The following is a 230,686-nucleotide window of genomic DNA, read 5'->3' on the forward strand; positions in this document are numbered from 1 at the left end:
CCCGCGCGGCGAGCCCCGCCGACTGGCGTCCGGCCGACGAGGACGACGACGCGGGCGGGGGCGACGGGGGCCGCCCCGCCCTGGAGACGGCCTACTGCGCCGAGGTCGTCGCGATCACCTACCAGGCGATGGGCCTGCTCGCCTCCGGCCGCCGGCCGAACTGGTACGACCCGGGCAGGTTCTGGAGCGGCGACGACCTCCCACTGGCCCTCGGCTTCACCCTCGGCGCGGAGATCGCCGTCTCCATCCCGGTCTGAGCTCGGACGGGGCCGTGGCCAGGTCCACCAGCGGCGTGGTTGGGTGGCGGCATGGATGAGAAGGGCATTTTCACTCAGATCAACGCACTCGTCGCCGAGGAGCACGAGCTGCGCGCCCAGCGGGCGGCGGGGCAGGTCGACCCCGAGGCCGAGCTCGAGCGGCTCCGCCACGTCGAGGAGTCGCTGGACCAGTGCTGGGATCTGCTGCGCCGCCGCGAGGCGCTGCGTAACGCCGGCAGCGATCCGGACGAGGCGAAGGCGGCGCCGGTCGGCCAGGTCGAGGGCTACATCCAGTAGCGAATGGCCGGGCGGCCAACCTGCGCGGGCGTCCGTAGAGGGCGCTCTTGTGGCGGCGCCGTCGCGGCGGGCACGTAGTGGCGAGGGTCGTCGCGGCGGTTCACGGGCGGCAGGTTGCGGGCCGGGGTCTCGACGGGCGGGGCGTCAGCCGCGCTCGTCCCGGCGGCGCGACGCCACCCGGCTCGCGCCCGCGGGTGGAAGCGGCGGGCGGGCGGGACCAGCCTCCAGCCGGCATGCACGGCGCGGCAGGCCAGCCGGAACAGCCGCTCGTCGGCCGCCGTCCACCGGTACCCGAAGCGGCTGCGCACCGTCGTCGGGAGCAGGCCGACCGTCAGCCAGGTGAACAGCAGGCGAAACGGCACCCTGGCCGCCCGCCACAGCGGCCGCGGCAGCCATCCCAGCGCCGGCGGCCGGTCGAGCTCGCGCAGGTCGAGCACGGCGCGGGCCGCCGGGGTGTCCTCCAGGACCTCGGCGCACATCCGGTCCCAGTAGGCCACGAAGCTCGGCCAGTCCGGTGGGACCGGGCGCATGCTCACCCCGTAGAGCCGGTACCAGGCGACGTGCTCCGCGTGCAGCTGGTGGCGTTGCGCGTCGGTCAGCCCGGGGCCGAAACGCTCGGCCGTCAGGATCGTGATCATGAAGAACGTGGCGTGCGCCCAGTAGAAGGTGTCCGGATCCAGAGCGTGGTAGCGGCGGCCCTGGTCGTCGACGCCGCCGATGGCGCGGTGGTAGTCGCGGACGGTGCGGGCGGTCTCGGCGGCTCGCGGGCCGTCGTAGACGACCCCGCCGATCGGGTAGAGCGAGCGCAGCAGCCGCTGCCAGCGTTCCTCGAAGAACCGCGAATGCTGTGCCACCCCGGCGCCGAGCGCCGGGTGCGCGTTCTGCATCGCACCGGCCCACGGGGCGAGCAGCAGCGTCCGCCAGTCCCCGAAGTAGCGCCAGGTCAGTGACTCCGGCCCGAGCGGCTCCGGCCCGAACGGCTCAGGCGCTGGCGGCTCCGGTTCCGGCGGCTCCGGCGCTGGCGGCTTCGATCGTGCATCAGCCATGTGCCGCGAGGGCCTTCGCCGGTGGGCCGGTCATGGCGGTCAGGGCCGCGATCCGTTCGGGCCAGGTCCGCCGTTCCCTGGCGCTGACCAGCGTGATGACGCCGCCAGCGGCGGCGAGCGCGACCAGCGCGGCCAGATCCCAGGGCAGCTCGGCGTCGGCGATCTCGCCGCGCAGCGCCCTGGACGCCTCCCGGTTGAGCACACGAACAGTCTGCCGATCCGGCGGCGACACGGACACGCTGGTGAGCCCCCGTCGCGGCAGACCGTCGGGTCGCGGGCCGAGCTCCACCCACCCGGCCGCCGCGAGCTCCTCGCGCACGATCCGGGTGGCGGTCGCCCGGTCGTGTCCGGCCCAGTGCGCCCACGTCCGGCCCGGCGCCTGCTCGGCCGTGACCTGACGGAGCACCAGCCTGGACAGCTCGTCGGCGGGCGAGGCGATCTGCGCCGACGCCTCGGCGAGGACGGCGAGGCCGCGGTCGTCGGCGAGCAGGCCGTCGTGGTGAAGCTGGGCCAGCGCGGCGGCGCGCAACGTCCGTCCCAGGCCCGGGACGCGGTACATCCGGCCCTTCTCCAGGTTGAACGCGAGCAGGTACAGCCGCGGGGGCAGGGACGTCGGAAGGTTCAGGCTCACCCCGAAAGCTTTCCAGGACGTACCGCAGGCGGCGTGGTCAGCTCGCCGACAGGCGGCCGCTCGCGCGGACGCGGGCCCGCGTCCGCGCCGGGCCGGTCGGCGAGCGGCAGGCGGATCGTGAACGCGGCTCCCCCCTCGGGCGCGGCGGTCGCGTACGCCCGCCCGCCGAGCCGGGACGCGAGTCGGGCGACGAGCGCGAGCCCCAGCCCCGTCGAGACCGGCCGCAGGCCGCGATAGCGCTCGTAGAGGGCCGACCGCTCGAACGCGACGGCCAGGTCGTCGTCGGTGAGCCCCGGTCCGCCGTCGCGCACCTCCAGCACCGCGACCAGCGGTCCGGCGCCCGCGAGCCCGGCGCCCGCGAGCCCGGCGCCCGCGAGCCCGGCACCTGCGCGTTCGCCACCCACGAGCCCGGCCCCCGCGCGTTCGCCGCCCCCGACCTCCGCCCGGGCCGCCAGCACGATCGGCGCGCCGGCCGGGACCAGCCGCAGCGCGTTCTCCGCGAGCCCGTCGAGGATCTGGCGCAGCCGGACCGCGTCCGTCACGGCCACGACCGGACCGGCCGGCACCTCGACCCGCAGCTCGACGCCCTCGGCGGCGCACCGGCGGTGCCAGACCTCGGCGGCGTCGGCGACGAACCTCGTCAGGTCGACGGGAGCGGCCTCGACGCGGAAGTCGTCGGCGTCGAGGCGGGCGAGGTCGAGCAGGTCCTGGACGAGTCGGTCCAGCCGCAGCGCCTCGTCGAGGATCACCCGGCCGGTGTCCGGGGTCCGCTCGACCGGGGTGACGCCGTCGGCGAGTGCCTCGGCGAACCCGCGGATCGCGGTCAGCGGCGTCCGCAGCTCGTGCGAGACCGAGAGCAGGAACTCCCGTTGGCGTGCCTCGCTGACCGTGAGCGCGGTGGCGAGCCCGCCGAGCGCCTCCGCCACCTCCGCGATCTCGGCGGGGCCGCCGGCGGGCAGCGCGAGCGCCGCGACGTCGCGCCGGCCGCTGGCGAGCTCGCCCGCGGCCGCGCTTAGTGCCCGCAGCGGCCGGGCCAGCAGACGAGCGAGCAGCAGGCCCGCGGCCGTCGCCACGGCGAGCGCGATCACCAGCGCCACCAGCAGCCGGCGCGACAGCGCCGACGTGAGCTCCCGGGCCTGCGAGGCCGGCTGGACGAGGACGACCGTCGAGCCGTCGGGCAGCGGCCGGGTCGCGACGACGACCCGGCGGCCGGCGGTGGTGCGCACGACGTCGGTCCGGTGGGTGCCGGCGAGCCGGCGCAGCGTCGCCGCCGGCAGCGCCGGCACCCACCGCCCCCCGATGGGGCCCATGGTCGTGCGCACGGCGCCGCGCGGGCCGAGGACCAGCAGGCTGACCTGCTGCGACCCGATCGCGCGGGTGACACCGGCGCGCAGCTCGGCGGTCGCCTCCGGCTGCCCGTAGAGCGCGACGACGAGGTCGGCCTGCCGGCCGAGCACCCGGCGGGCCTGCCCCTCGCCGACGTCGCCCAGCTGCCCGAGGAACACCGCCCCGGTGATGATCACCGCCAGCAGCGCGACCAGCGTCGTGGCCAGCGCCGAGCGCCGCCCGAGCCCGCCCCGGCGGCCGAGCCGACGGCGGGCGCGGGCCGGCCAGCCGGACGGCGGCGCGCTAGCCATCGGCGGTGTAGCCGACGCCGCGGACGGTGCGGATCGGCGAGGCGGCGCCGAGCTTGGCACGGACCTGGGCGACGTGCACGTCGACGGTGCGGGTCCCGGCCGCCGCCTGGTAGCCCCAGACCTGGGAGAGCAGCCGCTCCCGGGTGAAGACGAGCCCCGGGCGGGTGAGCAGCGCGGCCAGCAGGTCGAACTCGGTCGCGGTCAGCGCGACGGCCGCGCCGCCGGCGCGTACCAGGCGGCGGTCCAGGTCCAGCTCGACGGCGCCGGCGCGCAGCACCCGGCTCGCCGGCCGGTCCGCCTGGGGTCCCGCCCGGCGCAGCACCGCCCGCAGCCGCGCCACCAGCTCGCGGGGGGAGAACGGCTTGACCAGGTAGTCGTCCGCGCCGAGCTCCAGGCCGAGGATGCGGTCGACCTCGTCGTCTCGCGCCGTGACGAACAGGACCGGTGTCCAGTCGTCGTCGGCGCGCAGCGCCCGCACCACGTCGCGGCCGTCCAGCCCCGGCAGCCGGATGTCCAGGACGATCGCGACCGGGGCGAGCACCCGGGCCGCCGCGAGCCCCGCCGCGCCGTCGTGGCGGACCTCGACGCCGAACCCCTCCCTGGTCAGGTACAGCCGGATCAGGTCGCAGATGTGCGGCTCGTCCTCGACCACCAGCACGAGCCCCGACGATCGCCGCGCCGCCGCGCCCGCCACCTCCGCGGCGTGCCCGGGCGCCGAGGACATCGCGGGCGTCGAGGCCATCGAAGGCATCGGGGGCACTGGTGCGGGCGCGGCGGGCGGTGCCGGCCGGACGGCGGGCGACGGCGGCGTCGGGAGGTTTCCCACCCGTCCAGTCTGCGGCGCCGCGCGCCCCGCGCCGACCCCGCCCAGGTACCGGCCGGATTGTCTTACCGTTCTCGAACATGGCGGCCACGGCGCGCTGACGGTCCACTGGGACGGTCTGTCCATGGCCACCGCGCGTTCCGATCTCGCGTTCCTCTACCGGCGGGCCGGGTTCGGCGCGAGCCCCGCGCAGCTCGACGCCGCCGTGGCCGGCGGGTACGACGCCGCAGTCGAAGCCCTGCTCGGCGCGGGCGCCCGCCCCGGCGCCGGGGCGGATCCGGAGCCGCCGCCGACGTTCGCCCCGCTGCCCCGGCTCGCCGGCGCGGACGGCCAGACGCGGTCGACCTACGCGCAGATGGTGCGTGAGCAGGGCACCGAGCTGACCGGTTGGTGGGTGCGCCGGATGGTCGCCACCGCCGACCCGTTCACCGAGAAGCTCACGTTCTTCTGGCACGGGCACTTCGCGACGTCGATCACCAAGGTGCGGGTGGCGGCGGCGATGCTCGCGCAGAACGAGATCTTCCGGCACTCCGGGACCGGACCGTTCGACGCGCTCACCCTCGCGGTCGCCCGGGACCCGGCGATGCTGGCCTGGCTCGACGCCGGGCAGAACCGCAAGGAGCACCCGAACGAGAACTTCGCCCGGGAACTGATGGAGCTGTTCACCCTCGGCATCGGCAACTACACCGAGACCGACGTCCGGGAGGCGGCGCGAGCCTTCACCGGCTGGCGGGTGGACGCGAGCCGTACCGGGTTCCAGCTGGCCGCGAAGCAGCACGACGACGGGACGAAGACGGTGCTCGGCAGAACGGGCAACCTCGGCGGTGAGGACGTCGTCGCCCTGGTCACCCATCAGCCGGCGTCGCCCCGCTGGGTCTGCTCCCGGCTGTTCAGCCGGTTCGCCGCGCCCGTCGCGCCGGACGCGAACCCGGCGGCGGACGCGATGCTGGCGGCGTACGGCTCGACGCTCGACATCGGAGCCGCCGCGGCGGCGATGCTGCGCTCGCCCGCCTTCCTCGCGACCCGCGGCAAGCTCGTCGCCCAGCCGGTCGAGTACGTCGTCACGACGCTGCGGGCGCTCGGCCTGCGGGTGACGCCGACCGCCAGCGGCTCGGCCGGCGCCGCCACCGGTGCCGCGGCCGGCGGTGGAGCCGGCAGTGCGGCTGGCGGTGGGGCCGGCAGTGCGGCTGGCGGTGGGGCCGGCGTCGCGGCTGGCAGCGGCGCGCTGCCGCAGCGCGTCGTGCTGGCGGCGCTTGCCGGCCTTGGCCAGGTGCCGTTCCAGCCACCGAGTGTCGGCGGTTGGCCCGAGAACGCGGCCTGGCTGACGACGGCTTCCACCCAGGTGCGGACCAGGTTCGCCACGGCGGCGGCCGCGGCGGCGAACCTGGCGGTGATCGCGGACGAGCCGGCCGCCGGCCGGCCGGACGCCGTCGCCCACCTGCTGTCCCTCGACGGCTGGACCGCCCGCACCCGCGAGGCGATGGCCGGCGCCGGGGGCAACCCGGGCCGCCTCGTCGCGCTCGCCCTGTGCTCGCCCGAGTACCTGACCGTCTGAGACCCGCCCTGGAAGCCCAGCGATCCCGGAAGTCCACGAGGCCCGGGACCAGGCAGTAGCAACAAGGAGGAGGGCCGATGCCGTTCGACCGGCGCCGGTTTCTGATCGCGTCCGGGGTGACCGGCGGGCTCGCCGCGGCCAGCGCCGCCGGGGTCGTGTCCTACCGGGAGCTCCACCACGGCGCCGCCGAGGAGCCACTGGCCGGCGGCGGTGTCCTCGTCGTCGTCACCCTCTACGGCGGCAACGACGGGCTGAACATGGTCATCCCTGTCGAGGACCCGGCCTACCGGGCGGCCCGCGGCGAGCTGGCCTACTCCGCCGAGCAGGCGCTGCCGCTCACCGACGGCTTCGCGCTGCACCCCGCCATGACCGGGCTGCGCAAGCTGTGGGACGACCATCGCCTGGCGATCGTCCGCGGCGTCGGCTATCCCAAGCCGGACCACAGCCATTTCCGGTCGATGGCGATCTGGCAGACGGCCTCCCCGGGCACCACGTCGACGACCGGATGGCTCGGCCGCTGGCTCGACGCCCAGACCGGCACCTCGGCGGGCGGTTCCCCGGCTTCGGGCTCGTCGGGAGGTTCGTCGGCGCCCGGCAGCCCCGCCGCCCTGCGGGCGGTCTCCGTCGGCCCGACGCTCGCGCCACTGGTCATCGGCGCGACGACGGCCGCCGCGGCCGTCCCCACCGGCCCGTTCACCGCGCCCGGCGGCGCGATCGGCCAGGAGCTGCGCCAGCTTTACCGCCCCGATCCGGCGGATGGCCCGCTCGCCGCCCGGGTCGCGTCGTCCGGCGCGGACCTGTTCACCGTCGCGGGCGCGCTCAGCCCGGTGCTCGCGAATCAGGCGGACCAGGACCAGGGCCCGACCGGCCAGCTCGACGCCGGTGGGGGCGACGCCGCCACCGCGGCCCCGGCCACCGGCATGGCGACGTCGCCGGCGGCGTCCGCCGCGCCGAGCGCGGCCAAGGCCGGCGAGCTGGGGGCGCAACTCGACGTCGTCGCCGCCTGCATCCGCGCCGGCGTGCCGACCAGGGCCTACTCGGTCAACCTCGGCGGCTTCGACACCCACATCCTGGAGAAGGCGACCCAGGCGAAGCTGCTCGGCGAGCTGGACGCCGCCCTGACCCGCTTCCAGACCGCCGTCGCCGGCAACCCGCACGGGACGGCGGTGACGACGGTCGTCTACTCGGAGTTCGGCCGGCGGGTCGCGGCCAACGCCAACGACGGCACCGACCACGGCACCGCCGCCCCCGTCCTCGTCCTCGGCACGAACGTCCACGGCGGCTTCCACGGCGACGCCCCAAGCCTGACCGACCTGGACGACGGCGACCTGAGGTTCACCACCGACTTCCGCTCCGTCTACGCCACCCTCCTGGAGCGCGTCCTGGGAACCGACGCCGGCGTCGTCCTCGGTTCCCAGGAGCGCTTCCCCCGCCTCGCCTTCCTCTGATCCCCACGGGTATCGCCCTGGGCGCTGGTCGGCGAGACGACGGGCAAATCGGGTTAGCCGCTTCCGTCGCGCGCCATAGGGTGGCTGGTGGGCGAGGCCGGCGCCCACCTCCCTGGGTGCTGGCGCGGGCGGAGGGATGGGCGCGGTGACGGAGTCGACGCGGGTTCTGCCGGAGAAGGCCGAGCCGGAGTCGTCGGGGGATGGCGGCGGTCCGCTGGACAACGTGATCTGGGCGGCGCTGACCGGGCCGCAGGCGAGGTTCGCCGAGCGGGCCGGGCAGGCGGCGCGGTTCCAGACCGACGTCACGCCGTTCGCGGCGATGGCCGGCGGGCCGGGCCGGTGGGCGTGGGACGACCTGGCCGCGCTCGTCGGCCCCGGCGGCCCGGCGGTGCTGTTCTTCGTCGAGGAGGAGCCGCCGGCCGGCTGGCGGTCGGTCGAGGTGCTCGGCCTCGTCCAGATGGTCGCGACCGACGCGTTCGCCGGCGCCCCCGAGCCCGAGGCCCGGCCGCTCGGCCCGGGCGACGTGCCCGCGATGCTCGACCTGGTCGCCCGCACCCGCCCCGGCCCGTACCTGCGGCGGACGATCGAGCTCGGCAGCTACCTCGGCGTCTTCGACGGCGACGCGCTGGTCGCGATGGCGGGGGAGCGGCTGCGGATCCCCGGCATGACCGAGATCAGCGCCGTCTGCACCGACCCCGCCTATCAGGGCCGCGGTCTCGCGACCCGGCTGATGGGTGCCGTCGCCGCCGGGATCCGCGCCCGCGGCGAGACCCCGATCCTGCACGCGGCGGCCACGAACTCGACGGCCATCCGCCTGTACGAGCACCTCGGCTTCGAGCTGCGCGCCACCACCGTCTTCCGCTTCGTCGAGGCGCCCCGCCTCCCCGAGCCCGCCGTGCCGGAACCCCGCGCCGACGAGCCCGGTGGCTGGGTGGACGACGACGAGCCCTTCGTCCGCCCCGGCGAGTGTGGCTGACGGGCACGACAGCGCGAGGCCCTGCCCAGAGCCGGCCGGCCTGGACGTGAGATCCGCCGGTTCGGGACGACCGAGGTGGGCGCGGACCGGCAGTATGGCGGTGATGACAGGCAGCGGTCCGGCCGCGGAACTCGGCCCGGCCCCGCCGAGAGACGGGAGAACGCAAGCATGACGGAGTCCGCCCAGAAGGTGGCGATCGTGACCGGCGCGGCCCGTGGCCTGGGTGCCGCGACTGCCCTGCGGCTGGCCGAGGACGGCTACGCCGTCGCCGTGCTGGACCTCGAGGAGCAGGCCACGAAGCCGGTCGTCGACCAGATCGTCGCGGCGGGCGGCAAGGCGATCGGCGTCGGCGCGGACGTGAGCAACTCCGCGCAGGTCGAGGCCGGTGTCGCCAAGGTCGTCGCCGAGCTCGGGCCGCCGACGATCCTCGTCAACAACGCGGGCATCACCCGAGACAACCTCATCTTCAAGATGCCCGAGGCCGAGTGGGACCTCGTCATGGCCGTGCACCTGCGCGGCGCGTTCCTGATGACGAAGGCCTGCCAGAAGCACATGGTCGACGCCAAGTGGGGCCGGATCGTCAACCTCTCCAGCACGTCGGCGCTCGGTAACCGCGGCCAGGTCAACTACTCGGCCGCCAAGGCCGGCATGCAGGGCTTCACCAAGACGCTGGCGGTCGAGCTCGGCAAGTTCGGCGTCACCGCCAACGTCGTCGCCCCTGGCCTCATCGAGAGTGAGATGACCCACGCGACCGCCGAGCGCCTCGGCGAGACCTGGGAGACCTACGAGGCCCGCCGCGCCAGGGAGATCCCGGTCGCCCGCGTCGGCCAGCCGGCCGACATCGCCCACGCCGTCTCGTTCTTCGTCAGCGAGGGCGCCGGCTTCGTCTCCGGCCAGGTCCTCTACGTCGCCGGCGGCCCGAAGGCCTGAGGCCCGACGGCCCGACGGCCTGAGGGCCGGAGGGCCTGAGGGCGCATTTCATGATCTGGTGGAATCCTGGGAGCAGGAGCTCCGAAGATCCCACCAGATCATGAACGGCTCGCACGTTCGGGCAGAGGGGTGCGGCGAGAGGGCGGTGGCGAGGCCTAAGGCGGCCTACCGTTGGGACATGACGACGATCGCCGGCCCCGCCGCCCCCATCGGCTCAGCTTCGGACGCGAACGGAGTCGGCGGACCGGGGGACCTGGCCGGGGCGCCCGTGGTCGGCGGGCCGGGGCTGCCGCAGCGGCGGCACCTGGTCACCGAGCTGCCGGGGCCGCGGTCGCGGGAGCTGCTGGCGCGCCGGGACGCCGCCGTCGCGCGGGGCGTGTCGATCGCCCTTCCGGTGTTCGTCACCGCGGCGGGCGGCGGGATCCTGGTCGACGTCGACGGGAACTCGCTGATCGACCTCGGTTCCGGGATCGCCGTCACCACCGTCGGCAACAGCGCCCCGCGGGTCGTCGACAACGTGATCGCGCAGGTCCAGGCGTTCACCCACACCTGCTTCATGATCACGCCTTATGAGGGCTACGTCGCGGTCTGCGAGCAGCTGGCCCGCCTCACCCCGGGTGACCACGACAAGCGCTCGGCGCTGTTCAACTCGGGCGCCGAGGCCGTCGAGAACGCCGTCAAGATCGCCCGGATTCACACCCGCCGCCAGGCCGTGATCGTCTTCGACCACGCCTACCACGGCCGCACCAACCTGACGATGGCCCTGACCGCCAAGAACCACCCCTACAAGAACGGCTTCGGCCCGTTCGCGCCCGAGATCTACCGGGTGCCGCTGTCCTACCCGTTCCGCGACGGCCTGACCGGCCCCGAGGCCGCCGCCCGCGCGATCGGGATCATCGAGAGCCAGGTCGGCGCCGCCAACGTCGCCGCCGTCCTCATCGAGCCGGTCCAGGGCGAGGGCGGCTTCGTCGTCCCCGCCGAGGGCTTCCTGCCGGCGCTCGCGGACTGGTCGCGCGCGAATGGCGCCGTGTTCATCGCCGACGAGGTACAGACCGGCTTCGCGCGCACCGGCGCGATGTTCGCCTGCGAGCACGAGGCGGTCATCCCGGACCTCGTCGCCACCGCCAAGGGCATGGCCGGCGGCCTGCCGCTGTCCGCCGTCACCGGCCGTGCCGAGATCATGGAGTCCGCCCACCCTGGCGGCCTCGGCGGCACCTACGGCGGCAACCCGCTGGCCTGCGCCGCCGCCCTCGGCGCCATCGAGACCATCGAGCGCGACGGGCTCGTGGCGCGGGCCCGGACGATCGGCGAGCGGGTGCTGCCCCGCCTGCGCTCCGTCGCGGAGCGGGTGCCGGCCATCGGCGAGGTCCGCGGCCGGGGCGCGATGCTCGCCGTCGAGATCGTCGACCCGGGCACCGGCGAGCCGGACGCCGCCGCGACCGGCCGCGTCGCCCGGCGCTGCCACGAGCAGGGCGTCGTGGTCCTCACCTGCGGCACCGACGGCAACGTCCTGCGCCTGCTGCCGCCGCTCGCGATCGGCGACGACCTCCTCGACGACGGCATCGCCGTCCTCACCGACGCCCTCGAGACCCTCGCCCCCTGACCGGTCCTGCCCGTCCGGCTGTCCGGCCGTCTCGGCCGCTCCGGCGGCCCCGGCGGCCCCGGTGGGCCCGATGGGCCCGGCGCTCGTAGCGGTCTGGCGAGGCGGTCAGCCGAGGAGGACGATCCGGGTCGGCCGGAAGGTCACGGCGACCCGGGGCTCGAGGCCGGGGGCGCCGAAGTCCGCCAGCGTCCGGCCATAGCTGGCGAGCATCGTGGTCAGGAAGGACTTGTCCACGTCCTCCTCGATGATCGCCTGAGCGCGGATCTCCGCCGTGTGGTACGGGTTCGACGGGGAGATCGCGAAGACGGTCGCCGTCGGGCGCGCCACCATGTTCCGGTACTTGTGACGGTTCTTCGACAGCGAGGTCCGAACGACACCGTCCTCGCCCACCAGGCCCCAGATCGCGGTCGTCTGGATGGAACCGTCCGCGTTCAGCGTGCTCAGCAGGAACGTGGTGCCCGTGAACAGGTCCCGGTGCGTTTCCGGGACGACCAGAGTGTCAGCCATGCGCCCAGTCTTGCCGGGCCCCGCCGCGCGGCGGTGCCGAGGACCCGTCGCCACACGGCACCTTTCCGATGACGGCCAATCCACAGGGTCAGGGGATCTCCATCGTCTGGGCGGTGCGCAGCTCGTCGAAGGCGCGGGCCAGCTCGGCGGGCAGCCGGGAACCCAGGCGGGCGAGCAGGAGGTCGACGACGAGGGCGCAGGCGACCGGCAGGGCGTCCGGGGCGAGGCTCGGCCTCGGCGCGTCGTCGGGCGGGTGGACGGACAGCGTGCCGGCGAGCACGACGAGGACCGCGTACGGGTCGAGCCCGGGTCCCGCCAGCCACGGCGACGCCTGGCGGATGACCTCGTCGAACAGCCCGCGGACGTCGTCGCCGTCGAGGCCGTCGGGGTAGGCCCGCTCGACCAGGCCCAGCGTCAGCCGGTGCAGCAGGTCCCGGGCGACGGTCTCGTCCCGGGCGCGCAGCTGTTCGCACGCCGCCCGCAGCGCGGCCGCGTCCCCCCGCCGGGCCGCGTCGACCAGGGCCGTGACCGCCCGCGCCAGCTCCCGGCCTTCCGGCGGCAGGCCGGCCATGGTCATCGGTGACGCCCCGCTCGTCGCATGCGGCCATACTCGTCCATCCCGTCCGCCCCGGGCAGTGAGGCGGTGCCCGCGCCGTCGCCAGCTGGGCCGCCCTTGCCGGACGCCGGTTCCGCTACGCCAACGGTGATCAGTACCGGCCGTCGGAGCCGACGACGGGCTGGGTGGGGATCGTGGCCTGAGCCGGGACTGTGGCCTCGGTGGCGGCGGCGGTGGCGGTGGCGGTGGCGGAGGACTGGACAGGGACAGTAGCCGCGGCCGCGGCGTACCGGGCCACGATGTCGCCGGGCTCACCGCTGGTGATCCACTCCTGGAAGCGGCGGGCACGCTCGACGACGAGCGGATGGCCGCTGCCGACGCGCAGCTGGAAACGGTGAAGCCGGGAGATCCTGCTCTCGCCCGCGAGGACGTCCAGGTGCTGGGCCTGTTCGAGGAACGCGGCCGTGCTCATCTCGTCGGACCGGACGCCGCCGGCGAGCTTCATCATCATCCCGACGCAGGCGTCGAGGTCCTGGGTGGCCAGCATCGCGGCGCGGTCGGCGGTGAACTCCGACGCGCGGTCCCAGCTCGTCAGCGCCGCGCGGATGCCCAGCCCGACGGCGACCGTCATCGGGTTCACCCGCCGCATCCCCGCGCTCGCCGCGCCGCCGAACACCCGCGCCATCGTCTTGTAGAGGACATGGCCGCACTTGATGTGCCCGGCCTCGTGGCTGAGGACGCCGAGGAGCTCGTCCTCGGACATGAGGTCGATCAGCTCGGTGAACAGCACGATGTACGGGTGGTTGTGCCCCGACGTGTAGGCGTTCGGGGGCCCCTGGCGGACGTAGAGCTCGGGTTCGGGGAGGTCGAGCACCGCGCAGGCCTCACGCAGCAGGCCGTGGACGCGGGGCAGCTGCCGGGGGCCGACCCGTACGCCCGACGCGGTGTGCTCGACGTACTCGATCCGCTCGACGCCCCACTCGATGAACTTCGCGACCGCCTTGTCGAACCCGGGCACGCGCTTGAGGTTGTTGGTGGCCTGCCGGTCGAGCGGGTGGCGGAAGAGATCCGCGTCGAGCCCGGTGAGGTGCACCCGCGTTCCGCGGAACGTGCCGGAGCCGGTACCCGCGGGTTTGGTGAAGCTGGGCTGGTCCATTGCTGCCCCTGTTCCTGGCATGCGCCGGCCGCTCGCCGCGGCCGGGTGCTGGTCAGGGCCCGCGGGAAGGCATGCGCGCCATGTCGCCGTGGCACTGGGTGTGGCCCCGGTGGCAGGAGGCTACTTCAGACGGTGTAGATCCTGCGATGGTCGGGCAAGTCTCGATCTGTCGTCCACCTGTCAGCCCGGGTGAGCCCGCCCACTCCGCCGAGGCGACACGATCTCGGTGCTGAGTTCTAGCGTCAGACGGGATATGGACGACCTCCAAAGCGACCTTGGACCGTCGGGCCGTCAGGACCGGCTTCCGGACCTGACCGCTCGAGCCGGCCGGGTGGGCTGGGCAGGGCCGTCAGGACTACGACGAAGCCGGTGAAACCGTGAGTGCAGGTGGCGGTGTGGCCACGGGGGTCTCGAGGGCGGGCGGCCCTGAGGCAGGGACGGCGAGCGATGGCGGGGCGCGGATGGCGGAGCCGTCCGGGACGCCCGCGGTGGCCGCCCCCGGGGTGACCTTCAGCGACGGCGCCGACGGGACGACGCGGTGCGTGCTCACCTGGCCGGTGGCGACGGGGCGGCCACCGCTCGCGGTCGTCGTCGACGTGTTCACCCGGCTCGGCGTCGAGGTCGTCGACCACGACCGGCCGCCGACCGGCGCCGACGGGTCAAGGGCCCCCGACTGGGACGAGTACCTGCTGCGGCTGCCCGACCCGCCAGGCACCGCGTCGGCAGGCATCGCGTCGGCAGGCATCGCGTCGGCAGGCAACGACGCGGGCACGGCCCCGGCGGGCACGGCGCCATCAGGCACGGCCCCGGCGGGCATGGCGGCGGCGGGCATGGCGGCGGCACGGGAGGCGCTCGGGCAGCTGTTCGTCGCGGTGTGGACGGGGCAGGCCGAGCTGGACGGGTTCACCCGGCTGGCGCTGACCGCGGGCGTCCCCTGGCGCGAGGTCGACGTCCTGCGGGCGGCCTGGCGGTTCCTGCACCAGAGCGGGGTCGGCCTGTCGCACGACTACGCCGCGCGGACGGTGCTGGCGAACCCGGCGTTCGCCCACGGGCTGCTCGACTACTTCCAGGCCCGCTTCGACCCGGACCGCACCGACCCGGACGGCACCGGCTCGGACCACACCGGCTCGGAGCAGCCCGGCCCGGAGGCCCGGGCGGCGGCCGCGGCGGCGGCGTTGGCCAGGCTGGAAACGCTGCTCACCGCCGTCGCCAGCCTCGACGAGGACCGGATCCTGCGCGGGCTACGCGACGTGCTCACCGCGGTGATCCGCACCAACCACTACCAGCGCGACGCCGCCGGGCGGGCGAAGCCGGCGCTGGCGCTGAAGATCGCCTCGTCACGGCTCGGCCTCCTGCCGGCGCCGCGGCCCTGGGTCGAGGTGTTCGTGACGTCGCCGACCGTCGAGGGCGTGCACATGCGCGGCGGACGGGTCGCCCGCGGCGGCCTGCGCTTCTCCGACCGGCCCGAGGACTACCGCACCGAGGCGCACGGCCTCTACCGGGCACAGGTCACCAAGAACGTCGTCATCGTTCCCGACGGGGCCAAGGGCGCCTTCGTCCTGCATGATCCGTCCACGGCCGCCGGCACCCGGATCGGCGCCGGCACCCGGATCGGCGGTGCGGCCGGCGGCGGCGACCCGGGCGCGGGCGGCGCCGGTGGTGGGCGTCGAAGTCAGGAGCGGGTGCGGGCCGCGTACCGGACGTTCGTGTCGGCCCTGCTGGACGTGACCGACAACCTGGTCGGCGGCAGGCCGCTCGGCCCGGAGCGCACCATCTGCTACGACGACCCGGACACATACCTGGTCGTCGCCGCCGACAAGGGCACGGCGACCTTCTCCGACCTCGCCAACGAGATCGCCGCCGAGTACGGCTACTGGCTGGGCGACGCGTTCGCGTCCGGCGGGTCGGCCGGCTACGACCACAAGGAGATCGGGATCACCGCCCGGGGGGCCTGGGAGTCGGCCCGCCAGCACCTGCGCGAGCTCGGCGTCGACGCCGACCGCGACCCGTACACCGTCGTCGGGATCGGCGACATGTCCGGCGACGTCTTCGGCAACGGCATGCTGCGGTCACGCTCGATGCGACTGGTCGGCGCCTTCGACCACCGGCATGTCTTCATCGACCCGGATCCCGACCCGGCGGCCTCCTTCGCCGAGCGGCAGCGGCTCTACGAGCTGCCCGCCTCGTCGTGGGCGGACTACGACCCCAAGATCCTCTCGCCCGGTGGCGGCGTGTTCCGCCGCGACGCCCGCCGCGTCGAACTCTCGGCCAGGGCCCGCGAGGTGCTCGGCCTCCCGCCCGCCGCCCCCACCGCCGACAGCGACGGCGCCTCGGGCGACACCGGCGGCGGTGCCGGCGATGGCGGCACCGCCGCCGGCGGCGGCATGTCGCCGGTCGAGCTGATCCAGGCGTTGCTGCGCGCCCCCGTCGACCTGATCTACAACGGCGGTATCGGCACCTACATCAAGGCCAGCACCGAGGACGACGACGACGCCGCCGACCACGCGAACGACGCGGTCCGCGTCGACGCCGACGAACTGCGCGCCCGGGTCGTCGTCGAAGGCGGCAACCTCGGTGTCACCCAGGCCGGCCGGGTCGAGCTCGCCCACCTCGGCGGAAAGATCAACACGGACTTCCTCGACAACTCCGCCGGCGTCGACACCTCCGACCGCGAGGTCAACCTGAAGATCCTGCTGGCCGGCGCGGTGGACGACGGCGAGCTCACCCGCGCGGGCCGCGACGAGCTGCTGCGCTCGCTGACCGACGACGTCGCGGCGGCCGTCCTCGACGACAGCGCCCAACAGGCGGTGGCGGTGAGTCTGGCGGCGACCTACGCGCCGTTCTTCCTGGACCGCCACATTCGGCTGCTGCGCAACCTCGAGGCCCGCTCCGGCCTGGTCCGGGCGCTGGAGCACCTGCCGTCGGAGACGCGGCTGGAGGAGCTGCGCGCCGAGCGCACCGGACTCACCCGCCCGGAGCTCGCCGTGCTGCAGGCCAAGGCGAAGACGCTCGTGCGCCAGGAGCTGCTGGACTCGACGCTGCCGGACGCGCCCGCGCTCGACCTGATCGCCCAGTGCTACTTCCCGCCGGCGGTGCGGGAACGTTTCGCGGTCCGGATCAGCGCGCACCCGCTGGTCCGCGAGATCATCGCGACCCGGCTGGCGAACGAGCTGGTCAACCGGATGGGGCCCGGCTTCGTCTTCCGGCTGGAGGAGGAGGTCGGCGTGACCACCGCCGACGCCGCCCGGGCGTACGCGGCCGCGGCGGCGTTGTTCGGCCTCGACGACCTGTGGGCGGCGCTGGACCGCGGCGGCGACGCGATGGCGGCCGCCGAGGAGCTCGCCGGCCGGCGCGCGGCCCGCGAGTTCCACGAGCTGGCGGCCGGGTGGCTGCTGCGCCACGCCCGCGGCCCGGCCGGCACCACGACGGTCACCGAACGACTGCGCCGGCCGGCGGCCGACCTCGCCGCCGCGTTCGGCGTGGGTGGCCCGGCAGCCGAAGCGGACCTGACCGCGAGGATCGCGGGGCTCGGCGCGCTCGGCACCGCGCTCGACCTGCTGGTCGCCGCGCCGCGACCGGCGCCGGCGGCCATCGAGGACGCCGCCGCCGTGCATCAGGTGCTCGGCCGCTGGCTCGGCCTCGCCGGCCTGCACACCCGGCTGGTCGACGTCGCCGCCGACTCGCACTGGACGCTCGCCGCCAAGGCGGCCCTGCGTGCCCGGCTCACCGAGCTGTGGGCGACGCTCGACTGGCTCGTCCTCGTTGCCGCCCGCGCCGATGCCCCCGCCTCGTGGGGAGCCGCGGAGCCGGCCGGCACCGGCGGGGACGCCGACGCCTGTCTGGCCGACGGCCAGCGGGCGCTCACCTCTCGCTGGCTCACCCGGCGCGCCGACGCCGTCGGCCCTTTCACCGCCGTCCTCGCCGAGCTCGCCGGCGAACCGCCCTCGGGCGAGCCTCGCCCCCGCTCCGCGCGCCGGGCGGTCTTCCAACCCACCGACGTCCGGGTCGGCACCGGCCCCATCGACGTCGCCGCGGCCACGGTCGCGATCCGCGAGCTGCGCCTCCTCGTCGAACGCGTCCAGTTCACCGACAACGGCCTTGGCCCCCGCCTGCGCGACGACTGACCCACCGGCCTGGCGCGCCCCGTCCGGCCTTCCGGCCTGACCTGCCTGGACCGCGAGCCGGCCGCGCCACCGGTAACCATCGGTAATCAATCGTGCGCGGCTGAGCGGGACGCTGAAGGGCGACCGGGACAGACCTGGGGTCAAGCGCTGAACCGTGCCTGCTCCATCCCGCCGCCCCTCCCACGGGCGCAACCTCACCGGGCGTCCTCCTACCCCCTCCGGCGCCGAATCGTGGTCGATGGTGGTGCCCCGGGGCACCACCATCGACCACGCTCGATGATCGACAATTGAGCTGTGGTCGATGGTGGTGCCCGTGTGGTCGATGACCGGCCACGATTCGACGGCCAGGCGCCTGTGGACAGGTGGGAGCGCCGGAGGCGGCGGTCGGGCATCCTCGCGGCGTGACGATCCGGCGGCGCGCGGTGCTACTCCTGTCGAACCCGCGGTGGGAGGCGCTCATCAACGCCCAGGCCAAGGCGTTTACCGTCGCCCAGGCCGGCCAACACGGGATCACCCACCATCACATCCGAGCGCAGGTCGTCTCCGGTCGATGGCAACGTGTCCATCCGCGGGTCTACGTCGCCTACAACGGTCCGCTGACCGAAGAGAGCAGGCTGTGGGCGGCCGTGCTCTACGCCGGACCGGACACGGCCGTTCTGTGCCTGCGGACCGCCGGGCATGCGTGGGGCCTGGTCGCCGCGCCGCCGTCGACCATCGACGTGCTCGTCGAAGGCCTGTCCCGCCTGGTCGCGGCAGACGACGTGCGCGTTCACCGCACCCGTCGGTCGATTCCTCCCGGCGACATCCACCGGTCCGCGGCTCCGCCCCGCACGACCATTGAACGGACGGTCCTTGACCTGGCCGAACAGCTGGACGAGGCCGACGACGTGTGTGAGCTCGTCGCCAAGGCGATCCGCGGCCAGCTGACGACGGGGCCGCGGCTGGTGGCCGCGTTGGAACGGCGCAGCCACGCCCGCCACCGGCGGTTGCTCGGCGAGATCATCCGACTCGCCGAGGACGGCGCCCACTCGGTGCTCGAGATCCGGTTCGTGCAGCTCGTGCGCCGCCACGGCCTGCCGGAACCAAGACGACAGATCTGGCATCGCGACGGCGACCGGTCCTACCGGTTCGACGCCTTGTACGAGCAGTTCGAGCTCGCGGTCGAACTGGACGGCCGCCTCGTTCACACCGCTGTCGGGCAGTGGGAAGCCGGCCTCGAGCGGGACAACATCATCCAGAACTCGGGCCTCGACACGCAGCACTTCTCTGGCAGGCAGGTGCTCGGCGGCCCCTGCCGGGTCGCCCGTCAACTTGCCACCGCGCTCGAGGCGCGCGGCTGGGCAGGCGTGTACCGGCCGTGCCCCGACTGCCCGTGAACCGGCGGGCGCCCGAAGCATGGCTGGGTGCGACCCGGCGGCTGGCGGCGTGGCGACCCGGCGACCCGGCGACCCGACGGCCCGGCGACCCGACGGCCCTGCTCCGTGGCGACAGGGCGGCGCGGGTTGGAACCGAGGTCGCCGAGGGTGCGTCGGAGAGGGCGTGATGCGGCGACGGGAATTACTGCGGGCGGCCGTCCTGGGGGCGGCGGGCCTGGGCTTGGGCGCCCTGACCGGTGCGTGCGGCGACGCGGCCGGTGGCGAGGGCGGTGGGCCCGCCGGTGACGGTGGGTCCGCCGGTGGGGCGGTGGTCGCGGAGAACGTCGCCCGGGCCCCGGCGGATGCGGCGGCGCTCGGCGGCGCCGCGACCGCGGTCCGCGGGTTCACCGCCGACCTCTACCGGCGAGCCGCGGCGGCGAACGCCGGAAACCTGGTCTGCTCGCCGTACTCAGTGGCGGTCGCGCTCGGGATGACCCGGGCCGGTGCCGCCGGCCGCACGGCCGCCGAGATGGACGCGGTGCTGCACGCGTCCGCACTGGGGAGCGGGCCGGACGGGCTGCCCGTCGGGCTGAACGCACTGGCGCTGGCGATGGAGAGCCGGGCCAGCAAGCGGACGCTGCCCGACGGCTCGACGATCGAGCTCGTCCTGGACGTGGCGAACTCGCTGTGGGGCCAACGGCAGGTGCCCTGGGAGACGCCGTTCCTGGCGACCCTGGCGCGCTACTACGGGTCGGGCATGCGGACCGTCGACTTCGGGGCGGACGCCGCGGGCGCGGCCAGCGCGATCAACGCCTGGGTCTCGAAGCAGACCTACGACCGCATCCCGCGGCTGCTCTCGGCCGGCGACCTGGACGCCTCCACCCGGCTGGTGCTGGTCAACGCGCTGTACCTGCGTGCCCCGTGGCAGACGCCGTTCGGGGACGCCCGGCCGGCGCGGTTCACCCGCCCCGACGGCTCGGTCGTCCAGGCCCAGCTGATGGCCGGGACGGTGTCAGGTGCCGGGTACGCGACCGGGCCGGGCTGGCAGGCCGTCGACGTCCCCTATGCCGGCGGCGAGCTGGCGATGGCGGTCGTGCTGCCCGACCCGGGCCGGTTCGACGCGGTCGAGGCGGCGCTCGACGAGGCGGCGCTGCGCGGCCTGCTCACCGGTTTCCAGCCGGCGGCGGTGGAGCTGGAACTGCCGCGCTGGACGTTTCGTACCCACGCCGACCTGAACGACCTGCTGGTGGCGCTCGGCATGCCGACCGCCTTCGGTGGCGACGCCGACTTCAGCGGGATGACCGCGGCCGAGAAGCTGCACATCGACAGGGTGGTGCACGAGGCGTTCATCGCCGTCGACGAGCAGGGCACCGAGGCCGCGGCGGCGACCGCCGTGTCCATGGCCGTCTCGGCGATCATGACCGACCGTCGCCTGACCGTCGACCGCCCGTTCCTGTTCGTCATCCACGACCGGGCGACGGCGACCCCGCTGTTCGTCGGTCGCGTTGTCGACCCGACCGCCATCTGACCCGCCCGCGCCTGACTGGTCCGGCGGCGCCGCTGGCCCGACCACGGCCTCGGCGGGCAAACCCTGCCGTTCCGGGAAGTTAGCCACCTGGAAATTTGGCCCTGACGGTGTCGTCATGACGACTGGACAGAGTGGTCGGCGGGCCACCATGCGGGGAGCGGGGTCCGGCCGCCCGGAGTGATCCGTGTTTCGGGCCGTCGGTCGGTTCCCCGGGCAGCGCGCGACCGTCTGGAGGCAGCATGACCAGGATCTTCGCCGACCTGCGGGCTCCCGAGATCGCGGACCTGTCGCCGGGGGCGGTGGCCGTCCTGCCGATCGGGTCGGTGGAGCAGCACGGGCCGCACCTGCCGCTCTCGACCGACCTGGTCGTCGCCGACACGCTCGCGCGCGACGTGGTCGCGGCCCACGGGGACGAGATCGACCTGCTGCTGCTGCCGACGCTGGCCTACAGCAAGTCCAACGAGCATGCCTGGTCGGCGGGGACGATGTGGCTGTCGGCGACGACGGTGCTGGCGACGCTCGACGACCTGGGCCGCTGCCTCGCGACGACGCCCGTCGAGCGGCTGGTGTTCCTCAACGGCCATGGCGGCAACAGCGCGCTGCTGCAGGTCGCGAGCCGCGACATCCGGCTCGCGCACGGGCTGCGCACCTTCGTCATGCACCCGTCGCTGCCCCCCGACCACGGCGGGACGGCGCCCGCGTCCGAGCTGGGCATGGGCATCCACGCCGGGATCGAGGAGACGTCACTGATGCTGCACCTGCGCCCCGACCTGGTCCGGATGGACCTGGCCGAGCGCAGCGTGCCGGAGCACCTGGCCTCCTTCGAGCGGGTCGGCTGGGGCCGCCCGGTCTCGTTCGGCTGGCTGTCCGACGACTTCGGGACGAACGGCACCCTCGGCGACCCGGTCGGCGCCACGGCCGAGCACGGCAAGGAGCGCTACGAGGCGATGGTCGAGACCGCCGCCGCGTCGCTGCGTGAGATCGCCCGCTTCGACCCGAAGCACGCCCGGTGACGGCCGAGCTGTCGACGGCCGTGCGGCCGCTGGCCACACCTGGGTCGGCCGAGCTGCCGGCGCACGCGGACGTCGTCGTCATCGGCGGTGGGCACAACGGGCTGGCGTGCGCGGCGTACCTGGCGCGCGCCGGCCGGTCCGTCGTCGTCCTCGAGGCACGGGAGACGGCCGGCGGGTGTGCCTCGACGGTCGACGCGCTCGGTACCCGCGTCAACGTCTGTAACTGCGACCACACGATGATCCGCGCCAGCGGCATCGTCGAGGAGCTCGACCTGGCCTCCTATGGCCTGCGCTACCTGGACGTCGACCCGCTGGTCATCGGTGTCGGCTGGGGCGATGAGCCGGTGTTCGTCCAGTGGCGCTCGATCGAGCGCACCGTCGACGGCCTTGCCCGGATCGACCCGGCCGCGGCCACCGCCTACCGGCGCTACCTGGAGGTCGCGATCCCGGCGGCGAAGCTGGTGCTGGCCGTGCAGGGCGGCCGGCCGACGACGCCGTCGATCGTCGCCACCGTCGTCGCGCAGCAGCGGCTGCGCGGCTCCCGGGTGCTGCTGGACTGGCCGCGGCGCAGCCTGGTCGACGTGCTCACCTCGTTCGGCCTGCCGCCGTGGATGATCGCCTCGACGCACACCGTCGGTCCTGCGGTGTGGGGGCTGGGGCCGGACGCGCCGGGCACCGGACTCGGGGCGCTGGGGCTCGCGATCCGCCACCTCGTCGGCGTCGGCCGGCCGGTCGGTGGCAGTGGCGCGGTGCCCGCGGCGCTCGAGGCCTGCGCGCGCGCCCACGGCGGGCAGGTCGTCACCGGGGCGCGGGTGTCCGGGGTCGACATCGTGTCGGGGCGGGCCCGGGCGGTGCGGCTCGTCGACGGGCGGCGGATCACCGCCGGGGCCGTCGTGAACGCCACCGACCCCCACACCCTGCTCGTCGACTGGCTCGCCGGTGTCCCGGCCACACGCAGACTGCGGAAGCGCTGGGTCGAAAGGCCCGCGGCCGACGGTTACGAGTCGAAGGTGGACGCGGTCGTCACCGCCCTGCCGACGCCCCGCGCGGTCCTGGAGCTGCCCGAGGACGTGCTCCCGGCGGCGCTGCGCCACGTCCCGACGACGATCGTGAGCCCGACACCCGAGCAGCAGATCGCCGCCGCGGCGGCGCTGCCGACGGGCCTGGTCAGCGACCCGCCGATGTTCTTCCTCAACATCCCGTCCGTCCTGGACGAGACCATGCGGCCATCGCCGGCCGAAGGACGCGGGATGATGGCGGAGCCTCCCGCGTCCGGAGGCTCCTCAGGCGGCATGGCCGAAGGGCGCGGGATGATGGCGGAGCCTCCCGCGTCCGGAGGCTCCTCAGGCGGCATGGCCGAAGGGCGCGGGATGATGGCGGAGCCTCCCGCGTCCGGAGGCCCCTCGGCCGACCTGGCCGGAGGCCCCTGGGGAGGCACGGCGGCGCACGTGCTCAGCCTTGAGGTTCTGTGGACGCCGTGGGCGCGGCGGGGCGGCTGGGGCGACGCGGCGGTGCCATGGGGCTGGCTGGAGCGGTACGCCTCGATCTGCGGCGACGGGCCGGGCGTGCTGGCATCGGTGCGGGACTGGCGGGCGATGACGCCGCCCGACTACGAGCGCGAGTTCTTCCTGCGCCGTGGCTATGTCCCGTCGTTCCCGGACGGGGTCATGGCGGCCCTGCTGGGCCGGCACCGCGAGCTGTCCCGCTACCGCACGCCGATCGCCGGCCTCTACCTGACGGGCGGGGCCACCTTCCCGGGCGCCGGAGTCTGGGGTGCCTCCGGCCGCAACGCCGCGGCGACGGTCCTGGCCTCCGCCGGCCGCACCCGGCTGCCGCTGTAGCCGGCGAGGTCCGAACCCGGGCCGGCGCTCTCAGCTGAGCAGGGCGGCGGACGTGTGCTCGTCGACGGGGAGGTCTCCGGCCGCCGTCGCGGTGACCTCGATCGACTGAAGGGTGACGATGCCCCCCAGGATGTCGGCGAAGGCGGCGTCGGCGGCGTCCCGGCCGGTCGCGATGCGCACCAGGCTCGCCCGCGGGACCTTGCGGGTGGCGTCGTAGACCCGCCAGGCGCCGTCGATCCAGGCCTCGAAGACGGCGTGGAAGTCCATCGGGGTCAGCCCGGGCGCGTAGACGGCGGCGAAGCGGGCCGGTATCAGGAGCGCCCGGCAGAGCGTGATGCCCAGGTGGGCGAAGTCCCGGCAGACGCCCTGCCCGGTGAGCAGTGTGTCCTCGGCGGAGTCGTGGACGGCGCTGGAGCCGGGCACGTAGCCGATGCGGTGATGGATCCAGGCGGCGATCGCGTCGGCTCGGGGCCGCCCCGGCGGTAGGCCGCCGAACTCGGCGACCGCGAAACCGACGACGTGATCCGACGGGCAGTAGCGGCTCGGCCAGAGGTAGGTCAGCTGTTCCATGGTGAGTCCGCCGGCGTCGGGGGCATCGGTCGTTATGTCCCTGTGGGAGTCGGTCGGCGCCTGCTCGAGCTCCGCCCAGTAGGAGATGGTCAGCAGGCCTCGGGGGGGATGCAGCAGATGAATCCGGCCGCCGTGCGGGGCGGCGAGTTCGGTCGGCTCGGCGACGGGGGACTCGCCCGTCGTCGCCACGGTCAGCCGTTCGACGAGCACCCGCGGCCCTCGGGCGGCGGCGATCGACAACGCGATGTCCGCGGGCTCCTCGACGTCGAACGCGAGCTCGACGCTGACCACCCGGCCCCGGCCGGTGGCGGCCGGTCGGGGCGGAGTCCCGTCGGGGACTCCTGTTTCCGTCGTCACGCGGCCGCCTCACCCCGGCGGCGACCGCCGCCGGACGCCTACGGCCGGCAGGACGCCGACCACCGTGCCGGATCCATGATCCCGCACACTGCGATTGTGCCAGGTCAGTTGAATGTGCGAGGTCCGTCGGCCCGCGCGGTTGCCGGGACAGCCGCCGGGTAAGCTCCTCGACAGCGACTGAGTACTCGTCCCGGTCTGGACCGAACGCCTGTTCTGGGTTCCAACTCGCTGATTCCGTAAGGTCGGCTGAGAAGGATGACCATGACCGTTAATGCCATGGCCGCGTCTGAAATTCCGGATTTGACCCGGTCTGACGACTGCTCGCCGGTACCAGCCGGCCGTCTCGACTTCGTCGAGCTGTCTCAGCGCGTGAAGGGCGCTGGGCTGATGAACCGCCGTCCTGGTCGCTACGCCCTGGTGATCATGGCGAACTGGGCGCTGCTCGGCGGCGGCTGGCTGTTCTTCGCCTGGCTGGGAAACTCGTGGTGGCAGCTGTTCACCGCGGCGTTCCTGGCGGTGATGTTCACCCAGGTGGCGTTCGTCGGCCACGACGCGGGCCACCGGCAGATCTTCGCCGGTCGGCGGTCCAACAAGGCCGTGGGCCTCCTGCACGGGAACCTGTTGATAGGGCTGAGCTTCGGCTGGTGGATGGACAAACACGGCCGTCACCATTCGCAGCCGAACACCGTGGGTCGCGACCCCGACGTCGGCAGCGGCGCATTCGTGTTCGCGCCGGACGAGGCCAACGACCGCCGCGGCTTCCTGCGCTGGATGACCTGCTACCAGGCATACCTGTTCTTCCCGGTCGTGCTGCTCGAGGGCCTGAACCTGCACGTGGCCAGCATCCGCGAGGTGGCGGCGCGGCGGAACCGGGGCGCGGTCACCGAGGCGGCGCTGCTCGCGGCGCACACCATCGCCTACTTCGGCACGATCTTCCTCGTCCTGTCGCCGGTGAAGGCCCTGGTCTTCATCGCGGCACACCAGGCGCTGTTCGGCCTGTACATGGGCTGCGCGTTCGCCCCGAACCACACGGGCATGGAGATCTTCCCCAAGCCCGGCACCGACTTCCTGCGGCGGCAGGTCCTCTCCTCGCGCAACATCCGCGGCGGCCGGATCACCGACATCGTCTACGGCGGGCTGAACCGTCAGATCGAGCACCACCTCTTCCCGATAATGCCGAGGCCGAACCTGCGCCGGGCGCAGGTGTTCGTGAAGGAGTTCTGCGACACGCACGGCGTCAGCTACCAGGAGAGCAGCCCCCTGGGCTCGTACCGGGAGGTGCTCGCCCACCTGCACGCCGTCGGCGAGCCGCTGCGGCGTCGTCCCGTCCAGGTGTGAACAGCCAGGGCCGGGGCGCTCGAACCGCGCCACGGGCGGCCCGGCTAGTCCGGCAGGCGCTCGCCCGGCCGGTGGCCGGCCGGGGAGCGCCCGCGTGACCCGTGCCAGGTCCGCGGTCCGCCGCGGGCCTCGCCGGCGGGTCGGTTCCTGACAGGCCCGCGCGTGACCTCGGACGGCACAGAACCAGACCCGCGTCTGGACCGGCTGTGCACCAGCGTCGCGACCGCCCTGCGCGTCGATGGCGCGGCGATCTCGGTGACGGCCGGCGCCACCGGCCGGGGCGCGCACGGCGCGAGTGACGCGGCGGCCGGCCGGCTCGACGACCTCCAGCTCGCCCTGGGGGAGGGGCCCTGCCAGGACGCGGCCCTGGACGGCCACCCGGTGCTCGTGGGAGACCTGGCCGGGCCGGCGGGCCAGCAATGGGAGCGGTTCACGCCCGCGATGCTGGCCGCCGGCTACCGGGCCTTCTTCGCGTTTCCGCTACGGATCGGCGCGATCGGCCTGGGAACGCTCGGCCTCGGCCGGGCCCGCCCCGGCGAGCTGGACGACGACGCCCTCGCGGACGCGCTGGTCGTCGCGGACACCGTCGCCCTCATCCTGCTCGACCTGCCCGCCAGCGGACCGCCTGACGACGTGACGGGCGATCCGTCCGAAGGACGCGCGCCCATCGTGGAGCCTGGTGCGCCCGGGGGTGACCTGGACTACATTGCGGGCGACCTGACGGGTGACCTCGGGGGCGATCTGGCGGGCGAGGCCGCGGCCCGGCTGCGGGCGCGGGCCTCCTCGCTGTACCAGCCGGAGATTCACCAGGCGACCGGGATGGTCATGGCCCAGCTCGGCGTGAGCGCGCAGGAGGCCCTCGTACGGCTGCGTTCGCTGGCCCGTGCTCGCGGTCAGATAGCCGACGAGACCGCCCGCGACATTGTCGCCCGCCGGGTGCGGCTCCACGGAGACCTGCCCCGATGATGGGGGCAGGGAGGGACGGTCCCTCCGGTGGTGAGTCGTGCGGAGGAAGCGGTGTGCCGGGAACGGGAGCTGAGCGAGGCGTTCGTTGGCCTCGCAGACAGCTTGGTCGCCGACTATGACGTGGCGGACCTGCTACACCGGTTGGCCGACCATTGCGTGGCGCTCCTCGGTGTGGCCGCGGCCGGCCTGATGCTGTCCGACCAGCGCGGGAGGCTGCAGGTGGTAGCCGCGTCGTCGGAGGCGAGCCGCCTGCTGGGGCTCTTCCAGCTCGAGCACGACGAAGGGCCCGGCCTGGACTGCTACCGGACCGGCACGACGGTCACCGTCCCCGACATCGACCTGGCCGCCCTCCGGTGGCAGATCTTCGCGGCCGAGGCCCGCTCCGCCGGCTACCGCTGCGTGCACGTGCTGCCGATGCGGCTGCGCGATGACGTGGTCGGGACACTGAGCCTGTTCGGAGCCCTGCCCGGCACGCTCGCGGACACCGAGGCCCGTGTCGCCCAGGCCCTTGCCGACGTGGCCACGATCGCGATCCTGCAGGAGCGCGCGATCCGGCACCACGAGCTGCTGGCCGAGCAGCTGCAGCACGCCCTGACCAGCAGGATCATGATCGAGCAGGCCAAGGGCGTCCTCGCCGAACGCGGCGGCCTCGACATGGACCAGGCGTTCGCCCGGCTGCGCCGGCACGCCCGCGACACCAACACCCGCCTCACCGACCTTGCCCGCGGCATCGTCGAGGGGACGCTCGACAGCCGCCTGGTGCTCAGCGCCCAGCCAGCCCGGCAGCCGCCGCCCTGAGCGCTCCGGGCGCTCTGGGCGGCCCTGGCGGCCGTCGGCGCGGTCGCCCTTCGATGGGTGACGTCACAGCGCCAGGTGACCGTGCTGGGCGCGGAGGCGCGACTCGCGGAGGCCCGTCCCACGAGCGAAGCGACGTGGGTCGGGCCGCAGCGAGGTCGCCGGAGCGCCCGTTCGCGGAGGAGGACACGGCGCGGAGGTCCCTTGGGAGCGAAGCGAGTAAGGGGCCGGAGCGCCGTGCCCGGACGGAGCGAACCAGAGTTATGGAGCGGGGAGCTTCCCGGGGTTGAGGAGGCCGTCGGGGTCGAAGCGGGCGGCGGCCTCGCGGATCATGTCGACGCGGTTCTTCAGCACCCAGGTGTGCGGGTCGTTGACGTAGACCTCGACCTCGGCGAGGCGGGCCATCCGGTCGTAGAGGGTGTCGGCGTCGTCGAAGCGCAGGAACAGCATGCCGGCCCAGAACCGGCCGCCGCCCTCCAGGTCGGCGAAGCCCTCCAGGTGGATGAGCGTGTCCGGCGCGATGGCCGCCACCTCGGCGCGGCGCCGGGTGAGCCCCGGGCCGCCGCACTGCAGGTGGGTGAGCTCGGGGCGCAGCTTGCGGACTCGATAGGTCGTGTGGTTGTAGGACAGCGACGTGACCAGGGCTGGGCCCTTCGGCCGGACCGCGTCGACCCGGCCGCCGTGGCGCTCGACGATGGCGGTGGCGGCCGGGACGCTGTCCTCGGTGACGATCCCGCGCACGGACAGGCGGTCGGCCGGCATCGCCGGGTCCGCGGGGCGGTAGGTGGCGACGACACCCGCCTCGTCGAGGGAGAGCAGCCGGGGTGTCGGCTCCAGGCCGAACAGCTCCTCGCCGGCGGCGACGGCGCCGTCGAGCTCGGGGAACGAGGCGAACAGCGCGGTCCAGCGCCGCGCCGGGCGCAGCGCCACCGTCGCCGTGGCGATGACGCCGCTGACGCCGAAGGCGTGCGACTGGGCCATGTTGTCCGGGTAGGGCACGTCGACCGGGGTGGCGTCGTCGGTACACGGCACGACCCGCAGCGAGCGGATGTAGCCGTCCCAGACGGCGCCGTTCGCGATCGAACCGGTACCGCCGGCGCCGCCGGCGATGAACCCGCCGATCGTGGAGCCCACGGTCGACGGCATGATGGCCAGCTCCTGGCCGGTCGCCAGCGCCGCCTTCTCCATCAGGACGAAGGACGCCCCCGCCTCGGCGGTGATCCAGCCGTCCTCGACGGCGAGCACCTTCGTCGCACGGGAGGTGTCGATGACCAGCCCGCCGAACAGCGGGATGCCCTGGCCGTAGTTGCCGGTGCCCTGCCCGCGCACGGTGACCGGCACCCGGTGGCGGTGCGCGGCGCCGACGGCCGCGGCGATTCCGTCGGCGTCCGGCGGGCGGACGACGACGTCGGCGACGCCGCCGGGCAGCATCGGGCGCAGGACGGGGCTCATGTGCGCCCAGTCCTGCGACGCGGTCAGCCGGGCCGCCTCGTCGCGGGACACCGCGTCCTCGCCGAGCAGCCGGGTGAGCTCCAAGGTCAGGCCGTTCAACGCTTCCGGGTCGACCGGGGTCGTCTCGGGCAGCGTCGCCCGTTTGAACACCGGCATGGCGACAGATTCCGCCATGAACATCCTCCGTCGTTGGGAACGACGAATCCCGGTGGCCGCCCGCTGGGCGGAGGCCACCGGGACCCGCCTTTGTCAGCTACTCCCGAGCGCCGTGGGTCTCGCGGACGCCGCGGGCATCCGCGAGACCCACGGGTGTCACGAGGTCAGGCTGATCTTGGTGTCGAGGAACTCGTCGGTGTAGAGGTCCGACGGCTTGAGGCCGTCCTTGGTCGGCTTGCCCTGCTGGGCGTAGATCGGGGTGAGGATGCCGATCAGGGTCTGGGTGCGGGCATCGTCGAAGTCACCGAGGGTCGGGGTCTTGCCGTTGCCGATGATGCCGAGCTCGGCCATCGTCTTGACCGCGTAGTCCGCGACGCCCTGGGTGTAGACCCAGCCGTTGTTGTACTTCGTGACCGCGTCCAGGATGACCTTGTTCGCCGTGGCCGGGTCGGCGATGAAGTCGACGATCGCCTGCTGCATGATCGGGACCAGCTTGGTGAGGCAGGGCTTGAGGGCGGCAAGCTTGTCCGCGCGCACGCCGATCGCCTGCTGGTAGAAGTCGAAGCCCGCGTCGGCGACCAGCTGGTACTTCAGCGGCTTGCCCCAGGAGCGGACCTCGTTCTCCCAGGTGTAGGGCTCGGAGGTCGCGAAGCCCTGGACGGCGTACTCACCGCCGGAGGCGACGAAGTTCGTCGGCGTGCCGTCGTAGCTGCCGTCGATCTGGCTCTTCTTCAGGATGCCCTGGCCGGTGAAGTAGTCCATGTACGCGGCGCCCTCGAAGTAGAGCACCTTGGTGTCGGTCTTGCCGATGTCGGCGATCGTCTTCCAGTCCGGGTGCTTCTCCGGCGACCACCCGATCTCCTGCGGGCTCTTCTCGAGGCCGGCGAGCAGCGCGACGGTCGGGTGGTCCTTGGACTGGGCGATCTGCTCGTCGGTGCTGACGTAGCCGATTGTGATCTTGTCGTCGGCGTACAGCTGCGACGTCACCGTCTGGAAGCCGATCGCCGGTCCGCCGGCGCGGATCTCCAGCTTCACGCCGGTGTCGACGCCGCCGTGCGCGACGAGCTCACCGGTGACCGACTTCTTGCCGGTGTCGAATGTCGGGTTCGGGCCGAGCAGCTGGTACTGGCCGCCGTGCTCCGACTCCGGGTTCCAGTCGGACTGCAGGACGATGGTGCTCGGGCAGCCGGCCGCCTTCAGGTCGTACTGGGCCGGCACCGGCCCGCCCGCGGACGCCGACGGCGTGGTGCCCGTCGAGTCGTCGTCGCTGCCGCAGGCGGCGGCGACCAAAGCGAGCGCGACCGCCGCGGCGGTCGCCGCGACGATCCTGGTCGGGCGTGGTCTGATCAACGGAGTCTCCCCCTGGTTCCTCGGGCGGCGTGCACCCGACGGTGTCGATGGACAAAAACCGGGCCGCGGTGGCGCGGCTGGCGTGACGTGGTGATGCGGCGGTGCGGTGATGCCGGTGGAGTGGGTGGTGGCTGGTGGGTGGTGGGTGGTGCAGTCGTGCGGGGCGGACCGGCGTCAGCCTCGCTTGGGCTGGTACCAGCGGCCGACGACGCGGCGCGACAGCCAGCCGAAGAAGACGAAGACCGCGATGCCGAGCAGGCTCGCCACCAGCGTGGTCGCCCACAGCCGCTCGCCCTCGAGACGGGACTGGAAGACCGACAGGTTGGTGCCCAGACCGGCGTTGCCCTGCTTGAAGAAGAACTCGCCGACGATCGCGCCGATGACCGACAGGCCCGCCGCGTTGCGGAAGCCGGTGAACATCGCGGGCAACGCCGCTGGCAGCTCGAGCTTCCACAGCCGGGTGAGGCGGCTGGGGTGGTGCAGCGTGAACAGCTCGTGCATCCCGCGGTCGACCGACTGGAGGCCGAACAACGTGTTCGACACGATCGGGAAGAAGGCGATGATGACGCAGACGATCGTCCGGCTGGTGAGCGCGAACCCGAAGAAGAAGCTCAGCACGCCGGTGAGGGCCAGGATCGGCACCGTCTGCAGCACGACCGCCCACGGGTACAGCGAGTTCTCGATCCACTTGGCCTGGTGCATCAGCACCGCGGCGAGCACACCGAGCACCATCGAGATCGCCAGCCCCAGAAACGTGACGATGACGGTGTAGCGCAGAGCCTCGAGGGTGACCTTGAAGTTGGACCAGTCGAGAATGCCCACCCTGATCACGTCATGTGGCAGCGGCAGCATGAACCGTTGCTGCTTGGTCAGCGTCAGCCCGGAGACCAGGTACCAGACGCCGATGAACAGCGCGAAGACCGTGAGCGGCAGCAGGAACTTGTTGAGCAGCCGGCTGCGAACGCGGGCCCACCGCCGCCCGGCGGCGCGCGGTGGCGTCGCCGACGGCGCCGTGAGCGTCTCGTCCGGCGGGGCGGCGGCCACCGTCGCCGGCACGGAATCTGTCGCCGGCACGGAATCTACGGTCATCGTCCTCACACGTCCCTGAGGTGTCGGGAGACCTCGCCGCACAGCGCGGCGAACTCGGCGCTGTAGCGGAGCTCCGGTGCGCGCGGGTAGTCGAACGGGACGGCGACCTCGGCCTTCACCCGGCCCGGCCGGCCGCTCATCACCAGCACCCGGCCGGACAGGAAGACCGCCTCCTGCACCGAGTGGGTGATGAACAGCGCCGCGAAGCCGCGCTGGATGAACATGCGCAGCAGCTCGTCGTTGAGCCGCTCCCGGGTGATCTCGTCGAGCGCGCCGAACGGCTCGTCGAACAGGAACACGTCCGGCGCGAGCACCATCGACCGGGCCAGCGACGTGCGCATCCGCATGCCGCCGGACAGCTCGTGCGGCAGGTGCTTCTCGAAACCGGTGAGGCCGACCAGATCGATCGCGTCACGGACCCGCCGGTCTCGTTCCTTCTTCGCCATGTGCTCGAGCTCGGCGAGCAGCCCGACGTTGTCCCAGACATTGCGCCAGGGCAGCAGGGTGGCGTCCTGGAAGACGTAGCCGACGGACTTCGAGTGGACGTCGACCTCGCCGTCGCTCGCCTCGTCCAGGCCGCTGGCGATCCGCAGCAGCGTGCTCTTCCCGCAGCCCGACGGACCGACGACCGAGACGAGCTCGCCGGGAGCGACCGTCAGGTCCGCGCCGGTGAGCGCGACCGTGCCGTCCTTGAACTTCTTGCTGACGCCGGTGAAACGCAGTGCGGCGGTGCCCGCGCGCGAAGGTTCGGCTGTCGTCGTCATCGGTTAGGCCTTCGGTTGGAACGGGGTGGACGAAGCCATCGACCAGGCGGACGCGGCGGAGACGGGCGACGCCCCGGGCGGGGCGGCGAGCTCGGAACGCACCACGGTGCGGGCGACGACCCGGCCGTCGCGCCAGACGGTGCGCTCGGCGCCGGCGATGCCGAGGGCGTCGAGCACGTCGGTCGCGGGCATCGCGACCAGGTCGGCGGGCGCGCCCGGCGTCAGCGTCACCGCTGGCAGGCCCATCGCCGCCCGCGGGGCCGCGGTCACCGTGTTCAGCGCCCCGATCGGGTCGAGATGGCCGCAGGTGATCATGAGTGCGGCGACCTCCAGCGCGTCGCCGCGGCCGACGAGGTGGAACGGGTCGCGCAGGTTGTCGCCGCCGGCGGCGACCGTCGCCCCGGCGCGCAGCAGCGGCCCGACGGCGGTCAGGCCCCGCGGGGTGGCGACCGGGTGGTCGCGGCCCTGCAGGAACAGATTCGTCTGCGGGAGCGCGACGACGGCGATGCCGGCCTCGGCTACCCGCTCCGCGATCTCCCGCTGAGTCTCGATCGGCTGCATCGAGAGGCTCACGCAGTGGCTCGCCGTCACGCCATGCGGAAAACCGGTGCGCAGGACCAGGTCGGCCATCGTCCGCAGGCTCAGCGCGGCCGGGTTGAGCGTCTCGTCGGTGTGCAGGTCCATCGGCCTGCCGGCCTCGCCGGCGGCGTCCAGGCAGGCGGCGACGGCCCGGTCCGGGTCGTCCTCCATGTGCGGGCAGCCGCCGGCGACGTCCGCGCCGATCTTGAGGGCTTCGCGCAGCAGCGGGCCGCCGGTGTCGTTCACCAGCGCCACCAGCTGCAGGTCGATGACGCCGCGCCAGCGCTCCCGGACCTCGATCATCGCTTCCAGGCCCGACAGGCCCACGTCGGAGAGCACGTTGACGTGCGAGCGGATGTGGGTCGTGCCGTAGGCGAGGTGGATGCGCAGCGCCGCTTCCGCCCTGGTGATGATGTCCGCGGGCGTGGTCAGCTCGCGCAGCAGGTCCATCGCGGCGATGGCGCCTGCTAGGTCGCCGGTGAGGTTGTGCCCGAGCGAGGCGGTGAGCGCCTTGTCCAGATGCGCGTGCGGCTCGACGAACGACGGGAGCAGCACCTGCCCTGACAGGTCGGCGTCGTCCGGGCCGAGCCCGCCGGCCGTCCCGCTGCTGCTCGTCCCGCCGCCGGCCGTCCCGGTGGCGGGCAGCACCTGCCCGATCACCCCGTCGACGATCTCGACGTCGACGACGTCACCCGTCGCCGTCATCGCCGAGCGCAGCCAGCTCATGCCCACCGCCATCCGCCCACCACGCCTCCCGGCTCACCGACGCCGCCGGCCGCCCGCACCGCCGGTCCCGGCCACGTCGGTCCTGTCCGCGCGACCCGACCCGTGCACGCGGCGAGCCCCGCATGCGGGGCTCGCGCCGCGTACACGGCCCGCCCCGCGCGCGTGACTCGCCCGATGCGAGCGGTTCGCGCCCTGTGTCCCATGGTGAACCGTCTCATGACGACCCGGCTCCCGTGCCGGCGGCTGCCCGACGTGACCCGCGCCGGCCGGCCGGGGCGGCCTGGCCGAGCACCCGGCGGGCGATCTCGGCCATCGCCGCGGCGAGCGCCTCCTCCTGGCCGGGCGGGGCGCCCCCGGAGAGGTTCACCCCGTCGACGCCGGGAATCTCGAGCATTCGCTCGGCGAGCTCGGTGCCCTCGGCGATTCCGGCCGCCTCGATCTCGGCCGCCTCCACCGCCGCGGCGCCCGTGCCCGCGGTACCCCCGTCCGCGACCCCGATGGGGCCCGCGGCACCGTTCGCCGGTGGCGCCCACGGGCCGCCGGTGATCCGCTCCAGGTACCCGGCCGGCAGCCGGCCGCCCGCGAACGAGGCGATCACCGTGGCCGACGCGGTGCTCGTCACGACCGGGACACAGACGAGCACCAGGCCGGTGAACCCGGCCGCGCGCAGCTCGCCGACGGCGTCCGCGACCGGTCCCGGACCGCCGCAGTGGTCGACGAACACCGCGTCGGCACCTGCGTTGATCTTGGCGAACAGCCGGGGGAGCCGCCGCTCGGCCGGCGGCGCCGCGGGGGCGTGCGCGACCGAGCACAGCGCCCCGCCGGAGCGCGCCGCCGCGGCGGCGGCCAGCTCCACTACGCCGGCGGAGTCCAGGTCGAAGACCCCGGGGGCGTCGGCCCGGTGGCCGAGGGCCGGATGGTCGCCGGTGACGCAGTGCAGCGCCACGGCGCCCGCGTCGACGCAGGCCGCGATCTCGCCCTCGATCGCGACCCGGTTGCGGTCTCGACAGTTGATCCCGACCCAGGCGGGCATGCCCTCGTCGGCGAGCAGCCGGGCCCGGTAGGAGGGCGGGAACTGGACCCGCGCGCCGCCGTGGTCGCCGAGCAGGCAGGCGTCGGCGGCTCCGGCGAGCGCGGCCGCGCTGGCGCGCAGGCTGGCGGCGGACAACGGAGCGGCTGGCAGGTCGGCGACGATCACCGGCCGGGTACCGGCCGCGGCGAGGAACTCCGCGACCCGTGGATGCGGGTCGGCCGGCACCGGGGACGGGCCGGCCGCGTCCCGGCGTCCGCCGGCCGGGCTCCGCTCGGCGAGGACGGCGGTGTACGGCCAGCTGGCGGGATCGATCTCCAAGAAGGCGCAGGTCCCGAGACCGGGAACCTCGCAGGACCCGTCCGTGCCGACGCCGGCGCACGGGCCGTGTGTCATCGTCTTCGGACACCGGGCAGCCGCGGCGCGCCAGTCAGCGCCGGTGAAGCCCCCGATGTCGACCACGCCAACACTGTCCAGCACCACCGGCAGCGTTCGGTTGCCAGACGATCAAATCTAGGTTTCATACCTCCGAATCAACGAATGTCACTCTGTCGACGGTCACCCATCCGTCCATCGTCCTTGCCTGGGCGTTGGCCCGCCTCAGGACGGATAACGGTGGTCGGTGGGCGGCCGGAGGTTCTCCTTGATGGCGCGGGCGCTGGTCCAGCGCAGCAGGTTGCGCGCCGAGCCGGCCTTGTCGTCGGTGCCGGAGGCGCGGGCGCCGCCGAAGGGCTGCTGGCCGACGACCGCGCCGGTCGGCTTGTCGTTGACGTAGAAGTTGCCCGCCGCGAACCGCAGCGCGTCGAGGGCGCGCGCCACCGCGGTCCGGTCCTGGGCGATGACGGCGCCGGTGAGCGCGTAGCGCGACGCGTCGGGGTCGGCGATCCCGGCGAGGACCCGGTCGTAGTCGGTGTCGGCGAAGACGTGGACGGCGAGCAGCGGGCCGAAGTACTCGGTGGTGAACGCCTCGTCCGTCGGGTCGGTGCCGAGGACGACCGCCGGACGGACGAACCAGCCGCGGCTGTCGTCGGCCAGCCCGCCGGCGATGATCGTCAGTGAGTCGACCAGCCGGGCCCGGTCGATCGCCGCCGTCACCCGGGCGTACGCGCGGGCGTCGATGAGCGCGCCGCAGAACACCGCCGGGTCGGTGACGTCCCCGGTCACCAGCGCCTCGGTCTCGGCGACGAGCCCGTCGCGCACCCGGCGCCACACCGACTCCGGGATGTACGCCCGGGACGCGGCGCTGCACTTCTGGCCCTGGTACTCGAACGCGCCGCGCAGCAGCGCCGCGCGCAGCACGTCCGGGTCGGCCGACGGGTGGGCCAGGACGAAGTCCTTCCCGCCGGTCTCGCCGACCAGGCGCGGGTAGCCGCGGTAGCGGGCGATGTTCTCGCCGACCTGGCGCCACAGGTGCTGGAAGGTCCGCGTCGAGCCGGTGAAGTGGATGCCGGCGAGGTCAGGATCGGCCAGGGCCACGGCGGAGACGGCGGTGCCGTCACCGGGCAGCATCGAGATCACGCCGGGCGGCAGGCCCGACTCCTCCAGCAGTCCCATGAGGAAGTGCGCGGCGAGCTGCTGGGTGGGGGCGGGCTTCCACAGGACGACGTTGCCCAGCAGGGCGGGCGCGGTCGGCAGGTTGCCGGCGATCGAGGTGAAGTTGAACGGCGTGACCGCGTAGACGAACCCCTCCAGCGGCCGGTGGTCGGCCCGATTCCACACCCCGGGGCCGGACGCCGGCTGGTCGGCGAGGATCTCCCGGGCGAACGCGACGTTGAACCGCCAGAAGTCGACCAGCTCGCAGGCGGCGTCGATCTCGGCCTCGTGCGCGACCTTGCTCTGCCCGAGCATCGTCGCCGCGTTCAGCGTGTCCCGCCACGGCCCGGCCAGCAGCTGCGCCGCCCGCAGGAACACCGCCGCCCGGTCGTCGAATCCGAGCGCTCGCCACCCGGGCGCCGCCTGGCGGGCCGCCGTGAGCGCCGCCCGGGTGTCGTCCTCGGTCGCGGCCCGGAACGTGCCCAGCACGTGCTTGTGGTCGTGCGGCATGACGACGTCGACCGCCGCCCCGCCGCCGGGCCGCCGCTGTCCGCCGATCGCCGCCGTCAGCTCCACCGGCGTGGCGGCCAGCTCGTCGCACCGCGCGGCGAGCCGCGCGCGTGCCTCGGAGCCCGCCGGATACGTCCGCACCGGCTCGTTGACCGGCCGCGGCACCGCGGTGATCGCGTCCATCGCGCGCCTCCCCAGGGAGCCGTGCGCCGGCCTGCCCTGCCCGGCAGCCGGCCCTTGCTCCGGTGCCTCCGGTCTACCCCGCCGGGCCACGTCCCGCCACCGGGCGGGCGCGCGGCGGCGGTGCGCTCGTGCAGCGATCCATGGGAGAGCGGGTGATGGTGCTGGGATGCTGACCATGTGTCGGAACCGGACGTCGGGGGAGCCGATCTCCCGCATCCCAGGACGGCCGCCGAGCCGACGGTCGTTCGCGCTCCCAGGGCGCGGCCCAGGAGCGACGGCGAGCCGGAGCGGCTGGACTTCCTGGTCTCCTACGCGCCCCCCGAGGTCGACAGGCAGTGGGCCGAGTGGATCGCCTGGGAGCTCACGAGCGCCGGGTACCAGGTGTGGATCGAGGCCTGGGACGTACCAGCGGGGGCTCTGAGGGTCGGGGCGGTCGACCAGGCGGTACGGCGGGCGGAGCGAACCGTTGTCGTGCTCTCACCCGCCTACGACGGGTCGACCGCGAACCCGCAGTGGCAGGTCGCCTTCCAGGCGGATCGAGATGGTGCCGGCCGCCGGCTGCTGGTCGCCCGGGTCGTCGACTTCACGCCGGAGGGTCTGCTCGGCCTGATCGCTCCCGTCGACCTGTTCGGACGCTCGGCGTCGGAGGCCCAGGAGGTCCTGCGCCGGGCCGCCCGGCAGGCGATCTCGGGCGGACGCGCGATACCCACGGCCAGCCCTCCGTTCCCCGGGGCCGCGCCGCTTGCGGGCCCGCCCCTGTTTCCTGGGGGAAAGCCACTGGTGTGGCGGGTGCCGGATCCCAACCCGCACTTCGCCGGCCGCGAACGCGATCTGGCGGCGCTGCGCGCCGAGCTTCGCGCGGGGCCCGTGGCCGCGGGGCCAGTGGCGACGGGGGCGGTGGCCGCGGGGGCGGTGGCGATCTATGGGCTGGGCGGGGTGGGCAAATCCCAACTGGCGGCCGAGTACTGCCACCGGTACAAGGCCGACTACGACCTCGTCTGGTGGGTTCCCGCCGACTCGTCGGCAGTGGCGCTGGCCCGGCTCGCCGAACTGGCGACGCGGCTCGACCTGCCCGAGCACACCGGCCGCCCAGACGTCTTCACCGCCCTCGGCCGGCGTTTCGCGGAGGATGCCGAGCCCACGGCCCCTGCATCCTCCGCGGTGGACACCGGGGCCGACCTGGACAGCAGAGCAGCGGGAGCCGTGGAGGTGCTGCGTCGCGGGCGGCCATATCGGCGCTGGCTGATCGTCGCCGACAACGCCGAGGCCCCGTCGGAGCTGCACGGGCTGCTGAGCGCGGCCGGCAACGAGGGGCACGTCATCGTCACCTCCCGCGATTCCGCCTGGTCGGCGCACGCCTGGTCGATTGAGCTCGGTGTGCTGGACCGGGCGGAGTCGGTCGCCTTGCTGCGCCGCCGATGTTCCTGGCTGGCCGCCGCCGACGCGGACCGGCTCGCCGACCTGCTCGGCGACCTCCCGCTGGCGCTGGAGCAGGCGGCCGGGCATATGAGCGCGACCGGGATCAAGGCCGACCTCTACGCCAGGCTGCTGGCGGCACGTACCGGCGAGATCCTTTCGGCCAGGAAGCCCGCGCACTATCCCGTCCCGGTCGCGGCGGCCTGGACGGTCGCGCTGGACCGGCTGAACGACCCGGCCGCACACATGGTGCTGCGCCTGCTGGCCGTACTCGCGCCGCGGCCGGTGCCGGTGGACCTCCTCGTCGACGCGGATCTCGGCGCGCCATCCGACCCGCTCGTGGTGCTGGACGCCGTGGAGCGCGTCGGTCGGCAGAGCCTCGTCCGGGTGACCGGTGAGGGCCTCATGATGCATCGGCTCGTCCAGGCGGTGCTGCGTGACCGCGCGACGCCGGCGGAGCTCTCCGAGGCGCGTGAGCGCGCGCGGGCCCTGCTCGTGGCGGCGGCGCCGGGCAACCCGACGAAGCCGGCCAACTGGCCGACCTACGCGCTGATCTACCCGCACGCGCTCAGCGTCGACCTGGTGGACGCGCCGCCGGAGGACCGCGCGAACAGACGCCTGCTGCTGGACCTGGTCCGGTCGCAGGGCGCGGCGGGCAACGCTGGTGCCGTGGTGGACCTGGCGCGCGCCGCGCGGGAACGCTGGACGTCCGCGCTCGGCGCCGACCATCCCGACGTGTTCACCGCCACCGAGCTGGAGGCGGACAGCCTGTTCGAGCTGGGCCGTCTGGCCGAGGCACGCGCCCTCGAGCGGGAGGTGCTGCGGCGGCTGCGCGAACTGGCCGGCGAGGATGACCCCGCGACGATGATCGCGAAGTCCGCCCTGGCAGACACGCTCTGGTCGACCGGCGAGTTCGACGAGGCGTCCCGGTTGGACGCCGAGGTCCTCGCCACCCGTACTCGTGTGCTGGGCGCCGACGATCCAGGCCGGTTGCGCGCCGCCGTCCGTCGTTCCGACGGGCTGGCCCGCCTCGGTGACCACGCCGAGGCGGAGAAGCTGCGCGTCGACACGTATGCCCGCGCCCGCGCGGGCCTGGGGGACGACCATCCGGACACGCTGCGCGCGCGGGTCCGGGTGGCTCGAAGCCTCCGCCAGCGCGGCGAGTACGGACCGGCCGTCGCGATGTTCGGCGACGTGCTACGCCGCCGGCGTGCCCTGTTCGGCGACGACGACCACCGGACGCTGGAAGCGGCCTTGGAACTGGGGACCTGCCTGCGGACCGCCGGCAGGCTGACGGAGTCCGCGGCGTTGATGCGCCAGGTGGTCGACGGCCTGCGCCGCGTCCTGGGCGAGGATCATCCTGACACGATGTCGGCCACCCGCGAGCTCGCCCACGTGCTGGTGCGAACCGAGGAGACCGCCGCGGCGGTCGGCCTGTTCCGGCAGGTGTGGGAGGTCTCCCGGCGCCGCCTGGGCGCCGGTCATCCCTCGGCGCTGACGGCGGCCGTCGACGTGGCCCAGGCCCTGCGCGAGCTGGGCGACTACACCGGCGCGCTCGCGGTGCTGCGTGACCTGCCCGCGCGTGACCCCGCCTCGGCCGACCAGCCAGACATGATCAGTGTCGATGCCCAGCTCGCGGGCTGTCTCTGGCTGCTCGGGAAGCACACCGAGGCCGCCCGGCTGCGCGCCGACGTCCACGACCGGTACCGGCGTGCCTTCGGCGAGGACCACCCCGACACCCTGCGCGCGGCGCGCCTGCTCGCCGACAGCCTCGAGCGGATCGGCCAGGTCGAGGCCGCCCTGGACATGCGGGCGCACCTCCTGGACCGGGTGCGGGCCGCGCTGGGCCCGAACCATCCTCAGACGATTTCCGCGATCTCCAGTCTCGCGGAGAGCCGGGAACGCCTCGGCGACCATGAGGAGGCCATGCGGCTGCACGAGGACGCGCTCACGGCGACGCGGCGCATGCTCGGTGACGAGCATCCCGACACCGCCGCCGCGCGGATGCGCCTGGCCAGGGCTCTCGGTTCCCTCGGCGACTGGGCACGCGCCGCCGCGCTGCTGGCCGAGGCGCGGTCCTCATACGCCCGGATGTACGGCGCCGAGAACCAGCGGATCATCGAGGTGGACTACTCGCTGGCGGCGTGCGCGTCGGCCGTCGGCGATCACGAGGAAGCGAGGAGGATCGACACCGAGCTGCTCGACCGGTGCCGCGCGGCGCTGGGCGCGGACCATCCGTGGACGCTGCGGGTTGGCCGAGCGCTCGCCGCCGAGCTCGCCGCGCTGGCCGGCCCTGGCGCGGCGGTGACCCTCGCCGAGGACGTACTGGAACGGTCGCGCCGGACTCTGGGGGACGACCACGAGGAGACCCTGGCCGCCGCGGAGACGGTTGCCTGGCTTCGCTCCGCTGGCCCGGGCGCGGCCGGCGGCTGATCGCGGTCAGAAGCGGCAGCGCACCGGGTCGGCGAAGACCGGGGGTGGGCCGGCGAGGGCGGCGCGGATGGAGTGTTCCAGGACCGAGTAGCCCGCCTCGTCCCGGCGGTCGAGACACAACGGGGCGCGCAGGCCCGCCTCGGTGTTCGAGATGAAGCGCGGCGGGCCGTGCCGCTTGAAGCCGCGGGTGTGGAACATCAACGGGTGGGCGAGCACGACGTCGCCGGCGGCGCCGGTGAGCTCGGTGATGTTCCCGATCGGCTCGGCGAGCACCGCGTCGAACAGCTCCCGGTGGGTGAGCCCCGCCGGGTGCGCCGCCAGCACCCGGGCGGCGCGGCGGTGGCTGCCCTCGGCGATCAGGGTCGCGCCTCCGCCCGGCTCGACGTCGCTGAAAAGGCCGACGAGCAGCAGCCCCTGCTGCGGGGCGTGCAGGGTGTGCCGGAACCAGTTGCCGTCGACGTGCCAGCCGCGCGTCGGCACGGGATCCGGGTCGTGGGCGCCGTAGGCGAAGCTGACCGGCCAGAACCCCCAGGTGCGCAGGCCGTTCCAGCGGCCGGGGCCGACGAGCCGCTCGATCGCGGCGACGAGCCGGTCGGTGAAGCAGCCGAGGACGTCGGCCGCCGCCGGCCGCTCCTCGATGTCGTAGGCGTCCGGCCAGGTGGCGGGGTCGTCCTGGCGGATGCCGGCCTTCTCCTCCATGCGCCGCCACACGACCGCCCGCGCCGCCGCCGCCTGCGCCGCGGTGAACGCCTCGGGCAGGACGCAGAAGCCGCGCTCGACGAACGCGTCGACGTCGGCCGCGCTCAGTACGGTCATGCCGCCCTACCTTCCTGAGTGCGCCCGGTCTGCAGGGTCGCCTGTGAGGGGCGGCAGGATCGGGGGTGTGCGAGCGAGGCAGGGATGGCTTTCATGTCGGCTGCCCTTGATGGCCACGGTGGCTTGGCCCCCTGTCTCGCCGCTTCTTCCTGACCGCTGATTGGGAACTGCGATCGATCGCTATGTAGGGCAGGGCCGGCGGGAAGAGGCCGCACGCGGACCGGGACGGCGAAAGGAGACCGGACGTGGCGATAGCGGTGGGTGTCGACGTCGCCAAGCAACTGCACTGGGCCGAGATCAAGGTCGCTGAGACCGGCGCGGTGCTGACCAGCCGGGGGGTGGAGAACACCCCGGCCGACATCGCGGAGCTGATCGGGCAGATCCGAGTCGCCGAGGCCGAGCATGGCCCGGCCCGGGTCGGGATCGACCTGCTCGGCGGGATCGCGTCGTTGCTGGAGGCGATGCTGCTCGACGCCGGCCTGGCTGTGGTGCACGTGCCGGGTCTGGCGGTCAACCGGGCCCGCCGGGGCACGGTGGGTGGAGAGCACAAGAGCGACCCGAAGGACGCCCGGGTCATCGCCGACCAGGTGCGGATGCGCGACGACCTGCGTGTCGTCGAACGGATGCGGGACGACGACATCGAGCTGCGGCTGCTGACCAGCCGACGCGGTGAGATCGTCACCGACCAGACCCGCCGGGCCGCCCGGCTGCGGGATCTGCTCAGCTCGATCCACCCCGGACTCGAACAGATCGTCGACGTGACGACCAAGACCGGGATGTGGCTGCTGACCCGCTACGTCACCCCAGGCGAGATCCGCCGGGCCGGCCGGCGCGGCCTGCTGGCCCATCTGCGCAAACTGCACCACGTCCGCGACAGCGACCTGGCCGCGCTCGCCGAAGCCGCGCTCGCCGCCGCCCAGGCCCAGCACGTCACCGTGCCCGGCGAAGCCGTCGCGGCCGATCTCGCCCGCGGCCTGGCCCGCGAGATGCTCGCCGGCCGCGACCAGCTCACCCAGATCGACAAGAACATCGCCGCGGTCCTCGACCGCCACCCTGACGCGGCCCTCATCCGCAGCCTGCCCGGCATGGGGGCCACCCTGACCGCCGAGTTCCTCGCCGTCACCGGAGGCATCGGCCGGTTCCCCAGCGGCGACCAGCTCGCCGCCGCAGCAGGCCTCGCTCCCGTCCTGCGCCAGTCCGGCAGGGTCCGCTACCTGCGCCGACCCACCGCCGGCGACAAGGCACTCAAACGCGTCTTCTACCAGTCCGCGTTCGTCGCCGTCAGCTGTGACCCCACCAGCAAGGCCTACTACCGGCGGAAACGAGACGAGGGCAAGACCCACCACCAGGCCGTCCTCGCGCTCGCCCGCCGACGCGTCAACGTCCTGCACGCGATCATCCGCAACCGGACCCCCTACCAGGCACCCAACGCAGCCGTCGCCGCTTGACAGACGCATTAGGAAGCCACCACCGCCAGCACCCCCAACACCGCCGTCACCAGTAGAGCAGCCAGTGGTCGGCGTTCCAGATGCCGTGGCCCTGCAGGGTGAGCCGCTCGTCGCCCTCGCTCACCGACGGGCTGGGCGCCACCTGGTGCAGCAGATGGCCGGAGTGGACCACCAGCTCGCCGGCGGTGTAGGGGACGTAACGCAGCGGGTGGAAGCGGCGCAGGTCGCCGGCGCCGTCGATCCAGCCGCGCCGCTGCGCGTCGAGGAACGACTCGTAGCCGACGTCCCAGGTGTTCAGCCCGCCGCCCGCGACCGGCATCCGCAGCGGCAGGGTGAAGGACAGCACCCTGGCCCGGTCGACGGTGCCCGGCCAGTCGAAGAACTGGTACTGCAGGTCGAAGTGCACCGGCGCGCGAGGCCTCAGGAAGATCGCCTCGGTGCGCCAGAGGTGGAAGCCGGGCAGCGCGAACGTGTCGGTGTAGCGGACCGGGGCGGCGAGCAGCTCGGTGAGCGTCGCGCCGAGCCGGTCGTAGAGCCGGCCGAACCGGTTTCGCAGCAGCGGCCGATGCAGCGCCGCGAGCCGGTCGTACTCGCCGGGGCGGGCCTCCGGGGCGAGGTCCAGGTAGCTCGGCGTGCCAAGCGTGTGGAAGGCGTGGCCGCGGTCGAGCCAGGCGGGCCGTTCCCGGTACACGTCCGCGCGGACCTCGTCCGCCTCCTCGGTCGACAGCAGGCGGGCCGTCGCGAGCGAGGTCTCGCCCAGCTCGGCGGCGTCCGTTCCCGCGTCCGTTCCCGCGTCCGTCTCCGTGACTCTCGCGCCGGTCGCGGCCGTCTGGAGAAGTCTCGCGGCGGTCACGCGCGGACCGCCTCGCGTGACTCGGCCGGCACGAGGGCGCCGAGGAGGGCCGCGGTGATCTCGTCGCCGGCGCGGCGGTCGTACCAGTCGTAGCCCGGCATGGGGTTCGCCTCCAGCACCCAGTAGGCGCCGGTCTCCTCGTCGGCCCTGAGGTCCCAGCCGGCGAACAGCAGGCCCGACTCGGCCGTCGCGGCGACGAGGCGTCGACTCAGGCCGGCCGGCAGGTCGACGGTGGCGAAGTCGAGGCCGGTGGCGTCGAGCTCGCGGTAGTCGACCACCGGCGGCGTGTCCGCGCCGTGCGCCGCCTCCGCGTCCGGCCGCGCGGTGATCCGCTGGGCGTACGCCGCGTCGCCGCAGACGTGGACGCGCAGGTCGACGCCGGCGACCCGCCGTTGCAGGTGCACCGGGCCCTGGGCCGGCGTGAAGCCGGCCGCCGCGGTGAACTCCGCGGGGCTCGCGGCGCGCGCGGTCGCCCGCACCCCGGACAGCGCCTTGACCACGGTCGGGCCGGCGGCGGCGAACGCCCGCAACGCCTCCGGGTCCGAGCTGGTCAGGCTCGCCGGGACGGCGAACCCGGCGCGGGCGAGGCGGGCCTCGTGCAGCGGCTTCGTGCCGTTGTCGGCCCAGGCGGTGGGGCGGTTCGCGACCGCGCCGGGGACGTGGTCCAGCCACGCGGCGAGCGCGCTCGTGAGCGCGCGCCAGCGAGCGGCGAGACGCGGGTCCGGCTCGACGGCCGACAGGTCGACGAGCCGCGCGAAGTAGCCGGCAGCCGGGTCGAGGTCGACCGCCCCCCGGGCCGTGACCAGCCGGCTCGCGCCGTCGTCGGGAATCGCGAGCCGCCAGTCCCCCTCCTCGGCGACCTCGGCGAGGTCGACCGCGACGACGTCCGCGGCCAGCCGCGCCCCGGCGGCGCAGAAGTGCCGGAACGTCCCGTCCGTGCCGATGCCGAGCGCGACGACGCGCGCGGCGGCCAGGTCCGGCCCGTCGCGGCGGACGTCATGGGCCTCAGGACTCATGTCGGATCACCTCCGTCACCGAACACCTCGGTCACCGAACAGCTCCGTCGCCGAACAGCAGGGCGAGCAGCCGCGGGCCAAGGCCCAGCCAGACCATGCGCAGCAGCTGGACGCCGGGGAACGGGTCGACCTCGACGAGCCGTGCCCGGCCGCCGTCGGCGTCGACCCGCCAGACGACAACCGCGAGGGTGAGCCCGAGCCGGCCGGCGAGCGCGACGCTGCGCGCGGTCAGCTCCAGGTCGTCGATCTCGGCGGTGGTGCACCGCCACGCGTCGGCGCCGAGGACGACGACGACCTCGAACGCCGGGTCGGCGGCCGACCAGCGGGCGCGGTACGGGCCGCCACCCGACGGGCGGCCCGGCCAGACGGCGGTGTGCCCGGTGACGGCGTCGCGCACCCACCAGCTCTCGTCGACCTGCTCGGCCGGGTCGGGAAAGGTCGCGGCGAACACCTCGACCGAGCCGGCCGGTTCCCCGGCACGCCGCTCCGTGAGCGCGGCCGACTCGGACAGCGCGCCGCCGAACGCGCGGGACGTCGGCCGGTTCACGACCGGAGCGTCCGTCAGCGCCGCGGCGGCCCACAGCTGCGCGACGCATTCCTGGTACTGGAACCGCGCGTCGAAGCTCGCCGCCGCGTCGGCCAGCTCCGGCACCCGCAGGAACATCGGAACCGGCGGGACGACGCTGACCATGACCTGGGCGCCGACCTGGGCGTCCGCCTGGTCGGGTCGCTCGTCGGCCGTTCCGCCGTCGGCCGCTCGGCTGCGGACCTCGACGGTGAACAGCTGGGCCGCGTCGAACGGGTCGAGCGTGACCGCCCGCCGGCCGTGTTCGGCGAGGTAGGCGGCGACCTCGGCGGCGACGGGGTCCGCGGGGTCGGCGACGATCAGGAGGTCGTCGGCGGTGAGGGGGGCGGCGGCGGTCGGTGCGTCGCCGGCGGTCCGCGGGGCACCGGCGTTGAGGTCCGGCCGCGCCGGCGGCGCGTGCTGCTCGGTGGGCATCGCTGTCCTGTCTCGTCCGCTGGCGCGACGGTCAGATCACGATGCCGGCGTCGCGCAGGTACCGGTTGACGCGGGAGGCGCGCAGCACTGCGCCGATGTCGTCCTCGTCGACCGCGGCGGGCCGGAGCGGATCACCGCCGGTGGCCGGGCTGGCGCCCATCCCGGCAGCCGCCGGGTCGACGGCGCTCTCCGGTCCGGGACCGGCCGCCCGGTCGCGGGGAGCGCGCCCCGCCGAGGTTCCGGCCTGCGCGCCGTCGATGCCGTCCTTGAAGTCTTTGAAATCCTTGCTGTCCTTGGTGTCCTTGAAGTCCTTGCTGTCTTTTCGGTCCTTCGTGTCCTTGAGATCTTTCCAGTCCTTGAAGTCCTTGTTGTCTTTGTGGTCCTTGAAGTCCTTCCCGTCCTTGAAGTCCTTCCATTTCGGCGCCTGCGCGCCCGGGCCGCCCGGCAACCCGTTGGCCGGGCTCGCGCCGGTGAGACCGCCGCGGCCAGGCGCGATGCCGCCGGCGCCGTCGCCGAACGTCTCACCGCCTCCGAACGTCTCGCCGCCGGCGCCAGCCGGGCGCCGTAGCAGGGCCAGCAGGTCCCGGCGGTCAGCGGCGGCCAGGAACGGCCGGACGCGGGCCTCGTCGATCATCCACGACATCGGCGGCGCTCCTCGGTGTGTCTCGGGTGTCCAGGCGGCGGTCGGTCGGGCTCCCCGCCGGGGCGGCGGCGGCGGCCGTGGGCGGCGGGAGGGCGGGTTCGCGAGCGGGGCCGGCGTTGTCGTCGGCGCGGTACAGGGACAGCGCGGTGGCGAGCAGGCGCTGCGCCTGCGGGTGGTGCGGGTTGAGGTTGCAGATCACGTGGTCGACACCGAGCGCCTCGTAGCGGCGCAGGCCAGCGGCGATCACGTCCGGCGGGCCGGCGAGCATCGGGTAGTCGGGCGGCGGGTGCGGCGACGGGTGGCCGGGGGTGAGCGGCGTGACGTTGACGCCGACGGTGACACCGAGGGTCGCCGGGTCGCGGGCCTCGGCGGCGCAGGCGGAACGCGCGGCGGCGAGCACGCGGACCAGGTCGCCCGCCCATGGGCTGGCGGCGGCGCTGGCCTCCTCGGCGCTTCCCGACGGGTCATCCAGCGGGCCGTCCAGGGGCGGCGGGCCGACCGGGGGCGGCGCGCCGTACCAGCAGGTGTTCCACAGGTCGGCGTACCGGGCGGTCAGCCGCAGGAGCCGGGGGCCACCCCCGCCGACGAGCACGGGGATCCGCCGGCGCGGCCCGGGCCGCAGCTCGGCGTCGCGCATCTGGTGGAAGCGCCCGTCATGGTCGGCGTGGCCGGTGCGCAGCAGCGCGGTGATGATCTGGAGCTGCTCGGCGAGCCGTTCGGCGCGGTGGTCGAACGGCAGGCCGAAGGCGTCGAACTCGGGGCGGTGCCAGCCGGCGCCGAGGCCCAGGACCAGTCGCCCGCGGGAAATCTCGTCAAGCGTCACCGCCATCTTCGCGAGGACGGCGGGGTGGCGGAACGCCGCGCACAGCACGAACGTGCCGAGCGTCACCCGCGAGGTCGCCTCCGCGAGCGCCGACAGCGTCGTCCACGACTCCCAGGCGCCCTCGGTCTGCTCACCCGGCCCGCGGAACAGAAGATGGTCGAACACCCAGACCGAGTCGAAACCGGCGATTTCTGCCTGGATGGCCAGGTCACGTATTTCGAGGTAAGAGGGTTGTTTCCAGGGATACTCGGTAAGCGGGAGTACGACGCCGACCCGCATAGCGCCAGTGCGCACTCACGCCTCCCCCCAAAACGGGCGGACCTGAGCGTACGCCGGCGTCCCCGGCCACCGGTACCTTTTCGGCCGAGATTACGTGGCAGCACTGAGCCCGCCATTCATCCGGCGGTACCGGAGGCGGCGGGCATGGGCATGGCGTCGCCTTCACGGCTGGACGGTGACGCCTCGCCCCGCCTACTGGTGGGAGCGTGTCGCGGGGCCGGACGGATGCCGGCCGGGCGGGGCACGGAGGCCCGTCACGAGCGACGGGGTCCCCGCGGAATCGGCGAAGCCGATTCCGCGGGGCGTGACGTGAACCCGCCGAGGGTGCTGCTTCGCATCGGCGACGGCAAAGCGGTCCGCAACCATGCTGGCGCGAAGGCGCGCCTCCGCGGAGGCCCGGCCCACGAGCGAAGCGACGTGGGTTGGGCCGCAGCGGAGGTCGCCGGAGCGCCCGTGAGCGGAGGAGGACACGGCGCGGAGGTCCCTTGGGAGCGAAGCGAGCAAGGGGCCGGAGTGCCGTGCCCGGACGGAGCGAACCAGAAACAGAGCCTAAATCAGGCCGAGGGAACGGATCGCGTCGCGCTCCTCGACGAGCTCGGCGACCGAGGCGTCGATGCGGGTGCGCGAGAACGCGTTGAGCTCCAGGCCCTGGACGATCTCGTACTTGCCGTCCTTGACGGTCACCGGGAACGACGAGATCAGGCCGGCGGGCACGCCGTAGGAGCCGTCCGACGGGATGGCCATCGAGGCCCAGTCGCCGTCGGCCGTGCCGTTCACCCAGGTGTACACGTGGTCGATGGCGGCGGAGGCGGCGGAGGCGGCGGAGGACGCGCCCCGCGCGGCGATGATCGCGGCGCCGCGCTTGGCGACGGTCGGGATGAACTCGTCGGCCAGCCACGCCTCGTCGACCTGGTCGGCGACGGGCTTCCCCGCGACCTCGGCGTGGAAGACGTCCGGGTACTGGGTGGCCGAGTGGTTGCCCCAGATCGTGATCTTCTTGATGTCCGCGACCCCGACGCCGAGCTTCGCGGACAGCTGCGAGATGGCGCGGTTGTGGTCCAGGCGGGTCATCGCGGTGAAGCGCTCGGCCGGGACGTCCGGGGCGTGGGTCTGGGCGATGAGGGCGTTGGTGTTCGCCGGGTTGCCGACGACGAGGACCCTGATGTCGCTCGCCGCGCCGGCGTTGATGGCGGCGCCCTGCGGCTTGAAGATGCCGCCGTTGGCCTCCAGCAGATCACCGCGCTCCATGCCGGCGGTGCGCGGCCGGGCACCCACCAGCAGGGCGACGTTCGCGCCCTCGAACGCCTTCACCGGGTTGTCGAAGATGTCGACGCCGGAAAGCAGCGGGAAAGCGGCGTCGGCGAGTTCCATCGCCGTTCCCTCGGCCGCCTTGACCGCCTGCGGGATTTCCAGCAGGCGCAGCTTGACCGGGGTGTCCGCGCCGAGGAGCTGCCCGGACGCGATCCGAAAAAGGAGCGCATATCCGATCTGCCCGGCGGCGCCGGTTACCGTCACATTAACAGGTGTACGTGCCATGGCCCGGATGCTATCCTTCCGCGCCCGTCCTCGCCCCTCCCACGGGCCCTCGCGCGTCCGCGCCACGGCGTGGCACCGCCCACACTCCCCTCGCGGCGGCCGCCGCCGCGCACCGGCCTGTCGCGCGCCGCGCGGGCTCCCCTCCGGCCCCGGAACCGCGTCCGGCTTCGAGGAGGGGCCGACCGGCCTGAAAGCGCGGAAACGGGACGGCGACGGCTTTAGCATGCGGAAGCGGCGGTGCCGCCCGGTGACGCCGCGATCGCCGGCGGTGCCGGTGGCCGGCTCTGACCCCGCCTGGAGGTTCGTTGACCGGCGTCGTCGAGACCAGGGTTGTCGAGACCACAGTCGGAAAGGTGCGCGGGCGGGTCGAGGAGAACGGGACGCTCGCGTTCCTCGGGATTCCCTACGGCGGGCCGACGTCCGGAGCGGGACGGTTCCGCCCGCCGGCACCGGCCGAGCCGTGGGCGGGCGTGCGGGACCGCGTCGACTGGGGACCGCGGTGCAAACAGTCGATGCTGCGGCTGGGTGCCCGGTACGGCGCGGACGAGCCCGGCCTCGACCGGGCCGCCGCGATCGCCCGCGGCATCGCGCTGGTCACCCTGTCCGGCGGCGGCGACCGCGGGCGGGTCAGCGAGGACTGCCTGAACCTCAACCTCTGGACCCCGGCCAGCGACGATGCCCGCCGCCCGGTCATGGTCTGGCTGCATGGCGGCGGCTTCTCCAGCGGCAGCGCGAACAACGCCGCCTACCTCGGCGACCGGCTGGCCCGCCGCGGCGACGTCGTCGTGGTCACCGTCAACCACCGGCTCGGCGTACTCGGCCACCTGCACCTGGCCGAGCTGGGTGGCCAGCGGTGGGCCGGGTCGGGAAACGCGGGGATGCTCGACGTGGCCCTGGCCCTCGCCTGGGTCCGCGACAACGCGGCGGCCTTCGGCGGGGACCCGGGCCGGGTGACGGTGTTCGGCCAGTCCGGCGGAGGGGCGAAGGTCTGCACCCTGCTCGCCATGCCGGCCGCCGCCGGTCTGGTGCACCGCGCGGCGATCCAGAGCGGCCCCAGCATCGGAGCCGTCACCGCCGAGACCGCCGACCGCGCGGCGCGCGCGCTGCTGCGTGCCCTCGAGCTCGACGCCACCCGCCTCGACCGGCTTCAGGAGATCCCCGCGGGCGTGCTCCTGACGGCGGCCGCCGCCGTGGCCAGGGCGGGGGAGAGCGCCGGTTCGCCGGGCTTCGCCCCCGTCCTCGACGGCGTCGCGCTGCCGGCCCATCCGTTCGACCCGGTCCCGGCGGCGACCCAGCGGGACGTACCGCTGCTGGTCGGCGCCACCGCGGACGAGGCGACGTTCATGTCCGCCTTCGACCCCCGGTTCGGCGCGCTCACCATGGCGGACGTCGCTCCCGGCCTCGCCGGGGCCTGGGGCGAGCGCGCCGACCTGCGTGTCGAGCTGCTGCGGGACCTGCGCCCGTACTGGACGCCGTCGTTCCTGCGGGCCTGGAGCAAGGGCATCGGCTTCCAGGTCGCCACGTCGCTGCTCGCCGAGCGCAAGGCCGCGGCGGGCGGCGCACCCGTGTTCGGATACCTGCTCGCCTGGCGTTCCTCGGCGCTGGGCGGGATCCTCGGCGCCCCGCACTGCCTGGACCTGCCGCTCGTCTTCGACAACCCGGACCGGGCCCGGATCGGCGGGGACGCCGCCGACCTGGGCCGCCTCATCGACGAGGTGGCCGGCGCCTGGATCGCCTTCGCCCGATCCGGCGACCCGAACCATTCCGGCCTGCCCGCCTGGCCGGCGTACGGCACCGGTGACCGGGCCACGATGGTGTTCGACCGTCCCACCCGGGTGGTGCGCGACCCGGAGCCCGAGATCCGCGCCGAGTTCGCCCCGTCGCCCCTGTTCTTCTGACCTTCTCTCGTCTGGCTTCCTTCGGCGGAGACCACGTCGTCCGGGGTGGCGGGGTGGGGAGCCGCGCGAACGTGGCGAACGGGGTGTCCAGGCTCGGCTACACTCGGCCGCAGGCCGTACGAACGTGCCTGAGAACGCGCCCGAGACGGGCCAAGGTGTTCGCCGGCCAGTGATGTGGCTGGCTTCCCCCGGCCCGCGATGTCTGCCCGGGGGGATGACGTCCCCGCCCGGTCTGCCGGTCCCGACGGAGCGGTGCGGCCCGGGTTCTCCCCGAGGACCGCCGGCTTGGCCGCCCTGCCGGCCGTTGACCGTGTGACGCCTCTCATGCACCGTGATGCGGTCGTGGTTCGGGCTTATCGGTGTTTTCGGGGTGATGTGTGCGCACAGGCAGGGTCCTGAGGTTTGATCAGGTGCGAGGCTACGGCTTCATCGCACCGACCGGGGGCGGCGAGGACATCTTCCTCCATGCCAATGATCTGCTGGTAGACAAGCACCTGGTGACCGCTGGCGTGACGATGGAGTTCGAGGTCGAGCAGGGCGACCGGGGACCGAAGGCGACCGGCGCGCGGCTGGTGCGCGCGGCGCAGGCCAGCCCGTCACCGGCCGCCGGCGCGGACGCCGCCGAGGGGCCGACGCGCGAGGCGGGGGACGACACCGAGGACTTCTTCTACGTCCCGTCGGCGAAGGAGTTCACCCGTGAGATCACCGAGCTCCTGCTGCAGGCCGAGCCGACGCTGACCGGCGCGCAGATCCTGGCCGTCCGCCGTGGTCTGACCAGGCTCGCCGAGAAGAACGGCTGGATCGACGGCTGACCAGCCGCCGGCGGCGACGGCTCCCGGCTAGGTCAGCGAGCGCGGGTCCGCCGGCACGTCGACGGCATGCTCCCGCAGGGCCTCGATCGGGACGATCTCCAACGCGCGGGCGTTCGTCGAGGCGAGCACCACGGGCGCCGCGGCGCCCGCCCGGTAGGCCTGCAGCCAGCGGGCCGCGACCACGCACCACCGGTCGCCGGGGCGCAGGCCGGGGAAGGCCCACTCGGGGCGCGGGGTGGACAGGTCGTTGCCGACAGCGCGTTGATGGTCGAGGAACTCCTTGGTGACCACGGCGCAGACGGTGTGGTTGCCGAGATCCTCCGACCCGGTGCTGCAGCAGCCGTCCCGGAAGAAACCGGTCATCGGGTCGGTGCCACACGGCTCCAGCGGGTCACCGAGAACGTTGCGCTCGTCCGTCACGCCCCCAGTGTGCAGGTTCCTCGCGTAGGAGCGCAGCATGGTCCCCTTACCCCGGAGGGGTGACGCGCCGAGCTCGCGGGCGCGAGGACCAGAGGTACGCCAGGGGTACGAAGGTGGTAGTCGCCGCAACGACGGCGACCGCAACGCTCACAATCTGACGAGGTTGTAAGGTATTCAGCGGTCGACTACTGACGACGACCGCCGTCAGACGGGCGAGGCGACCGCGTAGGCCCCGAGACAGCCGGCTATGGCCGGTTGGTACCGAGCGGTCGACGCGGACGTGCTGGCAGCGTCGAGCGGCCGGCATCGATGGTCGCCCGGGCTAGGGGAGCCTGGGCGCCCGGGTGATGCCGGCGTGCGGGGCGGCGGCGTGGGCGGGTTGGCCATCGGTGTCGTCGACGTTTCACAGGCGACAGGTACGGGCGACGAGCACGTGCGCGGCGGCGGGAGCCCCGGCGTCGCGGAAGGGAGTCGGGCCATGGGGCGGGGTCGGGCCAAGGCAAAGCAGACGAGGGTCGCTCGAGACCTCAAGTACCACTCGCCGAACATCGATCTCGACCGGCTGCGGGCCGACCTTGGCGGCGCACCGGACGACGATCTTGACGGCGAGGCCGAGGCGACGGCGGGTTCCGGCGGCTGGGCCGATCTTTACGAGCAGGACGACGAGGAGGACGAGGCGCGAGCCTCGTCCTACTGATCGCCACTGATCGCTAGAGGCGGCGCATCGATCTGACCGGTCGGTGCCGAGCAGGAGCGGCGGGCGTCCTGGACGCCCGCCGCTCCTGCCGGTGCCTCGGTGTCTCGATCTCTTGCTGTCTCGGTGTCTCGGTGTATGTGTGGCTCGGTGTCTGATCGTGACTGGTTCGCGGCGGTGCGTGTCAGGGTTGGGCGGCGAGAAGGTCCCGCAGGATTTCCGCCTGCTCGTTGAGGACGCCGGTGAGGATCAGCCGCGTCTGGTCGAGCAGCCCGGCGATCAGCGGCGTCGCCAGCGCGTAGTAGACGGTCGTGCCCTGCTTGCGGGTGGTCACCAGGCCGGCGCGGCGCAGTACGCCGAGCTGCTGGGACAGGTGGGAGGCCTCGAGGCCGACCTCGCCCACGAGCTCGCCGACCGAGCGCTCGCCTGTGCGAAGCAGCTCGAGAACGCGGATACGGGCCGGATGTGCCAGGGAACGAAAGAACTGGGCTTGGAGCTCGTAGAGCTGGGTCGCCATCGGACTAGCCACCTCGCCGGCATACCCGGACCGCCAGTCCTAGCCCGGCCGTGGGGGCTCGCCCCCCGGCCCAGATCGATCGCAAAAAAAGTGGTCGACGGGAAGGCAACACCTGCGAATCTTACGACATTGTCAGGTAGCCGGCCCTGACCTCCTCGAACGCGCACACCGCACGTCAGCCCAGCCCGCCTGAAGCGTCGAGAGAAGACCCGCTGCCGCGGCGTTAGTCGCGGCGAGCGCGGTGGCGCGACAGGACACTCGCGCCGGCGGTCTCGCGGCGCGTACGGCGCAGGCGCGCCGTGCCGGTCGCCGCGGACGGGCCAAACCCGCTCGCCTCGCCCCTGGTCGGTAGTGGCTCGCCGGTCGTCGGCATCCGAATCGGCCGAAGTGACGCGAGATATCGCGAGGTACGCCGATAGCCGTGCGTCCACCGGTAGTGATCGTCGAGGTCCCCTGACGACTCGAACAACGCCTTGCAGTGCAGGTCAGCTCGTGGGCACCGATACAGCGTCATGAGCCATCCCTTCCAGCCACCCCGACTAACTGCGCCGGCCAGCGGCCTGTCCGCGGCGTGTTCCAGACGCCACCGCACCACCGCGTACCGCGTGGTGCCGCTGCGGGGTCGGCCGGTGTGTACCCGAAAGCCAGGCGTCCGAAGCCGCGTGGATCCGCGCCCCGTGGCTCGCCAGACCGACCCGCTGCCGGGACACCGCTCGGCCCGTACGGTCGAGTGACGTTCGTCTCAGTGTTGCCGGCAGATTGCCGAGATCGGGTTGTTTCCATGGCCGATCCGGCGTACGTGGGAAGCCAGGGGCAGACTGTCAGGCATGGCGAGCGACTCGACAACCTACCCGGGGACACCGGCCGGATCCGGGCCCCTGACCACCGTGACCGCGGCGGAAGTGCCGAGCACGGGCGCGCAGGACGAGGTCGTCGAACTGTGTAGGGACCTGTTGCGGATCGACTCGACCAACCGTGGCAACGGCGACGGGTTCGAGCGCACGATCGCCGAGTTCGTCGCCGCCAAGCTCGCCGAGGTCGGCCTCGAACCGACGCTGCTGGAGTCGGAGCCTGGCCGCACCAGCGTCATCACCCGGGTCGAGGGTGCCGACCCGAGCCGCCCGCCGCTGCTGATCCACGGCCATCTGGACGTGGTCGCGGCCGACCCGACCGAGTGGACCCATCACCCGTTCGGCGGCGAGGAGGCCGACGGCTGCCTGTGGGGCCGCGGCGCGATCGACATGAAGGACATGGACGCGATGACGCTCGCCGTCGTCCGCGACCTGATGAGGACCGGCCGGAAGCCGCCGCGCGACCTGGTCGTCGCGTTCGTCGCCGACGAGGAGGCCGGTGGGCCGCTCGGCGCGAGCTGGCTGGTGAACAACCACCCCGGCCTGTTCGCCGACTGCACGGAGGCGATCAGCGAGGTCGGCGGCTTCTCCTACACGATCAACGACGACCTGCGGCTCTACCTCATCCAGACCGCCGAGAAGGGCATGGCCTGGATGAAGCTGACCGCGCGCGGCCGCGCCGGCCACGGCTCCATGCTCGCCTCGGACAACGCGGTGACGGCGCTCGCGGAGGCGGTCACCCGGGTCGGCCGGCACCGGTTCCCGATCGTGCTGACGCCGACCGTGCACCAGTTCCTCGACGAGGTCGGCGAAGCACTGGGCATCGAGATCGACACCGACGACCTGGAGACGACCGTCGCGAAACTCGGCGCGCTCGCGCGGATGATCGGCGCCACCATCAGCAACACCGCCAACCCCACCCAGCTGAACGCCGGCTTCAAGGTGAACGTGATCCCCGGCGAGGCGACGGCCGGCATCGACGGCCGGTTCCTGCCGGGCCACGAGGAGGAGTTCATCGAGCAGATCGACGAGCTGATCGGGCTGGACATCCGCCGCGAATGGGTGGTGCTCGACCGGGCCGTCGAGACGCCGTTCGAGGGGCCGATGGTCGACGCGATGGCCGCCGCGCTGCGCGCCGAGGACCCCGGCGCCCGCGCCGTGCCCTACATGCTCTCCGGCGGCACCGACGCCAAGTCGTTCTCCCGCCTCGGCATCCGCTGCTTCGGCTTCTCCCCGCTGCGTCTCCCGCCCGACCTGGACTTCTCCGGCATGTTCCACGGCGTCGACGAGCGCGTTCCCACCGACGCCCTCCGGTTCGGCGTCCGCGTCCTGGACCGCTTCCTCGCCGCCAGCTGACCCCGTCCGCGCGGGGCCTTCCTTGTGGCCTGGCCGTGGCATGCGAGAGTCCGGCTGAGCGGCATGCGGACCTGGTGCCTGGGGCATCCTTTGCGTAGCCGCCGCGTGTTTGAGCCTGAATCGCGCGGCCTCGCGTGGCCGGTGGCCGCACGGTAGAGCAGGGGGGCGAGGGCTGGGGTGGCGGCGCGACGGCCGGGGCCGATCGGGTGGCTGTTCATCGGGGCGGTGCTGTTGGGACTGGTCGCGGTCGTCAGCAGGCCGGACGGGGGCGGCGACGGCGGAGGCCGGAAGGTGGCGCTGTGGGGGGACTCGCTGGCCTGGGAGGCCCAGGGGTCGTTCAAGGCGGCGGTGACCGCGGCCGGCGGCACGTCCCTGCTGGTCCACACGTACGGCGGCACGGCTCCCTGCGACTGGCTCGACGACATGCGCAAGCAGTCGCGCAAGTGGCACCCGACCGTGGCGGTACTGTCCTTCTCGGGTAACACCGGGTCGCGGTGCATGAAGAACCGCGACCTCGTCGAGGCCTACCGGGAGGACGTCACCAAGGCGGTCGCGCGGCTGACCCGGGGTGGCTCCCACGTCCTGCTGGTCGAGGCCCCGCCGCGGCTCGACCAGCAGGTCAGCGACGGCGGGTTCACCCCGCTCGACCAGGTCTGGCGCGACATCGCCCACGACCTGCCGGACACGAGCGTCGTGCCCGCGGGCAGCGAGGTGACCCTGCCGGACGGGCGGTTCACCTGGACGCTGCCGTGCCGCCCGGGCGAACAGTGCGGGCCCGACGGAATGGTGACGGTGCGCAGCCCCGACGGGGTGCACTTCTGCCCGCGCCAGATGGCGCCGGTGACACCCTGCCCGCTCCCGTCGGCCGGCGCGGATCGTTACGGGCGGGCGATGGCGGCGGCGGCCGTCGCCGCCATCGGCCCGGCTCCGTCGCCGTCGGGCACGCCGCCAGCCTCCGCCCACCGGTCCACGCTGGGCGTGCCGTCGAGGCCGGTCAGGGTGACGCGCCTGCGCCCGGCCCCGCGGCGTGCGGGCACGCGGCGCGGGCACCGGTCAGCGCGGGCGACCGCCGACGGATAGCCGCCGACGGATAGCTGTGCCGCGAGCACCATGCCGACGCGGGTGGGTCCGAGCAGGCTCATGGACGGGCACGCTCGCCGTACCGGTGGTCCGCGTCCGACCAGGAAGCGACGGCCTGCCCAGGCCCCACCGAGACCTTTCCGCCGACCGCCTCATCGAACAGGAGAACGATGGCCACCGTACGTGTACTTGCCATCCCGGCCGTGGGCGCGAACGTCGAGCCTGCCACCGTCGAGCGCCGCGACCCGCGCCCGGACGACGTCGTCATCGACATCAGGTACGCGGGGATCTGCCACAGCGACATCCACCAGGCCAACGAGGACTGGGGCCCGGTGATCTTCCCGATGGTGCCCGGCCACGAGATCACCGGCGTCGTCGCGGCAGTCGGCGACGAGGTCACGGCGTTCGCGGTCGGTGACCGGGTGGGTGTCGGCTGTTTCGTCGACTCCTGCGGGACCTGTGAGCCGTGCGTGGCGGGCCTGGAGCAGTACTGCGTCGCCCATCCGGTGGCGACGTACAACGGCAGGGAGCGCGACGGCACGCCCACCTATGGCGGCTACAGCGAGCGGATCGTCGTGCGTGAGTCGTTCGTGCTGCGCATTCCGGACGCGCTGGCGCTGGACGCCGCCGCGCCGCTGCTGTGCGCGGGGATCACGACCTACTCGCCGCTGCGGCACTGGAAGGTCGGACCCGGCTCTCGGGTGGCCGTCGTCGGCCTGGGCGGGCTCGGGCACATGGGCGTGCAGCTCGCGCACGCGCTGGGCGCCGACGTCACCGTGCTGAGCCAGACGCTGGCCAAGGAGAAGGACGGCCTGCGCCTGGGCGCCGACCGCTACCGGGCGACCGGCGACCCGGCGACGTTCGACGAGCTGCGGGGAAGCCTCGACTTCATCCTGAACACGGTGTCGGCCAGCCTCGACCTGGACGCGTACCTGTCGCTGCTGCGCCTGGACGGGACGATGTGCAACGTCGGCGGCCCGGATGAGCCGCAGAACCACTTCGCCTACTCGCTGATCCAGACGCGGCGCAACCTCGCCGGCTCGAACGTCGGCGGCATCCGCGAGACCCAGGAGATGCTCGACTTCTGCGCCGAGCACGGCATCGCCGCCGAGATCGAGCTGATCGGCGCCGGCGACGTCAACATCGCCTACGAGCGGGTCCTGGCCAGCGACGTCCGCTACCGCTTCGTCATCGACATCGCCACGCTCACCTGAGTCGCCCGCCCGTCGGGCGCGCCTCCGCGGCCGACGGGCGAGCCATGGTGTCATCTCCCGAGCAGGCGGCGCAGCCAGAGCAGCCGGGCGTCCTTGGCCTCGCGGGCGAGGGCCGTCTGGGGGGCGAGCATGTCGAAGCCGTGGAAGCCGCCGGGCCAGACGTGCAGCTCGGCCTGCCCACCGGCCCGCCAGATGCCGCTCGCATAGGCGACGTCCTCGTCGCGGAAGGTCTCGGCCGAGCCGACGTCGACGTAGGCCGGCGGCAGCCCGGACAGGTCCGCCGCCCGGGCCGGCGCGGCATAGGGGGAGACGCCGGGCCCGCCGCGTGCGGAGCCGAGAAGCGCGCCCCACCCGGTCTCGTTGGCGGAGCGGTCCCAGACGCCGCGGCCGGTCATCTGGAACGCGGACGGGGTGTCGTTGCGGTCGTCGAGCATCGGGGACATGAGCACCTGGCCGGCGAGCGCGGGGCCGCCCCGGTCGCGGGCGAGCAGCGCCAGCGCGGCGGACAACCCGCCGCCGGCGGACAGGCCGGCGAGGACGAGGCGGTCGGGGTCGCCGCCGATCTCGCCGGCGTGGTCGGCGGTCCAGCGCAGGCCCGCGTAGCAGTCCTCGACCGGCGCCGGGTGCGGGTGCTCGGGCGCGAGCCGGTACTCGACCGAGACGGCCACCAGGCCCAACTGCTGGGCCCAGTCCAGGATGTTCGCCAGTCCCGTCCGGAAGTCCCCGACGATCATCCCGCCGCCGTGGGAGTGGTAGATCACGGGCTGGGCGGCCTCCGGGTCGGCGCCGGCCGCCTCGATGGTCGCCGGCGTCGGGCGGCAGACGAGCAACGCCACGTCCGGCGCCCCGGACGGGCCGGGCACGGACACCTCGCTGACCTCGAACGCCCCGTCCCTGGCCAGGTCCTCGTTCGTCAGGCCAGGGCCGACCCCGCCGTTGCCCCGTAGCCGCGGGATCATGTCCGGGGTGATCGCCGCGGGTAAGAACTCGGCGATCGACTCCACGATGGCGGCCATCTCCGCGTCGAACGGCGGCGGCGGGCCGACTGGCGCGGGCTCCGCGCCAGGCGCGGGGACGGGCGGCGTTGCGGTCGTCATGGCTGCTCCTCGGCTCCTCTGCTGCTCGCCGACACGGGTCGCGGCTGGTCTAGCAGCATCCATCCGCCGGCGCCGGGGCGCGACAAAACCAGGCAAGTGCCTTCGGCTGGGTCCGGACTGGCCCGCGGCTGTCTGTTCGGTCTGGGCGAACAGGCGGGGCGGGTCGACGAGGAACAATGGCGGGCTCCAGTGCCTTGAGTCGGTCAGTGTCAAGTTCCTTGGTCTTGGCGATGACTGGTCTGTTGACCGTGAGGGATGTGCTTCGTGACCCAGACTCGTGTGCTGCCTGTTCTGCCGCTCGACGACGCGGTCGTGCTGCCCGGCATGGTCGTTCCGCTCGCGCTCTCCGACGTCGAGACACGCGCCGCGGTGGACGCGGCCAGGGCGTCCGCCCAGTCGCGCTCTCCCGACAACGCCGGCTCCGCCGCCTCCGTGGGCTCCACCGCCTCGGCTGACGGCCGCAAGGCGCAGGTCCTGCTGACCCCGCGGCTGGACGGCAGGTACGCGCCGGTGGCCGCGCTCGGCGTCATCGAGCAGGTCGGCCGGCTTCCCGGTGGCGAGCCCGCCGTGGTCGTCCGCGCGGTGGCCCGCGCCCGGATCGGCACCGGCAGCACCGGTCCCGGCGCCGCGCTGTGGGTCGAGGCGACCGTTCTCGACGACGTCACGCCGGTGAACGGCAAGATCACCGACCTTGCCCGCGAGTACAAGGCGCTCGTCACCACCCTGCTGCAGCAGCGCGGCGCGTGGCAGGTCGTCGACTCGGTGACCTCGATCGAGGACCCGTCGGCGCTCGCCGACACCGCCGGCTACGCCCCGTACCTCACCGCGGCGCAGAAGCTGGAGCTGCTGGAGGCCGCCGACGTCGCCGCCCGGCTGGAGAAGGTCCTGGGCTGGACCAGGGAGCACCTGGCCGAGCTCGACGTCGCCGAGACCATCCGCAAGGACGTCCAGGAGGGCATGGACCGCCAGCAGCGCGAGTTCCTGCTGCGCCGCCAGCTGGAGGCCGTCCGCAAGGAGCTGCGCGAGCTGTCCGGCAAGGGCGGTGAAGGCGCCGCCGACGGCGACGAGCAGGACGACTACCGGGCCCGCGTCGAGGCGGCCGATCTGCCGGAGAAGGTCCGTGAGGCGGCCCTCAAGGAGGTCGACAAGCTGGAGCGGACCTCCGACCAGTCACCCGAGGGCGGCTGGATCCGGACCTGGCTGGACACCGTGCTCGACATCCCGTGGAACGAGCGCACCGAGGACTCCTTCGACATCGCCGGCGCCCGCGCGGTACTGGACGCCGACCACGCCGGCCTTGACGACGTCAAGGACCGGATCGTGGAGTACCTGGCCGTGCGCCGCCGGCGCGCGGACGCGGGGCTCGGGGTCGTCGGCGGGCGGCGCAGCGGCGCGGTGCTGGCACTGGCCGGCCCGCCAGGCGTCGGCAAGACCTCGCTCGGCGAGTCGGTCGCCCGCGCGATGGGGCGCAAGTTCGTCCGGGTCGCGCTCGGCGGCGTCCGCGACGAGGCCGAGATCCGCGGCCACCGGCGCACCTACGTCGGCGCGCTGCCCGGCCGGATCGTCCGGGCGATCCGCGAGGCCGGCACGATGAACCCGGTCGTGCTGCTCGACGAGGTCGACAAGCTGGGCGCCGACTACCGGGGCGACCCGACGGCCGCCCTGCTGGAGGTGCTCGACCCGGCGCAGAACCACACGTTCCGCGACCACTACCTCGAGGTCGAGCTGGACCTGTCCGACGTGCTGTTCCTCGCGACCGCCAACGTCGTCGAGGCGATTCCCGAGCCGCTGCTGGACCGCATGGAGCTGGTCCGGCTCGACGGGTACACCGAGGACGAGAAGGTCGTCATAGCCCGCGACCACCTGCTGCCGCGCCAGCTCGAGCGGGCCGGCTTCGCCGCCGCGGACGTGACGATCGACGACGGGGCGCTGCGGCTGCTCGCGGGGGAGTACACCCGCGAGGCGGGCGTGCGTGACCTGGAGCGCTCCATCGCCCGGGTGCTGCGCAAGATCGCCGCGAAGGTCGCGCTGGAGACGGCGCGCTCCGCCAGCCCCAGCCCCAGCGTCGGCGCCACCGTCGGCGCTGACGCCGCCGATGGTGGCGAGCCCGCGACGACGGACGTGCCGTCCGGGGGCGCGGCGGCGACGCCGGTGACGGTCGGTGCCGGCGACCTGGTCGACTACCTCGGCAGGCCGCGGCACACGCCCGAGTCGGCCGAGCGCACCGCGCTGCCCGGGGTGGCGACCGGGCTCGCGGTCACCGGCGCCGGGGGCGACGTGCTGTTCATCGAGGCGTCGCTGGCCGACAAGGAGACCGGCGCGACCGGCCTGACGCTTACCGGCCAGCTGGGCGACGTGATGAAGGAGTCGGCGCAGATCGCGCTGTCCTACCTGCGCTCGCGCGGCGCCGAGCTGGAGCTCCCGGTCGGGGATCTGGCGGAGCGGGGCATCCACGTCCACGTTCCGGCGGGCGCGGTGCCCAAGGACGGGCCGAGCGCCGGCGTCACGATGACCACGGCGCTGGCGTCCCTGCTCTCCGGCCGCCCGGTGCGCGCCGAGGTGGCGATGACCGGCGAGGTGTCGCTGACCGGCCGGGTGCTGCCGATCGGTGGCGTCAAGCAGAAGCTGCTGGCGGCCCACCGGGCCGGCCTCACCACCGTCCTGCTGCCGAGCCGCAACGGCCCGGACCTGGACGACGTGCCGGCGGCGGTGCGCGACGCGCTCACCGTCCACCTGGTGTCCGACGTCCGCGAGGTCCTCGACCTGGCCCTCGAGCCGGCCGCGGCGTTCGAGCGGGGCCGCGGCGCGATGGCCGCCGCCTAGCCGGCGCCGGCACCCGGTAGCTGACGGTCGGTAGCTGACGGCCGGTCGACGGACTCCTCGTCCGCCGACCGGCCGTTGGCGATGTGTTCGCCACCATGGTCCCGGCGCGTTCGCCTCGCGTCACGTCTCGTTCGCCAACGTCGCTTTTGGTGGACGGAAAATCACAGTGAGATGATGGGGCTATATTGGTGTCGGCAACATGGGACGGTGGGGGAGTGCTCGCTGACGCTGAGATGATCGCCTTTGTGCCGACGGTCGATCTCGACCGGGCGCTGGACTTCTATCAGGGGGTCCTCGGCCTCCGGCTGGTCGAGGAGACGCCGTCGGCGGTCGTGTTCCAGGCGGACGGCACGATGCTGCGGGTCAGCGCGGTGCGCGAGGTCGTGCCCCAGCCGTTCACGGCGCTCGGCTGGCGGGTTGACGATCTCGCCGACGCCGTGCGCTGGCTCACCGGCCGAGGTGTGCGGGTCAACCGCTATGACGGCCTCGATCAGGACCGCCTCGGCATCTGGACATCGCCGGACGGTGATCGAATCGTGTGGTTCAACGATCCCGACGGTCACACATTGTCGGTAACCCAGTTCTCCAGTTAACCCGGTTCTCCAGTTGTATGGAGCTGTCCGCCGGCGGCGACCGTCCAGAAGCAATTCTGTCGCCTCGGCGTCTTTGCCGGCCAGAATGGTCGAAGATCGCGCGGCGGGGCACCTGGACGAGTATTCGCCCCACCCGTTCAGCGGACGGAACGCGCGTATCCCGTGCGGGGCGCGGCGCCCGGCGGGCTCATCGGGACCGGCGGGGGGCCCACGGACGGGCGTAGCAGCTGCGCCGGCACGCCCGCCCAGACCTCGCTGTCGCCGATCCCGCGGATCACGGCCGCGCCCATGCCGATCATCGACCAGGAGCCGACCGTCAGCCCCTCGCGGATCGCGCAGCTCTGCCCCAGGTAGGCCCCGGCCCGCACCCGGACGGCGCCGGCGAGGGTCACCGACGCGCAGACGCTCACGTAGTCCTCGACGACGACGTCGTGGGCGAGCACCGCGTTCGGCATGATGGCGACGTGCCGGCCGACGGTCACGTCCGCGGTGAGCACGGCACCCGCGAGCAGCACCGACCCGGCCCCGACCGAGCAGGAGGGCGGCACCACGGCACGCGGGTGGATCACGTTGGTGTAGCGGTCGTCGCCGACGCCCATCTCCTCGAGCCGGTGCCGCAGCACGGCGCGCGAGCGCCCACGGCCAGGCCCGAGCAGCAGGCGGGCCCGCGGGTACTGGGCCACCCGGTCCAGGCCGCCGAGCACCTGGGCGCCGCCGATCGGTGCGCCCCACAGCGCCGGGTTGTCGTCGAGGAAGCCCACGACGTGGTGCTCACCGGACGCGCGAGCCGCCTCCGCCGCCTCCCGAGCCAGGCCACCGGCACCGACGATGAGCAGCGGGACTGGCCCGGCGGCGGTCATGCTGTCCTTTATACGGCCTTTCTCACCCGAAGGCGCCCCGGGGTATTCCGGCTGGGCATGGTGGACCGTCGTTCATCCCGGTCGAAGACCGTACGAACGTCACGGGGCGCCCCGGTATGGCTGCGCACGGAACATCCTCGTCGCCGGCCCACGCCCCGCCGGCGGTGAACCGGCGGGGGTGAGCTGGTGGCGGTGAAGCGGTGGCGGTGAAGCGGTGGGGTTCCGAAACGATCTCCCGCCGTTTTCCGCCTCTTTCCGCGCGGCCGCGGTCAGCTCGAGAACAACGTGTTGAAGAAGCCGCCGTGACCGCGGCGGCCGTGGCTGGACCCATGGCCGAACATGCCGTGCCCACCCTGACCGCTGTGGCCCCAGGCGGGCTGGCCGTAGGGCTGGGCGGGGTAGGGCTGCGCGGGCTGGCCGTAGGGCTGCGCGGCCGGCGGAGCGGGCGGGATCGGCGGGGCGGGCTGCGCCCACTGCGCCTCCAGTCGGGTCAGCGCCTCCAGCTCGCCGTAGTCGAGGAAGATGCCGCGGCAACCGTCGCACTGCTCGATCTGGACGCCGTTGCGGCTGTAGGTCCGCATCGCCGAGTGACACTTGGGGCACTGCATCGTCGGGTGGTTCACGTGTACCTACCCATCCTTGGGGCGGACTCGTCGGGCCCGTAGCCTACTGAGCCTTCATCCTCTACAGCGCTGTCAGATGTACGACTCGGGGGGTACAGCCTGGGCCGCGCCTCGTGCGGCGCCGCGCCGCACAGCGAGGTGCGTTGCGGTGCGGTGACCACGGCTACGACAGCATCCGGCGGCAGCAGGTGACGAACGCCTGGCCCAGCGGGTCCAGCCCGTCCGGATCGTCCGGCCCCGCAAGGGCGTCGGACCCGTCAGGGCCGACCCGCTCGTCACTGTCTGGCCCGATCTCACCGCCGCTCCCGCCGCTTCCGCCGGGGGATGTCGGCAGCGACGCGGTCAGGGCCCGGGCGGCGTACTCGACGACGAAGGTCCGCGCTGGCAGGTCGACGGCCGACCAGGGATCGCCGCTGGGCGGCAGCGCCGGGCCGCCGGCGGCCCGGTAGGCGTCGACGAACCGCGTCCACACCGCCGGCGGCAGCAGCCCGGCGGCGAACCAGGCCGCGGGCCTGGCCAGATCCCAGGCCGGGTCGCCGATCCCGAGGTCGTCGACGTCCACCAGCCGCCATCCGTCGGCGTCGGTCCTGACCAGCTGCCCGAGGTGCCAGTCGCCGTGGATCAGCGTGACCGGCCGGCCCGGCCGCGCGGTCATGACCACGTCCCGGTCCGGCAGCGCGCGGTAGGCAGCCAGCACCGCCGTCCGGGCCGAGCCGCCAGCGCCCGGGTCGCTTCCCGCCACGGCCGCGCCCCCGGTCGTGTCCGTGGCGTCGGCCTCGGGCTCCTTCGCTGGACGGCGGGTCGGCGCCTGACGCTCCAGTGCCCCGATCGCGGGCGCGAGCCGTCGGCGCGGGTGCGCGGCGAGGCCCGAGATGCCCGCGGGGCAGGGCGCGGTGTGCAGCCGGGCCAGCAGCGTGGCGGCCTGTTCCCACGGCGCGGCATCGGCGTCGGCGGGCCCCAGCGCCAGGCCGAACGGCCAGGCGCTCACCCAGCGCCCGGCCACCTGGGCCGCGTAGCCGGCGAGCTCGGCGTCCGGGATGGGCAGCGGCGCGAGCAGGGCGGTGGTGAGGCACGGGTCGGCGGCGGCGAGCAGGCGGGCCGCGAGCGCGGCCGGGTCGACATTCGCCTGATGCGCCTTCAGCACCGCGCCCCCGCGCCGCACGACCAGCCGGTCGTGCCGCTCCGAGAGCACCTCGACCGCGCCGCCGTCTCCTGCCGCCGCCAGGCGCGCCGTGAGCGCGGCCATGCCGTCCAGAAGCGCCCCGGTACCAGTTCTCGGCTCCTGCGCGCCGACGGTCGTGGCAGCTCCCGTCCGTACCGGAACCGCCCGGGGCAACGCGTCATCCACCTGGCGATTCAACCAACCGCGATCGAACCAACCGTGAGTGCGGCGCGAATGTCCTCCCGGCGGGTGATCCCGAGCTTCCGGTTGACGCGGCCCAGGTGGTACTCGACGGTCCGTACCGACACGGCCAGCTGGTCGGCGATCTCCCGGTTCGTCAGGCCGTCGACGGCGAGCAGGGCGACCTGCCGCTCGCGCCCGCTCAGCGAGGCGGCGCCAGCGGGCCACGGCCGGGATCCGGCCTCGTCCGCCGGGCCGGAGCCCTCGCGACGGCCTCGCCGGTGCCCGCCTGGCGCGCCGCGGCGCCCACCGGCCGGGCCGTCGACGGGTGGACGGCGCGTCGGGCCGAGGGCGCCCGGCCGCTCGGGAAGGCCGATGCCTCCCGGGCTGGGCGTGGCGGGGACGCGGGCGCCGGCCGGGAGCAGCCCGGCGTGCTGGGCGCGCAGGACGGCGGTGAGCCGGTCGGAGGCGCCGAGCTTGCGGTGGATCGGCTTGGCGCCTCCGACCGGAGTGCCCGGAGTGCCCGAGTGCGTGAGCGCCCGGAGTGCCTGGAGCGATCGCGGCGGACTTCGTCGGCAACCGGGGCTTGCCAAGCGTCCTAACGCGATATATCGTGAGCGTGTCACTGAAACACTGGCCCGCTCCAGACAGGCAAACGCCGGGAGCGAGCTCGGTGCCCGTGGCACTCGCGGGAGGCGCCGGGCTCGGCCGGTGCGCCTGGTCGCGCCGATCGGACACCCGACGGACGCCCCCGCACCCCTACCTCCATCAGCGCGTATGCGCACACATTCCGCAAGGAGAAACACCATGAAGTTCGATCATCGTGATTGGCCCGAGCCTCGCTCGGAGGAGCACGGTCCGCGCGGCGGTGGCCGACGGCACCACGGCCCGTTCCGTCGCCACCACCACCAGGGGTTCGCCCACCACCCCGGTCCCGGCATGGGCCCGTTCCCCGGTCCCGGCATGGGTCCGTTCCCTGGCCCCGGCCTCGGAGTGTTCGGGGGCCCGCCGCCCCTGGGCCCGGTTCCCCCGGGCGGTCCGGTCCCCCCGGGCGGCCCGGGGCCGTGGGGACGACGGGGGCGCCCAGGCGGTGGCCGCGGCCGCGCCGGCCGCGGCGACGTCCGCGCCGCCGTGCTGCTGCTGCTCGCCGAGGCGGACGGCCCGATGCACGGTTACCAGCTGATGCAGGCGATCGCCGAACGCACCGGCGGTGCCTGGCAGCCCAGCCCCGGCGCCGTCTACCCGACGATCAGCCAGCTTGAGGACGAGGGCCTGGTCACCGTCACGGCCGAGGGCGGCCGGCGCCTGGTCACCCTCACCGAGGCCGGCCGGGAGCACGTCACCGCGAACCGCGGCACGCTCGGTGATCCGTTCGCCGGGTTCACTGCCCGCGCCGGCAGCGGCGCCAGCCTGCTCGGCCCGGCCCAGGAACTGCACGCCGCCATCTGGCAGGTCGCCAGGACCGGCGACGCGGACCAGGTCGCGGCCGCCAACAAGGTCCTCACCGAGGCCCGGCGCGCGCTGTACCTGATCCTCGCTGGCGAGCCCGCCGCCGAATCGACTGCCGAGTCGACCGACTCGGCCGCCGAGCCGGCGCCGCCGGCGGCATCCGCCCCGGATGACGCCACGCCCGCCGCCGAGTAGCTCGCGGCCGTCCAGCCCGCGCCCCTCTCCCGTCCGGCGAAGCCACGGAGGAGGGGCGCGGCCAGCTCAGCTCGCCGTCCGCGGCCGGGTCTGGCCGTTTAGCCAGCCCAGCGGCTAGGGTGGCCGGCGGCCGGCGGCCGGCGGCCAGTCGCCGGTGGCGTGCCGGCGCGGCCGGCGTGGACTCGGCCGCTCGTCAGCAGCTCTACAGCTTTTCTTAAGGCGCAGCCAAGACTCCGCCTCCATGCTGCATGGCGAGGCCCTTCTCACACCCGGTCGGTCGTCGCGTAGAGCTCCCTCCACGCGACGCCCGGCCGGGTCCCCCCACCAGCCCAGCCCGGCGCCAGCCCATCGAGGCTCGCGCGGCCGGTCTGCTACGCCGGGGGGCGGGCCGGACTTACCCCCGCGGACCCGCCTGAAGCGTGGACACATCCGGTAGTGACCGCCGTTTCGGCGGCACCGCGGTCCACACCGACGCCTTCACCGAGACTCGCCGGGCCATCCCGCGTCGAGCCATCCCGCGCCGGTCCCCGACCTAACCCGTTCTGACCGGCGGACCGCTCGGCGATCGGAGCGGGCGATCTCTCTAACGATTTACGAATTCTCCGGTTGTCGCGCCGTTCGACGGCCGCATGATCGAACAGGCCGGCGCCCGGAATCTTCCCGTTGGGGTCCCGTCGCGGCGTCCGGTTCGGCGGCGCGGTTTTCGAGATCGTGTGGCTGATTTGTCGCCCGGCTCCATCCTGGCCGCGCGATGGTCCACGGGTGGCCGCGGACGGTTTTGGCCGCGACGGGTGTGTAGACGGCCCACAACAAAGCAGCGCGCGACCGCCGGGCCGCGCGCTGCTCTGTCTGAGGTCGAGGGGTCGTCAGACGGGCTGAACCTTGTCAGCCTGCGGACCCTTCTGGCCCTGCACGATCTCGAACTGCACGTTCTGTCCCTCGTCAAGCGACTTGTAGCCGTCCGACTGAATCGCCGAGAAGTGGACGAACACGTCCGGACCGCCACCGTCCACGGAGATGAATCCGAAGCCCTTCTCCGCGTTGAACCACTTGACGGTACCCTGAGCCACGAGCGTTCTCCTTGCTACTTTCCCGGTAGACGTCCTTCGTCTCCCGGTCTCGCGCCAGCCGCGGACCGCTCCACGGCCGGCCGTTCCCGTTCGACGATGCATGACGTTCATACAGCGGAGAACCGGTAACACCACCACCCTACCCGCCGTCGGCGCTGGCAGTCTCACCACGGCGGAACCACGGTCCCTCTGTTTGCGCGGCCAGGACGCACGAAAACGGGGCAATCGGCTGTGCCCGTGGCCTACTTGGCGTCTCTGGGCAGGGCCGGTCGGACGGGGCTCAGAGCGGGGCGAGGACCACGACGGGGATTTCGCGGTCGGTCCACCCCTGGTACCGCGCGAAGTCGGCGTAGAGATCGACCAGCCGCGGCCACAGATCGGCGCGCTCCTCGGGCGAGGCGACCCGGGCGCGGACGGGGATGTCGCGCCAACCCTTCATGTGCACCCGCGTCTCCGGGTGGGCGACGAGGTTCAGGTACCACTGCGGGTTCCTCGGCAGCCCGCCCTGGGAGGCCACGACGACCAGGTCGTCACCGGATCTCAGGTACAGCAGGGGCGTGGTGAACATCTTTCCGGACCTGCGGCCGCGGTGCTGGAGAAGCAGCGTCGGCACCGGCCGGCGGAAACCTGCCCCGACCCGCCACTTGCCGCCGATGCGCCCATTGGTCATCCTGAAGATCTTCACCTGGGTCCTGGCCAGGTACTTGATGGCCTTGGCCGTCGTGGGGGAGTCCAGGCCGCTGGGGGCCTTCTCTGGCAGGGAGAAACGTGCCACCGAAGCTCCTGAAAGTGCCCGATCTACCGACCCGCTGATCTATCGGGGCTGAGGACCGGGGTAGTGGGCGGCTGTGGACCCTCCGAGGGGCATCGGGCTCATGCCGAGCTTGCGATGATCCCAGGAGCGAACGCGCTCGACATCGACGCGCACGGCTACACGCTTGTGGAGCATGAATTCCACCAGCGGCCGCGCCTCGTCGCTGTATGGGCCGTGGTACCGCTCCCAGACATTCACGCCCACGGCCCACAGCGCCTCGGGGTCGTCCACGATCTCGGCCCGCCCCTCCATCGAGACCCCACGCAGTGTGTCGTAGGTCAGGCCGTCCTCCAGCAGGACGGTGACCCGTGGGTCGCGGCGGATGTTGAGCGCCTTCTGCGCCTTGGCCTTGGTCTCGAACCACAGCACCCCGTCGAGGACGGCGAACCACATCGCGACGGCGTGCGGGTGGCCGGTCGGCCCGAGCGACACCAGCGTGGCCGTGCGCCGTGTCGCCACGTAGGCCGAGATCTCCTCGGCCGTCATCTCGATCTGGGATCGCTGGTTGGTGCCCACCCGTCCCTCTCCTGGTCCGCTGTCCGCTGTCGGCGGTGGGAAGTCGGGGGTCCGACCCAGGCCGGTCCGTCCGGCGTCGCCAGAGAATGCCACAGAGTGTGCTCAAGCCGCGCGACTATCCCGGATATCCCTGAATCGCGAGCACCACGGCGGCTTTGCGCGGAAAGGGAGAGTCGAGCAGATCACCACTCCCGATCCCGCCGCCATCGACTGGACCGGGCCTGTCTCAGGAGACGTAACGCAGCCGGAGCGCCTGGCGCGGGCAGGTGTCGGCGGCGCGGCGGGCGTGCGCGGCCAGCGGCGGTGGGACCGGGATGTCGCGGCTGGGACGCCCCGGGGGGCGCTCGCCGTCGCGGGCGGCGGCCGCGCGGGCGGCCTCCTCGCGCGAGATCGGATAGCCCCACCGGTCCTGGGCGAGCACCTCGGGCAGCAGCTCGGCGCACCAGCCGCGGCCGTCGCACGCCGTCCAGTCGACGGTGAGCAGCCAGCTCGACGGCGGCTTCACCGCCGGTCGCGGGCCATCGCCGTGCGCCTGCCTGTCGGGTGCCGAGTGCGTGGGCGCCTGCGAACCGGCTGACGGTTGTGGCAGTCGACTGGTCATCGCTGTGCCCTCCCTGCTGGTCGGGTGGATGTGGTGGCTCGAGACGGTGTCGGCGGTGGGGGGGGGGAGCGCGGCCATGCCAGGAACTACCCGTTTCGCGGCGCCGCAGCCCTTTCGATGACGACGATCACGCGGCCGAACCCGCGCAGCGGCCGGCGGCGTGGGCGGCCAGGTCGACGGCGAAGGCTCGCAGCGCCGTGCGGACGAGGCGGGCGGCGCCGTCGGGATGGCGACAGGCGCCCCGCCCGTCGACCAGTTCGGCGAGCTCGGCCGCCTGCCACGCCCAGTGGCCAGTCAGGCCGCCCGTGGCCGGCAGGCTGGGCATCGCGGCCATCGCTCCCATCGCGGCCAGGCCGGACATCGCGGCCGCCAGCTCCGGCAGGCCGTCACGGCACGGCCCGCACTGCCCCGCGCTCTGCCCGGCCAGGTAGCCGACGATCCTGGCCGTCTCCGCCAGCCCGCAGAGCCGCCCGGGCAACAGGTGGACGAGACCAGGCCCGGGACCGGCGCCCCAGGCCGCGAGCCCGGCCCGTGACATCGGGACCGCGTGCGCCCGGCCCGCCGGCAGCCAGCCGCCGCCGTAGCCGCCGACGCGGACCGCCCCCGGCTCCTCGGCCGGGCCGCCCGCGAGCCCGACGATCTCCCTGAGGGTGGCGCCGACCGGCACCTCGACCAGCCCCGGGGAGACGACCGCGCCGCTGACGGTGACGAGCATGGTGCCCGGGTCGTCGGGCGCGCCGGTGCTCCGGAACCAGGCCGCGCCGTACCGGGCGACGAGTGCCACGTGGGCGAGCGTCTCGGCGTTGAGCACGACGACCGGACGACGCAGCCGCCCGGATCGCCCGGACTGCCCGGACTGCCCCGCCCGGCCGGCGCCGCGTGGCGCGGGCGCGGCGAGCGGGACCCACTGGGGGAACGGCCTGGCCGCCTTCCCGCCGACCACGGCCGCCGCGGCGGCGGTCGCCTCGCCCGCGACGAACACCCCCGCCGGGGCCGCTCGGACGACGGGTGGGACACGGTCGAGTCGGGCGGCCCGCCGTTCGGCCAGAGCGCGGGTCACGGCATCGGCGGCTGGGCCTGGCTTGACGTAGACCCGGGTGTCGGCCGCCGCGACGGCCTCGGCGACCAGCGCCAGACCGTCCAGCACCAGATGGGGCGCCGCGGTCAGCAGCCAGGCGTCCTTGCGACTCTCCGGCTCGCCCTCGGCGGCGTTGGCGATCACCGTCACCGATCCACCCACCGCCTGCCCACCGCCTCCTCGCCCGGTGGCCGTCCCACCGTCGCGCGCGGCGGCCAGCTTGCGCCAGACGGGAAAGCCCGCGCCACCACGCCCGGTCAGGCCGGCGGCGCGTAGCTCATCGACGAGCGGGCCGGGACCGCCGCGCAACGGGACGGGGCCCAGCCGGGCAAGGTGCTCCTCGAGGCTCGCGGCGGCGGAGCCGAACAGGCGGGGCTCGTGACCCGGCCGCGCGGGAGATTCCGGCCCCGTGCAGGGCGGCGACCCGGCTGGGCGCGCCGCCCCTTCGGCCGCTCGCCCCGCCGCGGCGGCTCCCGGGCCCGAGGACGAGGCGGACATGACGTCCCCGTTCCGGCCGCGTCGCGGCAGTTGGGCGTCGTTCACGGGCGCCGCGGTCATCGGACCCCCTCCGCGCTGGCGGGGTGGCTCGGGCCTGGGCGCGGTGACGATCTGGCGACGTCCGGGGGAGCCGGTCTCTGGCTCGCCCTCCTGGCCGAAAGGCTCGCCCTGCCGGCCATCGGGAAGGACGTCGAGCATCGCCAGCCGACCGCGAGCAGTACGGCGGCGGCGCAGAGCACGGCGACGAGCAACTGCCAGCGGGTGCCGACGTCGCTGCCCGAGCCGAGCGAGTGCGCGAACGCCAGCGGCCAGGTGGCGTAGGCGGCCCAGTGCAGGGCCCGCCAGGCGCGCGCGCCGATCCGGTGGCGCAGCAGGCTCGTCACGACGAGCGCCACGAGCAGGTCGAGCGCGACCGTCCCGAGCCCCACCCACAGCGACCGGTAGTTGGCGCGGAACGGCAACACCACGTCAAGGGCGCCGATGTGGGCGTACGGGTCGGCGACCAGCGTCGTCACGTGGACGGCGAGCAGCGCCACTGCGAGCAGGCTCGCGTCGCGGTGCACCGTGGCCAGCGCGAACCCCGGCAGCCCGGCGGCCGGTCGCCCCGAGCGGGCCGTGATCCCCAGGACGACCGTCAGCGTCAGGACCAGCAGCAACGTCATCCCGGTGCCGCGGGCGGCGTACCAGAGCGCGTCGTTCGTCACCGCGCGTCGCCTTCCCACGCCGTGGCCGCCAGCGCCGCCGCTGCCAGCGCCGTGTCCGCCGTGTCCGCCGTGTCCGCCGTGTCCGCCGCGGTCGCCGTGACGGCGGCGATGGCGGTGGAGGTGCGATCGGGGGCGGAGGTGGGAGTGGGAGCCGGTGGGGCGGGTGGCCAGCCGGCGACGGCGTGGACGGAGCCGGCCGCGTCGACCAGCCGGGCGGGCAGGCCGGTCCGGCGCAGCCAGCCCACGGCCAGCTCGGCGCGGACGAGGGCGGCGGTGCTCGCGGTGTTCGCGGCGAGGCAGCTGCGCGCGGCGACGGTCACCGTCCGCCAGGTCACCGGGGCAGGCTGGCAGGTGCGCGGGTCCAGGATGTGGTGGAGCATCCGGCCGTCGCGTCGCCAGCGCCGGCCGATCGTGCTCGACGTGGCCAGCGCGCCGCCGGCGGCAAGCGTCACGGCGCAGGCCGGCTCGCCAGGGCGGTCCCGCACCTGGACGCGCCACCCGCCTGGCGGCGCGGCGCCGGCCGTCGCGATGTCGCCGCCGAGGCTGACGAGCGTGCCCACGCCGAGCCGACTCGCGACCAGAGCCGCGCACCGGTCCGCCGCGTGCGCCTTCGCGGTTGCGCCCAGGTCGAGCTGGACGCCGGCTGGCACCGTCAGGACGTCGCCGTCGAGAACGATCCGCCGCCACGCGGGCGCGAGCCGCATGACAGTGGCCGGCGTGCCGTCGACGCCGAGCGCGGCCGTGGCGATGGCGAGCGCGGCGCCCGAACTGCCCGAACTGCCCGAACTGCCCGAAGCGTGCGCGGCGCCGGCGCGCGAGGCCCCGGCGGGGCTGGGCATGACCGCGCCGCCGGGGGCGATCAGGGCGATGTCGCGGTCGTAGCCGAGCGCGGCGAGCGGGCCGCCGAGCGTCGGGTCGACGTCGCCGCCGCTGGCCTCGGCCGCCTTGAGCGCGGCCGCGACCAGCTCGGCGAACAGCGGGCTGACCCTGTGCGGCCGCCCACCGGCGGTCGCGACCTGGCTGAGTTCGGAGTCGTCGCGGAACCGGCTCGCCGCCGCGTCCACGGCCGCGAGCTCCTCCACGACGAGCAGCCGCGCCTCGTCGATCGCCGCGGGGTCGGTGACGACCACCCGTGCCGTCGTGCTCCACACCGCCCACTCGGCGGCGGCGTCCTCGGCGCGCATGTCAGCTCCCGCCCGAGCTGGCGTGGGAACCGCCCGTACCGCCGCCGGAGACCAGGCCGCCGCTGGACCCGTCGTCGAACGACCAGGTCGAGTCGCCGCTCCCGGACGAGGACCCGTCGTCCTGTGTGCCGCCGGTGGTCGTGTTGCCGTCCGTCTCGCTGCCGCCCGAACCGGCCGATGCGGCGGAGTGATCACGCGCCAGGACGCCGAACCCGATGACGGCGGCGGCGCTGACGGCGAACAGGCTTCTGGTCGCCCTCGCCGTGCGCCGGATCCCGTCGTCGCGGGATGGTCGGACACCGTTGTCACGGGTTGGCATGGTCCTGTCCCTCCGTCGGCCCTCGCCGCGATCGCCACCGTGAGCGACCGGCCTCGCCATGGTTGGCGTGGTCGGTGCGGGTGCAACGATCGCTGCATCACCGTCAGAGTGACCGCGAACCCTTGGAGCGGACTGAACGGACGCTGTGCGCAGGCCCGGAGGATGTGTCAGCGACCCGACTCCTCGACCAGGCTTTTCGTACACCGGTCGGCCATCCCACTAGCCGACGAGGATGACCTCCAGCGTGCGGGGCCCGTGCACCCCTTCGACCCGGTGGAGCTCGATGTCGCTGGTGGCGCTCGGCCCGCTGACCCAGGTCAGCGGGCGGGCCGCGGCGCCGGCGGCGCGCAGGCGGGCCAGGGCGTCCGGCACACCTGCGACCACCTGGTCGGCGCGCACGACCACCAGGTGGTAGTCGGGCACCAGGGACAGCGCCCGCCGGCCCTGCCCCGGGCCGCCGTCCAGCACGATCGTCCCGGTCTCGGCGATCGCGAGCGCGCAGCCGGTGAGCACCCCGTCGGTCGCGTCCAGCTCGGCGGCGGTCAGTGGCGGCTCGTCGTCGACCATCTCGATCCCGCGCGCCGCGGCGAGCCAGCCGGGTGGCAGACCCGGCGGGCGGACCAGTCGACGCGCGCCGCGCCCGGTCAGCGCGGCGGCGACGGCGGACGCGATGTTCCCGTCGGATGCGCCGTCCCCGTTGGGTATGCCGTCTCCGTCGAGGGCGCCGTCCCCGCCGGTCGCCGGGCCACCGGGCGAGACCTGCCCGGCCGAGACCCCACGGACGAGTGCGTGGTAGTCGGTGAGTCGGCTGGCCAGCAGCTCGAACAGCGCAGCTGGCGGCGCGTCCGCCGCCAGGCTCGGAGATCCTGCGCCAGCGGTCCGGTAGTCCCGGGTGACGGGAGGCGGGGCCGGCCGGTCGGCGAGCGCCGCGCGCACCCGGGCCAGGACCTCCGCCCGCGCGTCACCGGACGGCCGCGGCGGCAGCGGGTTCGTCGGACTCATCGCGGCGTCCCTTCGTCCAGCGTCCCCTCGTCCGCCGCGTCGGTCGCGTCCGGCGCTTTCGGACGGTCGGAGCCGGGCCGCTGACGCGACCAGCGGTCGCGGAAGCTCTCGGCCGGGGGGAGCGGCAGGTCGCGACTGACGGTCCAGGCGGCCAGCGGCGGTGGCAGCCGGCCGATCGCGCCGCGGCGGCGCCCGAGCAGCCGGCCGAGGCGGGCGGCGCGTAGGGCGCGTGCCCAGCGGTCCGGTTTCGCCATCGTCCAGGCGGCCGCGGCCATGACGGCCCGTTCGGGCTTCGGCGGGTGGCCGGCGCCTCGTCCGGTATCCACGACTTTGGCGCGCAGGTGGACCAGCATCGACGGTATGTCGATCGCGACGGGGCAGGCGTCCAGGCAGGCCCCACACAGCGTCGACGCGTAGGGCAGCGACGGGTTGTCGGCGACGCCGGCGAGCTGCGGCGACAGCACCGCGCCGATCGGGCCGGGGTAGACCGACCCATAGGCGTGGCCGCCGGTCCGCTCGTAGACCGGGCAGACGTTCAGGCAGGCCGCGCACCGGATGCAGCGCAGCGCCGCCCGCCCGGCCGGGTCCGCGAGCGTCGCCGTCCGGCCGTTGTCCAGCAGCACCAGATGGAACGCCTGCGGCCCGTCGCCGGGTGCCACCCCCGTCCACATCGAGGTGTAGGGATTCATCCGCTCGCCGGTCGCCGAGCGGGGCAGCAGCTGGAGGAAGACCTCCAGGTCGCGCCAGGTCGGGACGATCTTCTCCAGGCCCATCACGGTGATGAGCGTGTCGGGCAGCGTCAGGCACATCCGGCCGTTGCCCTCCGACTCGACGACCGCGAGCGTGCCCGTCTCGGCGACGGCGAAGTTCGCCCCGCTGATCGCGACCCGGGCGGACAGGAAACGCTCCCGCAGATGCCGGCGGGCGGCCTCGGCGAGCGCCCGGGGCTCGTCGGTCAGGCCGGGCGGCGCGGGGACGCCGCCGGAGGCGCCCATCTCCCGGACGAAGATGTCGCGGATCTCGGCGCGGTTGCGGTGGATCGCCGGGACGACGATGTGGCTGGGCCGGTCGTGGCCGAGCTGGACGATCAGCTCGGCGAGGTCGGTCTCCCAGGCGGCGACGCCGGCGTCGGCGAGCGCCTCGTTCAGGCCGATCTCCTGGGTCGCCATCGACTTGACCTTGACGACCTCGGTGGCGCCCGCCGCGTGGACGAGGTCGACGACGATCCGGTTGGCCTCGTTGGCGTCGCGCGCCCAGTGGACGACGCCGCCGCGCGCGGTGACCTGCTCCTCCAGCTGGACCAGGTAGTCGCCCAGGTTCGCGAGCACGTCGTCCTTGATCGCGGCACCGGCGGCCCGCAGTTGGTCCCAGTCGTCGAGCTCGGCGACGACGCGCGCCCGGCGCCCGCGGATCGTGCCCGTCGCCTTCCCCAGGTTGCGACGTAGCTGCGCGTCGCCGAGCGCCCGGCGGGCGGCCACCGGGAACGGCTCGTCGCCGCGCAGCATCCCGACCCCACGCGGCGCCGTCGGCGGCACCACCGCCGGCAGCCCCAGAAACGTCGCCGCGGATGCCCCCGTCGCCCCGCCCGACGCCGTCACGACATCCTCCCGCCAGCGAAGTGTGGCATCTCAGCGTGCCTATGGACCCGCTGAGATGCCACAGTCCCAACCTCAGGCGGCGAACTGTGGTGGATGAGCATGCCTATAGACACCTCCAGATGCCACACTTCGACGTTCGAACCTGGCGGGGATGGGAGGTCACCAGTCGGAGGACGGGCCGGGGTGTGCCCGGCCTACCAGCCCGCCCCGGTTCGCCTGTCCACGGCCCGCTCAGCCGTACACATTTGATCGCTGTGCGTGTCCAGCCCGGCCGGTGACCGCCCCGGCGGCCCCGAGGAGGCCGGTCGGCACCCGGCCGGATCATCGCGCGGCCCGCGTGGCGGATGACGCGGCCGGCGCGGCGACCCGCGACCCGGGGGTGGACGCAAGGATCTCGGCCAGGTGGACGGGGCGGACGCCGGCCCGGAGCCGGGACAGACCGCCACCGATGTGCATGAGGCACGACGAGTCGCCGGCGGTCACGACCTCCGCGCCGGTGGACAGCACATCCCGCATCTTGTCGGCGAGCATCGCCGTCGACGTGTCCGCGTTCTTCAGCGCGAACGTGCCGCCGAAGCCGCAGCACGCCTCGGCGGCGGGCAGCTCCACCAGCTCCAGGCCGGCGACGGCACGCAACAGCCGCGTCGGCGCGTCGCCGACCCGCAGCAGCCGCAGCGAGTGGCAGGTCGGGTGGTAGGTGACCCGGTGCGGGTAGTAGGCCCCGACGTCGGTCACGCCGAGCACGCCGACGAGGAACTCGGACAGCTCATAGGTGCGCGCCGCGAGGTCGGCGGCGGCCTCGGCCAGCGCCTCGTCGCCGGCGGCGGCCGCGAGTGTCGCGTACTGGTGGCGTACCGAGCCGACGCAGGACCCGCTCGGCGCGACGACCGCCTCGTATCCGTCGAACGCGCCGACGTGCCGCCGCACCAACGGCAGCGCCTCGCGGGCGTAGCCGGTGTTGATGTGCATCTGGCCGCAGCAGGTCTGCGCCAGCGGCAGGTCGACCTCGTGGCCGAGACGCTCCAGCACCCGCACGGTCGCGTCGCCGACGTCCGGGAACATCCCGTCGACGAGGCAGGTGACGAACAGGCCGATCCGCATCCGCTCAGCTCCCTCCGGTCGCTCCGGCGCCGCCGCGCCACGGCGTGCCTGGCACGAGGACCGTCCCGCTCCTCGTCGGTTCGTACCGCGTCGGCGGGGCCGTCGCACGGACCAGCGCGCGTAGCGCCGCCAGACTGACGTCATCGCCGCCCGCGCGCTGCCCGCCGAGGGCCCCGTGCGCGCGGGCCTGGACCAGCACGTTGCCGAGCGCGGTCGCCTCCGCCGGGCCGGCGAGCACCGGCAGGCCGAGCGCGTCCGCGGTCAGCTGGCACAGCGGCGCGTTGCGTGCCCCGCCGCCGACGAGGTGCACGACGTCGATGCGCCGGCCGGACAGGCGCTCGGCGGCGCGCACCGCCTGGGCGTATGCGGCGGCGAGGCTGTCCAGGACGCAGCGGACGATCTCGGCGGGGCCCCGCGGCTCGCGCTGCCCGGCGGCCCGGGCGGCGGCGGCGACCCGGGCAGGCATGTCGCCGGGTGGCAGGAACTCCGGGGCGTCGGGGTCGACCACAGGCCCGCCGGGCGGCAGAGCCGCGGCCTGGCCCAGCAGGTCGGCCAGCGCCCAGCGGTGCCCGGCCCGTTCCCACGTGCGTAGGCACTCCTGCAGGATCCACAGGCCCATCACGTTGTGCAGGTAGCGGGTCCGGCCGTCGACGCCCGCCTCGTTGGTGAACCGGGCGGCGCGGCTGTCCTCGGTGAGCACCGGCGCGTCCAGCTCGACGCCGACGAGCGACCAGGTGCCGCAGGAGATGTACGCCCAGTTCTCACCCTCGGCGGGGACGCCGACGACCGCGGAGGCGGTGTCGTGCGAGCCGACCGCCGTGACCGGCGTCCCGGCGGCGAGCCCGGTCTCCTCGGCCACCTCGGGGCGCAGCCCGCCAACGACGGTGCCCGGGGTGACCAGCGGGGGCAGGATCTCGGGCTGGATGCGGGCGAGCCGGGCGAGCGACGCCCACCACGTCCGGTCGCGCGCGCCGAGCAGGCCGGTGGTCGACGCGTTCGTCACCTCCGCGGCGCGCTGCCCGGTCAGCCAGTAGGCCAGCAGGTCGGGGATGAGCAGCAGTGTGGCCGCGGCGCCCAGCGGGCCCCGGCCGCCCGCGGACTCGACGGACTCGACGGACTCGGAGGCGAGCTGGTAGAGGGTGGTGAACGGCAGGAACTGCAGTCCGTTCGCCTGGTAGAGCGCCGCGGGGGAGGCCGCGGCGTGCACCGTGTCGAGAACCGTCTCGCCGGTCCGGGTGTCGCGGTAATGGTAGGGGAGGCCGAGCAGCCGGCCGGCGCCGTCGAGCAGCCCGTAGTCGACGGCCCAGGAGTCGACGCCGATGCTGCGCGGTTGGCCGTGCGCCTCGCCGAGGGCCCGCAGCCCGGTGAGCACCTCGAGGTAGAGGTGCCCGACGTCCCAGTGCAGGCCGTCGGGCAGCCGCAGCGGCGTGTTCGGGAACCGGTGTACCTCGGTCGCCTCCAGCCGGCCGGGGCCGACGTGCGCGGCGAGTACCCGCCCGCTGGAGGCCCCGAGATCGACGGCGGCGAAGAGGGTCATCGCAGGAAGGCGGCGGCGACGCCGGCGTCGACCGGGATGTGCAGGCCGGTGGTGTGGGACAGGTCGCCGGCGGTGAGGGCGAGGACGGCGTTCGCGACGTGCTCGGGCAGCACCTCGCGCTTGAGCAGGGTGCGCTGCGCGTAGTACGCGCCGAGCTCGGACTCCGGGACGCCGTAGACGGCGGCCCGCTTCGCGCCCCAGCCGCCGGCGAAGATGCCGGAGCCGCGGACGACGCCGTCGGGGTTGACGCCGTTGACGCGGATGCCGTGCTCGCCGAGCTCGGCGGCCAGCAGCCGGACCTGGTGGGCCTGGTCCGCCTTGGCCGCGCCGTAGGCGATGTTGTTCGGGCCGGCGAACACGCCGTTCTTGCTGGCGATGTAGACGATGTCGCCGCCCAGGCCCTGGCCGGTCATGATCCGGGCCGCCTCCCGGGCGACGAGGAACGACCCGCGGGCCATCACGTCGTGCTGCAGGTCCCAGTCGGCGGCGGTCGTCTCCAGCAGCGGCTTGGAGATCGACAGGCCGGCGTTGTTGACGACCAGGTCGACCCCGCCGAACGCGAGCGCCGCGGCGGCGAGCCCGGCGGCGACCTGCTGCTCGTCGGTCACGTCCGCGGCCACCGCGACCGCCCGGTCGGCGGGCCGCGCCGCCGCGGCGCCGATCTCGGCGGCGACCTTCTCGGCCGCGGCTCCGTCCCGGTCGGCCACCACCACGCAGGCGCCCTCGGCGGCCAGCCGCAGCGCGATCGCCCGGCCGATGCCGGAGCCGCCGCCGGTGACGAACGCGACCCGGCCGGCGAGCGGGCGCGGCTTCGGCATCCGGGCGAGCTTGGCCTCCTCCAGCGCCCAGTACTCGATCCGGAACTTCTCCGCCTCGTCGATCGGCGCGTAGGTCGAGACGGCCTCGGCGCCGCGCATCACGTTGATCGCGTTGACGTAGAACTCGCCGGCGACGCGGGCGGTCTGCTTGTCGGCGCCGAACGAGAACATGCCGACGCCGGGGACGAGCACGATCGCCGGGTCGGCGCCGCGCATCGGCGGGCTGTCGGGTGTGGCGTGCCGCTCGTAGTAGGCGCGGTAGTCGTCCCGGTAGGTGGCGTGCAGCGTGCGCAGGCGGTCGACGACGTCGTCGAGGGGCGCGTCGGGGGGCAGGTCGAGCACCAGTGGGCGGACCTTGGTGCGCAGGAAGTGGTCCGGGCAGGAGGTGCCGAGGGCGGCGAGGCGCGGGTGTTCGGCGTGCGCGAGGAAGTCGAGCACGGCGTCGTCGTCGGTGAAGTGCCCGACCATCCGCCGGTCCGTGGACGCGAGCCCCCGGATGACCGGGGCGAGGGCGGCCGCCCTGGCGTGCCGCTCGGCCGGCGGCAGTGGGCCGAAGCCGGCCAGCGGCGGGCCGAACGGCTCGGCCTTGCCGCGCTCGGCGAGGAACCGCGCCGCCGTCTGGATGATCTCCAGCGCGTTCGCCTCGGACTGGGCCGAGGTCGCGCCCCAGGCGGTGATGCCGTGCCCGCCGAGGATCACGCCGATGGCGTTCGGGTGCTCGCGGGCGACGGCGGCGATGTCGAGGCCGAGCTGGAAGCCAGGCCGCCGCCACGGTACCCACACGACCCGGTCGCCGAAGCACTCGGCGGTCAGCCGCTCCCCGTCGGCCGCGGTCGCGAGCGCGATCCCGGCGTCGGGGTGCAGGTGGTCGACGTGGGCGGCCTCGACCAGACCGTGCATGGCGGTGTCGATGGACGGGGCGGCGCCGCCGCGGCCGTGCAGGCAGAAGTCGAAGGCGGCGACCATCTCGTCCTCGCGGTCCTCGCCCGGGTAGACGTCGACGAGCGCGCGCAGCCGGTCCAGCCGCAGGACGGCGAGGCCGGCGGCGGTGAGGGTGCCGAGGTCACCGCCGGAGCCCTTGACCCAGAGCAGCTCGACGGGGCCGCCGGTGACCGGGTCGGTCGCCGTGCCCTTCGCCGACGTGTTGCCGCCGGCGTAGTTGGTGTTGCGGGGGTCCGCACCCAGCCGGTTCGACCGGCCGAGCAGCTCGCCGACCACCGTGGTGGCGTCCGTCCCGGCCGCGTGGCTGGCCGCGTGGCCGGTCCCGCTGGCCGCGGCCGGTCGTGCTGGCTGCTCGCTCATCGTTCCCCAAGTCCCTTCGTCTTCTGGCGGTTCTGGGTCTGGTTCTGGCGGGCCTGGATTCCGCGCCTCGGGCCGGTCACGTGCCGCCGCCGGGGCCGACGACGACGAGCTCGATGCCGAGCAGGTCGGCGACGGCGGCGAGGTCGGCGACGCGGTGGCCGGTGCCGAGCGCCCAGTGGTGGTCGACGCCGGTGGCCGACCAGGCGTCGACCCACTCGCCGGGGTCGCGCCCGAAGTCGACGCGCGACGTCGTGTTGCCGATCCGCAGCAGCGGCCCGTCGACGACCGTGCCCTCGGCGGCGACGAACCGGAACGTGCCGTCGCGCAGTTGGCCGAGGCCGAAGGCGGTCACCGGGCCGTGGGCGACGTCGAACTCGACGGACACGCCCCAGCCACGCTTGCCGTGGTAGGTCCCGAGCCCGCGCAGCAGTGGCCGCCGCGCGCTGATCGCCAGGTGCGCCGGGCCGTCGTGGCCCATCTCGACCACGCCGTCGCGGAAGTTCAGCGCCTGGATCTCGGTGAACGAGCCGCCGGCGCCGAGCCGGTCGAACATCAGCATGGCGAGGCTGGCGCGCAGCTCGTACTCGCCGCAGGCCGGGATGCCGCGGGCGGTGAGCAGCGACGCGCCGAGGATCAGCCCGGCGCCGACCCGCTCGTGCTTCTCGCCGTCGAGGCCGCGGTGGTAGTAGGCGAGCGAGTCGAGCGCGAAGTCGTCGACCAGCCGGTCGAGCGCGACGGAGACCCGGGCGCCCCAGCGCAGGTCGTCGCCCGCGACCGACTCGTCGAGGGTGAACACCTCGCGGGCGAGCGCGAGCCGGGCGTCGGTCTCGGCGTCGGTCACCTTCTCGACGCGGACGCGCAGATCGTCGATCTCCAGGATCTCGACGTGCCCGCCGAGCTGGGCGGAGACGAGCGTCGGGTCGGTGGCGACGTCCATCATCCCGGGGTAGAGGTGGCCGAGCAGGCCATGCCGGCCCGTGCGCAGCGCGGCCCGGACCCCGGCGGCGCGTACCCAGCGCTCGATCCGGCGCCAGGCCCGCTCGTCGGCGAGGTAGCCCGAGACGGACCGGAACTCGACGCCGCAGCGGCGGAACGCGTTCGCCATCTCGGGCAGCGGGCAGGCGCCGCAGTAGGCCAGCCAGTCGCCGGTGTCGAAGGTGTCGTGGTCCATCGCCTCGGTCGGCTGCAGGTTGAGCAGGAGGACCGGGGCCCCGGCGCGCTGCGCGATCGGGACCAGCATGCTCGCGGTCATGTAGGTGGTGAGGAAGCCGACGATCAGGTCGCAGTCCGCGGCCCGCAGCCGGTCGGCGGCGCGGGCGCCCTCCTGCGCGTCGGAGATGAAGCCGACGTCGACGACCTCGCAGTCGAGCGCGGACAGCCGGGCCGAGACCTCGCGCGCCGACTCCTGGAGCCTGGGCAGCAGCGCCGGGAACTGCGGCCAGTAGGCGCCGAGCCCGCCGGCCACCAGGCCCACCCTGGTCGGGCGGGGCGTGACCCGCGCCAGCCCCGCGTCCGTGGATGACATGGTCAGGCACCCCAGCCGGCCTGCTGGCCGCCCGCGCGCTCGGCGATGATCCGCTCGGCGTAGCCGGAGCGGCGGTAGGCGGCGGTCGGGTCGGGGTCGAGGCCCGCGTCGGCGCGCAGCTCGGCGAGCAGCGGGCGGACGTCGGTGTTGTAGGCGTCCATCAGGATGGCGTTCGAGCCGAGGACGTCACCGGCCCGCTGGGCGGCGCGCAGCGCGTCCCGGTCGACGAGCAGCGCCTTAGCGGTCGCCTCCTGGACGTTCATCACCGAGCGGAGCACCGCGGGAATCTTCGGCTCGATGTTGTGGCACTGGTCGAGCATGAACGCGATGCCACCCGCGAGGGCGTCGGCGCGGACGATCTCGTACATGATGCGGAACAGCTGGAACGGGTCCGCCGAGCCGACCATCAGGTCGTCGTCGGCGTAGAACCGCGAGTTGAAGTCGAACGCGCCAAGCCGGCCGGCGCGCAGCAGGAACGCGACGATGAACTCGATGTTGGTGCCCGGCGCGTGGTGGCCCGTGTCGATGCAGACGGCCGCCTTCGGCCCGAGCTCGACGCAGTGCGCGTAGGAGGTGCCCCAGTCGGGGACGTCGGTGGCGTAGAACGCGGGCTCGAACAGCTTGTACTCGAGCAGCATCCGCTGCCCCGCGCCGAGCCGGTCGTAGACCTCGCGCAGCGCCTCGGCGAGCCGGTCCTGGCGGTCGCGCAGGTCGTCCTGGCCGGGGTAGTTCAGACCGTCGGAGAACCACAGCTTCAGGTCGTTCGAGCCGGTGGCGTCCATGATGTCGACGCATTCCAGCAGGTGCTTGACCGCCTTGCGGCGGATGCGCGGCTCCGGGTTGGTGACGCTGCCCAGCATGAAGTCCGGGTCCTGGAAGACGTTGGAGTTGATGGCGCCGATCCGGACGCCCTGGTCGCGGGCATAGGCGGCGAGCCCGGCGTAGTCGTCGACCCGGTCCCAGGGGATGTGCAGGGCCACGCTGGGCGCGGTCCCGGTGAACCGGTGCACCTGCGCGGCGTCCGAGATCTTCTCGAACGGGGTCCTGGGCACGCCCTGCTGCGGGAACACCTTGAACCTGGTCCCGGAGTTGCCGTAGGCCCATGACGGGGTCTCGATCTGCAGCGAACGCAGGCCTGTCTTCACGACATCCGTCGGGTTCGCCATCGTCATCACGCTCCTTGAGGTCCGGCGCCGCCGGGGCGCTGTGGGTGGCGCCGCGGACGTCGGCGGGAAAGCGACCCGGGTTGGTCGGTTGGGTCTGTCCGGGAGGGCGGGCCGGGTCGGGCCGAGCCGGGCCGAGCCGGGCGGGCGCACCGAAAGCCACCGATGCGGGCGCGGGTGCGGTACCGCCAGGCAGGCCGGACAGAAGAGGGAGGGGAAAGGGGGAGGGGGTCAATCGAGGTGGAAGACCTCGGCGAGCGGTCGCATGGCCTCGTCGGGCCCGCGGCCGTCGATGCCGGTGAAGAAGTCGGCCATCTCCTTCTGCCAGCGTGCGTTCACCTCGGTCGCGGCCATCGCCGCCTGGGCGGCGGCCAGGTTCGGCGACTCGACGTACCCGATGAGCAGCCCGTCGTCGCGCAGGAAGAGCGAGTAGTTGTGCCAGCCTGCCGCCCGCAGCGCGTCGAGCATCTCCGGCCAGACGGCCCGATGGCGCTCGGCATACTCGGCCAGGCGGTCCGGCCGAACCCGCAGGGTGAAGCAGTACCGTCGCACCGCGATCTTCCCCTCCGATGTCCCGTTCAGGCTGGTTCGCACCCCCCGGCAATGCCGGTAGTGCCGGTGACTCCGGTAGTGCCGGTTGTCGTGTCGCCGGTCCCTACCGTCGCGTCGGGCGCGTCCGCCGCGACGGTCCCGGCCCCCGCGACGGACGCGCCCGACGCGACGGGAACGCCGCGGCGAGGCCGGCCCGCCGGCCGCCCGGGTGGGGCGACCGGCGTGCCGGACGTGCTCAGAAGTCGAACTTGTCGATGTTGTCGGCGTCGAAGACCGTCGGCGGGCCGAGGACGATCTCGCCGTCCTTGCCGATCGTGTACTTGCCGAGCTTGCCGGCGGTGAACGTCTCGCCCTCGGCGCCGGTGATCTGGCCGGAGGCCAGCGCGACGCCCGCGTAGGCCGCCAGGTAGCCGATGTCGGCCGGGTTCCACAGCGCGAACTGCTTCACGGTGCCGTCCTTGACGTACTCGCGCATCTGGTTCGGGGTGCCGAGACCGGTGACGACGACCTTGCCCTTGTAGCTGGAGCTGCTCACGTACCGGGCGGTGGCCGCGATGCCGACGGTGGTCGGCGAGACGATCGCCTTCAGGTTCGGGTACGACTGCAGCAGGCCCTGCGCCTGCTGGAACGACGTCTGGTCGTCGTCGTTGCCGTAGGCGATCTTCACCAGCTTCAGGCCGCTGTACTCCGGCTTGGCCAGCTCGGTCTTCATGACGTCGATCCAGGCGTTCTGGTTCGTCGCGTTCGGGGTGGCCGACAGGATCGCGATGTCACCCTGGCCGCCGACCAGGTCGCTGGTCATCTTCACCAGGCCCTCGCCGATGCCCTGCGTCGTCGCCTGGTTGATGAACACGTCGCGGCAGTCCTTCGCCGCGTCCGAGTCGAAGGCGACGATCTTGATGCCGGCCGCGGACGCCTGCTTCAGCGACGGGCAGACGGCGTTCGGGTCGTTCGCCGCGATGCCGATGACGTCCTGCTGCTGCTGGATCAGCGTGTTGATGTAGCTGACCTGCGACGACGCGGACGCGTCGTTCGGCCCCACCAGCTTGTACTCGCCCTTGAGGTCGCCGAGCGCAGCCTTGCCGCCGCTGACCTCGATGTCGCTGTAGGGGTTGTTGAGCTGCTTCGGCAGGAACGCCATCTTCACGCCGGTCTTCAGCGTCGCGTTCGGGTTGGCGGACGCCGCGGTACCGCCCGAGGTGGCAGCGCCGGCGGTCGCCGTGTCGTCCTTCGACGTGCCGCCGCAGGCCGTCAGGCCGACGGTCAGCGCGACTAAGGCCGCGGCGGGCAGCAGGAGTTTTCTGGATCTGTGTGGCTGCATGGCTGGGGATCCCTTTCGGAGTGGCCGCCAGGCGGTGGTGGGTGATGGAGAAGCGGCGGTCGGGCGACCCGGCGGTCAGGAACCGGGCAGCGGAGGGGAGAGGGCGCTCGACCCGCGGCGCCGGGCGCGGGAGACCGCGGCCCTGGTCCGGCGGATGAGGTTCGGGACGAGCACCGACACGATGAGCAGCGCGCCGGTGACGACGTTCAGGGACTCGTTCGAGACGTCCGACAGGCGCATGGCGTTCTGCAGCGCCGCCAGCAGTACGACCCCGCCGAGCACCCCGGGCAGGGTGCCGCGGCCGCCGAAGATCGAGACCCCGCCGAGCAGGACGGCGGCGACGACCGCGAGCTCCAGACCGGAGCCGTTGTCGGCGCGGGCGCTGGAGTAGCGCAGCGTCCACAGCACCCCGGCGAGCCCCGCGACCGCGCCGGTCACGACGTAGAGCCAGAACTTCAGCCGACCGACGCGGATCCCGGCGAACCGGGCCGCCTGCTCGCTGGCCCCGGCGGCGAAGGCCCAGCGGCCCACCGGCGTCGCGTGCAGCACGACGGCGAACACCACCGCCAGCGCCGCCAGCGGGATCAGGACGTTCGGCACCGCGGAGCCGCCGATCGTGCCCGTGACCCAGGTCGTGTAACCGCCCGGGAAGTCGGCGACGGCGGTGTCGCCGAGGACGACGAGCGCCAGCCCGCGGAAGAGCGCCAGCGTGCCGATCGTCACGGCCAGCGACGGCAGCCGGAACACCGTCACGAACAGGCCGTTCACCGCGCCCAGCACCGCCCCGAGCACGACGCACAGCGGGATGATCGTCTCGATGGTCAACCCGTGGTTCCACAGGCTGCCCATCACGGCGCTGGACAGGCCCAGCGTGCTGGCCACCGACAGGTCGATCTCACCGGTCACGATCACGAACGTCATCGGCAGCGCGATCAGCGCGATCGGCAGCAGGTCGAGGACGAGGAACGTGAAGTTGCGCGACGTCCCGAAGTTCTCGACCGACGCGGAGGCGACGACGATGACGAGGACCGCGAGCACGATGACGCCGACGTCCCAGCTCGCGAGCCGTCCCAGCTGCGCTCGCCGTCCTGGCTGCGCTGCCCGTCCCAGCTGCGCTGCCCGTCCTGGCTGCGCTGCCCGGCCCGCGGCCGGCTGGTCGCTGTCAGCGGACATGGGATCCCCTCTTCTTCAGCGCCGCCGCGACCCGCGCGGCGATCAGCCGGTCGATCCCGATCGCGAGCAGGATCAGCGCGCCGACGATGGCCTGCTGCCAGAACTGGTCGACGCCGAGCACGGGCAGCGCGCTGCCGATCGTCGTGAGCAGCAGCGCCCCGAGCGCCGCGCCCCACACCGAGCCGCTGCCACCGAAGATCGCGACACCGCCGACGACGACCGCCGCGACGACGTTCAGCTCGTAGCCGTTGCCCGCCGCGGCGTCGACCGTGCCGAACCGGGCGGCGAACAGTACGCCGGCCAGGCCCGCGAGGGTGCCGCTGGCGAGGAAGGCGGCCAGGGTGCGCCGGCCCACCGGGATGCCGGCGAGCCGTGCCCCGTCCGGGCTCGACCCGAGCGCGTAGAGCTGGCGCCCGGCCGGGTAGGACCGCAGCACGATGCCGGCGACGACGAGCACGGCGACCGCGATCAGCACCAGGTACGGCACGCCGAGCACGGTCGCGGTGCCGAACTTCAGGAAGCCGTCCGGCAGCTCGTCGGCGTTGATCTGGCTGCCGCCCGCCCACAGGTAGGCGACCCCGCGGTACGCGTACAGCGTCCCGAGCGTCACCACCAGCGCAGGCACGTTGCCGAACCGGACGAGCAGGCCGTTGACCAGGCCACAGCCCGCGCCGACCGCGATCCCGACCAGGACCGCCACGATGATCGGCACGCCGGGGTGGTCCATCAGCAGCGTCCCGGCGGCGAACGCCGACAGGCCGAGCACCGAGCCGACCGACAGGTCGATGTTGCGGGTGATGACGACGATCGTCTGGCCGACCGCGAGCACGCCCAGGATGGCGGAGCCGAGCAGGATGTCGCGGATCGACTGCGAGTGCACGAAGCTGGGATGGCCGACGGCCGTCACGAGGACGAGCAACGCCAGCGCCAGCACGATGCTGATCTCGCGCGCCCGCAGCACCCGCTGCAGCACGGACGTCCGCGTGGGCACCGCGCGCGCCGGCGCCGTGCGGACGGGGCCCTCGACGACGGAGTCCTCGACGGTGGTCACAGCGCGACCTCCACGTCCTGCTCGGCCGGCTTGCCATCGGTGGGCCGGCCCCCCGCGGATGCCTTGCCGTCGATGGCCTTGCCTTCCGCGGATGCCTTGCCGTCGGCGGCGTTGCCTTCCGCGGGCGCTTCGCCGTCGACGGCCGTGGGCGTCGTCCCGGTCGCCGCGGATCCCGGCCGTCGCTGGCCGACCGCCGCGAACATGACGGACTCCTCGGTGGCGTCGGCGCGGTCCAGTTCGGCGACCAGCCGGCCCTCCCGCATCACCAGCACCCGGTCGGCCAGGCCCAGCACCTCGGGAAGCTCGGACGAGACCATCAGGACAGCGACGCCGTCCTCGGCGAGGCCCGAGATCAGCCGGTGGACCTCGGCCTTCGTCCCGACGTCGATGCCGCGGGTCGGCTCGTCCACGATCAGGACGCGGGGCAGGGTCGCGAGCCACTTGGCGAGCACGACCTTCTGCTGGTTGCCGCCCGACAGGGTCGACACCGTGTCGGCCAGCCGGCCGTACTTCGTCTGCAGCCGGGCCGTCCACTCGGCGGCCGCGCGCCGCTCGGAGCCGCCGAAGAGCAGCCCAAGGCGGGCGAGCGCCCCGGAGCGCGGCAGCGTGACGTTGCGGGCGATCGAGGCGTCCATGACGAGGCCCTGCAACCGCCGGTCCTCCGGCACGAGCGCGAGCCCCGCGGTCATCGCCGCGCGTGGCGACCCGGCGCGCAGCTGGCGGCCGTGGACGCGGACGGTACCCGCGTCGCGCGGGTCGACGCCGAAGACCGCCTGCGCGACCTCGGAGCGCCCGGAGCCGACCAGGCCGGCGAGCGCGACGATCTCGCCGGCGCGCACCTGGAAGGAGACATCCCGGAAGACGCCGTCGCGGCGCAGGCCGTCGACCTCCAGCACGACGTCGCCCGGCGTCGCCGACCGCTGCGGGTAGAGCGTCGACAGGTCGCGGCCGACCATCCGGCGGACCAGGTCGTCGACGGTGAGGCCGGCGAGCGGGTCCGTCGAGACGTGCCGGCCGTCGCGCATGACGGTCACCCGCTGGCACAGCGCGGTGATCTCCTCGAACCGATGCGAGATGAACAGGACCGCCGCGCCTCGGTCGCGTAGCGAACGGGCGACGGTGAAGAGGCGCTCGACCTCGACGGTGGACAGGGCGGCCGTCGGCTCGTCCATGACGAGTACCCGCGCGTCGGCGGACAGCGCCTTGGCGATCTCGACGAGCTGCTGGTCGGCGATGGAAAGGCCGCGCGCCGGCCGGGCCGGGTCGATGGCGACGGCGAGCCGCTCGAACAAGGCCTCCGCGTCCCGGACCATGCGCGTGCGGTCGATCGCGCGGAACCGGCCGCGAGGCGGGTTGGCCATCGCGATGTTCTCGGCGACGGAGAGGTCGGGGAAGAGGGTGGGCTCCTGGTAGATCACCGCGATGCCGGCCGCTCGGGCGTCGGCGGGGGAGCTCAGTGCGAGCGGGGCGCCGTCCAGCTCGATCGCGCCGGTGTCGGGGCGGTGCACCCCGGCGAGCATCTTGACGATCGTGGACTTGCCGGCGCCGTTCTCGCCGACCAGCGCGTGCGCCTCGCCGGCGTAGAGCGGGAACGAGACGTCGCGGACCGCGGCGACCGCCCCGAAGGACTTGGAGACGTCGCGCACCGCTAACAGCGGCGCCTGCTCTGCGGACATCTCACCCCTTCAATGAAAGGTTTCAATGAGCGTGACCAGCGCAACGTAGCCGCGCGTCCCGAACGGTGTCAAGGTCCAGGTTCGGGCCCGGTTGGGCGCTTCGGTTGCGTTGTCGCAGCGGACCGTCGGTACTATCCGCTGGTCGGGCGGCGCGCTTCGACGCCTCGCCCGCCCGGTACGGCCAGCTCGGTTCGTCGACTGGCTCGGGTCAGCTGTCCGGATCAGTTGGCGCGGTTCGGCTGGCACGTTTCAAGGGTCGGGAGCGGTGTGGACGACGGCGAGCAGGCACCACCCGCGGCCGGGGCCGAGCGCCCCCACCGGGCGGCCGCCGTGCCCGCGCAGCCCGCTCCTCGAGACGCGGACGGCGCTGCCGATCGGGCCGCGGACGTCAGCCGCGCGGCCGGTGCGAGCCGGACGGCGGATGCCGGCCCGGCCGCAGGCGCGGGCCGCGCGACGGATGCGGGCTCCGTCTCGGGTGCCGGCCGGCCGGCCGGCACGGCCCGGCCTGGGGATGTGCGCCGGCCCGGTGGTGCGGGCCGGGCCACGGCGGTGAGCCGTGCCGCCGGCATCAAGGAGGTCGCGGCGGCGGCGGCGGTGTCGCTCGGCACGGTCTCCAACGTCCTGAACCGGCCGCAGCTGGTCAGCCCCCGGACCCGGGCCCGGGTCGAGCGGGCGATGGAGGAGCTCGGCTTCGTCCGCAACGAGTCCGCGCGGGCTCTGCGCGCTGGCAGCAGCCGAATCCTCGCGTACGTCATGCTCGACCCGTCGAACCCGTTCTTCACCGATGTCGCCACCGGGATCGAGGAGGTCGCCGAGGCCGCGGACCTGTCGGTGTTCCTGTGCAACAGTGGCGAGGACGCGGACCGCGAGGCCCGCTACCTGGACCTGCTTCTCGAACAGCGCGTCCAGGGCGTGCTCATCACCCCGGTCGACGCGGCGAACGAGCGGCTGCGCACCCTGCCCGCCCGCGGTACCCCCGTCGTGCTCGTCGACCGCGTCGCCGGCGCCGGCGAGGGCTGCTCGGTGTCCGTCGACGACGTCCTCGGCGGTGAGCTCGCCGCCACCCACCTGCTCGAACGCGGCCACGAGCGCATCGCGTTCATCGGCGGCCCCGACACCCTCAGCCAGGTCCGCGACCGGCGCGCTGGCGCGCTACGCGCCCTGGAACACGCCGGCCTGCCGCCGGACCGGCTGACCGTGCTCGCGACCGGCGCGCTCACCGTCGCCGAGGGCCGGGGCGCCGCCGAACGACTCGTCGGCCTGCCCGCCGCCCGCCGCCCCACCGCCGCGTTCTGCGCGAACGACCTGGTCGCGCTCGGCCTGCTGCAGATGTGCGTGCGCCTCGGCGTCGCCGTCCCCGGCGACTGCGCGATCGTCGGTTACGACGACATCGACTTCGCCGCGGCCGCCGCCGTCCCGCTGACGTCGGTCCGCCAGCCCCGCCACCTCCTCGGCCGCACCGCCGCCGAGCTTCTGCTGGACGAGGCCAACAACCCCGCCCACGAGCACCAGGCCGTCCAGTTCACCCCCGAACTGGTAGCCCGCGCCTCGACCGTCGGCTGACCGCGGCCTGGGTCAGCCGGCTGACCGGGGGCGGCGCGTCGTCCGGGACCGGCGTACCCGCCGGCGCGCGAGCGCTGGTCCGGGGCGAGACGGCACAGCAAGAGAGGGGCCTCCAGGGAGGACCCTGGAGACCCCTCGTCGTACCTGAGGTGAACCCTCTCGACCGGTGCGGCAGACCAGTGGGTCCGCGCTCCCGGTCACCTGAACCTGCGGGTCATGGGATCACCCGAAGCTGCGGAGCTGGGCCGAACCGATCGTCGGCCGGTTGATGGTGAACGCCTTGGTGAAGGTCCCGTCGTCACAGACGATCCTGGCGTTCGCCCGGATTCCGTTGGGGGGGATCTGGTTGAAGGTGACGCTGTAGCTGCCGCTCTCGGGGTCGGGAAGCGCGTTCTTCGTCTCGAAGCCGGTGGAGATGGTCAGCCGATTCGCGGGGTCGGTGCTCGGGCACAACGCGGTACCGAAGACGGTGACCTGGGGGCTCTGCGGAAGGGCGTGGGCCGGTGCGGCCACGGTCACGGCAGCCGCGACACCGACGGAGGCGGCGAGTACACGGGCGGTTCGACGCATCATCATCTACGAGTCCTTTCCTGACGTGTTTCGCTCGTCGATCGCGGTTCACCTCATGCACATGACCCAAGGGTTACCCGGAGTAATGCTGCGCGATATCTTTTTCGGGACCACTGTCGGTCATTTCTTGCCTGAGGTTTGGGTGACGACTGCGGTGGCCAGCGCGGAACGTCCGTCATCGACCCGTCGGTGACGCGACGGATGGTGCGGTGACGGAATATGTCGGGCGGGCCCTTCGCCGTCATTCCGGTTTCGTGGTGGCCCGACGACGCCGTCGCTGAACTGGTTCTCGCGGATGCGCGCTGGCCTGTGAACAGGCGCTGGCCGACGCCTGCGCCCGGGTCGCCCCGCCGCGCCCTCCGGGCGACATTGTCCCGGGAGTCCTGGCCCGACGTAAGTTTGATCAGCGGTTCTGCACCCGGATCCGAACTGGCGATGGCCCGTAGTTCGGATTCCGGTGCAGGCCTGGCGATCTTCTGAGGTGAAGGTGGCCGCCAGGCGGCGGGTCAGGGGAGGCGGGTGGTGGCGAGTTCGCCGAGGTGGCGGGCGGCGTCGGGTGGGGCGCCCGCGCCGATCGTGATGAACAGGTAGTTCTTGTCCTTCAGGACATACATGTCCTGAATGTTGGCGCCCGTCGTGCAGACATAGGCCCGGTAGCGGACGGTGTCGGCGTGTTCGAGCTGGCCGTCGCACCGCGGGTCGTCCGGCCAGACGAGGGCCATGGGCACCTCGGCATCGGTGTGCTTGGCCCAGGTCGCGGTCCAGACGGTGGCCCAGCCCTTCGGGGACTGGTACGTGCAGCCGAGGACCTCGTGGTCCGCCTCGGACGGGAACTCGTGCCCCTGGACGAAATCCGAGCCGGCGGCGGCGCTGACCTCGGCCGCGGTGAGCAGCGAGCACGGCGGAACGGCCGCCAGCCTCGATCCGGCAGAGCCGCAGCCGGTGGCGAAAAGCAGCACCATCGCCAGTCCCACCGTCGCCACCGACCGCATTACCGTGGCCCCGCTCATGGCGCGATCATGGCGAACCGTCGCCTCCGTGTGCGGGCTTGTCCTGATCCCGACACCCCGACCGTGGGCCCGGGACGCGAACGCGCAGGTGGTCGATGTGGATGGGCCCGGGTGTGGCTCGCGCCGCATCAGGGCGTCGTCGGTTGTCGAGGGGCGGCGGGTCGGGCTGAATGAGGCGCCATGAGGACGTTGGTGCGGGGTGGGGTCGTGCTGCCGATGGCGCCGAGACGGGCGCTGCTGCAGCCGGGGTCGGTGCTGTTCGACGGGACGGAGATCCTCGCCGTCGGGACGGTGGAGGAGGTCGACGCCGACCCGCGGGCGGCCGGGCCCGGGGTCGAGGTGATCGACGCGGCGGGGTTCGCCGTGCTGCCGGGGCTGCACAACTGCCACCTGCACTCCGGCCTGTTGCGTGGGACGGCCGAAGGGCTCGCCCTGTTCGACTGGCTGCAGACCTACGTCGACCCGGCCCACCGGGCCCTCACGCCCGAGATCGCCGAGGCGGCGAGCTGGCTGTGCTACGCCGAGGCGGTCCGCTCCGGCACCACCTCGGTCATGGACATGTGGCGTTTCCTCGACGGCTCGGCGCGCGTCGCCGGGGAACTCGGCATCAGGGCCACGCTCGTGCCGTACGTCGCCGACGAGGAGGGATATGACTACTTCGAGTCGATCGACTCGACCCGCGCGCTGCTCGCCGCGCACCGCTCGTCCTTCGGCGGCCGGGTTCGCTCCTGGGTCGGGCTGGAGCACCTCTTCTACTGCACCAAGCGCGCCTTCGCCGACGCGGCGGCGCTCGCCGCCGAGTACGACACCGGTCTGCACGTGCACTCCAGCGAGAGCCGCTGGGAGGTCGAGGAGTCGCTGCGCCGTTATGGCCACCGCCCGCTGGCGGAGATCGCCCGGCGCGGCGCGCTCGCGGACGGCCGGGCGGTCGTCGCGCACTGCGTATGGCTCGACGACGCCGAGATCGAACTGATCGCCTCGACCGGTACCCGGGTCGCCCACTGCCCGGCGTCGAACATGAAGCTCGCCTCCGGCGCGGCGCCCGTCCCGAAGCTGTGGTCCGCCGGAGTCACCGTCGGCATCGGCAGCGACGGGGAGAAGGAGAACAACAACCTTGATCTTCTCGAAGAGGTGAAGATGGCGTCGCTGCTGCAGAAGCTCGTCGCCCTCGACCCGACCGCAGGCGACCCGTGGGACATCCTGGCCATGGCCACGATCGAGGGCGCCCGCTGCCTCGGCCTCGCCGACGTCACCGGCAGCCTCGAACCCGGCAAGCGCGCCGACCTCATCACCGTCGACCTGCGCAAGCTGCACACCACGCCGCTGCTGTCCGGACCGGACGCCAACGTCGCGGCGCATCTGGTCTTCTCATCGTCCGGCCAGGACGTCGACAGCGTCTGGGTCGACGGCCGCCGCCTGCTCGCGGCCGGTGAGCTGCTGACCTGCGACGAGACCGCCGTCCGCGCCCGCGCCCAGTCCGCCGCGGAGGAACTGTTCGCCCGCCGCGCCGCCCTCACTCCCCGTTAGTAGCGTGCCCTACAGCGAAGGCCTGCCCTACCACGGAGGGGTCAGAGCGCGGCGGCCGCGGCCCGGGCGACCGCCTGGTCGTCGTCGGTCGTGCCGCCACTGACCCCGACCGCGCCGACGACGAGCCCGTCGCGTATCAGCGGGACGCCGCCGACGGGCCGCGCGGACCGTCCGCGGCCGCTGACGCCGTCGAACCGGTCGTCGTCGACGGCGGCCTGGTCGCGAACGGCGTCCGCCCGGTAGCCGTTCTCATGGCGGCCGCCCTTCTCGTACCCGCCGCCTTCCTCATACTCGCGATACTCGCGCTCGTCGTATCCGCCCTCGTCCTGCCCACTCCCGCGGTGCCCGTCCCCGTCAGGCCGGTCCGAACGGAATCCGTCGGAGCGGAATCCGTCGGAGCGGTAGCGGCCCGGGTGGTAGCCGTTGTCGGCGCGGTCGGATCCGCCGAAGCGGGACACGCCGGCCGCGGCGAGGTCACGTGCCCGTTCCTCGGCCGGCCGGGTGCGGCCAGCGCGCGCGGTGACCGCCTTGTTGATGGACACGTCGACGCTGCCGACCCAGGCACCGTCCATCCGCACGTGCGACACGAGGTTGCCGCCATCGTCGACGACGGCGATGTTCATCGGCTGGCCGAGTTCGCGCGCTCGCCGCTCGCCCGCCGAGATGACCCGGCGTGCGTCGGACAGTGACAAGGTCACAGTCCCCCCTCACCTTCCACTGACGGGTCTCGTCGCCCCGTCGGCGCCGCCCCCGTGCGTTGCTGTGAACCTGGGCGGTTTGCCCGTCGCCGACGCTAGATCCGTCGGCGCCGCCGGGCGCCGTTCGCCACGTGGCACACCTGTCGCCCTGCTGGTGGCGGCGGTGTGTTGGTGGTCGGGGAGGGTGCGGTGGCCGTGGAGGGTGCGGTGGCCGTGGGGGAGGACGCCACAGCCACCGCGGGTGTTCGGCCGCCGGTTGGGCCGCCCGGTGGCCGGGCCACCAGACCGCCCGGTCAGGACGCCGGCGGGGCGAAGAACTCCAGCGCGATGTCGTCCGGGTCCTTGATGGCGAGGCCGGAGCCGTAGTGCGCGTCGACGATGCCGCCGTGCTTGATGTCGAGCCGCTCCAGCCGGTCGCACCAGGCCTCCAGCTCGGCGCGGTCCGCGCAGCCGAACGCGACGTGGTCGAGGCCGACCCGCCGCGGGCTGAACTCGCCCGCCACGGTGCCCTCGGGGAAGTGGTGCAGGCCGAACAGCTGCCCGCCGTCCAGGGCGAAGACGACGTGGCGGAACGGACCGGTGTCCTCGTCGAGCACCGGCTCGGCGCCGAACAGGCGGGTGTACCAGGGGACGCTGGTCTCGAGGTCGGTCACCGTGACAGCGACGTGCGTGACCGCGGGGAAAGACGTCATCGGACGTCTCCTCTCTTGAATCTCGTCTGAATCTCGTCGAGGGATCTCGTCGGGTCGTTCCGGTGTGGAGTACGGGAACCGGACGTCGCTGAAGCTAGGGACGGTCTCTTCCGCCAGGCTTCTTCCTGCCTGTCGCGGCCGTGACCGTGCCGGGGAAGATCCAGAGAAGGCGCGCGTATGTCGGCCCGCGCGGGCGGTTTTGGTGGAAGACGCCGGTCGGCGGCGGGGAAGGTGTCGGGAAGGCGACCGCCACGGCGGTTTTACGGTGGGTCCGACGGCCCTGCCTCGGCCGACAATCGTCGTCATGACACTCGCTGAGCGGGAACCGGTCGTCTCGGCGCGGCCCGAGGTGGAGATCCGGCTGCTCGGCGGCTTCGAGGTGACGCTGCGGGCCGGCCTGGACGGCGGCGACCGGCGGCGTGTCGAGGTGCTGCCCGAGGAGGTCTGGCGCCGGCGGCAGGCCGCGGCGCTGGTGAAGCTGCTGGCGCTCGCGCCGGGGCGGCGGCTGCACCGGGAGCGGGTGCTCGACGCGCTCTGGCCCGACGTTCCCGTCGACGAGGCGGCGCCCCGGCTGCACAAGGCGGCGCACTACGCCCGCCGCGCACTGCGTGACCCGGAGGGCATCCTCCTGCGCGGCGAGGTCGTCACGCTCTGCCCCGACCGGGACGTGACCATCGACGTCCGGATCTTCGAGAACCTGGCCGAGCAGGCCCTAGGCCCGGCCGGCGGGCCTGGCACGACGGAGCCGTCGCCGGCGGCGCGGGCGGCGGACGCCTACGGCGGGCCACTGCTGCCGGATGACCTGTACGAGCCGTGGACGCAGGCCGACCGCGACCGGCTCCGGCTGCTCTACCTGCGGCTGCTGCGCGCCGCCGGCCGCTGGGAGCGGGTGCTCGCGGAGGACCCGGCGGACGAGGAGGCCCACCTGACGCTGATGCGCGGGTACATCGCCCGGGGTGAGCGGCATGCGGCGCTGCGCCAGTTCGAGCGGATGGACAGGGCGCTGCGCCGCGAACTTGGCTTCGGCCCAGGGCCCGACGCCCTCGCGCTGCGGGCCGCCGCCCTGGTCGACCCGCCACTGCCACCGTCGCCAGCCTCCGCGCCGCCGCCACCACCTGCGGTCGCCGCCGCGGCGGCGCGTCCACCCGCCGGCGAGCGGACCGACGGACGGCAGGAGAGTGCCAGGGTTGGCAGGCTGGCTTCTTCGATCCCTCGTGACCGCGCGGCGGCCGCGGACGCGGACGGCCTGGTCGGGCGGGACGCTGAGCTGCGGCTGGTCGAGCGGGTGCTTGCCCGTGCCGGCGTCGAGAGCCTCGGCAGTGGCAGTGGCAGTGGCAGTGGCAGTGACAGCGGTGCCGGCGGCGGCGCGAGTGCGTCGGCGGGCGTCGCCAGTGGTCGAGCGGGCGGCGCGGCGGTGCTGGTCAGCGGCCCGGCGGGCGTCGGCAAGTCGGCGCTGCTCGACGCCGTGGCCCGCCGCGCCGCGGCGGCGGGCTGGCAGGTGGGCGTGGGCACGGCGGCGGCGGTCGAAGGCGGCTGGCCTTACGCGCCGGTCCTGGAGGCGCTCGCCGATCTGTGCCGCCGCCGCCCGGCGTTGCTCGGTGGGATCGACGAGCGTTTCCGCTCCGAGCTGGAGCGCGCCATGTCCGGCCGCGACCTGGACTGGCCTGGTGCCGGCGGGCACCAGCGGCTGTTCATCGCCGCCGCGGAGCTTCTGCGCGCCGCGGCCGAGGGCACCGACCTCGCCGCCACCGACCTCGCCACCGCCAACCCCGCCGCTTCCAACCCCGCCGCTTCCAACCCCGCCGGCGCCGCTCACCCCACCGGACCCGCCGCGTCCGGCACCCGCCCGGGCGCGCTGCTCGTCGTCGACGACCTGCAGGACGCTGACGACGCCAGCCTGCGGCTGGTGCACTACCTGGCCCGCTCGCTCGCGGGACGGCCGGTCGTGCTGCTGCTCGGCCACCGTCCGGTCGCCACCGGCCCGGCAGCCCTCGCCGAGATCCGCGCGAGCCTGCTCGCCCGGGAGGCCGCCGTCGCCGTCGACCTCGGCCCGCTCGACCGGGCGGCCACCGCCGCGCTCGTCACCCGAGAGTCGGCACTTGCCGGCCCGCTGGTCGAACGGATCTGGGAGGCGTCGGGCGGCGTGGCGTCCACGGCCCTCCAGCTCGCCCGGAGAGCGGCGCTCGACCCGGAGGGTCCGCTGACCCTGATCCTCGACGCCTCGGTGATCGCCGGCCTCGCGCCCGCTACGCGCGATCTGCTGCGCCTGCTCGCCGTCGCTGGCGCCTCGTTCGACACGGACGAGTTCGTCGCCCTGTCCGGCCGCCCCGAGCCCGACGCGTACGTACTGCTCGACGACCTGCTCGACCGCGGGGTTCTCGACCGGACCGAGGGCGGCTTCCGGTTCCGCCATCAGCAGGTCCGCGATGGGCTGCTCGCCGAACTGGCGGCGCACCGGCTGCGGATGGCGCACCGTGAGGTGGCCGACCGGCTCGCCGCGGCGGCCGGTTCGCCCGGCCGAGTCGGACACCACCTGGTCCAGGCAGGGGAGCGCGCCCGCGCCGTGCCGTACGTGGTGCGCGCCGCCGAGACGAAGGCCGCGCTCGGGGCCTACCGGGACGCGCTCAACCAGCTCGACGAGGTCCGCGAGCACGCCACCGGCACCGACGCCGTGGCGCTCGCGACGCTGCGCGCGGACCTGCTGGTCGCGCTCGCCGACCCGGGCGCCCCGGACGCCTACCGGGCGGCGATCGTGCTCTGCTCGCCGGTCGATGCCCGGGTACCGCGCGCCCGCCTCGCCCGTGCCCTGCTCGTGGCCGGTGACCTCGACGGAGCCGCCGCCGCGCTCGACGGGCTGGAGCCGGACGGTGGTCCCGCCGACCTGGCGATCCTGCTGGGACGGGGACACCTCGCCTACTTCCGGGGCGACATCGACGCAGCCGCCGCGATCGCCGACGAGGGCGGTCGTCGGTTCGTGTCCACCCCGACGACCCGGTTCGGCTTCGACCTCGTCAGCCTGCGGGGACTCGTCTCACACAGTCGCGGCGAGTACTTCGCGCAGCTGACCGAGGACCTGCGGCACAGCAGCCGCCTGCCGGCGCTCGCGACGACCTTCTTCGACGCCCACCTGTGCGTCGCCGAGATCATGCTCTACGGGCCGACGCCCTACGCCGAGGTGATCAGCATCGCGGATCGGCTGGCCGAGGCGGCCGAGCAGACGGGCGCGGCCAGAGGGCTGGCGTTCGCCGCCTGCCTCGCCGGAGAGGCGAGGCTGCTCGGCGGCGACCTCGAACGGGCCGAGCGGCGGCTCGCCGAGGCGGTCGACCTGCACCGTCACATCGGGGCGACGTCGGGTGAGGCGCACTCGTTGCAGCGGCTCGCCGAGGCGCGGCTCGCGCGTGGCGACGCCGCCGGCGCCAACCGCCTGCTGCTGCGCGCCCTGCCGCTGGCCCGCTGGTCGCCGATCGCCGCCCACCTGCTGCACCGCATCCACGGAACGCTGATCGCGGCCGCGCCGGACACCGCGGCCGCCGAGGTCGCGCTCACCAGGGTGGAGGAGACGCTCGGCGTCGAGGACGGCTGCCTGTTCTGCTCGGTGACCTCGGCGGTGCCGGCGACCATCGCGTCCGCCCGGTCGGGCGACCTGGCCCGCGCGCACCGCCACCTCGCCGTGGCGCGCTCGTCGGCCGCGCTGTGGGACGGTACGGCGTGGCAGGCCGCGACGCAGGAGGCCGAGGCATACGTCGCCCGCCTGGAGGGTGACACGGAACGGGCCGGAGCGCTGTTCGTCGCCGCCGGCCGGCTGTTCGACTACGTCGGCCACCCGCTCGACGCCGCCCGCTGCTACGGCGCGCTCACCGCCGCCGAGGCCGGCCTCAACCAGATCGGTGGCAACATCGTCCGCTGAGTGTCCGCGCGCCGACGCAGGGTGGAGGGCCACCGACCGGAAACTGTCGGCCAGCTGTCGGAAAAGGTGTCGGCTACGCGCAGGGCATGTCAGCCGGGCGTCGAACAGGAGACGGGACACCCTCGGACGGGATTTCATGACGATGCGCCCCAACGCCGAGGCGCACCGGAAAGAAATCCTTCGCGGCCACGGCCGCGGGGCTAGCCACAGAAAGCAGGGGAGCTCAATGACGCGCTCATTTCCGTCCGTGTCCCGGATCGGTGGCGTGCTCCGCGGCCTGACCCACTCCGACGCCGCCGCCCACGGCGCCACCAGCGGCGAGGGCGACGTCCCGGACTGGCTGGTCGCCTCGATGGCGCCGGGCAGGCGAGGCGAGGCCGGTTCCTCCGTGGACCGTTCCTTCTCGCTCCCGCCGCGGCTCGGGGTCTTCTTCTGACCGGATGACGAAGGCGCGGCAATCAGGCTGCGTTTCCCAGAAGATCGGCCGGCACCGATCCTCTGGGGACCCGGCGGCGACAATGGTGTCGACCGCACCGCCGGAGGCCTGAGGAAGCATCAGGGGGGCCGCACCTACGACGACAAAGGCCGGCAGCCAGGCTGCCGGCCTTTGTCGTTTTCGCGCTTGTCGCGCTCGCGATATCCCGCGGGCCGGCCTATCCGGCCTCGCGGGTTGTTCTCACCGGCCCCACCGTCAGGTGGGGGACCGGGTCGTGCGCCGCGCGCGGACCGCCCTCGCCGCGTGGGTCGCCCTCACCGCGCCATGGGCGGGCGAGCGCCAACAGGGACGCCACCGAGCACAGCAGCGCGGCCAGCATGATGACCGCCATCGGGGTGGCACTGGTGGAGCCGAACAGGCCGACGAGCGGGGCGGCGACCGCGCCGAACGCGAACTGGGTGCCACCCTGCAGCGCGGCCGCGGCGCCGGCGTTCTCCCGGCCGAGCGTCTGGCCGAGGCTGATGCTCGCCGGGAACATGCCGCCGATCCCGGCCTGGACGACGACCAGGCTGACCCACGTCCCGGCCATGCTCGCGCCGACGGTTGCCAGCAGCAGGGCCTGCAGGACGGCGCCCCCCGCGGCCACCGCCACGGCCCCGGACAGCAGCGTGGTCAGCCGGACCCGGCGCGACAGCCGGCCGAACAGCGAGTTGGCGGCGAGCATCGACGCGGCGTTCGTCGCGAACACGAGGCTGTACATCGCCGCCGACGTCCCGTAGACGCGCTCGAAGACGAAGCTCGATCCGGAGATGTAGGTGAACATCGCGCCGGTCGCGAACGCGCTGGTGAGCACGTAGCCGACGAACGCGCGGCGGCGCAGCAGCCGACCCATCGACGCGAACGTCCCGCCCAGGCCGCCCGCGTGCCGGCGCCGCGGCGGCAGCGACTCGGGCACCGCGAACACCACCGTCGCGACGAGCAGCACGCCGATCACCGCGAGCACCACGAACACGGTCCGCCAGCCGGACAGGGTGAGCACCAGGCTGCCGATCAGCGGGGCGACCACCGGCGCGACGCCGAGCACCATCGCCAGCAGCGCGAAGTAGCGTGGCAGGTCGGGCCCGTGGAACCGGTCGGTGACGACGGCCCGGCTGAGCACCATCCCGGCCGAGGCGGCGAGACCCTGCAGGAAGCGGGCGGCGTCCAGCGTCGCGATGTTCGGCGCCAGCGCGCAGACCACCGACAGCACCGCGAACAGCGACGTGCCGACGAGCAGCGGCCGGCGCCGGCCGATCTTGTCGGACAGCGGGCCGACGAACAGCTGCCCGAGGACGATGCCGGCGAAGAACGTCGTCATCGACAGCTGCACCGCCGAGTCGCTCGCGTGCAGCGACGAGCCCAGGTCCGGGAACCCGGGGATGTACATGTCGGTACCCAACGGGGCGAACGCCGTCAGCGCCCCGAGCGCGACGATGAGTGGCCCGGTCCGCCCGGCCCCGGCCTGTCCGGCCGGGGCGGGGCTGGCCGGGGAAGACCGCGCGACAGGGAGAATCCTCCGCGGCGCGGCATCCGCGTCGGGGGCGCGAGGGTCGTCGCCGATTACCATGCCGCAAAGGGTAGAATATGGTCTACCGGTTAACAATCCTCCGGGGGAGCCTGATGGCCGCCACCTCGTCCCCGCGCGAGCGGTGGGCCGCCGCCCGGCCCGACCTCGACACCTCCCCGATGGAGGTGATCGCGCTGCTCAAGCACGTGCAGGCGCTGCGGGACCTCGCACTCGAGCCGCTCTACGACGGCGCCCCCGCCACCGCGCCCGAGGTCGACGTCCTGATCCACCTGCGCCACGCCGAGCAGCCCGTTATCGCCCGCCGCCTCGCGGAGCGGATGCGCTGCTCCCGCGCCGCGATCAGCAAGACGCTGGCGAGACTCGAAGGCCGCGGCTACGTCGAACGCCAGCCCAGCCCGACCGACCGGCGAGCGGCGCTGATCACGATCTCGCCCGCCGGGGCCGCGGTCGTCGACGCGATCTTCCCCCGGCAGCTCGCGATCGAGGCCGAGCTGCTCGCCGGCCTCGGCCCCGACCGCGCCCGCGTCGTCGAGGCGCTCACCCTCCTCCTCGACACCGTCTCCGGCCGCGTCGCCGCCAACGCCGCCGCGCCCTGACCCGCACCGCGAGGCCCGGACCGCGAGGCCCGGCCGCGGGCGTCAGATTCTGGCCCAGGCCTCGGTGAGGACGGAGTGCAGGATGGACTCCATCTCGTCGAAGTGGCTCTGCTCGCAGATCAGTGGCGGGGAGAGCTGGACGACGGGGTCGCCGCGGTCGTCGGCACGGCAGTACAGGCCGGCCTCGTAGAGCGCGCCGGACAGGAACCCGCGCAGCAGCCGCTCGGACTCGTCCGCGGTGAAGCTCTCCTTCGTCGTCTTGTCCTTGACCAGCTCGATGCCGTAGAAGAAACCGTCGCCGCGGATGTCGCCGACGATCGGCAGGTCGGACAGCTTCTCCAGGGTGGCGCGGAACGCGGCGGCGTTGCGGTCGACGTGGCCGACGAGGTCCTCACGCTCGAAGATGTCCAGGTTCGCCATCGCCACGGCCGCCGACACCGGGTGGCCGCCGAAGGTGTAGCCGTGGGCGAAGGACTCGGTGCCACGAAGGAACGGCTCGACGAGCCGGTCGCTCACGATCATCGCGCCGAGTGGCGCGTAGCCGGAGGTCAGGCCCTTCGCGCAGGTGATGATGTCCGGCTGGTAGCCGTAGCGCTGCGCCCCGAACATCGCGCCGGTCCGGCCGAAGCCGCAGATCACCTCGTCGGAGACGAGCAGCACGTCGTATTCGTCGCAGATCTCGCGGACCCGCTGGAAGTACCCGGGCGGCGGCGGGAAGCAGCCACCGGCGTTCTGCACCGGCTCCAGGAAGACGGCCGCGACCGTGTCCGGCCCCTCCTGTTCGATCGCGACGGCGATCTGCTCGGCGGCCCAACGGCCGAACGCGACCAGGTCATCGCCATGCTCAGGTGCCCGGTAGAAGTTCGTGTTCGGGACGCGGAAGCCGCCGGGCACCAGCGGTTCGAACATCTGCTTGAGCGACGGGATGCCGGTGATCGCGAGCGCTCCCTGGGTGGTGCCGTGGTAGGCGGTGGTGCGGCTGATCACCTTGTGCTTGAGCGGCTTGCCGACGAGCTTGAAGTACTGCTTGGCGAGCTTCCAGGCCGACTCGACGGCCTCGCCGCCGCCGGTGGTGAAGAAGATCCGGTTCAGGTCGCCCGGGGCGAGGCCCGCGACCCGCTCGGCGAGTTCGATGGCGCTCGGGTGCGCGTGCGCCCAGATCGGGAAGAAGGCCAGCTGCTCGGACTGCTTGCGGGCGGCCTCCGCGAGCTCGGCGCGGCCGTGGCCGACCTGGACGACGAAGAGCCCCGCGAGCCCGTCGAGCACCCGGTGGCCCTGGGCGTCCCAGATATAGGGGCCTTCCCCGCGCACGATGACGGGCAGTTCGCCGGCGGTGACCGAGGACAGTCGGGTGAAGTGCGGCCACAGGTGGGCCGCGGCCGACCGGGCGAGCGAGTCGGTGGAGGGGGTGAGGTCGGTCGGGGCTGTCACGGCTGTCCTTCCGCCTGGCCGGCAGGGGTCACCGACGTTACGCCATAAGATCCGTCTCATCATACGGTTATCGCGGAACAGAGGTGACCTTACGAGTGTTTCCGCAGCGTATGATCGACATGGCAACGGTTCCCGCATTGCATCCCCGTGTCGCGCGGACCGCGGCCTGGTGAACCGAGCCGCGTCGGCGTGGCGCTGTTACAAGGGAGCCCAGCTGTGAGGATCGCGATTCCCCGCGAGGTCAAGAACCGCGAGTACCGGGTGGCCGCCACCCCCGCGGGCGTCCACGAGCTGACCCGGCACGGCCACGACGTGTTCGTCGAGGCCGGCGCCGGCACCGGCTCGATGATCACCGATACCGAGTACGCCGCCGCCGGCGCGAAGATCGTCGAGGGTGCCGACGCGACGTGGGCCGTGGGCGACCTGGTCCTCAAGGTCAAGGAACCGGTCGAGGAGGAGTACCACCGGCTGCGCCCCGGCCTGGTGCTGTTCACCTACCTGCACCTGGCCGCGTCGCTGCCCTGTACCCGGGCACTGCTGGACGCACGGGTCACCGCGGTCGGCTACGAGACCGTCGAGCTCACGGACCGGTCGCTGCCGCTGCTCGCGCCCATGTCGGAGGTGGCTGGCCGGCTCGCGCCGCAGGTGGGCGCCCAGGCGCTGCTCGCGGCCGCCGGCGGGCGTGGGGTGCTGCTCGGCGGGGTCCCGGGTGTCGACCCGGGCAGGGTCGTCGTCATCGGTGCGGGTGTGGCCGGGCTCAACGCGACGTCGATCGCGGCCGGCCTGCGCGCGGACGTGACCCTGCTCGACCGCGACCTGGGCCGGCTGCGTGCCGCCGACGCCCGCTTCGAGGGCCGGGTGCGCACCGTCGCCTCCAACGCCTACGAGATCGAGCGGGCGGTGCTCGACGCCGACCTGGTGATCGGCGCGGTGCTGATCCCGGGGACGCGGGCACCGAAACTGGTCACGAACGCGATGGTCGCCCGGATGAGGCCCGGCGCGGTGCTCGTCGACATCTCCGTCGACCAGGGCGGCTGCTTCGAGGACACCCACCCGACGACGCACGACGATCCGACCTATAAGGTGCACGACGCCGTCTTCTACTGCGTCGCGAACATGCCCGGCGCCGTCCCGCGCACCTCCACCCACGCGCTGACGAACGCCACCCTGCCCTACGCGGTGGCCCTCGCCGACCACGGCTGGCGCGGTGCCATGCGCCTCGATCCGGCCCTGTCTCGCGGCCTCAACACCCATGCCGGCGAGGTCACCTGTGCGCCGGTGGCCGAGGCCCATGGCCTCCCCGGCGTTCCCGTCGCCGCCGTGCTCGCCGCCGAAAGCTGACGAACGAGTTCGAACGATGCCAGCTGCCGACAAGCCGCCGACCGGTTGGCGACCGGTCGGCAGCTTGTCGGCGACCGGTCGCCGACTGGTCGTCGACCGGTTGTGGATCAACGAATGAGAACTGGAGGTAGTACCCGGGTACCGCTCCTGGTACTGTTCGGCCCGCCGGGCGCGAGTCGTGTCCGGGGGGCTGGTCGCCGAGAGGGGTGGTCGCCGTGCCGGCAGAGCGTCTGTTGCCGTCCGACGAGGCGCGGGAGCTGGTCGCGCTCGCCGCGGACATCTGCGCCAAGGAAATCGAGCCGCGCATCGCGCGGGACGAGGCCGAGGCGCACTTCCCACGCGAGGTGTTCACGACCCTCGGGCAGGCCGGGCTGCTGAGCCTGCCGTACCCGGAAAGGTTCGGCGGCGGCGAGCAGCCGTTCGAGGTGTACCTCCAGGTCCTGGAGGAGATCGCCTACCGGTCGGCGTCCGTCGCCGTCGGCGTCAGCGTGCACGCGCTCTCCTGCTATCCGCTGGCAAACTTCGGCACCGACACCCAGCGCGAGGAACACCTGGCGCGCCTGCTCTCCGGCGACCTGCTCGGCGCCTACTGCCTGTCCGAGCCGCACGCCGGCTCCGACCCGGCGGCGCTGAAGACCACGGCCACCCCGCCGACCGAGACCGGCGGCGACTATGTCCTTTCCGGCACCAAGGCCTGGGTGACGCACGGCGGCGTCGCCGACTTCTACACCGTGTTCGCCCGCACCGGCGAAGGCCGCGGCGGGATCTCCTGCTTCCTCGTCGACGCGGACACCCCGGGCATGACTCCGCACACGCCCGAACGCAAGATGGGTCTCACCGCGTCCCCGACCACCCAGATCGGTTTCGAGAACGCGGCCGTGCCGGCGAGCCGGCTGATCGGCTCCGAGGGCCAGGGACTCACCATCGCGCTGTCGGCGCTGGACTCCGGCCGGCTCGGGATCGCGGCTGCGGCGACGGGCCTCGCCCAGCGCGCACTCGACGACGCCGTTGTCTACGCCAAGGAGCGAGAGGCGTTTGGCAGGCCCATCATCGACCACCAGGGCCTGGGTTTCCTGCTCGCGGACATGGCGGCGGACGTCGAGTCGGCCAGGGCGACGACCCTCGCCGCGGCCCGGCTGCGCGACGCCGGCCGGCCGTTCTCCAGAGCGGCGAGCATCGCGAAACTCGTCGCCACCGACGCGGCGATGAAGGTCACCGAAGACGCCGTCCAGGTTCTCGGCGGCGCCGGCTACACCAAGGACTACCCGGTAGAGCGCTACATGCGCGAAGCCAAGGTCATGCAAATATTCGAGGGAACCAATCAGATCCAGCGGCTGGTGATCAGCCGGCACCTGGCGAAGGCCTGATCAGGGGCTGTTTCCGCAGGTCACAGGCCCCAGTCGGGGTCTGGTGGGGCGTCGGGTAGCTCGGGGCTCATGTCCGGCTGGGTCCGGTTGAGAGCGGCTGTGTCCGGCGGTCTGTGGCTGAGCTGTGGCTGGGAGCGATCTTCGTTTGGGGGCGCCGGTTGGTCGGTGGTGTCGTCGGCGGCTGCCAGGGCGTCGTCGATCCGCCGGCGGGCGATCTCGTCCTGGCCGGCGATGCACTTGGCGTAGACCATCAGGAGGACGCGGACGGAGTGCCCGGCCCATTCGGCGGCCTGGGTGATGGGGACGCCGGCGTTGAGCCAGCCGGAGACCGCGGCGTGGCGGAGGTCGTAGGGGCGGCGGGCGAGTGGTGAGGCCGCTTCGGCCGGGGTGAGGGCGGCGGCGCGGGCGTCGCGCCAGACCGGGAGATAACGGCTCGCCTTTACCGGTCCGTCGAGGCCGGATCGGAACAGCCGTCCGTCGGCGGTGGTGCCGAACGTGTCGAGGTGGCGCCGCAGGATGGCGACGAGTCGTGGGTTCAGCGGAACTGGTCGAGTTTCGCCTTTCGCGCGGTGTTTGAGTTCCCGTGGCTGGCGGGGAGCGTCCGGGGTGTCAGACCAGCGGGGTGAGATCTCGGGATTGTTGCCGGAGAGAAGTACCTCGCCCCAGCCGGAGGTAGGCAGTGTCAGCTGGTCGAGGCGTAGTTCCTGGAGTTCACCGGGTCGCAGGGCGGCGTGGTAGATCGTGGCGTAGAAGGCCTCGAGTTCGGGTGCCCGTTCGGCGACGGCGGCGAACAGGCGGTGTGCCTGGGCGGGATTGACGACGACGCGGCGATCGATGGCGACCAGTGTGCGTGGCGCCTTCCAGCCGAGGCTGTCGAGTGGGTTGCTGTCTAGATCACCGCGCTCGACGGCGTATTTGATCGCCATGCCGAAGACCTGGCGGCGGCGAGTGATGGTGTTCGCGGCTGCGGGATTGCCGTTCATGCGTCGAGACAGCGCCGCGTTGGCTGCGCGGATGATGTCGGGATCGGCGAGGTCCGTGATGGGTCGGCTATGGCGTTCCATCCAGTCGATCACTGTCGACCACGTCGCGGGTGGCGTGGCGTCGCGTCGTCGGCCCGCCCGGTCGGTGACGGTGCGGGCACCGGTGTTGAACGTCCAGCCGGACAGGGCTTCGCGAGCGAGTTCGGCGAGTTCGGTGGGCATGGGCGCGTCGAAGAGGGCGCCTGTGACTGCGCCGAGTGCCTCGGCGATCGACCGTCGACTTCCCGGAGCCTGTCGCTCGTCCCATTTCGCGTCACAGAAACTGCGGGCTACCTCAAGCCATGTTCGTGGCGGCGGCGGGGGTGGTGCCGCGGCGTGCTGAGCGAGCGCCTCGCGTATGGGGAGTCCGGTCGCGATGTCGAACGCCTCGCCCTTGTTCACAGCGGTCAAGATCTCGGCTCGCCGAGACTCGGCTGCTCTCTTGGTCGGAAAGGTGTGGGTGTTCGCGGTCGGGCGCCCCGCCACCCACCAGCGTGCTTGCCAGCTGGATCGGGTCTTGCCTTTCATCTCGCGTAGCGCCCAGACCCGAACATCGAACGAGGTCTGTCGGGCCTCGTCGGCCTCACCGGTTCCGTCGAAGGCGGCGTTCATGTGGCTGGGTCTCGGGTGAGGCCGTCGAGCCAGGTGTTCAGGTCGTCACGGGCGACCCGGGTCTGCCCGTTGGGCAGTTTGATGGTCTTGGGGCCGGTGCCTTTGCGTTGCCAGGCGTGCCAGGTCGATCGTGGCAGTGGGCCGTCGGGTCCGCCGAGTTCGGTGAGGACCTGGTCGAGGGTGAGCAGGATCCGCTGGTCGGTGCGGGGTGTCGCTTTGATGGCCCGGCTGTTCCGCGTTGGTCTACTCGGCTGCCGCTGCTGGTCTTGGTGGCGCTGTTCAGGTCCTACCGGAGCTGCGAAAGGGGCCGATCTGCTTCCCGGGGTTGGTGGTGTCCGGTGCGCCGGTTGGCCGTGCCCGTTCGCCGGGGCGGTGGATGGCGGCGCTCCGAGGGAAGTCTTGTCCGCCCGGTGCGGTGAGGTATGCATAGCGTTGGACCGTCGGCGGTCATGGCATCCCCGCTGTCACCGTGAACTACATCGCTGGTGACACCGCGCCGGACCAATGCATCAGACCCCAGGCCGGGACGACATCCGCACCCGCACCGCGGATGGCATCTCCGCCACGGTCGATGCAGTCCCGATGGTGCTGGAGCGCGAAAGCCGACCCCACGACCGGAGGATTATGAGTCTTCTGCCCTGACCGGCTGGGCTACTGCCGTCGGCTGACGCAGGCTTCCGGCTGCTGCCGATTTGTGCTGCGGTGTCTGGTGATTGGCTGTGGAACAGGCTCGCTCGATCCTTGCTCGTGCCGGCCGGTGTCGGTTCGTACCGTCGTCTGTGCCGCAGGTCGTCACAGGTTTGTCACCGGCCGAGCATCGTGTTGACACATCGCGCCGACGTCACTGAGGGTTACCGTCCGCCATGCTGCAGACGCTCGAAATCGTAGTGGATATTCCACGCGCTGGCGGCCTGTAGTTTCCGGCATCGGTGCCTCAAGGCCGTTGACCAGCTGTCCGATCCGGCCCTGCGGACCGCCCGACTACCTCGCCCTGTGACAACTAGGCGAACCGGCTCCGGCGCGGTCAGCGCAGCGGCGACCGCTCGTGCCATGACGCCGTGGGCGCGAGGACAGACCAAGCTGTGCGGCCGCGGGCTCTCGCGTTTTGCTCTGAATGTGCCGATATGTCCGGCTGTTTAGGAAAGCGCAGGCTTGGCTGTCGGACTCCGTCCGATGTGCGATCGGGTTGGTGACGTTCTGGGGCCTTGCTGTCAGACTGTGTGGGTATGGCCTTGCGCACGGGGGTGCCGGCGGTGCCGATCAGCTCTGTCCCGCGGCCGGGTGCGTTCGCCAAGCGAGATTTTTTCGTCTCGCACGCCGGTCCGGATTCGGACTGGGCGGAGTGGATCGCCAAGACGCTGGTGGACGCCGGGTACAGCGTCGAATTGGACGTGTGGGACTGGGCTGCAGGGACGAACTTCGTCGCGGCGATGGAGCGGGCGTTGGACGGCGCCCGGCGGATGATCGCGGTGATGAGCCCGGCGTACTTTGAGCGGACCTGGACACGGGTGGAACGCTTTGCGGCGTTCGCCGTCGCGGCGGAATCCGACGGATTTCTTGTACCCGTGCTGGTCGCCACATGCGAAGAAGTGCCGCGGTTGTTTCACCCGCTCATTTGGATCGAACTGGTCGGGTTGACCGAGCCTGCGGCCCGGGTCAAGCTGCTGGATGGGGTGGCGCCTGCGGGACGGAAAGCGACGACGGGACAGATCACCTTCCCGGGAGCAGCAGCGTTCCCAGGCGGACTGACCGCAGTACGGAACCTCCCGGCGAGGAATCTGTTCTTTACGGGTCGGCAGCCTCATCTGGAACGATTGGCGGGGCGGCTGTCCGAGGACGGTGGTACCGGCCGCGTCGCGATCTCGGCAGTACGTGGGGTAGGCGGCGTGGGCAAGAGCCAGCTCGCTTTGGAATACGCCTGGCGGCATGCCGATGCCTACCCCACGGCGATCTGGTGGCTCAATGCTGAGGACCCTGCCGGGTTAGCCGCAGGGATGCTCGAACTCGCCGTGGCCTTCGCATTGGTGACTGACGGCGGACCGCGAGCCGTCCGACGTCGGGTTGGTGCCGAGCTGGGCCGCCGCGGTGATTTCCTTCTGATCTACGACAACGTCGAGGACCTCGACCTGCTGGAAGATCTACCTGCAGGGGGTCACATCCTGCTTACTACCCGCCTTCCCACGGTTGCAGAGCAGATGCCAACGCTGTCTCTAGAGGTATTCCCTCGGTCTGAGGCTGTCCAGCTGCTGCGGCGGCGGGTTCCGGATCTGTCCGCCGCGGACGCCGACCGCCTCGCGGTCGCCGTCGGCGACCTGCCCTTGGCGGTCGCCCAAGCCGGTGCCTACCTCGCCGACACAGGTACTACTCCAACGGCCTATCTCACCGAACTCGCCGCCAGACAGGAGGTGAACGAGCCAGACGGCCTGCGGTCAACCGTCACCACGGCGCTGGTGGAGCTAGCCGACCGCGACCCAGCCGCGCTCGGCCTGCTCCGCCAGCTCGCCTACCTCGCCCCCGAGCCCATCCCGTTGACCGCGCACGCCACCGCCGAGGCAAACACCTCCGTCGGCGGGCTGGCCGTTGCCGACCCGGCCACCACCAGCGAAATCATCGACGCCATCACCCGACTCGACCTTGCGCGCCGCTCCGGAACGCACCTGCTCCTCCACCGTCGCGTACGCACCCTCATCGCCGACACCATCCCCGCCGACCGTCGACGATCGGTGCTCACAAGAACCCTGCGCATGATGGCCACCTCCCATCCCGGCGACCCCGTAATCCCAGCCCACTGGGCCGCCTACGCCGATCTCACTCCGCACGTCACCGCCCTGTCCGACCTTCTTCACGACCCGCAGATGTCCGAACCCCCGGGCTTCCGGCGCCTCCTGCTCGACGTATGCCGCTACCTCTCCAGCAGCGGCCAGTACCAGCAAGCCCATCAGCTCGCCTCTCGCACCCGGACGCGCTGGACCACGGCCCTCGGCCCCGACCATCCCGACACCCTGAGCTCAGCAAGCAACGTCGCCATCGATCTCGCCGCGCTCGGAGATAACCAGGCGGCACGGGCGTTGGACGAGGACACGTTGACCCGCCGCCGCCGCGTCCTCGGCGACGACAATCCCGAAACCCTGCGCTCGGCGCACGGCCTGTCGATCCGACTGGCCGCGCTCGGCGACCTACACGCAGCACGGACGCTTACGGAAGACACCCACACCCGCCTACACCGCCTACTCGGCCCAGACGACCCCGACACCCTGCGCTCCGCCAACAGCCTTGCCATCCGGCTTGCCGCACTCGGGGAACTCAAGGCGGCGCGAACGCTGGACGAAGACACCTTGACCCGCCGCCGCCGCGCCCTCGGCGACGACCATCCCGAAACGCTCACCTCCGCATCCAATCTGGCTATCCGCCTGGCCGCGCTCGGAGAGATTCAGGCGGCACGGATCCTGGACGAGGACACGTTGCAACGTCGCCGCCGAGTCTTCGGCGATAGTCATCCCGAAACCCTGCGCTCGGCGAACAACCTCGCTGTCCGCCTCGCAGCGCTCGGAGAGCTACAGGCAGCACGCGCGCTCGCCGAGGACACGTTGACCCGTCGACGACGCGTCCTTGGCGATAACCATCCCGAAACCCTGCGCTCGGCGAACAACCTCGCTGTCCGCCTCGCAGCGCTCGGAGAGCTAGAAGCAGCACGCGCCTTGAACGAGGACACCCTGACTCGCCGCCGCCGACTCCTCGGCGACGACCACCCCGACACCCTCACCTCAGCGCATTTCCTCGCCACAGACCTCGCCGCACTCGGCCAACTCCAAGCAGCGCACACCTTGAACGAGGACACCCTGACACGGCGCCGCCGACTCCTCGGCGAGGACCACCCTGACACCCTCACCTCAGCGAACAGCCTCGCCAGCGACCTCTCCGCACTCGGCGAACATCAAGCAGCACAGACACTGGCCGAAGACACCCTGACCCGTCGCCGGCGCATCCTCGGAGATGACCACCCAGACACTCACCAAAGCGAGCAGCTTCTACGAGAGGTGCAAGAGCATGGTCGCCGTCCCGCAGACCGTTGAGAACCAGCCACGTCCCTGCAGATCATCGAACACCTGATACGGAGTCCTCGCCGCAAGGCGGTACAGGCGGTCGGCCGCCCGACCAGATGGCCGAGACAAGATCGCAAACGAGGCCACCGCTCACGCTCTCCCTCGCCGACCTGTTCCACGGCTAGGCCTATTGCACCGGCCGGGACCATGATCTTCTCGGCGACCACAGCATGATCATCCAGGTGAAGCGTAGCCCGTCTGAGGCCGCGCATTGGCCGCGGCCGGGCTTTGAGCCTCCGTGGTCCGACTCGGTCGGATTGTTCTGCTGGTCATCGGCTGGGGTCTGGCGGAGCACGACGGCAAGCGGTCTCCAGCGGAGGGGATTAAGAGTTACGGAAAGTAACTGTCGTTCGGTGTCGGGGTGGACCGGGTGATGCCGCGGTGTCAATAGCCACAGGAGTCTCCACGGTCTACCCGTAACGCCTGGTGTCGGTGCGTGACGGCTCCTACTTGCGCGTCCGCACCCACCTCGCACCCACAATGATCTTGATGGTGAATTCATTTCGATAGGACACGCAACAGCCGCGACACGCAGGTGGTCGAACGTGACACCGGAAGTGGTCCGGTCGGTCGTCGGGTGAGATGCCACGTCGATTGGATAACAGCGACGCCGCAGGGGCGACGGCTGCGGACCTTGGTGTGGCGCCGCTGCCCCGTGCCGCCTGGTTCACTGGAGACGTGACGAGCAGTCCCAGGCCGACGGCGCAGGAGATGCCCCCTGAAGACGCGCGACCTGTGGACCCGGCATTGGTCGTCTACCTGTTCGCTCCGCTCGGAGGACCGGGCGCCCAGACCGCTTACGAATACCTCCGGGTCGTCTGGGAAGCCTGCCGTTCAAAGCTGCACATGGACCGGCCTATCAAGAAGTTGAGCGCCGGGAGCACCCTGCCTGGCAGCCTTACGGGCCTTGAGACTGTGACTGGCCTCCCGCCGACGGGCAGCGTGTTGGCCGCGCAGGCCGGCAGGGACCCCGAGGCTGGCCGCGGTGAAGCGCTCCTGCGGCTGCACCATGAGATGATCAGCCTGGCGGTTCGCCTAGGGCCGCCGGTGCAGGAACACGACTGGCGTTACCTCGATGCGCGATGGGCCACCGTCGGTGGTCCACCGCCGCCCGCCGTGGACGATGCTCTGCTGGGCAGGGCCTACGTCTATCTCGGGCACACCGGTATCCTGGACGGTCCGGCCGCGGTGGCGCGGCGCCTGCTGCCGTCGCTGCCGGCCGTGGCATCCGACGACTGGGCCGACCGTGGCGCCGCAACCCGCTCGGGCCACGTCGTCTGGGAGTTTGCCGACTTCCCGGACGCACGGGTGACGCGCCAGATTGTCGCGGTGGCGGCCCGCGGTCGCGACACGGCGCTGAGCGCCTGGCTGTGGTCGCGGGGTACCGCTGACATGACGCCCTTCGGCTACTACCTGTTGCAGACGGCGAAGATCCGGTACCTCGCCCGGTTGTGGGACGACGGACGCCGAGTCAGGGCGACCCGGATCGCCCTGGACGCGACCATCGTCGAGTTGTCCCGTCTGCTGGCCGAATTGGCTGAGCCCAGTGTCGACGGGAATCGACTAGACGACCGTAGGGCTCGGGCGCGCGATCTGCGGCTGCGCTCGCAAGCGGCGGTGGCGGCGTTGGCCGTGCAGTCCGCTGAGATCGGTCTTCTCGTCCACGCTGTCGACATCGCGGCGTCCAACGCGCGGGAAGCGCTCAACGCTGAGGCGCCGATCGAGCCGTCCGTCGGCCTGTTTGGCGATGACGCGGCCCTGTCCGCCCTGTTCAGCTGCCGCCTCGCTGACGAGCGGCAATACGCCGAACGGTCGGCAGCCACGGCGCGCGAGGTCGAAGGCTTGGCGGCGGTCGCACTGGGTCCGCTGGCAGCGACACCGGACACCCCGTCCACGACCCCGGCGCCCCGGGAGCCGCGTCGGCTGACCGATGAGGATCGTGATGCGCTGGTTAGCGCCTTGGCGCAGGTCTTCCACCAGCCTGATGCGGCGCTCCAAGTTCTGGAAGATGCTGGGCTAAGCCCCGCGCTGCAAGCACTGACCGGCGTCCTCGGAGCACTCACCGCTTGGCGGAAGAACGTCACCGAGCTTGAGAACGGCCTGGTGCGCGACCCCCACGGCCAGCTCGTCCGTGCCGCCCTCGTGCGCTATCCCCACAACGGGATGTTCCGGACAGCCGCGCGCCGCCTTGGAATCCCCATCGTCGACTAGACAGGACCACGGCGGGCCCGGCCTCGCAGCCCAACGCACCCCGACCATCCGCCGTGGATATCGTCTCACCCATGGGTTCATCGCCGGTACCGGCTGACAACCGCGAGCAGGCGTTGCTCACGCTGAGCCTCGCACGGCGCTGGCGGTTGTCCGCAGAGCAGTGGGACGAAGTCAACAAGACGCTCACCGAGCTTTGGAAGGCGCTGCGCGCGGGCAACCCAGCCGCCTTCGCCGAAGCGGCCGACGACCTGCTCTTCTTCGGGCCTCCCCGGGAGGTCACCGATGTCGACGGCACGGTAGTGGAGCCCGCGCCCGGCAAGATCCAAGAACGACTCAATACGCTGATCCACACGCTCACCGACCCGTCGGCGAGCCTCGCACCCTCCGACAGTCGTCATCCAGACCGAACCAAGCCCTAGCCAGCGCGACTACGACAGATGCTGGACACTTTGCGAGACGGATTTCGTCGGCCGCCGATTCCTGCATTGCGGCGGGCCATATAGCGTCATCTCGACTCCGGCACGGTCCACAGACTGCTCACGACCGTGTCGAGCACACTTGCCCGCCGAGGAACTGAAGCGCCATGATCGGTGCTTCGCGGCCGGACTTGCGCCCAGGGGACGGTCCCGTGATCGGTTCTGGATCGCGACGGCATGTCGATCATGCGGGATCGCGGGGCAGAACCGCCACAGCGGGCCGCCCCGTCGCAGCCCGACGTGCCGCTCCGGGTAGAGCGGACGGGAGGGAACAGACCAGGTAAGGTCAAAGCCGAGTTGTCGGACGGCCGGGGGGCGTCGATGTGCAGGGCTGGTTCGGAACACACGCCACGTGGCTGAGACGGTCGGCGTACCTCGCCGTTGCAGCCCAGTTCTGTTTTTTCTCCGCGCTGAGCCTGGCCGGGTGGGGCGCCAACGGCGGAAATCCGGATCCGCCTAAAATGGAGCGGCTCGGCCCACCACCAGGACTTGCGCAGGTGTGCCAAGACCTGCGCGGGTTGACCTTTCCCGTCGAGAACGGAAACCGCGACGTCGTCGCTGTCGGAGCGTTTGCCGGCTCGTTTGAGACCTGGGCCCCGGAAGCTGGCTCCGACGTGTCAGGGACGGCGCTGCTCGACTTCCTGAGGCCGTCGTCGGACATCGCCCTGTTCGTCGTTCCGGTGGTAGCACTCGCTCAACGTCCACTCGACGTGCGCGTAGCGGGCGCATTCTCCAGGCTGACGGTGGTCGAGATCGACGAGCCGGGGCATTACGCAGTCATGTCTGCGACCGTGGCGGGCGACGCGTGGTCGGCCTTCGACTCGTCGTTGGTCTGGGCAAACCGGGCCATGGCCGTTCCCGTCGACGAACCCCTGCTGGTCGTCAGCGGCGACCCGACGAAACAGTCGTCGGCGGGCTTCGTGCTGACATTCGGCCGGCGGGAGGCGGCATCGACCGGTGGCGAGATCGAAGGAATGGTGACCGGCCCGGCACTCGGCACACCGGTCGCCTCCTTCGACGGTGAACTGGTCGGCTTTGTCGAGGTGGCCGGCGGCTCCATGACGCGGTTCGTCGCGGCCGGGCGAGTCGCCTCGACGCTGTTGGCGGTGGGCAGCGCACACGCGCCCGCCACGGCCAGCACGGCGACGCTCGGCGCCTCGGTCGTCACGACGGAGGTGGCCCGGCTGGGTGGAACCTATGACGGTCGGGCCGTCGGGGCACTCGTCGGGGGCCTCGTTGCGCAAGGCCCGGCGCAGCACTCTGGACTGCGGTCCGGCGATGTCGTCGTCGGTTACGACGACGAGCCGATTCCCTCATCGAGCGCGCTCGTCGCCGCGGTCCGCGCCGACAGCATCAACAGCACACATACCCTGTCCGTCGTGAGCCTGTCGGGAACCACCCGTTCGGTCACCGTCGAGCTTGGAGCACGTCGTTAGCCAGTCATTACTTCGGCGGTCGGTCAGTGGCCACCTGAGAATCAGGTTCACTGGCCCGGTCGAAACGCGTACGGCACGTGCCGGGCTCGCGATCGGTATCGTCGCCGCGGCCGTCCTTGCCCTGCCCGTCCGCGTGCTGTCGACCGGTGCGGGCTGGGTCGACGGGGGAACCGGAAACCACCTCGTCCCGACGGCGTCCTTTGCGGTGGGCCTAACCTGCCTGACAGCGGCGATCTGGGCGGCTGCCCGCGCCGTGACCGACACGTCAGTCGAGCGCGCCAGCCTCGTCGCCCTCGGGTTGACGAGCGCGGCGCCGTTCGGCGCGGTGACCCGGGAATTGCTCCAGGTGTCGGCCCTGCATCGATTCTATCTCTCGGCCGGCTCCGGCGGATTCCTCGCCGCCTACTGGGGCCTGGCCCTGCTCGCCGTCGCGACCCTGAGCTTCTGCCTGCCGCTCATGGTCGTGGCCGCGAATCTCGTCCCCCGCAGATTCAGCAGCGCCCGCGGTCGGCGGAGTATCACGGCGCTTTCCCACCGCCGCGGCTACCTCCTGGCTCCCATGATCGGCGCCGCCCTGCTCATCACGATGTGCGCCGTCGTGCCCGAGTCTCTCGGCGCGACGATGGGGTATTCGGCACCCGGCGCGAACGGCTCGCGAATCGGCGTCACCAACGATGTCCTTAACGAGGCCGTCTGGAACTCGTTCGCCCGGCTGGCATTTCTGCCGCTGCTCGTCGGAGTGTGGGAGGGCATGGAGTCGGCGCGTGCCTGCTTGCTGCTGTCGGGCCCTTTTGGCCTCCGGCGGCTGGTGGACACGGTCGCTAGCAGGGGCAGCACCCGAGAAGGCGGCGGAGGCGGACCTGGTGGCACCCGCGTACTCGCCGGCGCCGCGACCTTCGGGGCCTGCGTCGCCGCCGCTGCGACCCACGTGCCGCTCTCGCTACTGCTCGGGGCCGCTGCGGTGATCGGTGTCGTGGTCTACGCGACCGCGGGTCTCACGCCGCGACTCGCGGCGATCCCGTCGCCGCGCAACGCTGGAACACGCTGGAACGTGTCGGCCGCCTGGCAGGCCACTTCCCCCATCGCGCTGGTGCTGTTGGTCCTCGCGGCCCCGGTGGCGGTACCTCTTGGGTTGGACCTGTGGCGCGGGCTGGAGGCGCCGTTCCGCCTGCCGTCCGACGCCCTGCACTATGTCTATTTCTGGCGCGAACCCGGCCACATGCAGGTACCTTCGGTGACGCCCGGCGGAGTCTTCGGCCATGGCATGTGGCAGGTCGTACAGTGGTCCCTCGCTCTCGCCGTCGTTCTCGCCGTTCTAGCTGCCACCATTCGGCTGTCAGAACACCGACAACCGTCGATCCTGACGCCCACTTTCTGGTTGCTGGTTCGCGTCGCCGTGATCGCGTTGGCGTTCATACCGATCATGAACGCGGCGGCCCGACCAGCCACCGCGTGGATACTGGGTGCCTTCGCCGCCCCCGCCATGCTGGTCGCGCTACGGCTGCGCGCCGATGCCGGAGCTCACGCCGCGCGGCTCGCTGTCGCATCCTTCGCTCTCCTCGGAGCCTGGTCATACCTCATGTGGCAGTACGACTCGCTGCCGTCGTCCGCGGTACTCGCAGCGACCGTACTTTGGCGTTTCGTCTTCAACGCCGGCGAACTTAATGAGATCGAGGACGGGCCCACCCAGTTCCGCCGCATCTGCGCCTTCGCGGCCATCGCGTTCCTCGGACTGGGATTGCTGTTGCTCGACCATGGAGGCGTCAGCGGTGTGTTCGCCACGGACCGGTTCTCCGAAGTCGCCAGCCAGGTCGCGGTGAGCGTCGTCGCGCCGGTCTGGCTGGCGCACCTCGTCCTATTGCAAACTTCACTCGCACCGCGACGAGCTCCGGAACCCACCAGGCGGGCCGGCGCCGAGACACGGTCGGCGTGACCGCGGCCGGAAGGCGCGACGAGCTTCTCGGGCGACTGGAAGAACGGCTGGCCCGGTTCGTCGCCGACCACGACCCGGCACGGCTACTTGACCCGATGGTGGGCGTCGAGGTCACCGCCCTGCTGAAGTCGGTGCCTGATCCGAGGATCGACGTGCCCTTGATGCACGCCGTCGGGCAGGTGATGTGGCACAGGCATCTCCTGGCTGGTGCGGGCGCCGACGAGTCCACCTTCGCCGGCGCGGTCGCCGTGTTCTCGCACGTTTACCCCACCCGCCCGCACCTCGTTCCGGACCCGATCCGGAAGGTCCTCGACGACAGCCGGTCCATCCCGCCGGACGGGCCTGCGGCATGGGCGTTCCAGGCGGCCTCGCTACTGCAGGAATCGCTGCGCGATGGAGGAGTCGAATCTCTGGACACCGCCATCCAGCTGCTACGGAGGGCGCTGCACCGCACGGCCCAAGCGGATCCGAACCGGCTCGATTACCTGACAAATCTTAGGACGGCACTATCGACTCACCACTTCCGAACAGGGAACCTCGCCGACCTCGACGCGGCGGTCGACGCCGCGCATCAGGCTGTGGCGGCCGCACCACCGGGGCACGCCGATCGATCGAGTCACCTGTCCCACCTCGCCGCCATAGCCGTCAGGCGATACGAGATGACGGGCAGCACAATCGACATCGCTGTGGCGGTTGACGCGGCCGGACAGGCAGTAGCAACGGCGCCGGCCAACGACCCGAATCGGCACTGGCACCTGTCCGAACTGGGCCTCGCTGTGTTGGCTCGCCATCGTCGCACCGGCGTGGCCGACGACCTCGAACTCGCGATCAGCACGCTCAGGAACGCCGTCGCGGCCGCCCCCGTTGGCGGGCCCAGCTGGACCGGCGGACTGTCCAATCTGTCGATGGCGTTGCGCAACCGCCACGAGCGAACGGGAAACCTTGTCGATCTCGACGACGCCATTGTCGCGGCCGCACAGGCGGTCAAGGCCATCGACCCTGCGGGGCCCGGCCGTCGCACTGCCTTGACGAACCTCGGCGTCGCACTGCGCGCACGGTTTGAGGTCATCGGCGATCCCGACGATCTGGACGGTGCGATCGATGCCGCTGAGCAGGCTCTTGAGGACATCGCCGACGGGCATCCGTCGCGAGGCGGGTACCTGGCGAATCTCGGCGCGGCACTGCGCGAGCGCTACGAGCGCAGCGGGAACACCGACGACCTCGACGCCGCCGTGGCGGCTGGTCGCAGTTGCGTGGCCACGACGGTGGCCGGCGACGCCCGGCGGCTCGGATTCCTCACCAACTTCGGCGCCAGCCTGCGGGTGCGCGCTGAACGGACAGGGAATCTTTTAGATCTTGAAGAGGCCGTCGCTATCGGACGTGCCTCGGTCACCGAGACCCCGGACGGCCATCCCGACCGCCCTCGCCAACTCTCGAACCTCGCTGGCAGTCTCAATGCCCGCTTCAATCGGACCGGGGACGGGACCGACCTCGATGAAGCGGTCGACGCGTTCCGCGAGGCGGTCTACGCGACGCCGCCTGACCAGCCGGCCGCGGCCGGATACCGGTCCAATCTCGCGGGATCCCTGCGTTCACGGTTCGGTCGGACCGGCCGTCTCACCGACCTTGACGAGGCGATCGACGCTGCGCGTGCAGCGGTCAATGCCACGCCGGACGGGCACGAGAACCGCGCCCGATGTCTGGCTCTCGTCGGTGACGTCCTGCTGGCCCGCTTCCACCGAACGGAGCAGCTGCCCGACATCGATGAGGCAGCCGCAGTTGTCCGGTCGGCGATCGCGGCCGCCCCGGCGGGTCGCACCGCCCGTGCCTCATACCAGAGTGACCTCTGCAATGTCCTGCTGAGGCGGTTCCGGTTCACTTGGGAGGCGGACGACCTCGACGCGGCCATCGTCTCCGGCTCCGCTGCGGTCAACGTCACGGCGCCAGACAACCCGGCCCGCTCCAACTATTTGCACATTCTGGCTACCGCATTGCGAACTCGCTTCGAACGCGGCGGTGACCAGGAGGACCTCGAAGCGGCGATCGACGCAGGTCGCCGCGCCGTCGAGTCGGATGTGGCCTCGCCCCGGGTACGTGCGTTCGCCGCGCGACACTGGGCCTCGACGGCCGCCAGCGTCGGACGCTGGCCGGAGGCGATGGCGGCCTACGAGGCCGCGGTGGACCTGTTGACATATGTCGCGGGTCGCGGCCTCCACCAAACCGACCAGGAACACCAGCTCTCCTGGCTCACCGGCATCGCCTCGGACGCCGCAGCTGTGTGCCTGCGGGCGGGCCGCCCTGACCGGGCTGTCGAACTGTGGGAACACAGCCGCGGCATCATTCTCGGTCAGGCGCTGGACCTCCAGACCGATCTCACTGCGCTGGCCGAACATTCGCCGGCCTTGGCTGAACGTTTCGCCACCGCACGCGACGCGCTCGACCCGAGCCGTGCCCCGGTCACCAGCACCGCGTCACGCCGCGCGGATGCCGACCGCCGGCGGCAGGCAGCCGACGTGTTCGAGAAGGTACTTGCGGAAATCCGCCGGACGGCGGGGTTCGCACGCTTCCTCAGGCCGCCGTCGCTCACCGACCTGCTGTCGGCGGTCGGAGACCACCCGCTGATCGTTGTCATGGTGTCGGAACTCGGTTCGTACGCTCTGATCTTGAAGAACGGGAGTCCGCCGGAACCGGTCGAGCTGCCGAACGTCAACCCCGACGAGGTTCTGCGGCGCGCGTCCGCACTGATCGACGGGCCGCGCGGTGCCACCCGGTCTCTAGACCGGGCGGCGGCCGAGGAGCAGCTCTCCGACACGCTGAGCTGGCTGTGGACGGAGATCGTGTACCCCGTCCTCGACCGGCTCGGCATTGCCGCCCCGCCGCCGCCGGATCGCCCTTGGCCGCGGCTGCGCTGGTGCGCTTCGGGCCTGCTGTCATTCCTACCGCTGCACGCTGCCGGCCTCCACGGGACCCGCTCCGTGCCGTCCTCGGCGACTCTGCTCGACCGGGCTATCTCCTCCTACGTTCCAACCATTCGAGCATTGGGCCATGCCGCCCGACCTCAACAGTCCGGCTCACAGCGGGCCGCGGCCAGGAAAGGCGGGCGGCTGGTCGTCGTCGCGATGCAACACACCCCTCACCGCGCCGAACTGCCCTCCGCGGCACGTGAGGCAGCGGCGCTGGCAAAGCGGTTCCCAGGCCAGGTCAAGCTGTTCGCCGACACCGACGCCACCCGCGAAGCAGTGCTCGCCGCGCTGCCGTCAGCGCGGTGGGCGCATTTCGCCTGCCACGGTTCGTTCGACCTCGGCGATCCGTCGAGCAGCGGACTCTTGCTGAACGACCACGCCCTCACCGTGCTCGACCTGACCCGGCTCCGACTCGACGCAGATCTGGCATTCCTCTCGGCCTGCTCGACCGCCTTGCCTGGCGGCCGGACACCCGACGAGGCAATTCACCTGGTCACGGCACTCCAACTGGTCGGCTACCGGAACGTGGTCGGGACGCTCTGGCCTATTAACGACCAGATCTCCGCCAGCGTCGCTGATCACGTCTACGCCGCACTCGAAGCCGGTGCCGAAATGGCCGCGGCGGTCCACCAAGCAACACGCGCGCTACGGGAGGCCCACCGGAATCGACCAACCGCGTGGGCAGCTCACATCCACGCTGGCGCCTGACCTCTCCTGCGCCCCGACTCTCACGTCCCCTGAGCACGGTGCCGACCACAAGCCAGAAGATCGCCCCTTGACTGTTAGAGCCGTGGGATGTCTATGCGCCAGTGTGGATGTGCGCTGCCCAGGCTGACGGCCGGTCGCGGAGGCTGTCGCGCATCCGGCGGGTCACGGTGTGAACGGCCGCCCCGATGTCACTCGTCATCGCGATGGCCTCGTAGATCTCGTCTGCCACGACCGGTGTGTCGGCGATCGGCCACAGCGTGGCGATGACGTGCCGGTAACCAGCGAGCTGGCACGCCGAGGCTAGGTGGATCGCCTCGTCGGCGAGCCTGTCGCCTGGCCGAGCTGTCGAGCAGGCTGACAGGAACGCGAGCTCCGGCGCCGCGAGGCGCAGTCGGGCGAGGTCCACGACGGTGAGTGGTCGCGTCTCGTGGTCGGCGAGCAGTAGCCGACTAGCCGACGGGTCCGCGATGTCGGTGTGGCCGTGGCAGGCAAAGTGCGCCCACCGCGCGCTCGTAAGCGCAGTCAGAACCGCGTCCCGCGTGGCTCTCGCACCGACGAGGACACGAAGGCGGCCGCGGAAATGCTGGCCGACCAAGTCGGCCTCGGCTCCGGTGCCCGGCAACGACGACGCGCCGGGGGTTTCAGGCATGGCCACCACCAGCGCCTCGCCTTCGTCGAGGCGCGCAGCACTGGCACGGCTGGTTCGGCCAGCACGACGAGTCTCGGCCAAGACCCGAACGGTGGGGGTGTACGAGGAGACCGCCCGGTCGATCACCGCTTCCGAGCTCGGTCCATGCTGCGTAGCGTGGCGTCCGGCCGCGTGCACCGGCAGGAATGACAGTAGGCCGGACAGACACCACCACACCCGCGGCCACGGCTCGCCGTCCTGAGGTGGATCGGTGATCCCGAGCCGCTCCAGTACTGGACCCGCGATCACGTCCCAGAGCCAGTCCAGGGTGTCCGAAAGATCCTCGCCGAGCGGTGCGGAGCTGCCGGCAGCCGTATCGACGATTCGGAGGACTCGCTCGCGCACCTCCTCTTGCGTCAAGCCCTCCAACGGCAGTGCGTCTATCTTTCCGTCCGCTGTGAGGATCAGTGCGTGGGCGCCGAACTGGGACACGGTGACCGCGACGACCGGCCCTTGCTCGGCCGCGACAGCAAGCTCCGACACAGTCAGCGGCCGAAGAAATGTCCCGAAACCGGGCATAGATCGAACTTCATCGACGATTCGTTCGAATCCAGCGGCTGCCTCGCGTCGCAGGGCGAGCGACCAGCGGGCCATCTCGGCACCGTCCATCAGCGAGGATCCGTCAGCGCTCATCGACCCCGCCAACGTAGCGGGGTCGGCTCGGTCGATCTCGTCCCGCAACGCGACGAACTGGGACGCCAGGTCGGGATGACGCTCTTGCAGCGCGGTGAGGTCGGTTCGGGTGTCCAGGGCCTGGCCCAGCAGCACTCCGCGGCCCTGGTCAAGCAGTTCGAACGCGCGGGTGACCAGGCCGGCGCGCAGGCAACACCCCGCAGCCTCCGATGCGAGACCGCCCAATTCACCGAGCAAGAACTCCTGGTCCGAGCGATCGAGGCCGCGCGCGGCGACCCGCGCCGTCAACTCCACCCCCGCGCCGAACCCAGCAGCCGCATCTGACCAACGGTTCCGGTTTGCCGCCGCCAACCCCCAGGCCACCGCCGCCGACAACCGAATGATCGCCGACGCGGTGGCCATTCCGGCCGCCTCACGGTGCGCGTCGATCGCGGCGTCCAGGTCCGCCTGGTTGCCAGTTTCCGCGAACCGTAGTTCCAGGTTGGACCCGAGATTGAACAACGCAGTGGCACGGTTGGGGTGGTCGGCCGGGACGGCGGCAATCACCTGTCGGTCGACGAGAATGGCCTCGTCCAACGACGTCATGTTCCGGTCGTGTTCGAACCTCGCGGTCAGGGCGACGCCGAGATTGGTCAACGCCACGATCCGGTCGGGGTGATCTTTCGGTAGCGCGGCTACCGCAGTCCGGGCAGTTTCTGCCGCGGCAACCAGGTCTGCCGCATCGGCAGACTCATGGAACCGAGTGGTCAACGCCGCGGACAGGGCGGCCAGCACCTTGGGGCGCTCGGGATGGTCGTCCGGTATTCCGACTAGTGCGGCCCGGCCGGCGTCGATCGCCGCGTCGATGTCTACCGCTTGGGCGGTACGTTCGTATCGACTGACTAGTGCTTGAGTCAGGTTGACCAATACCAGGACGCGGCTGGGGTGCTCCGCGGGCAGGCTGGCGAGCGACTGGTCGCTGGCCGCTATCGCGGCGTCGAGGTCGGACAGGCTGTTGACCTGTCGAAAGCGACTCAGTAGAGCATTCGCGAGGTTGGCCAGCCAGAACGGGCGCTGCGGATGGTCGGGCTCTGTCGCGGCCACCGCCGTGTACCCGGCGTCGACCGCAGCGTCTAGATCGGCGAGGTTACCGAAGCGTGCAAACCGCATCCCCAAGACAAGATTGAGGTTCGAACTCACTTGAGCGCGTGCATGGTGGTTTGCCGGTAGGGTCTCCGCCGCCCGCCGCACGGCATCGACCGCGCGCTCAAGGTCCGCGACGCTGCCTGTCCATTGAAACCTGGTCATGAGCATCTCGCCCAAGCTGGCTTGCACGGTCGCGTACTCGGCGTGAGTGGCCGGCGCCGCGGTGGCCGCGCCACCGGCTGCCGCTACTGCGTCGTCGATGTCGGCTGCGTCCCCGACTCGCCTGAAGCGGTAGTGCAGCGCCTCGGCGAGGGCCAGGAGCACCTCTGGCTGACTGGCATGGCCGGGTGGCAGCGCGGCTGACCCCTCGCGAGCCAAGTCCACCGCGCTGTCGAGGTCGCCTACGTCGTCGGCTCGCACGCCTCTCGACGTCAGCACGCTGGCCTGACCAGCGAGTAGAAGAGGCCATCCCGGATGGTTGCGAGGAATGGCGCGGAGGGCTTGCCACCCGATCTCAACTGCTCTGTCGAGGACGTCCTCGGTGCCGGTTTCACGGAACTGGAAGCGCAACGTTTCGGCCAGGCTCATCAGCACTATCGGCCAGTCTGGATCGGACTCCTGTGTCACGGCGGCTGCGTGTTCGCCGGCTGCCACGGCTCGGCGCAGATCGTCCTGGTCGCCGGTCTGTTGGAAGCGCAGCACGAGTATGCCCGCCAGCCCCGCCAGCGTCGCACCGTAGCCAGGTTCGTCTTCCGGTGTCTTGGCGAACGCCTGCAAGCCGGCGTCCACCGCATAATTGAGGTCGGTGAGGTCTCCGGTACTCCGAGAGCGCATCGCGAGAGTGGAGCTAATACTTAGCCAGAGTGCACCGCTCTCGTCATCCGGCGTTACTTCGAGTGCCTTCCAGGCGGCGTTCAGCGCCCTTCCCAGATCTTCCGCGTCACCGGTCACCTGGGATCTCAGCAATAGGGCGTTATGAAGTTCGGTCGCCGTGCCGGCGTAGCTTGGACTGTCTACCGGCAATAACGCTATCGCTGTATTGGCGGCCTCCACCGCAACGTTGAGGTCGGCAAAGTCGCCCGCGTACAGGTAGCGTGCCCGCATTCCCGGAGCCAAACCGGCCAGCAGAATCGTCCGGCCGGGATGGTCGACCGGCAACGCCGTCATCGCCGTCACGGCGGCGGTAAGAGCCGCATCGACGCCGGCCAGACCGTCGGTCTCCACCCGCAGGCAGGCGTCCATGACTGCCGTCGATTTCGACTCTGCGTCCAGCCTGATGAGATTTTCGAGGCTGGCCAGCACGGCGATCCGGTCCGGATGGTCCACCGGAAGCCCGGCTACCGAATGGAGCCCGGTCTGCACTGAGAACGCGACCGAGGCGTCCAGATCGGCGGTGTCGCCGGTCCGCTCGTAGCGTACGTGGGAGAAATGGGCAAGAGTGGAGAGCACTTGGCCGCGACCAGGGTGGCCTGTCGGCGTGACAGCCATCGCCGCGTTCGCCGCGTCTATCAGGGCGTCCAGGTCGTCGACGCCGTCGGACTGGGCGAACTGAGTCCGCAGGCCGGCGAGTTGACTGATGAGGAAGGTGGCCTGGTCGGGCCAGCCTGCTGGTGCGCTCACAATGTCCCCCGTTTGCTGTCTAGCCGATGGTTCATGCGCCAGATTCCGTGCGTACAGGACGCCGGCCCCACGGCGAACGACCCCGAACGAGCTTAGCGCCATTTGGTCACGCGGCGACGCTCAAAAGCATAGCTGTACAGGCTCCGAGTGGCTTAGCGCCGGTTTCGGAGTGAGCTTTTTAGGCGGCGTAGGCAGATGATCGTGCAGGCGAGGGTGAGTAGTACCTGGTGGATGTCGGCGCGGCGTTCTCACCGAGTGCGCAGCCGGCGGAACTGGTGCAGCCAGTCGATGGTGCGTTCCACGGGCCAGCGTTGCCGGGCCAGGCCGGAGCCGTGTGGCGCTCGTCGGCGGGCGATGATCGGCGTGATCTGCCAGCAGGTGAGCTTGCGGCGGTAGGCGTCGTGGTCGTAGCCCCAGTCGGCGAGCAGACAGCGCGGACGGTGTCGGGGCCGGCCGGGGCGGCCCCGGATGGGCGGGATCGCCTCGATCAGCGGGATCAGCTGGGTGACGTCGCTGCCGTGCTCGCCGGTGATGGACACCGCCAGCGGTGTCCTGCCGGCGTCGACGATCAGGTGGTGTTTGGAGCCGAGGTGGCCGCGGTTGACCGGGCTCGGACCGTCGCGGTCCCCCTTTGAAGGCGTGCACATGGGAGGAGTCCACCAGCGCCCGGTGCAGGTCGAGGCGGCCCGCGGCATTGAGGCACAGGGAGGTGGTGCGCGTCCACTGGCCATACCCGCCCCGGCGTCGAGGTCGCCGACTCGATGGTTCGCAACGGCGCAACTGGTCCTCCGGCTAGCCCAAGAAACGCCCATTGGGGCTACCTGCGACTCTCCGCGGGATACCGCAAGCTGCTGGTCCAGGTATCGGGCGCCTCGGTCCGACCATCCTGCACCGATGCGCCGTCGGACCGACACCTCGCCACGGCGGCGGGCCAAGCTGGTCGCAGTTCCTGCGCAGCCCAAGCCCACAATCGGCTGGCCTCCGAGTTCCCCACCATCGGCGCCGTCACACCCGCCAGGCTGTACATGCTGTTCTACATCGACTCGACTGCCGATGAGCAGCGCGTGGTGGCACGGCTCAGCGCCGGGTTTCTGGGTCCGCATGGCCTCCGGGCGGCGAGGCAAGGTCGAGGGAGGGCTCGCTAAGGATGTGGATCAAGGTGTTCAGGCGTTCGCGGATTTTCGGTGGAGCCGGCTCGCCTACGGGGCCGTCTACGTCGCTGACGTTCCGATTCGGGCCAAGGAACATCAGGTTGGCAGCGGCCTCGCCGAAGGCGGCGAGGTCTCCGGTGCGCAGCGCGTCGAGGAGGCGGGCGAGCACCTCGGCGACCTCGTCCCACTGGTCAGCGGGCAGCCGCCAGCGGGAGGCCAAGCGCAGTGTCTGCAGGGCCTGGTCGCGCCGCTTGGCAGGCATCGGCGATGTCGAATTGTCGCTGTCCCCCATAGACCAGGACAATAGCGATGCCAGGTTGGGAGGTCATCGCACCTTCGGGGCGTGCCCGGACGCGCCAACGACGGTTGGGGATACTCAGCGAACGGGATCCCGAGGCTCGCTGCGGCGCCCTGGTACGGGTCCGGGCATGGTGGGAGCCGAGATGGGGGCGCTGGCTGCTCGCTCAGTGTCATCGGACCAGCGGGGAGCTGGCGTTCTACGTCTGTTTCGGGCCTCAGCGCACCAGCCTGGCCGGGCTCGCACGGGTGGCCGGTGCCCGCTGACCGATCGAGGAATGCTTCCAACAGGCAAAACAGACCTGAGGCCAGGACGACTACCAGGTCCAGCCACGAACTTGACCCAATCCTTGACGGCTTCGTCCGACCAAGCCTAGGGCGTCGCTGCGGGCTGGCAGCGCGAGCCAGCCGAACACCCACGCCATGATCAGCTGGACTAGCCGCACCACCATGATTACGATCATGCGCCACGGCATCCGGAGACGAAGTCGCAGGTCAGCAGTCGGAACCCGAGTTCTGGTGCGGCATGGGCACGCAGCGAGCCTGACTCAAGCGCTCAGCTGATCACAGAGGTGTGAGGGGTGGACTACTCGGACTCCTGCGCGAGCCGTCATCGCGGCAGGTGCTGTGGAGAGAAGAACGGTGACGTTGCATGCGTCATCGCCTCGATGGGTTAGTCTGGGCTGGTCGGCATACACCTCGGATGAGTCGGCGAAGCCTACGGGGGCTCAAGGTGGCGGTTAATTCTGGTGTGCCCGCATGGACGGTAGCGTCACAGAGTGGGAGTAATCGGGTAGCGCATTCGGGCGGTCGTGGCCGTCCGAAGACAGCAGCGGTGCGCGGCGGGTGGAGAACGGGCCGCTCACGTGGACCAGGGCACAGCAATGCCACGTGAACTGGCGGAACTCGCCAGCTACGCCGAGCTGAACACACTCGTCGGGCTAGACGGAGTCAAGCGCGAGATCCGTTCTCTGCTGACGACGATGAACTACTTTCAACTGGCCACCCGGCGCGGGTACAAGGTCGGTTTCGAGGCGCAGCATCTGGTGTTCGCTGGGCCGCCGGGCACGGGTAAGACTACCGTGGCCAGAATTTTCGCCCGCCTGCTGGCTGAAATGGGGGTCGTTCAGCGCGCGGTGCCAGTGGAGGTGTCCTCTGACTCCTTGGTGGGCGAGCATGCCGGATCGGGTACCAGGCGGCTCGTCGAAGCGTTCGAGAAGGCACAGGGTGGCGTCCTGTTCCTCGACGAGATCCAGAGCCTGGCTCCGGATCCGTCGGGGCATGCCGGGTTCGGCTATGAGATCATCAACGCGTTGGTGAAACTGATGGAAGACCGGCGCCGAGACGTCCTGGTCATCGTGGCCGGATACTCGAGTGATCTGAGCAAGGTCTTCGCGATGAATCCTGGCCTCAGTACGCGGTTTACCCGCACCATCACGTTCCCTTCGTTCAGGCCAGAAGAACTTGCCCGCATTGTCGAGAAACTGGCTTCCGATGCTGGGTTCGTGCTTGGACCAGGGACAGCCGATGCAGTGCGCCACTACTTTCAAAGGGGCCACGGTCGGCGGACACCAGGTAACGGTCGCGCCGCGCGCACACTCCTTGAGGCGATGCAGGGCCGGCTGGTCGGCCGGGTGATGTCCGAGGTTGATGCCGGCCGCGACGTTCCTTTGAACGAGATGCGGCCAGAGGATCTTGATGTCGAGCTCGGCCGGTCCGGGCTGGCAGTAGGCCGCCGTGCCCCCGACGAGGCGCACTTCGCGCGGGTCAGCGCCGAGTTGACCGCACTGCCGGGCCTGCGGCCCGTGAAGGAGGAGGTCGCCCGCCTGCAGGCCAGAGCCGCGTTCGCTGTCCGGCGTCAGGCGAATGGGCAATCTAGCTGCATGGAGAGCTGGCACCTGGTGTTCACCGGCGCATCTGGCACGGGCAAGACGATGTGTGCCCGTCTTTATGGCGAACTGCTCGCCGCGTTGGGGATGCTCGCGCAGGGCCAGCTGGTGGAAGTGACCCGGACTGACCTGGTCGGACAATGGGTCGGGCAGACCGCCCAGCGTACCCGTGACGCCTTCGAACGGGCCCGCGGCGGTGTGTTGTTCATCGACCAGGCCGATATCTTGGCACCGCATCAGGCGTCCGGTTCTGACTTTGGCCACGAGTCGGTCAACACCATCGTAAAGCTGATGGAGGACCTCGGCGACGAGCTGGTCGTCATCGCTGCCGGCCGACCCGACCGGATGAAAACATTTCTGTCAAACAACCCCGCGCTGGCTGACCGTTTCTCCCGGACCGTCCGCTTTCCGGACTATACGGCGGAGGAACTCGTCGCGATCTTCCAGAGGCTGGCAGCCGATAGCCAGTTCAAAATCGATCCCGCGGTATTGACGGCGCTGCTGGCTCGATTCGTACTCCCAGGCGTTGGCGGCCGAGCGGCGAATGCACGACACGTCCAGCGGACGCTGTCTGAGATGGTGGATAGCGTCGCGCTCCGGGCCGCAGCCGACGGCGAGAACGTCGACATCGGCCTGCTGACGGTCGCCGATCTTCCCGAAGAACCCATGGTGTCCGGGCTGTCCCGCCCAGCCGCATCCGCCGGTGGCACAGCTTCTGACGAGGTGACTACTGGGACAGGGGCTGCCAAGGGCATACCTTCACCCGCCCGTGGTGGCTCCGCCGACAGATCAGCACGATCCGATAGTGCAGCTCCTCGGGACACACACCCCAGCCCCGCAGCAAGTGGACCACCTCGCGCGGTACCGGATCCGGGTCCTGCGGCCCGCCCCGCTCCGGGGAGGTGGGACTTCAACGGTCCGGGCGGTGCGGTGCCCAAGCCATGGTGAGCGACGTGCCAGCCCAGCCGAACGAAGACACCACGGAGACCAGAACGCAACCGACAGAGGACGGGAACGCAGACAGCCACCTTGATGCAGGCGCGGTCGCGGACTCTGATGCGGACCAGACAGCAAGACCGAGCCTTGTCGACGCGCTCGTGGCGTTTGTGACGTCGCCAAGCTGGCGGGCTGCCCAGGAACTGCTTGACGAAAATCCAGGATTGCTGTCCGCAGACGCCGCCGCGTTGCTGACCGCGCAGGCCGCACTGTTCCGCGACGATGACCCGGCACGCGCGACGAGCCTGGACGAACACCGCGAACTGCTGAACCGCTGCACGGCGGTCGGCGTGGCAGCGGCCTTCGCCGAGAAGCATGCGACCGCTGAGGGTGCCACCATGGAGCCTCCGTCCGGCGCTCCTGCTGAGATCGATGTGCTCGATGACGTTCCCCTCACGCCCACGGTCGAGGACGCACTCGCGCTTGCTGCGGCGGAACGCCTCTCCAACCAGCCAATCGACACAGCAATGCTGCTGGCGGCGTTGTCTCGGATGGACGTGGTTGGGGAGTGGGATCGGCTGCGCCTGCATACACGCGCCCCAGTTGACCTGCCCGGTTTGGGGCTGAGCGATCAGGATGCCGACCCTGGCGGGCGGTGGAAGGGGGTGCCGCTTTCCGGAACGCTTGTCGCGGCCATACGGACGGCCGAAAGGCAGGCCGGCGAGGCCGGTCTACTGCCTGTCCCAGTCGGTCTGCTCGCAGTCGGGCTGGTCGCCGATGACAGGTCGGCAGCGGCCCGCGGCCTGCTCGCCGAGGGCGACCTCGACCATCCGGCGCTGATCGCGTTGCTGGCCGAGACGCTCAGAGTGCCGGAGGACTTGGCCTTCCCGGACCCGGACCCGGACGCGGAGGTCGAGGCCGCGCGCGTGGCCGTTGAGATGGCGCCGCTCGGGCATCCCGACCGGGCAGCGTTTTTGCACGAGTTCAGCTACGCGCTGGCCGTGCGGTTCGATCGGCAGGGGCGGGCTGACGACATGGACTCCGCCGTCGACGCCGCGCTGGCCGCGGTCGACGCTGCCGCGGCCAGCGACCCTGACATCGGTCAGTATCAGCGGACGCTCGGGCACCTCCTGGCCTGCCGGTTCGACCAGCGGGGGCGGCCGGCGGATCTCGACGTGGCCCTGGAGGCGGCTCGCGCGGCGGTCGACGCGATCGATGCCGACGACCCGGATCGTGCCGCGGTGCTGTCGAGCCTCGGAACCTACCTGAGCGTCCGGTATGAACGCGTCGGCGATCTGGAGGACCTGGACCTCGCGATCGACGCCACGAGATCCGCATTGGACGCCACGTCGGACGACGATCCGGATCGGTTTCTGCGCCTGCTCAACCTCGGTGAGTGTCTCGGCTATCGGCTCCAACGCACCGGAGCGCCGGGCGACCTGGCGGCGTTCAGGGTCGCGTCCGCCGCGGTCCGCTCGGAACTAGGGGCACTGCCGGACGGCCATCCGGCCACAGATTTGCTGCCGGCCTGGGACGCGGCGGCGGCCGCTCTCCAAGGCCTCGAGGCCGACCGGTTGGACATGCGTGATCCTGAGTTCGAAGCGGTGCTCCACAACGCTGTGACGACGGTGGGTGCCGTGGCCGGGGATGCGGCCGTGGTCGGGTTGGCCGGCGCGACCCGCATGGTGGGCTTCGCGCGGACTGGTGACGTGGACGACCTGGGGACGGCGATCGAGTCGGTGCGCGGCGCGCTGGCCGAGCTGTCGGATGACGACCCCGCCGAAAACGCGAACCGTGCGCTGATGCTCGCGAACCTCGCGGGCATGCTGCAGGTCCGCTTCGCCGAGACCGGTGCCATGACCGACCTCGAGGAAGCAGTCGACGCGACACGGACAGTGCTTGCCTCGGCCTGGACCACGCACGGCATCCGTGACCTGCTCGAGGCGGGGTTCGCCGAGCTGCTGAAGGTCCGGTTCGAGCACACCGGGGACCAGGCGGATCTGGACGCGGCGATCGCCGCCGGGTTGGGGTCCCTGCGGCGGGTGGCGGCCAGGAGGTCCGCGGACGACGCCTTCGCCCGCGCGGTGGTGGGCGAGGTCGATGCGATCGCCGACGCCCACGAACACGCCGCCACCGGCGATCCGGACGCCCTCAGGTCAGGCATCGAGGCTCTCCACCGGATAGCCGGTCTTCTTCCGGACTTCGCCGAACGCGGTGCGCTTCTCACCCAGTGGGACGGCCTCGTCCAGGACCTCGACGTGGTGGAGAGTGATGACGAGGAGGCTATACGGCGGGTAGCCCAACGCCTGACGGAACAGCTTCCGGCGGGATCAATCCTCCAGGAGCAGACATCGGCGCGGCTGGCCGCGGCCGAGGCGTTCCTCAGGTACGAGGAGACCGAAGGCCCCACTGATCTCGAGGCCGCCATCGACGCGCTGCGGACAGCCCTGGCCCTGGGCCCGGCCGGCCATCCAACGCATTGCCTGCTGGAAGGCGAACTAGGCACGGCACTGCTGGCGCGATTCGAACGCGGCGGCGACCGGGCTGACCTGGACCAAGCCGTCTCGGCTGCCCGGCGAGCGGTGACCCTCGGCCGGGACGAGGCTGTCGAGCACCGTCTCGCACTGCTCACCCTCAACAGGGCACTGACGAGGCGATACGAGACAAGCGGCGACATGCAAGATCTGGAGGACGCGATCGTCGCGGGCGAGGCGGCCCTCGCCGCGACGCCGGACGGCGACCCGCGCCGGGGCATCGCCCTCAACAACCTCGGCACCACCCTGCTCGCCCGATACCAGCACACGGAAGATCCCGACGATATGTCCAGGGCGTTCGACATCTGCCACGCCGCGGTCGTCGCCATGCCGCCGGATCATCCTGACCGTGCCATAGCGCTGACCAACAAGGCAACCGCGCTGACGTTCCGCTACCAGCGGTTCGGTGATCCGGCTGACCTGGACGCCGCGGTCGCCTCCGGCCAGCAGGCTCTCGACAGCGTTCCGCCTGGACATCGCCACCATGCCGGGGTCGCGAACACGCTCGGCACCGCGCTGCGGCTCCGGGGCGAACACACCGGCCGGCGCGAGGACCTGGACGCCGCCGTCGAGCTCGGGCGCACCGCCGCCTCGGCGACGCCTCCGAACCACTCCGGCGACGCAGGGAACGGCGCCGTGCTGATCGGCCTCAGCGGTGCGTTGATCGCTCGGTACCAACAGTCCGGTGACCTGGCTGACATCGACGCGGCGATCGATGCCAGCCGGCGCGCGGCGGCCGCGACGAGCGACTCGCCCGCGCGGACCGTGACGCTGAGTAATCTAGCGACGGCGCTGGCTGCGCGGTTCGAGCGGACGGGCGAGACGGACGACGCGGACGCGGCGGTCGACACGTTCCGCACCGCGCTGTCCGCGACCTCGAACGACCGCGCTACCCGCCTCGACCTGTTGACGAGCCTGGCGACGACGTTGACCGCCAGGTTCACCCGAACCGGTCATCTGGCCGACCTGGAGGCGGGGATCGAGTCCGCCCAGGAGGCGGTGGACAGGACGCCCGAAGACCATCCCGACCTGGGTAGGCGCCTCTCCGTGCTCAGCTCCGCGCTGACCACCCGGCTCAACCACACCGGCGACCTGGTCGACGCCGACGCGGCGGCCGAGGCGGGTCGGGCGGCGCTCGCCCGGATACCTCCTGACAGCCCCTTGCGCCCCAAACTGCTGTCCAATCTGGGCGCGGGCCTGATCGGCCAATACCAGCGATCCGGCGACCCGGTCGACCTGGACGCGGCGATCGAGATTGGACGAGAGGCGATCCAGGTCACCCCGTCTGATCACCCTGACCTGCCAGCAGGGCTCGCGAACGTGGCAGCCATGTTGGCCCTTCGCTTCGAACAGCTGGGCGACCTCGCCGACCTGAACGCCGCGATAGCGATGGCCAGGCGGGCTGTCGCGGTCGCTCCGCTGGAGCATCCTGGGCGCGTCAGCGCGTTGTCCAATCTGGGGAGCATGCTCGTCATACGGTTCGAGCGGCTCAACGACATGGCCGACCTCGACGAGGCTGTCGAAGCCCTTGAGGCTGTGCTGGTCGCCACCCCGGCCAGCAGCCCCAGCCGCGCTGGCGTTCTGGCAGCGTTGACCGCGGCCTTGCGGGCTCGGTTCGCGTGGACAGGCGAGCCGGCAGACCTGGATCGCTCGATCAAGGCGGCCGAGGCGGCACTGGACAGCCCGCTGAGCTATCGGTATCGCTTCGTGGCGCTGAGCGCGATGGCCGGCGCTCTGCTGGCCCGGGCTCACCACACTGGCGAGCCGGCAGACCTGGACGCGGCGATCGAGGCGGGACGGCAGGCTGCCGCTGCCACACGACCAGACGACCCGGGCCGAGTCGTTTCCTTGATCTCCCTCGCTAATGCGCTGCATGTGCGGTCCATCCGGACGGGGCAGCTAGCAGACGTAGACGGCGCGATCGACGCGCTGCGCCAAGCCCAAACCGCCCTGCCCACCGATCATCCTGAACGCAGTCAACTTCTGCTCGTCCTCAGCGGGTCGCTGATGACGCGATTCGACCGCACCCAGCAGTCGGCCGACGCCGACGCCGCGGTCGAGGCCGGTCAACAGGCGGCCTCCGCGCTGCCTGCCGACCACCCCCTCCTGCCCATGGCGGAACTCCACCTGGCCAACCTCCTGATCACCGTTCTGGACAGAAGTCGAGAATCCGATACACCTCACCGCGCGGTCGAAATGTGCCGGAAAGCTGTCACAGCGCTACCAGCCGGACATGCGCATCGCGGTATGGCCGAGATCGTCCTCGCCCGGGCACTGGCTTTCCGTGCGCTTCGTACTGAACGGCTCGAGGACTACGACGAGGCGCTCGAGGCGCTACGCGCGATCACAGAGGCCGCAGCCGAACACGACGCCCAGACGGCGACCGCCCACCTCATCTTCGCCGCGACCCTGCAGTCCCGGTTCGACAAGTTCGGCGACACTGTCGACCTGATGGCCGCCGCCGAGGCATACCGCGAGACAGCGGCGGCCACGGCCGTATCACCGCGACTGCGTGCGCAAGCCGGGCGGCTCTGTGCCCGGTTGTACGCCGACGCCGCGCAGTGGTCGGACGCCGCTGACAGCTTCGACAAGGCGGTCGAACTGGTCGGCCTCGCCACCGCACGCGGACTGAACAGACGCGACCAGGAACACCTGCTCGGACAACTCGCGGGCGGCCTCGGCAGCGCGGCGGCCGCCTGCCACGTGCGGGCGGGCCGGCCAACCCGTGCGCTCGAACTGCTCGACCAGGCTCGCGGCGTGCTGATTAGCCAGGCCCTGGACACCCGCACTGACCTGGCCAACCTCACACACCGCCACCCACACCTGGCAAGCCGGTTCACTGAACTCGCCGACGCGCTCGACCATGACGTCGACGCCGCAGCGCTCCTGACGTTCGAAGTTCCGGAACCTGGCAGAGTCTCGGCGCTCGACCCCGTTGAGGCAGCCCGATGGGCCGCAGAACATCGACGGCGGACCGCCGCCGCCTTCGACGAATTGATCAGTCATGTTCGACGGTTGCCCGGCTTCGAGGACTTTCTGAGGCCGCCAGGCGTCGACTCACTCGCCGCGGCCGCCGCTGACGGCCCGGTCGTGTCCGTCGCCGTCTCCCAGTTCGGCTCGTACGCCTTGATCCTCACCGCGGACGGGTCGGTCAACGCCGTCGCACTGGACGGCCTGACCCCGGAGGCGATTCTTCATCGGGTGCCACCTGTACCCGATGGCGGGGCCAGGGCCCCGGAGGCCGAGAAACAGCTCGTTGACACCCTTGGCTGGCTGTGGGAGGTACTCGCCGCCCCCGTGCTGGAACAGCTTGGTATTTTGGGGTTGCCTCCGGCGGGTCAACCGTTGCCACGAATCCGGTGGTGTCTCTCGGGTCTGCTGTCATTCCTGCCAGTGCAAGCAGCTGGCCACCACCAGACCCGCAGCGATCCGGTCCCAAATACCCTGGTCGACAGAGCCATTTCGTCGTTCACGCCAACCGTTCGCGCGCTCGCGCATGCCCAATTAGCACTGTTCCGCCCTACTGTGGACGCGCCACCCACAGACTCCAGCGGCGGCGACATGCTGGTCATCGCGATGCCCCACACCCCGGGCGTGTCCGATCTGCCTGGGGCGGGCATAGAGACCGATCTCATCAGTCGGCGGTTTCCCGGCCGGGTCAAAATTCTCGCCGCCGAACAAGCGACTCGCGACGCGGTGCTGACCGCGCTGCCGCGCGCGCGGTGGGCGCATTTCGCCTGCCACGGCCAGGCAGATCTGGACGACCCATCGGCGAGCCGGCTGCTGCTGGACGACCATCTAGACCAGCCGCTCACTGTCATGGATCTGGCGCGGTTGCGGCTCACAAATGCGGAGCTGGCCTTCCTGTCTGCCTGCTCCACGGCACGTCCCGGAGGCCGGCTGGCCGACGAGGTGATCCACCTGGCCTCGGCCTTTCAGCTCGCCGGCTACCAGCACGTCATCGGCACGCTCTGGCCCATTCCGGATACCCCATCCATGGCCAACGACATCTACGCGGCGATTGCCGCAGACGGCGACATGGCCGCCGCAGTGCACATCGCAATGCTCCGCGCCCGCGCCCGCGCCCCCCATCGGCCGTCCTGGTGGGCCGCGTACGTGCACAGCGGCGGCTGATTGCGGTCGCCAGGGTCCCTCCGTACTCGGCAGCGAGGAGCTTGACGCCGTGCGCGGCAGAGACCGAACCGAAGACCGGTGTCGCCGTCGCCGCGCCGACTCCCAGGTGATCGGAAAGGGGGGGCAGGCCCTGTACCGTGCCGGTACTTGAATCGGGAAGACGACCTACGGTTTTGCTGCCCGGTCAGACAGCGCAAATGCGCCTATCTCGCCCGATGATTATCGGGCGGGCCGAGGGGATCGCAAGATCAGCGCCGGACCCTGGAGGCGCCGACGCGGTGACCGAGCTTGAGCAGCTCGCCCTGGATCCTCCTGTATCTCCAGGTCCTGTTTTCGGTCGCGAACCGCTCGATGAGCGCGGGCACCTCTGGAGCGATCTGTGGTCGACCGGTCCGGTTCGGGTGGGTCCACTTCCTGGTGACCAGGCGGCGGTGCCAACGTAGAACGGTGCCAGGGGTGGTCAGCCGGTGCAGTCGTAGTCTTCGCGGCAGGAGTCGGATCAGCGCGGCGAGCACGGCCCGGTCCGCCCAGTCCCATCTCGGCCGTGGCTGGGTGCTGCGCAGTACCGCGATCTCGTGCCGAAGCACGAGCAGCTCGATGTTCTTCGACGCTGACGACCGGCAGAGCAGCACGAGCCAGCCACACAGCCGGACGAAGATCAGATAGAGCAGGCGTACGGACACAGGTGACCATCATGCCGACGGCCGGGCTGTCGCATCGGCCCAGCTCACGGGACCAGTCCGACTTGTGGCACCCCACAGGCAGAACAACCGGACCGAGTCCGGTCACAGCAGGCTCAAGGCCAGGCTACGATCCATACGCGGCTGAAACGGCTGCGCTCCGCTCAGACGGTCAGCAGCGGACACGCCTTGTCCAAAACATTCGCCGCGGCCACTACGACCTCGCCATCGGCACCAATCCGCAGCTGCGGCTATCGGTCGCGTCCACCGAGCTTGCCGCGGCGGTCTGATCCTCGAGCTGGCCAGGACCTCCGCGGGCTCCAAGCTCTCCCAAATGCAACAGACCGGCTCGGGCAATGTTCAACGGATCGGCCCGGACACATACGATATCGCGATCGGTGCGGCGGTAATTCGGTCGCGACGAAGCCTAGACAACGTGAGGACGGCCGTGGACTCGACATCACGTGCTGCGAGCGATACGCGGCGAACGGTAGACGAGCGGGAGTTGCTGTCGCGGGCCGGTCTCGCTCGGTTCGTTCTCGCGGCGGGGCTGGTGTCGTTCGCGTCGTGGCTGACGATCTGGTGTGCGGTCGGCACAGCGATCGCCACCGCGCTGATCCTGATTCTGATTTACTGTTGCTGGCGCACTGCGGCAACCGCTGTAACGCTCCCCGGGGTTTCGCAGGTTCCGCGGTCGTCGACGTGGCGCCTCCGGAACTACGCGCAGCCCGTGCGATTCTTGTGGGTTCTGCTTGCCGTCGCCGCGATGCTGGTAACCGCCCTCGTCTACCGCGAACTGCTCGGTGGAACGTTCATTCTGGTCGTGGCCGTTTGCGGAATCCTGCTCACGTCGCTCCTAATCGCCGGGGGCTTCGAGAGCCCGTTGCCCTCGGCCGTCTCCGAGGCCAGGCGCCGCGACTGGAGACGGCTACTCGAAAGTGGCACACGGCGCCGCGTCGTCCGCAGGTGCAGTGTCGTGGCGGCGGTAAGCGCGTTCGCGTTCGCCCTGATGGCCCGAGTGCTCGTGTTGACGGCACGCCAGCGATTGGAGCAGGGCGTCCGCCCCGGAGCCAGTCGAATCTACTACGACGCGGTGGCGATCACGCGGTGGCTCGACGACGCACTCACTGGCGCGCCGGCCGGCTCGGTCCTGCAACGTTGGGCCTGGCCGGCACTGGTGAGCGGATTTGTCTTCGCCGGCAGTCTCCTGGCGTCGACGGCATTCCTACTCGCTGCCCGAGCGGTCCTGTCCCGTTCCGCTGGCCTCCATACCCGCACGCCGGAGAATCTGCGCTCAAGGCCTGAAAGTGCGGCCCCGAGCGTCAGCTCGGAGGCGCGTGGGAAAAACGAGGCGTACTTCGGACTCTGGCCGATGGTCCGGGCTTGGAGAGGCACGGCTCTTTTCAACAGTTCGATAGCAACCGGAGACAGCGCCCACTTGGACAGGGCAATAGTCCTGCTACGACGGTCGTCCGGGGTGCCGCCTGCCGGCCATCCTGACAGGGCTATGTTCCAGTCCTACCTCGGCGCCGCCTTGCGCCTCCGGTTCGAGCGGACCGCCAGGCAGCCGGACCTCGACGAAGCGATCAGCATCGGCCGAGAGGCGGTGGCAGCCGAGGTCGCCGACCTGAAAGCCCGAGCCAGGCACCTTTCGAACCTCGGCATTTCCCTCCAGACGCAGGCAGAGCAGACGGGAGTGCAAGCCGACCTCGACGAGGCGATCGCTGTCGGCCGGGAGGCCGTTGCAGCCGTATCCGCCGACCACCAGGAACAGGCCATGTACCAGTCGAACCTCGGCGGAGCGCTGCGTGTCCGGTTCGACTGGACCGGGCAGCTGGCCGACCTCAATGAGGCGATCAGCAACTGCCGCGCCGCGGCAGCGACGCCGACGGAACACACCTACGGGGCGATGTACAGGAGCAACCTCGGCCTCCTTCTTCGTATCCGGTTCGACCGGACCGGAGCGCAGGCAGACCTCGACGACGCGATCGCCGCGGGCCGGGATGCTGTGGAGACCGCCGGGGTCGACCACCCGGACTGCCCGATGTACTTGTCGAACCTCGCTACGACCCTCCAGACGTGGTTCGAGACGACGGGCGACCTCAGCGCGATGGACGAGGCGGTCAACCTGGACCGCGCTGCGGTCGCCGCCACGTCCCGCGACCACACCAACAGGGCGATGTACCTGGCGAGCCTCGGCCTCGGCCTGCGTGTCCGCTACGACCGGACCGGACTGCTGCAGGACCTCAACGAGGCGATCGTCGTCGGGCGGAGAGCAGCCGCGGCCACCCCTGCCGACCATCCGGACCGCGCCGGGCGGCTGACCTACCTCGGTGCCGCGCTGATCACGCGGCTTGAGGTATCCCGCCGGCAGCCCGACCTCGACGAAGCGATCGCCGTGTACAGGGACGCAGTTAAGGTAGCCACTGCCCCGCCGCGCACGCGCGCGGCGGCGGCACGGGCTTGGGGCCACGTCGCCGCCAGCGAACAACGGTGGCAGTCGGCCGCCGCCGGTTTCGAAGCCGCGGTCGAGCTGCTCGACCGGCTCGCGCCGCGCAGTCTCGCCCGCGACGATCAGGAACACATCCTCGACGAAGTGGAGGGCTTGGCAGCCGACGCGGCGGCCTGCTTCGTGCAAGCCGGACAGCCAGGGCGTGCGCTGGAGCTGTTCGAACAAAGCCGGGGAGTGCTGTTGAGTCAGGCCCTGGACACACGGACCGACCTCACGGTCCTCACCGAGAAGCACCCGCAGCTGGCGGAGCGGTTCATCGCGCTACGCGACAAGGTGAACGAACCGGCCGACAGGTTCGCCTCCGTCGCGGCAGGAAACGGCGGGCAGTACTCGCCCAGTGCCGAGCGGCGTATGGCGACAGTCGCAGCATTCGACCGGCTGGTTGGCGAGATCCGTGAACTTCCGGAGTTCCGCTCGTTCCTCAAGCCAACGCCGATTCAGGATCTGCTTCCGCTGGCGTCCGCGGGGCCGGTCGTCGTCGTCGCCGTCTCCGAGTACGGTTCGTACGCGCTGGCCCTGACCCTCACCGGCGTCGATCCGCTGCCGCTGACGTCCTTGGCGCCGGAGGTGCTGGCCGACAGGGTGGCTGCCTTCCAGGCGGCGTTGAAGGACAGGGCTTCATCGGACAAACGTGTTCGGGAGGCCGCCGAAAGCCGGCTGACGGACATTCTGGAATGGTTGTGGGATGCGGTTGCTGGACCCGTCCTGCGTCAGCTCGGTGTCTCCGGTTCGCCAGCGGACACCGAGAGATGGCCGCGGCTCTGGTGGTGCCTGTCAGGACTCCTGGCCTTCCTGCCGGTACACGCCGCCGGCTACCACGGACCTCGCGGCGACGCCGTGCCGAGGACCGTCCTAGACTGCGTGGTCTCTTCGTACACGCCAACGATTCGGGCGATCGCCTACGGGCGCCGTACCGTCGTCGCTGACGACGACGGCCGGGAAACGGCAGGAGCAGCCGGGCCGTCAATGGTGGCGGTGGCAATGAGCAGTACGCCAGGTGCGAGTGATCTTCCTGGCGTCGACGCGGAGGTCGCCGCGATTAGGGCGCGGTTCGGTGACCAGGTCCGCGTTCTGGCGGGCGTCGAGGCGACCCGGAAAGACGTGCTCGCGGCGCTGCCCGCAGCCCGGATGGCCCATTTCGCCTGCCATGGTTTCTCCGACCCGATGAACCCGTCTGCTAGTCACCTGCTCCTGCAAGATCAAGCCCTGAGAGTCGTAGACGTGGCCGAGCTCAGGTTGGACGTCGCGGAATTGGCTTTCCTGTCCGCTTGCTCGACCGCCCGTCCCGGAGAACGACTGACCGACGAGGTCATTCATCTCACGTCCGCGTTCCAACTCGCCGGTTACCGGAACGTGATCGGCACGCTCTGGCCGATCGCCGACCGGCACGCCGTGGACCTCGCCGCCGAGATCTATACCAAACTCGTCTCGGATGGCGACGTAGCAGCGGCACTACATTCGGCGACTCGGTGGTCGCGTACGGCGCGGGGTTGGGACCGGCCGTCGACGTGGGCGTCGCACATTCACAGCGGGCCCTGACCTGGCGGCATGGCATTGCTCGGCGTAGCCGATTCAGGGCGACTCCTCCAGTCGGCGCCGCGTTCTGTTTCTCCGAATGCGCCGTCACCAGCGTCGCGTCGAGATCCACGACCAGGGAGTCGTCGCCAGAGGATTGGGAGTGGATGGCCTGGCCCGCCCGAGGGTCCGAGCAGGAGGGTCCAAATTTCTGCTTGCGGGCGCGAGATTTTACCCCGGGGCCAATTAGGTTGCCAAGCAGCGCCATGTTGCAGGAGGTTGTCTAGCTTGAAGTCACCCGCGGTATCCTCGGCGGCAGTGATCGACTCGAGGGAGAGCGCGATGTGGTTGGGACCAATCCACCCCGGTATTGCGGCGTAAGGCTCGGACGATCATGCCAGCCGACCGCGCCCGAGAAGAAGGCCTCACCGATTCGGAGGTCGTCGCGCTTGCCAAGGCATTCCCCGATCAACCGGCCGCAGTGAGACTGCTACGACGAGGTTCGGTAGGCTTCCCGGAAGATAGGATTCCCTGGGCGATATCGAACGGCTACGAGTTCTGGAGCGAGGTTGGTCGGCTTCTTGAGCATGGGGTTATATCGGGTGGGGCGACAAGGATCCTCGTCGCGGCGGGAATGATTTTTCCGGCGAACTCTGTCTTCGGGCAGGCGGATACAGCGCTAGTGGCCGTCCGGCGCGGCGGTTTCAGACGTCGCCGACCGGGGCCGAAGTTTCTGTTTGCAATAGCTGGAACGACGATTGCGGTCGTGGTTGCTGTCGCCGTGCTCGCCGCATTTTGGTCGGGCGACAAATCTAGGGACCTAGTTCCGAATGGTGTTCGATTCACAGCAGGTGACCCGCAAGTAGAGTATCTCTCAGTTGATGGGATGGCCTTCGAGATGTCGCATGCCGACATGTCGGCGCTAGATGCTGAGGGAAACCGTCGAGTAGACGTGGAAGACTCAGCCTATGCGGAAGCGCACCCCGCTCACCTGGACGTGGGAATCTGTGTTCAGCCCGTCGGGCACACTGCGAAGTACAAGTTTACGGGTCAACGAATGCTTCCGGTTCCTACTGGCGAATGCAAGGACCTGAAGAAGGTGCCGACCGCCTGGTCGAAGCAGTATCCCGTGCCCGAAGACGCTGACCTTGAGAATGGAATTCGATTCACGGTGGTTGGCTCGGCTGCGCAATACATATCGATACGTGGAGCGGTTCTTCCTATCATGGATATCGGGGATGCTGAAATATTCGATCAACGAGAGGGAAACTATAGTGGAGCGACGGTGGAGAGTGGCTACCTAGATCGACACCGCGGCTCGCTGCCAGATGGAACCGTAATTCGCCCTGCTGGAGGTCTGGAGGTGTCTATTTTCAATGAGTCTTCACGGCATCCGGTGGTCGATGCAAGCCAATGCGGAACGGCGCATCGACCAGTGTATGCTGTGCCGCCAAAATGGTTGGCCACCATCCCGATCGGTGCGGCGGTCGATTGTTAATAACGCGATCTGGGATAGTAAGATCGACAATCGTTTCCCAATTGACGGTCTATCTGTGACCGTCGGCGCGCCGCGAGACGGGCTGGCCTGGCAGTCCTTGGGGGTGGCGGCGTAGCCGCCACCCCCATAGGTGCATGGCGGATGGCGGTGACCCGGAGGGGTTGTACGTGCCGTCCCGTGCGGGTTCAGGTTCGGTCGGCCGTTGGCTGGTCAGCAGGTAGGTCGTTGAGGGGGAGCCGCTCCCGCGAGTGACTCTCTGGTGGAGGCCTGAATCAAATCTAACGATTAGAAGCGAGTTCATGATTTTGTTGGCTGCGTGAATATTCGGCTGCCTACATGTCGACTGTGTAGCGCTCCTTGAGTGGCACACCTGCGAGCCGCTACAGCGGTAGGCCTCGTTCCACCTCGCGGCTACCAATCCCTCGAGTCGGTGCCGCGCAGTGCGACGAGGTCGCTGATGGATTCGATGGTGGCGAGGACGGCGTGGCTGGTTTGACGGTCCCGTGCGGTTTTCAGGTGCACGAGTCTCATCCCCGCGTCGGCCAGGGGCGGAGCGTCCCGCGCATGCCAGCTGGTGGCGGTTCAGCCCGCTGGGCAGGCGCAAAGGGGGCGAGGAGCGTGCGGGGTAGGCGAGGGTGGCGGCGCGTTGTGCGGCTTCGGCCGTGTGTTCGGCGCGGCGGCACGGCGCGTGGCGGCGCGCCGCGCGCCGCGGCCGACGGCGCGATGGGCGCGCTCGGCGCGGATGATGTGGCCGGTTCGGTGCGCGGCGGCGCGTCCAAGGAGTGCGGCGAGCTTGGCGGCGCGGCCCACAGCGCCATGTTTGCCGTCGCGCCCTTGGACTCGGCGCGGCCCTACGTCTATGCGCTGCCGCCGTTCCGCGCCGATGCAGGCGCGGTTCCTGCCGAACCCGAGCCTCGGCCCGTCGAGCGCGGTGTGGTGGCCGATGCCCATCCGGGCCGTCGCCGGTCTTGCCGGTGGGCGTTCACCACCGCGCGTCGGTCCCGGCTGGTGTTTGTCTGCGTGGACTCGGCTGCCGTGTCTGCGGCTGGGGCCACGGCGGCGGGCGATGCCGTGCTGCGGTCCGCGCCGGCCGGCGCGGTCGGCGCGGCGCGGCTGGGCACGCCGTTGCGCGTTCGGCGCGGTGGGCGTGCCGTTCGCGCCGCTGCCCTGCCGGGCCGAATCTCGACCGTTGCGGCGGCAAGCGTCGCCGGGCCGAGGCGGGGTTCGGCGGTGCGATGTCCCCTCCCACGCCAGGCCTGCGCCGCCCGTTCGGCCCAGGTGAGGCGGGGTCCAGCGGGCGCCGAAGCGCCGATGGTCGCGAGCGCGGTCATGGCGGAGGACATCGCGAACGTCATCGCGTACGACATCGCCGATCGAGATGGCGCTTTCGGGCACCACCGATGACATTGCGAGCGACACCACGCGCGACATCGCCACGCTGTAGGACGCCCGCGTGCATCGCGGACGGTATTGCGAGCGATCCCCGCGCGAGCCGTCACTGGGTGGAGGCTGATGCGCCGTGCATCGCTGGCGCATCGCAGCGTCGTGTCCGGTCTGCCACCGTCCCGCTGGCTACGGTCATCCACAACGGGACTGCCGGGACGGGAGCAGATCATGGTCGTGGCAGTGGTGTTCGACGTCGGCGAGACGCTGCTGGACGACACCCGGGAGTACGGCGCGTGGGCGGACTGGCTCGGCGTTCCTCGGCATACCTTCTCGGCGGTGCTCGGTGCCGTCACCGCGGCGGGCCGTAACAACGTCGAGGCCTTCGCGTACTTCCGCCCCGGCTTTGACCTCGTCACTGAACGGCAGCGACGCGAGGACGCCGGTGTCGGCGAGACGATCGGGGACGCCGACCTCTACCCCGACGTCCGCCCCGCCCTCGCCGAGCTGCGGGCACGCGGCCGTGGGTCGGGATCGTCGGCAACCAGACCGCCAAGGTCGCGCGGCTGCTGCGCGCCCTCGACCTGCCGGCCGACGCGATCGCCACCTCGGGCGAATGGGGCGCCGCCAAGCCCGACCAGGCCTTCTTCGACCGCGTCGCCCAGTTCGCCCCCGCCGACCGGTCCGACATCGTCTACGTCGGCGACCAGCGGGACAAGGACATCCTGCCCGCCCGCAAAGCAGGGATGCGGACCGCGCACATCCGCCGCGGCCCCGCCGGCCACCTGTGGGCCGACCACCCTTCGGTCGTCGACGCCGCCGACTGGCGCATCAACTCACTGACCGAACTACCCGCCCTACTCCGCCCATCGACCTAGACAACTGGCAACGACCCGCGCTGCTGGTGCTTGGCTCCAGCGACGGCCCAGTCACTCGGACCGGTTACATGTCCGGCTCGCAAGGAGTCAGCGAGTGTGGCCGGACCGGGGCGGACCTCCGTAGGTGCTGAGGCCTTCGCGGAGGACATCGCGAGCGTCATCGCGCATGACATCGCTGGTCCGGGCGGCACTCTCGCGCATCGCCGATGACATCGTGAGCGTCACCGCGCGGGTATCGCCAGGCGAGGGTCGGCGTGCATCGCCGGCATCGTGGCCTACCACGTTCGGAAAATGAGCCGGGAGTTCAGGCCCGACGCGACCGCGCCCATCGGAATGGCGGTTCTCGACTGGCTACTTGGGTGTGGCCGGGTGGAGAGGGCGAAAGCGCAGGAGGATCTCCACGTCGCCGTAGGCCTCTGTGAAGCGCAGCCCGGCGGGCAGGCTCGCAAGGGCAGCGGTCAGTTGGGTCACGTCGTCGCCGGGGGCGAACGTGATCTCGACGTCGCCGTCCACGGTCACCCGTACCTTGCTCGGCCCGCCCGTGGGAACGACTGACAGGGGGCCGTCTGCCCACTCGGCCTCGCCGTGGCTCGCGGCTGCGAGATGGCCCTCGCGACTGCCGCCGTCGGGCGTGTCGGTGTCGAATGCCAGTGGCCTGATCAGGCTGTTCGTCAGGCCGTGTCGGCGCGCGTAGGCATGGCCCGCCGCTGGCGATTCGAAGGGCAGATGCACTCCCAGTGCGCTCGCACGCTGTGGATCGGCGAAGTTGACGACGCCGAAAAGATGCTCTTCGTTCGCCCCGTCGGACACGTCGTTCCTCCTCATGGTCGGTCTGTCTGCTGCTGTTCGGCGGTGACGTCGGCCAGAGCCTGCCGATCGCTGGGCTCCGCCCGGCCGGTCGACGGCTAGCCGCGACCGTCGGTATCGGCGTCACGCCGCGACCGCCCTGGACAGCGCAGGTACCGGGGCCGCGCTGGCAAGCCAGCCGGAGATCTGGCCGTGATCGGTGATCTCCCAGGTGACCCGCAGCTGCACCGCCTCGTCGGTCACGACCGACACCAGGTGCGGCACGGCGACCCCATCGGACTGCCAGGCGCAGTGAGGCCGGACCGGGCAGAGCACCACCGGCAGCGGGCCGTGCGCGCTGGCCTCGCGCGCGGCGGCGAGGATGCGGCCGACGGCCAGGGCCAGCCGGGTCAGCGCCGGTGAGACCGGCGACGGACAGCAGACCAGCACCCGTTCCCCGCGCGTTGCGGCCAGCGACCGGGCTGCGCTTTCCGGCGGGAACGGATGCGACGCCACGAATACCGGGCCCCGAAGGGTGCAAGTATGCGGTTCCGCTGGCCAGGAGCTTGATCAGGCGGCTCGTTGGTATTCGTGGAGGAGGCCATCGAGGCGGTCGATGCGTCTGATCGAGCCGCTTGGATCGCCGACTGAGGCTGGCCGATCGGGGATGTCGAGCTCGAGGCCGCGGTGGGGTCGTGCGGTGTTGTAGTGCTCGACATAGATCGACAGGATGTGTTCGGCGTGGCGCCGGTTCCAGATGAGGATCCAATCGAGGCATTCGGCGCGGACGGTGCGGACCCAGCGTTCGGCGAAGGCGTTCGCGCGTGGTGCCTGGACGGGTGTCTTGAGGATCCGGATGCTCTCGTCGGTGAAGACGTCGTCGAAGCCGGCGACGAACTTGGTGTCCCGGTCGCGGATCAGGAACGTGTACGGCCCGCCGTCGCCGAGCTGGTAGGTGAGGTTTCTGGCCTGCTGGGTGACCCAGGTGGCGGTGGGGTGTTCGGTGACGCCGGCGAGCCAGACGTGGCGGCGATCGAGCTCGACGAAGAACAGCACGTATAGCCGGGCCAGTGTGACGGTGTCGACGGTGAGGAAGTCGCAGGCCAGCACGCCACGGGCCTGGGCGCGCAGGAACTGTGACCAGCTCGGCCCGGCGGCGCGGCGGGGTGCCGGGCCCAGGCCGTGGCGGCGCAGGAGAGTGCGGACCGAGGTGGCGGATACCTGGACCTGCAGCTTGCGGCATTCCCGACGATGCGCAGGTAGCCCCAGCGCGGGTTCTCCCGGGCCAAGCGGAGGACCAACTGCATCGTCGCGTCCTCAAGCCGGCGACCGCGATGCTGCTGTGGCTGGGTCCACCGTCTGCGGACCAGCTCGCGGTGCCAACGCAGCAGGGTGGCGGGGGTGACGAGGAACGCCGACCAGCGCGGACGGGGCAGGAGCTAAGCCAGGGTGGCCAGCAGCATCCGATCGGACGGGGCGTACCGCGGCCGGGCGACGTGGCGACGCAGCACCACCAGTTGGTGGCGAAGGACGGCGATCTCGACGTCCTTCTCATCAGGACGGCCCCCGAGACCGGCCACGCCGAGCAGCCTCCGGATCAGCAGGAACACGACCGTCGACACCATGCCGTCATGATCCCCGATGCGTCATTTGCCCAGATCGGCGCCTCTGACCGTCCAGTTGCACCCCACACCCGTGCGTGGCCACGTGCAGGACCTTGGGCCGTGCGGTGTCGAGGAGGCGTTGTCGGGTGGCGTCCCGGCCCGTGAACGGGTGTGCGCCGAGTAGGGTAGCCCGGCGACCTCCCGCGCCTCTATCTCGGTGTGTTCCGGCCGGGCACAGCGCAGGGAGAGGATGAACGGCACCTGGTCGGCGAAGTCCAGATCGAGGTCGGGATCACCGAGGACGAGCGGCGGGCCGGCCGGCCGGCGTGCCCGCGCCGCTGCGCGGGGTACGCGTGACGAGCCAGCGGGCGCTGGGAAGCGAGGTGACCACGTGCTCGTCGATGAGCCTTCGGCCCTGCGGGGTCTGGCAGGGTGGGTGCGAAGGCGGAGGTCAACACCGCGATGAGCTTGTAGCCGGAGGAACGCTGCTGTGGTCGGTGAGCGCGGCGGTGCCGCGCTCACCGACCACACGTTAGGGCCTATCTACACCGGGGACATCGGGGTGGCCCACAGTGCGGGTGCCCCCTTCTCCTCCGGCTGGCACGTCGCGGTTGCGCTGCCTCATGGTCGGTCTCCTTCCACCGTGTTGGTCAACTTATCCTTCTTGGCGGGCCAGGTTTCCGAATCCTCTAGCGCGTGATTTCCCACTCGTAGCGCCTGCCCTGTGGGCTCGGGTCTTGCCAGTCGATGACCCATGACCCGTCGTTCTCGCGGCGGGGCGCCGAGCAGACGCCGAAGCTGTTCTTCTCTCGAACATTTGGTCGGAAACCTGGATCCTTGAACGCGAAGGAGACGTGGAAGTCGGTCATGGGTGAGCGTCCGTTCGCGGGCATGTCGTCGTTCCACACGAGCCTGTCGTGCCCGCTCTTCCTGAGGTCCGCCCATAGTGCCCGCTGGGTGTAGCTGCAGTGCCAGGTCACCGGCTTGGTCAGGGTGGGCTTGAAGATCAGCCAGACGTACAGCTGGCCCTTGATCTCGAGGGCTGTAGAGCGAACCTGTGCTGGCCCGTTCGCGCTGTCGTCCACCCTGGCGTCGAAGGCGAAGTCGGACAGTTCCTTCGGCGGCTTGCTACCGAAAGTCGTGATCGGACGGATCATGCGGGCGACTAGCTGCGGGTTCGGATCGACCTCGACGGTCTCGTCGACCCTGTCGCCGCTGTCATCCAGGCCGATCGTCAGCTGGACGTGCACCTTCTCCTCGTTGGCTTCGGCCTGCCGACTGATGGTGTCCACGATGTCGCCCTCAAGCTGGCGGAGTTCCTTGCTGAGCGACGCGCGAGTGCCGCTGCGAGTGAGCCTGAAGTATCGGAGCAACAACCACAGAAAATAGCTGCCCGAGACTGCCGCGATGGCGCGTAGTACTACCTGGGCCGCGCCGCCGGTCCAGCCACTGAGTCCGGCGACGCTCGTACCAATCGTGCAGATGAAGGTGATCACGTCGCGCGCGCGGGCCCAGTCCACTTGTCGCGCATCATTACTCATTCTTGTCCACCTCTTGGCCCGAGGAGATCATGAAAGTGCTCCGCTGGATCGACATCGCCTGCAGGACAGGGCTTGAGACGCCTCCGGCCAGCGGAGGATCCACATCGATTCCGATCACGTCGCGTAGTCGACAAGCTCTTGGGGGCTTGGCAGTCTCTGCTGGTACGGCCCCTTTGTCGACACCGACTCGACCAGAATCTGAATACCGTCTGTAGTTGTTCTTGCACCCCGGGCTGTTTGTCTGGCAAACTGCACCTGCAGCAAAGGGCTTCGGCGCGGTGGCATTCGCGAGGGACTTTCACGGGGGAGAGCCGTCATGGCAGGGACATCCATCAAATCGGCTCCAACGAACTGCGGCACGTCGCACAGTGAGCCGGCCTCGACCGGTGGTGAAGGCGGTCAGGCGATGGACGCAGGCATCGACGGTCATGCCCTGCTGGCGGAGCTGCCGTTCGCGGGCCGTATTCCGGCAGCGGTGTATCTCGTCGCGGCCCTGATGGTCGCGGCCCTGCTCGTCAGCCTGTTGGTGACACCGCTCAACCACTAGCTGGCGACGGAGCTTCTCGAAGGCCAGCGAAGCGCCGTAGCGCTCTGCTGCGATGGCGCCCGAGGTCAGCGTGCGGCACCCACCGCGCAGTGGCCAGCATTCGGTAGGCGAGCGCGAGGCGCGTACCTCGCCTGCGCCGACGGCCTGGGGGCCAGGCGGTGCTCGGGGGTTAGGAACATCGTTGGTCCTGTCTCGAGGTAAGTACAGCAAGGCGCCGGGGTCATGCCCGGCGCCATTCGTTACTGCTGAGTAGCGAGCAGCGGTAGTCAACGCGTAGTCCCGCGGTACTCCCGCATGCTCGACCAGGCCTCACGATACGCACACTATTCGGACGTCGGCAAGCGTGACGCCGCGCACCGTCTCGTTGTGGGACGTTCGACACGTAGCCGGCTCATAACAGGCGGCTTGCTCGAGTCGATCCGTGGCTGGTTAGCCGGCTGAAATGCCAGGCCGGCGGCCCGATGGTGCCACCGACACCCCGGGTGCCACAAAGTCGATATATCGAATGACTGATCGATCTGCCAATAGTGACGTCGAGGTCAAAATCATCGTGACACCTCGTGCCGAAAATACAATGACACCGGGTGTCGAAATAACCGCAGCCCGGACGCCGCGGCATTCGGCTTCCTGAGGTAACCGGGACAGGTCACGTGCGCGATGCGAGGGCCTGTATCGTGCCTGAACTCGGTTTCGGGCCGTTGACTTGCGGCTTTGCCGCCAGGCCTCATGGCGCGCGATCGTGGCTCATGGTGCTGCGATGGTGTATCTGGCCACGGTGCAGGTGTTCGGCTGGCTCGTCCTACTGACCCGCGGCGACGTAGCGAGCGCGACCGAACTGTTGGTGCTGCGCCACGAAGTTGTAGTGCTGCGACGCCAGGTCGGATGTCCCCGGTTCACCGGGCCAGACCGCGCGGTCCTGGCCGCGCTGGCCCGGCAGCGGCCTCGGGACGTCGTGTCGGTTGGTGACCCCGACGCCGCCGCTGGCCTGGCATCGCCGTCCGGTTCGTCGACCGTGGAATTACCCGCATCGGGTGGGTCGGTCCGCCGGTGGATGACGAGTTGCCGACGTTGGTGGTCCGCCCGGCTCCGACAACCCGACCTGGGGGCATCGCCGCGTCCAAGGCCCTCTCGGCGATCCGCACCCCCACCGCCGCCGCGGCTTGGTGGCGCCCGACCTGCAGGCCGCCCGACTCGTGCCGCGCGGCGCCCGCTGCGCCCGCGCCGCCGCGGGCGACCGGGTAAAGAAGGCCCGCCGGCCGCCCGCAACCAGCTGAGCGCAATGGTCGCCACCTGCCCGGACACCACCCTCGGCGTGCGCCACCGCGTCCTGCTCGTCCTCGGCGTGGCGATGACGGGCCGCCGCGGCGAGCTCGCCGCGCTCGAGTTGACCGACGTCACTGAGGTCGACGAGGGCTTGCTCGACTACGTCCGTATCTCGAAGACCGATCAGGATGCGCTCGGTGCCGAGGTCGCCCTCTCCTACGGCTCCCACCCGGACACCGTTCCGTCTGGGCCGTCCGCGCCTGGCGGGCGCTGCTCGCCGAGCACGGCATCACCGACGGGCCGCTGCTGCGCGCCATTGACCGGCGCGGCTGGATCTTGACCCGGCCGATGTCCGGCGAGGGCATCCGCCACGCCGTCATCCGCGCGGACTTGGCCGGCAAGGAGACCTACAGCGCGCACAGCCTTCGCGCCGGCGGGGCAACCGCCGCCACGAAGGCCGGCGCTCCGGTCTCCGCGATCGCCCGCCAGGGTCGTTGGTCGGAGAAGAGCCCGGGGTCGTGCTCGGCCACATCCGCTAGGTCGACCAGTGACGCGACAACCCGATGACCGGCGTCCTGTAGGACAGCGGACAACCCGATCGCCTGGTCAATCGCCCGCAGCGCCACCTGCTACGTCCAGTGCAGGCCGTAGCACAGGCCCAGAGCGAGGTTGGTGAAGTGGGCGGTCGCCTCGCCTGCGCCGTCCACGGGAATGGGTGGTAGCTCGATGCCGCGGTCCTCGACCGCGCGCAGCGGCAGCCCGTCGAGGCTCCGCACCGTGGGGTCGGCACCGGTGGGGAACCGTACCCGCAGGTCCAGTGCGTCGCAGCGGATCTTCGGGACCATCGCATAGTGCCGCACCATCGGCTGCCCGGGCAGCACCCGCCACACCAATCCGAACTCGTGCCGCTCTTCGGCACCCAGCGGACGCGGCAGTCTCTGCACCGGGGACAAGAGGGTGTCGCCTCGCCGGTCGACCCGGAAGATCCGGCCGCCGAACATCACCTCCACGCCGAGGTCGCGGGGATTGGGCGGCGCGTCGGGCGGGCGGGGCAGGCTCATCGACAGCGCCACCTCGGAGAGCCCGTCCTTGATGACGACGATCCTCCGCGTCTCGAGCAGCTCGGGTGTTGGCCCGTCGAGCCGCAGCAGCGCCCACACCCGCTCCACGTACCAGCGGCCCCTGCCGCCAGTCGGGTCCAGTGCCACGGCGACGTCCCGGCGGCGTACCTCCCGACCAACGCTGTTCTGGCCGTCACCGGCGATGATCATCTCGGCCAGCAGGCGGAAGGCCTTCTGGCCACGGCGGCGCAGGGCACGCGGATCCCGCTCGAAGTCGACGGCGAGCCAGCTGAGCCGCTTCGTTAACAGCCGATGGCCGGCTCACGGGTCCACGCCGAGGGCGACGCCAGTGACCAGGCGTAGGTCTTCGGGCAGCGCCGCCAGCTACTCTCCGAGCCAGTCGACCAGCCGGGACCGCAGCGGGCCGCCGGACAGGTCGTCGAGTGCGGCGTAGCGGCGCAGCAATGGCCCGGTCCTGGCGTCGAGGTTCGCGGACCGCAGCCCTCGTCCGCGAGCGAGGGCCCGGAGCTCGTTGTGGAGGGCAGGTAGATCGGCCGCCACGTCGACCGAGCCACCGCCGCGGCCCACGTAGGTACTCGTCGGTCACACTCCTCCGGCGTGAGCGTCCTTAACGGCAGCCCTACTTTGGGTGAGTTGGGCCCCTGAGAACGGACACCTCGCCTGAGGTGGCCTCCGGCTGCAGGGAGGTCGACCATACCCGCCCCACACCCGCCGAAGTTTCGCCGGCGCGCGGTCGAGCTCGTGCGTCGCGGCGACGTACCGATCGCCGCGGTCGATGGTGGTTCTCCATTAGTTCTCGAGGCAGGCCAAGGCGGCGAGTTGCCGGGCGGTTGCCTGGGTGTCGGGGTGGGCATCGCCGAGTGCCTGGCGACGGCGCACGAGGGTGTCTTCGAACAGGGCTCGGGCGGCGTCAGGACCGTCAGCCACGGATAGGCAGAGCGCGAAGTCGTGCGCTGACGTCAGCGTGTCCGGATGATCAATGCCGAGGGCCCGGCGGCGCCTTGCGAGGGTGTCTTCGAACAGGTTGCGCGGCGTTGCCGTCTCGCCTAGTGGTCGCGGCTCCGCCGCGGAGAGGTGGGTCGACCGCGGATGGTGGAAGCGGTCGTCGAGTACCCGTCGATATCGAACCCGAAGGTCGTCGAAGAGAGCACGGGCGACTTGCGGGTCGCCTAGTGACCACAGGCAGCCGGCGAGGTTGTGCGCGGAGCGCAGGGTGTCGAGGTGATCAGGCCCGAGCACCCGGCGACGGCGCGCGAGTGTGTCCTCCTCAAGGAGGCGGGCACCGTCGAGATCGCCGGACAGTCGCAAGCAGACAGCGAGGTTGCTCGCTGAACGCAGAGTGTCGAGGTGGTCGTCGCCGAAGACCCGGCGGCGGCGCGCGAGAGTGTCCTCTTCCAGCACACGGGCACTGTCGGGATCGCCCAGGGACCACAGGCAGAGCGCGAGGCTGTTCGCCGCAGCCAGGGTGTCCGGGTGATCGGTGCCGAGAGCGCGGGTCCAGTAACGGTGCGCGGCATCCGCGAGTTGACGGCCGGCGGGGTTCTGCCCAGAAACCCACAGATAGCGAGTGACAGCGAGCAGCAGCGCACAGAAGGGTTCTGGTACGTCGTCCGGATCTGCCGGGTCATCACGGGCGCTTCCGGCGAGCGCCTGGACATGCGGGGTGAGGGCGGCATAGGCAGGCCAGGCCGCCGGGTCGTCGGGGTCGCCTGGGGACGCGGTCGCGATCAGCCTGCGCGCTGAGCGGCGGCCGTGAACCTGCTCGGTGGAGGACAGGCGGGCGCGCAGCAGGCCGTGGACGAGGCGGTGCGCGTGCAGCACAGTGCCGGTGTGACGTGCCAGGCCGAGGCGGGCGATGTGCCGGACCACGGTGGCCGTGGTCGCGATGTCGCCGAACTGGACTCCGAATCGCCCCGGTTCAGCGCTGACACCCGACCCGGGCGTGGGAGTGAGCGGCAGTGGCTCAGGCGCGCAGAACGCCAACTGGTCGAGCAGGTGGGCGGCGAGCGGGCTGGCCACGTGCAGACGTTCGCGACTCGCGGCAACCACCGCGACGAGACCCGGATGCTGCTCGATCGTCGGGTCCGATAGCCCCGCCTGCTCCGGCTGGGCAGTGAGCAGGCACAGATAGTCCGCGACTCCCAGGCCGGTGTCGAAGAGGAAGCAGCCGGCCTGCTCGACCGCAAGCGGCAGATCCCCGACCGCGGCGGAGACCTCGCCGGCCTGCACCTCGGTCAGCGCCGGGCAGCGGCGGCGCAGCAGCGCGACGGACTCGGCGCGGTCGAACTCGGCGATCTCGACAAGGTCAGCCATCCGGCCCGCCGCCGGGTCCCGGCTGGTCAGCACCAGCTGTCCGTTCTGCGGGGGACGCAGCCCCGCCACGCTCGATGGGTCGTCGACATTGTCATAGATCAGCAGCCAGTCGTCGCGGGCCGCGAGCTTGGCCCACAGCACTCTCAGAACTTCGGTGGCGGGCCCCTCCGCCGGGAGCGACAAGGCCGCGGCGAGACGCACCAGCCCGGCGGAAGCGACGACCGGGTCGTCCGCACTGATCCACCAGACCACCCCGTAGTCACTCGCGTGACGGTGCGCGTACTCGATCGCAAGTTGGGTCTTGCCTACCCCGCCCATGCCCTGGAGCGGCACAACCGCCACTGAGCCAGCCCCATCTCGCCCTCGACGATGCAAACGGTCATTCAGGGAGGTCAGAAGGACGTCCCGGCCGGTGAAGAACGGGTTGCGTGGCGGAACGCTCCACACCGCCGGCAGCCGGTGCGGAAACTCTGCGTCGCCCGCGGCCATCGCCACCTGCGGCTGACCGGGGAAGCCCACCGGCCCGATAGGCCTGCCGACCGGACCAGAGATCGCGGACAGCAGCCGCTCGCGCGCCGTCGATTCGTCGGTGTCCGCCAGCTCAATCCGCTTCAACGAGGCGTACAACCCTGGCACCGTGCAGTCGTCGACCCGCACCGGCACGATCCGTCCCTCGATGCCGCTGGCGAAGGCGCCTACATGTTCGGCCTGCGAATACCTTCCGGCGAAGTAGGCGTGGGAGTAGACCGCGAGCACCCGGTCAGCGCGCTCCAACGCGCGGGCCATCGCGCCAACGACGTTCGTACCCGCCTGCCAGTCCCATACGTCCAACTCGACGCTGAACCCGGCGCCCACAAGCTGCTGGCCGATCCATTGCGCCCACAGTTCATCGGCGCCGGCATGCGAAATGAAGAAGCCCCGCCGATCCATCCGCGCCCCCGCTACGACCTCACCCACGCGACTGGCGCATGAGATAGGTTCGCCCGCGCCAGCCGCCGCAGTCACGATCTTCGACGTCCCCCATAGTGACAGAAGGCTGCGGAGGTCGCCGCATTACTCATCGAATCCTCGGCCAGATTTCAGGCCCCCTGTACTAGGCGACGTCGCTGCTGGCGCCCTCGTGCCAAAGGAATCCCGGCTGCTCGGTGATCAGGTGCGTGTCCGGCACGGTGGGGTGGTGGGCTGCTGGAGCCGATCGCCTCGGATGTCGACGCCTGGTTTGCGACCTGGACTGGTTCGCCGAGGTACCGCTGTTCGGAGACGGCAGGGACCAGCCGCCGACCCCTGTGCACGAGGACATCTTCGAGTGACCTGTGTACTCGACGCCAACGCCGTCATCGCGTTGCTGCATAACAGGTCGCCGCCGTGCGGGATCGGTATCAGGCAATGCGGCGTCGGGTAACTGGCTTGCGCTGTCGTCGGTCGTGGCCTTCGAGCTCTGATAAGGCGTGGCGAAGAGCACCCGGTTCCAGGAGAACGGCGGCTGTCTGTGTGTGCCGCTTTCCGGCGGCCTGGACTTGTTGGACTTCGGCGACGAAGACGCCCGGACCGCCGGCCAGATCCGCGCCGTACTCGAGAAGGACGGCAGACCGATCGACGCCTACGACCTGCTGATCGCCGGCCAGGCCTTACGGCGCGGGTCACCGTCGTCACAGCCAACACCTCCGAGTTCAACCGGGTTGCCGGCCTAAGCTGGCAAGACTGGACAGCCTGACCACCAAACCGTTTCCACCAGCAACACGCATGTCTGGCCTCAGGGTCGATCCTGCGATTCGGCCGTCGGTGCCTAGCGGCGGAACGGGCGTCGCCCGTCGCGGGGCTTCCTGGCGCGGAAGGTCTGGAACCAGGCGGACGGCCGGTAGTCGCCGATCCCGAGCTCCCGGTTCACCGGGTCGTCCGGATCCTCCATCCCGTCCCTGGACGGGTCGAGCAGGCCAAGGATGTCGGTGTCCTTGAACATGGCATCCACGCAGGTGTCCCAGTCGTAGTCGCCAGGATGCGGGGGGAACCGCTCGACACTTCCGGTGATCATGTCGGGGTCGTCGAGGAGGGCGGAGGCCTCGTGGAGGGCGAGGTGCAGGGCCATCTCCTCGCCCGGGCAGCGAGGGGAGGGCCGCCTGCCGGCCTTGAGGTCATCGGCCAGGTCGTCGAAGGTTCGGGCGGCCTGGCGGCGCCAGACAGCGTCCTGCCGGTAGGTGATCCTTGGGTAGGCGTCGAAGATCAGCCAGAAGTCGCCGTCGTCGACGGGGTCGTCGCCGTGTCTCTCGACGTCGTCGTAGGCCTCGTCCGAGAGGATCTCCAGAGCCGTGTACAGGACGGCGGCGGTCCGCGGCGTCAGCTGGAAACCCGCGCACCGTTCGCACGACTCCTGTCGACAGGTGCAGCAGGCGAACAGCGCGCCGAAGTCCGGCGACGGCTCGTCGTCGTCCGTGCCGGACAGGGCTCCTCGCGCGCTATGGCCGTCGTGCCGCACCACCGAGCATGTGGTGCCGCGAGACGAGACGGCATCGATGTTGTGGACCAGGAGTTCGGGGTCCAGGATCTCGATCAGGGCGTCCGCGAGATCGGCGCGTACCTGGGCGCGGGCCTCCTGCGCGGCGTCCTCGGGCGACACGCCGTCATCGGTGCTGACATAGATACGCCCGTCAATGTCGTCGAGAGCCAGCTGACGAAACGCATCCTCGTCGATCACCTCGACGAGGATCTCGACTTCGATTCGGAGCAGGGACTTGACGGCGCCATCGGAAGGCATGCCGCGAACCATACACCGGACAATACCCACAAAGAAGCTATGCCTCTTTCCCTCTGGCGGAAAGTAGCGCGACAAACGCACGAGGGCCGTCATGGTGACCGAATCGGCGCGATTTCCGTGAGGGTGGCCGTGACGGTGACGATCGCGATGTCACCGCTTTCGACCGTGCCGGTCTATGAACAACGCCTCACCACACAGTCCGGCCGACCCTGTCAGCGGTCCGAGGGACGGCAGCTACGACCAGGCGGTTCCAGGCCCGATCCGGCGGCATGCGGCGCGGAGCGACACGCCATGAAGGGCAGGGTCTTCAAGCGGTGCTACTGCACGGACCCGGTCAGCAAGAAGGAGCTCGGTAAACGCTGTCCCAGGTTGGCGCGGTCTGACCACGGCGGCTGGCATTTCGTGCACGACGTCCCCCCGGGCCCGAGTGGGAAGCGCAGGCGTGTCTCGTTCGGTCCCTACGAGACCGAGCGGGAGGCCGATCAGGCCCTGGCGGACTCGCTGACCACCGTGAACCCCGCCGGCCCCGCGCCCGACAACCGGGACCTCACCTTCGGCCGCTACCTCGACCGGTGGATCGCGAACAAGGCGGACCTGGCGCCCTCGACGCGGCGGGGCTACCAGACCCACATCCGGATCTACCTCAGACCCGGCCTGGGCCATCTCAAACTCACCGACCTACGCGACGACCACTTCGACGACCTGTACAAGGCGATGCGCCAGATCGGCCGCGATCACAAAGGGCAGCGCCCGTCGTTCCTCCTGTCCAGACTGCTCGAAGCCCGCAGGGACGACCCGGCCCGGCGCCGCCCACCCGGCGCCGTCACCATCGCCCGGGTCCATGCCACCGCGAGCAGCGCGCTCAACGACGCCGTCCAACGCCCCAGTTTCCCGATCCGCGCGAACCCCGCGCAGTACGCCGAGCGGCCCACACCCCGCCGCCGTAGGGCGCTGCTGTGGACCGCCCCTCGCGTCGCCGCCTGGGAACGCACCGGCCGCCTGCCCTCTCCGGTCATGGTCTGGACACCGGCGCAGACCGGAGCGTTCCTCGACTTCGCCGCCGACGACCGGCTCTACCCGCTGTGGCACCTCGTCGCCCACCGCGGCCCGCGCCGCGGTGAGACCGTCGGGCTCTGCTGGCCCGAGGTCGACCTCACCGCCGCCACCGCCTACTTCCTCAAAAACGACACCGGCGTCGACGACGAGGACGACGACTACGGCCTGGACGACGACTACGAGCAGACGAAAAGCGCGGCCAGCGACCGGCTCGTCACCCTCGACCAGGACACCGTCACCGTCCTGAAGCTCTGGCAGGCCCGCCAGCACGCGGAAAGGACCGCCACCGGCGAGACCTGGGTCGACAGCGGCAGGGCCTTCACCCACCCCGACGGACGAGCACTCAACCCAGACGGGGTCAGCCAGCGGTTCGACCGACTCGTCGCCCGCTACACCACCATCCGCCGCGAGCACACCGAACGAGGCTGGAACCTCGACCAGCTCGCCCACCGCCATCGCATGCCCGTCTCCTCCGTTCGCGCGGCGCTCGAGAACGGACCACTGCCACCTATCCGATTCCATGATCTGCGGCACAACGCGGCCAGCCTCACCTACTTCGCCACCCGAGATATGAAGGCCGTCCAGGAACTACTCGGCCACGCCTCCATCCAGATCACCGGTGACCTCTACACCACCCTGTTCGAGGAAGCCGACCGTGCGGCCGCCGAAGCCGCCGCACGCGTCGTTCCCCGCACCAACCGCCCGACCGGCTGGGACGACATCCACAACAGCGCCGAGTCGCCAGACAACAGCTCAGACTCGCCAGATAGCAATACTCTGGACCCGCCGGACAACGACGGACTCGATATCGGCCTCTGACACGCTCCCGGCGGACAGCACCCTTCTGGTGAACAGCCCATCACCATCATCCGTCACCCCGCACACATCAATGAGCAGTACACGAACGGACAGCCGGCCAGACCGCCGGCACGCCCCACCCATGGCTACGATGCGTAACCGCCGGCCCAGGCCCCAGGATTAGTTGTGGTCGCAACGGCACCGGTTCGGCACCGGAAATGCCATTCTCGGCCGCTTCGCGATCTTCGGAAGGCTTGATCGCTGCAGAGAAACCGCTGCACCGCAGCGGGTTCGTGCTTGTGGACCATGTGTACCAGCATCCGAACCGTTTGATCTTGGTTGCTGGCCCCGAAATCTCTGTCCGTCCGGTTGCGACCCGGGTTCTGGCCAGGGGTGATGTCTCGTGACCGCGCCTCTTGAAACAAGATCTTCCGAGTCGAACATGTGTTCAGAATCTTGGGTGGTTCCGGACGGTTCGGCCCGTCTGGTGACCGTGGTCGTCGGCGTCGTGGTCGCGTTGACGTTCCTGTTCGGGTTCGTGCGCCACGAGGCGCTGTGTTTCGAGTGGGGGTGGAAGACCTTCGCTTTTAGCCTGTCGCAGCAGGTTGATTGTAGCTGAGGGCAGCCTGATCCGGGTGGTGCCGGGAAGGGCGGGAGCAGCCCTGACAAAGCCAGGACGTGTCAGCACTGCCAGATGGTGCGGGCCTGGCGAGCGAGTTGGAGAGGAGTACGCGAGGAACCGACGTCTACGTCCTTTAAAACAATGAGCCGGCTCAAATCTGGTGGATAAGGGCCGGTCGCGGTGCGCACCGAGCATCCACCCGGGTGTGAGGGAACTTCGGGGAGGTCTGAAACCGCCGAACCGGAGGCCACGGGGAAAGTCTGCGGCGTACCCATGGCGATGCCGCTGGGACACAGTCGGGCTCCTCCTCCGACAAACGAAACATGGTGAACGTGGGAACCGCCTCGTCCGGGTTCCCGGGCAAGCTCGCAGCCAGCGGGCTGTCGGGATAGGCGCACCGACCGTCGACCGGCGAGGTGGGGCGGAGCCGCCGTAGTACTCCGAGCCGGGGAAAGCCCGGCACATGGGGAAGGGCGACAGTGGTTTCGAGAAGGGAAGGATGCTGCAATGCCGGAAGACGCGTCGTTGGATGGCGGCGCTCCACGCGGACACGACCTCACGGTGGCGGCTGCGCGGGTATCGGGGATGCAGGCCAAACTTCACCGTTGGGCGGCGGCTGATCCTGGCCGCCGGTTCGATGACCTGTACAACTTCGTGTGTGACCCGGCGACGCTGCTCGTGGCGTATCGGCGGGTCGCTGGTAACCGGGGCGCCCGGACTGCTGGTGTCGACGGCCTCACGGTCGCCGACGTCGACCGGCAGCTGGGCGTCTCCGGGTTCCTGGACGACCTGCGTTCCCAGCTGAAGGCGGGCACCTTCCGCCCGCTGCCGGTCAGAGAGCGCGTGATTCCCAAACCGGGAGGGGCGGGGAAAATACGGCGACTCGGGATTCCCACAGTCGCTGACAGGGTCGTCCAGGCCGCGCTGAAACTGGTCCTGGAACCGATCTTCGACACCGACTTTCTGCCGGTATCGTATGGCTTCAGGCCGGGTCGGCGGGCGCAGGACGCGATAGCCGAGATCCACATGTTCGGCACCAAGGGCTACCGCTGGGTGCTGGACGCGGACATCCACGCGTGTTTCGACGAGATCAACCATGGCGTGCTGATGGACCGGGTAAGGAAACGGATCAAGGACAAGCGTGTGCTGGCGCTGGTCAAGGCGTTCCTGAAAGCCGGGATCCTCACCGAACTCGGCGAGCCCCAGAACACCCGGACCGGCGTTCCCCAAGGCGGTATTCTTTCACCGCTGCTCGCGAACATTGCCCTGTCGGTGCTCGACGAGCATCTGCACGGGCCGTGGCAGCCGGGTGGGGCGCAGTCGACCCAGGTAAAACGCGCGGGCCGGCGCAAGAAAGGGCTCCCGAGGTGGCGGCTCGTCCGCTACGCGGACGACTTCGTCGTCCTGGTCAACGGGAATGAGCACGACGCCCAGACGCTGCGCGAAGAAGTAGTCCGGGTGTTGACCACGATGGGGCTGCGCCTGTCCGAGGCGAAGACTCAGGTCACGCATCTGGATCGGGGTTTCGACTTCCTCGGGTTCCGCATCCAGCGGCGCCGCAAGAGGGGGACAGACAAGTGGTACGTCTACACCTTCGTAGCCGACCGGGCGATCCGGGCGGTGAAGGCGAAGATCAGGGCCATGACTCCCAGGGAATCACATCAGGGCCTGGAGGACCTGCTGACCTGGATCAACAGGGTCACGCACGGGTGGGCCGGCTACTTCAAGCACGCCGTGGCGAAGCACGTGTTCAGTGCCATCGACAGCTTCGTCTGGTGGCGTCTCGCTCGGCTGCTGATGACCCGGCACCGCTGGAGATGGAAGGAGTTCCGCGCCCGATATACCACCCCCACCGGGAGGTGGTTGAACTACTGGGCCGGTACCACCGAGTGGAAGCGGACCGCCAAGATACCGGTCACCCGGTACCGCTACCGCGGCACTCGGATCCCCACCCCCTGGGCCCCACAACCCGCATAACGGCAGGGACCATGGAGCGCCCGGTGCGTCGAAAGGCGCACGCCGGGTGCGGAGAGAGGCCGTGGGAAACGGGCCGAGAGCAATCCCGGCACCGCGCCCACGGCCTACTCGACGGGAACGTCCTCGCACTCGGCCTGCGACTCGGTGTTCCAATCTGGGTCGCACCACTCGTCGCGCCGGCGGTGGACCTGTCGATCGTCGGTCTGCTTCTCGGCTGCCGGCGACTCTCCGTGAACGGCGGGCCTGTAGAGGTCCTGCGCTCGGCGCGGAGACTGCTCATCTTCGCGAGCACCGTCACCCTCGCCCTCAACATCGCCGAACCCCTTATCGCCGGCCACTACGGCAAAGCGGCCTTCGACGCCGTCGGACCACTCCTCCTTATCGGCTGGTCCGAGGTCGGACCGGGACTCCTCCACGCCATGCAGACGACGAACCGCAGGACAGATGCCGGGGAAGGTCAGCAGGCAGTCCCACCACCCAGCCAACCCGGTCCGCATCCGGATCCGGCCGCCGAAGCTGACCACCGGCCAGCACGGAACGACGCTCCCCCAGCGGGTACGCCATCAGCGGCCGGGCAGGACCAGGCCCGGCGGCAGGACCTCCTGCACCGGGCACGCGCAGAGGACGTACTGCACTGGCAACAGCACCAACGACCGATCTCCGCAGACAACCTGAGAAAACGACTCGCCGTCGGCGCGACCACCGCCCGCAGCCTGGTCACCCAGCTCCGCAGCGACACCCACGGCGCACTCGACCACCGCACCTAGCCATCGACGCCCTCGGCCCCAGGGCCGGAGTCGAGAGGGGGGATCTGATCAATCGCCGAGCCCCGCCCAGCCGGCAGCTCACGCCGCCTCCGTGACCTTCGGCGCGCGTTTGGCGGGGGCCAGCCGCTCCCGCGGCTCGACGGCTGGTTACCCAGCTGCGCGGCGAGATCCACCACCGAATCGAAGAAGGCGCACAGCAACCCGAGCGAGAAGCCCGCAGCAGTGTTCTTCCAACGACGGAGATGCCATAGGCGGCATGTCCATCATCTCCCGCGACCGGTCTGCCCCACCCACGGCGGCCCGACGCCCGACCCCACAGGGGCCGTCCACGCGCCACCGACCACGAGCGACCCGCGCCCGCGGCACCCGGACCAGCCCCGAACCTCGACGGTCCGAGGCGAAGCCTCACTGCTACTCCAACCAGACTTTTGTGATCAATTGAGTTGTAGTCTTCTAGCCCGGCGTCGGTAGTGGCTGGCTTGGGCGGTGAACTGTCGGCGGCGCCTCCACCAGGACCAGGCGAGGACGAAGGTGTCCGGCGCGGCGGGTCGGCGTAGGGCGAGCTCGACGAACAGGTGGCGGACCTCGTTGACGGTCAGCGGGACCAGCCCGGCGGCGGGCTCGGTCTGACGGGCTGTGGCGGTGGTAACTGCGAGGAACGCGTAGATGATCATCGCGGCCAGGGTCCAACGGTGCCAGGAGGTCCAGCGGCGGACCTGGTGCTCGTCGAGGGCTGCGAGTTCCTTGTTCGGCTGGAAGTCGTCCTCGACGGCCCAGCGGATCCCCGCGACCCGGACGAACGTGGTCAGCGAGACCGGGGCGGGGCTGTGGCCCGGTAGAACGCGTACTCGCCGTTGCTGATGTTGCGGCGGACGAGCAGGTGGTGGTGGCCGGGCAGGTCGCCGTCGGTCGTTTCGACGACCGCCCAGTCGTAGAGGCGTCCGCCCTTGGCGCTCTTGCCGGCGGACAGGCGGTTCCAGGCCATGTGCGGCAGGGTGACGGCGAGGTCGATCGCCTTCTTCTCACCGGCCCTGGTGTGGATCATGTGGTTCTTGGCGACGGCGAGGACGTAGCCGAGGCGGCGGTCCGCGCGGGCGGCGCGCTGGGCGGTTCTTTGCCGTAGACCTCGTCGCTGGTGGCCCAGCGGGCCCGGGCGCCAGCGACCGCCGCCCATAACCGCTGCCGGTGTTCCCGCTGCGCCACCGGCGGCTGCCCCGGCGACCGCGTCCCCGCCCGCCCCGTTACCGCCTGCGCCCACCCTGCCCGTCGCCCCACTTACACACCTCCAGATCGAGGCGTTGCGACGACCAGTTGAATTCACCCAATTCTTGGTCGGGGATTCCAGGTTCACCCTAATCGCAGCACACGTCAAGTTTTCAGGAGTCAAATGCCTCGGCAGACCGCCTGAACTCTCGGCGAGCGAGGACGGAGAAGATAGCCGCAGATGCGGCCATGACGGCCGCAATAGCCCATTCGAGCGAACCATCGCCTCGGTCTGGTTCGACACCAAAAACGTACTCTATCCACTTGTCGCTGATCAATATGACAACGAGGAGGATGCAACTCAGAATAGATATGAACACTTCGACCCAGAGGCGGTATCGCATGTTTCTGATCGTCCTACTGACGCGCATGGCGTTAGTTTGCTACAAGATCCGGATGTCCGCTAGCGGCCCTGACTCGGTCGCATACTCCCACAAGATGACGTAACGCGGCCGGACATTATTCCCAGCAGGAGCTTGTGGAGGCGCTGTGGTGGCACGCATGATACCGGGACAGAAGTTGTCGAAGTGGACCTGGTTAATGGAGGATGTGACAGTCCGAGGCATCGTGAGGGATGCGGTAGACCCGAATGACCACCGCGAGCCGAAACAAATCGGTGCGGAGCTCGGCGGGGCGGACGCATTCGATCTAGAGGTTGACCCCAACTATCGCCACCTGATTGCCATTTCCGGGAATAATCCAACTCCGTTTAGATCGCCTCCGGGGTGCATACATGTCGAAGGCTACCATCACGACTTCGATAATCCGGATTGGATCAATCGAGTGGCCCCCTCATACTATCCGGAGGAGAGGAAGGAAGAATGGTTCAAGGTTGATGGGCGTAATCTCGCCGTGGGCGACCGAATAGAAGTCGCCGGACGATGGATTATAGAAAACCAGCATGAGAACTTCTGTTGGCGAGGTAGTGCGATAACGAAGTTCTTCCGAAATTGGTCTCGAGAAAACCCGCCTTCCCCTCTTCTGGTCACCAATTATGGTTGCGTCTGGACGGAGCTTCATCCATTCAAATGGAAGGAGATTAAATCTGTGCGGAGGCTCCCGGCTACCGGAACAGAGAAAGAAACGCTGTGCCTTGCCGCCCCCTTGTACGAGTGTACTTTCGCAAGGGGTGGCATATTTAATGATGGCCGCCTAAGAGGGCGCGTCGCCATCTTGTCCGACAAAAAAAACTATCGGGAGGATGCTCATGCTCGCATGCATATCAAAGGGCCCGAGCTTCCTGCGTTGTTCAAAATGGATCGAAGCTTGGTCCGTTTTAGAGAGGTCGCGATCCTCAACGGCACAGAGCGGTCGTTGGATGAGATACGGTCGATTGAGGTGGTGGACGACGGAATAGTTGTCGAGGCATCCATCAGCGCTCCAGCCACGGTTGAAACCTACGACGAAGACGGCAATCGCTATTTCATTGCAGACAAAAATGACCCGGCCAACGATCGTAGCGTTTTTAAGGCTCACTACTACGTGGACTGGGCGCCGCGGGTCAGGGTGGCAGGCAGTATCGGCGCAGACTCCGCAAATCTTATTGAGCTACCTGAGCAAAAGGCTGGCACGTCCGTTCAATTCAACATAAATCTAGAGAATGTCGGGCCAGATCGACTAGATGTGATCGATATCGAGATTGTTGGTGACCATCCAACCTTATTCCAAGTCAACAATCCGAGAGTCACTTTGCCACCTCGATCCACGGTGACTATACCTGCAGAGTTCAAGCCCCCGAACTTTCTCGCGGGATCCAGATTCGAGACTTACCCTCCCTATGTCGTAGAGGCCTTAGTTAAACTTCAGACAACAGATCCGGCAAATCCGACATGCGAAATCATCCTGCGGGGACCTGTGGCCGCGCCGCCCCTGGCTTCCACGCTTCGCCTTGAGCCCGGAAGCATAAACTTCGGTGCGGTCGAAGTTGGCACGTCATGCCGCACGAACTACCGACTGTTCAATACCGGACGGCGTGAGGTTGTAATAAAGTCTGTGGTCGTCGAGCGCGAGTCACCCTACGTCGATCAGTTTAAGTTCGGAACGGCGTTCCCCGGCATGGTGGTGGCACCGGGAGAGAGTCAGAGTATTTCGGTTTCGTTCTGCCCACAGCATGCCGGTGAAGCGCATTCGGAGGCCGTGGCGACAGTCGCCGAAACAGTGGCTGAGGAGCGTTCCACTTCAGTGCGACTTTCCGTGTCCGGAACGGGAACGATTCCAGCCGATGATACGTCGCCGGGCCGAAACCCAGGCCTTCGCGTCGAGCCTACTAGTATCAATCTAGGGTCAGTCAAGGTCGGTACGTCTAGTCGGCGAGAAGTTAGCATACTCAACACCGGGCAGTATAGCGTCTCGGTAATTTCGGCAATCTTTGAAAACGAATCTCCGTCGATCGGTCAATTTCGTTTCGACATGGCGCTTCCGCCAACGATTTTACGGCCCGGAGAGGGTCAGGATATCTCTGTTGTTTTTACTCCTCACAAGTCCGGTACCGCGCAGGCGGAGGCCGTGGTGACAGTAAACAGCATGAATTCTATTGGACCTTCTTCCGTATTTCGGATTTCCGTGTCGGGAGTTGGATGGCTTCCTAAATTCAAAAATCTCCTGAATCTCTCCGTTCGAGAACTGGCCAGGAAGTGGCGTGCTGACAGGCGTCGCTTCAGCACAAGATTGGAGCCGGTTGACCCCCGGACCGGTTGACTCCAGGACGTGGAGTTGGTCGGACAGGCCGCGAGCACGGGGACGGCTAATCGGCCTGCGACGGGAGTTTCTCGTTGAGGGATCTTCGCTGCGCCGGCCGGAAACCACATATCACCAAAAGCGGCACTGGAGATGGTGCCGATTTTGGCCTGTGTGGGTGTGCCGATTTCCGTCAGGTTGAGCCCGACTGGTTGTCTGGGGGGGCGTGCGCGGACGACAGCGATGAGGTCGGCGATGGCGTTGACTTGTTGGTCGGTCATCGGGGGCGGCGCGAGCCTGGCCGCGCGGATCGCGGCCCGCTGCTCGTCGGTGAGCCGGTGGAACGGCGCCGTGGTCGCGGGGCGGTTCCGGACTGGTCGGACTCGGGTCAGGGTCGAGAGTGTCGTCCGGGGCTGTCACGGCCGGTCGCCGGGCGGGGCGGGCCGGACTGCTTCGAGCAGGAGTCGGGCGCGGTCGTTGGAGAGGGTGTGTCCGGCGGTGCGGACGCCGTGTGCGAGTGCGGTGCGGGTGACGGGTCGGCCGGTGGCGGTGAGGTGGTCGGCGACCTGCTGGGCGGCGGTGACCAACTCGGCCGAGATAGCCGGCCATCAAGACATCAATGTCACCCTTGGCTACAAGGCCGTCTACCCCGACGAGGCCGTCCAGGCACACCGTGCGTTCCTCGCCCGACGACGAGACCTACGACCCACAGAGGAATACAGGGTCCCCACCGACACCGAATGGCAAAAGTTCCTCGGCCACTTCGAACGCCGCAAGGTTTCCACCGGAATATGCGACCGCGTAGTTACGCGCGGCGGTGGCAAACTTGCGGCACGTTGCCAGCCCGCCACGCCACCCGGTAAACAGCACGTCGATCTGGGCCTGGCTCGGCGGGATACGCAACGAAGCGCCGGCTGCCCGCGCGGCCGGTTCATTTCGTCGACCGGGCACGCCAGGACATGGCCAGTCAGGTTGTGGATCTCTACCTTGTGGCGCAGGTCCAAGAACAGGAAGTAGGTTTTCAGCGCCTGCGCTCGGGACGAGCGGGTCGCCGGTGCCGCGCGGCGGAGCACCTGCCCGAAGTAGACGTCCCCGTCGGGCGGGGTCATCTCCCACAACGGGCAGCCGAACCAGGACCGGATCTGCTCCACGTGCCCGACGTCGGACCGGATCGTCTTGTCAGCCAGGCCCGCCGCCGCCCGCGCCAGCACGAACCCGGCCAGCACGTCCGTCTCGAACTCCGTGACCTCGTCAAGGCCCCCACGTGCCTTGGCTGCGGGCAGCGCCGCAGAGGCAGCACAAGCCAGTCGGGGTCGGCGGCCAGCGCCGGAGCCACACCAGCGGCGACCTCCCGCGCCGAGCGCCAATGCGTGCGGTTCGCGCAACAGAATTATGGTCGCCCGTACGGGGCTCGAACCGGCCATCGGCGCCCAACCAGCACCAGTCTGGCAACCGAACTTCAACCACATAGATCATAAACCGCATTACCGCAGGTCAGTGCCATGATCAACAATTCGGTGGACCTAACGCACCACAATAAGAACCGGACGATCATGGTCGAAGGCCCCGAAATCACCATCCGACCAGTCGCCACACGGGGCCTGACCAGCGGCGACGCCCAGTGACCGCTGGGACGGGAACATCATCCGCCGGATCAAACGACTGTTCCGAGGTTCTGGCGGGTTCGAGGGTTCCGGATGCTCCGGTCCGGATAGTCACCGTGATCGTCGGGATCGTCGTCGTGCTCACGTTCTGCTTCGGCTTCGGCAACGTCCTCGCCCTCGGCCTACGACTCGGAGTGCCCGTGTGGGTGGCGCCGCTCGTCGCGCCGGCGGTGGACCTGTCTGTCGTGGCGCTGCTGCTAAGCACCCGTCACCTTGCCCTGCACGGCGTCTACGGGTTTGTTCGGGTGTTCGTGACGGGGTGCTGGCGCGGCGGTTGATCGGGCTGAGTCGTATCCGACTTTGTCAGCCGAGTATGCATCTGTGCGTTGCGGGCGTGAGGTGCGTGATGCGGTCATTGGCGGCCAGTAGTCGGGTTGGTAGGATTGCGTGTCGAGTCGGACTGTCGCATGTCTTTGCAAACTTTGATCCAGTCCCAAAATTTCATAGGCTTGACACTCTCGGTCTGGTCTCTATGCCTCATTTTCCACGCAAGGGCCATCCAAATTAGCTGCATGAGGATGGCGAGGCCAGCGATACTGGGCGCGATCCATAGTTCGCATTGATCCTCTTTATCCTCGGCTGGAACTAGTATCAGTCCGAGGCTGACGAAGATGGAAACGATCCCTATATTGTAGCTAGACTGTACGAATTTTTTCCACCACCACCAGTTCCTGTAGCCGTCATTCTGGGCCTCGATTAGATCTTCCTTCAAGGAGTTGTCGGTATCTAGCTCTGGCGACCAATTAGTTGCGTCGGCGGCGGACCAGAGGTTCATGCGCGCGTTGAAGCTGAACTGAAGGGAGCCGATTAGCGAACAGGCCGCCAAGGCTAGGAAGATCATAGTTTCGTCAGGGAAGCGCAGCTCGTCCCTCTTTCCCAAGAGACCCACGATGGCCGCCAGGCTGAATCCTGCAAGCAGTGGAGAGGCGACGTTTCCCATGTCGCGTATGGATTCGCCGTGTCCCAAAGGAGAGGGTCGGCTCCAGTCTGAGGAATCTGTTTGAGCCATGCAACCTTCCCTCCGCGCAGGTTCTCAATCTCAGTCAAGTGACGATCTAGTCTAGACTGTGCGCGGCAAGCTTCTCCCTGCCTTCGGGGTGGTGCAAGTCGAGTCGTTGCAGAGCGAGCAGTTCTAGCGGTGGATTCTCTGGCGAGAGAATATGGCACGCATCTGTCCGGGTCTGGACGTTGTGTGGCTTCGGGTGAACGGGGAGCCGGCCACACCCTGAGTGAAGCGAAGCTGCGTGTGGGCGGCCAGGTCAAGCGGTCTGCGGCGGCTGGGCTACATAGCCGGGGCGTTGTCCAGCCGAGGTCTGCCTGAACAGCTGGAAGGGTGCTCGAGATCGAACCTGCGCGGGGACGCGTGCCGGCAACGGTCGACCTCGGCCGCGGCGGCGCTGGTGGTCGAACACCACAGCGATCGCGGCTTCGGTTGCGTTCACCGCCGATGCAGGCCTTCCCGGCAGCGCGTGTGAGCATCACCGCCGCAGCCACGGCGGCCCAGGTGACGTCGGGGCTGCGGCCCGAATGCAGCCCCAGCGGGACGGGCCGCGTCGTTGGCGCCCGTGACAGCGAGCACAGGCCGAGCCGGACACAAACGCGCTGGTCGGGACACCGAGGATGTAACGAAGAAGTTAACAAGATCGCGAAACCTGGCACGAAAACCGCCAAAAGCCCAGGTCGGGCGGCATGCGCCACCCACCCAAGGGTCGGCCGGTGGGGCGGGTGGGGCTCGAACCCACGACCGGAGGATTATGAGGATTACTCTCCGTGATACTTGCCTGGTGCCGTGACGGTGCGCGGTGTGCCGCGAATCGCCGCTAGATGCCGTCCTGTCTGGTCAACGGCGTGACCTCAAAGATCGTCGCCGGTCGACTTTCCCTTACTGTGCGTCACAGTGTCGGCCCGTGTCGCTCAGTTTGGCATCATGCCGGCGTCATAGACCCGTTGATCCCGGTCGAGGGCCTACAACGCAGCGTGATGCCGGCGTGGGGAGTCCGTTCGGCGTGCCGGACGGCGCTCGCTGCCGGCGGACCTTGGATCTCCTCGGGCCGCCGCCACGTCACTCGCCACCACCGTCGCGGTGATCACCCTCGCGCCCGGCAGGCGGGCACGCACACGACGCGCGGTCGGAGCAAGCTCGGGGACGGCCTGCTCAGGCGGCTTCGCCGGTTCGGCGTCGGGGCGACGGTGACGTAGCCGCCGCTGGCGTCACAGGCGGCCACGGCTTCCGGATCTCCGCCTCCGGTATCACGTCCCCGTGTCGTCGTGCGTCCCCCTACGTCGATGATGGTCCTGCTCGTGCTGCCGGATGAACGAGGCGGGGGTAGCGATGCGGGTGCGGCTACTGGCGGCGGTCCAACACCGGCTGGACCGGTTCATCCAGACCCAGGACCCGGCGGCGGTCCTGGACAGCGAGGCGACCGCGCAGGCGCGGGAACTGTTGGCCGCGGTTCCCGATCCGGCGGCGGACCTCGAGGTGGCGTTCGCGGTCGGCTGGCTGCACTGGTTCCGTTACCAGGCACTCGACGCGGGCGACGACCAGGAGGACCTCGCTGCCGCGGTGCGCCTGCTCGCGCCGGTGTACCTGGCTTCGCCCGATGCCGTACCCGAGCAGGTACGAGGCTTCTTCGAGCAGTCCGCGGGCACCGGCCAGCCTCCTACCGCAGCGAAGGACGGACCGCGGACGTGGGCCCGCGACGGCGTCCGTCTGCTGCGACATGGCAGGTCGACGGGCGACCTCGCCTCCGTGGAGGGGGCGGTGCGGCTGCTGCGACAGGCGGTCGACGCGACGTCGGCTAACGACGAGGCGCGCCCGCGGCGGCTGTCCAACCTTGCCGCGGCCCTGCTGGCCCGGTATTCACAGGTCGGCGTGCCAGCCGACCTGGACGCGGCCGTGGAGATCGGCCGTCAGGCAGTGGACGCGGCCGCGGTGGACGACGACCATCTCGCCGCGATGCTCTCGAACCTGGGTGGTGCGCTCCGTGCCCGCTACGAGCGCACCGGCGCTCCGTCCGACCTGGACGCGGCGGTAGACCTCAGCCGCCGGGCCGCCGACGCGACCCCCCTCGGCCATCCCGACCGTGCGGAGCGCCTGTCGAACCTCAGTGCCGCACTCCAGCGACGCTTCGGTCGCACCGGAATGCCAGCCGACCTGGACGCGGCGGTGGAAAGCAGCAGCCAGGCGGTCGACACGGCTGGACCCGACCACCCGGACCGGGGCGCGATGCTGGCGAACCTGGGCACGGCGCTGCGGAGCCGTTTCGAGCGCACCCAGGTGCGCGCCGATCTGGACGCCGCGGTCGACGCCGCCCGCCAGGCTGTCGACGCCACCTCACCGGCCCGCGCCGATCACGCTGTCTACCTGTCGAGCCTCGGGATCGCTCTGCTGACGCGCTTCGAGCAGATCGGCGTCACGGCCGACCTGGACGCCGCGCTCGACGCTGGCCGCCGGTCCGTTGACGCCATGGCAATGGGCCATCCCGACCGGCCGGGGCAGCTGTCCAATGTCGCCGCGGCGCTGCAGCGGCGCTTCGGGCACACCGGCGCGCTGGCCGACCTCGACGCCGCCATCGAGGTCGGGCGCCAGGCGATCGACGCCGGACCGCCCGGGGACCCGGAGCGGGCGCGGTATCTGACCAACCAGACCAGCGCGCTCTGGACGAGGTTCGGCCGCACCGGGTCACTCGCGGACCTGGATGCCGCCGTGGACGCCGGTCGCGCGGCCGTCCGCGCCACCCCGACCGGCCACCCGGACTGGCCCGGGCGCCTGTCGAACCTCGCCGCAGCGCTGCAGCGGCGCTTCGGACAGACCGGCACGCTCAGCGACCTGGACGCGGCCGTCGACATCGGCCGCGAAGCGGTCGGCGCCACGCTGCCCGGCCATGTCGACCGCGCCGTGATGCTGACGAACCTGGGTGGCTGCCTTCGGGCGCGTTTCGAGCGGACCGGGCTCCTCACGGATCTGGACACCGCCGTGACCGCCGCCCGAGCGGCCGTCGACGAGACGCCGGCGGGCCATACGGAACGGGCGGGGCGTCTGTCGAACCTCGCGGTCGCGCACCTGACGCGGTTCACCCGGACGGGGACGCCCTCGGACCTGGACAGCGCGGTCGAGATCGGACGCCGGGCCGTGGAAGCCACCCCGTCCCACCATCCGGACCGCGCGCTGTACTTGTCCAACCTGGGCGCGGCGCTGCTCACCCGGTCCGAGCGAGCTGAGTCGTCACCGGACCTGGACGCGGCGGCCGAGGCCAGCCGGCAGGCGCTCGACGTCACGCCGCCTGATCATCCCGACCGTGCCGTCTATCTGTCGAACCTCGCGACCGCGCTGCTGACGCGGTTCGACCGGCACGGGGAGCCGGCGGATCTGGATGCCGTGGCACAGGCCGCCCAGGAGGCGGCCGGCCTCGTGGTCGCGCCGCCGCGGGTGCGGGCGGTGGCTGCCCGGCAGTGGGGCAGGTCCGCGGCGCTGCGTGGGCGGTGGGACGAGGCGGTCGTGGGCTTCGCGGCAGCCGTGGAACTGCTCGGCGAGCTGGCCGCGCGGGAGTCGTACCGTGCCGACCAGGAGGACCTGCTCGCCGAGGTCGGCGGCCTCGGCGCCGAGGCCGCGGTGTGCGCGGTCCGCGCGGGCGACCCGGCGCGCGCGGTCGAGCTGTTCGAACAGGGACGAGGGGTGCTGCTCGCGCAGGCACTGGACGCGCGCGCCGACCTGAGCGCGCTGCGAGACCGGCAGCCGGCAATGGGCGACCGGTTTGGCACCCTGACCGCCGAACTGGCGCGCCCCCCGCACGCGGCCGTGCCCTGGACCGCTGATCTCGCGGCGGCCGACGAAGTGGAGCTGTCCGCGAGGCGTCGGCGTGCGGCGCGGGAGGAGCTCGACCGCCTCGTCGCCGACATCCGTGAGCTGGATGAATTCCAGGAGTTTCTGCGGCCGCCGAGGCTGGCCGAGCTGGTTCACGCCGCCGCCGGTGGCGCGCTGGTACTGGTCGCCGTCTCCAGGTACGGCGCGTATGGGATTGTTCTGTCCGGCGACGGCCTCGCCGAACCGCTGGAACTCGCCGGGCTGACTCCGGAATCCGTCGCGGCGCAGGTAACGTCCTTTCTCACCGCGATGGACCTCGTCGGGTCGGCGACGAACCGAGACGAGCGGACACAGGCACGGGCTGGTGTCACCCAGACGCTGGGCTGGCTGTGGGACCATCTCACCGGCCCGGTGCTTGACCAGCTGGAGATCCTCGGCGTTCTGCCCGGCGCCGGCGAGGCAGCTCCTCCACCACGGGTGTGGTGGTGCCTGTCCGGCCCGCTGTCCTTTCTGCCCGTGCACGCCGCGGGATGGTTGGACACCGGCGCTGGCAAAGGACAGTCCACGGCGCTCGACCGGGTCGTATCGTCGTTCATACCGACGCTGCGCGCTCTGATCCACGCGCGGCGCAGAGCCACGCCGGGCTCGTCGCCAGAAGGCGGGACGCTGGCGGTCGCCATGCCGAGAACGCCGGGCGCCTCCGACCTTCCCGGCGCCAAGGCCGAACTGGCGGTCGTGGTCGCGCACCTGGGCGGCGACGCCAGAACACTCGTCGGCGAGCAGGTCCAACGGGAGACGGTCCAGGACGCGCTGCCCGCGGCGACGTGGGCGCACTTCACCTGTCACGGCTACAGCGACCTCGCCGCCCCGTCGAGTAGCCGGCTGCTCCTACACGACCACGCGGACAGACCGTTCAGTGTGGTGGAGGTCGCGCGGCTGCGCCTCGAGCACGCCGACCTGGCTTATCTGTCGGCCTGTTCCACAGCCCGCCCCGGCGGCCGGCTCGCCGACGAGGCAATTCACCTCGCCTCAGCGTTCCAGCTCGCCGGCTACCGGCACGTCGTCGCGACGCTCTGGCCAGTGCCTGACCGGCCGGCCCGGCGCGCGGTCGACGTCATCTACGGCCGGCTCGTCCGTGACGGCCAGCGCGACGCGAGCCGCGCGCCCGACGCCGTCCACGCGGCGGCCCACGCGTTGCGCGAGCGATACCCGGCCTATCCCGATATCTGGGCTGCGCTCATTCATTCGGGTCCGTGATGCTCCGGCCTGAGCACAACTTCGGAGGACGGCTATGAGAACGGGTGGGCCACCATCGCGCGGTCCAGGCGCCTGCCCCGAGCCTTCGGTGGCCCACCCGGCTCCCGTTGCGACGGTCCCCGCACAGCGTCCCCCCGCGGAGCTGTGCAGGGACCGTCTCATTGATCGGACCACAGACGACGTCGTCTCACCTGGAACCCTGGAAGGCCCTGGAACACACTGATAGGCACGGCATGAACGTCTGGTGCGGGTCCGCCGCGCCGCAGGATGCTCCGTTTGTTCCCGCCTGGCCATTCCGCCGAAGCGTTGCGTGCGCTCGCCAGCGATGTGCCAGGATCGTTGCGGCGGCCGCCAGCGCGAGCGAAGGACGACACCGGGGGGCTCATGGCGGGCGACGGCGCAGGTCCCCTGATCGCGCCCGAACTCGTCGTGCACCTGTTCGCTCCGGCGGGCGGTCCCCACGCGGCCGAGACGTACGGCTACCTTCGCCGAGCCTGGTTCGCCTGTCGCGACGAGTTCGGCATGCGGCACCCCATCCCGGCGCTCGACCTGCCCCGCGACCCGCCCGAGCGGCACCGGCCGGAGCCTGGCGCGATCGATGAGTTCCTCGCGGCGCAGGCGCACGCCGGCGAGGGCGTGTTCCAGGCTCTGCTGCGTCGCGCCCACGACGTCCTGTGCCTGTCGATCATGCTCGCTCCGTCACCGGCGACCTCGCCGAGCTGGGTGGAGCTGCAGCGGCGGTGGGTGCGAGCCTGCGGTCCCATCCCCGGCGGACTCCTCGGCGCGGCCGAGATCTACCAGGCCCGCCTCGCCGATCCGGAGACCTCCCACGTCGAGCCGGCCCACCCGCTGGCGGCGGCCTGTCGGGAACTGCTCCCGGCGCCCACCCCACCCGTCTGGTTCGACAACCTTGGCGTGGCGACGCCCCAGGGGTTCGCCGTCTGGGAGGCGGAGCGCGACGAGGAGGCGAGGGCACGCCGACGCATCGTCGTCCTCGCGCCGAACGACCGCGACGACGAGTTGTCGGCCTGGACCTGGAGCCGAGGGGACGCCGCGATCACGCCCTTCGCCCGCTACCTCATGCACGCGGCCAAGCTCCGCTATCACCTGCGGGTCTGGGCGGGTGGCGACCCACTGCGCACGGTGCGAGACCGCACCGACCAGCTCACCGAGTCGGTGGCGGGGCTGCTCGACGAACAGCTGGCGGCGGGCGGCGCCCTCCCGCGCCAGGACGAGGGCCGGACACGCACCGGCGACCTGCGCGCCCAGGCGCTCCACCTGGCCCTGTCCATGACGCGAGTCCGCGAGATCAGACACTCGGTGGAGATCGCCGGGTACAACCTCGCGCAGTACGCGCCCCCGGCCGACGCTCACGGCGGCAACGGAGGCGGGTTGTTCGCCGACGACCGTGACCTGGCCTCCTGGTTCCCCCAGCAGCTCGACGACGACCTGCGCTACGCGGACGCGTCGGCCGAGCGCGCCCAGAGCGCTCTCGACGCCGCCGAGCGGGTGCTGGACCCGCCACCCGCCCACCGCGGGATCGCCGAGCCTGACTCCGGACGGCCCCTGCCCGAACCCCCGGCCCAGGCTCGGGGTGAGCCGGGACCGGCGGCCGTGCCGGCCCCGCGGGGCCTCACGCCCCCCCGGCTACCGGGGCCGGCTCGGGTACTCGCGCTCGCGGACGAGTGGCTGCCCGGGCGAGGCGGCCTCAGCGCTCTGAACCGTTCCCTGTGCGCCGCGCTGGCCGAGGCCGGGGCCGAGGTGTACTGCGTGGTCCCCGGGGCGACGCCCGAGGAGCGGTCCGACGCCGACCGGGTCGCCGTGCGGCTGGTGGACGCCCCCGCCCTGCCCGGCGCGGCGCTGCGGGACCTGCTGATGCGCCGGCCGCCGCTGCCCGACGGCGTGCTGCCCGACCTGGTCCTCGGGCACGGCCGCATCACCGGCTCGCACGCGAAGGCCGTGACAGAGGACCACTTCCCGGCGGCCCGCCGGGTGCACATCGTCCACACGTCGCCCGACGAGACCGACTGGTGGCGCCCCGACCGCGGCGAGGACACGGGTGCGGTCGCCGAGACCCGCACCGCGGACCAGGTCGCGCTCAGCCGGGACGCCGCCGTCGTCGTGGCGGTCGGCCCACGGCTGCACCAGTGGATCAGCCGCGAGCTGTCCGTCTTCGACGACGCCCCCACACCGCTGCGCCTCGACCCCGGTTTCGACTACACCGACCAGGCACCGCGCCGGCCTCCGCCGGGAGTCCCGCAGGTGCTCATGCTCGGCCGCCTCGAGGACGCCAGCACGAAGGGCCTCGACCTCGCCGCCCGCGCCGTCGGGCACGCCGCGGCGCTGCGCGCCCCGGCGGATCCCCCCATCGAGCTGCTCCTGCGCGGCGCGCCCCAGGGACAGGCGCGGGTGATCAGGGAACAGGTCCTGGCGTGGGCAGGGCGCCCCGGGCTCGCCGTGACCGTGCGCAACTACTCGCCGGACACCGAACGGCTCGGGCAGGACCTGCGCAGGGCGAGTCTGGTCCTGATGCCCTCGCGCGCGGAGGGCTTCGGGCTGGTGGGCCTCGAGGCGATCGTGGCCGGAACACCGGTGCTGGTCAGCGATCACAGTGGCATCGGCGACCTGCTGCGGGAGGTGCTGCCCCCATCGGAGGCCGACCGTCTCGTCGTGCCGGTCGGGAACGACGAACGCGACGCCGAGGAATGGGGCCGCAGGGTCCACGACGCTCTGCGCGACCGCCCGGCGGCGTTCAGCCGCGCCGAATCGGTCCGCCGCGCCATGCGCGAGCACCGGACCTGGGCTACGGCCGTCACCCGTCTCCTGACCGCTTTCGAGCTGTCGAGGCCGGCGGGCGACGACCGCTGAAATCCCAGCCGGACCGCGGCTACCGGACCATGGTGAGATTCGGCTCCATTTCCGCGCTCCTTTCGCAAAGCATTCGCCACGGCTCTGAATGCCGGTGCAGCCTGCATCTTTCTGGGAAGACCGGGCCTTTTCATGCTCGGTTGGTCTGCCTCGAGCAGTGCAGCACCGGCCACCCGCCGAGGCGGGTCGCGGCTGGAGAAGGCTGGAATATCCTGAACAGCGCGGTGTGCACGCACTCTGCCACCGGACGTGAGGGAGGAACGGTGGGCGACGGGGGCTCACCATTCGCGCGCCTGGATCCGCCGGCGGCCCGGGAACGGTTCGCCGCCGAGCTCACCCAGGCGATGCTGGCCTCGGAGCGACGGCTGGGCCGCAGCTTCGACCGCGCCGAGCTGGCCAAACGGCTCAGCGTCTCGCGAGCCAGCCTGTACGCCTACCTGAAGGGGACGACGCTGCCGAGCAGCGCGGTCCTCGACCTGCTCCTCACGGCGATCGCGATCGCGGGCCCGGACGCGGGCCGGCTCGCCACGCTGCGCGACGACGCGGAGATCGCCCAGAAACTGCGCAGGACACGCTCCTCGCCGGCGGCGTCCCGGCAGGACTCCTCGTCCGACCGGCGAAGCGGCCCGCCAGATCCGGCCGGTGGCGAGCCGGCAGCCAGTGCCGCCGGCCCGCGACCGGCCGTCAGCCTCAGCAAGACCGCGGCGCATCCCCTGCCGCATCAGCTGCCCCTGGTGACCCACGCCGTTGTCGGGCGCCACATCGAGCTCGCGGCGCTCGACCGGCTCGCGACGGGAACGGACAACGAGCCGCCCGTCGCCCTGATCACCGTCGACGGCACGGCGGGCGCGGGCAAGACCACGCTGGCCGTGTACTGGTCCCAGCAGGTCGCCGACCGCTTTCCCGATGGCCAGCTCTATGTGGACCTTCGTGGGTTCGGCCCGGGCGACCCGATGGAGCCCGGGACAGCGCTGCACGGTTTTCTGGTGGCTCTGGGCGCGGACCCGGCCGCCATCCCCCCGAGTCTGGAGGGGCGTTCGGCGCTGTTCCGCAGTCTGATCGCCGGGCGGCGCGTCCTGGTTCTCCTGGACAATGCCCGGTCGACGGAGCAGGCTCGCCCCCTGCTGCCCGGATCGCCGAGCTGTCTGACCATCGTCACCAGCCGGACCAGACTTGAGGGACTGATCGTCCGCAACGGTGCCGGACACGTGGCGGTGGGGGTGCTTCCGCACCCGGGTGCCGTCACACTGCTTTCGACCCGGCTCGGCGCAGGCGACCACGAGGTTGGTCCCGAGCTCGATGAACTCGCCAGGGAATGCGCCTGCCTCCCGCTCGCGCTGAGCCTCGCGGCCGCCCGCGTCGGCGGGTCTTCTCGCGAGCTGCTCCGGGACCTCCTCGCCGAACTTCGCCAGTACCGGTCCCGCCTCGATGTCCTCAGCTCCGACGAGGCCGATCTGGACCTGCGGACCGTTTTCCAGTGGTCCTATGCGACGCTCGGCTCGTCGCCGTCCCGGCTGTTCGCGTTGCTCGGCATTCATCCAGGACCGGATATCGACCGGTCCGCCTGCGCCGCGCTGCTTGACAGTCCGGAAGGTTCCAGCCAGGCGTTGCGTCAGCTCGCCCGTGCGAATCTGCTCGTCGAGCACAGACCGGGCAGGTTCACGTCACACGACCTGCTGCGCGGGTTCGCCCAGGAACTGGCGGCGAGCCTCGACCCCGCGCAGACCAGGGCGGCGCTGGAACGGATGCTCGACTACTACCTCTCCACCGCGCTGAGGGCCGACGCTGTCTCCCAGCCGTGGGTCAGGTTCCGGTCCGCGCCGACAGCCGGCGCGGAGCCGGTGCCGGCGGCGGCCGCGGACCGCCCGCCGGGCGGCGCCGCGTCACCCGAGCCGTTCAGCGGGCCGCGGCCCTCGATCGCGACCCACGATGAGGCGATGGCCTGGTTCGAGGAGGAGCTGCCCATTCTCCTGTCGCTCGTCGGGACCGCCGCCACGCAGGGCTTCGAGTCGCACGCCTGGCGGCTTGCCTGGGCGCTCATGGTCTTTCTGCGCCGCACCGGACGGCGCACCGAGCGGGAGGACGTGCAGCGGGCGGCCGTCGAAGCCGCCGACCGGGTGGGGCACGGACATGCGCGGGCGGCGTCGCAGCGCAAGCTGGCCGACGCGCTCGCTCGGCTCGGCCAGCAGGCCGAGGCCCGGGCGCTGCTGTGGGACGCGCTCGCCGCGTTCACCAGGCTGGGAGACACGGACGGCGCCCGCCAGGTCCACCTGTCGTTCGCGCGTGTGTTCGAGGCCGGGAGTCGTTACGCGCAGGCGCTGCACCACGCGGCCACCGCGCTGGACCTCGCCTGCGGCGGGCCGGTGTCCGCGTCGAGCCCGGACCGGGTGGCCGCGGAGGGCCAGCCGGTGCGGGACGGTGAGCCGTTGGCGGTCGCCGACTGTCTGAACCTCGTCAGCATTCAGCTCTGCCACCTCGGACGGTACGAGGAGGCGCTGTCGCGCGGGCTCGAGGCGCTCGCGCTGTACGACCGGATCGGCCATGTCGAAGGCCAGGCGAACATCCTTCGCCATCTCGGACGGGCCGAAGGCGAGCTGGGTCACCACGAGGCCGCGATCCGTCACTACCAGCGGTCAAGGCTGCTGGACAGGGAGCTGGGTGACCGCTACTGGGAGGCGCAGGTCATGGACCACCTGGCGGACGAGCACCTGGCACTGGGCGACGAGGCGAGCGCGCAGCACTGGCGCGGCCACGCGCTGCGGCTTCTCGAGTCGCTCTCCCACCCCGATGCCGAGACGGTCCGGGCCAAACCGCGGGTGCCCAGGTATCCCGGCCCGTCCGCGCCGCCGCCGCCGGCGGCACCGGCGACCTGAGCCGCGCGCCACCGCCGGTGCCCTGTCGTCCGGTCAGATCCCGATGTGGATGTGCGAGGCCCATCGCGACGGATGGGCCGGCCGCCTGCCGCGAAGATGCCTGATCGTGGCGTGCAGGGCCGCGGCTGGCTCGGCCGCCGCGGGGCCGGTCATCGCCGCGTAGGTGCGGTCGGTGACCGTGACGGCGCCGCTGCTGTCGATCGGCCACAGGGTGGCGATGACGTGACGGTAGCCGGCAAGCTGGAACGCCGAGGCCAGGTGAATCACCTCGTCGGTGAGCCCGTCCGTGGGAGTGGCCGTCGAGCAGGCCGACAGGAACGCGAGGTGTGCCTCCAGCTGGAGCCGCAGGACGTCCGCGACGGTGAACGGCCGTTCCCGGTGATCGTGCAGAAGCAGCCGGCTCGCCGACGGGTCGACCGGATCGGAATAGCCGTGGCAGGCGAAGTGGGCCCAGCTGACACCCGGGAGGGCCGCGTGCACCGCCTCCCATGTCGCCTGCGGGCCGGTCAGGTCGCGCACCCGGCGCGGCAGACGCCGCTGGAGCACCGCGAGTTCGGCGCCCGCCCCGGGGACACCGACCCCGGCCTGACCGGCCGGCGACGTGGAGGGCATCGTGACCGCGAGGACCTCTGCGTTTCCCGCGTCGGCGCGGGACCGGCGCGCGTGGGTCAACGCGCGCAGCGTCGGGGTGTAGGAGGAGATCACCCGGTCGAGGACCGTGGCTGGAGCGGGGTCGAGCCGCGTGTCGTGGCGACCGGCGGCGTGGACGGGCAGGAACGACAGCACCCCGGCCGTGCACCACCACAGCCGCGGCAGCTCCGACGTCTCCTCGGGGGAGCGCGGCGGCAGCAGACCGTGGTGGTCGATGTGGCGCAGGACCGGTCCGGCGAGCCGGTCCCACAGCCACGCCAGCGTCTCGGTCAGCCGTCCCTGCGCCTGGTCCCGCCGGTCCCGGCCCGCTTCCTCGTCCCCGAGGGTGGCCAGCGCGTCGAGGAACTCCGCAGCCTCCCGCGCGACCACGTCCGGAGTCATGGTCTGAAGCTCCAGCGGCTCGGCGACCTCGGTCTCGGTGACCACCAGGGCATACGAGCCGTACGGGGACACCGCGACCAGCACGACCGGTCCGCCGGCGGCCGCCCGCTTCAGCGCCGCCAGCGGCGGGGGGCGCAGGAAGCCGGCAAGATCGGGCAGGTCACGCACCTGTGCGACCAGCCCGTCGAACTCGGCGCGCAGCGCCCGGCGCTCCGCGATCAGTCGCTCCGCCCCCGCCGGGCTGGCCGCCGCGCCGACGGACGTCGTCCCTGCGCTCGGGCTCGTCCCCGGCCGGTCGAGGGCGGCGGCCAGCTCGACGAACCGGTCGTGCAGGACGGGAGCGGCCGCCAGAAGATCACTGAGGTCGCCACGGGTGTCCAGCGCCTGGCCGAGGAGCACCCCGCGGGCCTGTTCGAACAGCTCGACCGCCCGCTCCGGCCTGCGGGCGCGCACCGCGCTGACCGCGGCCTCGGAGCCAAGACCGCGCACCGCGCCGAGCAGGCTCTGCCTGTCCGACCACGACAGCTCACGCGGCACGAGCTCCTCGAGCAGCCCCGCCGCGGCCGCGAAGCCCTCGACCGCCTGCTCCCAGCGCCCGGCCGCCGCCTCGGCGCTCCCCCATGCTCCCGCCGCGAGCGCGCGGGCCCGCGGCGGAGCGGCTTCGACGTCGACGGCCTCGCGGCTGACGTCGGCCGCCTCGGCCAGGTCCGCCAGCTCCCCGGTCCGGTCGAACCGTGTGTGCAGGGTGGAACCAAGATTGAGCAGGCGGGCCGCCCGTTCCGGGTGCTCGGCGGGGGTCGCCGCGACGGCCCGTCGGTGCGCGTCGACCGCGTCGTGGAGGTCGGCCAGCGACCCGGTCCGCAGGAACATGCTGCGCAGCGACAATCCGAGGTTCGTCAGTACGGCGGGCAGTTCCGGGAGGCCGTCGGGGGCGAGCTCGACGCCGCGGCGGCCGGCCTCGACAGCGGCGACGAGGTCGGAGAGCTCGCCGGTCCGCTCGAACCGGACGTGCAGAGCCGCGCCGTGGTTCGTCAGGACGACCGCGAGGCTCGGGTGGTCGGCGGGGGTCACCTCGAGGGCCAGGCGCCCGGTGTCGACGGCCTCGTCGAGACTCGCCGGGTCCGCGGTCCGCTCGAAGCGCAGCCGCAGCGCGAACGCCAGGTTGGCGAGCTGACCAGGGCGCTCGACGTCATGGGGACGGCCCACGTCCACGGCCTGTCGCGCGGCGTCGATCGCCTCCTCCAGGTCGGTCGTGAGGCCGGTCCGCTCGTAGCGGGCCCGCAGGGCGGCCCCCAGGTTCGACAGGTACCGGGCGCGGTCCGGGTGGTCGGCGGGGATCTCCGCCACGGAGAGCAGGCCGAGGCCGACCGCCTCGTCGAGGTCCGCCAGCACCCCGGTCCGGTCGAACCGCCGGTGCAGGGCGAGCCCGAGGTTCGACAGCCAGCCGGCGCGGGACGTGTGGTCGCCCGGGACAGCCCCGACGGCCTGTCGGGCGGCGTCGACCGCGGCGTCGAAATCGGTCAGGGAACCGGTCAGCTCGGCGCGTGCGCGCAGGGCCAGGCTGAGGTTGGACAGGTAGGCGGCAGCGTCCGGGTGGTCGTCGGGAAGTGCGGCGGCGGCACGACGGGCGGCCTCGATGGACTCGTCGAGACCGGCCGGCGTCCCGGTCCAGTCGGATCTCAGGAACAGACCGGTGCCGAGCACCGACAGCCGTGACGCGCGGTCCGGATGCAGCGCCGGGGTTGCCTCGACGGCCGAGCGGCTGGCGTCGATCGCCGCGTCCAGGTCCGCCAGCGCGCCGGTCCGCTCGAACCGGGTCTGCAGGGCATCGCCCAGGGCCGACAGGTACCGAGGGTGGTCGGTGTGGTCGGCGGGGGTGGCGTCGAGGGCCAGCCGCACGGACTCCACCGCTTCGTCCAGGTCGGCGAGCGCTCCGGTCCGCGCATGCCGCAGGCGCAGCGCGACCGCTAGGTTCGCCGCCATCGCGGCCCGGGCCGGATGAGCGGACGCCGCCTCGACGGCCAGCCTCGCGGCCTGGACCGCCCCGTCCAGATCCCCGAGGCTCCCGGTCCGATCGAAGCGGCTGCTCAGGGCGAATCCCAGGTTCGTCAGCACGGCCGCACGTTCTGGGTAGTCCTCGGCGGCCGCCGCGGCGGCGGACCTGCCTGCCTCGACCGCGGCGTCCGCGTCGGCCAGGTTCCCCGTCTGCCCGAACCGGGTTCGCAGGGCGGAGCTGAGGTTCGACAGGTAGCCCGCGCGGTCCGGGTGGCCGGCGGGTGCCGCCGCGGCAGCCGCCCGGGCCGCGTCGATCGCCTCATCGAGGTCGGCCACAGCTCCGGTTGCCTCGAACCTGGCCAGCAGCGCGATCCCGACGTGGGAGAGGTAGGTGGCTCGCTCCGGGTCGTCAGCGCCGGCGCCGTCGGCCGCCGACCGGGCTGTCTTGATCGCCGACTCGACGTCGTCCGCACGCCCGGTCCGCGCGAACCTGGTCAACAGGACGGTGGCGAGGTCCGACAGGTAGGTCGAGCCGACCGCCGCACCGGCCGGCGCCGCGTCGACCGCTCCCGTCCAGGCCTCGACCGCCCCGTCCAGGTCGGCCAGGTGGTGGGTCCGTCCGTAGCGCAGGACGAGAACGAACCCCAGCCCCGACAGGATGTCGGCGCGGCGAGGATGGTCGGGCGCGGCCGCGTCCAGAGCGGCCCGGCCGGCGTCGACCGCCTCGTCGAGGTCGGCCGGGTCGGCGGCCTGCTCGAAGCGGGCGCGCAGCGCGAGCGCCAGGTTCGACAGCCGGCCCGGGCGGTCGGGGTGGCCGGGCGCGGCGGCCGCCGCCGCTGCCCGCGCGGCCGCGACCGCGGCGTCCAGGTCCGCGGGACGGCGGGTCCGCAGGGCGTCCTCGACGAGCCCGGCGGCCCGGACGGCGTCGGGCGCGTAGTCCTGCGCGGCCGGTCCCGCGCCGTCGAAATAGGTCCGCACCGGGCCGGGTACCGCCTCCGGCCGGGCCCGGTAGAGGTGGATCAGCAGGCGCAGCGCCGCGGCGCGGTCGTCGTCGTCCTCGCCGGGCGGCAGCAACGCATAGCGGTAGTAGTGCAGCCAGCCCGCCGCCGCACAGACCTCGAGGTCCTCCGCGGGTTGCGCCACCGAGGCCATGAGCGCCCTGACCTCGGCCACCGCCGAGGCGTCGAGCAGTATCGCCGGATCCTGGCTGGCCTGGAACCGGGCAAGCCGCTCCCGGACCGCTTCGAGCAGCTGGTCGCGCATCTCACCTCTGTCACCGCTCCCCCATGCGGCCCCGCAGCCCCGGGTCGTGCCAGCGCATTCCGGGCCCTTGCCAGGCAGGGGCCAGGATATCTTCTGACCGATGGAGATCGACAGTGTCGCGTGCAGAGGGGCGGGCGCTCGTGCCTATCGACGGGGAGCTGCGGCGGGAGGCACTCGAGGTGCTGGCGGAGATCGCCAGCTGGGAGGCCGGTGCGACCCGCTGGGACGAGGTCGCCGCGCTCCTCGACGCGATGGCGGAGGCTGAGGCCGCCGACGATCCCGAGGCCCTGGACGCGGCCACCGCCGAGCTCGAGGCGCTCAGCCCGTGGCGGGCCAAGGAGGCCGGAACGACGCCGAAGACACCCCCGCCGGACCCGGTCCGTGAACGTCTCAACGAGACCAAGCACCAGATCACCGGACGGGACGACGAGGCGACCGGCTCCAAGGACCCGCTTTGAGGTGACCACCAGCGGCGATCTCGACGCCGCCCATGGTCAGGGTCCGAAGTGGATGAAGGCGGACCACAGGTCGGGGTGGGTGGGGTAGCGGCGAATATCCACGCGGTACGCCGCGGCCGGGGGTCCTGACTGCCAGCGGCCTGGTCGCCTTCTCGTCGGCGGGCCACCCGGATGCCCCGCCCGGCCACCGCCGAGGCTCGGCCGCGCCGGCCGAGTCAACCGGCGAAGGCGACAGCGGTGACGTCGCGGTCGAGGACGGCGGCCTGGTGGCCGTAGGTGTTCGACCCGTCGACGCGGATCATGACGCAGAACCGGTCGATCGCCCCGACGGCATTCGAGACCGCGTGGAACTCCTGCCTGAGAAAGTGGATCGCGGCTCGGTTGGAGATCGCGGTCTGGCCGCAGATAAGAACGACCGGTCTGCTCGCCCCCGTCGGGGTGAACTTCGCGACGAGGGCGTACTCCCGCCGGCCCCGGTCCAGCGCGAACTGCTGGTCCCCGACGGTCAGGGCAGCCGAATCGGCCCTCGTCGGGTGAACCGGATGAACCGTCACGCCCGGCAGCTGGGAGGCCACGTGACCAGCCGTGCGGGAGTTCGACTCCGGGCCGCCTATGCAGAACTCGGTTCGGTTCCCGTTGCTCTCACGGAAGCCGGTCGAGGACTGGACGGAGACCGGGCAGGCGGCCTCGCTGGCCAGCACCGCGACCTCGATCATCGCGTGCACATCGTGATGGCTGGTGCTGCCGGGCGCGTCCCACTTGTTGTTCAGGATGACCAGGCAGGTGCCACCGCGTTCCAGGCCGAAGAACAGGGCCTTGCGCCGCAGCACCCGAGCCCCGCTCGCCCGCTGCCACGCCCACACGGCCCCGCCGCTGATGACACTGGTGAGGAGACCGATCACGATGTTCAGGACCGCCGCCGACACCGTTCTTACCTCCAGGTGACCAGGCCGCCGGTACGAACAGATCCTCCCATGGCGGGACACCTCAGGCATCTCGCTCGGCCGCGCTGACCGGTGGGGCGGGCCAGCCGCCGGTCAGCGCAGCGGTGTGCCACCTTCGAGGCGGCCGCCTCGCCGGTCGCGCGAGCCGCCACGCAGGCGATGACGAGCCAGGAGCAACGACGCTAACGACTCGGGAACCCGTTGCGTCGAGAAGATCCGCCCGGCCAGTTCGGGCTGGCGGGCCGACTCGCGGACGAGGGCACGCAGTGCCTGCTCACGCCGGCGGTCGCGCCGCGCGGGATGGCCGGAGGGAGGACATGGTCCTGAGGCAATGCCGTGAAGCTTAAGTCGATCTTGGATGGTTGATCTTCTGCTGTTGCTGGCCGGTGGCCTGGACATGCGCTCACTTCTGCGGGATATGCCTGCTCCGATATCTGTAACGTAACCTGGATAGAACTCTCTGGAGGAGTTACCTCGGTGACGGCTCGACGCATAGAACAAACCGTTATGGAGGGTCTGAAGGGTAGTGGAGCATCACTTGTTAACCGACGGGACCCTGAGTTTGACGTGAGCGGTCTTGGTGGTCCACTGAACTGGGGTGGATGATGGGAACATGGGGGACGGGTCCGCTTATGAGCGACAGCGCCCAGGATTTTCTTGACCAGCTCAAGGAGCTGCCCAGTCGGGAGCGGATATCCAGGGTCGAGGGGATTCTCGCCCGTGTCGCCGAGGACCCGGCGATAATTATGCGGGAGTTCGTTCCAGAAGAGGTGGTTGCTGCTGCGGCGGTCGTTGGGGCGACTGTGATCAATACATCTGCGGCGGAGTGGGTTGAAGACGAGAACCTCCGTCGGGTTGTCTCTGGAATGCCGCCGCAGTATTCGATGCTCGAGATCGCCGGGACCGCATTGGATGCTGCGATGAGCTACGGTGATTCCTGGCTGATTTCTAGTTGGAAGAGTGAAAATGATCGCCGGTCGGCCGTAGCGCAGCTCGGTGAGATCAGGGCCGCCCTTGTCTCCGATTAGGATGTAGCGCACCAAGAGCCTATTTTAATATGATCAAAACTTTGGTTATTTGATCAAGTCGTACGGTGGTATTCGCTGATCAGGAGTGTCTGTGAAGCAAAAGCTAGCTAGGTAGAGAGACGCGAGTCGGGCATGAATTTTGTGACACGCTGCGGCAGGTATCAGCCTGATGGCCGTGCCGCAGGCAGGGAAGCCCGACGACCCCGCCGTGTGGGGACCGCAGCCAGACGACGTGCTGTTGTTGGTTGGGGCGGCCGTGCTGGGGCTGCCGTAGTGGCTGGCGCTGTGTTGTCCACCATGCTGGTCCGGGCCTTTGCACCCGTGTGCAGGCTTCCGCTGTTCCTGTAGGCGTGCGCCGGGCTGGCCGCCGAGGTCGCCCTCGTCGCGGTGTTGCGGTTCGTGGCCTCCGGCCATTGAGCGTTCACTGCCAAGGAGGTCATCGACGATCGTGGGTATGGCGGGGCCTGGCGCCGAATGGGGCGCCGGCGATGGAGGCGATCCGTGCCTGTCTGGCGCTGCCGCCCGGCGGACCGCGCCGCCGGTGTTCATTGCTCACTGCTCGGTGGAAAGGCTGATCTCTTCGGTGTCGTTCCACAGGGATGCGGTGACGCCTGGGGGTGCCTGCGCGAGGACTTCACGGATGGCGGCCGCTGCGGCGGGGAGGTCGTCGCGCACGACGACGTGCAGGCGGGTTTCGTCTCGCCCGTCGGGGTATGTCGTGCCCCCGTAGGCGTCGACGTGAGTCAGGACGCCGGACCGTACGAGCCTTTTTAGGTGGGTCCTGATCGGGGCTGTCGGCCTTTGCTCACCGTTGGTGGTGACGAGTCGGAGTTCGAGATCCCACCTGTGCAGGTGGTGTAGCGGGCTGGCGCCGAACCAGCGGGTGATGATTGTTCCCTGCGCGGTGCCGCTGAGCACCTCGAGTACCCAGGCGGTCTCTACCGGGTCGGTTGGGGACTCCAGTGCGCGAAGGACGACTTCGTTGCCGTATCCGGTGTGCCGGAAGGCGTCCGCGAGTGGGGCGGTGTCCTGGTCTCGGATTGCGGCGTCGAGTGCCGAGCGGACGGCGATGTCGGTCAGTGGGGCGGCCGCCGCTACCTGGGTCGCCGTGGCTTCGGCCGCGTCGAGTAGGCCTGACAGTACGTCGAACGGGAAGGTGGTCGTCTCGGGTGTCCGGTAGGAGTGCAGGAAACCCTTTTTCGGGTCTCGTTCGGCGGTGACGGCCAGGTGCCCGTCGGGCCGGGTCACCCAGGTGATCCCCGGCAGCGGTGGCCGTTCGAGCAGGGTCCGGGTTTCGGGCCGTAGACCGTCGCCTGGCCGGGGTCTGACCTGGCGGAAGGCGGCGTCGAGGACCGGGCTGATGGCGTCGAGGGATTCGCTGCCGTCGCGCAGCAGGTAGGGAACGAGCAGGGCTGCGACGGGTCCTGGATGGCGAATGTCGGGGTCGAGCAGCGCCGATGCCCGGCAGATCAGCTCCAGTTCCTCCCACCGCAGTGTGGCCGGCATGGGATGCGCCTCGTCGAGGTAGCCGATCGTCCTACCCGTGGCGGAGCCCGGCGGGTAGATCTCCAGCGACTGGATCGCGCCGCCACCCAGCAGGATCTGCGTGCCGATCCGGTAGTCATCCCCGACGTCGACGGCGAAATCGAGCTCCTGCTTGACGTCCTCGTCCAGGACCTCGGCCCAGAACAGGTCCTCGCCCAGGCGGGCGGTCAGCGACGGAGGTAACGGCACGGTGGGCACCTTATCGACGGCGGGTCCGGCTTCGTGGTCGAGGCTTGAGCTGCGCCGGCTGGAGGGTGGCGCAGGTTCACCTTTCGCTGGTCAGGCTGATTTCCTCGGCGCCGTTCCACAGGGATGCGGTCACGCCCGGGAAACCCTGAGCGAGGCTCTCGCGGATTGCGGCCAGTGCCGCCGGGAGGTCGTCGCGTACGACTACCGACAGTCCCATTTCCGCAGGCTCCCCTGAGCGCTGCCGGTCGTGCGCGAGGTCGAAAGTCAACACCGCGGACGGCACGAGCTGCTCCACGTGGACCTTGATCATAATGCTTGGTGTGTACAGGTCTACCTCGCGGGCGGCCGCGAGCCGGAGCGTGAGATCCCACCGGCGTAGGTGGTGCAGCGGGCTGGCGCCGAACCAGCGGGCGATGATCGACCCTTGGGGTGCGGCGCTGAGCGCCTCGAGTACCCAGGCGGTCTCCACCGGGTCTGTCGGGGACTCCAATGCGCGAAGGATCACGGCGTCGTCGTAGCCCGCGTTTCGCAGGGCGTCCGCGAGCGGGGCGGGGTCCTGGTCGTGGATCGCGGTGTCGAGCGTCGACCGGACGGCCGGGTTTCGCAGGCAGGTGGCCGCTGCTACGGCTGCGACGGTGGCCGTGGCGGCGGCCAGAAGCTCCGACAGCAGGGCGAACGGGAAGTCTTCCGACGTAGGCGACCGCGGGGACTGCAAATGATCGCTCGTCGGGTCGCCCTGGACGGTGACGGCCCGATACCCGTCGGCGCGGTCAACCCAGGTGATGCCAGGTGCCAGCGGCGTATCGAGCAGGGTCCGGGTTTCGGGCCGTAGACCGTCGCCTGGCCGGGGTCTGGCCAGGCGGAAGGCGGCGTCGAGGACCGGGCTGATGGCGTCGAGGGATTCGCTGCCGTCGCGCAGCAGGTAGGGCACGAGCAGGGCGGCAACCGGCCCGGGATGGCGTATGTCGGGGTCGAGCAGCGCGGCTGCCCGGCAGATCAGCTCCAGTTCTTCCCACCGCAGCGCGGGCGACCTGGAATCCCACCATTCAACGCGCCCGACTGTCTTGCCCGCGGCCGAGCCCGGCGCGTAGATCTCCAGCGACTGGCTCCGGCCACCGAGCAGGATCTGGGTCCCGAACCGGTAGTCACCGCCGACGTCGACCGCAAAGCCCAGCTCCTGGTCGACCTCTTCGTACAGGACCTGAGCCCAGAACAGGTCCTCCCGCATCCGGGCGGTCAGCGACGCAGGCAACGACACGATGGGCACCCTATCGACGCGCAGTCCGGCCGACGGCCGAGCCATAACTCGCCCGAGGGTGTGGATCGGCGGGCCAAGGTATGACCCGACCTCGGGAACGCACCGCCGTGCCTGAGAACCAGGAGTCGGCGGCAGCTCTCAGAGCCTGTCCTGAATCTTGATGTTGTGGGCTGGCCGTGGCCCGTTCCCGATCTTCGCGGTGTGGTGGCGTGAACGGCTGGGACGGGCTGGTCACGGTCGGGACATGGGACGATCTCGCCGCTATCCCTCGGATATGTCGGATGAGGAGTGGGCGTACGTGGCGCCGCTGTTGCCGCCGGTTCCGAAGGACGGCCGGCCCGAGAGCCATGACCGGCGCGACATCGTGGACGCGATCCTGTACGTGGCCCACAACGGGATCGTGTGGCGGGCGCTGCCGGCGGACTTCCCACCCTGGAAGACGGTCTACGGCTTCTTCGACCGGTGGAAACGCAAGGGCGTCGTCATCCGGGTCCACGACGGGCTGCGCGACCAGTTGCGCCAGGCCGAGGGCCGCCGGCCGCGGCCGACCGCCGGGGTGATCGACTCCCAGTCCGTGAAGGGCGCCCAGACCGTCACCCACCCCAGCCGTGGCTACGACGCGGGCAAGAAGGTCAACGGCCGCAAGCGGTTCATCGTCGTCGACACGTTGGGCCTGCTGCTGGGGGTACTCGTGCTGCCCGCCAGCCGCCAGGACCGCGACGGCGCTCGCCAACTCCTGCTCGACCACTACTTCACCACCCCGACGTGTCGGCACCTGTTCGCCGACGGCGGCTTCGCCGGCAAGTTCGTCACCTGGGCCACCGACATTCTCAAGACCACCGTCGAGGTCGTCCGCAAGAAAGACGGACAGAAAGGCTTCACCGCCCTCCCGAAACGATGGGTCGTCGAGCGCACCCTGGCCTGGCTCACCGCGCACCGCCGCCTCGCCCGCGACTACGAACGAGACCCGGCAAGCTCGGTCGCCTTCATCCGCTGGGCCATGATCCGCACCATGGCCCGCCGCCTCGTCCGCGGCAAGCCCGTCGAACGCTGGACGGCCCGCGAGCAACCGAACACGGCGAGCTGATAGCCCTTCAAGATTCAGGACAGGCTCTCACAGATGTGCCGAATCGGCCGTGGAATGCCGACATCGTCGTCGGGCAGCTGGGGCCCGACGCCGCCCGCGCGGCGGCGAGTCGGCGGGCTGCATCACGGCGGAGACGAGACTGTCGCTGGCAGAGGGGCGGCCGGCGGCGGACCGTCCGCGGGTGGGACTCGTCTACGCGCTGCGGGCTATGACGCCGGTGAGGGTGCGCTCGGTGGCGCGGGCGCGGTGGATCAGGCTGGCCTGAAGGGTGCAGTTACGCGGTTTCGCTGGTCAGGCGGCGTGTTGCGGGACGTTCCGCGCTGGCCGTGGCGATGAAGGCGTCGAGGCGGCGGGCGTGGGCGCCGCGCCAGTAGATCTGGCCGCAGGCGATACAGCGGGTGAAGTGGGTCGCGGTGCGCCGGGTACCGGGCTCCACCTTGTCGAGGACCTCTTCCCTCGGCACCGGCCGCAGTTCGGCGCCGCAGGAGACACAACGGGTGAGCGGTGCCAGTGGCGGCGCGAACCGGTCAAGGACATCGTGTGCCTGATCGTCCGGCCGGTCGCCGCGGACGTATGCGCCGTGCGGCAGGCTGCGCCGGAACAGCAGGCCCCGGTCCCGCGTCAGCAGCACCCGGCGCTCTCGGATCGCCTGGGCGAGGAGTTCGTCATCGGCGGCGTCGTTGCGGTAGGCCACGTCCAGGCCGAGCAGTCGCAGCCGACGGGACAACGCGCCCAGGTGCACGTCGAGGACGAACCGCGGCTCGGTCAACGGCTGGGGACGCGCCGCTGGCTCGACCCGCACGATCTCGTCCAGCCCGGGCCGGCAGGATGGGCTGAGGAGCGTGCCGTCGGCCCGTCGTAGCGCTCCGACCTCGGTTAGCGGCACCCCGACCGACTGCACGACGTGGCCCAGCGTGGCGTCCGGATCCGGCGGCGGCCCGTCGACCAGCCCGCCTTTCTCCGCCCGCCGCCAGGACCCGTACAGCAACGGCCGCAGTTCCTCGGCGACCTCCAGTACCACCACACCAGTTGCCTACCCGCCGGACACCCTCATCCGCGGGTTCGGGTTCGAGTCTCTGGCGGCGCACCCGGTCGCGGGTCTGTGCCGGTTGTTTGAACCCGATAGGTGGGACTGAGCGTGAGATCTGCGGGCTGCCCGACCAACTGCGCGGGACCAGGCGGCGATGCCAGGCCAGCAGCGTCGCCGGGGTCACCAGCCGACATGCCCGGACCTCGTGGGGGAGCAGCCGGGCGAGCGCGGCCAGGACCGCGCGGTCTGGCCAGGTGAACCGAGGCCGCCCGACCTGACGGCGTAGCACTGCTACCTCGTGACGGAGCACGAGCAGTTCCGTCGTCCTCGCTGCGTCGGCGCGGGTCAGCGGGACGAGCCAGCCGAACACCCGGACCATGGCCAGGTACACCAGCCGCACCACCATGAACGGAGATCATGCACCGCCGCGCCTGGTAGCGAAATAGCAGGTCAACAGGGTCTCCACCCGCGACCAGCACGCCGAAGCCCAACACGACGCCCTCCGAGCGACCGGCTACGACGCGATCTTCATCGACAAGGCCTCCGGTAAGCTTGTCCGCCGCCCCGAGCTCGACAAGGCGCTCCTGTCCGCGAACCGCGCCGGCGACCAGCTCGTCATCACCAAGCTCGACCGGCTCGGCCGCTCCCGGCGATGCCCCCAGGACGGGTTGTCTCGCCAGGCGGATCACCAGCGCCCGTACCGCGTCGTCTACCGACGGGCGACCGGTGCGGTGCGGGTAGATCCACCGCTGACGGACCAGCCGGCGGTGCCAGGCCAGCAGCGTCGCCGGGGTCACCAGCCGGCAGGACTGGGCCCCGCGGGGGAGCAGCCGGGCCAGCGCGGCCAAGACCGCGCGATCCGGCCGGGTGAACCGAGGCCGCTCGACCTGGCGACGCAGCACGGCGACCTCCTGGCGCAAGACCAGTAGTTCCGTCATCGTCGCCGCATCGCTGCGGGTGAGCAGAACGAGCCAGCTGAACACCCGCACCATGACCAGATACACCAGTCGCACGACCATGAGCCACGATCATCCGCCACGGCACCTGGCAGCGAAGTTGCAGGTCAACGCCCCGAGACCGAGTTCTGGCACGGTACAGGATCTAGGGGGCATCATCCGGTGATTGATGATCAAAAGATAGAGGACTTCCGTCGGTGGGCTCTGGCTGTTCTGGGCTTGCTCAGTGCCACATCGGACCGTCAGGTTTCCTACTTGCGACAGTCGAACGTGGGAGCGGATGAGCTCTTGCTCCAATTCGACGACGTGCTGTATGTGGCTCGCGCGAGGGTTGCCGATGGGTCACTTGAGGGCGAGGATTTTCTTCTGCTCCTGAAAGTCAATAAAAGAGTAGATTCCGTAAATTCGGGACCGGATTCAATCTGGACGAATGAAGCACTCGAGGTGGCAGTAGAATGGAGGGAGCTACGGATCACGGCTGGGGCGGTGGAGGCGAGCCTTGAGAAATCCTGGAACCTAGCTTCTGGAGATTAGCAAGATCTGCCTGCGATGTTGTATCTTACGAAAATGTGACATTCGGTCGGTTGTTGGTCTGGCGGTCGACAGGGTCCTCGGAGTCGTGGGCGGTCGCCGGGCCATAACCGCTTAACGTTCACGAGGAGCGGGATTACATCGCAGCGCCCACGAGATCCTCGTCCACGACGCCGATTGCGACCTAGGGCCTCGGTAAAGTTGCTTGCAAGCAGATCGCGATCGTCGTGAGTGCTGCCGACCCGGCCTGTGTAGGCAGGGCCGGGCGAAGGCGATCAGCAGCGGGTGAACCGGCAGACCTATCTATCCACGACCAAGTGATCAACAGCCATGCCGCGTTCGGTCAATGGCTCCTCGACGTTATGGCGTGGCAGCGCGAAATAGCTACCAGCAGACTTCCACAAAGACCACCTCCGGGCGGGAACCAGAAGCCGGTGAACTCCGAGACCGGGACCGACCCACGAGGATGGCGGCGAGCTGCCATCCGATCATGCCTGGCCGCCTGGCCCGGCCGCGGCATCCGCGAGCTGTCTGTTGCATTCGGAGGGCCGGGGTGCGCGCGGAGGCCTGGCAGGCTTGAGGATCAGACCGATGCGGCGAGCTCGGTGAACGCGACCGACAGCCGCAGTCGTGGATCGGTGTCGACGGCGAGTTCGTAGTGACCGCGGCGGATGTTCTGGATCAAGGCGTGTCCGGTGCTGACTGTCTGGGCCGAGCGCAGCCGTTTCCCTCCTTGTCAGTCTCGGGTGAGACACCTGCTGGGTGCGGGTTGGCTACGGGGGGCGTGGATCGGAGATCCTTGTGTTCGTGGAGTCAGAGTCGGCGGAGCGTCCGAGCGGGTCCTCGCCGCGGCGTGATCCGGCGCCGCGTCCGTCGCGGCGGGTGTTCAGCGCGGCGTACAAGTTGCGGATCATCGCCGAGTACGAGAACGCCCCGCACGGAGAGAAAGGCGCGATCCTGCGCCGGGAGGGTTTGTTCTCCTCGCATGTGGTGGAGTGGACCCGGGCCCGTGACGCGGGTGCCCTGGGAGGAACAAACACCGCGGCTCGCGGTCCGGAGAAGAAGCCCGGAAAATCGGCGGAGCAGATCGAGTTGGAGAAACTGCGCAGGGAGAACGAGCGGTTGAAATCCCGGCTCGCGACGACCGAGACCGCGCTGGATATCATGGGAAAAGCACACGCGCTCTTGGCTTGAGATTTAACCATCTCATGATCGAGTTCGGGTTGGGTTGGCGATCTACTGGACAGCTGGCACCCTTCACGTGATCGTGTCTCTTTACTGAGACCAATCCGAGTCGCGTGAAGGTCGTAGAGGTGAGTTTGCTGCGCGAGAACGCCAATGTTGAATTGTTTTTCGCATTGACCCGTTTCCGTGATGGGTTCTACGACTGCCTGGACGCTCGGGCCGACACGCTCTTCGAGCTGACGGACGCGGTGATCTGCACTGAAGCTCCGGTGACCTCCCTGGTCGAGTTGTCACTTGCTTCGGTATTCCGCCGCGGCCACGGAGCCCTGTATGACGCGTTGGCGCAAGGCGCCATCGACGAGGAACGGCTGCGGGATCTGCTGGCCGACCAGCTCCCACCCGACAGCCCACCGATCTTCGGTGTGGACGTGACGACCTTCCCCAGGCCGAACGCCGAGTGCTCACCCGACCGGGGCCTGCACTACGCGCCGTGCCGCTGCGACGGCGACCGCAAGGTCGTACCGGGCTGGGAGTTCCAGTGGGTGACCGCCCTGGAATGGGGCCGCTCCTCGTGGACGCTGCCGGTCGACGCCCGCCGCCTGCCGCAGGGAGCCTGCCCGGTGACCGCCACCGCCGAGCAGATCCGCGACCTCACCCGACGGCTGGGCACCCAGCCCCCGACACCACAGCCCGCACCGATGTTCGTGCTGGACCAGGGATACGCAGCCGCCGCACTGACCCACGCCCTGGGAGACCTTCCGGTCCAGACCCTCGTAAGGATCGCCGGCGACCGTGTCTTCTACGACGGTCGGCCCGGCCCCCGCAAACCCGGCCCCGGCCGCAACGGCATCCACGGCCAGCGGTTCGCCCTCGCCGCGCCGATGAACCTGCGCCGCCCCGACCAGATGCTGATCGTGCCCGACACGACCAACTACGGCCGGGTCGAGGTCCGGGCCTGGCAGCGCATGCACCAGAGGGTGGCACGCTCGGGCTACTTCGCCCGCCTGGGAGACGAGCTGTTCACCCGGCTACCCATCATCGAGGGCACCGTCCTGGAAGTGCGGGTGGAACGTCTGCCCGACGGCCGCAGCCCGCACCGCACCATGTGGCTGTGGCACTCCGGCCCCCATGCACCCGACCTGGACGTGTGCTGGCGGGCCTACCTGCGCCGCTTCGACATGGAACACACCTTCAAGATGATGAAGTCCCAGCTCGGATGGACCGCGGCACGGCTACGCCATCCTGAGCAGGCCGTCCGCTGGACCTGGCTGCTCATCGCCGCCTACACCCAACTCCGCCTCGCCCGTGACCTGGCCAACGACCTGCGTCGCCCCTGGGAACGACGGCCCCGCCCAGGCAAGCCGCTCACCCCCTACCGGGTCCGCCGCGCATTTCGACATCTGCGCGACCGGCTGGGCACCCCGACGCGTCTACCGAAAACCAGCCACCCCGGCCCAGGACGTCCACCCGGAGGCAGAAACACCCCAGCCCGACGCCACCGTCTCGGCTCAGAAATGCGCAAAACAGACATACCCGCGAAGCCGGGAGGCAAGAAGAAAGGTTAAATCTCAAGCTTGGAACAGATCTCCGAGAGCGCGGACACCGAACGGCCGTAGACCAGGTTTTGACCGGTGCTTTCGACCAGCTGCGCGCCGCGGGGGTGCCGGTGAACCGGGCCTGCGTCTACACGGGCCGGTCGAGAGCGACGCACTACCGTCAAGCCGCGCCGGGCGGACGGCGCCATGGGCCGTGGCTGGCGCGGACTCCGTCGCCGGGGACGTTGACCGACGTCGAACGCGCCCAGGTGCTGGCGGTCCTGGCGAGCCCGGCCTACCAGGACCTGGCGATCCCGCAGGTCTGGGCGCGGGAACTCGACGCTGGCCGGTACTGGTGCTCGCTGTCGAAGATGTACCGCATCGCGCGTGCGGCCGGGCAGACCCGGGAACGTCGCGCGCTGGCGACCCACCCGCCGCGGGTCCGCCCCGAGCTGACCGCGACCGGCCCCGACCAGGTCTGGTCGTGGGACATCACCGCGTTGAAAGGACCCGAGAAAGGAGTCTGGTACAGGCTCTACGTCGTGCTCGACATCTACTCCCGGTACGTTACCGGCTGGCTGGTGGCCGCCGGCGAGGATGCCGTGGTCGCGAAGGACTTCCTCGCCGCCGCCATTGCCCGGAGCGGAGCCCCGCCCCGGGCGATCCATGCGGACCGCGGTGGGGTGATGGTTTCGAAGCCGGTATCCGAACTCCTTGTCAACCTTCATGTCCACCGGTCTCATTCCCGGCCACGGACCTCGAACGACAACCCCTATTCCGAAGCGCAGTTCAAGACTCTCAAGTACAGCTACGACTTCCCCGACCGGTTCGGGTCGCTCGCCGACGCACGGACCTTCTGCGAGGGGTTCTTCACCGCCTACAACCACGACCACCGCCACTCCGGGATCGGGTTCCACACCCCGGCCTCGGTCCACTTCGGCACCGCCGACCAGGTCCAGACCCACCGCCAGGCCACCCTCGGCCGCGCCCACGCAGCGCACCCCGAGCGGTTCGCCCGCCGGCCACGGCCACCCCGGCTACCCGAGACCGTGTGGATCAACCAGCCAGTTCCCAGCCAACCGAGCAACGACCAACTGTCTCATTTGACTTGACATCTACCGACGCGTCTGCGAGGAAGCAGCCCGGGGATGTCTGTGGCGTCGACGAAGCCCGGCCGCGCCAGGGAGGTGCGACGGGCCGTGGCGTGCCGCTGATGTTGGTCAACGTCGTCGGTGCTCGAACCGCCCTGGCGTGCCCAGAGGCTCTGGGCTGCGCACCTCTTGACATCAACGGTTGCGGCGCGTCAACTCGGCTGCACCGTTTGAAGGCGGAGTGAATGCGGTTCGGGACCGCGCGACCACCCGCGTCCTGGCAGCGGCGTGGTACCGATGGGATCAGCCCAATGCATCAGGCACGGGCAGCCGGGTCCGGGCTCGCTACCAGCAGTGATAGTGGCCCGGAGGATCGGGATGGTCGGAAGTCATGCGGACCCAGCCACCCACTGCTAGCCCACCCAGATCAAGTGATCACAAAGCTACGGCTGCCGTCCTTGGCGCCCGGGTGGCGGACGGCGTGGGATTCGCGCCCTGAGCTGACCTTTTCCCGTCTTGTCGCGCCGATGGATCGCTGATAGGTATATGTGTATCCGCTGCTGTATACATCGGTAACGGCGGCGCCACACCGCGTGTTGAGCGGGCTATTTGGAGGGAACCACCAGTGTCCGTCGCAGCGCGCGTGAAATCGTAGAACCAACCGGTGCCCGAGCGCGGATCACCGCTGCAACCCGTAGAGCGCGACGGCCGCTGGCAGCTGAGCGGCGTCGTCGCCGACCGCCGGACGCTGGCCCCGCTGGGACGGCTACACTGGCAGGTCGGAGCCCATTTCTTCGGCATCGACGACACGTATGGCCAGCCAGTTCTCGCGCGCGCCTACTACGATCCGGCGCGGGACGACGACCCGCGGGGCCGTGGCGACGTCGACTATCTCGGCTACCAGCAGTTCGTTCAGGTTCTCTGCGACGGTGTACCGGTCCCGCCGGACTCCTATGGCGGCCCGTTCGCCGACCGCGGGCCCTACGCCGCCGCCGACCACAGCTTTGTCGATTTCATGGGCCCCGCCGATGCCCTGACAACGGACGATACCGCGACGCACGCGCTTCATCCGTTCTACGCCTACACCGGGCTACTGCCCGCGCCTGTTTCCGCTGCGCGCGAGTACGGGACCTACCCACGGCGCAACGGTGTGCTCCTGTTCCCGGCAGAGGCGGGCGCCCCGGACCAGGCGCTATGCGCCTCGCTGGTCGCCGCCGTGTCTCCGGAGCTGCTCACCGCCGCCGACCTTCGGCCCCTGCTCACCTTGGCGGCGTTCGACCGCACGCTGAAGCGGGCCGAGGACGGGGGCACGCACCTGAGCGCCTTCGAGTTCGGGCTGGCTGACCTCGTCCGCCGCGACCAGTTCGGCGGTCTGCGACCGGGGGATCTGGCGGGCCAGGTGATCGGGCCATACCTCCTGGTGCAGAACCCGGGTGCCGACTGGTTCTGCGTCGCCCCGGACGCCGCGGGTACCGAGATCGAGCTGTTCCGGCTCGGGGCGGCGGACGTCGAGGACGCCCGGCGGGCCGCGTGGCTGCGAAGCCTGTGGAGGATGGCCGAGTTCACCCAGGCCGGCGCCGAGGTGGACACCCGGCGGGTGGTCGCCGATCTCGACAGCTCGGTGCTGCCCGGGCTCGGGCCCGTCTGGACCCCACGATCCCCGGCGGCCGGGGGCGTCGAGATCGTGCCGCCCGAGTTCGGCGCCGAGGACGTCGCGGTCGAGTGGCGGTACACCACCTATCTGTTCGCCGCGGGACCCCGTCAGGCCGGTTCCGCCGGCGGGCCGCTCGGTGAGCTCCGCCCGCTGCACGGCTTTACCTGGTCTGTCTGCCAGCAGGTCGACCGGTACGGCGAGCGGTTGGTCGCGACCTCGGTGCGGCCGCCGCGCCTGCTGACCGAGTTTCCCGCCATGGCCGCGCTGCGGCGCTACCACGAGCAGGTCGCGCGGCATACCGGCAACCCGTCGGCGGCCCCTGCGATCGATGCCGCCGCCTTCACCGCCGCCGGCGTCCCGCCGCTGGCCTTCGGTGCCGGACGGAAACTCACCGCCCTCGACGACGGAGCCGCCGCATGAGCGAGACCCTGCCGGCTCCTGACCCGCACGTGGCGTCGACCGACCGCGGCGTGCTCGTGACCTGGGAACCGATCACCGGCGCCAGCACGTACATGATCATGATCATGGCTCCGGACGGCAAGCCGTCGTTGGGGAGCATCCCGAGCACGTCCTTCCCGTTCAGCATCGACCCCGCCAGGGAGCCCGTCGGCACCTACTGGATCAAGGTCAGGGCGGGCCACCTGGTCTCGTTCAGCGACTGGTCCGCCCCGGTGACGTTCGAGCTGTGGCCGACGACCGCCCCGCTCGTCGCGCTGCACGACCGCCTGATCGCCGGGCGTACCAGCCCCGGCGGGACGACCTCGGCCCACCGGTACGCCCTCGACGCCGCGGCGTTCCCCGCCGGGCCGCCGGCGCGCGCGGACGCGGTGGCCACCGGGCTCACCGACGCGTTCCGCCAGGTCGTCGTGGTCGACTCGGCCACCGGCCCGGAGCTCAGCGGCGACGGTCGCGCCCTCACGCTGCGCGGCACGCTGGCCCCGCCGTCACCGGGCGCGGTGGCGCCCTTCGGGCCGCCGGCCCCGGCCTGCGTGCTCACCGCCACGGTCACACCGGACGGGGCGCTGCGCGGCAGGCTCGCCGTGAGCCTGCCCGCCGGCTGGACCTGGGGGACGGCCTTCGGCCTGCTCGCGGGTTCCGCCGCGGACGGGGTCGTCTTCCAGACCGCGACCCTGACCATGTCGACGGGGCCCGGTGCCGCCACGGACCTCCAGTTCGAGGGCGTCACGTCCGTCCGGACGCGGCTGGGCGTTCCCGCCGACCCAGCCAGGCCGGCCATGCGGCAGACGGTCATGCTGCGCGGCGCGGTGCGCCTCGACGCCTACGGCCGCCCGGCCTTCGCGCTGGCCTCGATCAACACGCTCGACCTGGTCATCGGCCGAGCCGGTCAGGATCCGCTGACCCTGACGGCGGCGACCGTGACGCTGCGCGCCGACCCACCCGGGGAGACCGCCGGGCCGGACGCGCCGATCCCCAGCGCGCTCGTGGCGCGCGGCGTCCTCGCGGGTCTCGGCGCCGCGCCGCTGCCGGCCGAGGCCGAGCTCCCGCACGCCTGGTCCGGCACCGCCACGGTCCGCGTCGGTCCCGACGCGCAGCTCGGGGCCTTCGCATCGGTCGGCGCCGCGCTCGCCGTCGCGGGCACGCCCGCGCCGGTGCTGACCGCGTTGCGGACCCTGCCCGCGCTCGGCCCCGCGGCGATCAGCGGTCTCACGGTCACCGCCGACGCGAGCGGGCTCGGGCCGACCCGCACCGAGCTGTCCGTCGCGGTCACGACCACGCCGTGGCGGATCGTCTCGGCTCCCGAGCTGGCCGTGACCGGCACGGTGCTCACGCTCGCCGTCACTCGCCGCCCCCGGCCGGCGCACGCGCCCGGCCAGCTCACGACCACCTTCACCGCCGCGGCGACCGGCACGGTCACACTGGCCGGCGCCGCGTACCCGGTCCGGGTGGACCTCGGCGCCCGAGCACCGGCGACAGTGACGTTCAGCGAGCCCGGACGGCTCCCGGCGCTGGCGACGGCGACGGCCGCCGCCGGGTTCACCGACGGCGAGGCACGGGCCGCGCTGCCCGCGGCGCTCGTCACCCAGGGCCCCGTGACGCTCGACCGGGTGGTCCTCGACGTCGACCTGACGGCCCAGACGGTGACCGGCGTGCTGCCACGCTTCCGCCAGTCCCAGCCGTGGCGGATGAGCGGCGGGCGTCACCTCGAGCTGTCCGACTGGACGGTCGACCTGTCGATGCAGCGCGGCGGCGGCCGCTGGTCGCCCTACGGCACGATCACCGGGACGATCAGCCTCGGCTCGCACGCGCGGCCGACCGCCCGGTTCCGCGTCCAGGCGTGGATTCCCGCCGACGCGCAGACGGGGCACTGGACGTTCGCCCTCGCGCGCGACGAGACGATGCGCGCTGCGTCCTTCAACGACCTGACGGCGCTGGTCGACGGCCACGCCGGGGGGCTGCCGGCCGGCCTGCCGGGGCTGCGCGACCTCGACATCACCGCCCTCGCGGCCACCTACGACCCCGGTACGAGACGCATGATGGCGCTCACCGTCGCCGTCGAGCAGTCGTCGCCCTGGACGATCATCCAGCGCCAGCTCGCCGTGTCGGACCTGGAGCTGCTCCTCACGCTGCGGCGCACCGGCCGCGGCACGTCGCTCGCGGCGAGCGGGACGCTGTTCGGGACCGTGACGGTCGGCGGCCAGCCCGTCGACGCCGGAATGATCAAATCCGATCCCGAGGGCGGCTGGGAGCTGCGGATCGCCTGGGCGAAGCCCGTCGCCTGCGCTGGCCTCGCCGACCTGGACGACTGGCTGGTGCCGAACGCGCTGCGGCGCTACCTGCCGGCGTCGCTCCCGCTGGCCAGCGGCTTCGAGCTGCGCAACGTCGTCGCGCGGTTTCATCCGAACGGCGGCCACCTGGCCGGGTTCGGCGCCCACCTCATCATCCCCGACCTGTGGACCGTCATACCGGACCGGCTGTCGATCACCGACGTGCGGGCCGAGATCGACGCCGACATCCCGGTCATGAACAACCGGATCCGGGGCTCCGTCCTCGGCACCGTGACCGTCGGCGGGGCGGCCATCCAGGTACGGGCGACGAAGCCGCGCGGGACGGCGCCGTGGGAGTTCGCCGGATCGCTCCTCGATCCGGTCGCGATCGACCTCATCGGCGCGGACGACGACCCGCCCGCCGAGCCGGTCGGGATCGACCTCGTCGCCGCGGCGAACGGCCTGTCCGGCCAGGTCTTCACCCTGCCGGCGGGCAGCGGCACCCCCGGCGCCCTGCCCGCGCGGATCACCATCGAAACGGCGGACGTGCTCGCCGTCCCCGACACCGGCCGGTTCCACCTCGCCGGCAAGGCCAGCTTCGAGTGGCATCCACGGCTCGGTGCCGCGACGCTCGCCATTGAGGAGATCACCGGGACGGTCGACGTCGCGCGCACCGGCGCCGCCGTCGAGGTCACCGTCGCCGGCGCGCTGACCTTCGCGGGCCTGCGCGCGACGGTCGGCCTCCGGCTCGGCACCGCCGGCACCCGGACGATCCTCACCGGCACGGTGGCACCGGCCGACGCCGAGCACATCAGCCTGCCCGACCTCACCGACGGCGTCACCGGCGCCGCTCCCGGCCGGCGGTGGGCCGACGTGCTGCCCGCCGATCTGCGCACGCCGGCCTTTAGCTCGGCCGCGCTGTGGGCCGACCTCACCGGGGGTGAGCTGGTCCTGCACGGCCGGCTCGCGGGACTCGGGGACGGGGTGCTGCTGACCTCGGACACGGCCTTCGCGCTCGCCGTCGCGCTCGCGGACGGTTTCCAGCTCAGCCGCCTCCTGCCGGCGCTGCACGTCGACGACGTCCTCACGGTGCGCGCCGCGCGCCTGGTCGTCGTGAGCCTGCCGGCCGGCGACACACTCGGCGCGGTCGCCGAACGGGTCGGTACCGCACTCGCCGCCGCCGCGCCCGGTGTCCCCTCACCGGTCGCGGATCTCGCCGGCTCGTCACTCGGCCTGACGGACGGCGCGCTGTTCGCCGCCGAGCTCGACGTGCACAACGCGGCGCCGGGGACCCTCCTGCGCGCGATCATGGAGATCGGGGCGGGCGACGGCGCCCAGCCGGGCTCGCCGCCGTCGGTCCGGGTGTTCGCGCAGATCGACCGCACCGACGCGGCGAGGACGGTGTTCACGGCCGAGCTCGACGACATCGCCCTGTTCGGCGGCCTGGTGACGATCACGCACCGGGTGGGCCGGACCATGATCCAGCTCGCCTACCGGCCCGCCTCGGCACACGAGTTCACCCTCGACGCCCGCGTGCTGCTGACCCTGTCCGGCCGCTCCTACGGCTTCGACGTGTCGCTGCGGTGCGACGACGACCATCTGGCCACCGTCGCGGACGCCGTGCGGCCCACCACCCAGTCGGTGGCGCCGTTCGACCTGCCGGGCATCCAGATCGACGAGCTGGCCCTGGCTGCCCGCATCGACTACGCGAAGCCCGCCGTGGCCGCCGGCGACGGCACGCCGGCGGTCCCGGCGAGGCCCCGCTCGACGCGGTTCTCGCTGACCGGGCGGGCCCGGCTCGGCCCCGCGCCCGCCGCCGGCGAGGCGGACCTCCGACTGTCGCTCGGCGCCGAGCTGGTGGTCCTCGACGCGGCGCCCGCCCTCGCCCGCCTCACCGTCGAACGGCCCTTCTCGCTCGCCGCGTTCCTGGAGAGATGCGTGACCGGCGGCGGCGGGTCCTGGGGCTCGTTCGTCGACGTGACCCTGCTGGCGGGCTCGCGGATCTACTACTACAGCGCCGCGGCGGACCCGGCCGGGACGCTCGCGCGGGCCGAGCACCTGCTGCCCGGCTACCACCTCGACGCCCGGGTGACGATCCGCCTCGTCGTCGACGTCACCGTGAACGTGTCGATCACCGTGGTGGCGGACCGGCAGACCGGCGCCCCCGCCGGCGTCACCGCCGCCATCGCCCTGGCGGACCCCGTGGACCTGCGGTTCGCGCAGCTCGCCGGTACCAGGCGCGCCGGAGGCGGCCACGTCTACACCGGCGGCCCCGAGGTCAGGTTCACGACCGGCACGCAGGCGTCCTTCGCGGTCGCGGCCGGCGTGAACTTCCTCGGCGCGGCGTTCGGCAGCGTCCAGGTCGCGGTGTCCCAGGACGTCGAAGGGACCCGCCGCTTCGCCGGCCGGCTCGAGTCCGCCCAGCGTCACCCGATGTTCGGGCGGCTGTCCTGCGGTTTCACGTACGCCGTCCGGCCCGACGGCGGGGACAGCTTCGAGATCGCCGACTGGCCGGCGTTCACCTGGGCACGCGAGCTCGTCGACCTGGTCGCGGCGATCCGCGAGGTGTTCGACGCCGCCAGGATCGACGGCTGTGGGGCGCTCGCCGACTTCGCCGTCGCCAGGACGTTCCGCAGCTCCTGGTCGCTCACGCCGGCCGTGCGCTCCGACGGCCCCGACCTGGTCTTCGCCCTCACCGGTACGTACAAGCTCACCCTGCCGCATCAGGGGGAAGCGTTCCTGACGGTGAGCCTCCCGCCGTTCGAGGTGCGGATCCCGAGCACGACGCGCTTCGACGACCTGCCCGACGCGCTGGCCGCCGGCGTCGCGCGCGGCGCCCACGACATCGCGACAGCTCTGCTGCGGGACCCGGAGAAGATCGCCATCTTCGCCGGTGTCGTCTTCGGCCCGCAGGCCGCCGCCTATGCCGAGGCGCTGCTCTGCAAGGACCTCGTCGCCACCGGCACCGTCGCCGCGGCGGAGGCGGCCGCGGCCGCGCTGGCGGGCGCGATCGCCAAGCATCTCGGCGTCGCCGCGGGCACCGTGGCCGCGACGGCCGCCGCCGCGGCCAGCCTCCGCGGGAGCACCGGCGGCGGCGGTGGACAGGGCGAGGGTGGGCAGGGCGGCGGGCAGGGCGGCGAGACACCCACGCCGACGCCCGCGAAGCCGACGGACGTCACCCTGGAGTACGCGGACGGCCGGTTCAGCCTGCGCTGGTCGCCGGCTCGGTACGCCGGCGGGTACGAGGCCGAGCTGGGGACCGACGCCGCCAGCTCGGCTCTGGCCAGCGTGACGCTCGGGCTCGCGGACCGGCCGCTCCAGCTCACCCACACCGTTTCCGTCGAGAACCTGCCCGCCGGCCGCTACGTGGGCCGCGTCCAGGCATACCGCGCGGGCCTGAGAGGCGAATGGGCGGAGTCCAGGCCGCTGACCAGGCTGGCCTCACCCCCGGCCACCATCGTCCTGCAGGTCGACAGCTTCGTCGTCACCTGGGAAGGACCGCCGGGCACGGCCTATGACGTGCTGGTGACCGATCCCGACGGCCGCACGGTCGGGACGGCGACGACCTACACCAAGGAGGGCAGCGGGAACGGGGCGTCCGGCGTCGGCGTCAAGTACTTCACGCTCGACGACCCCCGCGACGGCGTGTACTCGGCCCGGGTACGCACCGTCGGCGGCGACATCGAGGCGGCCTGGGGAACGGCGGGTACGGTCGCGGTACGCACGCTGGCCACCCCCACCGGACTGACGGTCGACGTCGGCGCCGGCGTGCTGACCGTCGCCTTCGCCGCGGTGCCGACCGCGACGCTCTACGTCGCCGAGGTGACGGCGGCCGACGGCACCGCGGCCGATGCGCCGATCAGGGCGTCCGCCGTGGCCGGCCCGTCGCCCCGGTGCACAGTGCCGGTGCGGGCCCCGGATAGGCAGCCTTACCGCCCGGGCACCACGTACGCCGTCCGGGTCCAGGCGCAGCGCCCGGACCTCCGGAGCGCGTGGAGCACCCCGATGACCGTGGCCTACACCCGCGGAACCCGGCCCTGACCAGCATCACTGGCGCGCTGCCCCGCGTGGGAAGGTAACGTCGAGAATGGCGATCCCGCAGGTCCCCGACGATGTGTCGAAACTGGATCTGGCCGCGGTGCGAGCGGGCTACCTCAAGCTCGCGAACCGCGACATGCGTCGGCTCAGAAAAGACGCGCTCTCTCGGCCCGACCCCTATTCTGCGGCCGAGTACAGGCAGCTTCACGACCTGGAGAGAATCTGGCGGGATCTGCCGTCGGAAGATCACCCGCTCTTCCTGGGTCACCTCCGGACCGCCGTGGCCGAGCTGACCGTCTTCGATCGCGTCCTAGACAGGCTCTGGGGCACGCCCTCGCTCGCGAGCGATACGCATCGCCCGGTGAACAACGCCGAATTCGCCATCATCAAGAGTGCCGTCGATGTTGTGGACAGCGTGGCGGCACAGGTCGCGAGCGGCAGCTGTGACCAGTTGATCGCGGAAATATTTCTCCTCGGTGGCGACTCGGCCGCAGGATTTCTTAAATTCGTCAAGGAGAACTACTTCTCCGTCATCCAATCACTGCGACGACTGCTCGACGAAACCATGAAGACTACCGGGTCGGCGGCGGAAAGACGCGGCTTCATGATTGACCCGGGTCTTCCGGCGAACATGCCAACGCTGGCGACGGGAAGTGGCCCCGGGTGCTTCATCAGAGTCAGGCCGGCCGCGATGGAGGGGGATCGGGTCACCCTCGCCGCCTCACTGGCGCATGAAGGATCGCACACTGTCGCCGGTCCTGGTCATACCATCGACTTCCTTTACAAGAACAGCGGTGCCCACTACCGGCTGATCGCCCCACTCGCTGTGCGGAACGCGGCGAACTACGAGCAGCTGACGAGCAGTTCCTTGCAGAAGGAGCCGTCGCCTGAGGCCTACACGCCGGACCCGGTGGGACTTGCCGTGGACCTGATCCGGACCAAGGTGACCCGAGCGTGGGTGCAGGCGGGGGACCTGAGAAAGTTCCGGCACGAGATCACCCCCACCGCGCGGGAAAAGCAAATTGCTCTCAATGAGGGGGTGCCCCAGGCAAGATTGGACGAGACGGATAACAAGGTTATGCGTCGGCGCCAGCTCGCGACGATGCTCAATGCACTCCTCGCTCAGGTGGGCCAGGAGCTCGCCGACGCCTTGTTCGTCGATCTGTACGACGGCCTGTCCCACCATATGGACACGATTTTCAAGAAGAAGATCACCCTGAGTACGGATCGCGGTCTCCAGGTAGTCGTTGACGGCAGGCCCCTGGGTGACCCGCTGCCTGCCTGGCCGAATACTCTGGAGGATCTTGTCCGCCACATCGTCGCGAGACTCGCGGAGTGGCAGGTGGTCGACGGTCGCATCTCAGATGCCGTGCCGCAGGTCGGCTTCATCGACACGATCAGACGGTTCGAGGAGGTGGAGTTCGGGGATCTTCTCGCCCTGTACTCCACAAGCCTCGGGCGGAAGTACCAACGGGTGAACAAGCCGGCGGTCGGCCCGCTTTGAGCGAGACCCATGGCCTGGCAGCGAGCACGGATCACGTGGCTTCGTGCCTACACCCCCCGGCACCTGGTCCTGACCAGGATCTCTAGCCCGCCGCCCCACGTGGGAAGGTAACGTCGAGAATGGCGATCCCGCAGGTCCCCGACGACGTGTCGAAACTGGATCTGACCGCTGTGCGAGCGGGCTACCTCAAGCTCGCGAAACGCGACATCCGCCGGCTCAGAAAAGACGCGCTGTCGCGTCCCGACCCCTATTCGCTGGACGAGTACGCGCAGTTTCACGTGTTGGACGATGCCTGGGAAGGTCTGCCGCAGGCCGACACATTGTTCTTCACCAGAAACCTCCGGACCGCGGTGGCCATGCTGACCGCCTTCGAGGGCGTCCTCGACGGGCTTCGGGGCAGGACCTCGCTCACGAAGAACACGGCTCGCCCGCCAGGCATGATGGAGAGGGCGGCGATAGTGAGTGCTGTCACAACGGTGAGCCTTGTGGGCCTGCGAGTCTCGCTGGGCATCGCTGACGATATGATAGCGAACCTCTTCCGCTTCCGCGGCGACTCCACCGAAGGCCTGAATTTCGTCAAGGGCACCTATCTTGCCATGGTCCAATCGCTGGGGCGACTGATCGACGAAACCACCGGGGCCGCCGGGCCTTTGACGGAGAATCGCGGCTTCATGATCGACCCGGGACTTCCGGCGAACATGCCTGCGCTGGCCAGTGGAAGCGGTCCGGGGTCCTTCATCAGGGTCAGTCCGGCGGCGATTGAGGGAAGCCCTTTGGTCCTCGCTTCGTCCCTGGCGCACGAAGGAACGCACACCGTCCCCGGCGCGCACCGCACCATCGACTTCGTCTACAAGAACAGCGGCGCCCACTACCGGCTGAACAGTCGGCTCGCTGTGCGGAACGCGGCGAACTACGAACAGCTGACGACCAATCTTTTGCAGACCGAGCCGCAGCGCGCGGCGTACATGCCGGACGCGCAGGCACTGGTCGTGGACCTGCTCCGGACCAGGGTAACCCGAGCGTGGGTCCTCGGGGCGGAAATTGGCAGGTTCGAATACGACGTCCCGGCCACGGAGCAGGAGAGGAAGAAGGCTCTCAGTGTCGGGTATAGCCAGGAAAAAGTGGACTCAAGGGACAGGCAGGTCCGCCGTCGGCGTGACCTCGCGACGATACTCAATGCGCTGGTGGCACAGGTGGGCAAGGACCTCGCCGACGCCCTGTTCACTGATCTGAACGACAGCCTGTCCCACCACATGGACACGATCTTCAAGCAGGAAATCACCCTGCGTACGGATGCAGGCCTCCAGGTGGTTCTCGGCGACCGACCGCTGGGCCGGCCGCTGCGGGCCTGGCCGAACACTCTGGAGGAACTGTTCCGGCACGTCGTCGGGGCACTGGCGGAGTGGCAGGTGATCGACGGCCGCGTCGCGGACACCGGGCCACAGATCGCCTTCCTCGAGACGATCGGACAGTACGAGGAGACGGAGTTCAAGAATCTTCTTGACGAGTACGTCCAAAGCCTCGGGCGGAAGTACCAACGGGTGGCAAAGCCTGCGCTCGGCCCGATCTGACCTACCGGTGGCGGCGTCGCCTCGCCTGGCTCGGAAAGGTAATGCGAGGAGGCCGGCCTCGCGGACGCCGCGTCCGCGAGCGCCGTCGCGAGCGCGAGTCTCGGCCCCCGAAGTTGACCCGCGGCTGGGCGTGGAGTCGCGCAGCGCGGGTGCGCTCGTGGGACCGTCTGACCACCGGCCGCGGAGGCGACCGGTATGCGACGTTTCGGGCAGCACGGCCGCCGTTTTGTTCCGCCCCCTTGTCCGTTCGGATTCCGGTACACATCTGGCGATCATGGGGAGTGGCTGTCGCTTCCGCGGTCGTTCCGACTGCGATCCGTGATCTACTAACAGCCACATAGACCAGCAGGTGTTGCGGACCACGGGCCCCTCTAACGTGGGCGATCATCTAAAGCCATGGACGCCGCGCATGACCGGCCCGCGCAGCGAAACCTGACCACGGCGCAGGCCGATCCCACACCGCCCGCGGCGCACGCGACCCTCGCTATCCCACGCTCCCTGGCGGTTCACTACGACGCGGGAGCCCGGTGCCCTCGGGTTTCTCCCGTCTGCTGGTCATCGATGAGTTCACGGGCTTTGCCGCCGGCCGCGACGGCCAGGCGGGCCTGCAGGGCGGCCCGCGCCCGGCTCTCGCTCAGCGCGGTGGATCGCGGAGCGGACCGCAGGTGGTGTGCTGGATGGCCGTCCGGCGCTCCGCGAGCTGGGCGCGCCGCCTGGCCCGTTCCTGCAGCGCGGCCCGCAGCTCGCGCAGCTCCGTCTCGATCTCGCGCAGGCGCCTGGCCCGGTGGGCCGCGCGCGCGGCGGCGCCGATGTGCCGGGCGGCTGTGACGGTGTGGCGGCCACGCAGCGGCCCGTTCACCCAGCTGCCGTCGGGTGCGACCCAGGTGGCGACGACCGGGCCCGCGCCCGGCCCGGCCGGGTCGGCGAGGCCGATGCGCGCGAGCAGCGCGGCGACCAGCTCGGGCGCCACCGGCCCGGCCGGGTCCGGTACGAGCCTGCCGGCCACGGACACAGCGGCGCGTGGCCCACGGGCGGAGACGAGCAGCTCGCCGCTGCCGGCGGTCAACTCGCCGCTCGCGTCGACGGTTGCCCGCCCGGCTGCGGGCGACGCGAAGACCTAGGTTTGGCAACGGGCGAGATCTCGGTGCATATCGAGGAGATCTACGTCGCTTCGGTCTCGGCCGGCGCCCTCTCGGCGGAAGGTCCTGCTTCACAGCCGTAGAAGGCCTGCGGGGGTGTGCCGAAACCCGCAGCGTTCGTAGAAGGTTTCGAGATGCGGTTCGTAGTCGACGTGCAGCCACTTGGCACCGTTGGCCTTTGCCTCGTCTGCGGCGGCACGGACCAGGCGTATCCCGAGCCCTTGGCGGCGTTGGTCCGGGTGCACAGTGGTATCCAGGATGAAGGCGTGCACGCCGCCGTCGCCGACGACGTTGACGAATCCGACCAAGTGTCCTGCTCGACGTGCCGCGATCCACGTCAGGCTTCGAGTCAGCACCGGCACGAACGACGCAGGTCTACGGTTCGGCCATGACGCACCGAACAGCGCGTCGAGTTCGGCGTCTGTCAGCGCGGGACGCACGACCAGTACCGTGTCGCCGCCCTGGGACGGATCACCCAACGCCATCCAGGCAGCCTGTCAGGCTGTCGGACGTCGTGGGTGGCCACTCGGCGGAGAGCCTTTGCGCCTCCGAGCCGGCGCCCGGTGGCGATCGGTGCCCTGGACCTTCCTTGACTGGAAGCGGGAAGGCGGGGCAGGCCAGCGACGGTGCGCGTGCGCTGAGGATCACGCGGGCCGGTCGGCTCGCACGCCGGGCGAGCGCCCGGATGGCGTCGAGGCCGTCGGTTCGGCTGGCGTCGTTGTCTGCGAGGGTTGGTCTCGGATGTCGATCATCGCTAGGTGTCCGTGCCTGCGGGTGGCTGGTCGACCACGAGGGCGTCGGGGCTCAGCGCGTAGTCGTCGGGTTCGCGGGCGAGTTGGTCGGCGGCTTCGTAGAGGGTCGGGAGCAAGATGAGGTCCTTGGACCGGCCGGCGGTTTCCTTGGATTTGATGATGTCTTCGAGGCTTGCAACGTGGATGCTGAGGCCGTAGCTGGTGAGGTCATAGCGCCGGGCGTTGCGCATGATCGCGTCGTAGGATCCGACGCCGGGTAGCTCGATGAGGATGTCGAGAGGTCCATAGGTGGTTTGGTACATGGCGAAGTACTCGGCGAAGAATTCCTCGGGCCGAACGACAGGGTGTGGGCGGTAGTCCGTCGAGTCGGCGGCTTTCTTCGTGGTGACGTCGCTAGAGAGGGCTGCGGCGAGTCGTTCAAGGTTGGCTGGGTCCGGGTCGGGGACGATGTCCAGGTCGCCGGTCACATAAGGGGTGCCTTGGAGGCGGGCGCCGACCCCGCCGACGATCGCGTAGCGGACCTTGTGCTCGGCGAGCATGCCGAGCATCCCGGAGAGTCGTAGCCGGGGCGCCGGGCGAGGTGTGTCTGTCACTCGGTGACGAGGCGGGCGTCGGCGAAGACGGCAAGTTCGTCCATGAGCATCTCGAGGCGCTCGGTCGGCGGCATCGCGAGGATCGCTTTGACCTGGCCGAGGATCGCCGGGTCGGACTGGTGGGTTGTTCGGCTGATCGTCGCCATGAGCGTCTGCGCGCGCTGGCGTGCGAGTTCGGCCCGTTCGCGAAGGTAGGCGGAGCGGGCGGCGGGGTCTGCGGGCGGATCGAAAGGATCTTTGAGGTCCACCGTGCGCCTCCCGTGATTAGCCCGACGAGCTGCACCTCCGGCGATCCACCGGCGGCGGCGGAGGTCGGCCTCGGCCAGCAGATCGAGCCTACCAGCGGTCCGTCGCATCTAGATCAACGGTGGCCACGGCTGGTTCGGCCATGGGCGCCGCGGACAGGAGCCCGGAGGGCCAGCCGCTGGCCTGCTCGCTTCCGAGAAGCGGGATCTGGCCGCGGCCCGCCGGTTCTTCGCCATGGCGTTGTCGCACAGGCGCCGGCCGGTCGAGGTGACCATCGACCGGGCCCCCGCCTACCCACGGGTCCTCGACGAACAGCTGCCCGCGGCCCACCACGTGGACGTCCGCTACGCGAACAACCCGATCGAGGCCGATCACGGCCGGTTGAAAGCTCGGTTGCGGCCGATGCGGGGGCTGAAACGGCTTCGCTCGGCCCAAGTGATCGACTCAGGGCACGCTTTCGTCCAGAACGTTCGCCGCGGTCACTACGAACTCGCCACCGACGCGGAACCCCGCCGCCGGCTCGCACAAGCCTTCACCGAGCTCGCTCTGGCGCTGTGACCAGGGCCGAGACTTGCATCTGCCATGCCGTGTCTCGGCCAGACGCAACAACGCCGGCTCAGGCGCCACGGAACATCGGGCAGTCTCGCGACTACGGCGCCGATTGCGGCGTAAGGTGCGCCTGAGGGCCGTGGCCTGGAGGGAAGATCTGCGCCTTCCAGCCGCCGGATTCGATCAGCCGTGTAGCCTCCTCCCGGATTATTTCACTGATCTTGATAGCAAATCCTCGCGGCTGTTCGAGATGTCCCGTGACGGCGGTGCCGAGTTGCTGGGTGAGGGTCGGTTTTCGCAGTGGCGCGTAGCGTAGCCGCTTGGCCTCGATCTCGGCGGCGACGGCAGACAGTGGCAGGACTCCGTAACCGTGGCCGGCCGCAATGAGGCCCTTTGCTACCGGAAGGGCGTCTGTGCCAAAACTGGTTAGCAGCTTGAGTTTGAGCCGCAGGGCGGTGTTCTCAAGGCTGACGCGGATCCCGGTCTGGCTTCCCGGCAATATGAGCGGAAGGGTCGTGAGATCGGCGAATTCAATGGCGCGGTTCGGGTTCAGGTCCGAGGTCGGGGACCCTACTACGATCAGTTCTTCCACGACGAGATCTTCGTAGAACAGCCTGCCATCCGGCACCGGCTCGATCAGTGCGATGTCGATGATTCCTTTGAGCATTTCGTCGACGAGTTCCGCCGTGGTGGCAACGGTCACCCGAAGACTCACCTTGGGGAAGGCCAGCCGCAAACTATCCAGCAACGGCATGGCGAGGATGTCCGCGGCGGTCGCCGGCAGCCCAAGGTGCAGGCCCCTCTCGATCCGCGCCAGCGGCGACCCGACGTATCGCATCGCCAGCTCCAGTTGTCGCAGCGGCGAGGCGGTCGACGCGCGTAGGCGCTCTCCGTCCTCGGTCAGCTGCACACCGCGAGCAGTCCGGCGAAAGAGCGTGACACCGAGGTCTTCCTCAAGCAGGCGGATCTGGCGGCTCAGTGCTGGCTGGGCTACCCCGAGCGTGCTCGCCGCCCGGTTGATCGAGCCTTCGTCCGCGACATGCAGGAAGTACCGAAGCCGGTGGGTGTCCACGGGGCCATGCTACCCGGCAGCTATACAGGAAAAGTATAGCTTGGCGCCGAAACTTGTATTGGCGGCAGACCTCCGCACCGGCCTAGCATCCATGAACGAATACCGGTCAGAGATCGATGTCGTCGACCGGTTGCTCATCGTCGGAGCGGACAGGGGATATTCATGGAGTCGGATGACCGGGACTGGTCCCAGCTGTTAGGGCTTGATCGGCTGCCCACCCACATCATTGGGATGCGGGTATCCGAACTGCTTGACCTGAGCGGCAAGAAGGCCGTCATCACTGGGGCCGGTGGTGACGGGTTGGGGCAAGCGATCGCGAATCGCCTGGCTGGCTCGGGCGCGGACGTGGCGTTGATAGGGCGCACCTTCTGGAAGGTCGAGAAGCGCGCGGCGGAGATCGAAAAGCGCTGGGGCGTGAAGGCGGTCCCGGTCCTCGCGGACATGTCGGACTGGGACCAGGTGCACCGTGCCGTACGCGAAAGCCGGGACGCGCTTGGCGGCCTGGACATCATGGTGAACAATCCCGTGATGGTCGTCGGCGGGCCGTTCGAGAAGCACACCAAGAACGACATCGATCAGACCGTCCTCGGCAGCCTGACGATGATGATGTACGGCGCTCACGCCGCGGCGGAGTATCTGCTGTCGCAGGGATCGGGTCGCATCATCAACATCGGTGCGGTTGGCGGGCGTATTCAGCAGAAGGGCCTGACGGTCTACTGCTCGTGCAAGGCCGGGGTCATCGGCTTCACCCGCAACCTGGCGCACGAGTTCGCGCCGCGTGGCGTGAACGTTCTCGGCGTGGCGCCCGGAATCATGATCAAGCCCGACCTCCGGGAGCGGGTCCTGAATCCGCAGAGCGAACAGGACCTGGTGGCTCGCGTCTCGGTCCTGAACTCCATCGAGAACCAGGTCCAGCTGGGGCGGGTGTGCCTGCCGGAGGAGGTCGCGAACATGGTCGCCTATCTCGCGTCCGACGCCGCCAACTACATGTGTGGCCAGACCATCGACGTCGCCGGCGGTCAGTGGATGGGGTAGCGGCGTTGCGCCGGCCGACGCCTCCCGTGCTGGTTTGTCGGGCGGCGTCGGCCGGCGGGTCGCATCTGGAGTCCTCTGGCATCGAGTCGCGGGAGTTTCACCATGCGCGGACTGGCGAGTAAGACGTTCATCGTGGCGGGCGGCGCGACCGGTATCGGCGCCGGCGCGGCGCTGAGGCTGGGTGAGGAAGGGGCCAGGGCCGTTGTCGGCGACATCAACCTGGCCGGTGCGCAGGCCACCGTCGAGAAGATCCTCGAGTCTGGCGGCGAGGCGATCGCCGTGCACTTCGACCTCGCGGACGAAGAGTCGGTCCAGGCATTGGTGGATACGACGATCGGGGAGTACGGCGCCGTCCACGGCCTGTTCAACGTCGGGGCTGACCTGTCGCCCACCAACCTCGGCCGGGACAAGACCCTCCTCGACACGGGCCTGGACGTGTGGGAGCGGACCCTCGACGTCAATGTGGTCGGCTATGTCCGGACGGCGCGCGCGGTCCTGCCGCACCTGCTCGCGATCGGCGGGGGCAGCATCGTCAACACCGCGTCCGGCGCGGCGGTGAGCCGCGGCAGCATCCGGCCCGCGTACGCGGCGTCGAAGTCCGCCATCAACGCGCTCACGCGGCACATCGCCGGGATCTACGGGCCGAAGGGTGTGCGCTGCAACGGCGTGATGCCCGGCCTGGTGATCGGCGAGACCCAGATCCAGCAGAACGACATCGCCCTGCAAGAACGGTTCCTCAACGAGGTCCCGACCACGCGGCTGGGCCGTCCGAGCGATCTGGCCGCCGTCGTGGCGTTCCTGCTCTCCGACGACGCCGCATGGATCAACGGCCAGGTCTGGGCCATCGACGGCGGCGCCAACATGCGCGCCTGACCCACGCAGGCCAAGGCACCGCGCCACGAAGGCTGAAGGGATTCATCAGCGTGTTACATGACGATCTGATCGACGAGGCCCGCGCCGCGACCGGCCTCGACGACTTCGGCGGCGACTCCTTCCGCGAAGGCCTGGAGCGGGCGACCCGTGCCCTGGAGACGGAGGCCCAGCTCAACGCGTCCGGCTGGGCAGCCCTGCGCGGCCTGCTGCTGCGGGCCCTCACGACCCGTCTGCACATCGAGCAGTGGTACAAGGACCATCCCGAGACCGACGACGCGCCGATCATCGAGCCCCTCATCGCCCTCGGCCTTCCCCGCACCGGCTCGACCGCGCTGGCGGGGCTGCTCGCCGAGGACCCGGGCATCCGCTATCTGCACCGCTGGGAGGCGGCCGAACTCGTGCCGCCGCCAGCGGCGGTGCGGGAGTTCCCGGACCCGCGGCTGCTGCGCCAGATCGAGGTCCAGTCCCGGCGCTCCGAGCTCGACAAGGCCCTCGTCCCGTCGTTTCCCGACGGCCCGCAGGAATGCCATGAGCTGATGCTGCTGGACTTCAAGGTCCACTACCTGGAGTGTTTCGCCCGAGTGCCGTCCTACGCCGACTGGCTGCTCGACGCGGATCTCACCGAGACGTTCCAGTACATGCGACGCGCGCTGAAATACCTGCAGTGGGGCCAGCCGGCGAAGCCCTGGCGGCTGAAGAACCCGAACCACCTGGCTCATATCGCCGACATCGACAAGGTCTTCCCCGAGGCCAGGTTCGTGATGACCCACCGCGACCCGACCGAGGTTCTGGTCTCAGTCTGCGACCTGTACGCCAACGTCGCGTTGCGTTTCAACGACGCCGTCGACAAGGAGTACATCGGCGCGCTCAACACCAACGTCCTGGCGACCGGCATGGACCGCACGATGGCCTTCCGCGACGACGGCAATGAGCATCGTTTCTACGACATCGACTTCCGCGCCATGCAGCAGGACCCACTCGGTGAGATCCGCGGTCTCTACGACTGGCTCGGTGAGCCCGTGTCGCCGGCGTTCGAGGACAACATGCGCCGCTGGTGGAAGGAGAACTCCGAGGACCGCGTGCGGGTCAAGCACTCAGACCCCGCCGACTACGGTCTCGACCTCGACGCGATCCGGCCGCGGTTCGCGCGCTACGTCGCCCGCGTGGCACGCTGGACCGACCGTCCCGCAAGCACGTCAGGCAGCGCCCGCGACCTCATCGAGTCGCCATGAGCACACGAACACCGGGCGAGGTGTCGATGCTGCCACCCGGTACCGCCCAGCTGAGCCATCTGCAGCGACTGGAGGCGGAGAGCATCCAGATCTTCCGGGAGGCTGTCGCCGAGGCGGAGCTGCCGGTGATGCTGTACTCGGTCGGTAAGGACAGCGCGGTCATGCTTCACCTGGCGCGCAAGGCCTTCTACCCGTCGAAGCCGCCTTTCCCGCTGCTGCACGTGGACACGACGTGGAAATTCCGGGCGATGTACGAGTTCCGGGACCGACTCGTCGCGGAGCTGGGCCTGGATCTGTTGGTCCATCGGAATCCGGAGGCGCTGGCGCGGGGGATCAACCCGTTCGACCATGGTTCGGCGATGCACACCGACGTGTGGAAGACCGATGGTCTGAAGCAGGCGTTGGACAAGTACGGGTTCGACCTGGCGTTCGGTGGGGCGCGTCGGGACGAGGAGAAGTCGCGGGCGAAGGAACGTGTGTTCTCGATCCGCTCGGCGGCGCATCGCTGGGATCCGAAGGACCAGCGGCCGGAGCTGTGGCGCCTGTACAACGCCCGCAAGGCACCGGGTCAGTCGGTTCGCGTGTTCCCGTTGTCGAACTGGACCGAGCTGGATATCTGGCTCTACATCCACCGGGAGAACATCCCGATCGTTCCGCTGTACTTCGCCGCGCCGCGGCCGGTCGTGGAACGCGACGGCACTCTGATCATGGTGGATGACGACCGGATGCCGCTGGCGCCGGGCGAGGTCCCCGATCAGCGCAGCGTTCGTTTTCGCACCCTGGGCTGCTACCCGCTGACCGGCGCGATCGAATCCGAGGCATCAACGCTCCTGGAGATCATCCAGGAGATGCTCCTGACGACGAGCTCGGAACGTCAGGGCCGGATCATCGACCACGACTCGTCCGGGTCGATGGAGAAGAAGAAGCACGAGGGCTACTTCTAGCCTGCCGGTCGGCGAGCCGTCTCAGGGATGGCATTCTCCAAGTCCGCCGACCCCGTGAAAGGAGGCGACGCATGGCACACGCGACCAACGAACTCGTCGCTACGGACATCGAGGAATACCTGCGGCGCCACGAGCACAAGTCGATGCTGCGGTTCATCACGTGTGGCAGCGTCGACGACGGGAAGTCGACCCTGATCGGCCGGCTGCTGTACGACTCGAAGCTGGTGTTCTCCGACCAGCTCGCCGCTCTCGAGTCCGACTCGAAGAAGGTCGGGACGCAGGGCGGCGAGCTGGACTTCGCGCTCCTGGTCGACGGCCTGGCCGCCGAGCGCGAACAGGGCATCACGATCGACGTCGCCTACCGGTTCTTCTCCACCGAGCGGCGCAAGTTCATCGTCGCAGACACGCCGGGCCATGAGCAGTACACCCGCAACATGGTGACCGGCGGGTCCACAGCCCAGCTCGCGGTCATCCTGATCGACGCGCGCAAGGGCGTGCTCACCCAGACTCGCCGCCACAGCTACCTGGTCTCGCTGCTGGGTATCCGCCACGTGGTTCTGGCGGTCAACAAGCTCGACCTCGTCGACTACTCCCAGGAGGTCTTCGACGCCGTCGAGGCCGACTACCGACAGTTCGCCAGCCAGATCGGGCTAGCAGGCGACGCGATCCAGTGCATTCCGCTCTCGGCGCTGCGCGGGGACAACATCACCGAACCCAGTGCGAACACTCCCTGGTACGCCGGCCCCACCCTGGTCGGCCATCTCGAGACCATCGACATCGCCGACACCGCGCACACCGGACCGTTCCGCCTGCCGGTGCAGTGGGTCAACCGGCCGAACCTGGACTTCCGCGGGTTCGCCGGGCAGATCGCCGGCGGGGTCGTCCGCGCCGGCGACCGGCTACGCGCGCTGCCGTCCGGGCAGGAATCCACCGTCGACCGGATCGTCACCACCGACGGTGACCTCCCCGAGGCCGTCGCCGGCCAGTCGGTGACGCTGACCCTCGCCGACGAGATCGACGTCTCCCGCGGAGACGTGCTCGCTGCGGCTGACAGCCCGGCGGAGGTCGCGGACCAGTTCGAGTGCCACCTCGTCTGGATGAGCGGCGAGCCGATGCTCCCCGGCCGGCCCTACCTGCTCAAGGTCGGCGCCCGCACGGTCAACGCGACGGTCGCCCAGCCGAAGTACAAGGTGAACGTCAACACCCTGGAGCAGACGGCCACGAAGACGCTCGAACTCAACGAGATCGGCGTCGCGAACATCAACCTCGACCGGCCCGTCCCGTTCGACCCCTACGCGGTCAACCGGGACATGGGCGGGTTCATCCTCATCGACAAGTTCACCCACGCCACCGTCGCCGCTGGCCTGCTGCACTTCGCGTTGCGCCGGTCGCACAACATCCACTGGCAGGCCGTCGAGGTGAACAAGCAGGTCCGTGCCCGGCGAAAGGGCCAGCGACCGGCGGTAGTCTGGTTCACTGGCCTGTCCGGCGCCGGCAAGTCCACCATCGCGAACCTGGTCGAGAAGCGGCTCCACGAGCTGGGCCACCACACCTACCTGCTCGACGGCGACAACGTCCGCCACGGACTGAACAAGGACCTGGGCTTCACGGAGGCCGACCGGGTCGAGAACATCCGCCGGATCGCCGAGGTCGCCAGGCTCATGGCCGACGCCGGACTGATCGTGCTGGCGTCGTTCATCTCGCCGTTCCGGGCCGAACGCCAGCTCGCCCGCGACCTGCTCGACGACGGCGAGTTCATCGAGGTCTTCGTCGACACACCGCTTGCGGTCGCCGAATCCCGCGACCGCAAGGGTCTCTACGCCAAAGCGCGCCGTGGCGAGCTGACGAACTTCACCGGCATCGACTCGCCTTACGAAGCACCAGTCAACCCCGAAATCCATCTCGACGCCACCGGTATCATCTCCGCCAGCGACAGCGCGGAGCGAGTTGTCACCTACCTCCGGGAACGCGCTTTCCTCGTTCCACCCGTGGAATAGGTGTGACGTGACGTCCCGATGTTCGTGCGTGCTGGCGGGCGGTGTTTCGCCGCTCAGCACGCACGATGCCAGCGTCAGGCGCCGGCTTGTATCACCCGGTCCGCGGGCCATGACGTTCACCTACCACCAACCATTCGGACGGCGAAATGGACGACCATAGCCTCGCCGCGTGGCTCGCGGAGCAGGCCGGAAATCACCTTCTCGCGATCCGCGCGCAGGGCGGCAAAGAGGGTGACCGGCAGTCGAACGAGCTGCTCCTGCGCCTGTTGACGGACGCCCGGCCTGACGACGCCGTCCTGTCCGAAGAAGGCGCGGACGATCTCGCGCGCCTCGACCGGGATCGGGTGTGGATCATCGATCCGCTCGACGGAACCCGCGAATACGGCGAGCCGCCCCGGGACGACTGGGCGGTCCATGTCGCCCTCGCGGTCGGAGGCCAGCCGACAGTTGGCGCCGTCGCGTTGCCCGCTCAGAGGCTCGTCCTGCACACCGGCACGCCGGTCATACTCGCGCCTCGAGGTCCGGGGGCGCTGCGTCTCGTCGTCTCACGCACCCGTCCACCCGCCTGCGTGGATCTACTCGTCTCGCGGCTGGATGCCGAGCTGCTCCCCATGGGGTCGGCCGGCGCCAAGGCTATGGCCGTCGTCCGCGGCAACGCCGACGTCTACGCCCACTCCGGTGGCCAGTACGAGTGGGACTCCTGCGCACCGGTCGCCGTTGCCGCCTCCGCCGGACTGCACGTCTCGCGGCTTGACGGGAGCCCGCTGCGCTACAACCAGCACAATCCGTATCTCCCCGATCTGCTGATCTGTCATCCGGAGATCGCTGACGAAATCGTCGGTGCGCTTGCGGGCGTCTGACCACCGCACGCGCGAGAACCACCGAGACGCCGCACCGGCCGCCGACCGAGTGCGGCCCCCGAGATGCCACACCGGTATTTCGCCTGAGTCTGGAGGTTAGCGGCCGATGCATTTCATCTACCACTATCCGGAGACCAACGGCACCGAGCGCGACATGCTTGATGCTGGCGGACTGCGGCAGGTGGCGTCCGCTGCCGAGAAAGCAGGATTTCACGGCTTCTGCCTGAGCGAACATCCCGCTCCCAGCGCCGGATGGCTCGCCAGCGGAGGACATCAAAGCCTTGACCCCTTCGTCGCTCTGGGCTTCGTCGTGGCGGTGACCACGCGGCTGCGGCTGCACACCAATCTCTCGGTCGCGCCGTATCGCAACCCGTTCCTGCTCGCGAAGGCCGCGGCGACCGTCGACAAGGTCTCCGACGGGCGGATCGTACTCGGGCTCGGTACCGGCTACATGAGGTCAGAGTTCTTCGCGCTCGGCGTGGACATCGAAGAGCGCAACACCCTGTTCGGCCACAGGGTCGCACGCCACCCGAACATCGGTCTCTGGTCGACGGCCGGTTTCGTCGGATCTCGACGTCCTTCATGAGAATCCACGAGGAAGAGCGATCACGATGACTATTCAAGAAACTGAGCAGACCCGGCCAGTTCTGGCCACGCCGTCGCAGATCCTGGCCGAGGACACCCTGCTGGAGATCCTCGAGGACGCCCGGCTCAAGCGCCTGCGGGCCGAACTGCGCGACCAGCTCGCGGCGACACCACGCGGCCAGTCGCCGTCAGGCGCGGCCACCCTCGACGAAGCGATCTCCCAGTGGTCCAACTCGCTGATCATGGCCGAGACCGCGAACTTCCTGCCGGCGCCATCCCAGCTCTGGGTCACGGACGACACCCCCCGGGAATGGCTAGGCCACACCCTGCCCGGCGTCGGAACGTCTGGCGACAATCCGGACGCGATCTATCGCATTGCCTCCGTGGACGGAGCCCGGCGCTTCGAGGTCCTCGGCCGGTTCGACCCGGACCGCCGACCCGCGCAGCTCAACATCGAGTTGCACCGCGGCACCAAGGTCACCCCGCCGCACATGGTCAACAATACCGACCTGACCCCCCTCGCCAGCATCACCGACCGCCACCTCCAGATCGCGGCGGACGGATCTTTCCGTATCACCATCGGCCCGAAGGAGGAAAGCCCCGTCCACCTGCTCTCGGCGCCAGGTCTTCTCTCCCTCGGGTCCCGGGACATGCTCGCCGACTGGAACCAGCGCCCGTCCTGGATGGACCTGCGCCCGCTTGACGACCAGGAATCCGCCCCCTTCGACATCGCGGCGGTCAAGCAGGCGGTATACCGCGACCTACCGAACTACCTCTTGTTCTGGGCGAACTTTCCGAACGTTTGGTTCGGCGGTCTGCAGGGCAACCGGATCAGCCCCGGGCACACCCGCACAGGCAGCATGGCTGGCTTCACCGTGGCGCTCAGCTGGAACCTGCGCCCGGGCGAGGCGATCGCCGTAACGACGGACCCTGTCGGCGCGGCCTACACCGGCTTCCAACTCATGGATCCGTGGATGATCGGAGCCAACGCCAAAGAGCACCAGGTCTCGCTCAACCTGGCTCAGACCATGCCGAACCCCGACGGCACCTTCACCTTCGTTCTCGCCCACGAAGACCCCGGAGTCGCCAACTGGCTCGACACCACCGGCCTCGCCGAGGGTCTGGGGCTCATCCGGTGGCAGGCGACACCGCCCGGCGCGTCGATCGACCCGGCCGCGCTCGTACGCGACTTCCAGGTGATCCCCCTCACGGCCCTGGACAGCCTCGATCTTCCCCGGGTCAATCCTGAACAGCGGGCAGCCCAGCTTGCGGCCCGAGCCGCCGAATATCACTCCCGCACGCTCTAGCTGTCCACAAGATCGCCGATGGTGAGGAATACCGTCGGCGTGGCCCCGCCGAGCCGGCCCGAGGACAGACGGGCATAGATTCAGGCTGTGCCAATACGTGATCTTGCCTACACGGTGTATGCCCGTCGGCTCCGCGCGTCGCTCAAGGGAGCTGAGCTACCGAGGCACGTCGGCCTGATCATGGACGGCAACCGCCGCTGGGCCCGCCAGATGGGGATGGCCAATCCCAGCCTCGGCCACAAGTTCGGCGCCGACCATGTCGAGGACGTGCTGTCGTGGTGTGAGGCGGCCGGGATCAAGCACGTGACTGTCTTCGTCTGCTCCACCGAGAACCTGGCCCACCGCGAGGATGCCGAGATCGCGTTCCTCATGCGGGTCATCGAGCAGGTTGTCTCCGACAAGATCGCGACTCCCGATCCGGCGTGGCAGATGCACATCGCGGGGTTGCTCGACGCGCTGCCGGACAGCACGGCTCGCGCGCTCAAGAACGCCGAGGAGATCACCCGATCCTGTTCGACGGGGGCGCACGTCACCCTCGCCGTGGGGTACGGCGGCCGGCAGGAGGTCGTCGACGCGTTCCGGGCCCTCCTGCACGAGCAGGCCGAGACGGGCGGCTCGCTGGCCGACCTGGCCGAGACCCTCACCGCCGAGGATGTCGCCCGCCACCTCTACACGGCCGGCCAGCCCGACCCCGACCTGGTCATCCGCACTAGCGGCGAGCAGCGCATGTCGAACTTCCTGCTCTGGCAGAGCGCGTATTCCGAGCTGTATTTCTGCGAGGCGTACTGGCCCGCGTTCCGCGAGATCGACTTCCTGCGGGCGCTGCGCAGCTACGCCGCCCGTGGCCGCCGCCACGGCGCCTGACCCGGTGCTTTCCGACGGCCTGCCAGCTCTGCCGCCGGCTCGCCGCCCGGTGCAGCCACCGGTGCGCGAAACCACCAGGTGGGCCACGGCGCCCGACGGCCGACGGGGAAGAACAAGGCTCACGCTCGTCAAAGCCCCCCGACGACTCCCTGCAAAGCGGACTCCGTGACGGATCATCCCGCCGACACCCAGAGAACCTCAAGGTCTCGACGATGAATACCGCAGGTCTCGGATAACAGCACTCCACCAGCCAACGGAGATTCTGTGGATTCTCGTCGGGCATGATCACTTCTCGCAGATGATGTCCTCGATCTGTCCCGTGGGACAAGTCGGTGAGAAACGGCTCGGCGTGTGTCTGTCCGTTCCGGTGAGCTCGGCAGGTCGGAGCGGACCGTGCAGCGATGGGTGGCTGCCTACCGCGAGGCCGGTGACGCGGGCCTGCTCGACACCCGACGGGTGAAGGGCCGCGGGAGCACCGCGGACCCGAGATTGGAGGAAAGCTGCTTGCTGGTGGCCGTCGAGCAGGTAAATGTCTCCGTCTCTAACTTGCTTGTTCACCCTCAAGCGTTTCGCCGGCCCAGTCCTTCCCGTCAGCGGGAGGCGTCGAGCGCGGCGATCGCCTGGGTGAAGCGGGCGGCGTGGCCGGTCTCCTCCCGACCGCTGATCCGCAGGAGCCGGGCGACCTCGGGGTCGGCCTCCGCGTCCGCCCAGCGCTGGTAGTCAACATCGCCCGCGCGTTCCCCCTCGATGACCGCGGCCAGCAACGCCGCGTCGACCACCGCCGGGGCCTCGACCGGATATCCGGCGTCCATGTCCGGGGTGGGCTCGAACGGCCTGCCGGTCTTGATGGTCAGAGCACGGCGTACCCGGCCGGCGTGGCCCAGCTCTTCCCGGGCGTTGCGGCGGACGAGTTCGGCCGCCTCGCCGTCACCGATCCGGTCTGCCAGGCGCTCGTAGAGGTTGGCGGCCGTCCGCTCCAGCTTGTAGAGGATCTCCAGGTCCGGCACGCCCAGGTGATCGAGCGCCGCCAGGGCCATCGCCGCCGACCGGAAGTCCAGGTCGTTCACCGTCTTCGTCGCCTCCTCGGAGCGGGATCGGTCCACCGGAGTGCCCGACGCCGGTGGGCCCGACGCGCAGACCGGCGGACGGACTGTCAGCGTGCACGACTGTAAGGACGCATCCGCGCGGACGTGCGACTCCGGCGGCCTTCCGTCCCACCTGGGCGGCCAGATCTCGTCGGGAGGCTTGTCGCTCGGCCGGTGGCGGCGTTCTCAACCAGGTGGAGGCGGGCCGACGCGGTACTGGCGGCCGGTGTTCCGGTCAGGCGTTCGAATAACGGTACTGTGTCAGCCAAATGAATCTTTGTAGTTCTCGACGGACATGGCCGTTTCTCGCAGATGATGTCCTCGACCTTTCCCATGGGAAAAATCGTTGAGAAGGCGTGTAGCGTGCCAGAACTCAATTCTGGGGCGTGGTCTGCGGTTTCGCCGTTCGATCAGGCGGCGCGGTGGTACTCGTTGATTATGCCCGCGAGGACCGTGTGGCGGCGGATCGGGCCGTCGAGGGGTGTGACGGTCGCCGGGTCGTGGTTCGGTGGGCGCTGGCCGCGTCCTTGGTGGGGTCAATGATCGTTGAGTGGCGGGCGTACTCCTCAAGCACGACGGTGGCGTGGCGCTCGCCGTAGAGGAAGGATCCGATCGGTGCGCTCCTGGCGGACGGAGCGGACGAACCGTTCCGCGTAGCGGTTCGCCTGTGGTATCCGCGGGGGAGTGCGCACGACTTGGACGCATTCGGAGGCGAACACGTCGTCGAAGGCCTGGGGGTATTTCGTGTCCCGGTCGAGGATCAGGAATCGGAAGCGGCCGAGGCATCCGTCGAGGTCCATGGCCAGGTGGCGTGCCTTGTTGGGTGACCCAGGCCGCGGTCGGGGGGTGACGCCGAGGATGTGGACGCGCCGGGTCTGGATCTCCATGGCGAACACGGCGTAGAGCCGGCGTAGCGCGATGGTGTCCAGGTGGAAGAAGTCGGTCGCCACCAGGCCGGCGGCCGTTCACGTACGGCTCGACGGTGACGTGGTTTCCCGTCGCCACGGGCTCGACGGCCAGCTCAAAACCAATCCGGTCCACGTCCACGACGTATCCGCGAAGATCATCGCGACCGTCAACGGCTGCCTGGGTCCTCCTTGACCCCCTTCCTGCCTCAGTCCGTGCTTCGACGGCCGGCCGGCCGAGGTGGCGGCTTCACCTCCGCGGCCTTAGTCAGCTCGAGTTCGGCCCGCAGCCGTGCGTTCTCGGTCTCCAGCTCGAGCACCTTGGCGATCCCGGCGAGATTCAGTCCGGCTGCGAGTAGATGCCCGATCCGTTGAAGCCGGGCCAGGTCGTCGCTGCTGTAGCGGCGGGTCCCGCCGTCGGTGCGGGCCGGCTCGAGCAGCCCGCGCCGCTCATACAGGCGCAGGCTCTGCGGGTCCATCCCGACCAGATCGGCAGCCACCGAGATCCCGTACACCCCCTGAGCTGGGTCGACATCGGACGGGCTCACGGGGCGCCTCCAGGGACTCCCCCGGACGGCCGACCGGGGTCTTGCCTCAGTCTGTCACCGGTGCTATATAAAAATCTAGGTCAGCCACCACAGATAAGTGGATGACCCAACGCTCTGATCTACAAGATCGTGATCGTGGAGGTGGAGTTCCGATGTTGGTGCGCACCGACCCGTTCAGGGAGCTGGACCGGCTGAGCCAGCAGGTGCTCGGCACCCTGGGCACGGTGGCCCGGCCGACCGGGATGCCGATCGACGCCTGGCGCGAGGGCGAGGAGTTCGTGGCGGAGTTCGACCTGCCCGGGGTGGACCCCGCCACCGTGGATCTGGACGTCGAGCGCAACGTGCTGACCGTGCGGGCGGAACGTCCGGCTCTGAAGGGGAACGGCGAGGTCCTGGTCGCCGAGCGACCCCGCGGTGTGTTCAGCCGCCAGTTGATCCTGGGCGACAACCTGGACACGGAGAAGATCACCGCCAGCTACCACGCCGGCGTGCTGACCCTGCGGATCCCGGTCGCCGAGAAGGCCAAGCCCCGGAAGATCGCGATCGAGACGTCCAGCGACGACCGCCGGGCCATCCACGCCTGACACGGCGCCGGACCGATGACGAACCCGCAGGGGGCGGCTCCGGTCCGGCCGGTCGAGGCGCAGCTGGCCGATCTGATCTGCTCCGACCCCGACCTGCTGCGCGCCGAGTTCGACGCGATCATCTCGGCCGCGTGGGACAGCGACATTCCGCCGGGCGGGCCGGGGCAGCCATCCGTGCCAGGACCAGCGGCGCCGGGACCACCGCCGACCGCGGACCGTTCCTTCCCTCACCCACCCGGACCGCCGGCAGCCCGACGGCTGCGACGGCGAGCCGGGCAGCGGGCGCCGCCTGGCAGCCCGACCCTCGACACCGACCCAGCGGCACGGCGAAGGGAGACACAGCCGCTCAGGGCTCCCCAAGGAATCTCGATCAGCACGTCGGTTCACACGCCGGCCTGGCCCCCACCGGGGGCCAGACCGGCCGCCCGATCGGGTCAGATGGGGGACCCGTGCATGACCACCGACCAAGACCTCTACCTGGTGCTCGGGGTCGACCCCTCGACCTCGGCCAGCCAGATCAGGCGCGCCTACCGCACGCTGATGCGCCGCCATCACCCGGACACCCGCATGCCTGCGCGACAGGCCGCGCAAACCAACCCCGATCACGAACACGACACGGCTCTACGGCGGTCGTCGCCGCCTACGCCGTGCCGCGCGACCCCAGCCAGCGAGTCGACTACGACGCCCGCCGTGCCGAACGCGCCCGGCACGATCAGTCTCTCCGTGCGCGCGAGGATTCCGAGCCAGCCCGCCGGGCCACCCGGTAGAGTGCCAGAGCTGGATCACCGATCTTGACCTGGGCTTTTATGCGACTCGTTCGTATTCGTTGATCAAGACGCCGAGGGTGGGCCGGCGCCTGATCCGTTCGGTGGTCAGGTCGGCGATGGGATGGCCGGGCCGTGGCGGTCGAAGATCACGGCTGCGGTGGGGTCATCGCCCGTTGTAGTGGCCCGCATAGTCGGCTAGGACCGTCCGCAGGTGCCGGTCACTGAGGATCAGCATGCGGTCGGTGACTTCCTCTTCGCCGGCGCCGACGCGTTGGCCGCACTTGGAGATCCGCGCCGCTACCGGCGTCCCCGAGCTGGCTCCACGAGGCCGGCGACCTCCTGCTCTCGGCTACCACGCGGGCTCGGATCTTGCGCAGGGACCTGTTCCAGGGGCCCACTGAAGCCGAGCCGGTGCACTTCGGCCGCATCGACCTCGATGGTCTCGATGCGCGAAAATCAACCGGTTCCTCGATGGTCGCCGGCGCGCTGTCGAAGTAGGCCCTGAGCTTCCTATCGCCGCCTGCTTAGGCGCTCGCGGCCGGGCGGCGGTCAACCGACGTACTGGCGGTAGACGCCGGTCGCGAACCAGGACTGCAGCCCCGGCGAGATCCAGGCCAGCAGGTATGGCTCGCACAGGTTCAGTGCGTAGGCGTCGGCGAAGAACTCGATCCACTGCGGCTGGGCGTCCGGTGCGAGCAGCGTGATGCTGGCGCCGAGGCCGAGGTGGGTGGCGGCGGTCGTGAAGGGGCCCAGGCAGAGCGAGACCGTCAGGGGCGGTTCGTCGTCCCACGCCCAGTTGTGCATCGCGGCCGCCTGTCCGACGAGACGCAGCACGTTCCAGTGGCTCGGTGGTGCGACGGCGCCGCTGCGGCCGTGGAATCCCTCGGTCAGGCTGGTGAACGTCGCGTCCGAGAAGGTCAGCGTGTGGGTCGCGGCCTCGTACGTGCCCTTCCCCAGTGTCGCGCCGTTGCCGCGGACGAGGGTGCAGTTCTGCAGGACGCGGCGGTCGGCGGCCGGGAGTTTGGTGAACGCGTCGCAGACCTGGACCAGTTCACCCGCCGTCCACGCGCACCCGCCCGCGGTGGTGACCGCCTTGACCTTGTAGCGGTCGCGCAGGAGCTGCGTCGACGTCTCGACCGAGGGCGGCACCGCGAGGGCGGGGGCCACGTTCTCGCACTCGATCCACAGGGACCGGTTGGCGAAGAACGTGAAACGCACGAGCAGCGGTCGGTCGCGGCTCGGAACGGCGACCGAGACGTTGACGGCCAGTGCGAACTGCGAATCGCAGTCCGTGAAGACCGTCGCGGCGGCGTTGTACAGCCAGGTGTACTCCCAGAACGAGATCCCACCGGTGCTGTCATGCAGCGTGACCCCAGTGAACCCGAGCTCACGCAGCGCGGCGACCGCCCGGGGCAGCGACCGCATGACGCGGTCGCCACCTCGCCGGCCGCGGACGACGGTGACGCCGTCCGGCAGCATGAGGATCGTGCAGGCACCGGACGACACCCGGCGCAGGGTGCGGACGGGCGGCGTCACGACGACGGCCAGCAGGGTGGCGAGAGTCTCGCGTTCGCGCAGGAAGATCGCCTTCAACTCGGCGAAGACGGTGGGGGCTGGCAGCCCGCCGCCGGGCGGGCTCAGCCGCGGTGTCGCCTCGCTCTTGAACAACTCCGCCACCCACCACAGGACCGCCCGCTCGATCCGGGCGTCCCAATACCCGGTGAGCGTGTCGAACAGCGCGCGCAGCTGCGTTATCAGCGTGGATGCCGACACGCGCAGGCTGTCGACGGCCTTCTGGTCAGTCGAACGCACGGCGGTGAGCGCGTTACAGAGGCCGTCCAACGCTCCCAGCAGGGTCTGCAGCGGGCCGGCCAGTCCGGTCATCGCGAGCCGGGTGCCGCCGCGGGTGATGCGGTACCCGCCCTGGCGGAACCAGGTCAACAGCTGGTGCGACACGTATTCCATCGCGCCCGGGTCGTTGAGGAAGTACGAGTAGGCGTCCGCGAAGAACTCGATCGGCTTGGCTGCCCAGTTGTGCCACGCGTAGATCGTGAACGGCTGGACCTGCAGCGCCTCCACCTGGGCGCCGAACAGGGCAAGGGCCCCACCGTCCTGCCCGCCCGGCACCCTGTACCAGTTCTCCACGACGTGGCCGATCTCATGGAGAATCACGAAATGGCTATAGGGAACGGCGTCATCGCCGGACCCGACGAATCCGTTGAGATCAGCGAACGCGCCGTTCAGGATCGTGAACGAATGGTTCACGGTGTCGTAGTAGCCCCGGTGCTGCGCCGCGTCCGGCCGGTCGATCTGTGAGCTACCCGACCGCACCAGCTCCAGGTCCACCAGCGCGCCGCGGTCCGCGAGCGGGATCTTGGCGAACGCCGCCTGGATCTCCAGCAGCTCCTCGACGGTCCACACGGCGCCCTGCTCGGACACGGCACGCAGCTGGTAGGTACGGCGCAGCGATTCCTTAAGCACCTGCAGGGTGGCGCCGGTCGGGCGCGCGCGCAGCGCGATCCGCGACTCGCAGGTGAGGAACAGGGCCCGGTCCTCGGTGAGCACCAGGCGCAGGTAGAGCTTGCGATCCCCGGCCGCGATCTCGACGTTGCAGCACAACTGGGGAACCGTGTAGGCGAATTCCACGAAGAGGCGGATGGCCGCGCCGCACAGCCAGGACTGTTCCTGCGGCGGGAGGTCGGCGATACCGGTCAGGCCCAGGAAGGTAACGCCCAACGTGCGTAGCTGGACGATGGACGCGGTGAAGCCGTACAGGTCGATCCGCACGTGGGGTTCGGTCGACAGGTAGAGCTTGTTCGTGCCGAGGTCGATGACGCACGCGTGCCTTGCGAGGGTGGTGAACGGCACGCCCGGGAAGCCCTGCCGCGGGTTCCCGAAGTTCACCGGCGGCACGCGCTGCGCCAGCAGCCTCATGGCACCCGCCTGCTCGGCGCAGACGGCGGCGATCTCGTTGCGGCCGGGAACAGCCCGCGGGGGGACGGCGGGTGGCGCGAACAAGACGCGCAGCTCACGCCGCAGCATCGCGCTGATCATGCGAAGCCCGGTGAGCTCGATCCCGTCGTAGCCGATCGCCTTGAGGGTGCCATCGTCGAGCTTCTCGATGCCGCCGGCCCGCACCTGCACGTCACGAATCAGGCGCCGCAGCCTGGTGAGGATCGTATCCAGCGCGCGCTGCGTGGGCTCTGCGACGAAAGCATCGACCAGCGCCGCGATCGCCATGAGTTCCGCACGCTGCTCCTCGTTCATTGCCAGCCTCCCCGCATCCGGCCCCGCCCCAGAACACGGGAAAGGCTAGTCCCGCCAGGTGATCTCACGGGGCCAGTTGGCGAGAATGGACCCGAAACGGCCCGCTCCGAGCATGAGCGAGCCACCACTGTCAGGCTGGCCCCGGTCGTGATCGAACGGGCGGCACGCGGCAGAACCGGAGAATTCCGGACAGGCTGCGGCACACAGGCGACGCGCACACCGCGTTCCCAGTAATACGCGGCCAGCACGTGAGTAAGCGTCGTCCTGCCCGAAGCGTGGGCGCCTTCGACCACGACAACCAGACAGTCGCGCAGCATCAGCGAGCTCCTTCAGCGAAGGATCGGCACCGGGGCCGCGAGGCCGCGCTCACGCGGACGGCCACGGGACCGTTCTCGATCCTGCGCGCCTCGCCCGCCCGCCCGGCGGGACGGCGGTGGCATCGGCGTCCATCGACGACCTCGCACCCCACGAACCGCAGCAACCGCAACGCGTGCGTCAACGAGCTGCCGAACTTCCCCGCTTCCAACGACGACACGTACGACTGCCCGACTCCCATTGCCTCCGCCGCCGCCACCTGCGTTACCCAGCCGCGGACCGGTAGTGCCTGATGGCCGCTCCAAGATCCCGCGCCGCGATCACCTGGTACTCGCCAATCGGTATCACCATAAATCAATACTAGGCCGATATCGGCAGATGGTGATATCACCAGTCGTGCATATCGCGGCGAGGGAGTATCCCGTGACCGGTGTTTCCGGCAGTTTTGATCAGTAGGTCTCGGCGGACGGCCAGCGGTCACGGAAAGTGATCGCCATGGCGTCGATCACGGGCTTCCAGCGGACTGCCCACCGGGCGCGGCCGGTCCCGGTCGGGTCCAGGCTGCGGGTGACAAGGTACAGGCATTTCAGCGCGGCCTGGTCTGACGGGAAATGCCCGCGGGCGCGGACCGCGCGGCGGTAGCGGGCGTTCAGCGACTCGATGGCGTTTGTGGAGCACAGGACCCGCCGTATCTCGGCGTCGTAGTCGAGGAACGGTATGAACTCCTCCCAGGCGTTCCGCCACAGCCGGATCACCGCGCGGTACTGCTTTCCCCAGGTTTCCTCGAACTCGTCGAGCGCGACGGCCGCGGCTTGCGGGGTCGGAGCGGTGTAGATAGGCCGCAGGTCGCGTTTGATGGCGTCGTGGTCGCGCCTGGAGGTCAGGCGGAAGGTGTTGCGGATCAGATGAATGATGCAGGTTTGGACGGTGGTGGCGGGCCAGACGTTCTCGACGACCTCGGGCAGCCCTTTCAGCCCGTCGCAGACGAGGAAGAACACGTCGCCGACGCCCCGGTTGCGCA

Annotated in this window: 163 protein-coding genes and 10 pseudogenes (1 of these 173 running past the window's edge); 82 read left to right on the forward strand and 91 right to left on the reverse strand. The window is 70.9% G+C overall.

Annotation, left to right across the window (positions count from 1 at the left end):
- Positions 1-257: pseudogene (locus tag FRCN3DRAFT_RS44090) on the forward strand (hypothetical protein); the annotation flags it as partial.
- 51 nt (positions 258-308) lie between these two features.
- Positions 309-554 (forward strand): DUF2630 family protein, encoded by a 246-nt coding sequence (locus FRCN3DRAFT_RS0211865; RefSeq protein ID WP_007514468.1) that lies wholly within the window; start codon positions 309-311, stop codon positions 552-554.
- On the opposite strand, the gene FRCN3DRAFT_RS0211870 is transcribed toward FRCN3DRAFT_RS0211865, so the two are convergent.
- The 4 genes from FRCN3DRAFT_RS0211870 to FRCN3DRAFT_RS0211885 are packed head-to-tail and all read right to left on the reverse strand — an operon-like array spanning position 542 to position 4,610.
- A complete protein-coding gene (locus FRCN3DRAFT_RS0211870) occupies positions 542-1,600 on the reverse strand; it encodes an oxygenase MpaB family protein (protein ID WP_007514469.1) in 1,059 nt (352 codons plus the stop codon). The two genes, FRCN3DRAFT_RS0211865 and FRCN3DRAFT_RS0211870, sit on opposite strands and share 13 nt — an antisense overlap.
- Positions 1,593-2,231: a GPP34 family phosphoprotein gene (locus tag FRCN3DRAFT_RS0211875; protein ID WP_007514470.1), complete on the reverse strand. Its 639-nt coding sequence runs from the start codon at positions 2,229-2,231 to the stop codon at positions 1,593-1,595. Before FRCN3DRAFT_RS0211875 ends, FRCN3DRAFT_RS0211870 begins: the two co-directional genes overlap by 8 nt.
- Positions 2,228-3,868: a sensor histidine kinase gene (locus tag FRCN3DRAFT_RS0211880; protein WP_007514471.1), complete on the reverse strand. Its 1,641-nt coding sequence runs from the start codon at positions 3,866-3,868 to the stop codon at positions 2,228-2,230. Before FRCN3DRAFT_RS0211880 ends, FRCN3DRAFT_RS0211875 begins: the two co-directional genes overlap by 4 nt.
- On the reverse strand, positions 3,861-4,610 hold the full coding sequence (locus FRCN3DRAFT_RS0211885; protein ID WP_007514472.1) for a response regulator transcription factor: 750 nt from the start codon (positions 4,608-4,610) through the stop codon (positions 3,861-3,863). The genes FRCN3DRAFT_RS0211880 and FRCN3DRAFT_RS0211885 overlap by 8 nt, the downstream gene beginning before the upstream one ends.
- Before the next feature lie 205 nt (positions 4,611-4,815).
- On the opposite strand from FRCN3DRAFT_RS0211885, the gene FRCN3DRAFT_RS0211890 reads away from it, so the two are divergent.
- The 5 genes from FRCN3DRAFT_RS0211890 to gabT all read left to right on the forward strand — a co-directional run bounded on the left by FRCN3DRAFT_RS0211890 (position 4,816) and on the right by gabT (position 11,203).
- Positions 4,816-6,246: a DUF1800 domain-containing protein gene (locus FRCN3DRAFT_RS0211890; protein WP_007514473.1), complete on the forward strand. Its 1,431-nt coding sequence runs from the start codon at positions 4,816-4,818 to the stop codon at positions 6,244-6,246.
- A 77-nt stretch (positions 6,247-6,323) separates the two neighbouring features.
- Positions 6,324-7,694, forward strand: a complete 1,371-nt coding sequence (locus tag FRCN3DRAFT_RS0211895) for a DUF1501 domain-containing protein (RefSeq protein WP_007514474.1) — start codon at positions 6,324-6,326, stop codon at positions 7,692-7,694.
- Between the two features lie 136 nt (positions 7,695-7,830).
- The gene (locus tag FRCN3DRAFT_RS44095; RefSeq protein ID WP_084174238.1) at positions 7,831-8,670 is read left to right on the forward strand and encodes a GNAT family N-acetyltransferase; all 840 of its coding nucleotides are present in this window, start codon (positions 7,831-7,833) and stop codon (positions 8,668-8,670) included.
- 168 nt (positions 8,671-8,838) lie between these two features.
- Complete coding sequence (gene fabG, locus FRCN3DRAFT_RS0211905; protein ID WP_007514476.1) at positions 8,839-9,600, forward strand: 3-oxoacyl-ACP reductase FabG; 762 nt, start codon at positions 8,839-8,841, stop codon at positions 9,598-9,600.
- 178 nt (positions 9,601-9,778) lie between these two features.
- Positions 9,779-11,203, forward strand: coding sequence for a 4-aminobutyrate--2-oxoglutarate transaminase (gene gabT, locus FRCN3DRAFT_RS0211910; protein WP_083401762.1), 1,425 nt, complete (start codon positions 9,779-9,781; stop codon positions 11,201-11,203).
- Positions 11,204-11,308: 105 nt separating this feature from the next.
- Here gabT and FRCN3DRAFT_RS0211915 read toward each other — a convergent pair whose 3' ends face one another.
- From FRCN3DRAFT_RS0211915 to FRCN3DRAFT_RS44100, 3 genes are all read right to left on the reverse strand, one after another.
- Positions 11,309-11,710, reverse strand: a complete 402-nt coding sequence (locus tag FRCN3DRAFT_RS0211915; RefSeq protein WP_007514478.1) for a pyridoxamine 5'-phosphate oxidase family protein — start codon at positions 11,708-11,710, stop codon at positions 11,309-11,311.
- Positions 11,711-11,798: 88 nt separating this feature from the next.
- The gene (locus FRCN3DRAFT_RS0211920) at positions 11,799-12,287 is read right to left on the reverse strand and encodes a hypothetical protein (RefSeq protein WP_007514479.1); all 489 of its coding nucleotides are present in this window, start codon (positions 12,285-12,287) and stop codon (positions 11,799-11,801) included.
- Between the two features lie 130 nt (positions 12,288-12,417).
- Positions 12,418-13,422: a M48 family metallopeptidase gene (locus tag FRCN3DRAFT_RS44100; RefSeq protein ID WP_007514481.1), complete on the reverse strand. Its 1,005-nt coding sequence runs from the start codon at positions 13,420-13,422 to the stop codon at positions 12,418-12,420.
- A 461-nt stretch (positions 13,423-13,883) separates the two neighbouring features.
- Between FRCN3DRAFT_RS44100 and FRCN3DRAFT_RS0211930 the strand changes: the two genes are divergently transcribed.
- From FRCN3DRAFT_RS0211930 to FRCN3DRAFT_RS0211955, 5 genes are all read left to right on the forward strand, one after another.
- A complete protein-coding gene (locus tag FRCN3DRAFT_RS0211930) occupies positions 13,884-17,546 on the forward strand; it encodes an NAD-glutamate dehydrogenase domain-containing protein (RefSeq protein WP_232794012.1) in 3,663 nt (1,220 codons plus the stop codon).
- 401 nt (positions 17,547-17,947) lie between these two features.
- Positions 17,948-18,922, forward strand: a complete 975-nt coding sequence (locus FRCN3DRAFT_RS44105) for a hypothetical protein (protein ID WP_051466236.1) — start codon at positions 17,948-17,950, stop codon at positions 18,920-18,922.
- 166 nt (positions 18,923-19,088) lie between these two features.
- A complete protein-coding gene (locus FRCN3DRAFT_RS0211945) occupies positions 19,089-20,429 on the forward strand; it encodes a serpin family protein (protein WP_007514484.1) in 1,341 nt (446 codons plus the stop codon).
- Between the two features lie 239 nt (positions 20,430-20,668).
- Entirely contained in the window at positions 20,669-21,442 is a 774-nt protein-coding gene (locus FRCN3DRAFT_RS0211950; protein ID WP_007514485.1) for a creatininase family protein, read from the forward strand.
- Positions 21,439-23,283 carry a phytoene desaturase family protein gene (locus FRCN3DRAFT_RS0211955; RefSeq protein ID WP_007514486.1) on the forward strand — a complete coding sequence of 615 codons (1,845 nt, stop codon included), beginning with the start codon at positions 21,439-21,441 and terminating at the stop codon, positions 23,281-23,283. The genes FRCN3DRAFT_RS0211950 and FRCN3DRAFT_RS0211955 overlap by 4 nt, the downstream gene beginning before the upstream one ends.
- A 30-nt stretch (positions 23,284-23,313) precedes the next feature.
- On the opposite strand, the gene FRCN3DRAFT_RS0211960 is transcribed toward FRCN3DRAFT_RS0211955, so the two are convergent.
- Positions 23,314-24,210 (reverse strand): transglutaminase-like domain-containing protein, encoded by an 897-nt coding sequence (locus FRCN3DRAFT_RS0211960; RefSeq protein ID WP_007514487.1) that lies wholly within the window; start codon positions 24,208-24,210, stop codon positions 23,314-23,316.
- Positions 24,211-24,486: 276 nt separating this feature from the next.
- Between FRCN3DRAFT_RS0211960 and FRCN3DRAFT_RS0211965 the strand changes: the two genes are divergently transcribed.
- From FRCN3DRAFT_RS0211965 to FRCN3DRAFT_RS0211975, 3 genes are all read left to right on the forward strand, one after another.
- Positions 24,487-25,548 (forward strand): fatty acid desaturase family protein, encoded by a 1,062-nt coding sequence (locus FRCN3DRAFT_RS0211965; protein WP_198535962.1) that lies wholly within the window; start codon positions 24,487-24,489, stop codon positions 25,546-25,548.
- 162 nt (positions 25,549-25,710) lie between these two features.
- Complete coding sequence (locus FRCN3DRAFT_RS0211970; protein ID WP_007514489.1) at positions 25,711-26,514, forward strand: GAF and ANTAR domain-containing protein; 804 nt, start codon at positions 25,711-25,713, stop codon at positions 26,512-26,514.
- Positions 26,515-26,541: 27 nt separating this feature from the next.
- Positions 26,542-27,312 carry a GAF and ANTAR domain-containing protein gene (locus FRCN3DRAFT_RS0211975; RefSeq protein ID WP_232794013.1) on the forward strand — a complete coding sequence of 257 codons (771 nt, stop codon included), beginning with the start codon at positions 26,542-26,544 and terminating at the stop codon, positions 27,310-27,312.
- Positions 27,313-27,570: 258 nt separating this feature from the next.
- Here the strand turns inward: FRCN3DRAFT_RS0211975 and FRCN3DRAFT_RS0211980 are convergent, their stop codons facing one another.
- From FRCN3DRAFT_RS0211980 to pruA, 7 genes are all read right to left on the reverse strand, one after another.
- Positions 27,571-28,935 carry an FAD-binding oxidoreductase gene (locus FRCN3DRAFT_RS0211980; protein ID WP_007514491.1) on the reverse strand — a complete coding sequence of 455 codons (1,365 nt, stop codon included), beginning with the start codon at positions 28,933-28,935 and terminating at the stop codon, positions 27,571-27,573.
- Between the two features lie 138 nt (positions 28,936-29,073).
- On the reverse strand, positions 29,074-30,267 hold the full coding sequence (locus tag FRCN3DRAFT_RS0211985; protein ID WP_007514493.1) for a hypothetical protein: 1,194 nt from the start codon (positions 30,265-30,267) through the stop codon (positions 29,074-29,076).
- 174 nt (positions 30,268-30,441) lie between these two features.
- On the reverse strand, positions 30,442-31,356 hold the full coding sequence (locus FRCN3DRAFT_RS0211990; RefSeq protein WP_007514495.1) for an ABC transporter permease: 915 nt from the start codon (positions 31,354-31,356) through the stop codon (positions 30,442-30,444).
- Between the two features lie 5 nt (positions 31,357-31,361).
- On the reverse strand, positions 31,362-32,120 hold the full coding sequence (locus FRCN3DRAFT_RS0211995; protein ID WP_007514496.1) for an ABC transporter ATP-binding protein: 759 nt from the start codon (positions 32,118-32,120) through the stop codon (positions 31,362-31,364).
- Between the two features lie 3 nt (positions 32,121-32,123).
- Complete coding sequence (locus tag FRCN3DRAFT_RS0212000) at positions 32,124-33,437, reverse strand: amidohydrolase family protein (protein ID WP_007514497.1); 1,314 nt, start codon at positions 33,435-33,437, stop codon at positions 32,124-32,126.
- Positions 33,438-33,639: 202 nt separating this feature from the next.
- Entirely contained in the window at positions 33,640-34,935 is a 1,296-nt protein-coding gene (locus tag FRCN3DRAFT_RS0212005; protein ID WP_232794015.1) for a methylenetetrahydrofolate reductase C-terminal domain-containing protein, read from the reverse strand.
- 120 nt (positions 34,936-35,055) lie between these two features.
- A complete protein-coding gene (gene pruA, locus FRCN3DRAFT_RS0212010; RefSeq protein WP_007514499.1) occupies positions 35,056-36,681 on the reverse strand; it encodes an L-glutamate gamma-semialdehyde dehydrogenase in 1,626 nt (541 codons plus the stop codon).
- 177 nt (positions 36,682-36,858) lie between these two features.
- On the opposite strand from pruA, the gene fxsT (FRCN3DRAFT_RS44110) reads away from it, so the two are divergent.
- Positions 36,859-40,530, forward strand: coding sequence for an FxSxx-COOH system tetratricopeptide repeat protein (fxsT, locus tag FRCN3DRAFT_RS44110; protein WP_007514500.1), 3,672 nt, complete (start codon positions 36,859-36,861; stop codon positions 40,528-40,530).
- A gap of 6 nt (positions 40,531-40,536) precedes the next feature.
- Here fxsT (FRCN3DRAFT_RS44110) and FRCN3DRAFT_RS0212020 read toward each other — a convergent pair whose 3' ends face one another.
- Complete coding sequence (locus FRCN3DRAFT_RS0212020; RefSeq protein ID WP_007514501.1) at positions 40,537-41,346, reverse strand: phytanoyl-CoA dioxygenase family protein; 810 nt, start codon at positions 41,344-41,346, stop codon at positions 40,537-40,539.
- Between the two features lie 245 nt (positions 41,347-41,591).
- Between FRCN3DRAFT_RS0212020 and FRCN3DRAFT_RS0212025 the strand changes: the two genes are divergently transcribed.
- Entirely contained in the window at positions 41,592-42,794 is a 1,203-nt protein-coding gene (locus FRCN3DRAFT_RS0212025) for an IS110 family RNA-guided transposase (RefSeq protein WP_007514502.1), read from the forward strand.
- Positions 42,795-42,840: 46 nt separating this feature from the next.
- Here FRCN3DRAFT_RS0212025 and FRCN3DRAFT_RS0212030 read toward each other — a convergent pair whose 3' ends face one another.
- From FRCN3DRAFT_RS0212030 to FRCN3DRAFT_RS0212055, 6 genes are all read right to left on the reverse strand, one after another.
- Positions 42,841-43,647, reverse strand: a complete 807-nt coding sequence (locus tag FRCN3DRAFT_RS0212030; RefSeq protein ID WP_007514503.1) for a hypothetical protein — start codon at positions 43,645-43,647, stop codon at positions 42,841-42,843.
- Positions 43,644-44,663: an ATP-grasp domain-containing protein gene (locus tag FRCN3DRAFT_RS53990; protein ID WP_007514504.1), complete on the reverse strand. Its 1,020-nt coding sequence runs from the start codon at positions 44,661-44,663 to the stop codon at positions 43,644-43,646. Before FRCN3DRAFT_RS53990 ends, FRCN3DRAFT_RS0212030 begins: the two co-directional genes overlap by 4 nt.
- A 31-nt stretch (positions 44,664-44,694) precedes the next feature.
- The gene (locus tag FRCN3DRAFT_RS0212040; RefSeq protein WP_007514506.1) at positions 44,695-45,663 is read right to left on the reverse strand and encodes a hypothetical protein; all 969 of its coding nucleotides are present in this window, start codon (positions 45,661-45,663) and stop codon (positions 44,695-44,697) included.
- Between the two features lie 31 nt (positions 45,664-45,694).
- On the reverse strand, positions 45,695-46,306 hold the full coding sequence (locus FRCN3DRAFT_RS0212045; protein ID WP_007514507.1) for a hypothetical protein: 612 nt from the start codon (positions 46,304-46,306) through the stop codon (positions 45,695-45,697).
- Positions 46,254-47,423: an LLM class flavin-dependent oxidoreductase gene (locus FRCN3DRAFT_RS49395; RefSeq protein WP_007514508.1), complete on the reverse strand. Its 1,170-nt coding sequence runs from the start codon at positions 47,421-47,423 to the stop codon at positions 46,254-46,256. Before FRCN3DRAFT_RS49395 ends, FRCN3DRAFT_RS0212045 begins: the two co-directional genes overlap by 53 nt.
- A 534-nt stretch (positions 47,424-47,957) precedes the next feature.
- The gene (locus FRCN3DRAFT_RS0212055) at positions 47,958-48,944 is read right to left on the reverse strand and encodes a malate dehydrogenase (protein WP_007514509.1); all 987 of its coding nucleotides are present in this window, start codon (positions 48,942-48,944) and stop codon (positions 47,958-47,960) included.
- A 305-nt stretch (positions 48,945-49,249) separates the two neighbouring features.
- Between FRCN3DRAFT_RS0212055 and FRCN3DRAFT_RS0212060 the strand changes: the two genes are divergently transcribed.
- Together FRCN3DRAFT_RS0212060 and FRCN3DRAFT_RS0212065 are read left to right on the forward strand one after the other, a co-directional pair.
- On the forward strand, positions 49,250-50,842 hold the full coding sequence (locus tag FRCN3DRAFT_RS0212060; RefSeq protein ID WP_007514510.1) for a carboxylesterase/lipase family protein: 1,593 nt from the start codon (positions 49,250-49,252) through the stop codon (positions 50,840-50,842).
- A 377-nt stretch (positions 50,843-51,219) separates the two neighbouring features.
- Positions 51,220-51,654: a cold-shock protein gene (locus tag FRCN3DRAFT_RS0212065; RefSeq protein WP_027140491.1), complete on the forward strand. Its 435-nt coding sequence runs from the start codon at positions 51,220-51,222 to the stop codon at positions 51,652-51,654.
- 27 nt (positions 51,655-51,681) lie between these two features.
- Here FRCN3DRAFT_RS0212065 and FRCN3DRAFT_RS0212070 read toward each other — a convergent pair whose 3' ends face one another.
- Complete coding sequence (locus FRCN3DRAFT_RS0212070; RefSeq protein ID WP_027140492.1) at positions 51,682-52,074, reverse strand: DUF2237 family protein; 393 nt, start codon at positions 52,072-52,074, stop codon at positions 51,682-51,684.
- Positions 52,075-52,552: 478 nt separating this feature from the next.
- Here FRCN3DRAFT_RS0212070 and FRCN3DRAFT_RS0212075 point away from each other — a divergent pair, with 478 nt between their 5' ends.
- A complete protein-coding gene (locus tag FRCN3DRAFT_RS0212075) occupies positions 52,553-52,771 on the forward strand; it encodes a DUF3073 family protein (protein ID WP_007514513.1) in 219 nt (72 codons plus the stop codon).
- A 181-nt stretch (positions 52,772-52,952) separates the two neighbouring features.
- Here the strand turns inward: FRCN3DRAFT_RS0212075 and FRCN3DRAFT_RS0212080 are convergent, their stop codons facing one another.
- Complete coding sequence (locus FRCN3DRAFT_RS0212080) at positions 52,953-53,285, reverse strand: ArsR/SmtB family transcription factor (protein ID WP_007514514.1); 333 nt, start codon at positions 53,283-53,285, stop codon at positions 52,953-52,955.
- An 827-nt stretch (positions 53,286-54,112) separates the two neighbouring features.
- On the opposite strand from FRCN3DRAFT_RS0212080, the gene FRCN3DRAFT_RS0212090 reads away from it, so the two are divergent.
- The 3 genes from FRCN3DRAFT_RS0212090 to FRCN3DRAFT_RS0212100 all read left to right on the forward strand — a co-directional run bounded on the left by FRCN3DRAFT_RS0212090 (position 54,113) and on the right by FRCN3DRAFT_RS0212100 (position 57,786).
- The gene (locus FRCN3DRAFT_RS0212090) at positions 54,113-55,492 is read left to right on the forward strand and encodes a M20/M25/M40 family metallo-hydrolase (RefSeq protein WP_007514515.1); all 1,380 of its coding nucleotides are present in this window, start codon (positions 54,113-54,115) and stop codon (positions 55,490-55,492) included.
- Between the two features lie 225 nt (positions 55,493-55,717).
- On the forward strand, positions 55,718-56,572 hold the full coding sequence (locus tag FRCN3DRAFT_RS44120; RefSeq protein ID WP_232794017.1) for a DUF459 domain-containing protein: 855 nt from the start codon (positions 55,718-55,720) through the stop codon (positions 56,570-56,572).
- 170 nt (positions 56,573-56,742) lie between these two features.
- Positions 56,743-57,786: an NAD(P)-dependent alcohol dehydrogenase gene (locus FRCN3DRAFT_RS0212100; protein ID WP_007514518.1), complete on the forward strand. Its 1,044-nt coding sequence runs from the start codon at positions 56,743-56,745 to the stop codon at positions 57,784-57,786.
- 50 nt (positions 57,787-57,836) lie between these two features.
- Here FRCN3DRAFT_RS0212100 and FRCN3DRAFT_RS0212105 read toward each other — a convergent pair whose 3' ends face one another.
- Complete coding sequence (locus tag FRCN3DRAFT_RS0212105) at positions 57,837-58,883, reverse strand: alpha/beta hydrolase (protein WP_007514519.1); 1,047 nt, start codon at positions 58,881-58,883, stop codon at positions 57,837-57,839.
- A gap of 264 nt (positions 58,884-59,147) precedes the next feature.
- On the opposite strand from FRCN3DRAFT_RS0212105, the gene lon reads away from it, so the two are divergent.
- Together lon and FRCN3DRAFT_RS0212115 are read left to right on the forward strand one after the other, a co-directional pair.
- The gene (gene lon, locus FRCN3DRAFT_RS0212110) at positions 59,148-61,706 is read left to right on the forward strand and encodes an endopeptidase La (RefSeq protein WP_007514520.1); all 2,559 of its coding nucleotides are present in this window, start codon (positions 59,148-59,150) and stop codon (positions 61,704-61,706) included.
- 215 nt (positions 61,707-61,921) lie between these two features.
- Complete coding sequence (locus FRCN3DRAFT_RS0212115; RefSeq protein WP_007514521.1) at positions 61,922-62,299, forward strand: VOC family protein; 378 nt, start codon at positions 61,922-61,924, stop codon at positions 62,297-62,299.
- A 137-nt stretch (positions 62,300-62,436) separates the two neighbouring features.
- On the opposite strand, the gene FRCN3DRAFT_RS0212120 is transcribed toward FRCN3DRAFT_RS0212115, so the two are convergent.
- The 4 genes from FRCN3DRAFT_RS0212120 to FRCN3DRAFT_RS56080 form a co-directional block, all read right to left on the reverse strand.
- Positions 62,437-63,159, reverse strand: coding sequence for a NeuD/PglB/VioB family sugar acetyltransferase (locus FRCN3DRAFT_RS0212120; RefSeq protein WP_007514522.1), 723 nt, complete (start codon positions 63,157-63,159; stop codon positions 62,437-62,439).
- Between the two features lie 269 nt (positions 63,160-63,428).
- Positions 63,429-63,767 (reverse strand): TFIIB-type zinc ribbon-containing protein, encoded by a 339-nt coding sequence (locus tag FRCN3DRAFT_RS0212125; protein WP_027140494.1) that lies wholly within the window; start codon positions 63,765-63,767, stop codon positions 63,429-63,431.
- 178 nt (positions 63,768-63,945) lie between these two features.
- A complete protein-coding gene (locus FRCN3DRAFT_RS44125) occupies positions 63,946-65,130 on the reverse strand; it encodes a phosphotransferase (RefSeq protein ID WP_131803610.1) in 1,185 nt (394 codons plus the stop codon).
- A gap of 8 nt (positions 65,131-65,138) precedes the next feature.
- Positions 65,139-65,717: a helix-turn-helix transcriptional regulator gene (locus tag FRCN3DRAFT_RS56080; RefSeq protein ID WP_027140495.1), complete on the reverse strand. Its 579-nt coding sequence runs from the start codon at positions 65,715-65,717 to the stop codon at positions 65,139-65,141.
- A gap of 214 nt (positions 65,718-65,931) precedes the next feature.
- On the opposite strand from FRCN3DRAFT_RS56080, the gene FRCN3DRAFT_RS44130 reads away from it, so the two are divergent.
- The gene (locus tag FRCN3DRAFT_RS44130) at positions 65,932-66,768 is read left to right on the forward strand and encodes a PadR family transcriptional regulator (RefSeq protein WP_007514526.1); all 837 of its coding nucleotides are present in this window, start codon (positions 65,932-65,934) and stop codon (positions 66,766-66,768) included.
- An 866-nt stretch (positions 66,769-67,634) separates the two neighbouring features.
- On the opposite strand, the gene FRCN3DRAFT_RS0212145 is transcribed toward FRCN3DRAFT_RS44130, so the two are convergent.
- The 20 genes from FRCN3DRAFT_RS0212145 to FRCN3DRAFT_RS0212240 all read right to left on the reverse strand — a co-directional run bounded on the left by FRCN3DRAFT_RS0212145 (position 67,635) and on the right by FRCN3DRAFT_RS0212240 (position 89,371).
- Positions 67,635-67,838: a cold-shock protein gene (locus FRCN3DRAFT_RS0212145; protein ID WP_007514527.1), complete on the reverse strand. Its 204-nt coding sequence runs from the start codon at positions 67,836-67,838 to the stop codon at positions 67,635-67,637.
- Between the two features lie 280 nt (positions 67,839-68,118).
- Positions 68,119-68,613: a nitroreductase family deazaflavin-dependent oxidoreductase gene (locus FRCN3DRAFT_RS0212150; protein WP_007514529.1), complete on the reverse strand. Its 495-nt coding sequence runs from the start codon at positions 68,611-68,613 to the stop codon at positions 68,119-68,121.
- 39 nt (positions 68,614-68,652) lie between these two features.
- The gene (locus FRCN3DRAFT_RS0212155; RefSeq protein WP_007514531.1) at positions 68,653-69,168 is read right to left on the reverse strand and encodes a pyridoxamine 5'-phosphate oxidase family protein; all 516 of its coding nucleotides are present in this window, start codon (positions 69,166-69,168) and stop codon (positions 68,653-68,655) included.
- Positions 69,169-69,394: 226 nt separating this feature from the next.
- Positions 69,395-69,769: a ferredoxin gene (locus FRCN3DRAFT_RS44135; protein WP_007514533.1), complete on the reverse strand. Its 375-nt coding sequence runs from the start codon at positions 69,767-69,769 to the stop codon at positions 69,395-69,397.
- 127 nt (positions 69,770-69,896) lie between these two features.
- On the reverse strand, positions 69,897-71,405 hold the full coding sequence (locus tag FRCN3DRAFT_RS0212165; RefSeq protein ID WP_007514536.1) for an NADH-ubiquinone oxidoreductase-F iron-sulfur binding region domain-containing protein: 1,509 nt from the start codon (positions 71,403-71,405) through the stop codon (positions 69,897-69,899).
- Positions 71,402-72,049, reverse strand: a complete 648-nt coding sequence (locus FRCN3DRAFT_RS0212170) for a ferric reductase-like transmembrane domain-containing protein (RefSeq protein WP_007514538.1) — start codon at positions 72,047-72,049, stop codon at positions 71,402-71,404. The genes FRCN3DRAFT_RS0212165 and FRCN3DRAFT_RS0212170 overlap by 4 nt, the downstream gene beginning before the upstream one ends.
- Positions 72,046-73,233 carry an FAD:protein FMN transferase gene (locus FRCN3DRAFT_RS51275; RefSeq protein WP_007514540.1) on the reverse strand — a complete coding sequence of 396 codons (1,188 nt, stop codon included), beginning with the start codon at positions 73,231-73,233 and terminating at the stop codon, positions 72,046-72,048. The genes FRCN3DRAFT_RS0212170 and FRCN3DRAFT_RS51275 overlap by 4 nt, the downstream gene beginning before the upstream one ends.
- A 1-nt stretch (position 73,234) precedes the next feature.
- The gene (locus FRCN3DRAFT_RS0212180; RefSeq protein ID WP_007514542.1) at positions 73,235-73,552 is read right to left on the reverse strand and encodes a hypothetical protein; all 318 of its coding nucleotides are present in this window, start codon (positions 73,550-73,552) and stop codon (positions 73,235-73,237) included.
- Between the two features lie 219 nt (positions 73,553-73,771).
- Positions 73,772-74,554 carry a LutC/YkgG family protein gene (locus FRCN3DRAFT_RS0212185; RefSeq protein ID WP_007514543.1) on the reverse strand — a complete coding sequence of 261 codons (783 nt, stop codon included), beginning with the start codon at positions 74,552-74,554 and terminating at the stop codon, positions 73,772-73,774.
- Positions 74,551-76,152 (reverse strand): LutB/LldF family L-lactate oxidation iron-sulfur protein, encoded by a 1,602-nt coding sequence (locus FRCN3DRAFT_RS0212190; RefSeq protein ID WP_007514544.1) that lies wholly within the window; start codon positions 76,150-76,152, stop codon positions 74,551-74,553. Before FRCN3DRAFT_RS0212190 ends, FRCN3DRAFT_RS0212185 begins: the two co-directional genes overlap by 4 nt.
- A gap of 321 nt (positions 76,153-76,473) precedes the next feature.
- On the reverse strand, positions 76,474-77,253 hold the full coding sequence (locus FRCN3DRAFT_RS0212195; protein ID WP_007514545.1) for a (Fe-S)-binding protein: 780 nt from the start codon (positions 77,251-77,253) through the stop codon (positions 76,474-76,476).
- 4 nt (positions 77,254-77,257) lie between these two features.
- On the reverse strand, positions 77,258-78,790 hold the full coding sequence (locus FRCN3DRAFT_RS0212200) for a rhamnulokinase (protein WP_007514546.1): 1,533 nt from the start codon (positions 78,788-78,790) through the stop codon (positions 77,258-77,260).
- Entirely contained in the window at positions 78,787-80,910 is a 2,124-nt protein-coding gene (locus tag FRCN3DRAFT_RS0212205; RefSeq protein WP_007514547.1) for a bifunctional rhamnulose-1-phosphate aldolase/short-chain dehydrogenase, read from the reverse strand. The genes FRCN3DRAFT_RS0212200 and FRCN3DRAFT_RS0212205 overlap by 4 nt, the downstream gene beginning before the upstream one ends.
- Positions 80,911-80,986: 76 nt before the next feature.
- On the reverse strand, positions 80,987-82,435 hold the full coding sequence (locus FRCN3DRAFT_RS0212210) for an L-fucose/L-arabinose isomerase family protein (protein WP_007514549.1): 1,449 nt from the start codon (positions 82,433-82,435) through the stop codon (positions 80,987-80,989).
- Between the two features lie 2 nt (positions 82,436-82,437).
- Positions 82,438-83,607: an L-rhamnose isomerase gene (rhaI, locus tag FRCN3DRAFT_RS0212215; protein WP_035924685.1), complete on the reverse strand. Its 1,170-nt coding sequence runs from the start codon at positions 83,605-83,607 to the stop codon at positions 82,438-82,440.
- 222 nt (positions 83,608-83,829) lie between these two features.
- On the reverse strand, positions 83,830-84,192 hold the full coding sequence (locus FRCN3DRAFT_RS0212220) for an L-rhamnose mutarotase (protein ID WP_232794018.1): 363 nt from the start codon (positions 84,190-84,192) through the stop codon (positions 83,830-83,832).
- A 193-nt stretch (positions 84,193-84,385) separates the two neighbouring features.
- Complete coding sequence (rhaS, locus tag FRCN3DRAFT_RS0212225) at positions 84,386-85,471, reverse strand: rhamnose ABC transporter substrate-binding protein (protein WP_007514553.1); 1,086 nt, start codon at positions 85,469-85,471, stop codon at positions 84,386-84,388.
- A gap of 75 nt (positions 85,472-85,546) precedes the next feature.
- Complete coding sequence (locus FRCN3DRAFT_RS0212230; protein ID WP_007514554.1) at positions 85,547-86,644, reverse strand: ABC transporter permease; 1,098 nt, start codon at positions 86,642-86,644, stop codon at positions 85,547-85,549.
- Complete coding sequence (locus FRCN3DRAFT_RS0212235; RefSeq protein WP_007514555.1) at positions 86,634-87,695, reverse strand: ABC transporter permease; 1,062 nt, start codon at positions 87,693-87,695, stop codon at positions 86,634-86,636. Before FRCN3DRAFT_RS0212235 ends, FRCN3DRAFT_RS0212230 begins: the two co-directional genes overlap by 11 nt.
- Positions 87,692-89,371, reverse strand: a complete 1,680-nt coding sequence (locus tag FRCN3DRAFT_RS0212240) for a sugar ABC transporter ATP-binding protein (RefSeq protein ID WP_007514556.1) — start codon at positions 89,369-89,371, stop codon at positions 87,692-87,694. The genes FRCN3DRAFT_RS0212235 and FRCN3DRAFT_RS0212240 overlap by 4 nt, the downstream gene beginning before the upstream one ends.
- A gap of 267 nt (positions 89,372-89,638) precedes the next feature.
- On the opposite strand from FRCN3DRAFT_RS0212240, the gene FRCN3DRAFT_RS0212245 reads away from it, so the two are divergent.
- Positions 89,639-90,934, forward strand: a complete 1,296-nt coding sequence (locus FRCN3DRAFT_RS0212245) for a LacI family DNA-binding transcriptional regulator (protein WP_232794019.1) — start codon at positions 89,639-89,641, stop codon at positions 90,932-90,934.
- Between the two features lie 222 nt (positions 90,935-91,156).
- On the opposite strand, the gene FRCN3DRAFT_RS0212250 is transcribed toward FRCN3DRAFT_RS0212245, so the two are convergent.
- Together FRCN3DRAFT_RS0212250 and FRCN3DRAFT_RS49400 are read right to left on the reverse strand one after the other, a co-directional pair.
- Positions 91,157-91,510 carry a hypothetical protein gene (locus FRCN3DRAFT_RS0212250; protein ID WP_007513601.1) on the reverse strand — a complete coding sequence of 118 codons (354 nt, stop codon included), beginning with the start codon at positions 91,508-91,510 and terminating at the stop codon, positions 91,157-91,159.
- A 500-nt stretch (positions 91,511-92,010) separates the two neighbouring features.
- Positions 92,011-92,514, reverse strand: a complete 504-nt coding sequence (locus tag FRCN3DRAFT_RS49400) for a hypothetical protein (protein ID WP_007513599.1) — start codon at positions 92,512-92,514, stop codon at positions 92,011-92,013.
- Between the two features lie 180 nt (positions 92,515-92,694).
- Here FRCN3DRAFT_RS49400 and FRCN3DRAFT_RS44150 point away from each other — a divergent pair, with 180 nt between their 5' ends.
- Positions 92,695-94,041, forward strand: coding sequence for an amidohydrolase (locus FRCN3DRAFT_RS44150; protein WP_007513598.1), 1,347 nt, complete (start codon positions 92,695-92,697; stop codon positions 94,039-94,041).
- Positions 94,042-94,082: 41 nt separating this feature from the next.
- Here FRCN3DRAFT_RS44150 and FRCN3DRAFT_RS58105 read toward each other — a convergent pair whose 3' ends face one another.
- Both FRCN3DRAFT_RS58105 and FRCN3DRAFT_RS0212270 read right to left on the reverse strand, forming a co-directional pair.
- Complete coding sequence (locus FRCN3DRAFT_RS58105) at positions 94,083-94,739, reverse strand: GlcG/HbpS family heme-binding protein (RefSeq protein ID WP_007513596.1); 657 nt, start codon at positions 94,737-94,739, stop codon at positions 94,083-94,085.
- 293 nt (positions 94,740-95,032) lie between these two features.
- Positions 95,033-95,431: a VOC family protein gene (locus tag FRCN3DRAFT_RS0212270; protein WP_007513594.1), complete on the reverse strand. Its 399-nt coding sequence runs from the start codon at positions 95,429-95,431 to the stop codon at positions 95,033-95,035.
- Positions 95,432-95,735: 304 nt separating this feature from the next.
- Here FRCN3DRAFT_RS0212270 and FRCN3DRAFT_RS0212275 point away from each other — a divergent pair, with 304 nt between their 5' ends.
- On the forward strand, positions 95,736-99,338 hold the full coding sequence (locus FRCN3DRAFT_RS0212275) for an ATP-binding protein (RefSeq protein WP_106410442.1): 3,603 nt from the start codon (positions 95,736-95,738) through the stop codon (positions 99,336-99,338).
- A 226-nt stretch (positions 99,339-99,564) separates the two neighbouring features.
- On the forward strand, positions 99,565-99,774 hold the full coding sequence (locus FRCN3DRAFT_RS53995; protein ID WP_157845205.1) for a hypothetical protein: 210 nt from the start codon (positions 99,565-99,567) through the stop codon (positions 99,772-99,774).
- 217 nt (positions 99,775-99,991) lie between these two features.
- On the opposite strand, the gene FRCN3DRAFT_RS44165 is transcribed toward FRCN3DRAFT_RS53995, so the two are convergent.
- On the reverse strand, positions 99,992-101,380 hold the full coding sequence (locus tag FRCN3DRAFT_RS44165; RefSeq protein ID WP_007513588.1) for a multidrug effflux MFS transporter: 1,389 nt from the start codon (positions 101,378-101,380) through the stop codon (positions 99,992-99,994).
- A gap of 53 nt (positions 101,381-101,433) precedes the next feature.
- On the opposite strand from FRCN3DRAFT_RS44165, the gene FRCN3DRAFT_RS0212290 reads away from it, so the two are divergent.
- The gene (locus FRCN3DRAFT_RS0212290) at positions 101,434-101,937 is read left to right on the forward strand and encodes a MarR family winged helix-turn-helix transcriptional regulator (protein ID WP_035924698.1); all 504 of its coding nucleotides are present in this window, start codon (positions 101,434-101,436) and stop codon (positions 101,935-101,937) included.
- Between the two features lie 42 nt (positions 101,938-101,979).
- Here FRCN3DRAFT_RS0212290 and FRCN3DRAFT_RS0212295 read toward each other — a convergent pair whose 3' ends face one another.
- Positions 101,980-103,368 (reverse strand): aspartate aminotransferase family protein, encoded by a 1,389-nt coding sequence (locus FRCN3DRAFT_RS0212295; protein ID WP_007513583.1) that lies wholly within the window; start codon positions 103,366-103,368, stop codon positions 101,980-101,982.
- A gap of 216 nt (positions 103,369-103,584) precedes the next feature.
- Here FRCN3DRAFT_RS0212295 and ald point away from each other — a divergent pair, with 216 nt between their 5' ends.
- Together ald and FRCN3DRAFT_RS0212305 are read left to right on the forward strand one after the other, a co-directional pair.
- Positions 103,585-104,709 (forward strand): alanine dehydrogenase, encoded by a 1,125-nt coding sequence (ald, locus tag FRCN3DRAFT_RS0212300; protein WP_007513581.1) that lies wholly within the window; start codon positions 103,585-103,587, stop codon positions 104,707-104,709.
- A gap of 215 nt (positions 104,710-104,924) precedes the next feature.
- Positions 104,925-106,076, forward strand: a complete 1,152-nt coding sequence (locus tag FRCN3DRAFT_RS0212305) for an acyl-CoA dehydrogenase family protein (RefSeq protein ID WP_007513578.1) — start codon at positions 104,925-104,927, stop codon at positions 106,074-106,076.
- Between the two features lie 20 nt (positions 106,077-106,096).
- On the opposite strand, the gene FRCN3DRAFT_RS0212310 is transcribed toward FRCN3DRAFT_RS0212305, so the two are convergent.
- A complete protein-coding gene (locus tag FRCN3DRAFT_RS0212310; RefSeq protein WP_232794020.1) occupies positions 106,097-107,500 on the reverse strand; it encodes a tyrosine-type recombinase/integrase in 1,404 nt (467 codons plus the stop codon).
- A gap of 1,436 nt (positions 107,501-108,936) precedes the next feature.
- On the opposite strand from FRCN3DRAFT_RS0212310, the gene fxsT (FRCN3DRAFT_RS44170) reads away from it, so the two are divergent.
- From fxsT (FRCN3DRAFT_RS44170) to FRCN3DRAFT_RS0212345, 6 genes are all read left to right on the forward strand, one after another.
- Complete coding sequence (fxsT, locus tag FRCN3DRAFT_RS44170) at positions 108,937-111,783, forward strand: FxSxx-COOH system tetratricopeptide repeat protein (protein ID WP_007513575.1); 2,847 nt, start codon at positions 108,937-108,939, stop codon at positions 111,781-111,783.
- A 708-nt stretch (positions 111,784-112,491) separates the two neighbouring features.
- Positions 112,492-114,024 (forward strand): CATRA conflict system CASPASE/TPR repeat-associated protein, encoded by a 1,533-nt coding sequence (locus FRCN3DRAFT_RS0212325; RefSeq protein WP_232794021.1) that lies wholly within the window; start codon positions 112,492-112,494, stop codon positions 114,022-114,024.
- A gap of 71 nt (positions 114,025-114,095) precedes the next feature.
- On the forward strand, positions 114,096-114,443 hold the full coding sequence (locus tag FRCN3DRAFT_RS0212330; protein ID WP_027140502.1) for a CATRA system-associated protein: 348 nt from the start codon (positions 114,096-114,098) through the stop codon (positions 114,441-114,443).
- A 380-nt stretch (positions 114,444-114,823) separates the two neighbouring features.
- Positions 114,824-115,936, forward strand: coding sequence for a PDZ domain-containing protein (locus tag FRCN3DRAFT_RS0212335; RefSeq protein ID WP_007513570.1), 1,113 nt, complete (start codon positions 114,824-114,826; stop codon positions 115,934-115,936).
- Positions 115,920-117,869 (forward strand): hypothetical protein, encoded by a 1,950-nt coding sequence (locus tag FRCN3DRAFT_RS0212340; RefSeq protein ID WP_007513568.1) that lies wholly within the window; start codon positions 115,920-115,922, stop codon positions 117,867-117,869. The genes FRCN3DRAFT_RS0212335 and FRCN3DRAFT_RS0212340 overlap by 17 nt, the downstream gene beginning before the upstream one ends.
- Positions 117,866-121,540, forward strand: a complete 3,675-nt coding sequence (locus tag FRCN3DRAFT_RS0212345) for a CHAT domain-containing protein (RefSeq protein ID WP_007513565.1) — start codon at positions 117,866-117,868, stop codon at positions 121,538-121,540. The genes FRCN3DRAFT_RS0212340 and FRCN3DRAFT_RS0212345 overlap by 4 nt, the downstream gene beginning before the upstream one ends.
- 91 nt (positions 121,541-121,631) lie before the next feature.
- Here FRCN3DRAFT_RS0212345 and FRCN3DRAFT_RS44175 read toward each other — a convergent pair whose 3' ends face one another.
- The 3 genes and pseudogenes from FRCN3DRAFT_RS44175 to FRCN3DRAFT_RS0212360 form a co-directional block, all read right to left on the reverse strand.
- Entirely contained in the window at positions 121,632-125,606 is a 3,975-nt protein-coding gene (locus FRCN3DRAFT_RS44175; protein ID WP_007513563.1) for a CHAT domain-containing protein, read from the reverse strand.
- Positions 125,607-125,758: 152 nt separating this feature from the next.
- A pseudogene (locus FRCN3DRAFT_RS54000) lies at positions 125,759-126,305 on the reverse strand (IS5 family transposase); the annotation flags it as partial.
- A 378-nt stretch (positions 126,306-126,683) separates the two neighbouring features.
- The gene (locus FRCN3DRAFT_RS0212360; protein ID WP_027140505.1) at positions 126,684-127,049 is read right to left on the reverse strand and encodes a CATRA system-associated protein; all 366 of its coding nucleotides are present in this window, start codon (positions 127,047-127,049) and stop codon (positions 126,684-126,686) included.
- A gap of 889 nt (positions 127,050-127,938) precedes the next feature.
- Between FRCN3DRAFT_RS0212360 and FRCN3DRAFT_RS44185 the strand changes: the two genes are divergently transcribed.
- Both FRCN3DRAFT_RS44185 and FRCN3DRAFT_RS49405 read left to right on the forward strand, forming a co-directional pair.
- Positions 127,939-129,891 (forward strand): AAA family ATPase, encoded by a 1,953-nt coding sequence (locus FRCN3DRAFT_RS44185; RefSeq protein WP_007513555.1) that lies wholly within the window; start codon positions 127,939-127,941, stop codon positions 129,889-129,891.
- Between the two features lie 212 nt (positions 129,892-130,103).
- On the forward strand, positions 130,104-136,547 hold the full coding sequence (locus FRCN3DRAFT_RS49405; RefSeq protein WP_051466237.1) for a CHAT domain-containing protein: 6,444 nt from the start codon (positions 130,104-130,106) through the stop codon (positions 136,545-136,547).
- A gap of 248 nt (positions 136,548-136,795) precedes the next feature.
- Here FRCN3DRAFT_RS49405 and FRCN3DRAFT_RS0212375 read toward each other — a convergent pair whose 3' ends face one another.
- Positions 136,796-137,230, reverse strand: coding sequence for a hypothetical protein (locus FRCN3DRAFT_RS0212375; protein WP_007513551.1), 435 nt, complete (start codon positions 137,228-137,230; stop codon positions 136,796-136,798).
- A gap of 76 nt (positions 137,231-137,306) precedes the next feature.
- Here FRCN3DRAFT_RS0212375 and FRCN3DRAFT_RS55005 point away from each other — a divergent pair.
- The 5 genes and pseudogenes from FRCN3DRAFT_RS55005 to FRCN3DRAFT_RS58110 all read left to right on the forward strand — a co-directional run.
- Positions 137,307-137,517: pseudogene (locus FRCN3DRAFT_RS55005) on the forward strand (DDE-type integrase/transposase/recombinase); the annotation flags it as partial.
- A gap of 44 nt (positions 137,518-137,561) precedes the next feature.
- Positions 137,562-141,278 (forward strand): CHAT domain-containing protein, encoded by a 3,717-nt coding sequence (locus FRCN3DRAFT_RS0212380; protein ID WP_083401843.1) that lies wholly within the window; start codon positions 137,562-137,564, stop codon positions 141,276-141,278.
- A gap of 370 nt (positions 141,279-141,648) precedes the next feature.
- Complete coding sequence (locus tag FRCN3DRAFT_RS54005) at positions 141,649-142,752, forward strand: effector-associated domain EAD1-containing protein (protein ID WP_007513547.1); 1,104 nt, start codon at positions 141,649-141,651, stop codon at positions 142,750-142,752.
- 648 nt (positions 142,753-143,400) lie between these two features.
- Positions 143,401-144,156 carry a hypothetical protein gene (locus tag FRCN3DRAFT_RS0212385; protein ID WP_027140507.1) on the forward strand — a complete coding sequence of 252 codons (756 nt, stop codon included), beginning with the start codon at positions 143,401-143,403 and terminating at the stop codon, positions 144,154-144,156.
- A 563-nt stretch (positions 144,157-144,719) separates the two neighbouring features.
- Positions 144,720-145,013 (forward strand): HAD family hydrolase, encoded by a 294-nt coding sequence (locus tag FRCN3DRAFT_RS58110; protein ID WP_232794287.1) that lies wholly within the window; start codon positions 144,720-144,722, stop codon positions 145,011-145,013.
- Between the two features lie 351 nt (positions 145,014-145,364).
- Here FRCN3DRAFT_RS58110 and FRCN3DRAFT_RS49410 read toward each other — a convergent pair whose 3' ends face one another.
- The 5 genes from FRCN3DRAFT_RS49410 to FRCN3DRAFT_RS0212415 all read right to left on the reverse strand — a co-directional run bounded on the left by FRCN3DRAFT_RS49410 (position 145,365) and on the right by FRCN3DRAFT_RS0212415 (position 148,944).
- A complete protein-coding gene (locus FRCN3DRAFT_RS49410) occupies positions 145,365-145,823 on the reverse strand; it encodes a hypothetical protein (protein WP_007513540.1) in 459 nt (152 codons plus the stop codon).
- Positions 145,824-145,943: 120 nt separating this feature from the next.
- Positions 145,944-146,315: a hypothetical protein gene (locus FRCN3DRAFT_RS44205; RefSeq protein WP_007513538.1), complete on the reverse strand. Its 372-nt coding sequence runs from the start codon at positions 146,313-146,315 to the stop codon at positions 145,944-145,946.
- A gap of 54 nt (positions 146,316-146,369) precedes the next feature.
- Complete coding sequence (locus tag FRCN3DRAFT_RS44210; protein WP_007507762.1) at positions 146,370-146,909, reverse strand: integrase core domain-containing protein; 540 nt, start codon at positions 146,907-146,909, stop codon at positions 146,370-146,372.
- 329 nt (positions 146,910-147,238) lie between these two features.
- Entirely contained in the window at positions 147,239-147,424 is a 186-nt protein-coding gene (locus FRCN3DRAFT_RS55010) for a hypothetical protein (RefSeq protein ID WP_007507764.1), read from the reverse strand.
- A 668-nt stretch (positions 147,425-148,092) separates the two neighbouring features.
- Positions 148,093-148,944, reverse strand: coding sequence for a hypothetical protein (locus tag FRCN3DRAFT_RS0212415; protein WP_007513534.1), 852 nt, complete (start codon positions 148,942-148,944; stop codon positions 148,093-148,095).
- 316 nt (positions 148,945-149,260) lie between these two features.
- Between FRCN3DRAFT_RS0212415 and FRCN3DRAFT_RS54010 the strand changes: the two genes are divergently transcribed.
- Positions 149,261-149,491 carry a hypothetical protein gene (locus FRCN3DRAFT_RS54010; protein WP_131803373.1) on the forward strand — a complete coding sequence of 77 codons (231 nt, stop codon included), beginning with the start codon at positions 149,261-149,263 and terminating at the stop codon, positions 149,489-149,491.
- A gap of 1,279 nt (positions 149,492-150,770) precedes the next feature.
- The gene (locus FRCN3DRAFT_RS55015; RefSeq protein ID WP_007513530.1) at positions 150,771-151,094 is read left to right on the forward strand and encodes a site-specific integrase; all 324 of its coding nucleotides are present in this window, start codon (positions 150,771-150,773) and stop codon (positions 151,092-151,094) included.
- Positions 151,095-151,383: 289 nt separating this feature from the next.
- On the opposite strand, the gene FRCN3DRAFT_RS56090 is transcribed toward FRCN3DRAFT_RS55015, so the two are convergent.
- The 4 genes from FRCN3DRAFT_RS56090 to FRCN3DRAFT_RS49425 form a co-directional block, all read right to left on the reverse strand.
- Entirely contained in the window at positions 151,384-152,025 is a 642-nt protein-coding gene (locus FRCN3DRAFT_RS56090; protein ID WP_007513527.1) for a hypothetical protein, read from the reverse strand.
- 174 nt (positions 152,026-152,199) lie between these two features.
- Positions 152,200-152,403, reverse strand: a complete 204-nt coding sequence (locus FRCN3DRAFT_RS56095) for a hypothetical protein (protein ID WP_007513525.1) — start codon at positions 152,401-152,403, stop codon at positions 152,200-152,202.
- A gap of 222 nt (positions 152,404-152,625) precedes the next feature.
- Positions 152,626-155,079 (reverse strand): FxSxx-COOH system tetratricopeptide repeat protein, encoded by a 2,454-nt coding sequence (gene fxsT / locus FRCN3DRAFT_RS0212445; RefSeq protein ID WP_007513523.1) that lies wholly within the window; start codon positions 155,077-155,079, stop codon positions 152,626-152,628.
- Between the two features lie 856 nt (positions 155,080-155,935).
- On the reverse strand, positions 155,936-156,901 hold the full coding sequence (locus tag FRCN3DRAFT_RS49425) for a hypothetical protein (protein WP_051466240.1): 966 nt from the start codon (positions 156,899-156,901) through the stop codon (positions 155,936-155,938).
- A gap of 291 nt (positions 156,902-157,192) precedes the next feature.
- On the opposite strand from FRCN3DRAFT_RS49425, the gene FRCN3DRAFT_RS0212460 reads away from it, so the two are divergent.
- The 4 genes from FRCN3DRAFT_RS0212460 to FRCN3DRAFT_RS51310 all read left to right on the forward strand — a co-directional run bounded on the left by FRCN3DRAFT_RS0212460 (position 157,193) and on the right by FRCN3DRAFT_RS51310 (position 162,121).
- Positions 157,193-158,776 (forward strand): site-specific integrase, encoded by a 1,584-nt coding sequence (locus FRCN3DRAFT_RS0212460; protein ID WP_007513517.1) that lies wholly within the window; start codon positions 157,193-157,195, stop codon positions 158,774-158,776.
- 439 nt (positions 158,777-159,215) lie between these two features.
- Entirely contained in the window at positions 159,216-159,374 is a 159-nt protein-coding gene (locus FRCN3DRAFT_RS52925; protein ID WP_198535963.1) for a hypothetical protein, read from the forward strand.
- 588 nt (positions 159,375-159,962) lie between these two features.
- A complete protein-coding gene (gene ltrA, locus FRCN3DRAFT_RS0212470) occupies positions 159,963-161,354 on the forward strand; it encodes a group II intron reverse transcriptase/maturase (RefSeq protein ID WP_232794022.1) in 1,392 nt (463 codons plus the stop codon).
- A 23-nt stretch (positions 161,355-161,377) separates the two neighbouring features.
- Positions 161,378-162,121 carry a hypothetical protein gene (locus FRCN3DRAFT_RS51310; protein WP_007513511.1) on the forward strand — a complete coding sequence of 248 codons (744 nt, stop codon included), beginning with the start codon at positions 161,378-161,380 and terminating at the stop codon, positions 162,119-162,121.
- Between the two features lie 434 nt (positions 162,122-162,555).
- Here the strand turns inward: FRCN3DRAFT_RS51310 and FRCN3DRAFT_RS51315 are convergent, their stop codons facing one another.
- The gene (locus FRCN3DRAFT_RS51315; protein ID WP_007513509.1) at positions 162,556-162,795 is read right to left on the reverse strand and encodes a hypothetical protein; all 240 of its coding nucleotides are present in this window, start codon (positions 162,793-162,795) and stop codon (positions 162,556-162,558) included.
- 131 nt (positions 162,796-162,926) lie between these two features.
- Positions 162,927-163,295, reverse strand: coding sequence for a hypothetical protein (locus FRCN3DRAFT_RS0212490; protein ID WP_007513507.1), 369 nt, complete (start codon positions 163,293-163,295; stop codon positions 162,927-162,929).
- A 578-nt stretch (positions 163,296-163,873) separates the two neighbouring features.
- Here FRCN3DRAFT_RS0212490 and FRCN3DRAFT_RS51330 point away from each other — a divergent pair.
- A complete protein-coding gene (locus tag FRCN3DRAFT_RS51330) occupies positions 163,874-166,081 on the forward strand; it encodes a choice-of-anchor D domain-containing protein (RefSeq protein WP_007513502.1) in 2,208 nt (735 codons plus the stop codon).
- Between the two features lie 395 nt (positions 166,082-166,476).
- On the opposite strand, the gene FRCN3DRAFT_RS55020 is transcribed toward FRCN3DRAFT_RS51330, so the two are convergent.
- Complete coding sequence (locus FRCN3DRAFT_RS55020) at positions 166,477-166,647, reverse strand: hypothetical protein (protein ID WP_198535964.1); 171 nt, start codon at positions 166,645-166,647, stop codon at positions 166,477-166,479.
- Positions 166,648-167,681: 1,034 nt separating this feature from the next.
- Between FRCN3DRAFT_RS55020 and FRCN3DRAFT_RS52930 the strand changes: the two are divergent.
- Positions 167,682-167,951, forward strand: a pseudogene (locus tag FRCN3DRAFT_RS52930) (hypothetical protein); the annotation flags it as partial.
- A gap of 125 nt (positions 167,952-168,076) precedes the next feature.
- On the opposite strand, the gene FRCN3DRAFT_RS54015 reads toward FRCN3DRAFT_RS52930, so the two are convergent.
- Positions 168,077-168,664, reverse strand: a complete 588-nt coding sequence (locus FRCN3DRAFT_RS54015) for a hypothetical protein (protein WP_071041170.1) — start codon at positions 168,662-168,664, stop codon at positions 168,077-168,079.
- 1,371 nt (positions 168,665-170,035) lie between these two features.
- On the opposite strand from FRCN3DRAFT_RS54015, the gene FRCN3DRAFT_RS0212510 reads away from it, so the two are divergent.
- From FRCN3DRAFT_RS0212510 to FRCN3DRAFT_RS0212520, 3 genes are all read left to right on the forward strand, one after another.
- Positions 170,036-173,785: a CHAT domain-containing protein gene (locus FRCN3DRAFT_RS0212510; protein WP_027140512.1), complete on the forward strand. Its 3,750-nt coding sequence runs from the start codon at positions 170,036-170,038 to the stop codon at positions 173,783-173,785.
- Positions 173,786-174,169: 384 nt separating this feature from the next.
- Positions 174,170-176,653: a CATRA conflict system CASPASE/TPR repeat-associated protein gene (locus tag FRCN3DRAFT_RS49430; protein ID WP_007513490.1), complete on the forward strand. Its 2,484-nt coding sequence runs from the start codon at positions 174,170-174,172 to the stop codon at positions 176,651-176,653.
- Between the two features lie 263 nt (positions 176,654-176,916).
- Positions 176,917-179,526, forward strand: coding sequence for a tetratricopeptide repeat protein (locus FRCN3DRAFT_RS0212520; protein ID WP_007513488.1), 2,610 nt, complete (start codon positions 176,917-176,919; stop codon positions 179,524-179,526).
- Between the two features lie 33 nt (positions 179,527-179,559).
- On the opposite strand, the gene FRCN3DRAFT_RS44250 is transcribed toward FRCN3DRAFT_RS0212520, so the two are convergent.
- On the reverse strand, positions 179,560-183,816 hold the full coding sequence (locus tag FRCN3DRAFT_RS44250; protein ID WP_007513486.1) for a CHAT domain-containing protein: 4,257 nt from the start codon (positions 183,814-183,816) through the stop codon (positions 179,560-179,562).
- Between the two features lie 113 nt (positions 183,817-183,929).
- Between FRCN3DRAFT_RS44250 and FRCN3DRAFT_RS0212530 the strand changes: the two genes are divergently transcribed.
- The gene (locus FRCN3DRAFT_RS0212530; protein ID WP_007513483.1) at positions 183,930-184,274 is read left to right on the forward strand and encodes a CATRA system-associated protein; all 345 of its coding nucleotides are present in this window, start codon (positions 183,930-183,932) and stop codon (positions 184,272-184,274) included.
- Between the two features lie 215 nt (positions 184,275-184,489).
- Here the strand turns inward: FRCN3DRAFT_RS0212530 and FRCN3DRAFT_RS0212535 are convergent, their stop codons facing one another.
- Positions 184,490-185,200 (reverse strand): hypothetical protein, encoded by a 711-nt coding sequence (locus FRCN3DRAFT_RS0212535; RefSeq protein ID WP_007513481.1) that lies wholly within the window; start codon positions 185,198-185,200, stop codon positions 184,490-184,492.
- A gap of 623 nt (positions 185,201-185,823) precedes the next feature.
- Between FRCN3DRAFT_RS0212535 and FRCN3DRAFT_RS0212540 the strand changes: the two genes are divergently transcribed.
- Positions 185,824-186,246: a DUF4259 domain-containing protein gene (locus FRCN3DRAFT_RS0212540; RefSeq protein WP_269799855.1), complete on the forward strand. Its 423-nt coding sequence runs from the start codon at positions 185,824-185,826 to the stop codon at positions 186,244-186,246.
- Positions 186,247-186,798: 552 nt separating this feature from the next.
- Here FRCN3DRAFT_RS0212540 and FRCN3DRAFT_RS0212550 read toward each other — a convergent pair.
- Positions 186,799-187,980: a hypothetical protein gene (locus tag FRCN3DRAFT_RS0212550; RefSeq protein WP_007513476.1), complete on the reverse strand. Its 1,182-nt coding sequence runs from the start codon at positions 187,978-187,980 to the stop codon at positions 186,799-186,801.
- A gap of 76 nt (positions 187,981-188,056) precedes the next feature.
- Positions 188,057-189,238, reverse strand: coding sequence for a hypothetical protein (locus FRCN3DRAFT_RS0212555; RefSeq protein ID WP_106410446.1), 1,182 nt, complete (start codon positions 189,236-189,238; stop codon positions 188,057-188,059).
- Between the two features lie 244 nt (positions 189,239-189,482).
- Here FRCN3DRAFT_RS0212555 and FRCN3DRAFT_RS0212560 point away from each other — a divergent pair, with 244 nt between their 5' ends.
- On the forward strand, positions 189,483-190,325 hold the full coding sequence (locus FRCN3DRAFT_RS0212560) for an IS5 family transposase (RefSeq protein ID WP_027140517.1): 843 nt from the start codon (positions 189,483-189,485) through the stop codon (positions 190,323-190,325).
- 274 nt (positions 190,326-190,599) lie between these two features.
- Here the strand turns inward: FRCN3DRAFT_RS0212560 and FRCN3DRAFT_RS0212565 are convergent, their stop codons facing one another.
- A complete protein-coding gene (locus tag FRCN3DRAFT_RS0212565) occupies positions 190,600-191,349 on the reverse strand; it encodes a Mut7-C RNAse domain-containing protein (RefSeq protein ID WP_007513474.1) in 750 nt (249 codons plus the stop codon).
- 521 nt (positions 191,350-191,870) lie between these two features.
- Here FRCN3DRAFT_RS0212565 and FRCN3DRAFT_RS57405 point away from each other — a divergent pair.
- Positions 191,871-192,284: pseudogene (locus FRCN3DRAFT_RS57405) on the forward strand (recombinase family protein); the annotation flags it as partial.
- Positions 192,285-193,425: 1,141 nt separating this feature from the next.
- Here the strand turns inward: FRCN3DRAFT_RS57405 and FRCN3DRAFT_RS0212575 are convergent.
- Positions 193,426-193,578: pseudogene (locus tag FRCN3DRAFT_RS0212575) on the reverse strand (IS6 family transposase); the annotation flags it as partial.
- A 71-nt stretch (positions 193,579-193,649) separates the two neighbouring features.
- Here FRCN3DRAFT_RS0212575 and FRCN3DRAFT_RS57655 point away from each other — a divergent pair.
- From FRCN3DRAFT_RS57655 to FRCN3DRAFT_RS0212610, 7 genes are all read left to right on the forward strand, one after another.
- Complete coding sequence (locus FRCN3DRAFT_RS57655; RefSeq protein ID WP_051466859.1) at positions 193,650-194,036, forward strand: hypothetical protein; 387 nt, start codon at positions 193,650-193,652, stop codon at positions 194,034-194,036.
- 119 nt (positions 194,037-194,155) lie between these two features.
- Positions 194,156-195,592, forward strand: coding sequence for an NF041680 family putative transposase (locus FRCN3DRAFT_RS44255; RefSeq protein WP_007507715.1), 1,437 nt, complete (start codon positions 194,156-194,158; stop codon positions 195,590-195,592).
- A 215-nt stretch (positions 195,593-195,807) separates the two neighbouring features.
- Positions 195,808-196,674, forward strand: a complete 867-nt coding sequence (locus tag FRCN3DRAFT_RS0212590) for a DDE-type integrase/transposase/recombinase (RefSeq protein WP_198535965.1) — start codon at positions 195,808-195,810, stop codon at positions 196,672-196,674.
- Positions 196,675-197,317: 643 nt separating this feature from the next.
- Positions 197,318-198,727, forward strand: coding sequence for a hypothetical protein (locus FRCN3DRAFT_RS0212595; RefSeq protein ID WP_007515451.1), 1,410 nt, complete (start codon positions 197,318-197,320; stop codon positions 198,725-198,727).
- On the forward strand, positions 198,724-205,074 hold the full coding sequence (locus tag FRCN3DRAFT_RS0212600; RefSeq protein ID WP_007515450.1) for a hypothetical protein: 6,351 nt from the start codon (positions 198,724-198,726) through the stop codon (positions 205,072-205,074). Before FRCN3DRAFT_RS0212595 ends, FRCN3DRAFT_RS0212600 begins: the two co-directional genes overlap by 4 nt.
- 46 nt (positions 205,075-205,120) lie before the next feature.
- Complete coding sequence (locus FRCN3DRAFT_RS0212605) at positions 205,121-206,575, forward strand: hypothetical protein (RefSeq protein WP_007515449.1); 1,455 nt, start codon at positions 205,121-205,123, stop codon at positions 206,573-206,575.
- Between the two features lie 119 nt (positions 206,576-206,694).
- Positions 206,695-208,146 (forward strand): hypothetical protein, encoded by a 1,452-nt coding sequence (locus FRCN3DRAFT_RS0212610; RefSeq protein WP_007515448.1) that lies wholly within the window; start codon positions 206,695-206,697, stop codon positions 208,144-208,146.
- Positions 208,147-208,780: 634 nt separating this feature from the next.
- On the opposite strand, the gene FRCN3DRAFT_RS0212615 is transcribed toward FRCN3DRAFT_RS0212610, so the two are convergent.
- From FRCN3DRAFT_RS0212615 to FRCN3DRAFT_RS0212630, 4 genes are all read right to left on the reverse strand, one after another.
- The gene (locus FRCN3DRAFT_RS0212615; protein WP_007515447.1) at positions 208,781-209,212 is read right to left on the reverse strand and encodes a hypothetical protein; all 432 of its coding nucleotides are present in this window, start codon (positions 209,210-209,212) and stop codon (positions 208,781-208,783) included.
- Positions 209,213-209,356: 144 nt separating this feature from the next.
- Entirely contained in the window at positions 209,357-209,770 is a 414-nt protein-coding gene (locus tag FRCN3DRAFT_RS0212620; RefSeq protein ID WP_007515445.1) for a GNAT family N-acetyltransferase, read from the reverse strand.
- 269 nt (positions 209,771-210,039) lie between these two features.
- Entirely contained in the window at positions 210,040-210,630 is a 591-nt protein-coding gene (locus FRCN3DRAFT_RS0212625; RefSeq protein WP_232794023.1) for a hypothetical protein, read from the reverse strand.
- Positions 210,627-210,878: a hypothetical protein gene (locus FRCN3DRAFT_RS0212630; protein WP_007515442.1), complete on the reverse strand. Its 252-nt coding sequence runs from the start codon at positions 210,876-210,878 to the stop codon at positions 210,627-210,629. The genes FRCN3DRAFT_RS0212625 and FRCN3DRAFT_RS0212630 overlap by 4 nt, the downstream gene beginning before the upstream one ends.
- A 184-nt stretch (positions 210,879-211,062) precedes the next feature.
- Here FRCN3DRAFT_RS0212630 and FRCN3DRAFT_RS44260 point away from each other — a divergent pair.
- A pseudogene (locus FRCN3DRAFT_RS44260) lies at positions 211,063-211,434 on the forward strand (DDE-type integrase/transposase/recombinase); the annotation flags it as partial.
- Positions 211,435-211,525: 91 nt separating this feature from the next.
- On the opposite strand, the gene FRCN3DRAFT_RS0212640 reads toward FRCN3DRAFT_RS44260, so the two are convergent.
- Positions 211,526-212,497, reverse strand: coding sequence for a LysR family transcriptional regulator (locus tag FRCN3DRAFT_RS0212640; RefSeq protein ID WP_007515440.1), 972 nt, complete (start codon positions 212,495-212,497; stop codon positions 211,526-211,528).
- Between the two features lie 162 nt (positions 212,498-212,659).
- Here FRCN3DRAFT_RS0212640 and FRCN3DRAFT_RS0212645 point away from each other — a divergent pair, with 162 nt between their 5' ends.
- The 10 genes and pseudogenes from FRCN3DRAFT_RS0212645 to FRCN3DRAFT_RS58115 form a co-directional block, all read left to right on the forward strand.
- On the forward strand, positions 212,660-213,532 hold the full coding sequence (locus FRCN3DRAFT_RS0212645) for an SDR family NAD(P)-dependent oxidoreductase (RefSeq protein WP_007515439.1): 873 nt from the start codon (positions 212,660-212,662) through the stop codon (positions 213,530-213,532).
- 102 nt (positions 213,533-213,634) lie between these two features.
- On the forward strand, positions 213,635-214,405 hold the full coding sequence (locus FRCN3DRAFT_RS0212650) for an SDR family NAD(P)-dependent oxidoreductase (RefSeq protein WP_007515438.1): 771 nt from the start codon (positions 213,635-213,637) through the stop codon (positions 214,403-214,405).
- A gap of 50 nt (positions 214,406-214,455) precedes the next feature.
- Positions 214,456-215,637 carry a sulfotransferase family protein gene (locus tag FRCN3DRAFT_RS0212655; RefSeq protein ID WP_007515437.1) on the forward strand — a complete coding sequence of 394 codons (1,182 nt, stop codon included), beginning with the start codon at positions 214,456-214,458 and terminating at the stop codon, positions 215,635-215,637.
- Entirely contained in the window at positions 215,634-216,581 is a 948-nt protein-coding gene (gene cysD / locus FRCN3DRAFT_RS0212660; protein WP_198535966.1) for a sulfate adenylyltransferase subunit CysD, read from the forward strand. The genes FRCN3DRAFT_RS0212655 and cysD overlap by 4 nt, the downstream gene beginning before the upstream one ends.
- Positions 216,582-216,652: 71 nt before the next feature.
- Complete coding sequence (gene cysN / locus FRCN3DRAFT_RS0212665) at positions 216,653-218,578, forward strand: sulfate adenylyltransferase subunit CysN (RefSeq protein ID WP_007515434.1); 1,926 nt, start codon at positions 216,653-216,655, stop codon at positions 218,576-218,578.
- Positions 218,579-218,724: 146 nt separating this feature from the next.
- Complete coding sequence (locus FRCN3DRAFT_RS0212670) at positions 218,725-219,438, forward strand: 3'(2'),5'-bisphosphate nucleotidase CysQ (RefSeq protein ID WP_007515433.1); 714 nt, start codon at positions 218,725-218,727, stop codon at positions 219,436-219,438.
- A gap of 106 nt (positions 219,439-219,544) precedes the next feature.
- Positions 219,545-219,946, forward strand: a pseudogene (locus FRCN3DRAFT_RS44265) (LLM class flavin-dependent oxidoreductase); the annotation flags it as partial.
- A gap of 103 nt (positions 219,947-220,049) precedes the next feature.
- Positions 220,050-221,330 carry a hypothetical protein gene (locus FRCN3DRAFT_RS0212680; RefSeq protein ID WP_007515431.1) on the forward strand — a complete coding sequence of 427 codons (1,281 nt, stop codon included), beginning with the start codon at positions 220,050-220,052 and terminating at the stop codon, positions 221,328-221,330.
- Between the two features lie 87 nt (positions 221,331-221,417).
- A complete protein-coding gene (gene uppS / locus FRCN3DRAFT_RS0212685; RefSeq protein ID WP_027140521.1) occupies positions 221,418-222,194 on the forward strand; it encodes a polyprenyl diphosphate synthase in 777 nt (258 codons plus the stop codon).
- A 351-nt stretch (positions 222,195-222,545) separates the two neighbouring features.
- A pseudogene (locus tag FRCN3DRAFT_RS58115) lies at positions 222,546-222,677 on the forward strand (helix-turn-helix domain-containing protein); the annotation flags it as partial.
- Between the two features lie 107 nt (positions 222,678-222,784).
- Here the strand turns inward: FRCN3DRAFT_RS58115 and FRCN3DRAFT_RS0212690 are convergent.
- From FRCN3DRAFT_RS0212690 to FRCN3DRAFT_RS0212705, 3 genes are all read right to left on the reverse strand, one after another.
- Positions 222,785-223,261: a ferritin family protein gene (locus FRCN3DRAFT_RS0212690; protein ID WP_007515428.1), complete on the reverse strand. Its 477-nt coding sequence runs from the start codon at positions 223,259-223,261 to the stop codon at positions 222,785-222,787.
- A 584-nt stretch (positions 223,262-223,845) separates the two neighbouring features.
- Entirely contained in the window at positions 223,846-224,229 is a 384-nt protein-coding gene (locus FRCN3DRAFT_RS56110; protein ID WP_007515427.1) for a transposase, read from the reverse strand.
- A gap of 164 nt (positions 224,230-224,393) precedes the next feature.
- On the reverse strand, positions 224,394-224,732 hold the full coding sequence (locus FRCN3DRAFT_RS0212705; RefSeq protein ID WP_007515426.1) for a MerR family transcriptional regulator: 339 nt from the start codon (positions 224,730-224,732) through the stop codon (positions 224,394-224,396).
- Between the two features lie 152 nt (positions 224,733-224,884).
- Between FRCN3DRAFT_RS0212705 and FRCN3DRAFT_RS0212710 the strand changes: the two genes are divergently transcribed.
- Positions 224,885-225,316, forward strand: a complete 432-nt coding sequence (locus FRCN3DRAFT_RS0212710; protein ID WP_007515425.1) for an Hsp20/alpha crystallin family protein — start codon at positions 224,885-224,887, stop codon at positions 225,314-225,316.
- A gap of 453 nt (positions 225,317-225,769) precedes the next feature.
- Positions 225,770-226,111, forward strand: coding sequence for a J domain-containing protein (locus FRCN3DRAFT_RS51360; protein ID WP_232794024.1), 342 nt, complete (start codon positions 225,770-225,772; stop codon positions 226,109-226,111).
- A 9-nt stretch (positions 226,112-226,120) separates the two neighbouring features.
- On the opposite strand, the pseudogene FRCN3DRAFT_RS56115 reads toward FRCN3DRAFT_RS51360, so the two are convergent.
- Positions 226,121-226,333 (reverse strand): annotated as a pseudogene (locus tag FRCN3DRAFT_RS56115) (integrase core domain-containing protein); the annotation flags it as partial.
- 119 nt (positions 226,334-226,452) lie between these two features.
- On the opposite strand from FRCN3DRAFT_RS56115, the gene FRCN3DRAFT_RS57080 reads away from it, so the two are divergent.
- Positions 226,453-226,581, forward strand: coding sequence for a hypothetical protein (locus FRCN3DRAFT_RS57080; RefSeq protein ID WP_269799820.1), 129 nt, complete (start codon positions 226,453-226,455; stop codon positions 226,579-226,581).
- Between the two features lie 51 nt (positions 226,582-226,632).
- On the opposite strand, the gene FRCN3DRAFT_RS0212715 is transcribed toward FRCN3DRAFT_RS57080, so the two are convergent.
- The 3 genes from FRCN3DRAFT_RS0212715 to FRCN3DRAFT_RS0212720 all read right to left on the reverse strand — a co-directional run.
- Positions 226,633-229,350 (reverse strand): hypothetical protein, encoded by a 2,718-nt coding sequence (locus FRCN3DRAFT_RS0212715; protein WP_007515423.1) that lies wholly within the window; start codon positions 229,348-229,350, stop codon positions 226,633-226,635.
- 316 nt (positions 229,351-229,666) lie between these two features.
- A complete protein-coding gene (locus tag FRCN3DRAFT_RS57660; RefSeq protein ID WP_425343322.1) occupies positions 229,667-230,146 on the reverse strand; it encodes a helix-turn-helix transcriptional regulator in 480 nt (159 codons plus the stop codon).
- Positions 230,115-230,686: the final stretch of an IS256 family transposase gene (locus tag FRCN3DRAFT_RS0212720; protein ID WP_027140523.1), read on the reverse strand. It continues 709 nt past the right edge of the window; 572 of the gene's 1,281 nt are visible here — the last part of the coding sequence; its start codon lies off the right edge, out of view — the gene reads right to left on this strand; it ends in the stop codon at positions 230,115-230,117. The genes FRCN3DRAFT_RS57660 and FRCN3DRAFT_RS0212720 overlap by 32 nt, the downstream gene beginning before the upstream one ends.

The organism is Pseudofrankia saprophytica (assembly GCF_000235425.2).
Classification (GTDB): Bacteria; Actinomycetota; Actinomycetes; order Frankiales; family Frankiaceae; genus Pseudofrankia; species Pseudofrankia saprophytica.

Bases quoted from the DNA above. Each gene is read 5' to 3' on its own strand.
- gabT (WP_083401762.1), top strand. From the start codon at position 9,779: ATGACGACGATCGCCGGCCCCGCCGCCCCCATCGGCTCAGCTTCGGAC.
- FRCN3DRAFT_RS0212560 (WP_027140517.1), top strand. From the start codon at position 189,483: ATGGGACGATCTCGCCGCTATCCCTCGGATATGTCGGATGAGGAGTGG.
- FRCN3DRAFT_RS0212680 (WP_007515431.1), top strand. From the start codon at position 220,050: ATGACTATTCAAGAAACTGAGCAGACCCGGCCAGTTCTGGCCACGCCG.
- FRCN3DRAFT_RS44100 (WP_007514481.1), bottom strand. From the start codon at position 13,422: ATGGACCAGCCCAGCTTCACCAAACCCGCGGGTACCGGCTCCGGCACG.
- FRCN3DRAFT_RS0212210 (WP_007514549.1), bottom strand. From the start codon at position 82,435: ATGTCATCCACGGACGCGGGGCTGGCGCGGGTCACGCCCCGCCCGACC.
- FRCN3DRAFT_RS49400 (WP_007513599.1), bottom strand. From the start codon at position 92,514: ATGAGCGGGGCCACGGTAATGCGGTCGGTGGCGACGGTGGGACTGGCG.
- FRCN3DRAFT_RS55015 (WP_007513530.1), top strand. From the start codon at position 150,771: ATGGTCGCCACCTGCCCGGACACCACCCTCGGCGTGCGCCACCGCGTC.
- FRCN3DRAFT_RS54015 (WP_071041170.1), bottom strand. From the start codon at position 168,664: ATGGGAAACGTCGCCTCTCCACTGCTTGCAGGATTCAGCCTGGCGGCC.
- FRCN3DRAFT_RS0212540 (WP_269799855.1), top strand. From the start codon at position 185,824: ATGGGAACATGGGGGACGGGTCCGCTTATGAGCGACAGCGCCCAGGAT.
- FRCN3DRAFT_RS0211945 (WP_007514484.1), top strand. From the start codon at position 19,089: ATGCGGCGACGGGAATTACTGCGGGCGGCCGTCCTGGGGGCGGCGGGC.
- FRCN3DRAFT_RS0212195 (WP_007514545.1), bottom strand. From the start codon at position 77,253: ATGCGGATCGGCCTGTTCGTCACCTGCCTCGTCGACGGGATGTTCCCG.
- FRCN3DRAFT_RS56090 (WP_007513527.1), bottom strand. From the start codon at position 152,025: ATGATCATCGCCGGTGACGGCCAGAACAGCGTTGGTCGGGAGGTACGC.
- FRCN3DRAFT_RS0212620 (WP_007515445.1), bottom strand. From the start codon at position 209,770: ATGGCGTTGGGTGATCCGTCCCAGGGCGGCGACACGGTACTGGTCGTG.
- FRCN3DRAFT_RS0211880 (WP_007514471.1), bottom strand. From the start codon at position 3,868: ATGGCTAGCGCGCCGCCGTCCGGCTGGCCGGCCCGCGCCCGCCGTCGG.
- FRCN3DRAFT_RS55010 (WP_007507764.1), bottom strand. From the start codon at position 147,424: ATGGTGTCGACGGTCGTGTTCCTGCTGATCCGGAGGCTGCTCGGCGTG.
- FRCN3DRAFT_RS0212270 (WP_007513594.1), bottom strand. From the start codon at position 95,431: ATGACGTCTTTCCCCGCGGTCACGCACGTCGCTGTCACGGTGACCGAC.
- FRCN3DRAFT_RS0212205 (WP_007514547.1), bottom strand. From the start codon at position 80,910: ATGAGCGAGCAGCCAGCACGACCGGCCGCGGCCAGCGGGACCGGCCAC.
- FRCN3DRAFT_RS0212330 (WP_027140502.1), top strand. From the start codon at position 114,096: ATGGGTTCATCGCCGGTACCGGCTGACAACCGCGAGCAGGCGTTGCTC.
- FRCN3DRAFT_RS44250 (WP_007513486.1), bottom strand. From the start codon at position 183,816: ATGCGCGACCAGCTGCTCGAAGCGGTCCGGGAGCGGCTTGCCCGGTTC.
- FRCN3DRAFT_RS0212460 (WP_007513517.1), top strand. From the start codon at position 157,193: ATGAAGGGCAGGGTCTTCAAGCGGTGCTACTGCACGGACCCGGTCAGC.
- ltrA (WP_232794022.1), top strand. From the start codon at position 159,963: ATGCAGGCCAAACTTCACCGTTGGGCGGCGGCTGATCCTGGCCGCCGG.
- FRCN3DRAFT_RS0212045 (WP_007514507.1), bottom strand. From the start codon at position 46,306: ATGTCGTGGATGATCGACGAGGCCCGCGTCCGGCCGTTCCTGGCCGCC.
- fxsT (WP_007513575.1), top strand. From the start codon at position 108,937: ATGGCCTTGCGCACGGGGGTGCCGGCGGTGCCGATCAGCTCTGTCCCG.
- cysN (WP_007515434.1), top strand. From the start codon at position 216,653: ATGGCACACGCGACCAACGAACTCGTCGCTACGGACATCGAGGAATAC.
- rhaI (WP_035924685.1), bottom strand. From the start codon at position 83,607: ATGACGATGGCGAACCCGACGGATGTCGTGAAGACAGGCCTGCGTTCG.
- FRCN3DRAFT_RS0212605 (WP_007515449.1), top strand. From the start codon at position 205,121: ATGGCGATCCCGCAGGTCCCCGACGATGTGTCGAAACTGGATCTGGCC.
- FRCN3DRAFT_RS0212180 (WP_007514542.1), bottom strand. From the start codon at position 73,552: ATGCCAACCCGTGACAACGGTGTCCGACCATCCCGCGACGACGGGATC.
- FRCN3DRAFT_RS0212490 (WP_007513507.1), bottom strand. From the start codon at position 163,295: ATGGGCGGCGGTCGCTGGCGCCCGGGCCCGCTGGGCCACCAGCGACGA.
- FRCN3DRAFT_RS53995 (WP_157845205.1), top strand. From the start codon at position 99,565: ATGACGCGCTCATTTCCGTCCGTGTCCCGGATCGGTGGCGTGCTCCGC.
- FRCN3DRAFT_RS0211870 (WP_007514469.1), bottom strand. From the start codon at position 1,600: ATGGCTGATGCACGATCGAAGCCGCCAGCGCCGGAGCCGCCGGAACCG.
- FRCN3DRAFT_RS0212670 (WP_007515433.1), top strand. From the start codon at position 218,725: ATGGACGACCATAGCCTCGCCGCGTGGCTCGCGGAGCAGGCCGGAAAT.
- FRCN3DRAFT_RS0212165 (WP_007514536.1), bottom strand. From the start codon at position 71,405: ATGACCGCGGCGCCCGTGAACGACGCCCAACTGCCGCGACGCGGCCGG.
- FRCN3DRAFT_RS49430 (WP_007513490.1), top strand. From the start codon at position 174,170: ATGGCGGGCGACGGCGCAGGTCCCCTGATCGCGCCCGAACTCGTCGTG.
- fabG (WP_007514476.1), top strand. From the start codon at position 8,839: ATGACGGAGTCCGCCCAGAAGGTGGCGATCGTGACCGGCGCGGCCCGT.
- FRCN3DRAFT_RS44130 (WP_007514526.1), top strand. From the start codon at position 65,932: ATGAAGTTCGATCATCGTGATTGGCCCGAGCCTCGCTCGGAGGAGCAC.
- FRCN3DRAFT_RS44165 (WP_007513588.1), bottom strand. From the start codon at position 101,380: ATGGTAATCGGCGACGACCCTCGCGCCCCCGACGCGGATGCCGCGCCG.
- FRCN3DRAFT_RS0211915 (WP_007514478.1), bottom strand. From the start codon at position 11,710: ATGGCTGACACTCTGGTCGTCCCGGAAACGCACCGGGACCTGTTCACG.
- FRCN3DRAFT_RS0212055 (WP_007514509.1), bottom strand. From the start codon at position 48,944: ATGGCACGTACACCTGTTAATGTGACGGTAACCGGCGCCGCCGGGCAG.
- FRCN3DRAFT_RS0212610 (WP_007515448.1), top strand. From the start codon at position 206,695: ATGGCGATCCCGCAGGTCCCCGACGACGTGTCGAAACTGGATCTGACC.
- FRCN3DRAFT_RS0212645 (WP_007515439.1), top strand. From the start codon at position 212,660: ATGGAGTCGGATGACCGGGACTGGTCCCAGCTGTTAGGGCTTGATCGG.
- FRCN3DRAFT_RS0212090 (WP_007514515.1), top strand. From the start codon at position 54,113: ATGGCGAGCGACTCGACAACCTACCCGGGGACACCGGCCGGATCCGGG.
- FRCN3DRAFT_RS0211930 (WP_232794012.1), top strand. From the start codon at position 13,884: ATGGCGGAGCCGTCCGGGACGCCCGCGGTGGCCGCCCCCGGGGTGACC.
- FRCN3DRAFT_RS0212040 (WP_007514506.1), bottom strand. From the start codon at position 45,663: ATGCCCACCGAGCAGCACGCGCCGCCGGCGCGGCCGGACCTCAACGCC.
- FRCN3DRAFT_RS0212100 (WP_007514518.1), top strand. From the start codon at position 56,743: ATGGCCACCGTACGTGTACTTGCCATCCCGGCCGTGGGCGCGAACGTC.
- FRCN3DRAFT_RS51315 (WP_007513509.1), bottom strand. From the start codon at position 162,795: ATGATCATCTACGCGTTCCTCGCAGTTACCACCGCCACAGCCCGTCAG.
- FRCN3DRAFT_RS51360 (WP_232794024.1), top strand. From the start codon at position 225,770: ATGACCACCGACCAAGACCTCTACCTGGTGCTCGGGGTCGACCCCTCG.
- FRCN3DRAFT_RS0211990 (WP_007514495.1), bottom strand. From the start codon at position 31,356: ATGACCGTAGATTCCGTGCCGGCGACAGATTCCGTGCCGGCGACGGTG.
- FRCN3DRAFT_RS0212020 (WP_007514501.1), bottom strand. From the start codon at position 41,346: ATGACCGTACTGAGCGCGGCCGACGTCGACGCGTTCGTCGAGCGCGGC.
- FRCN3DRAFT_RS0211865 (WP_007514468.1), top strand. From the start codon at position 309: ATGGATGAGAAGGGCATTTTCACTCAGATCAACGCACTCGTCGCCGAG.
- FRCN3DRAFT_RS44150 (WP_007513598.1), top strand. From the start codon at position 92,695: ATGAGGACGTTGGTGCGGGGTGGGGTCGTGCTGCCGATGGCGCCGAGA.
- FRCN3DRAFT_RS0211890 (WP_007514473.1), top strand. From the start codon at position 4,816: ATGGCCACCGCGCGTTCCGATCTCGCGTTCCTCTACCGGCGGGCCGGG.
- FRCN3DRAFT_RS0212275 (WP_106410442.1), top strand. From the start codon at position 95,736: ATGACACTCGCTGAGCGGGAACCGGTCGTCTCGGCGCGGCCCGAGGTG.
- FRCN3DRAFT_RS0211885 (WP_007514472.1), bottom strand. From the start codon at position 4,610: ATGGCCTCGACGCCCGCGATGTCCTCGGCGCCCGGGCACGCCGCGGAG.
- FRCN3DRAFT_RS0212250 (WP_007513601.1), bottom strand. From the start codon at position 91,510: ATGATGATGCGTCGAACCGCCCGTGTACTCGCCGCCTCCGTCGGTGTC.
- FRCN3DRAFT_RS0212415 (WP_007513534.1), bottom strand. From the start codon at position 148,944: ATGAGTAATGATGCGCGACAAGTGGACTGGGCCCGCGCGCGCGACGTG.
- FRCN3DRAFT_RS0211965 (WP_198535962.1), top strand. From the start codon at position 24,487: ATGGCCGCGTCTGAAATTCCGGATTTGACCCGGTCTGACGACTGCTCG.
- FRCN3DRAFT_RS0212510 (WP_027140512.1), top strand. From the start codon at position 170,036: ATGAACGAGGCGGGGGTAGCGATGCGGGTGCGGCTACTGGCGGCGGTC.
- FRCN3DRAFT_RS44185 (WP_007513555.1), top strand. From the start codon at position 127,939: ATGCCACGTGAACTGGCGGAACTCGCCAGCTACGCCGAGCTGAACACA.
- FRCN3DRAFT_RS0212290 (WP_035924698.1), top strand. From the start codon at position 101,434: ATGGCCGCCACCTCGTCCCCGCGCGAGCGGTGGGCCGCCGCCCGGCCC.
- rhaS (WP_007514553.1), bottom strand. From the start codon at position 85,471: ATGCAGCCACACAGATCCAGAAAACTCCTGCTGCCCGCCGCGGCCTTA.
- FRCN3DRAFT_RS0212075 (WP_007514513.1), top strand. From the start codon at position 52,553: ATGGGGCGGGGTCGGGCCAAGGCAAAGCAGACGAGGGTCGCTCGAGAC.
- FRCN3DRAFT_RS0212715 (WP_007515423.1), bottom strand. From the start codon at position 229,350: ATGAACGAGGAGCAGCGTGCGGAACTCATGGCGATCGCGGCGCTGGTC.
- fxsT (WP_007513523.1), bottom strand. From the start codon at position 155,079: ATGGATCGGCGGGGCTTCTTCATTTCGCATGCCGGCGCCGATGAACTG.
- FRCN3DRAFT_RS0212710 (WP_007515425.1), top strand. From the start codon at position 224,885: ATGTTGGTGCGCACCGACCCGTTCAGGGAGCTGGACCGGCTGAGCCAG.
- FRCN3DRAFT_RS0212600 (WP_007515450.1), top strand. From the start codon at position 198,724: ATGAGCGAGACCCTGCCGGCTCCTGACCCGCACGTGGCGTCGACCGAC.
- FRCN3DRAFT_RS54010 (WP_131803373.1), top strand. From the start codon at position 149,261: ATGGCAGGGACATCCATCAAATCGGCTCCAACGAACTGCGGCACGTCG.
- FRCN3DRAFT_RS0212240 (WP_007514556.1), bottom strand. From the start codon at position 89,371: ATGTCCGCAGAGCAGGCGCCGCTGTTAGCGGTGCGCGACGTCTCCAAG.
- FRCN3DRAFT_RS0212125 (WP_027140494.1), bottom strand. From the start codon at position 63,767: ATGCAGTGCCCCAAGTGTCACTCGGCGATGCGGACCTACAGCCGCAAC.
- FRCN3DRAFT_RS0211995 (WP_007514496.1), bottom strand. From the start codon at position 32,120: ATGACGACGACAGCCGAACCTTCGCGCGCGGGCACCGCCGCACTGCGT.
- FRCN3DRAFT_RS51275 (WP_007514540.1), bottom strand. From the start codon at position 73,233: ATGCGCGCCGAGGACGCCGCCGCCGAGTGGGCGGTGTGGAGCACGACG.
- FRCN3DRAFT_RS0212650 (WP_007515438.1), top strand. From the start codon at position 213,635: ATGCGCGGACTGGCGAGTAAGACGTTCATCGTGGCGGGCGGCGCGACC.
- FRCN3DRAFT_RS0212120 (WP_007514522.1), bottom strand. From the start codon at position 63,159: ATGACCGCCGCCGGGCCAGTCCCGCTGCTCATCGTCGGTGCCGGTGGC.
- cysD (WP_198535966.1), top strand. From the start codon at position 215,634: ATGAGCACACGAACACCGGGCGAGGTGTCGATGCTGCCACCCGGTACC.
- FRCN3DRAFT_RS53990 (WP_007514504.1), bottom strand. From the start codon at position 44,663: ATGAGTCCTGAGGCCCATGACGTCCGCCGCGACGGGCCGGACCTGGCC.
- FRCN3DRAFT_RS54005 (WP_007513547.1), top strand. From the start codon at position 141,649: ATGCCAGCCGACCGCGCCCGAGAAGAAGGCCTCACCGATTCGGAGGTC.
- FRCN3DRAFT_RS44095 (WP_084174238.1), top strand. From the start codon at position 7,831: ATGGGCGCGGTGACGGAGTCGACGCGGGTTCTGCCGGAGAAGGCCGAG.
- FRCN3DRAFT_RS0212360 (WP_027140505.1), bottom strand. From the start codon at position 127,049: ATGGGGGACAGCGACAATTCGACATCGCCGATGCCTGCCAAGCGGCGC.
- FRCN3DRAFT_RS49425 (WP_051466240.1), bottom strand. From the start codon at position 156,901: ATGCCTTCCGATGGCGCCGTCAAGTCCCTGCTCCGAATCGAAGTCGAG.
- FRCN3DRAFT_RS0212380 (WP_083401843.1), top strand. From the start codon at position 137,562: ATGCAACAGACCGGCTCGGGCAATGTTCAACGGATCGGCCCGGACACA.
- FRCN3DRAFT_RS0211895 (WP_007514474.1), top strand. From the start codon at position 6,324: ATGCCGTTCGACCGGCGCCGGTTTCTGATCGCGTCCGGGGTGACCGGC.
- FRCN3DRAFT_RS0212000 (WP_007514497.1), bottom strand. From the start codon at position 33,437: ATGGCGGTGGGCATGAGCTGGCTGCGCTCGGCGATGACGGCGACGGGT.
- FRCN3DRAFT_RS0212080 (WP_007514514.1), bottom strand. From the start codon at position 53,285: ATGGCGACCCAGCTCTACGAGCTCCAAGCCCAGTTCTTTCGTTCCCTG.
- FRCN3DRAFT_RS0212230 (WP_007514554.1), bottom strand. From the start codon at position 86,644: ATGTCCGCTGACAGCGACCAGCCGGCCGCGGGCCGGGCAGCGCAGCCA.
- FRCN3DRAFT_RS44135 (WP_007514533.1), bottom strand. From the start codon at position 69,769: ATGACCAGTCGACTGCCACAACCGTCAGCCGGTTCGCAGGCGCCCACG.
- FRCN3DRAFT_RS0211920 (WP_007514479.1), bottom strand. From the start codon at position 12,287: ATGACCATGGCCGGCCTGCCGCCGGAAGGCCGGGAGCTGGCGCGGGCG.
- pruA (WP_007514499.1), bottom strand. From the start codon at position 36,681: ATGGACGCGATCACCGCGGTGCCGCGGCCGGTCAACGAGCCGGTGCGG.
- FRCN3DRAFT_RS0211980 (WP_007514491.1), bottom strand. From the start codon at position 28,935: ATGGCGGAATCTGTCGCCATGCCGGTGTTCAAACGGGCGACGCTGCCC.
- FRCN3DRAFT_RS0212185 (WP_007514543.1), bottom strand. From the start codon at position 74,554: ATGAGTCCGACGAACCCGCTGCCGCCGCGGCCGTCCGGTGACGCGCGG.
- FRCN3DRAFT_RS0212105 (WP_007514519.1), bottom strand. From the start codon at position 58,883: ATGACGACCGCAACGCCGCCCGTCCCCGCGCCTGGCGCGGAGCCCGCG.
- FRCN3DRAFT_RS0211950 (WP_007514485.1), top strand. From the start codon at position 20,669: ATGACCAGGATCTTCGCCGACCTGCGGGCTCCCGAGATCGCGGACCTG.
- FRCN3DRAFT_RS0212200 (WP_007514546.1), bottom strand. From the start codon at position 78,790: ATGACCCTCTTCGCCGCCGTCGATCTCGGGGCCTCCAGCGGGCGGGTA.